This is a genomic window from Micromonospora sp. NPDC005171, assembly GCF_040608575.1.
Taxonomy (GTDB): Bacteria; Actinomycetota; Actinomycetes; order Mycobacteriales; family Micromonosporaceae; genus Micromonospora.
Genome location: NZ_JBEXIM010000010.1, coordinates 1 through 196,732 on the forward strand (window position 1 = coordinate 1; position 196,732 = coordinate 196,732).

The window sequence follows — 196,732 nt, forward strand, 5'->3', positions numbered from 1 at the left end:
TAGTTTCAAGATCATAGTCCCCCCCCCCGTGGGGTAGTTAGTGTTGGTGCGTCGGCCGCCGCCCCCGCGCGCCTCCCGCGGCCCGGTCAGCTCACGTTGGCCGGGCCGAGGACGCTCTTCAGGTCTCCCATCAGCGCGGTCGTCGCCGCCACCCGGAACGGGCCCAGCCGCAGGGTGGTGGTGCGCCCGCCGTTCTGGAGTTTGACGTGCACCTCGGTGTCGCCGGGGTGCAGCACCAGGGTTTCCTTGAGTTTCTCCACCAGCGGTGGTGTGCACCTGTGCACCGGGATGGTGAGGGTGACCGGCTTGTTGGTGGCGCTGGTGCTGACGTCCGGCATGGACATGTCCATCGCCATGATCCGTGGGGTGTCGTCGCGGCGGTCCACCCGACCCTTGACCACCACGATGGCGTCCTCGGCGATGTACTGCCCGATCACCTCGTAGGTGTTCGGGAAGAACAGCGTCTCCACCCCACCGGCGAGGTCCTCCAGGGTGGCCGACGCCCACGCCCGGCCCTGCTTGGTGACCCGCCGCTGCACCCCGGAGAGGATGCCGGCGAGGGTGACGACCGCCCCGTCGGGCACCGCGCCGTCCTCGGCCAGGGAGGCGATGGTGGTGTCGGCCGCCGCGTTGAGGATGTGCTCCAGGCCGAACAGCGGGTGGTCGGAGACGTACAGGCCGAGCATCTCCCGCTCGAAGGCCAGCTTGTCGCGCTTATCCCACTCGCTGTCGCCGATGGTCGGCATCACAGTGGTGCTGCCGGTGTCGGCGTCACCGAAGCCGGCGCCGAAGAGGTCGTACTGGCCGACGGCCTCCTTGCGCTTGACGTCGGCGTACGCGTCGATCGCGTCGGCGTGCACCGCGAGCAGGCCCTTGCGGGGATGGTCGAGGGAGTCGAACGCGCCCGCCTTGATCAGCGATTCGATCGTCTTCTTGTTGCAGACCACCGCGTCCACCTTGGACAGGAAGTCGTAGAAGTCGGTGTAGTCGCCCTTCTCCTGGCGGCACCGCATGATCGAGGCGACGACGTTCGCACCGACGTTGCGGACCGCGGCAAGGCCGAAGCGGATGTCCTTGCCGACCGGCGTGAACGGCCCGGCCGAGGTGTTCACGTCCGGCGGCAGCACCTGGATGCGCATCCGGCGGCACTCGGACAGGTAGAGCGCCATCTTGTCCTTGTCGTCACCGACGGACGTGAGCAGCCCGGCCATGTACTCGGCCGGGTAGTGCGCCTTCAGGTACGCCGTCCAGTAGGAGACCAAGCCGTACGCGGCGGAGTGCGCCTTGTTGAAGGCGTACCCGGCGAACGGCACCAGGACGTCCCAGACCGCCTGGATCGCCTCGTCGGAGTAGCCGCGCTCGCGGCAGCCGTCCCGGAACGGGATGAACTCCTTGTCGAGGATCTCCTTCTTCTTCTTACCCATGGCCCGGCGCAGCAGGTCCGCCTGACCGAGGGTGTAGCCGGCGAGGATCTGCGCGGCGCGCTGCACCTGCTCCTGGTAGACGATCAGGCCGTGGGTGGGCGCCAGGATCTCCCGCAGCGGCTCCTCCAGCTCCGGGTGGATCGGCGTGATCTCCTGGAGGCCGTTCTTGCGCAGCGCGTAGTTGGTGTGCGAGTCGACGCCCATCGGGCCCGGCCGGTACAGCGCCAGGACGGCGGAGATGTCCTCGAAGTTGTCCGGCTTCATCAACCGCAGCAGCGACCGCATCGGCCCACCGTCGAGCTGGAACACGCCCAGGGTGTCACCGCGGGCCAGCAGCTCGTACGCGGCCTTGTCGTCCAGCGGCAGGCCCAGCAGGTCGAGCTTGCGGCCGTGGTTCAGCTCGATGTTCTTGACCGCGTCGTCGATGATCGTCAGGTTGCGCAGGCCGAGGAAGTCCATCTTCAGCAGCCCGAGCGACTCGCAGGTCGGGTAGTCGAACTGCGTGATGATCGCCCCGTCGGCGTCACGGCGCATCAACGGGATGTGTTCGATGATCGGCTCGGCGGACATGATGACGCCGGCGGCGTGCACACCTGTCTGCCGGATCAGCCCCTCGATGCCCTTAGCCGTGTCGATCACCTTGCGGACGTCCGGGTCGGAGTCGTACAGGCCGCGGATCTCGCCCGCCTCGGCGTAGCGGGGGTGCTTGTTGTCGAAGATGCCGGTGAGCGGGATGTCCTTGCCCATCACCGCCGGTGGCATCGCCTTGGTGATCCGGTCGCCGACCGCGTACGGGAAGCCGAGGACCCGGGCCGAGTCCTTGATCGCGGCCTTCGCCTTGATCGTGCCGAAGGTGGCGATCTGGGCGACCTTGTCCTCGCCCCACTTGTCGGTGACGTACTTGATCACCTCGCCGCGCCGACGCTCGTCGAAGTCGATGTCGACATCCGGCATCGAGACCCGCTCGGGGTTGAGGAACCGCTCGAAGATCAGGCCGTGCTGGATCGGGTCCAGGTCGGTGATGCCCAGCGCGTACGCGACGAGGGAACCGGCGGCCGAACCGCGGCCCGGGCCCACCGCGATGCCCTGGTTCTTCGCCCACTGGATGAAGTCGGCGACCACCAGGAAGTAGGACGGGAAACCCATCTGGTTGATGACGCCCAGCTCGTACTCCGCCTGGACGACGTGCCCCTCCGGGATGCCGTTCGGGTAGCGGCGGGCCAGGCCGGCGAAGGTCTCCTTGCGGAACCAGGACTCCTCGGTCTCCCCCTCCGGGACCGGGAAGCGCGGCATCAGGTTGTGGAACTCGAACATGCCGGTCGGGTCGACCTTCTCGGCGACCAGCAGGGTGTTGCGGCAGCCCTCCTGCCACAACTCGGACGAGTCCACAGCGCGCATCTGGTCGGCGCTCTTGATGAAGTAGCCGCCGCCTTCGAACCGGAACCGGTTCGGGTCGTCGATGTTGCTGCCGGTCTGTACGCAGAGCAGCACGTCGTGGGCGGTGGCCTGCGCCTCGTGGGTGTAGTGGGAGTCGTTCGTGACCACCGGCGGGATGTCCAGCTTGCGGGCGATCTCGGTGAGCCCCTCGCGGACCCGACTCTCGATGGAGAGGCCGTGATCCATGATCTCCAGGAAGTAGTTGTCCTTGCCGAAGATGTCCTGGTAGCTGGCGGCGACCTTGAGGGCCTCGTCGAACTGGCCCAGCCGCAGCCGGGTCTGCACCGCGCCGGACGGGCAGCCGGTGGTGGCCATGATCCCCTCGGCGTGCTCGGCGATCAGCTCCATGTCCATCCGGGGCCACTTGACGTAGTGCCCCTCCATGGAGGCGCGGGAGTTGAGGGTGAAGAGGTTCTTCAGGCCCTGCGCGTTCTTCGCCCACATGGTCTTGTGGGTGATCGCGCCGTTACCGGAGATGTCGTCACTCTTCTGCTCCGGGCGACCCCACTTGACCCGCGCCTTGTGATAGCGCGACTCCGGCGCCACGTACGCCTCGACGCCCAGGATCGGGGTGATCCCGGCGGCCATCGCCTGGTTGTAGAAGTCGTTCGCGCCGTGCATGTTGCCGTGGTCGGTGATCGCCACGGCGGACATGCCCAGCCGCTTGGCCTCGGCGAACAGGTCCTTCAAGCGGGCCGCTCCGTCGAGCATCGAGTACTCGGTGTGCACGTGCAGATGCGCGAACGAATCGGCCATGCGTGGCGCCCCCCGGCAGTGTGGATCTTGTTGGTCGGAACCGACCGGGACCTACCCTACCGAGGTGATCTCGGCGGCTCCACCGTCCGCGCCGAGGGTGGTCCTCGTCTCCTGATCGGCTCCGGATGGGCCTAGTCTCAACCCCATGGCGAGGTACTACGACGTACACCCGGAGAACCCACAACCCCGGGTCATCGGGCAGGTCGCCGACCTGATCCGCGGCGATGGGCTGGTCGCCTACCCGACGGACTCCTGCTACGCGCTCGGCACCCGACTGGGCAACCAGGACGGGCTGGACCGGATCCGGCAGATCCGGCACCTCGATGATCGGCACCACTTCACGCTGGTCTGCCACGACTTCGCCCAGCTCGGTCAGTTCGTCCAGATCAGCAACTCGGTCTTCCGCCTGGTGAAGGCGTCCACCCCGGGCAGCTACACGTTCATCCTGCCGGCCACCAGGGAGGTGCCCCGCCGGATGCTGCACCCGAAGAAGCGGACCGTCGGCGTGCGGGTGCCCCGGCACACAGTCACCCAGGCGCTGCTGGCCGAGCTGGCCGAGCCACTGGTGTCGAGCACGCTGGTCCTGCCCGGCGACGAGGAGCCGATGACCCAGGGTTGGGAGATCAAGGAACGGCTCGACCACCAGCTCGACGGGGTGCTCGACGCCGGCGACTGCGGCAAGGAGCCGACCACCGTGATCGACCTGTCCGGGCCCGAGCCGGAGATCCTGCGCCGGGGCGCCGGGGACGTGTCCCGCTTCGAGTAGCCCCGCCGGTTCGCGTCGGGTGCCGGACGGTACGGGGCCGTCGCGGTGGCACCGGTCGTACGCTCAGGGATCGGCACCGGCGAGCATTGGACATCCGGCATGCCCGACGCTGACGACATCGACGCCCTGGCCCGGTCCGCCGCGCACGGCGACCCGGCTGCGCTGAACGCCCTGCTGGTCGCGGTGCGTCCGGAGGTGCTGCGGCTGTGCGCCCGGTTCCTGCCCAGCCGGGAGGACGCCGAGGAGGCCTGCCAGGACACCTTGCTGGCGTTGGCCGGCGGCATCACCCGGTTCGAGGGGCGCTCCTCGTTCCGCACCTGGCTGCACCGGCTGACCGCCAACCGGGCCCGCTCCACGTACCGCACGCTGCGCCGCCGCTGCCGACTGGAGGCCGGCGGCGTGCCGGTGCCCGACCAGGCCGACCCCCGACGGACCAGCGTGGTCGCGGGCACCCGCCTCGACCTGCTCGACGCCTTCGACTCGGTCCACCCCGACCTCGCCGAGGTGGTCGCCCTACGCGACGTCCTGGGGCTGAGCTACCCCGAGATCGCCGCCCTGCTCGACGTGCCGGTGGGCACTGTGAAGTCCCGGTTGCACCTGGCCCGACGGCAGGTCCGGCAACGACTGGGCACCGAATGAACCCCGCCGCGCGACGCCGCCCGTTCCGCCGGCTCCTCGCCGGTGGCGTCGTCCTCGTCGCCGCCGTGGCGGTCGCGGCCTGCGGCGCCGACCCGGTCGCGCCGCTGCCCGTGCAACCACCCGCGGAGTCCCGACCGTCGCCGACCCCCTCGGCCATCCCGGCGCCCACCGCAGCACCGTCCCGACCGCCGCCGACCAGCGGCCGTCCGATCGCGGCACCGCCCGCCCGAACCACTGCCAGGGGTACGCCGCACCGCCCGGCCCCCACACCGACCGCGCGGACCACGAGCTGCCAGGGCGCCGTCCGCTACGACCTGCCGCTGGCCGAGACCGAGCTCGAGCTGCTGCGGTCCCTCTGCTTCGCCACCGGCGCGGTGCTGCGAATCCAGGGCATCGGCCCCGGCCTCGTCACCGTCGACCGCCCGGAGTTGGTCTCGCAGCACTACGAGGCCGGCGTGGTGGACATCCGGTTCGTCCGCCCTGGCACTGTCGACGTCAGGATCCCGAAGGATGCCCGGGAACACACCATCACAGTGGTGGTCCGCTAGTCACCGTTCGTCAGCACCGCGGCGGCCCCGCTACCGCACCCGCACGCCGTCGAGCAATGTGTCCACGAAGTCGGGCCCGCCGTCCACCGGTGGCACTACCTGCACGTACACCAGAGCGCCGTGGCCCGGATGCCGCCCGGCCGACTCGACGATCCGCGGCCGGCCCCGGTCGCAGCGGTACGCCACCACTGTCCACTCGACGCCCGCCTGCCGGGTGGTGCGCGCCGGCGCGGACGCGCAGTCCCCGTGTGTGCGCTCGGCCAGGAACCCGGCAGGCGTGGTGCGCGCCGCCGTGCTGGCCGAGACGCCGACGAACGCGCCGGGCACGCCGGGGTCGGCAGCCCATCGGCGGGGCTGCGGCGACATCACCAGCGCCGGTTCCGCTTCGCCGTCGGCGTCGTACTGACCGGCCCAGGTCGCCCCGGTGGCCGACCAGCCGTCCGGCAACGTCACGGTGAGCGGTCCGGCGGTGTACGTGTCACGTTCGGCCCCGGTGTGGCCCGGCTCGGCGCCCACCACGGCGACGGCCGCGACGGCTGCCCCGGCCAGCAGCATCCGGTACGGGCGACGGGCCACCGGACCGGGTGACGGCGGCTGCCGTACGGCGGTGGCCCGGTCGAGCGCGGCGTGCAGCGCGGCGGCGTCCGGATAGCGGTCGCCCGGCCGGTGGGCGGTGGCGCAGACAAGCACCGCCGCCACCCGCGCCGGCACGCCGTCGCGCAGTCGCAGGGCGCCGGCCGGTCTGGGCCTGTCGGGCCCGGGATCGGCGGCGAGCAGCCGGATCCCGAGCCGACCGAGCCCGTACACGTCCGCGCGGGTGTCGATCACCGCGCCCGGGTCGTCCTGCTCCGGTGCCATGTAACCGGGGGTACCGGCCCGGGCGGTGAGGCCGGAGGCGGCGGCGAGCGCCTTGGCGAGACCGAGGTCGGCGATGAGCACCCGCTCGGTGCCGGAGGCCGCCCCGGTGGCATGGAACAGGATGTTGCCGGGGGTGAGGTCGCGGTGCACGACACCGTGTCGGTGCAGCACGCTCACGCCTGCGCAGACCTCACCCAGCAGGCGCAACGCCGCCGGCACGGAGATCTCACCAAGAGCCAGCCGGTCGCGCAGGCTGCCGCCGTCCGCCCAGGCCAGCACGGCGTACGGCCGCCCGTCGGGCAACTCACCGACGGCGTGCACCCGGACCAACCGCTCGTGCTCCAGCCGGCGCAGCAACCGGGCCTCGTCGAGGAAGCGTTCCCGGACCCGCAGGTCGTGGCTCCAGTTCTCGGCCAGCACCTTGATCGCCACGTACCCGTCGAGCATCGGGTCGTGGCCCAGCCAGACGGTCGCGAACGATCCGACGCCCAGCAGCCGCTCGATGGCGTAGGGCCCGATCCGTTGCGGAGCCGTCACCGCGTCACCCCCCGGCCAGCACGGTCGGTCGGCGTTTCTCTGCACAGTAGACCGGGCTGATCGCAATTCCGACGAACCGTTGGCCCTGACGCGGTGACTAAGAGGGCAGGAGACCCATCACCGAAGGAGCCATCATGAACCGTCCCGCGATCCTCCTCACCGCCGCCGCGTTGGCACTCGGCACGCTCGTCCCGGCGAGTGTCGCCGGCCCGGCGGCGGCCGCGCCCCCGACCGAGGGCGTGGGTGCCTCGGCGTCCGGCCCGCTCGCCGCCGCCGTCGGGCACCGCCACCCGCAGGTGCTCAGCGTCCGCGGCGCCGGCGTGTACCGCATCGGTGCCAGCCTGGCGGCGCTCACCACGAACGGGCACATCGACTGGACCGCGCCGGGCTGCGGCGGGGTGGTGCACGCCGGCGCGACCGGATCCTGGGCGGGCGTGATCCTGCTGGCCTTCCGCAACGGGCGACTGGTGGAGGTCGGTACGGCCACCGCGCCGCCGCGGTCCCCCGCCGGCGCCACTGTCGGCATGTCCTTCGACGAGTTGGAGGCGATCTACGGCCGGCGGGGTTCGCTGATCCGCAACGACGCCGGGGACGCCGAGGCGTACCTGGTCCGGATCGGGTCGCGGGTGGAGCTGTTCACCGGGCACCCGATCCGGCCCGGGGTGGGCTACTTCCAGGTCGGGCCGGCCAGCTTCGTCGAGCGGAACTTCCGGCAGGGCGTGTCCTGCTGACTTGTCCCAGGTGCGGGGCGTCCGGTGTCCACCGGGCGCCCCGCACGTCGTCTCCGCTCGAACGAACCTTGGTCGGACACGATGATGTCGCCGTAGACAACACTGTGTGGCACACACTATGGTGTGACACATGGTTAGCGAGGACGTTCTACGGACGCACCTACAGGAGTTGCGTCGAGGCACCGTCGTGGTGGCCAGCCTGGTCGCGCTACGCCGACCGGACTACGGCTACGCACTGCTGCAACGGCTCACCGACCACGGCTTCCCGGTCGACGCCAACACGCTCTACCCGCTGCTACGCCGCCTGGAGGACCAGGGGCTGCTGACCAGCGAGTGGAACACCGAAGAGAGCCGACCGCGCAAGTTCTACCGGACCAGCGACGAGGGCGAGTCGATGCTGAGCCGGCTCCTCGACGACCTCGCCGCCGTGCAGACCTCCATCACCGGGCTGATCCAAGGAGTGGACCGATGAACACCCTGACCGACCGCTACCTCGCCGCCACCCTGCGCTCGGTGCCCGCCCAGCGCCGCAACGAGATCGCCAGCGAGCTGCGGGCCTCCATCGACGACATGATCGAGGGTCGGACCGATGGCGGGCAGGACGCCACGACTGCCGAGCGGGAGGTGCTCACCGAGCTGGGCAACCCCGATGTGCTGGCCGCCCGGTACGCCGACCGTCGGCTGCAACTCATCGGCCCGACCTACTACCTGCTCTGGCTGCGACTGCTGAAACTGCTGCTCAGCTTCATCCCGGCGCTCGTCGGCACGATCTTCGCCGTGGTCCAGGTGGCGGAAGGAAAGGGCTTCGGCGCCATCGGGCCCGGCCTCGTGGTGGCCATGCAGGTGGCCGTGCAGATCACCTTCTGGCTCACCCTGACCTTCGCCATCATCGAGCGCACCCAGACGGCCGTGGCCCTGCCGGAGTGGACAGTCGACCAGCTGCCCGACGCACCGGTGCGACGAGGCATCCCCCTCGCCGACACCATCGCCTCAGTGGTCATGCTGGCGGTGACCATCGGATACCTGCCGTTGCAGCAGTTCCACTCCTGGGTGCGCGACACCAACGGCGAGAACATTCCGATCCTCGACCCGGCACTGTGGTCGTTCTGGCTGCCGGCATTGATCGTCGTGCTCGTCGCCAGCGCGATCTTCGAGGTCGTCAAGTACCGGATCGGACGCTGGACCTGGACCCTGTTCGGCGTCAAGGCGCTACTCAACCTGGCGTTCTCGGTGCCGCTGATCTGGCTGGCGCTCTCCGACCGGCTGCTCAACCCGGCCCTGGCCGAGCGCCTCAGCTGGCTGGCGGACACTGACAACCGCGACGTCCTCGCAGCGATCATCGCAGTGACCACGGCCGTGATCATGATCTGGGATCTGATCGACACCGCGATCAAGACCCGCCGGCAGACGGCGTGAGCGACACCCCACCCGACGGCCCGGCGCGTACCCCGCGCTGGGCCGTCGCCCGTCGTGGTGAGCGCGGCGACATCGGCCCGCCCGGTTGGAGGGCCTGGCGGACGACGTGGCATCGTTCCCGGATGACAGTGGCACCGCGACCGGAATGGCGTCGTCCCGGTCCGACGGCGGAGCAGCGCCGAAACGACATTTGGATCGGCCTGGGAATGACCGGGCTGGCGCTGGTCAGTCTGACCCTGGCCCGCAGCACCGGAGCGTTCCTGCTGGGCCCACCGCCGTCCGGGCTGGAGCAGCTGTTCTGGACCGTCGCGGTGACCCTGCCGCTGATCTGCCGACGACGCTGGCCGACCGCGACCCTGCTGGTCGTCGCCGTGGCGTTCATCGCCGCGCAGGCACGCTCGGCCCCGGAGACCCAGTTCTCCTCCTGGGCACTGTTCTGCGCCCTCTACACCGTCGGCGCCTGGGGGCAGGACCGGCGGCTCTCCCGCCGGCTGCGCATCGTCGTGATCGCCACCATGTTCGCCTGGCTCGGGGTCTACTACGCGGTGATGATCGACCACATCCCACCCGGTTCCTTCGCCGACGCGGTCGGGCCGGTGCCACCGGTGCTCGCCGCGATGGTCACCGGCGTCCTGCTCAACGTGCTGGTCTTCGGCTTCGCGTACTTCTTCGGCGAGACCGCGTGGGTGGCCGCGGGCCGCGAGCACCAGCTGCGCGCGCAGGCCGAGGACCTGCGCCGGTCGCAGGCCGAGGCCCGGGAACGGGCGGTGCTCGGCGAACGGGTCCGGATCGCCCGGGAGCTGCACGACGTGGTCGCCCACCACGTGTCGGTGATGGGCGTGCAGGCGTCCGCCTGCCGCCGGGTGTTCGACCGCGACCCGGCCAAGGCCCGCACGGCGCTGACCGCCATCGAGCAGAGCGCCCGCACCGCCGTCGACGAGCTGCGTCGGATGCTCGGCGTGCTGCGGACCTCCGCCGGCACCGACGCCACGCCGCCAGCGGCCGGCGGCGTCGAACGGATCGACGAGCTGGTCGAGCGGGCTCGGGCCGCCGGGCTGACGGCCACCCTCGGGGTGTACGGGGACCCGGTCGCGTTGCCCGAATCGGTCTCCCAGACGGCCTACCGGGTGACGCAGGAGGCGGTAACCAACACCCTGAAGCACGCCGAGGCGGCCCTGTTGGACGTGCGGGTCCGGTACCTGGCCCGGGAGGTGGAGGTCGACGTGACCGACGACGGGCGGGGCGGTGGCTGGGCCACCACCGTCGGGTTGGGACTGATCGGGATGCGTGAACGGGTCAACGCCCACGACGGCGACCTGGAGGCCGGGCCGCGGGCCGGCGGCGGCTGGCGGGTACGCGCCCGCTTCCCGCTCGCGGCGTCGGCGGACCGGCCGGTGGGCGCGCAGCGGGAGCCCAGCGACAGCCACCAGGCGACAGCGGGCGCGGAGCCGTCGGCATGAGCGCGGCAGCCCAGCACGGACCCGACACCGGGCCGCCGGTCCGGGTGCTGCTCGCCGACGACCAGCACCTCGTCCGTACCGGCTTCCGGGTCATCCTGGAGGTGGAGGACGACATCGAGGTGGTCGGTGAGGCCGCCGACGGCGAACGGGCCGTCACCATGACCCGAGCCACCCGCCCCGACGTCGTACTCATGGATGTGGAGATGCCCGGGATGGACGGCCTGGAGGCCACCCGGCAGATCGTCGCCGACGGCCCGGGGGCGCCCGCGGTGCTGATCCTCACCACCTTCGACCGCGACGACTACCTGTTCGCCGCGCTGCGGGCCGGGGCCAGCGGGTTCCTGCTCAAGAACGGCACGCCGGAGGAGCTGATCGAGGCGATCCGGGTGCTGGCCAGGGGCGACGGCCTGCTCGCCCCGGAGATCACCCGGCGGGTGATCTCCACCTTCGCCCGGCCCGGTGACCCGACGGGCACCGCCCACCGGGGCCCGGTCGCCGATGCCGCACTGGCCGAGCTGACCCCGCGCGAACGGGAGGTGCTGATGCTGCTGGCCGCCGGGTCGAGCAACGCGGAGATCGCCGCGACCATCCACCTGGGCGAGGCGACGGTGAAGACGCACGTGAGTCGGGTGCTGGCCAAGCTCGGCCTGCGCGACCGGGTGCAGGCGGTGGTGTTCGCGTACGAGAACGGTGTGGTCCGGCCCGGCGGGTGAGCGCCATCCGTCGGAGGACGGACCCCTCCGCTCAGCCGTCGGACGGACGGCGGGACACCGCGTTCGATCTAGCGTGGGTGCGTGACCAGAACGCTTCGCCTCGACGGGGTCGACCGCAGTTTCGGCGACCGTCAGGTGCTCAAGAACGTGTCCTTCGAGGTGGCCGCCGGACGGATGACCGGCTTCGTGGGCGCCAACGGCGCCGGCAAGACCACCACCATGCGGATCATCCTGGGTGTGCTCTCGCCCGACGCCGGCGAGGCGACCTGGGGCGGCACGAAGCTGACCCGGCAGGACCGCCGACGCTTCGGTTACATGCCGGAGGAGCGGGGCCTCTACCCCAAGATGACCACCCGCGAGCAGGTGACCTACCTGGGCCGGCTGCACGGGTTGGACGCCGCCTCGGCACGGCGTTCCACCGACGCGCTACTGGAACGCGTCGGGCTCGGTGAGCGCGGGGACGACCTGCTGGAGACGCTGTCGCTGGGCAACCAGCAGCGCGCCCAGATCGCCGCAGCGCTGGTGCACGACCCCGAGGTGCTGGTGCTCGACGAGCCGTTCTCCGGCCTCGACCCGCTGGCCGTCGACACAGTCGTCACCGTGCTGCGGGAACGGGCCTCGGCCGGAGCGCCGGTGCTCTTCTCCAGCCACCAACTCGACGTCGTGGAGCGGCTCTGCGACGATTTGGTGATCATCGGGGACGGGGTGATCCGGGCCGCCGGCAGCCGGCAGCAGCTGCGCGACTCGTACACGGTGCCCCGCTACGAGCTGGTGGTGGCCGGCGACGCCGGCTGGGTACGCGACCACCCCGGGGTGACACTGGTCGAGCTGGACGGCGCCCGTGCGGTCTTCGACCTGCCAGCCGGCGCCGACGAACAGCCCATCCTTCAGGCGGCCCTCGCCCGCGGCCCGGTCCGCGCCTTCCGCCCGGTCAGCCCCTCGCTCACCGAGATCTTCCGAGAGGTCACCCAGTGAACGTCACCCAGGCCACCCGGCTGGTCGCCGAACGCGAGATCCGCGTCAAACTCCGCGACCGCACCTTCCTGTTCGGCACGCTCTTCTTCCTGCTGATCGCGGCGGCCGGCACCATCCTGCCGCCGCTGCTCGCCGGCGGGCCGTCCACCGTGGCCGTGACCGAGAGCGCCGCCGGGCCGCTACGCGCCGCCGGCCTGGAGGTCCGGGTGGTCCCGGACGACCGGGCCGCCGAGCAGGCCGTCCGCGACGACGACGTGGACGCCGCGGTGGTCGCCGGACCGGCCGTCCTGGCCCTGGAGGAAGCCCCCGACGACGTGGTACGGGCGCTGAGCAGCCAACCGACCGTCCGCCTGCTCGACCCGGACGCGGTCGACCCGGTGGTGGCGTTCCTGGTGCCGTTCGTCTTCGCGTTCGTCTTCTTCATCACCTCGCAGACGTTCGGTCTGCAGATCGCGCAGAGCGTCACCGAGGAGAAGCAGACCCGGATCGTGGAGATCCTGGTCGCCGCCGTGCCGGTCCGGGCGCTGCTGGCCGGGAAGGTGGTGGCCGGCGCCATCCTGGCGTTCGCGCAGATCGCCTTGATCGCGGTGGTGGCGGTGATCGGACTCCAGATCGGCGACAGTGGCGGTCTGCTCACCCTGCTCGCCCCGGCGATCGGCTGGTTCGTGCCGTTCTTCCTGCTCGGTTTCGTGCTGCTCGCGGCGATGTGGGCGGCGGCCGGCGCGCTGGCCAACCGGCAGGAGGACATCGCCGCCGTGTCGACGCCGGTGCAGCTCGCGGTCATGCTGCCGTTCTTCGCGGTGATCTTCCTGAACGACAACGACGCCGCGATGCGGGTGCTGTCCTACCTGCCGTTCTCGTCGCCCACGGCCATGCCACTGCGGCTCTTCAACGGTGACGCGACCGGTTGGGAGCCGTTGGTCTCGCTCGTCATCCTGCTGCTCGCCGCCGGTGCGTTCGTGCTCGCCGGGGCCCGGGTGTACGAGGGGTCGCTGCTGCGCACCAACGGCCGGACCTCGCTACGTGCCGCGTGGCGGGACCGGGAGACGATCGGCTGACCCGACCGTCCGCGCCGCACGGGCGTCGGTGTCCCGACGGATGCCGGCGCCCGCCGCCGTACGGCCCCGTTCCGAGCGCCGTTCGGTGGCCGTGAACAGCGCGAACACTCCTACGTTGAGCCGATCCTCACGGCAACGACCTGGTCGTCGCCGGTTTTCGGACCGGAAAGGCTCTCGATGTCCCCACCGATCAACGCACGGCATTTCCGTCGTCTGCTCAGCGTGGTGCTCGCCGTCGCCCTCGCCAGCACCCTCACCGCCCTCGTCCGCCCCACGCCGGCCGCCGCCGCCCCGGGAGACCTCATCCTCAACGGCACATTCGACAGCGGCAGCACTCAGCCCTGGTGGACCCGGCTCGCCTCGACCAGCACCACAGTCGACACCGGTCAACTGCGCGTCCGCACCAGCTCGACGGTCGGCAAGCCCGTCTGGGAGGACCTGGTCGGTCACTTCGAGTTCGGGGTGACGGCCGCGCAGCCGTACCGGTTGCAGTTCGACGCCTCGGCCGACGTCAACCGTTCGCTGCGCGTCTCGGTCTCCCGGGCGGACACGCCCTTCACCTCCGCCGTCGACCAGAGCGTCGCGCTGACGTCCTCGATGCGCCGGTTCACCTTCGACTTCGCGTCCCCGTTCGGCGACCCGAAGGCGGTGCTGCTGTTCCACTTCGGCGGCCAGGCCACCTCGACGGTCCGGTTGGACAACATCTCGCTCACCCCGCTGGCCGTGGACCCGGCCACCGACCCGATCCTGTACTGGAACGGTGTCCTGCTGGCCACCTACAAGGCGCTGGACCTGCCACCCACCTCCTCGTCCCGCGAGGCCGCCATCCTGCACGCGGCGATGCACGACGCCGCCGTCTCGGTCACCGGAGTGGGCAACCCCTATCGGGTACGGGTGCCGGTCAGTTACCCGGGCACCATGGACAACGTCGTCGCGCCGTCCCTGCACGCGGCCGTCGACCGGGCCGCGTACGACGTGCTGACCGCCCTGTACGGCGGCCAGGGCCAGTCCTACTCCCAGGCCCTCGCCGGCGCTGTCGCCCTCCGGCCGTCCGGGGTGAACGCCGCCGAGGTCGCCCGTGGTGACACAGTCGGCGCGGCGGCGGCCGCCGCCAACCTCCAGGCCCGCGCCAACGACGGCTCCGGCAACAACACGCCGTACCCACTGGACGGCGTACCCGGTTCGTGGCGGCCCACCAACGGCATGGCAGCGGTCAGCCCGAACTGGGGCCTGGTCACCCCGTTCGCGCTCACCTCGGGCCGGCAGTTCCGGCCCGGCCCACCGGCCGGCGCCACCGGGTACGCCGACCTGCTCGGCAAGGAGGAGTACCGCACCCAGGTGCAGGAGATCCGCGACTACGGCGGTCAGACGTCGTCGCTGCGCACCCCCGAGCAGACGCAGATCGCCTTCTTCTGGGCCAACGACCTGGGTGGCACGTACAAGCCACCGGGTCAGCTCTTCTCGCACACCCGGATCGTGGCGGAGCAACGTCAGCTCGGCATCCTGGCCAACGCCCGGCTCTTCGGGCTGGTCGCCCTCGCGCTCGCCGACGCCGCCATCGCCGCCTGGGACGCCAAGTACCAGACGCCCGTCGACCTGTGGCGGCCGGTGAGCGCCATCGAGGCGACGGAGGGCCCCGGTTGGCAGCCGCTGTCGAAGACCCGCGAGGGGGTGCCGTACACGCCGGCGTTCCCGGCCTACGTCTCCGGGCACGCCACCTTCGCGGGGGCCTGGTCCGCGGTGATGAAGAGGTTCTTCGGCACCGATGCGATCGCCTTCGACGCCACCACTGACGATCCGCACGCCGTGGGCGTGGTCCGGCACATGAGCGGCTTCGACCATGCCGCCGAGGAGAACGCGCTGAGCCGGATCTACCTCGGCGTGCACTATCGGTTCGACGCGGACGCCGGGCTCGCCACCGGACGTTCCGTGGGCGCGTACGTGTTCGCCAACCGCCTGCGGCAGTGAACCGTCAGTCGGGGTAACGGGGGGACGCTCCCCGTCCGGTTCGTGGACCGGGCGGGGAGCGTCACGCGTGAGCACTACGCCGCGCAGTTCCAATGACCGAAGCCGCCGGTCCGAGACCAGACCTCCCGAGCCGTCCCGATGTTCCACGCCGGGTCCAGCGCCATCCGACGGTCGACGCCGAACCGGGACACCTCCATGTCGCTGAACTGGAACAACCCCCAGCGCCGCGACCCGTCCTCGACGACCTCCACCCGGTACGGGTCCAATCCGGACAGGCAGCGCGCCACCTGCACCGCCCCGGCCGGGTCCTCCGGGAACATCTGCCGCAGGTGCTTGCCGATCCGGTCCTCCGGCCAGCTGGCGGGCACCTTCCGATCGCCCGCCAGCTCGTCGAACAACCGGGCGTCCGCGGTGCCGCTGACCGGCAGGCCGCCGAACGCCTGGAACACCATCACCCGGCTGGTGGTGTCCGGGCCGAACCAGCCGTCGACAGGCATGGTCAGCCCTCCGGCGACCAGGTGCTCCTGGAGGTTCAGCACGCAGGGGCCGTACATGCCCTGGCGCAGCACCGCCGGGCAGCCGTCGGTCGGCGAGCTGCCCACTGTGGGAGCGGCGAGAGGTCGCAGCGCCCCGGACGCCCCGACCGTCAGGACGCCGAGCACGGCCAGCAGCGCCAGCCGAAGCCAGCGACGGGCCGGCCAGGGCGCCTCGGGTCGCGGCGGGACCGAGCCGATGCTCGGGCGGATGTGCGCCGGAACGGTCGCGGACGGGCCGGCAGGGGTCTGTGCCGGGTCGCTCTCCCCTCGACCCTGCTCGGCGAGGCGGGCCTCAAGGTCCCGCCGGGTCTCCAGCCACCTGTCGACCTCGTCGGCAGGGGTACCGCAGGCCGCCAGCAACGCGACGACGGTGCGCTCCCGGGGCAGCGTCGTACGCCCCAGCATCGTCGCGAGGGTGCTCGGCGGCAGCCAGTGTCCGGCAGCCGAGGCCCGCCTGGCGATCTCCCGGTAGGTGAGGCCGGAGCGCCGCCGCGCCTCCCTGAGCAACGCCACGTACTCCCCCGCGGTGGCCGCCTGCGGCACCGGATCCCGGGCAGCGTCATCCATCGAATCTCCCCGTTGTCGTTGGTGTGGTCGAGCCCGAACCGGTGCCGGCCCGAGCCCGTCGGCCGCACAGCGGTCAGCGGCGCGGCCATCGAGGAAAGACGCTAGGTAAGCCGGTGGACGAGGACAATGCCCCGGTGGCCGCGCTGGGCTGTCCGGGCAGCTCAGGGTGGCCTGTCCGGATCCTGTCCGACCATCTCGGACAGTCACCGGGACCCGGCTTGCTCGCGCCTCAGCGGTGTCTGGACAATCGGGCGATGACCACGGGGGAGCTACGCCCGGACGACGCGTCCGACCCGGCCGCGTTCGTCGAGTTGCTGCGCCAGCTCAAGGACCGGTCGGGGCTCACCTACCGGCAACTGGAGCAGCGTGCCGCGTCGGCGGGTGACGTGCTGGCCCGGAGCACCGCAGCCGACATCCTGCGCCGGTCCACACTGCCGCGCCCCGAGGTGGTGGCCGCGTTCGTTCGGGCCTGCGGCGCGGGAGATCAGGCCGAGACGTGGCTGCGGGCCCGGCACCGCCTCGCCGCAGGTCAGTTCGCCCCGCCGTCGCCGGCACCGGAGCCACCGCCGGTCGACGCCGTCACGACAGTGGCCCCGGAGCGCGCTGACCCGGCCCGGCCACGCTGGTTCGCCCGGCCCGCGCCGCTGGCGCTGCTCGTCGTCGCCGCCCTGCTGGCCACGATCGGTGTGGGCTTCTGGCTCGAGCGACGCGACGACGAGCAAGGAAGGGCCGCGCAGTCCACCGACCCGACCACCTCGGCGGGTGGTGGCGCCCGTTCGCCGAGCGCGGGGCCCAGCCAGATCCGCCCCGTCCGCAGCCCGCACCTCTGCCTCACCGAGGGCCGCGACCGCACCGGCCAGTACACGAAGGAGATTGCGGTCCAGCGGCCCTGCACCGAGGCCACCCCACCGGACACCTCACTGGCGCCGGTGGCCGACGGAATGTTCTTCATCTACTGGGTCCACCCGGTGCTCGGGAAGGGCTGCCTCACCATCCGCGAGGAGGATCCCGGCCGTAACCTGCTCGAACCCTGGAACGAGGAGGACTGCAGCGCCAGCAGGTCGAAGCAGGTGTTCCACTTCGAACCGACCGGAACGGTGCCCGACGCGTACCGTATCCGACCCGACCGTAGCGAGCTGTGCGTGGGCCTGCGCGACGACGACAGCGACGTGTCGACCGCGGCGCTGGTCGAGCCGTGCACCGGCGGCCCGGATCAGGTGTTCCTGGTCAACGCGCTGCCGGGAAACTGACGACGGCGCCGCTCAGCGCGCGGGTGGCACCCGGTCCCAGCCGACGGCCAGCGGGGGCGCCGTCCAGGTGGGGTCGGGCTGCCAGGTGGCCCACGACCGGTCCCACCAGCGCTCACCGGCGTCGAGCAGGGCGGCGATTCGGTCACCCTCGGCCTGGATGGCGTCCCCCATGCCCGGGTAGCGCCCCTCGACGAGGCGCTGGGCGAACATCTCCACGTCCTTCCAGACATACCTGTCGGCGTCCGCGGCCCACCACAGGTCCAGCTCGTGGTCCAACGTGTCCACCCCGATAGGCGTCCGCCGCACCGGGTCCTGGAGGTTGAAGTACCAGCCGGCGAAGTCGCGCCCCGGCCCGGTCCAGAACACGTCGATCGAGTGCGCCTCACCGGGGCGGTGCAGCATCAGCTTGCCGTGCCCGGACCAGGAGCGGTGCCCGGCGGTCTCCCACGGGTGCCGCCCGCACGGGAAGACGCCCGTCTGCGGGAAGCCGAACTCGGCGCCCGGTGGGAGGTAGAGGGCGAGCAGGTCGGGCGAATCCTCGACGCAGATCGTCGGGCAGCCGAACCAGACCTCGCCTCGCAGCACCTCACGCCGTACCACCGTGTCGCCGGCCGCGAACCGCGCTGCCACCACTACGGCACCTCCTCGCCCGCCACCAACCCAACCCCGCCCGGGTCAGAAAGTGCAAGATCGTGGCGGGGTTGAGGCGGGGGCGTAGCTCAGGCGTCGACCGCCGCCATCACGTCGTCGCTGATGTCGAAGTTGGCGTAGACGTTCTGGACGTCGTCGCAGTCCTCCAGGACGTCGATCAGCTTGAAGATCTTGCGGGCGCCCTCTTCGTCCAGCGGCACGTTGACGCTGGGGATCAGCGAGGACTCGGCCGACTCGTACTCGATGCCGGCGTCCTGCAACGCCGTCCGCACCGGGATCAGGTCGGTCGGCTCGGAGACCACCTCGTACGCCTCGCCGATGTCGTTGACCTCTTCGGCGCCGGCATCCAAGACGGCAAGCATCACGTCGTCCTCGCTGGTGCCCTCCTTGGGGACGATCACCACGCCCTTGCGGGAGAACATGTACGACACCGAGCCGGCGTCGGCGAGCGAGCCGCCGTTGCGGGTCAGCGCGGTCCGCACCTCGGTCGCCGCGCGGTTGCGGTTGTCGGTGAGGCACTCGATCAGCATGGCCACGCCGTTCGGGCCGTACCCCTCATACATGATCGTCTGCCAGTCGGCGCCGCCGGCCTCCAGGCCGGAGCCGCGCTTGACGGCACGATCGATGTTGTCGTTCGGCACCGAGCTCTTCTTCGCCTTCTGAATGGCGTCGAAGAGCGTCGGGTTGCCGGAGGGGTCACCGCCGCCGGTCCGGGCGGCCACCTCGACGTTCTTGATCAGCTTGGCGAACATCTTGCCGCGCTTGGCGTCGATGACGGCCTTCTTGTGCTTGGTCGTCGCCCACTTTGAGTGGCCGGACATCTTCTACCTCCGTTGCTACCCGCCGTCTGCATCGACCGCACCGCTCACGCCCCGCTCCCGCCGGCGCACGCGGAGGTGCCGGTCAGCTCTGGTGGAAGCCGTGGCGGGCAGATGGCCCTGCCGAATCTCCGCAATCCTACCGACGTCCCCCCGGTCGCTGTCATGCACCGCGCGCGGCACGGCAGCCCGACCTCCACGGACCAGGGCAGACGGGAAAAAACCCCGGCCGGGCGACGACCGCGGCGAGCATCATGGACAGCCGGGGGCGGTCGCCCGCCGTTTCAGGAGGCGGCGCGGACCAGGTCCACGAAGTACGCGTGCACCCGCAGGTCACCGGTGAGCTCCGGGTGGAACGAGGTGGCCAGCAGGTTGCCCTGTCGGACCGCCACGATCCGGTCGGCGGCCGGACCGCCGGCCACCACCCCGATGACCTGGACGCCGGCACCGACCCGCTCGACCCACGGCGCGCGGATGAACACCGCGTGGAACGGCTCGCCCGGCACCCCGGCGACGGTCACCGGCGCCTCGAACGAGTCGACCTGCCGGCCGAACGCGTTGCGCCGGACGGTCATGTCGATGCCGGAGAAACCCCGCTGATCGGGTCGGCCGTCCAGCACCTCGGTCGCCAACATGATCATGCCGGCGCAGGAGCCGTAGACCGGCATGCCGTCGGCGATCCGCTTGTCGATCGGCTCGCGCAGCTCGAAGATGTCGGCGAGCTTGCTCATGGTGGTGGACTCGCCGCCGGGGATGACCAGGCCGTCGACCGCGTCCAGCTCCGCCGGACGGCGGACCGGACGGGCGTCCGCGCCCGCCGCGGCCAGCGCCGCCACGTGCTCGCGGACGTCCCCCTGAAGCGCGAGCACACCGATCACAGGTGCCGTCACGTTCGCACCATTCCTCTCCGCGTCACGCTGCCCACCGGGCGTCGACCGTCACCGACCCCGCCCTCCCCGGCGACCGGTGCGGGCGGGAACGACTCACGCCGCGCGCTCACCAACCGCGCTCGGCCAGGCGGTGCGGCTGTGGGATCTCGTCGACGTTGATGCCGACCATCGCCTCGCCGAGCCCCCGGGAGACCTTGGCCAGCACGTCCGGGTCGTCGTGGAAGGTGGTCGCCTTGACGATCGCGGCGGCCCGCTGAGCCGGGTTGCCCGCCTTGAAGATGCCGGAACCGACGAAGACGCCCTCCGCGCCGAGCTGCATCATCATCGCCGCGTCCGCCGGAGTGGCGATCCCGCCCGCGGTGAACAGCACCACCGGCAGCTTGCCGCTCTCGGCGACCTCCTTGACCAGCTCGTACGGGGCCTGCAACTCCTTGGCCGCGACGTACAGCTCGTCGGCCGGCAGCGAGGAGAGCCGGCGGATCTCCTGGCGGATCTTCCGCATGTGGGTGGTGGCGTTGGAGACGTCACCGGTGCCGGCCTCCCCCTTGGAGCGGATCATGGCCGCGCCCTCGGTGATCCGGCGCAGCGCCTCGCCCAGGTTCGTCGCGCCACAGACGAAGGGCACCGTGAACGCCCACTTGTCGATGTGGTTCGCGTAGTCGGCCGGGGTCAGCACCTCGGACTCGTCGACGTAGTCCACGCCGAGCGACTGGAGGATCTGCGCCTCCACGAAGTGGCCGATGCGGGCCTTCGCCATCACCGGGATGGAGACCGCCTCGATGATCCCGTCGATCATGTCGGGGTCGCTCATCCGGGACACCCCGCCCTGCGCGCGGATGTCGGCGGGCACCCGCTCCAGGGCCATCACCGCGACGGCGCCGGCGTCCTCCGCGATCTTGGCCTGCTCGGCGTTGACGACATCCATGATCACGCCGCCCTTGAGCATCTCGGCCATGCCACGCTTCACGCGGGCGGTGCCGACGACGGAGGCGGTACCGGTGTTCGACGCGGTGTTTTCGGGCACGGGTCATCGCTCCTTGGACGTGCACTGAGGGTGGCAGCGAAAATGCTACGCGCGGTGCAACGCCGCACCGACAGCCAATCAGACCCCCGGTGGCCTGCACTGTGGCAGTGGTCACCGGCTCGTCGCGGGAGCCACGGCGGCCAGCGGAGGTCAGGCGGCGGGAACGTCCGCCGGCACCACGAGGGTCGGGTCGTCGATGTCGAAGTAGCGCGGCCACTGCCGGCCCCGCCCCATCCGCAACAGGCGCACCAGCGGCCGGCCGCGCGCCGACCGGGCGTCGCGGACCAGATCGGTGTGCACCTGTCGGGACAACGCGAGCCGACGACTGGCGGCGATGACCGCCGCGCAGTCCGGGTCGCCCGGGTCCAACTGGACGCCGCGCAACTGCCGGGTGAGGTCGTTCTCCGCCGCCTCCCGCTCGTCCGGGCTGGCGTCCAGGGCGATCCGGGCAGCCGCGTACAGCTCGACGCCGAACCGCCGCTCAGCCAGGACCGCGGCCGCCGCCGCGCGGCGCAGCAGGTGGGCGTCGAGCGCCCGGGCCGCCAGCTCCGCGCGGCCCTGCAGCCGCTCCACCCGGCCGGCGGTCCAGATGAGGTACGCCGCGACCAGCCCCACGACCACGCTCGCGGCCACCACCCACCACATGTGCGGCATCGTAGTGCTGCTCCGTTTCGTCCGATTGGGCGCGGCCGGACCGGCCCCGCCGGTCACCCCCGCACCATCCGTCACACCGGCTCAGCCCAGCCCCACCCATTCCTGGTCGATGACCCGCCCGTCGGTTGCCTCGATCGCCGCTGCGTATACCTCCAGAACGCGGCGAGCAACCACCGGCCAGTCGAAATTCGCGACCACCTGATCACCGCAGGCGCTCAGCGTGGCCCGCCCGGCCGGGTCGTCCAGCAGCTCGCCGAGCACGGCACGCAGCCCCGCCGCGTCACCGGTGGGAAAGAGCCGACCGGCCCGCCCACCGTCGAGCACCCGCCGGAACGCGTCCAGGTCACTGGCGACCACCGTGGTACCCGCCGCCAACGCCTCGGTGAGGATCATGCCGAACGACTCACCGCCGGTGTTCGGTGCGACGTAGAGGTGCACACTGCGCAGCATGCGCGCCTTGTCCGCTTCGCTGACAAGGCCGAGGAAGGTGATCCGCTCGTGCAGCTCGGCGGGGAACTGGTCGTACAGGTCGTCGGGGTCGCCCGGGCCGGCGACGAGCAACCGCAGACCGGGCCGGGTGGCGGCCAACGCCACGAACGCGTCGCGCAGCACCGGGAAGCCCTTGCGCGCCTCGGTGAACCGGCCCAGGAAGCCGAGCGTGCCGCCGGTGCCGGCCGCGCTCTCCCCCGGCCAGCCCGGCAACGGTTTGGCGTCGGCGAACTTGGCCACCGCCACCCCGTTGGGGATCTCCACGGCACCGCCGTCCATGTGCTCGACCTGCACCTTGCGGGCCAGCGCGCTCACCGCGATCCGGGCCGTGATCCGCTCCAACACGATCTGGAGCACACCCTGGGCGGCCGCCAGGACCCGCGAACGGGTCATCGCGGTGTGGAACGTGGCCACCACCGGGCCACGGGCGGAGAGCACGGCCAGCAGCGACAGACTCAACGTGAGCGGCTCGTGCACGTGCAGCACGTCGAAGTCGCCGTTGGTGATCCACCGCCGCACCCGGGCGGTCGACACCGGGCCGAACGCGATCCGGGCCACCGAACCGTTGTACGGCAGTGGCACGGCGCGTCCGGCGGACACCACGTACTCCGGCAGCGGCGAATCCTCGTCGGCCGGCGCGAGCACGCTGACCTCGTGGCCCAACGCGATCAGCGCCTCGGCGAGGTCCATGACGTGGTTCTGCACCCCACCGGGCACGTCGAACGAGTACGGGCACACGATGCCGATCCGCATGCGTCAGCCCACCTCCTCAGGCCTGGCCGGGGGCCGACGGGGACAGCGCTGTGCCCTCCCCCGACCTCGCCTGGTCCAGCCACATCCGCTGCAACATGTGCCAGTCTTCCGGATGCTGGGCGATACCCGCCGCCAGACGGTCGGCGATCAGCTGGGTCAGCGACCGGACCCGCTGGTCCAGGGGGCCCGCCTCGGGCCCCGGCACCGGCAGCGGGCCGGCCAGCGACGCGCAGGCGGCGTCCGGTTCGTACCACATCGAGGCCACGTAGAGCGGCGCGCCGGTGTGCAGCGCGAGCAGCGCCGGCCCGGCGGGCATCCGGGTCCTCGCGCCGAAGAAGTCCACCTCCACCCCTCGGGCGGAGAGGTCACGGTCGGCCAGCAGCGGCACCACCGCACCGGCGCGTACGCGATCCAGCAGCACGTCGAACGCCGGGCGCGACCCACCGTGTGTCGGCAGGATCTCCATCCCGAGGACCTCTCGGAACGCCAGGAAACGCTTGTACACGCCCTCCGGTTTGAGCCGTTCCATGACAGTGGTGATCGGCCAACCGGTGGCCGCGACCCAGGCGCCCGCAGCGTCCCAGTTGCCGGCGTGCGGCAGCGCCACCACCGCGCCCCGGCCGGCGGCCACGTCGGCCGCGAGCAACTCCGCGCCGCCGAGCCGGAAAGTGGACAGGATCTGCGACCGGCTCAACCCGGGCAGCCGGAACGCCTCCATCCAGTACCGGGCGTACGAGCGCAACCCGCGCTTGACGAGATCGTCCAGCTCGGCCTCGGACAGCTCCGGGCCGACCACCCGGCGCAGGTTCGCGCGGAGTCGGGCCGTACCCCCGTTGGGGCGGCGATGGGCGCGGTCCGCGCCCGCCTGGAACGCCGCCGCCACCACCGGCCGGGGTAGCGCACGAACCACCCGCCACCCGGCGATGTAGCCCAGCTCGGTGAGGTTCACGCGGCTCGACCGCCGGTCGTCCGGCGTCGGGCCGGCGACACGCCACTCACGCCTGGCCGTCCGGTTGGAGCTGCTGGGCCTGGCGGTAGACGTGCGCCATCCGCTGCCCCACCGTGAAGATCGACACTGCGGCGAGCAGCCAGAGCGCGATCTCCAGAGCCGGCTTCACGTTGAGGCCGGTGAGGATGCCGCCGACCCCGACGATCAGCAGCCGCTCGGTGCGCTCGGCGATGCCCACGTTGCAGGTCATGCCGAGCCCCTCGGCGCGGGCCTTCACGTAGGAGACCAGGCTGCCGGCGGCCAGGCAGACCAACGCGGCGGCCACCCCGGAGTGGTTGCCCTGCGTGGCCAGCCAGTACGCGACCGCGCCGAAGACGGCGCTGTCGGCGACCCGGTCCATGCTTGAGTCGAGGAACGCGCCGAACCTGGTGGAGCCGCCGCTCATCCGGGCCATCGTCCCGTCGAGCAGGTCGGTGAGCGCGAACAGGGTGACGATCAACGCGCCCGCGACCAGATGGCCGCGGGCACCGAAGCCGAGCGCGCCGACGAGCACACCAACGGTGCCCGCGACGGTGACGGCATTGGGGGTGACGCCCGCGCGCAGCAGGGCACGGGCAATCGGCTCGACGACGCGGGTCATCCCCGCGCGGGCCGACACTTGGAAGATCTTCGCCATGGCGGTCCCCACGATAACGGTCCGCCCAGCTCCGGCGATACGGACGGTCCCGCCGACCCGCCCGGGGGAGGCTTGTGCCTACCCGGCAACGGGTGTGAGATCGAGCCGGGAGGTGAGCCAGCTCACCCGTCCGCCCGTCCCGTTCCCGCTGTGCAGCAGACCACCGGAGGATATCGCCGCGCACTCGCCCCGGGCCGCTTCCCGTCGCGCGGCGGTCGCCACCACCACCGGCTGAGGGAGGTGCGCCCCCATGGCGCAGAAGAGTCAAGAGAAGGGTTCCACCGGCGGCACGCCGGTGGTGACCGAGCCCGAGCGGGTTCGCAACGTGGTGCTCGTCGGGCACTCCGGGGCGGGTAAGACCACACTGGTCGAGGCCCTGCTCGCGGCGACCGGCACGATCGGCCGCGCCGGCACCGTGGTCGACGGCACCACGGTCGGCGACCACGACCCCGCAGCCGTACGCCAGCAGCGCTCGGTCAGCCTGTCCTGCGCGCCACTGCTGCACAACGGCATCAAGGTCAACCTGCTGGACACTCCCGGCTACGCCGACTTCGTCGGTGAGCTGCGCGCCGGGCTGCGGGCCGCCGACGCCGCGCTCTTCGTGGTCTCCGCCGCGGGCGGCATGGACGCGGCCACCGTCGCGCTGTGGGAGGAGTGCGCCGCCGTCGACATGCCCCGCGCGGTGGCGGTTTCCCGACTGGATCAGCCCCGCGCCGACGTCGACGAGACGGTGGCGCTCTGCCAGCGCCTCTTCGGTGACAACGTGATGCCGCTCTACCTGCCGATGCTCGGCGACGACGGGGTGTCCACCGAGGGTCTGCTCGGTCTGATCACCCGCCGGGTCTTCGACTACAGCGCCGGTCTGCCCGCTGACGTCCGCGACCCCGACCCTGAGCACCAGCGGGCCATCGACGAGTCCCGCGACGAGCTGATCGAGGGGATCATCGCCGAGAGCGAGGACGAGACCCTGATGGACCGCTACCTCGACGGCGAGGAGATCAGCGACGAGGTGCTCATCGACGACCTGGAGAAGGCCGTCGCCCGGGGTCACTTCTACCCGGTGGTGCCGGTCTGCGCACAGACCGGTGTCGGGCTGGACGTGCTGCTGGAGGTGCTGACCTCCGCGTTCCCGTCGCCGCTGGAGCACGAGCTGCCGGCGGTGACCGGGGTGGACGGCTCGCCGCGTCCGCCGCTGACCTGCGACCCGGCCCGGCCCCTGGTCGCCGAGGTCGTCAAGACCACAGTCGACCGCCACGTCGGCCGGGTCTCGCTGGTCCGGGTCTTCTCCGGCACGCTGCGCCCTGACCAGACCGTGCACGTCTCCGGTCACGGCATGGCCGAACGTGGGCACCCCGACCACGACGCCGACGAGCGGGTCGGGCACATCTACACCCCGCTGGGCGCGACCCTGCGCGAGGTGTCGGCCTGCGTGGCCGGCGACCTCTGCGCGATCACCAAGTCGGGCAGCGCCGAGACCGGCGACACCATCTCGACCAGGGACGACCCGCTGCTGATCGCCCCCTGGGAGATGCCGGAGCCGCTGCTGCCGGTGGCGATCGTCGCCCGAAGCCGCGCCGACGAGGACGCCCTGGCCCGCAATCTCGCACGCCTGGTCGCCGGCGACCCCACGCTGCGGCTGGAGCGCAACCCGGAGACCCATCAGCTGGTGCTCTGGTGCATGGGCGAGGCACACGCCGACGTGGTGCTCGACCGGCTGCGCGCCGGCGGCGTCGAGCTGGACACCGAGCCGGTCAACGTGTCGCTGCGCGAAACCCTGACCGTGCCCGCGAAGGGGCACGGTCGCCACGTCAAGCAGTCCGGCGGCCACGGCCAGTACGCGGTCTGCGACATCGAGGTCGAGCCGCTGCCCCGCGGCAGTGGCTTCGAGTTCGTCGACCGGGTGGTCGGCGGCGCGGTGCCGCACAACTACATCCCGTCCGTGGAGAAGGGTGTCCGCGCCCAGCTGGAGCGCGGGCTGGTCGCCGGGCACCCCGTGGTGGACCTGCGGGTGACCCTGGTCGACGGCAAGTCACACAGCGTCGACTCCTCCGACGCGGCCTTCCAGACCGCCGGCGCGCTGGCACTGCGCGACGCCGCCGAGCGTGGCCAGCCGGCCCTGCTGGAGCCGATCGACGAGGTCACCATCCGGGTTCCGGACGGCTCGGTGGGCACCGTCATGGGTGACCTCTCCGGTCGACGCGGCCGGGTGCTCGGCACCGAACCGGACCCGGACACCGAGGGCCGCACCCTCGTCCGCGCCGAAGTGCCGGCCACCGAACTGCTTCGGTACGCCGTCGAGCTGCGCTCCATGACGGCCGGCACCGGCACCTTCCGCCGCCACTTCGTCCGCCACGACCCGATGCCCGCCCACCTGGCCGACCAGACCCGCAAAGAACAACTCCCCTAACCCCTGATCCGCCCCGCCCCGCCCCGCTCCGACCCGCCCAGTGGTTACGGGTGGACTGTGGGGTGGGTGGGGCGGGGCCAGTGTGGGCGGTCGGCGTCGCGGAGAGCGGCGGTGCGGACGGCGGCGAGCTGACGCTCCACCTCGACGAACTGGTCCGCCGGCAGCGGGCCCCAGTGCAGCGCGGCGGCGTTCTCCTCGACCTGGGCGACCGTACGGCAGCCCGGGATCGGGATGGTGCGACCGCTGCGCGCCCAGATCCAGCCCAACGCGCCCTGGGCGAGGGTGCGACCGTCGGCGGTGAGCGCGGCACGGACCGCGCCGACCCGGCGCAGCCACTCCGGCGCCGGTCGGCCGCCCCGGAACCACTCCAACCAGCCCGGGGCCAGCCCGCGTACGTCGTCGCGGGGCAGTGTCGACCCGGCCGAGTACTTGCCGGTGAGCAGCCCCATTCCGAGTGGGCCCCGGTTGACGCTGGCCAGGTCGTACTTGTCGCACACGGCGAGCAGGTCGGGGGCGTCGCGCAGCACCGACAGCGCGTGCTGCACGGCGGTGGCACCGGCGGCGGCGTGCCCGAAGGCGGCGGCCCGGTCGGGGCGGTCGGTGCTCCACCCGTACGCGCGGATCAGCCCCTCCGCCACCAGGTCCTCGCAGGTCCCGATCAGCGCCTGCGCCCTGGGCACCGGCAGGTCGGCCAGGTGCAGCTGATAGAGGTCGATCCGGTCGGTGTTCAACCGGCGCAGCGAGGCGGTCACGGCATGGCGCAGGTAGCCGGGTGACGCGTCCTCGCCGGTGGCCTGCCGAGCGGCCTCGTCGAAGGTGTAACCCCACTTGGTGGCGATCACGGCGTCGTCGCGGCGACCGGCGAGCGCCCGACCGAGCACCCGCTCACCGTGCCCAGCCCCGTACGTGTCGGCGGTGTCGAAGAGGGTGATGCCCTCGTCGAGTGCCCGGCGTACCGCACGCACCGACTCGTCGTCGTCGACCGCGCCCCAGCCCAACGGCTGGGTGCCCTCCGCCCAGGGTCCGCCGATCGCCCAGCACCCCATGCCGAGGGCGCTGACCTCGATGCCGCTGCGGCCCAACGTCCGTGTCGTGACTGCCATCGGCCGATCGTGCCACCTCCACCGGGCCGGGGCGTAGCAGATCCGACGGCCGGACACGCGGGTGCAGGGAGACGATCACCGTGCGGCATGATCAAGGCCATGCGACGGCTCGGTGTGGACATCGGCGGAGTGATCATCGAGCCGGCCGACGACGACGCGGACACGTCGTTCTTCGGCGCGCACTACCTGCGTACACCGGCCGTCGTCGGGGCGTTCGACGCGCTCGCGGCGATCGGCCCGGCGTTCGACGAGGTGCACCTGGTGTCCAAGTGCGGGGAGGCCACCGAGCGGCGGACCCGGGAGTGGTTGGCCCACCACGACTTTCCGGCCCACACCGGCATCCCGATCGAGCGGGTGCACTTCTGCCGCACCCGACCGGACAAGGCCCCGATCGCTCGACGCCTCGGCCTGACCCATTTCGTGGACGACAAGCTGGAGGTGCTCGGCTACCTCGACTCGGTGCCGCACCGCTTCCTGTTCCGGCCCCGCCGGGCCGAGGTCGCCGCACACGCCGCGCTGCTGGCCCGCGTACACCGGGTGCAGGGCTGGTCGGAACTGACCCCGCTGCTGCGCGCCATTTGACCGGACCGGCGCGGACGCCGCGCGGCGCGGCCGGCGGCGGTCAGGACGGCCAGGCGCGGGCGAGCAGGTCGCGGGTGTCGCCGAGCAGCTGCGGCAGGACCTTGGTACGGCCGATCACCGGCATGAAGTTCGCGTCGCCGCCCCAGCGCGGCACCACGTGCTGGTGCAGGTGCGCGGCGATGCCGGCACCGGCCACCCCGCCCTGGTTCATGCCCAGGTTGAAGCCGTGGGCGTTGCTGACCTTGCGGATCACCCGCATGGCGGTCTGGGTGTACGACGCCAGCTCGGTGGTCTCCGGCACGTCCAGGTCGGTGTAGTCGGCGACGTGCCGGTAGGGGCAGACCAGCAGGTGCCCCGGGTTGTACGGGTAGAGGTTGAGCACCACGAAGACGTGCTCGCCCCGGGCCACCACCAGGCTCTCCTCCGGGGGCAGCTGGGGCCCTCGGCAGAACGGGCAGCCGGTGGGCTTCTCGTAGCCCTCGGCCGGGCGGTCCTCGCCGGAGATGTAGGTCATCCGGTGCGGCGTCCAGAGCCGCTCCAGGCCGTCCGCCATGCCGTCGCTGTCCGTGTGCCGTTCCGCCCCTGTCACGAGCCGATCCTACGGAGCCCCGTGGACACGCCGCGACACCCACCGTCAGGAAAACCGGCACTGCAAGTTCTTGACGGATCAATGCCAAGGCCTGAAACTTCCATGCATCCACGTACTTCCATTCATTGATGGAGGGCTACATGTTCCGACGGCTCGGCAGGTTCCTCGCGGCACTTGCGCTGACCGCCGCCACCACAGTGGCCGGCGTCACCCTCACCGCCGGCGCGGCCCAGGCGGACGGCTGCTACACCTGGGGTCGCACCCTCGCCCAGGGAGCGTCCGGCGAGGACGTCCGACAACTCCAGATCCGGGTCGCCGGCTACCCCGGCTACGGCGCGGTGCTGACCCTCGACGGCGCGTACGGCCCGGCCACCCGATCGGCGGTGATCCGCTTCCAACAGGCGTACGGCCTGCCCGCGGACGGCATCGCCGGCCCACAGACGTTCAACCGGCTCTACGCCCTCCAGGACGACGACTGCACCCCGGCCAACTTCAGCTACCCCGAGCTGAACAAGTGCAACAGCGACTGGTCCGGCGGCGCGGTCTCGGCGGCCACCGCCCGGTTCAACGCCCTCGTCTCGATGTGGAAACTCCAGGCCATGCGGCACGCCCTCGGCGACGTGTCCATCGCGATCAGCAGCAGCTTCCGCAGCTACGCCTGCAACAGCGCAGTCGGCGGCGCGTCGAACAGCCGACACCTGTACGGCGACGGGGTGGACCTGGTCGGATCCCCGTCGTTCTGCCGGCTGGCGCAGCAGGCCCGCTACCACGGCTTCGGCCAGATCCTCGGCCCCGGCTACCCGGACCACAACGACCACACCCACGTGGCGGCGGTCGGGGGCTGGTCAGCGCCGAACTGCGGCATCTGACACCCGGCGCCCCCTCCAGGCGCCGCCCCCTCACGCCGCCCCCGGGGCGATGATCGCGGCGCCTCCGGGGCGATGATCGCGCTCGAACATGGAAGTAGTGGCCTCGAGCATCGGGGAGGCCACTACTTCCTGGATCGAGCGCGATCATGCGGCGCGCGGGCCACGTCGGCGGCCACACGGGCCACGTCGGCGGCCACACGGGCCACGTCGGCGGCCACACGGGCCGCGATCATGCGGGGCGCGGGCCGCGCGGTGGTCCCGCTACTCGGCGGCGGCGGAGGGGCCGATGTTGGTCCGTGAGCTGACCACGTCCAGGACGTGGGTCACCGCCTCGGCGATCGGCACGCCGTTGCGCTGGGAGCCGTCGCGGTAGCGGAAGGAGACAGTGCCGGCGGCCACGTCGTCGTCGCCGGCGATCACCATGAACGGGATCTTCTGCTGCTGCGCGGTGCGGATCTTCTTCTGCATCCGGTCGTCACCCGCGTCCACCTGGGCCCGGATGCCCTCGGCGCGCAGCGCCGCGACGAAGCCGTGCAGGTAGTCGGTGTGGTCCTCGCGGATCGGGATGCCCACCACCTGCACCGGCGCCAGCCAGGCCGGGAACGCCCCCGCGTAGTGCTCGGTGAGCACCCCGAAGAACCGTTCGATCGACCCGAACAGCGCCCGGTGGATCATCACGGGCCGCTGGCGGCTGCCGTCGGCGGCCTGGTACTCCAACCCGAACCGCTCCGGCTGGTTGAAGTCGACCTGGATGGTGGACATCTGCCAGGTCCGGCCGATCGCGTCGCGCGCCTGCACGGAGATCTTCGGCCCGTAGAACGCCGCGCCGCCCGGGTCGGGCACCAGCTCCAGACCCGAGGTCTCGGCGGCGGTCCGCAGCGCCTCGGTGGCCTCCGCCCAGTCCTCGTCCGCGCCAATGAACTTGGGCGAGTCGTCGCGGGTCGACAACTCCAGGTAGAAGTCGTCCAGCCCGTAGTCGCGCAGCAGGTCCAGCACGAAGCTGAGCAGCGTGGACAGCTCGCCGGCCATCTGCTCGCGGGTGCAGTAGATGTGCGAGTCGTCCTGGGTCAGGCCACGGACCCGGGTCAGGCCGTGCACGACGCCGGACTTCTCGTACCGGTAGACCGTGCCGAACTCGAACATCCGCAGCGGCAGCTCACGGTACGACCGCCCCCGCGACCTGAAGATCAGGTTGTGCATCGGGCAGTTCATGGCCTTGAGGTAGTAGTCCGCGCCCTCCAACTGCATGGGCGGGAACATCGTGTCCGCGTAGTACGGCAGGTGCCCGGAGGTGTGGAACAGCTGCGCCTTGGAGATGTGCGGTGAGTTGACGAACTCGTACCCCGCCTCCTCGTGCCGCCGCCGCGAGTAGTGCTCCATCTCGCGGCGAATGATGCCGCCCTTGGGGTGGAAGACCGCGAGACCCGAGCCGATCTCGTCGGGGAAGCTGAACAGGTCCAGGTCCGCGCCGAGCTTGCGGTGGTCGCGTCGGGCGGCCTCCTCCAACAGCTTCAGGTACGCCTTGAGCTCGTCCCGGGTCGGCCACGCGGTGCCGTACACCCGCTGTAGTTGGGGGTTCTTCTCCGACCCCCGCCAGTAGGCGGCGGCGGAGCGCATCAGCTTGAACGCGCCGATCAGTCGGGTGGTCGGCAGGTGCGGGCCCCGGCACAGGTCCGACCAGCAGACCTTGTCCTCCTTGGCGTCGAGGTTGTCGTAGATGGTCAGCTCGCCGCCGCCCACCTCCATCACCTCGTCGGTGTCCAGACCCTCGCCCTTGACCTCGATCAACTCCAGCTTGAACGGCTCGTCGGCCAGCTCGGAGCGCGCCTCGTCCAGGCTGCCGAAGCGGCGACGACGGAACCGCTGCCCGGACTTGATGATCTCCTGCATGCGCTTCTCGAGCTTGCTGAGATCGTCGGGCTGGAACGGCTTGTCGACGTCGAAGTCGTAGTAGAAGCCGTTCTCGATGGGCGGGCCGATGCCCAGCTTGGCCTCGGGGAAGATGTCCTGCACGGCCTGGGCGAGGACGTGCGCGGTGGAGTGGCGCAGCACGTTGAGCCCGTCGGGTGAGTCCAGGCTGACCGGCTCGACGACGGTCTCCTCCGCCGGCGCCCAGTCCAGGTCGCGCAGCTGACCCTGCGGGTCACGGACCACGACGATCGCCTTGGGGCCGTTCGCGGGCAGTCCGGCCGCGGCCACCGCGTCGGCCGCCGTCGTCCCGGCGGCGACGACGACGGGGTCGGCCACGGCGGGGGTACGGGGTGCGGACACGGTGACTCCTCCAAGTGGTACGAAACGCTGCCGATCCTCGGCTCCTGCCGATGCTATCGGTCGCCCCGCCCCCGACCGGGAACGGCACCTTCCTTACCGCCGACGTTGAACCTTTCGCGCCTCGCAGCCGAACTAGAAGGTGTGGCCGGAAACCGGTGCCGGCCGCGTCGACACGGATGGGGGCACGAGATGGCGAGCACGTACGGCGGTGGCCGTCGGCGGCGGATCGTGGCGGCGACCGCGGTGACCGCCGCCGGGCTGCTGCTCTGGCCTGGCACGGCGTACGCGGCGGACGTGACGACCACCCCGACCGAGGCCCGGCAGGGCGACGCCGTACGGCTGGAGTTCAGCGTTCCGGAGGAGCGGCCCGGCACGAAGACCAACCAGATCGAGGTACGGCTGCCGACCGACGCGCCGATCGCCGAGGTCTACCCCATGTCGGTGAACGGCTGGGCGCCCCGGATCAGCTCCCGCACCCTGGACAAGCCGGTGGCCGGCATCCACTCCACGGGGGTGAGCACGGTGACCACCGCGGTGACCTGGGTCCGGGTCGGTGCGGGTGAACCCGGGCCGGCCCGGTTGGCGCTCTCCATGGGGCCCATGCCGCAGGCGGAGCGGCTCACCTTCGAGGTCGTCCAGACGTACGCCGACGGCACTGTGGTCCGGTGGGCGGACGCCGCCGGTCCGCACCGGGCCCCGGCGCTCACCCTGCTGCCGGCGGCGCCCGGCGCGGCGGGTCCGGCCGCGCACGGCGGCGGGCACGGCGGCCCGGCGGCTGGCGCACCGGCTGCTGCGAACGGCGGGGTGGGCGCCGCGCCGCCAGCCCGGGCGGGTGGCGCCGACGAGGAGTCCGGCAACGCCGACGGGATGCTGGCCGCCGGCCTGCTGGCCGGGCTGGGCGGCGGCGCGGCGATCGGCTGGCTGGTCAGCCGGTGGCGCCGACGCGACCCGGACGAGGTCACCGCGCTCGCCGAGGTGACCGGCGGCCCGGACCAGGCCGCGACGCGCGACGAGGCCGCGACCCTGGCCGAGATAACCGGGCGGGCGGACAGGACCGCAGATCCCGCCGACCCGCAGCCCACTGTTTCCGCGGCATCGCGGTGATCCACTCGGGTTCCCGGAAACCGTGGCATCCCGACCGCCCCGACAGCCCGATTTAGCGGTGATCCACTCGGGTTCCTGGAAACCGTGGCAACCAGGCCGCGCGGACGCCCCGATCTGCAGGAAGCCGAGTGGATCGTGGGAAGGGCGACACAGGTGATCAGGGCACCCAGGTAGGTAGCGGCTCGCGGGCGGCCAGCCACTCCTCGGGCACCCCGCCCGGGGTGCCGACGCCGGTGTGCGCCGCCACCACCGCTCCCGCGATGGCGGCAGTGGTGTCCACGTCCCCACCGGCCCGTACGCACGTCTCGATGGCCGCCGGATAGTCGTCGAGGTGGGTGGCGGCCACCCAGAGGGTGAACCCGACGGTGTCCTGGGCGGTCACCCGGGAGCCGTTGCCGAGCGCCGCCACCACCCGGGGCAGCGGTCGGCCCAGCAACCCGGCGGCCCGGTGTACGCCCCGATGCACCTCGGTGCCCGGGTCGAGCGCGGCGGCGATCCCGGCGAGCAGCCGCTCCGGGGCCGGCCGGTGCCCGTCGAGGCGGGCCCGGGCGGCCAGCGCGGCGGCGACGGCGACAGCGACCGCCCCGGCGATCCCCTCCGGGTGCGCGTGCGTCACCTCGGCGGAGGCATGGGCCTGCGCCGCGGCGCGTGCTGTCGAGTCGGCGAAGTACGCGCCCAGCGGGCCGACCCGCATCGCCGCGCCGTTGCCGCAGGAGCCCTGCCCGTCGAAGGCGGAGGCGGCGGCCAGCGGCCACGGGGTGCCGGTACGGATCAGCTCCAGGATCAGCATCGCGCCCGCGCCGTAGCCTCGGCCCGCCGTACACCGCTCGGCGAAGGAGAGGGCCAGCCGGTCCCTGTCGATGCCACCGGAGTCGGCCAGCTGGGCGACGACCGAGCAGGCCATCTCGGTGTCGTCGGTCCATTCCCACGGCGCCGGGGGCAGCGCGTCGGCGGCGAGGTCCACGGGCGCCGGGGCCGGCAGGAAGTACTGCGCGCCGAGCGCGTCGCCGGTGGAGAGACCGGCGAGGCTGTCCCGGGCGAGGGCCAGGCGGGCATCGGCGAACAGGGTGAACGACATCGTCGTACCAGCTTGCCCGGTCGCCAGGCACGCCGCAACGCGATCAACTTGCCAGGCCAAGTACGGTCTTGTCGTGGCCTCCGTGCTCCTGGTCGAAGACGATCACGTCGTACGCGGCGCGATGCTGCGGTCCCTCACCGACCGGGGGCATGCCGTGCACGCCGTGGGTACGGCGTTGGACGCCCTGCGTCGGGTCGCCGCGGAGACACCCGACCTGGTGGTGCTCGACCTCGGCCTGCCCGACCTGGACGGCTCGGACGCGCTGCGGATGCTGCGCGGCATCACCGACGTGCCGATCATCATCGCCACCGCCCGCGACGACGAGCAGTCGGTGGTCAAGTTGCTGCGCGCCGGCGCCGACGACTACATGGTCAAGCCGTTCACCGGGGCGCACCTGGACGCCCGGATCACCACAGTGCTGCGCCGGGCCGGCCGGGCCAGTCGGTCCGTGCAGCCCGCTGTGCACAGCGTCGGCGGGCTGCGGGTGGACGTGGGTGAGCGCAGCGCGCAGCTCGACGGGGAGCCGCTGGCGCTGACCCGCAAGGAATTCGACCTGTTGGCGTATCTCGCCGCACGACCTGGGCGGGTAGTGTCCCGCCGGGAACTCTTGGAGGAGGTATGGCGGCAGCCATCGGTCGGCGAGGATCAGACCATCGACGTTCACCTGTACTGGCTCCGCAGAAAGATGGGCGAGTCCGCGGCGAAGCCGCGCTACCTGCGCACCGTGCGGGGGGTCGGATTCCGGCTGGTGGCACCGGACTGAGGACGGCGCTGGCCCTGCTGACGGCCGGCATGTGCAGTCTCGTCGCGCTCGCGTTCCTGATCCCGCTCGGGCTCAGCCTGCGGGAGCAGAGCCGGGACGAGGCGATCGCCGACGCGGCGCGGCGCAGCGCGCTGGTGACCGGCGCGCTGGCGGTGAGCACCGACCCGGCCGTCGTCGAGCGTGCCGTGGTGGCCAGCGCCGAGGGCGCCCCCACCCGACCCGTGGTGCACGGGTTGGGGTTGGACGAGTCCGCTGGTCGGGCCAGCGGCAGCGACCTGGAGCGGGCCCGCTCCGAGCGCCAGTCGTTGGTCGTCGACGTCGACGGGGGTGTGGCCCGGCTCGACCCGGTCGTCCTCGGTGACCGGACGGCAGTGGTCGAGGTGTTCCTGCCGGACTCGACGCTGGGCGAGGGCGCCGGCGGCACCTGGCTGCTGCTGTTCGCGGTCGGTGCGGCGATGGCCGGCGCGGCGGTGCTGGTGGTCGACCGGGTCGCTGCCCGCGCTGTGGACTCGACCCGGGGTCTGGTCAAGGCCGCGCTCTCCATCGGCGACGGCGACCTCGGCGTACGCGTCGAGCCGACCGGTCCGCGCGAGCTCGCCGAGGCCGGGTACGCCTTCAACCGGATGGCGGACCGGCTGGACGCCGCCCGCACCGACGAGCGGGAGTTGGTGGCCGACCTGTCGCATCGTCTGCGTACCCCGTTGACGGTGCTGCGCCTGGACGCGGAGGCGTTGGAGTCGGACGACACGAGCGTGGGTTCGTTCAGCCCGGCGGAGTTGGACCGGCTGCGGGGGATCCGGCGGATCCGGCAGGCGATCGTCACCCTGGAGGGTGAGATCGACGTGCTGATCAAGACCACCCGTAAGGCGGTGGCGCACGAGGCCGGGCCGGCCATGTGCGACGTCAGCGAGGTGGTCCGGGACCGGATGGTGTTCTGGGCGGCCCTCGCCGGCGACCAGAACCGGCCGCACCGGGTCAACGGCGCGCAGTTGCGCATCCCGGCGCCGGTGCCGCGGGCCGAACTCGCCGCCGCGCTGGACGCGGTGATCGGCAACGTCTTCCGCTACACCCCGCAGGGCACCGCGTTCGAGGTGGCCGTGTCCCGGCGCGACGGTTACGTGGCGATCCGGATCGACGACGCCGGCCCCGGCATCGCCAACCCGGACCGGGCGTTGCGCCGGGGGACCAGTGACCAGGGCTCGACCGGGCTCGGCCTGGACATCGCCAAGCGGGTGGCGTTGCAGGCCAACGGCTCGGTGAGCATCGACCGCGCCCGGCTGGGCGGGGCCAGCGTGGTGATGCTGCTCGCCGACCCGGAGGCGACACCCCGGCAGGTCAGCCGCTTCGGTCTGGTCGGTCGGATGGCCCGCGACGCCCGCGACACGAAGGCCAGCGGCCGCCGCTGGCCCCGCCAGCGCCCCACCGACGACTGACCCGGCCGAACCCGGGGGGTTGTGCGCCGGCGCAAGTCTTCCTTAGATCGCGGTTAACGACCGCGTTGGACAGGTCGCGGGCTGACAGGATCAGAGCACGAACCCACCAGTTCCACCGGCCGAGCGCACCCCGCACCCAAGGCCGGTGGAGCCGCGCGCGCGGCGGGAGTCACAGGTCCCCCCACACCCACGCTCCCGCCGCGCGCCCTGCTCAACCGGCTCAGCCGGCGGTGGCGAGGTACGCGTCGATCTGGTCGAGGATCCGCTGCTGGCCGGCGGGGTCGAGGAAGGACGCGGTCACCGCGTTGCGGGCCAGCCCGGCCAGCCCCTCGGCGCCGACCCCGAGCAGACGGGCCGCCACCGCGTACTCGTCGTTGAGTGTGGTGCCGAACATCGGCGGGTCGTCGGAGTTGATGGTGACCAGCAGCCCGGCCTCGACCAGTTGCGGCAGCGGGTGCTCGTCGAGGGTGGCCACCGCTCTTGTGCGGACGTTGGACGTCGGGCAGATCTCCATCCCGATCTGCCGCTCGGCCAGGTACGCGAGCAGCTGCGGGTCCTGCGCGGCGGAGATGCCGTGCCCGATCCGCTCGGCGCCCAGCTCGTTCAGCGCGTCCCAGACGGTCTGCGGCCCGGTGGTCTCCCCGGCGTGCGGCACCGAGCGCAGGCCGGCGGCGCGCGCCTGGTCGAAGTACTGCCGGAACTGCGGTCGGGGTACGCCGATCTCCGGGCCGCCCAGGCCGAAACTGACCAGCCCGTCCGGGCGCTCGTCCAGGGCGATGCGCAGTGTCTCCTCGGCTGCCGGCAGGCCGGCCTCGCCGGGGATGTCGAAGCACCAGCGCAGCTCGATGCCGAAGTCGGCCAGGGCGCGCTTGCGGGCGTCCTCGATGGCCTCGCAGAACGCCGGCGCGGGAATGCCCCGTCGGACGTGCGAGTACGGGGTGATGGTCAGCTCCGCGTACCGGACCTGTTGGCGGGCCAACTCCCGGGCCACCTCGTGGGTGAGGATCCAGACGTCCTCCGGGTCGCGGATGAGGTCCACGACGCTCAGGTAGACCTCGATGAAGTGCGCGAAGTCGCGGAACTCGAAATAGGCGGCGAGCGCGCCCGGGTCGGCCGGCACCGGGGTGCGCCCCTCGTGGCGGGCGGCCAGCTCGGCGACGATCCGGGGCGAGGCGGAGCCGACGTGGTGCACGTGCAGCTCCACCTTGGGCAGGCCGGCGATGAAGGTGGGCAGGTCGGTCACTTGTTCTCCTGGGCATGGTCGCCGGTGCGGGCGACGACGAAGACGCGGCGGAACGGGAAGTACACCTGACCCTGCCGCACCGGGTACGCCGCGCTGAGCCGTACTCCCAGCTCGGCCCGGAAGGCGGACCACCCGGCGGCGTCCAGTGCGGCCCGGACCGGGCGCAGCGCGGTGCCCTCCATCCAGGCCAGCACCGGGTGCTCGGCGGTGGGTCGAGCCGGCAGCAGGTGCACGTAGGTAGTCTCCCAGGCGTCCACCGCGCAGCCGGCGGCGGTCAGCAGCGCCGCGTAGTCGGCCGGGTCGTCGACCGGGTCCGCGCGCAGCAGCGGGGCGACGTCGGCCCGCCAGGTCGGCCGGTTGGCGACCTCCCGCAGGGCGCGGTGCGAGTCGGCGGCGAAGTTGCCGGGCACCTGCATGGCGAGCCAGGCGTTGGCGGGCAGCGCGGCGGCCCAGCGGCGCAGCAGTTCCTGGTGGCCGGGGACCCACTGCAGCGCCGCGTTGCTGACCACCACGTCCTCGACGCCGGTCGGACGCCAGTCGCGCAGGTCGGTGACCGCGAAGTCGACAGGCGCGCCGAGGGCCTCGGCCCGCTCGATCATCTCGGGTGACGAGTCGAGGCCGAGCACCCGGCTCGTCGGCCAGCGCTCGGCGAGGACGGCGGTGAGCTGGCCGGGGCCGCAGCCGAGGTCGACCACCGTCCGGGGTCGCTCGGCCGGGACCCGGGCGAGGAGGTCGTGAAACGGCCGGGACCGCTCGTCGCCGAAGCGCAGGTAGGTCGTGGGATCCCACATGGTCGCCTCCAAAACCGTACGTCCGTACTGCTGAAGGTACGGCTCGCGTGGCAGGGTGGCAACCCGATCACTAGGCTCGGGGCATGGAACAGCGCAGCTTCAACCGGCTCGGCCGGACCGTTGGCGCGGTCGGCCTGGGCGCGTGGCAACTCGGCGCCGACTGGGGCACCGTCAGCGAGGACGACGCCATGGCGGTGCTCGCCGCCGCCGTGGACGCCGGGGTCACCTTCCTCGACACCGCCGACGTGTACGGCGACGGCCGCAGCGAGCAGCTGATCGGCCGCTTCCTGCGCACCCGACCCGACGCCGGGCTGACCGTCGCCACCAAGATGGGCCGCCGCGTCGAGCAGCGGCCGGAGGCGTACACCCTGGCCAACTTCCGGCGGTGGACCGACCGCTCCCGGGCCAACCTGGGCATGGACACCCTGGACCTGGTCCAGCTGCACTGCCCGCCCACCGAGGTCTTCTCCTCCGACGAGGTCTTCGACGGCCTGGACACCCTCGTCGCCGAGAAGGCCATCGCCGGGTACGGGGTCAGCGTCGAGACCTGCGACCAGGCCCTCACCGCGATCGCCCGACCGGGGGTGGCCAGCGTCCAGATCATCCTCAACGCGGTGCGCCACAAGCCCCTGGAGCGGGTGCTGCCGGCCGCGGCGGCGGCCGGTGTCGGCATCATCGCCCGCGTGCCGCTCGCCAGCGGCCTGCTCTCCGGCCGCTACGACGAGCACACCGAGTTCCCCGCCGACGACCACCGCAACTACAACCGGCACGGCGCAGCCTTCGACGTCGGCGAGACGTTCTCCGGAGTCGACTTCGACAGAGGTCTGGCCGCCGTACGCCGGCTGGCCCCGCTCGTCGACGCGGACCGCACGATGGCGCAGTTCGCGCTGCGCTGGGTGTTGGACCAGGCCGGCGTCACAGTGGTCATCCCCGGTGCCCGCGACGCTGACCAGGCCCGACGCAACGCCGCCGCGGCGACACTGTCCCCGCTCACCGAGGCGCAGTTGGCTGCCGTACGCGCGACCTACGACGAGCTGATCCGCCCGCAGGTGCACGACCGGTGGTGACCCGCGCGCCCGGGATGCTCGCGTCGTGCCGCCGGGCCGGCGATGCTGGACTGCGGCGCGCCGCCCCGGGCGGTGGAGAGGGGACGCGATGAGGGGCTGGCTTCCGCTCACCCTCGGCCTGCTGGCCGTGGTGATCGGTGCGGTGTGGACGGTCCAGGGCCTCGGCTACGTCAGCGGCAGCGTGATGACCGACGAGAAGATCTGGGCGGTGATCGGCCCGCTCGTGGCGGCGGCCGGGCTGGTGGTGATCTGGCTCGGCCTGCGCTCGCGTCGACGCTGACCGGTCGCTGGTCCGGGAAGCCTGAACAGGCGGAAGCCCCGCATCCCAACCGGGATGCGGGGCTTTCGCGCGACCCTTGAGCCGGATCGTCCCACTGGCCGGCGGGGGCCGGCCGTCCTAATCAGATGGGACGGACCTGCTCAGCCTGCGGGCCCTTCTGACCCTGAGCGATCTCGAACTCCACCCGCTGGTTCTCCTCCAGCGAGCGGTAGCCGCTGGTCTGGATGGCCGAGAAGTGGACGAACACGTCAGCACCCCCACCATCGACGGTGATGAAGCCGAAGCCCTTGTCAGCGTTGAACCACTTCACGGTTCCCTGAGCCATGTGTATCTCCCTCTAAAAACTGGCGGCCGTGCACGCCGTCCGGCCGATTGGCCGTTTTTGAGCAGCGGCGCCTGAGGCAGCCCCACGAAGGAGACTTCTCTCAACCCACGCCATCTCGCAACAGCGGGGACCAGCAAATCACGTACGCAAAAAGTCTGTCACGACCTCTCCGACGAATTTCTCCGACATGTGACCTGACGGATGCCTCAGGTGTGCCGGGCGGCGTGCGATGCCATGCGAAAGCCCCCTTCCCATCGATGCGGGAAGGGGGCTGAAGTCGCTGCATGGTCAGTCCGGCCAGCTGCCGGTCATCCGGCGTACGCCGACCGCGCCGCCCCGGTCCACGGCGGCCCGGACGACCGCGAAGATCGCGCCCTGCAACGCCGCGGCGGCCAGGATCTCGCCCCAGCCGCGATCCTCGTCGGTCGCGTTGGGCGCCTCACCGTCGCCCGCGGTGACCTTCCAGACCTGCCGGAAGATCACCCCGGCCACCGTGCCTGCGGCGATACCCAACAACACGCCGACCGGCCGGTACGCGACCCTGCCGATGCTCTTACTCACCTACGCCTCCCCCGCACGATCATCAGCACCACCACTGTGGCCACCGCACCGGCCGCGATGGCCGCCCACGGCACCGGGTTGCGGCGCACCAACTCGCCCTTGTCGTACGCCTGTGCGCGTACCAACTCGCCCTTCTCGTACGCCTGCGCCCGCGCTATCCCGGCGCCACGCGCGGCCTTTCCGCGGACCCGGGCGACGGTCTGCGCGGCCTGCTCACGCATCCGCCCTTTGGCCTGCTCGGCGGACTCCTTGAGACGCGCCTTGACGTCGGCCTTGGCGGCCAACGCCTCCATCGTCTCGCCCAACTCGACCCGGGTGCGACGGATCTCCTCGCGGAGGGCCTCCGTGTCGCCGGTCCCGTTGCCGGTCATCGCCGCCCCCTGTCCTTCACCGCGGCGGTGACAGTGTCCATGTCTGCGCGGAGGCTGCGGACCGTGGCCGCCGGCATCGGCGGGACGGCACGGCTGACCTGCTTCTTGCCCACCAGGGCGAGGATGCCGGCCACCAGGAAGCAGGCCACCGCCACGATCAGCGCCGCGGCCCAGGCGGGCAACACCAGGTCGAGCAGCAGGATCGCCGTGGCGACCAGCGCGCCCAGGCCGAAGAACGCGAGCGCGCCACCGCCGCCGAACAGGCCGATCCCGATGCCCGCGTGCTTACCCTTCTGGGTCAACTCCGCTCGGGCCAGCGTCAGTTCGTCCCGCACGAGGCGGGAGATCTGCTCGGTGGCCCGTTGCACCAGCTCGGCGGTGGAGGGCTCGCTCCCGTTCTGGGATGTGCGGGCTTTCGCCACGTCAGCCATGCTGTCCTCCTTTCCTCATCACCGCGCTGTATGCCCGGAGTCGCCGCTCGTCAATCCTAAAGCGCACCGAGCGGCTCACCGTCCCCGTTGTCCGGACGCCGCGCCGCTGATACGCGGCCAGCCGCCGCGATCACGCCAGAGACGTCCGGCAGCACATCCCCCACCCAAGCCCGACCAAACCTCCCGCAACGGACCCTCTCCCCCGATCACGCTCCCCCCGGCCCCACAGCGGTGATCATCAGGCCGGGCGGGGACGAACCCGACGCATCCGCCCGGCAGGTCCATGATCGCCGGGGCGCGGGCGGGCGGGTCGGGGCGGCGGGGCGGGCAGGGTTAAGGGCGGGTTTCTTCGGGGCCCACGAAGGCTTCGCTGCGGGCGTCGCCGTCGTCGCTGCCGCCGAAGACCCGGGCGTCGTCGGGCGCCTCGGTGTCCGACAGCTGGCGGGCCGGCCGTCGCGGCTGCACCCACTGCCAGGACAGGTTGCTGGTGGAGTCGCCCAGCTCGGTGCGCAGCCGGGGCATCGCGGTCGGCCGGTTGTCCCGGATCCAGGCGACCAGGTGCTCCCGGACGAGGCAGCGCAGGTCCCACAGGCTGCCCGCGTCGGCGGCGCTGACCAGCGCCCGCAACCGCACCATCCCGCCGGTGGCGTCGGTGACCTGGAGGACGCAGACCCGCCCGTCCCACAGCTCGGTGCCCTCGACGAGGCGGCGCAGCTCCTCGCGCATGGTCTGCACCGGCACCGCCCAGTCGACGTCGAACTCCGCGGTGCCGAGCACCGCCGCCTCCGTCCGGGTCCAGTTCTGGAACGGCTTGCTGGTGAAGTACGAGGTCGGCAGGATCAACCGGCGGTCGTCCCAGATCTGCACCACGACGTAGCTGAGGGTCAGCTCCTCGACTCGACCCCACTCCCCCTCGACGACGACCACGTCGTCGAGCCGGACGGCGTCGCTGAAGGCGAGTTGGAGCCCGGCGAAGACGTTGCCGAGCAGGCTCTGCGCGGCGAGCGCGGCCACCACACCGACCACACCGGCCGAGGTCAGCACACCGGCGCCGATCCCCCGCACGCTGGGGAACGTCATCAGCATCACGCCGACGGTCAGGATCACGATCACCGCGATGGTCAGTCGGCGCAGCATCACCACCTGGGTCCGTACCCGCCGGGCGTGCCGGTTGTCCGGTACGTCGACCCGGAACCGGGCCAGGGCGGTGTCCTCCACGACGACCAGCAGGCAGGCGACCAGCCAGGCGGTGGTGGCGATCACGCCGAGGACGAGCAGGTGCAGCAGCAGCTGCCGCCAGTGCTCGCCGACCGCGTACCCGGTGCTGAACCGGACGGCGAACTGCACGGCCAGGACCGTTCCGGCGACCTGGAACGGGCGGTGCGCGTGGTCGGTCAGCTCGGTCAGCAACAGTGACCGGCGGCCGAACCGCCGGGTCAACCGGTGGACGACCTCGACCAGAAACAGGGCGACCGCCGCCGCGACGAGCGCGGCGACGGCCGTTTCGAGATAGTTCTGCACGGCTTCGGTGCTCCCCTTCGACCAGGCGTCGGGCACTTCGGGCAAAAGCCCAAGAGTGCCCGACGGCCCGGGAATCGACCAGTTCAGACCTTGCGGTACCGGGACTGGAGGAAGCAGTAGACGCCGAAGGCGGCGATGCCCAGGGCGACCAGGGTCAGCAGGGTCGTGCCGTACGACTGCTCGCGCAACGTGTGCAGCGCGGCGTCCAGACCCCGGGCCTTCTCCGGGTCGTAGTTCACAGCGGCCACGATGATCAGCAGACCGGCGATGCCGTACGCGATGCCCTTGGCGACGTACCCGGCGATGCCGAGCCGGCGGGCCAGCTTGCGGGTCTTCGGGCTCATCTCGCCGGTCTTCAGGTGCTTCTCGAAGCGCTTGACGATGCCGTAGATCACCAGGCCGACACCGATCGCGGCGAGCACCAGCCCGGCCAGGCCGACCAGCCAGCGGCCACCGCTGGAGGTCATCAGCTTGCCGGTCAACGCCTCCTGCTGGTCGGCGCTGTTCGACCCGGCGTTTTTGAAGACCTTGAAGGCGGTCCAGGCGAAGTAGAGGTAGACGATGGTCCGACCGGCCGAGGCGAGCCGTTCGATGACCCGCTCCTTGTCGCGCTCGGCGCGGTGCCCGACCGCCGCCTCCAGCGCCTGCCAGATCGCCATCGCGAGCAGGCCGACCGCGACGGCGATGACCAGGAACTTACCGAGGGGCTGTGCGGAGAGGGTACGCAGCGCGCCAGACTGGTCGCCGTCGTCGGACGACGTGCCGAACGCGATCTGCAACGCCAACCAGGCGAAGAGAAGGTGAACGATGCCGTAGCCGATGAAGCCGGCCCGGGCGAGGAGTTCCAGCCACCGGCTGTCCGCCGTACGGGAGGCGGTGGCTTCGGCGCTACGGGTGAGTGACATGGCGTCACAATCTCCGAATCGGAAGATTCCCAAACGTCGGCCACCGCCGCCCGCCCAGCTCAGCTGCCCGGGTTGCGCGATACGCGAATCTTGACCTGCTGGTCGGTCACGCTGTCCAGGGTGACCGCGAAGCCCCCGGCCTCGGCGGCCTGCTGGCCGGTGGTGAGGGTGAGCTGCTCACCGGCGACCTCGACGGTCACCTGGTCACCCTCGGCGCCGACCAGCTTGGCCTCGACGCCCAGGATGGTGGCGCTCGCGTCGACACCCCGCTCGAAGGTGACAGTGCAGGCGTCCAGGCCGCAGTCGGTGGAGGCGCCCTGGGAGCTGCACCCGGCGAGCACGGCGAGGCCGAGCGCCAGACCGGCGAAGAGACCGGCGGCGCGGCGGACGGAAGGAATGGGCATGGTGGCGGGTCGGTTCGTCACCTCGCCAAGAGTACGAGACATCCGCGACGTCACCGCCGAACGGTGATCACCCGGCGGCCGACCAGGGCACCGAGAGCACCGAGAGCACCGAGAGCACCGAGAGCACCGAGAGCACCGAGAGCACCGGCTAGGGTCCGGGACATGCCGTTCGAAATCGCCCGCACCCGGGCCGCCTACCCCGCCCTGACCGAGGGCTTCGTCCATCTCGATGGTGCCGGCGGCACCCAGACCGCGGCCGGTGTGATCGACGCGGTCGCCGACGCCATGCGCTCGGCCGTCGGCAATCGCAGCGCCGCCAACGTTGCGGGTCGCCGATCGTTGGAGCTGGTGGCCGAGGCCCGTTCGGCGGTGGCCGACCTGCTCGGCGCCGACCCGGCCGGGGTGGTGCTCGGCCCGAGCGCGACAGCGCTGACGTACACCCTGGCCCGCACGCTCGGCGCGGCCTGGCGCCCGGGTGACGAGGTGGTGGTCTCCCGGCTCGACCACGACGCGAACGTCCGGCCGTGGGTGCAGGCCGCCGAGGCGGCCGGCGCGACGGTGCGCTGGGCCGAGGTCGACCGGCACACAGGTGAGCTGCCCGCGGCCCAGTACGCCGACCTGGTCGGTGAGCGGACCCGGTTGGTCGCGGTGACCGCCGGCAGCAACGCCATCGGCACCATGCCGGACGTGTCGGCGATCGCCAAGACCGCGCACTCGGTCGGCGCGTTGGTCTACGTCGACGGGGTGCACTCGGTTCCGCACGGGCCGACCGACCTGGCCTCACTCGGTGCCGACGTGCTGGTCACCAGCGCGTACAAGTGGTCCGGGCCGCACCTGGCGGCGATGGTCGCGGACCCGGCCCGGTGGGCGGCGCTGCGCCCGGCGAAGCTGGTGCCGTCCTCCGACGCGGTGCCGGACCGGTTCGAGTACGGCACGCCGAGCTTCCCGCTGCTGGCCGGTGTGGCCGCCGCGGTGGATCACCTGGCCGGGCTGGACCCGGACGCGGTCGGGGACCGCCGGGCGCGGGTGCGGGCCGGCCTGGCCGCCGCCCAGGCGCACGAGGAGGCCCTGCTGGACCGGCTGCTGGCCGGGCTGGCGCAGCGGCCGGCGATCACCGTCTACGGCTCGCCGGCGCGGCGCTGCCCGACTGTCTCGTTCCGCGTCGCCGGGTTGTCGCCGGCGGCCACCCAGGAGGCGTTGGGCGCCGCCGGGTTCTGCCTGTCGGTCGGCGACTACTACGCCTACGAGTACTTCCAGCTGATGGGTCTGCGCGACAGCGGCGGCGCGGTGCGGGCCAGCATCTACCACTACAACACGGCCGACGAGGTGGACCGGTTGCTCGGCGAACTCGACGCGCTGGCCGAACCGGCGGGGACAATGGCCGGATGAGCACCCTGGTCGAGGACAACCCGGCGAAGCACCGCTTCGAGATCCTGGTCGACGACGCGTTGGCCGGCTTCACCGCGTACCTGCCGCGCGGGGAGGTCCTGGTCTTCACCCACACCGAGGTGGACAAGAGCTTTCAGGGCAAAGGGGTGGGCGGCACGCTGATCCGCGGCACCCTGGACCAGCTCCGGGCACGCGGCACGACTGTGGTGCCGCAGTGCCCCTTCATGGCCGCGTTCATCGACAAGCACCCCGAGTACGCCGACCTGGTCGCCGACCTCCCCTAGCGCGGGCGGGTCAGCGGGCGCCGGTGAGCACCTCGGCGGCGGCCCGTCCGCTGGCCCGGGTGGCGCCGTGGGTGGCCAGGTGCACCGCCCCGGTGACCAGCTCGGGCACGCCCAACTCGACCACCACCGCGTCCGGCCGGGCGGCCAACGCGCGCTGCACGGCGGCGCGCATCCAGTCGTGCCGGTGCAGGTCACGGACCACCAGTACCAGGGGGCGGCTGCCCGCCCCGGCGCCCGGGTCGGCCGGCACGTCGGGTTCGGCGTAGCGGACCGTGCTGGTGTCGGGCAGCAGTTCGGCCAGTGGCCCGCCGATGCCCCACGGGGTTTCGGCGCCGATCGCGATGTTGCGCAGCGGCTCGAACTCGACGACGTGCGCCGCGCGGGTCAGTGGCAGAGCCACGGTCGTGCCCGCAGCGGCGGTGACCCGGACGGCCCGGCGGGCGGCGACAAGCCCGACGTCGGCGGCGCCGCGCGCTCCGGCCGAGCCGGCGCCGCGGGCGGCCACCGCCCAGGCGGCGAGTTGACCGACGCGCTTGGCGGCCTCGGCGAGGCGTTCCTCGGGCAGCTCACCGGAGACGACGGCGGCCACGATGGCGTCGCGCAGCTCGCGGGCGTCCTGCTCGCCGGCCCGTTCGCCACCGATGCAGATCGCGTCGGCGCCGGCGGCGAGGGCACGGACCGTCGCCCCGGCGAAGCCGTACCGGTCGGCGACCGCGCGCATCTCCATCGCGTCGGTGACCACCACGCCGGAGAAGCCCAGCTCGTCGCGGAGCAGCCCGCCCAGGATGCGCTGGCTCAGCGTCGCCGGCAGCTGCGGGTCGAGCGCGGGCACCAGCAGGTGGCCGGTCATCACCGCCTGCACCCCGGCGGCCACGGCGGCACGGAACGGGGCCAGTTCGCAGGCGTCGAGCCGGTCCCGGTCGGCGGTGATCCGGGGCAGGTCGTGGTGCGAGTCGACGCGGGTGTCGCCGTGCCCGGGGAAGTGCTTGGCGCAGGCCGCGACGCCACCGGCCTGGAGCCCGCGGACCCAGGCGGCGGTGTGCCTGGCGACGAGCGCCGGGTCCGCGCCGAACGAGCGGACGCCGATCACCGGATTCGCCGGATTGGAGTTGACGTCGGCGTCCGGGGCGTAGTTGAGGGTGATCCCCGCCGCGGCCAGCTCGACGCCGAGGTCCCGGGCGACGGCCTCGGTCAGCTCCGGGTCGTCGACGGCACCGAGGGCGAAGTTGCCGGGCCGGGAGCTGCCGTGCACCGACTCCAGCCGGGTGACGTCGCCGGCTTCCTCGTCGATCGCCACGATGACGTCCGGCCGTTCCGCGCGTAGCGTCGCGGTGAGCGCTGCCACCTGCTCGGTGTCGATGACGTTGCGGGCGAAGAGCACCACCGAGCCGAGACCCTCACCGAGCCAGCGGCACACCCACGGTGGCGGGGTGGTGCCGACGAAGCCTGGTTGCAGGACGGCGGCGGCGAGCGCCGGAAGGTGCCCGGTGGTGGTGGTCACGCCACCCCCTCGCAATGATCAATGTCGATCACCGGCGACGGCGCGCCCCCGTCGATCCGCTGGTTGCGCTCGCTCATGCGGCCCCCGTACCCCATCTCTCGCGCGCCCTCGGCGCACCGCCACCGGCAGGCGGTCCTGCCATGGTCACACTGGGCCATTCAATAGTCAATAAACCTTACAGTTGCCTGGCGGCCCGCTCCCCGGGGAGAGTGCGGGGATGGATCCCGTCCTGCTGGCCGACGCGACGAGCCCGGCCGACATCCCCGGCGTACGCCTGCTCGGCCTGGTGGTCGGCGCCCTGCTGCTGCTCGCCGCGATCCGGGCGATGTTCGGTCGACGCTGACCCCGACGACGACGAGAGGCCGACGCCGACCCGGACGACGGCGAGCCGGTGTGACCCGACGCCGCCGGGGTAGGGCTCTCCCCATCAGCAGATCCGCGTGCCGAAGGGGAAGCCATGAAGATCGGATACTTTCTGTCCAGTGAGGAGTTCACGCCGGCCGAGTTGCTGGAGCAGGCGCGCGGTGCCGAACGGGCCGGCTTCGAGGCGCTGTGGATCTCCGACCACTACCACCCCTGGGTGGACGCACAGGGCCAGAGCCCGTTCGTCTGGTCGATGATCGGCGCGCTCAGCCAGGTCTGTTCGCTGCCGGTGACCACTGCGGTGACCTGCCCGACGCTGCGGATCCACCCGGCCGTGATCGCGCAGGCCGCGGCGACCAGCGCGGTGCTGCACGGTGGCCGGTTCGTGCTCGGCGTCGGCACCGGCGAGGCGCTCAACGAGCACATCTTCGGCGACGCCTGGCCGCAGGCCGACGTCCGGTTGGAGATGCTGGAGGAGGCCGTCGAGGTGCTGCGCGCGCTGTGGGGCGGGGACTTCGTCAACCACCACGGCAAGCACTACACGGTGGAGCACGCGAGGATCTACACCCTGCCCGACGCTCCCCCGCCGATCTACGTCTCCGGCTTCGGGCCGAAGGCCATCGACCTGGCCGCCCGGATCGGCGACGGCTACGTCAGCACCATGCCCGACGGCGAGATGGTCCGGCGCTTCCGCGAGAACGGCGGCGGCGACAAGCCGTGCCAGGCCGGCTTCAAGGCGGCGTACGCCGACAGCGAGGACGAGGGGATGCGCATCGCGTACGAGCGCTGGCCCAACGCGGGGGTGCCGGGTGAGCTGTCCCAGGTGCTGCCCTCGCCGCGCCACTTCGAGCAGGCCGCCGAACTGGTCAAGCCGGAGATGCTGAAGGAGGCGTTCGTCTGCGGCAACAGCGCCGACGCGCACCTGGAGATGATCGACAAGTACGCCAAGGCCGGCTTCGACGAGGTCTACGTGGCCAACACCGGCCCGCACTACCAGGGGCTGTTCGACCTCTACCAGCGCGAGGTCCTGCCCCGCCTGCGCTGAGCCGCGCCCGATCGACGAGCCGGTCATCGAGGGCATGGACGGTGCCCTGCCTGTGATCGTCCGAACGCGTTTCGGCGGTCATGGGCTCGGGTACCTCCGGCCCTCGATGAAACTGTCCACGCACTCGATGACGTTGCGCCGCGCGGCCCGCAGCCTTTTCGGCTGGAAGGCGCTGCGGCCCAACCAACTGGCCGCCATGCGCGCGGTGATGAAGCGACGCGACGCCCTGGTGGTGTTGCCCACCGGGGCCGGCAAGTCGGCGATCTACCAGATTCCGGCCAGCCTGATCCCCGGTCCCACAGTGGTGATCTCCCCCCTGCTGGCTCTCCAGCAGGACCAGATCGCCTCCCTCAACGAGCGGCAACGCCCGGAGCTGCGGGCGGTGCGGATCAGCTCGAACGAGTCGCCCACCCAGCAGGCCGAGGCGATCACCGAGATCCGCGAGGGCCGGGCGGAGTTCCTCTTCATCACCCCGGAACAGCTCAGCAACCCCGAGCGGATGGCCGAGGTCGCCGGGCTGAAGCCAGCGCTGGTGGCGATCGACGAGGCACACTGCATCTCCGCGTGGGGGCACGACTTCCGCCCCGACTACCTGGCGCTCGGGCACCTCATCGACGGCATCGGCCGACCACCCGTGGTCGCGTTGACCGCCACCGCCTCCCCTCCGGTGCGCGACGACATCATCGCCCGGCTGCGGCTGCGCGAGCCGGAGGTGGTGGTCTCCGGTCTGGACCGGCCGAACCTGTTCGTCGAGGTCGCGCACTGCCCCACCGAGGACTACCGGTGGCGACGGCTGATCGCGCTGCTAGGCGACGACGAGCGGCCCGGGATCATCTACGTGCCGACCCGTCGCGCCGCCGAGGAGTTGGCCACCCGGTTGACCGACGCCGGCTTCCCGGCGCAGTTCTACCACGGTGGGATGGCGGCCGGCGCGCGCGCCGAACTGCACGAGGCGTTCCTCGCCGACCAGGTCCCGATCATGGTGGCGACCTCGGCGTTCGGCATGGGCATCGACAAGCCGAACATCGCCTGGGTGGCGCACATGGCACTGCCCGACTCTCCGGACAGCTACTTCCAGGAGATCGGCCGGGCCGGACGCGACGGGCAACCGGCCCGGGTGCTGCTGCTCTGGCAGGCCGAGGATGTGGGCCTGCAACGGTTCTTCAGCGGTGGCCTGCCCGACGTCGACGAGCTGCGCGACCTCGCGGCGCTGCTGCGCCGCAAGCCGGCCACCAAGACCGAGCTGCGCGAGACCACCGGCCTCGGGCCGCGCAAGCTGGGCCAGTACCTTTCCCTGCTGGAGCAGGTCGGGGCGGCCGAGCCGCGCGCCCGGCAGCGGATTGGCGCCCCCCGTTACTCCCCCACCCCGGCCGACGCCGCCGCGGCGGCGCTGGCCGAGGCGGAGCGCCAGCAGACAGTGACCCGGTCCCGCACCGACATGATGCGGGCCTTCGCCGAGACCCGGGCCTGCCGGGGGCAGACCCTGCTGGCCTACTTCGGCGAGCAGATGACGCAGGTCTGCGGCCACTGCGACAACTGCCACAACGGCACCAGCGTGGCCGACCAGGGTGCGGTCGGGCCGTTTCCGGTGCACAGCCAGGTGCGTCACCCGGAGTGGGGGCCCGGCCTGGTGCTCTCGTACGAGGAGGACAAGATGACGGTTCTCTTCGATGAGGTCGGGTACAAGACGTTGTCGGTGCGCGTGGTGTCCGAACAGGGCCTGCTGACCCTGGACTAGCCTGACCCGGGCGCCGGTGTCGGGCCCGGTGGATCGACCAAGCGAAGCACCGATTGACCAAGCAGAGCAGGGCGGAAGGGGCATTGCCGTGATCGAGCAACCGGCGTACACCGGTTTCGGTTTCTCCGACGGGGAGTGGGGGCTGCTGGTCGGCCTGCCGCAGTCGGTGCTGACCGCGGCGAGCGCCGCCGAGTCCGACGGCACCCGCCGGACCATGGCGGAGAACGCGGCCGGTCTGGAGACCATCGCCGCCGGCCGGGAGTCGGCCAGCCCGCTGGTCGCCGCCGTGGCCGGCGAGATCGTCACCCGGGTCGGCGACCCGGAGACCGGCGAGGAGTTGCCGGTCATCTCGCCCGCCGACCCCGCGGCGTACATCGACGACGTGCTGCTGCGGGCCGGTCAGGCCGCCGAGCTGCTGGCCGGCCGGGTCGACGAGGGTGCGGCCGGGGCGTACAAGCACTGGCTCGTGAAGATCGCCGAGCAGGTCGTGGGCGCCGCGTCCAGCGGTGGGCTGCTGGGCATCGGCGGCGAGTCGGTCAGCGACTCCGAGCGGCGTTTCCGCGACCGGCTCGCGCACGTGCTCACCGACTGACCGACGACAACGAGGTATCGGCCGGACCGGTCGGCTCGACGGCCAGCGCCGTGGAGTCGGCCGGTTTCACGCCGCGCAGCGCGACCAGCGCGGTGACCGCGCCCACCAGCATCACCGCCATGGCGGCGTACGCGGCCAGGTGCAGCCCGTCGGTGAACGCGACAGCGGCGGCGTGCCGCACCGCGTCGGCCAGGTCCGCCGGCAGCCCCTGGGCGACAGCGAGCGCACCGCCCAGGGTCTCCTGGGCCGCGGCACCGGTGTCGGCGGGCAGCCCGGCCGGCAGGCCGTCGACGACCTCGCGGCGGTAGACCGCCGCGCCCACGCTGCCCAGGATCGCCATTCCCAGCGCACCGCCCAGCTCACTGCTGGACTCGGTCAGCGCCGACGCGACCCCGGCCTGCTCGGGCGGTGCCGCGCCGAGGACCAGTTCGGTGACGAGGGACATCACCATCACCAGGCCACCGGCGTAGACACTGGCGCCGACGAGCAGCAGCCACAGCGGCGTCTCCGGCGTGACCTGGGTCAACACCGCGAAGCCGACCACCGCGATCGCGAACCCCGCACCGATCAGGTACGCCCGTTCGACGCGCTGGGCGAGGGCGGCGGCGGCCGGTGCGACTCCGCCCACGGCGAGGGACGGCACGAGGCTCCAGAGTGCCGCCCGTAGCGGGCTCAGGCCGAGCACCAGTTGGAGGTGCTGGGTGGTGAAGATGGCGAAGCCGACGATGGCGAACATCGCCAGCAGGTTGACAGCGAGCGACCCGCCGAAGCCGCGGCGGCGGAACAGTCCGAGGTCGACCATCGGGTACGCCCGGGTCCGCTGTCGGTGCAGGAAGAGCGCGCCCACCAGCAGGCCGCCGACGATGGCGAGCACCCGCACCAGGCTGAGGCCGTCGCGGGCCATCTCCTTGACGCCGTAGATCACCGGCAGCAGCGCGCCAAGCGACAGGGCCGCGCTGGTCAGGTCGAACCGACCGGTCGCCGGGTTGCGGAACTCGGGCACCAGGAGCGGGACGAGCAGGAGCAGCATCAGCATCGCCGGGATGTTGATCAGGAAGATCGAGCCCCACCAGAAGTGCTCCAGCAGGATGCCGCTGAGCACCGGGCCGATCGCGATGCCGCCGGTGAGGGTGGCGGTCCAGATGCCGATGGCGGTGCCGCGCTGCTTGGCGTCGTGGAACATGTTGCGCACCAGGGCGAGCGTCGAGGGCATCAGGGTGGCCCCACCGACGCCGAGCACGGCGCGCGCGGCGATGAGCGTCGCGGTGCTGTCGGCGTACGCGGCCAGCAGCGACGCCGCCCCGAACGCGGTGGCGCCGATCAGCAGGAGCCGGCGGCGGCCGATCCGGTCACCCAGGGCGCCCATGGTGATCAGCAGCCCGGCCAGCACGAACCCGTAGATGTCGAAGATCCAGAGCTGCTCGGTGGCGGTGGGCCGCAGCTCCGCGCTGATGAACGGGACGGCGAAGTAGAGCACCGACACGTCCATCGAGACCAGGAGCAGCGGCAGCATCAGCACCGTGAGCCCGATCCACTCCCGTCGGCCCGCCCGCGGCGTCGGTGTGTTGGTCGTCATGATCAGTTCCTCCTCTGCGTATGGCGTACGCTGTTATGCGTAGACCATACGCAGAACTAGGATGGCGAGGCAAGGAGGAAATGTGGCGGCGAAGACAGACGACAGCGGGCCGGTAATCCCGCCGGCGATCGAGAGCGCGTGGGGGCTGCGGGACCGACCACCCAAGGGCCCACGGCCGGGGATGAGCGTGCCCACCATCGTGGACGCCGCCGTGCGGGTGGCCGACGCCGACGGCCTTGCGGCCGTCTCGATGAGCCGGGTGGCCAAGGAGTTGGGCGCCGCGACCATGGCCCTCTACCGCTACGTCGGCTCGAAGGACGAACTGCTGATGCTCATGGTGGACACCGGGTACGGCCCGTCCCCCGGCCCGCCCCCACCGGAGGCCGACTGGCGCGCCGGCCTCACCCGGTGGGCCTGGGCCGAGCACACTGTGCTGCGGCAACGGTCCTGGCTGCTGCACGTGCCGATCAGCGGCCCACCGATCACCCCGCAGCAGCTCGGCTGGATGGAGGACGGGCTGCGCTGCCTCGACGGCACCACGCTCGGCGAGGGCGAGAAGATGTCGGTGCTCCTGCTGATCACCGGGTACGTCCGCAACGAGGCCACCCTCACCTCGCAGATCGCCGAGGGCAGCCGGACGGCCGGCGTCGAGCCCGGCGAGATGATGCCGGCGTACGGCCGGGTGGTGGCCCGGCTCATCGACCCGGCCCGCTTCCCCGCGCTGCACCGGGTGCTGAGCGCCGGTGTGCTCCACCAGGACGACGACCCCGACGACGAGTTCGTCTTCGGCCTGGACCGGATCCTCGACGGCGTCGAGGCGCTGATCCAGCGTCGAGCGGGCTGAGGGAGCCGGATGCTACCGAGAGACACCATCGACACCACCGTCCTGCCACCTGGCGAACGGTTCGGCATGTGGCTGGACCTGGTGGCGCGCACCTCGGCGCCGCTGCGCATCCAGTCCCCGCACAGCGACGACTTCGCCGCCCGCGCCGACTTCATCGCGCTCGGCCCGATCCAACTGGTGGAATACCGCTACCCGTCGCTGGACGCCACCCGCACCCGGAAGCTGGTCCGTCAGTCCGACCCGGAGCTGTACATCCTCGCCCTCACCACCGGCGGCATCGGCACGTCCAGCCAGGACGGTCGGCGCAGCGAGATCCTGGCCGGCGAGTTCACCTTCTACGACGGGTCCCGGCCGCACGACGTGTGCCACCACGCCATCGAGCCGGAGCGCGAGGACGCGACCTCGATCATCACGCTGATCCCGCACGCCGCGCTGCCGCTACCGCCGCAGCGAATGGCCGCGCTCTACGGCGGCCGGATGTCCGGCAGCGAGGGGATCGGGGCGCTGCTGGCGCAGTTCCTGCTCCAGGTGACCGGACACCCCGAGCAGTACCATGCCGCCGACGCCAGCCGGCTCGGCGCGGTGGGGCTCGACCTGGCCACCACCATGCTCGGCCGGCATCTCGTCGCCGAGGACGCCGTACCCACCGAGGTCCGCCGCCGGGCGCTGCTCACCCAGGTGCAGTCGTACATCCACCGCCACCTCGGCGACGCGACGCTCGGCCCGCAGGTCGTCGCCGACGCGCACCACATCTCGGTGCGGTCCCTGCACCGGTTGTTCGAGGCCGAGGACACCACTGTGGCGTCGTACATCCGGGATCTGCGGTTGGCCCGGTGCCGGCGCGACCTGACCGACCCGGCGCTGCGCAACCACACCGTGCAGACCGTCGCGGCGCGGTGGGGATTCACCGACAAGGCCCACTTCAGCCGGGCATTCCGGACCGCGTACGGGACCACCCCGCAAGAACACCGCGACAGTGGCTCGGATTTGGCGCGGATCGTCAACCGCCAGGCATCCACCGTCAACTCGCTGCCGGCAGACTGACACCAACGCGGCCGGCCATCGCCTGGTAGGCCGCCAACGGGGGCCGTGGCGAGGCGCCCGCCGCGCGAGCGGCGGGCGGCCGCCCGGTGGCACCCCGCTCACGCCCGAGGCTCCGGTCCCGTCGCGTTTCCCCCCCAGGACCGCCGACGGGGCCGGTCAGGCCCCCTCCAGCAGCTTCAGGACGACCCGCTCCGCCTCCTCACGAGGCGCCTGCGGATCCACCGACGCCACCACCCCGTCGTGGTAGAGGTCGACCACCCGAGGGTCCACGTACGACGCCCGAGCCACCGTCGGCGTGTTGCCCAGCAGATCCGCCACCTCACGCATCACGGCGACCACCGCCCTGCGCCGGGCGGTCACCGAGCGGGCCGGGCCGACGGTGGCCAGCTCGGTGGCCGCGAGCACCGTGGCGTGCCAGGTGCGGAAGTCCTTCGCGGTCATCTCCCCACCGCTGGCGTCGCGCAGGTAGCCGTTGACCTCGTCGCTGCGCACGTCGCGCCACTCCCGACCGTCCCAGTAGCCGAACAGCCGTTCCGCCCGTCGCCGACGACGGCGCAGATTGACAAGCACCTGGCACAGCTCCGGGTCCTCGATCCTGCGTACCTGCTCGATGCCCCCCTTCGCGGGAAACACGAACACCACGCAGCCGCGTCGGGACCGGGCATGCTCGGGGCGCAGGGTGGACACCCCGTACGTCGGGTCGTCGCCGTTCGCGTACTGGTCGCTGCCGACCCGGAACATCCCCATGTCCAGCAGTCGGGCCACAGTCGCCAGCACCCGGTCCCGGCCCAGTCCACGGCCGTCCAGGTCGCGCCCCACCCGTTCGCGCAGCGTCGGCAGCCGCCGGGCCACCTCCAGCATGTGGTCGAACTTCGCCTCGTCCTGCTTCTCCCGCCACCGCGGGTGGTAGACGTACTGCTTGCGACCCGCGGCGTCGATCCCGATCGCCTGGATGTGCCCGTTCGGGTGCGGCGCGATCCACACGTCCTGCCAGGCCGGCGGGATGACCAACTCCCGCAGCCGGGCCAGGACATCCGGATCCCGCACCGGAGCCCCGGACGGGTCGACGAACAGCCAACCCCGTCCGCGCCGACGCCGTCCGTACCCCGGTCGACCCGGGTCGCTACGCCGCAACCGCACCGGAGACCCGCACCACCCTCTCCACCTCGGCCACGGCGGTCAGCACCTCGTCAAGGCGCAGAGCCGCCATCGTCGGGTGGCTTCCTACCCCGTCCCACCCGGGCCAATCCGCCTCGCCGGCCCAGAGCACCCGGTGCCGTGGCCGGTCCGGTGGTGGCCCCCAGTGCGCCGGTGGCACCGGCCCGAAGAGGACGACCGACGGGGTGCCGTACCCGGTGGCCAGGTGGGCGACCCCGGTGTCCCCGCTGACCACCAGCCGGGCGTCGGCCACCAGCGCGGCGAGCGCGCCGAGGTCGGTCCGGCCGGCGAGGACGGCGTGCGAGCTCAGACCCGCCGCCTCGGCCACCCGGGAGGCCAACGCCCGTTCGTCGGCCGACCCGGTGAGCAGCACCCGGTGCCCCTGGCCGGTCAGCGCCCGGGCCAGCGCCGCGAACCGCTCGGCGGGCCACCGCTTGGCCGGGATCTTGCTGCCCGGGTGCAGCAGTGTGACACCGCTGGGCAGCCCCGCCGAGGCGGGCCGACGCAGGCTGAGGTCAGCGCGGTCGGCCGGGATGTCGTACCAGGACAGCAGCCGGCACCACCGATCCACCTCGTGCTCGTCGACGGCCCAGCGCGGGCCGTCGGCGAAGCCGGCGTCCGGGCTGGCGAAGGCGAGCAGCCGACCGGGCCGGGTGGCCGCGAGCAGCCGGTGCGACTGCGGGCCGCGCCCGTGCAGGTTCACCGCGACCCGCGGGGCCGTCCCCACCCGGAGGGGTCGATCCAGCCCGGTGGTATCCACCAGCCGGTCGACGCCACCGACCAGGTCGACAAGGGGGGCCAGCCAGCCGGGCGCGGCGAGCGCCAGCTCCCGCGACGGGTACGCGGCCCGCAGCGCCCGCAGCGCGGGCACCGCGGTCACCAGGTCGCCGACGCCGAGGGCGCGCAGCACGAGGATCACGGGTACGAGGTCTCCTGCTCGGCGCAGACCACCATCTCGCGCACCGCGCAACCGGGCGGCTGGTTGAGCGCGAACATGATCGCGGCGGCGGTGTCGGCGGGCTCGTTGAGGATCGCGTCCGGCCCCGGCTTGTACTGCGGGTCACGCTCGTCGAAGAACGCGGTGCGCATCCCGCCCGGAATGAGCAGGGTGACGCCGACCTGACCGGCCAGCTCGGCGGCGAGGGCTCGGGTGAAACCCACCACCCCGAACTTCGCCGCGCAGTAGGCGGTGGCGTCGCTGACCGCCTTGACGCCCAGGGTGGAGGCGACCGTGACGATGCGGCCCCGGGAGGTCAGCAGGAACGGCAGCGCGGCCCGGATCACCGCCGCGGTCGCCAGCAGGTCGACGGCGACGATGCGGTCCCAGGTCTCCCCCGGCACGTCGGCGAGCCGGCCCGGCACGTCCGTCCCGGCGGCGGTGACCACCGCGTCCAGGCCACCGGCCTGCTCGGCGATGTGCTGGGTGGCCACCTCGGCGGCTCGCGTGTCGGCCAGGTCGCACTCGGTCCAGGACACCCCGTCGACCGGCGGCTGCCGGTCCAGCACGAGCGGTCGGCCACCGGACGCGGCGACAGCCGCGACCACCGCGGCGCCGAGCCCGCTGGCGCCGCCGGTGACCAGGACGGTGGGCCCGGCCTCGGGCCGCGTGGCGGTCATCGGGGCCGCTCCGCGAGCGTGCGGACGATCAGGTCGGTGGTGGAACGACCGTCCAGGTAGGGCACCACCACCGTGTTCCCACCCCAGCGGCGTAGGACCTCCGCCTCCGGCAGGGTGGCGCTCGCGTCCCCACCGCCGGTGGCGTAGTCGCCGCCCTTGACCCAGACGTCGGGGCGTACCCAGGACAGGGCCGCCTCCGGGGTCGGCTCGTCGAAGATGAGGACCGCGTCGACGCAGCCCAGGGCGGCCAGCAACCGACCGCGGTCAGCTTCGGACTGCACCGGCCGGTCCGGCCCCTTCAACCCCGCCACGCTGCCGTCGGAGTTCAGGCAGACGATCAGGCAGTCGCCGAGCTGACGGGCCGCCTCCAGGGTGGCCACGTGCCCGGCGTGCAGCAGGTCGAAGCAGCCGCCGGTCGCCACCACTGTGCCACCCGCGGCGCGCACCTCGGCCAGGAGCGTGGCGACGGCCGCGACCCCCACCCGGTCGGCCACCCCCGCGGTCACCGCGCCGCCTCGCGTGCGCGCCTGTGCGGTTCGCGACCCCAACCCGCTCCCCGCGCGCACCGCGGGCGCCGACGGAGGCAGCGCCGTCGCCACTCCCCCACCCGCCACGTACGCGGACGCCTCGGCGACCGCCACCTGCACCGCCTCCGAGACCAGCGCGCCCTGGGCCAGCGCGAGGCTGGCCGCCGCCGCGAACCGGTCACCGGCACCGCAGGTGTCCCCCTCGGCACTACCCGGTGTCGGCACCACGAGCGGCGTCGACCCGGCGTGGCAGAGCAGCGCTCCGTCACCGCCCAGCGTCACCGCGACCGCGCCGGCCCGCCAGCGCCGCCGTAGCCCCTGGGCGCCGCGGGACGCGGTGGCCAGGCGGGAGGCCCCGGGCAGCGCGGGGACCAACTCGCGCACCTCGGACTCGTTCGGGGTGGCCAGGTGTACGCCGGGCACCGCCGCCGGGCCGCGCGGGTGCGGGTCCCACACCACCGGCGCGCGGGTGGTGGCCAACGCGTCGCGCAGCGCGGGCTGCCGGGCCACTCCCCTGCCGTAGTCGCTGACCAGCACCGCCGAGGCCGCGCCGATCACCCGGAGCACCTCGTCGGAGGGCTGGCCCGGCTCCCCGGACGTGCCGCCCCGGTCGTGGCGCAGCAGCACCCGCCCCCGGGCCCGCAGCCGGATCTTCTCCGGCGTGGCGCCGGAGAGGGCAAGTGGAAACACCTGCACGCCGGCGGCGGCCAGCAGAGCGGACAGCCGGGCCCCGCCGGCGTCGTCGGCGAGCGCGGTCACCAACACCACCTCGGCGCCCTGCGCGGCGGCGAACACCGCCGCCAGCCCGGCGCCCCCGGGTCGGTCGGTGGCCGCGGTCTCGTCGAGCACCGGCACCGGGGAATCCGGGCAGAGCCGGTTCACCACACCTTCCACGTCCCGGTCGAGCAGGGTGTCCCCGAGCACCACCACAGGTCCCCTCACGCTTGCCTCCTCATCCTCACGCGTCGACCTGCTGTCCGGTCCCGCCGCCGAGCACCACCTCGACCCCGGTACGCACCGGTGCCGGCTCCGCCGACCCGGGGTGGACGACCACCGGATCGGCGACTGCCCCCAGCGCGGCGGGCAACTCCTGTTCGAGGTACTCGCAGAGCAGATGACTGGTCACCAGGTGCAGCTCCTGGACGACCTGGGTGTCCGGGGACGCGACGGCCAGCACGTCGTCGCAGGCGTCGGCGAGCGGATTGGGGGCGACGCCGGTGAGCGCCCAGGTGGTCACCCCGACGTCGCGGGCGGCCTGCGCGGCGGCGACCAGGTTGGGGCTGGTTCCGCTGGTGCTCAGCAGCAGCAGGATGTCGCCCGGGCGGCCGTGGGCGCGCACCTGGCGGGCGTACACGTCGCCGTAGCCGTAGTCGTTGGCGATGGCGGTGAGCGCGCTCGTCTCGGCGTGCAGGGCGATCGCTGACAGCGGCTGACGGTCGTCGTGCAGCTTGCCGACCAACTCGGCGGTGAGGTGCTGGGCTTCGGCGGCGCTGCCGCCGTTGCCGGCGACCAGCAGGCGACCCCCGGCGGCCAGCCGGTGGGCCAGGTCCGCACCCCAGCGCGCCAGCTGTCGCTCACACCGCCGGTACGGCACCAGCGCCGCGGCGAGATTCGTCAGGTGGGTGTCGAGCAGGCTGCCCGTCGGCATCAAGCCACCACCCGGGTGGGCCGACGCACGGCGGCCACCTCGCTGTAGACCTCGACCAGCCGCTCGGCGGTGACCGCCCACGAGTACCGCGCCCGGGCCCGCTCCCGGGCCGCCGTCGCGTACGAGAAGCGCCTGATCCGGTCGTCGAGCAACCCCTGGATCGCGGTGGCCAACGCGTGGGGGTCCCGGGCCGGCACGAGGTCACCTGTCGTCCCGTCGAGCACTGTGTCCCGGATGCCACCCACCGCCGTGCCGACGACGGGCACCCCACAGGCCATCGCCTCCAGCGGGGTCAACCCGAACGGCTCGTACCAGGGCGCCGCGACCAGCAGGTCCGCCGAGCGGTACCAGCGGCCCATCTCCTCCCGGGGCACCGCGCCGACCAGGTGCACCCGGTCTGCCACCCCGCACGACTCCGCGAGGGCCCGCAGCCGGCGGGCGTACGGGTCGGTCTCCAACAGCCCCTCGGGTGGGCCGCCGACGACCAGGCACTCGGCGTCCGGGACCAGTGCCATCGCGCGGATCACGGTCTGGAAGCCCTTGCGTTCGACCAGCCGACCCACTGTGAGGATGCGGGCCCGTCCCGGTTCCCGGTCGGCGGCCGGCCCGAGCGGGGCGAAGGTGGTGAGGTTGACCCCGGAGGGCACCACTGTCATCCGGGACCGGGGCACCCCCATCCGGACCAGCTCGCCCACCTCGTCGCGGCACTGCGCGACGACCCGGTCCACCGAGCGGCCCAGCTCCCGCTCGTAGGAGACCCGTCGGGCCGGGCTGGTGTCCTGCACACCCTGGTAGCGGCGCTTCACAGTGCCCAGCGCGTGGTACGTCTGCACCACCGGCACCCCGGTCTGCCGGCCGGCGGTCAGCCCGGCCAGACCGCTCATCCAGAAGTGCGCGTGGATCACCTCGGGCACCCAGTCGCCGCCGCGCCAGCGCTCGATCAACCAGTTGCTGAACTCCCGCATGTGTGGCAGCAGCGCGTCCTTGGCCACCGGCTCGGCCGGGCCGGCCGGCACGTGCACCACGTCGTACCCGTCCGGGCTGCGGACGGTCACCGGCAGGTCGGGCGCGTCCCGGCGGGTGTAGACCCGCACCTCGTGCCCGGCGGCGGCGAGCGCGGCGGACAGCTCCGCGACGTGCGTGTTCTGGCCGCCGGCATCCTCCCCTCCGAGGACGGCGAGCGGGCTGGCGTGCTCCGAGATCATCGCGATCCGCATACTTCCTCCTCCAGCAGCCGGTCCCAGTCAGCGAGGAAACGGTCGAGGCCGTACCTGTCGCGCGCGGCGGTTCGCGCCGCCGCTCCGGCCTGACGCGCGGTCGCCGGTTCGGTGATGAACCGGCGGGCGGCGTCGAGCAGGGTGTCGGTCCGGGTGGCGAGCGCCCCCGCCTCCGGGGGCACCGCCACCACCGCCTCGGTGGTGGCGAGCGCGACGACGGGCATGCCGATCGCCATCGCCTCGATGAGGCTGAGCCCGAGGGAGGTCCATCGGCACAGGTGCAGGTACGCCCGCCGCCGGGCCAGCTCGGCGTGCATCCGGTCCTGGGGCACGTCGTCGTGGCTGGTGAGCCGGTCGGCCGGCAGCCCGAGGTGGTCGGCCAGACCGGCGACGCCCATGCCGAACACGTCGAGCGGTGCGATCTCGGCGAACTGGGGCAGCAGGTCGGTGCCGGTGACCCGACCTCGCCGGACCGGCTCGTTGATCACCACGGCGAGTCGGTCCAACTCGCCGCTGTAGGACGCGGAGGGGGCGACGATGCCGTGATCGACGACTGTGGTGCGGGTGGCGCCGGTGTCCCAGAATATCTGGTTGAACCCGGTGACGTGGGCGATGAGCAGGTCGTCGCGGTCGGCCATCGGGTGGCGGGTGTTGGGCACGTCGCCCTTGGGGGTGTTGTGTTCGACGTAGATCGCGGGAAGGTCGCGGCCGGGGCGACGGCGAAGCCACTCCTCGGCCCGGTCGATCTCCTCAGGGCGTTGCAGGATGACCACGTCGACGTCGGCGTCCGGCAGCTCCTCCGGGCTGACCTCGACCGCGCTGTCCGGCCACGGGTAGGTGCGGGCCCGGCCGAGGCCGTACGGGCCACGGTCGGGTGTGGTGGGAATCAGGTAGCGGTGGCTGCCGTGCACGAACGACGTGGTCCAGGAGCCGTGCACGTGCCAGAGCAGGATGTTCATTGGCTGCCACCACCGCTGACGGCGAGCGTCCGGAGCGCGTCGACCACCTCGTCCGGGTCGACCCCGCTGAGGCAGGGATGCCCGGGGACCGGGCAGCTGGCCGCCCGGGTGTCCCGGCAGGGCGCTGCGGCGTCGCCGAGCCGGACAGTGGGCACCCGGTAGGGCCCCCACTGGCCGAACGGGACGGTCGGCGCGAAGAGACTCACGACCGGCACTCCGGCAGCGGCCGCCAGGTGCGCGGGCCCGGTGTTGCCGACCACGACCGCGCCGGCGTCCGCGACGATCGCCGCCAGCCCGGCCAGGTCGGTGCTGCCGCCCAGGTCGGTGCCGCCGGCCGCGGCGACCCGGGCGGTGACCGCGCGCTCGTCCCGGCCGCCGGTGACCAGCACCCGGTGCCCCGCGTCGGTCAGCGCCCCGACGATCCGGGTCGCCACCTCGGGCGGGCAGGCCCGGCTCGACGCGGCCGACCCGGGGTGCAGCACCACGTACCCCGGATCGCCGAGACCGGCCGGGCGCGGCGGCACGGCGTCGCGGCGGAGCCGGAGGACGGGTTCGTCGCCGTCGGGCAGTCGGTGGCCGGCGGCGGCGGCCAGGGAGAGGGCACGTTCGGGTTCGGGAACGCCGCCCGGCACCCGGTGCCGGATGTCCAGGAGGGAGCCCGGATAGTCGTCGCTGATCGCCGCGATCCGGTCGATCCCCGCCATCCGCAACAGCAGCGCCAACGGCAGGGCGGACTGGTGGAACGAGGTGAACACCACCGCCTGGTCCACGCCGACCGCGCCCAGGCGCGCGGTCAGGCTCCGCATGGCCTCCGGGTCGACCGGCCCCGGCGTGGGGTCGATCCACGGCAGCGGATGCTCGATGATCTCGTCGACGCCGGGCAACAGGTTGGCGGCGGCCCGGCCGCGCGGCCCGCACAAGAGCACCACCCGCTCCGCGCCGGCCGCGACGGCCCGAATCGCCGGGCCGGTGACCAGCACGTCACCCGCCGAATCCGAGCGGACCACAAGCGCCGTCCGTACCGGTGCGGTGGGCGGGGTCGAGGGCTGCACTGCCTGTTGTCGGCGCAGGATCTCCGCTACCGCCGCCGGCAGATCGGTGGCCACCCACCCGGCGGCGGCGATCTCCTCCGGCCGGGTCACCGGGGTGGGCACCAGCACCCCGGCGGCCCCGGCGGCCAGCGCGGCGCCGACGTCCCGGCCGATGTCGCCGACCAGCACGCACCGGGACGCGGTGGTGCCCAACTCGCGGGCGGCGGCGTACACCAGGCCGGGCGCCGGCTTGCGGCAGTCACAGCCGTCGGCGTCGTCGTGCGGGCAGACCAGCCAGGCGTCGAACCGGCCCAACAGCTCCTCGACGCGGGCGTGCACCGCCCGCATCTGCTCACCGGTGAAGTAACCCCGGGCCAGGCCCGACTGGTTCGTGACGACCGCCAGCCGCAGCCCGGCCGCGCGCAGACGGTCCAGCGCCGCCCGCGCGCCCGGCACCGGCCGCACCTTCTCCGGGTCGCCGTTGTACGGCACGTCCTCGATCAGGGTGCCGTCGCGGTCCAGCAGCACCGCGTCGTAGAGCACCTGTCGGGGGCTTGCGACAGACCCGGAACCGGCGCGGTCAGCAGCGGCGTACACCTGGGCTGACCTGCGCTGATACGGATCCTCCTGGTCCTGTCGCACAGCCGGCGGGTTCCCTGCGCCCCGAGGAGTAAACGTCGCTGTCGAGGCGCTGGGCCAGCGCCGCCGGCGATGCCCCGGGTCGGCCTTACCCGCCGCCCCGGAGAAGCTAACCCGGTCAGCCGTTAGCCCGTGCCGTCCTCCGGGTATGGGATCCCGGTGGCGATTGTGGAGAAAGTGATCGACGCTTCCCCGCAGCAGGTGTTCGACGTGCTCGCGGACGGATGGACGTACAGCGACTGGGTGGTCGGCACGGCGCACGTGCGGGACGTGGACGACGCCTGGCCCCGGGTGGGCAGCCAACTGCACCACCGCGCCGGGCCCTGGCCGTTCTCCCTGCAGGACGCCTCGACGGTGCTGGTCTGCGAACCGCCGCACCGGCTCGTGCTCAAGGCCGGGCTCTGGCCGGCGGGCGAGGCGATCGTGGCCTTCACCCTGCAACCGGTCGGCGACGGCGCCACCCGGGTACGCATCGGGGAGGACTTCGCCGCCGGCCCGCTGCGCTGGATTCACAACAAGGTCAACGATCTCGTGCTGCACCGGCGCAACCGGGAGACGCTGGCCCGGCTCTCCGACATCGCCACCCGACAGAAGGGGTGACTGTGACCCGGACCGTGGTGGTGACCGGCGCGAGCGCCGGCGTCGGCCGGGCCGTCGCCCACGCGTACGCGGAGCGCGGTGCCCGGTTGGCGCTGCTGGCTCGGGGCGAGGCGGGTCTGGTCGCCGCCGAGCGGGAGTGCCGGATGCGCGGCGCCACCGATGTGCGCGTGTACCGGGTCGACGTGGCCGACGCGGGCGCGGTGCAGCAGGCCGCCGACGACGTGGTGCACCGCTGGGGCGGCATCGACGTGTGGGTCAACAACGCGATGGCATCGGTGTTCGCGCCGGCCTGGGAGATTCCGGCTCGTGAGTTCCACCGGGTCACCGAGGTCACCTACCTGGGTACGGTGCATGGCACCCTCGCCGCGCTGCGGCACATGCGGGCGCACGGGCGGGGCACGATCGTGCAGGTGGGCTCGGCGTTGGCCTACCGGGGGATCCCGCTGCAGTCGGCGTACTGCGCGAGCAAGCACGCCGTCCAGGGGTTCAACGACTCGCTGCGCGCCGAGCTGCTGCACGACTGCCCGGGGGTGAAGTTGTCGATGGTGCAGCTGCCCGCGGTCAACACGCCGCAGTTCTCCTGGGTCCGTACCCGGCTGCCCCGGCATCCGCAGCCGGTGCCGCCGATCTTCACGCCGGAGCTGGCCGCCCGGGCCATCGTCTGGGCCGCCGATCGCGGCACCAGGGAGTTGAACGTGGGCGGCCCGACCTGGCAGGCCCGGCTGGCCGACGCCCTGTTCCCCGGCCTGCTGGACCGGAAGCTGGCCCGGGACGGCTACGACAGCCAGCAGACCGGCGAGGAGATCGATCCGGCGACCTGGCGGGACAATCTCGACCATCCTCGCGATGCGGATACGGACCGGGGCACCGCGGGCGTGTTCCTCGAACAGGCACGCGACCGTTCCGCGGCGCTCTGGGTGGGCACGCACAAGCCGGCGCTCTCCGGTGTCGCGCTCGCCGTCGCGGCGCTTACCCTCACCGCTGTCGCCCGCCGTCGCCGCTGAGCAGCCCGGACCGGACCCAGCGCAAGCCCCTGACCAGGGATTCGACGCCCGCACACGGTGGGCGCCGACGGCCCGCAACGCCGGGGAGGGGTGCCTCCCTCTGAGCGAATGCGGCAACTGGATACCCTTTCCATGACCCTTGTCCGCAAACCGAGGATGACCGACATGATCAAGCCGGTGCAGTTGCCGTCGCCGTGGCGGGACGCACGCCTGACCGTCGTCGTGCCCACTTACAACGAGGCGGGCAACCTCCCGGCGCTTGTCGAGCGGCTGCTCGCGCTGCCGCTGCCGGGGCTGCGCATCCTCGTCGCCGACGACAACTCCCCCGACGGCACCGGGGAGGTGGCGGACAAGCTGGCCATCGAGCACCCCGACCGGATCGAGGTCGTGCACCGCGCCGGCAAGGAGGGCCTCGGCCGGGCGTACGTGGACGGGATGAGTCGGGCCATCGAGGGCGGCGCCGAGTACGTGGCGCAGATGGACGCCGACCTCTCGCACCCGCCGGAGGCGCTGCCGGGGATGCTGGGCGCGCTGCTCTCCACCCAGGCCAGCGTGGTGATCGGTTCCCGGTACGTGCCCGGCGGCGAGCTGGACGAGAACTGGCCGCTCTACCGCCGGGCGCTCAGTGGCTGGGCGAACCTCTACGTGCACACCCTGCTGCGGGTGCGCATCCGGGACCTCACCGCCGGCTTCAAGATCTGGCGGGCCGACGCCCTGCGCGACATCGACCTGGAGCGGGTGCAGTCCAACGGCTACAGCTTCCAGGTGGAGATGCACTACCTCGCCACCAAGCTGGGGCACACCATCCTGGAGGTGCCGATCCGCTTCGAGGAGCGGCGCGACGGCATCTCCAAGATGACCACCGCGACCAAGGTGGAGAGCGCCCTGATGCCGTTCCGCCTGCGCAGCAAGCACCGCAACATCACCCGCTGATCCCCGCCCATCCCGACCGGGTGATCGAGAGGTTTGCGTCGCCAGCGCCGGCACGTCTGACGCGAACCTCTTGATCACCGCGGCTCTCGACGGCTCGGTGGGGTCAGTCGGAGTAGATGGTTCGGTGGGCTGTGGCGATGGCTGCGGCGTAGGCGCGGCCGGTGAGCGCGCGGTCGCGGGCCAGCGCCGCACGGGCCGCGTTCGCACCCGGTGCGCCGTGCACACCGCCGCCGGGGTGCGCCGACGAGCTGGCCAGGAAGAGCCGGTCCACCGGGGTGTCCGCCCGGCCCAGACCGGGAATCGGGCGCAGGAAGAGCTGCTGGTACGCGGCGGCGGTCCCGCCGCCGACCGCGCCACCGACCAGGCTCGGGTTGCCCTTCTCCAGGTCGGCCGGCCCGGCCACGTGCCGGCCGACAACCAGCTTCCGGAAACCCGGGGCCGCCGCCTCCAGCACGTCCTCCATCCGCTGCACGTGCCCGGCGACCTCCTCGGCCCGCCAGTTCCGCCGGAACGGCAGATGGGTGTACGACCAGAGCGACTCGGTGCCCGGCGGGGAGTGGCTCGGGTCCGCCACCGACATCTGCCCGACCAGCAGGAACGGCTCGCGGGGCAGCTCGCCGCGGGCCAGCTCGCTGGCGTAGTGGGTGAGCCCGTTGAGGTCCGCGCCGAGGTGCACGGTGCCGGCGCCGGGCAGCTGCCTGTTGGTCCACGGCACCGGCGCGGAGAGCGCCCAGTCCACCTTCAGCGTGGAACCGTCCCACCGGAAGTGCGCCAGGTCCTCCACCAACCGGGACGGCAGTGCCGCCGCTCCGACCAGGTCGAGGTAGAGCGCCGGCGCCGGGACGTCGGCGAGCACGGCCCGGCGGGCCCGCCACAGCGCGCCGCCGACGGTCCGGACCCCCATCGCCCGGCCCCGGGCGGTGAGCACCCGGTCGGCCCGGGCGCCGTAGACGATCGCCCCGCCGCGCGCCTGTAGCCGATCCACCAGCGCGTTGGTGATCCGCTGCGCGCCGCCTTCGGGCACCGGCCAGCCGACCTGCTGGCCGAGCATGGCCAGCAGCCAGCCGTACACCCCGGAGCCGGCCTCCTCCGGCGAAAGGTCGGTGTGCAGGGCGCAGCCGGCCAGCAGGGCCGGCCCGCCGGGACCGTCGAAGAGTTCGTCGCCCAGTTTGCGGACCGGCACCACGAGCCGGCGCGCGAGTCGTAGCGCGCCTGCGACACGCAACCGACGCAGCAGACCAACCCCTGCGCGGACCGGCGGGAACGGCGAGGTGATCGCCTCCAACATCGGCTCGGCCACGTCGAGCCAGTCGCTGTACGCGTTGAGCCAGCGCTTGCCGTCCCCGGGGGCGAACTGCTCCAGCGACGCGGCCGTGACGTCCGGGTCCCGATTGATCACCGCAGCCCGACCGTCGGGCAGCAGGTGCGCCAGCACGTCCGGCGAGTGCCGCCAGGACAAGCCGTGCCGACCCAGGTCGAGGCCGCCCAGCACCGGCGAGGCGTACCCGAGGGGGTAGAACGAGCTGTAGAGGTCGCTCAGGTAGCCGGGCGCGGTGACCTCGGCGGAGCGGACCGCGCCGCCGGGCGTCGCGGTCGCCTCCAGCACCACCACGTCCCAGCCGGCGTCCGCCAGCAAGTTGGCCGCGACCAGGCCGTTGTGGCCGGCGCCGACGATGACGGCGTCCGCGCTCTGTGCGGCGGTGGTTGTCATCGGATCCGCCTACCCGGCGCGCAACCGGGCGAAACGCGTTTGCCTCGCCGAGGCCCGGGCATCCGGCACCGCATGTACACGGTTGCGCAGCTGGTGGGCGGGGTGTGGGGTGCGGGCGGCGACGGCGGCGAGCTGGTCGTGCGTGATCCGGCGGACGACGCGCTGGTGAGCACGGTGCCGGTGGCCACGGCCGACGAGGTGGGCAAGGCGACCCAGGCGGCCCGCAACGCGGCGGCCCAGTGGGCGGCGACCGCGCCGGCGGAACGGGCGGCGGCGCTGCACCGGGCCGCGGACGCGGTGGAGGCGGTCACCGAGGAGTTGGCGGCGGCGGTCACCGCGGAGATGGGCAAGCCCTTGGCGGACGCCCGCGGCGGCGTCGAGGCGGGGATCGGCACCCTGCGACAGTATGCGGAACTGGCGCCGCTGCGCGGCGGGCGCACGCTGAACGGCGAAACCGACGCGCTGGACTTCCTGACCCCGCAGCCGCGCGGGGTGGTCGCGGCGATCACCCCGTGGAACGATCCGGTGGCGGTCTCCTGTGGGCTGCTCGGCGCGGCAGTGGTGACCGGGAACGTGGTGCTCTACAAGCCGAGCGAACGCACACCGGCGACGGGGTGGCTGCTGGCCCGGGCACTGGACCAGGCGCTGCCGGCCGGGGTGTTGTCGCTGCTGACCGGCGGCCCGGAGGTGGGCGCGGCGCTGGCGGCGCAGGAGGTCGACGTGGTGGCGCACGTGGGCGCCACCGCGACCGGGCGGGCGATCGCCGCCGCCGCGGCCCGCACCGGCGCGAAGGTGCTCCTGGAGAACGGCGGCAGCGACCCGTTGATCGTGGACGCGGGCGTGGACCCCGCGTGGGCGGCGGAGCAGGCCGCGCTCGGCGCGTTCGCCAACGCCGGGCAGATCTGCGTGGCGGTGGAGCGGCTCTACGTGCACCGGGAGGTGGCCGACGACTTCGTGGCCGCGCTGGTACGACGCGCCGAAGCGCTGCGGGTCGGGCCGGGCCGGGACCCGGGCACCGAGCTGGGCCCGCTCGTCGACCGGCGGCACCGAGACCACGTGCACGGGCAGGTGGCGGCAGCGGTAGCGGACGGCGCCCGGGTGCGGGTGGGCGGCGAGGTGCCGAACGGGCCGGGAGCGTTCTACCCGGCCACTGTCGTCACTGACTGCCGCCACGACATGCCGCTGGTCCGCGAGGAGACCTTCGGGCCGGTCGCCCCGGTGGTGGTCGTCGACTCGTTCGACGAGGCGCTGCGCTGCGCGGCGGACTCCCCGTACGGGCTGGCCGCCACGGTGTTGACCCGGTCGATGAGTCACGCGCAGCGGGCCTGGCGGGAGTTGCCGGTGGGCACCGTCAAGGTCAACGCGGTGTTCGGGGGTGCGCCGGGCGGTGCCGCGCATCCGCGCCGGGCCAGTGGTCAGGGTTTCGGGTACGGCCCGGAGCTGCTGGACGAGTTCACCGCCACCAAGGCGGTGCACATCGAGGCGCCGGGCGGCGGGCACTGGTGAACGGTGCGGGCGGACGCAGGGGTGGTGCGTCCGCCCGTACCGCGTCTGTCGTGCTGTGGTGCGGCGGCCGTCAGTCGCCGCGGGCCTTGCGGGTGGCGCGGTCGTTGGCCTTCTCGATGGCCGTGACCAGCTCCGGCTTGGTCATGCTGGACCGGCCGGGTACGTCGAGTTTGCGGGCCACCGACATCAGGTGGTCCTTTGTGGCGTTGGCGTCCACCCCACCCGCGGTGGGTGCCCGTCGTTCCGGCCCGCCACCGGCGGCCTGCTGGTCGCTGGGGCCCTTGCGGCCCTTCGGCTCCCAGTGGTCGCCCACCTTCTCGAACTGATGCTTCACGGCGGCGAATGCGGTGCGGTGCGACCGCTCCCCCTCGCCGTAGGTCTCGACCGCCGAGTCGTGCGTTTTCTCCCAGGTGCGCTGCGCCTTCTCCGGGGAGCGCCGCAGCGTGCTGGGCAGGTCCTCGCGCCCGGGCATCTCGTCCTCCTCCGTGTCGACAGGGTCACAGCGACCGTTCCCCGGTGATGCGGCGGCAAACCCTAGCGGGGCCGGCCGGACACCGGGTGGGTTTGTTAGTTTCCGCATCCGGGTACCGCCGGGCCAGGCCAGACCGGACGACCGGTCATCCGGCGGCCGGGGCGCAGGGAGCGGGCATGACGACCACGGGGCCCGGTACGACGCTCGACGGCACACCTGACACCCGGATGCCTCGACGGATGCGGCAGCTGAGCTGGCGGACCTGGCGCGGGGTGCTGGTCCGCAGTGTGCAGAACCTCGTCAACGACAACTGCTCCGACTGGGCCGCCGCGCTGACCTACTACGGGGTCCTGGCGCTCTTCCCGTCCGCCATCGTGGTGGTGGCCCTGGTCGGTCTGGTCTCCGACGGGGAGCGCACCCTGGACACGGTGATCGACCTGGCCAACCAGGTGGGCGCCGGGGCGGTGCTGACCAACGACGAGGGCGGCGTGGTCGGGGTGATCCGGACCGTCGTGCTCGACCAGAGCAACCCCAAGCTGCTGCTGAGCTTCGGTCTGCTGGGCGCGCTGTGGTCCGCGTCGGGTTTCATCGGCGCGTTCACCCGCGCCTCGAACGCGATCTACGGGGTGACCGAGGGCCGGCCGGTCTGGAAGCTGCGGCCGCTGCAGATCGGCCTGGCGGCGATCACGCTGGTGCTGCTCGCGGTGGTCGCCCTCGGCCTGATCGTCAGTGGGCCGGTCACCGACGCGGTCGGCGACCTGATCAACGCCGGCGGCCTGGCCCGCACCACGTGGAGCGTGGCGAAGTGGCCGGTGCTCGCCATGATCATGATGGTGCTGCTGTCCCTGCTGTTCTGGATCGCGCCGAACGTGCGCCAGCCCCGGTTCCGCTGGCTCACCCCTGGCGGCGCGGTGGCCCTGATCTCCTGGGCGGCTGCCTCCTTCGGCTTCGGCCTCTACGTGGCCAACTTCGGCTCGTACGACACCACCTACGGCAGCCTCGGCGCGGCCATCGCGTTCCTGGTCTGGCTCTACCTGTCCAACTCTGCGCTGATGCTGGGAGTGCAGATCAACGCCGAGGTGCAGCGCGGGCGGCAGTTGCAGGCCGGCGACCCGAACCCGGAGGAGCCGGTGCTGCCGCCGCGCAAGCCCGCCAACGACTGAGCCTCCGTTTCCGGCTCGAATGTCCGGTCCGCGGCCGGGCCGAGGGCCGGTTCGTGGCCCGGTGCCGGTTTATCGGGTGGGGTGCCGGGTAGCGCAGAAGGCATGGAGCGTGGGAACAGCAAGCACGGACCGAGGATCGACGAACAGATGAGTCAGGAGGTCAGCGGCCTCGTACAGGGGCCGGGGACCGGCGGCTCTCGGGTCGACGAGTCGCGAGTGCCGGAACCGGCTGGCGAGGACCAGCCGGAGACGACCACCGCCCCGGCCGGCGACCTGCGCACCGGCACCCCGCAGGGCATGAGCTCCACGGACGTCGAGCAGCGCAGCCGGCTCGGCCGGTTCATCTCGATGAGCGCGCTGCCGGGCGACCGCCTGGTGCTCATCGCCAGCGCCCGCGAGAACGAGGCGCCGGACGACATCGTGGCGGCGCTGGAACGGCTGCCCGAGGGCACCGTCTACCAGACGGTCTCCGAGGTGTGGGCCGCCCTGGGCAACAAGAACGAGACAACTCGCTGGTGAGCAGGATCGCCCCCGATCCGGCAATCCGCCAGCGGCTGAAGGAGGTTCCCCGATGAGTGGCGTTACCGAACACGTGGACGTTTCCGTGCCCGTACGCACCGCGTACGACCAGTGGACGCAGTTCGAGGAGTTCCCCGAGTTCATGGAGGGTGTGCAGGAGGTCCGGCAGCTCTCCGACACGATGACCCACTGGACCGTGGACATCGCCGGTGTGAAGCGCGAGTTCGACGCGGAAATCACCGAACAGCTGCCCGACGAGCGGGTCGCCTGGCGTTCCACCGGCGGCACCCAGCAGGCCGGCGTGGTGACCTTCCACCGCCTGGACCAGGACAAGACCCGGGTCACCCTGCAACTGGAGTTCGAGCCGCACGGTGTGGTCGAGCAGGCCGGCGACAAGCTCGGCATCGTCGACCGGCGTGCCAAGGGCGACCTGGAACGGTTCAAGACCTACATCGAGCGGCGTGGCCAGGAGACCGGCGCCTGGCGCGGGCAGGTGGACCGTCCGCAGCCGTGACAGTGAGCAGTGCCGTGCGATGGCCGCCGGTGTCCCGGCGGCCATCGCCGTATCCGAGCCCGTTTGCGATCATCGTGCCCGGGTACGGCTGCTGGTATGACCGACGACAACATCAGGGTGTGGCGGGACGAGGAACGGCTTCCGTTGGAGGAGTTGGAGCGCGCCGTGTCGGGCTCCAGCCTCGACGGGCAGGCCGACGACGTGACGGGTAACGACGCCGGCGAGGAGGCCGCGTTCGGGCACGGGCCGGCCGCGTCGGACCGCGACGGGCAGACCCGAGGCAACAGCCGGGAGGACACCGACCCGCAGCGCGCCTACCGCCCGTCCACCACGGGCCGGACCGGGCCGGACGTCTGACCCTCGCTCCCGGGCTGGACGGGCACCGTCCGCCCGGACGGCCCGGCGCCGGGTCGGCGCGCGCCCCACTCGTAGAGCGCGATCAGCGCCAGCGCGAGCACCAGCAGGGCCGAGCCCAGCACCTGTACCGACGTGTTGCCGATCAGCACGCCCAGTCCGGCCGGGACGAGCGCCGCTCCGATGCCCGCGGCACCGATCTGCAACCCGATGGCCCCGTCCGCGTGCGCCGCGCCGACCCGCTCGGCGGTGGTGAGGGTGAGCAGCGGAAACACCGGCGCGGCGGCGAAACCGACCACGACCAGGCCGAGCACCGCCAGGACGGCCGGCCCGGGAACGGCGATCAGCGCCGCGCCGACGGCCATGCCGGCCAGGCTGACACGCAGCACCAGGCCCGCCCCCAGACGCTCGGCCACCAGGCCCTGCACGACCCGGCCGACGAAGAGGCTGCCCCAGTACGCGGAGACGCAGCCGCCGGCCAGCGCCGCGCCGAGCCCGCGGCCCTCGGTCAGCAGCAGGAACGCCCACAGCCCGGCGGACACCTCGATCGCCACGTACAGAACGAAGGCGAGCGTCCCCGACCAGACCGCCGGCAGCCGCAGCGTGTCCCGAACCGGGACCCGGACGGTCGGTGCCGGCCCCGCGTCCGTGACTGCGGGCCCGCCCTGGTCGGCGGCGCCCCCGTCGGTGCCGGTCGGGACGTCGCGGTGCCAGGCCCGCACGGTGAGCGCGAACGCGGCGGCCAGGACGAGCTGGGCGGCGGCCACGAGGCCGTACCCCCAGCGCCAGGCGAGCCCGGTGCTCAGCACCCCCGTCATGATCAGCGGACCGATGGCCACGCCGAGGCCGAAGAAGGCGTGCAACCAGTTCATGTGCCGGGGTCCGAAGGCCCCGGCGGCGTACGCGTTGAGCCCGGAGTCGACAGCGCCGGAGCCCAGCCCGAGCAGCAGCGCGCAGCCCACCAGCACCGCCAGCACGGGGCTCACCGAGTAGCCGGTCAGCGCCAGGCTGGCCAGCAGGGTGCTGCCGGCGAGCAGGGCGCCCACGCCGACCCGGGCCAGCGTGAAGCCGGCCAGCACGCTGGAGGTGAGATAGCCGACCGTGCCGGCGGTGAGCACCCATCCGACCGCCTCGGTCGGTACGTCGAAGTCGCCGCTGATCGAGGGCCAGCTGACGCCGAGCAGGCCGTCGGGCAGGCCGAGACTGACGAACGCGAGGTAGGCCAGCAAAAGCAGCGAGGCGCGGGGGCGCGCGGGCGGGGTGGACACGAGGCATCATCCTGCCGCAGGCACACCCTAGCGCCGTCGGCACCCGATCGCCCACTGCGCAAAGAAGTCGTGTCCGTACGGTCGAGAATGCGGACAGCTCATCCAGAATCGGCCGATCGGAGGACGGCAATCAGGCGTGTTCGCGTAAGAATTTCGGGATGCATCAAGGCTCCGGAATCCTCTCCACGCGTCAGCGCCGGCTCGCCTGGCTCGGCTTCCTGCTCGCCGCGCTCCAGGCACCCGTGTCCGCCTGGCTCGTCAGCGACGAGTCGTGGCTGTTCAGCCTCTGCGTCGCGCTGATGGTGGCCACCGTGATCATCGCCGACGACGCGGCACGGCGACGTCCGGCCGACGCGACAAGCGACTAGCCTGCGCCGCCCGGCCGGGCCTCGTGGCCCGGCTGGCCCGGGCTACGACGGCGTTCCTTCATCTCCGCCTCGTAGAGGTGACGCCGCCCGCCCACCAACTCGTCGCGGGCCTGCTGGTCCAACTCCCGGAACAGCGCGTGGTAGCCGTCGTCGAAGTCCTCGACGATCTGGAACGTCCACCGTCCGGCGATGACGTTGCGACCGCGCAGCTCCGTGCCGATCCGGTCGGCGAGGTGCGGATGTCCGGCGGCGCGAAACTGCTCCACCGCGTCGTCGAGCATCAGGTCGCCGTGGCCGATCAACTGGTGCATCGAGTAGAGGTGCCCCCGGGCCCGCTCCACACACTCCAGCGCCTCGCTGAGCTTGCCGAGCGCGGCGACTGTCGCGTCGCTGACCCCGTCCGGCCGCCGGTGCTGCTCATCCGGTCCGTCCGCCTGCTGTCCCATCTGTGCCTCCTCGGCGTGTGCCGTCATCCGTGGCTGCTTCTCCTGCTGCCCCGTCTGTGCCGGATCAACCCCCGCGGTCAGCGGCGATCGCCCCAGTGGTGCAGTCGACATCCACCGAGCGGACGAGGTCGACGTGCTCACCGGTCGGTTAGCCTCGGTCACCATGCGTGTGCCGTTCAACCGGGTCGCCTCCCGTACCGCCGTCGACTCGGCGCGGTCCACCCTGGCCGCCCTCACCGTCTCCGTGGGCACTGTCGGGCTCACCGCCGCCGCCGCGCGGCCAGGGCTGCTGGCCCTCGTCGACCAGCATGCGGCGGCCGTCCGGGACAGCCTCGACGGGGACCGCACCCCACTGACCTCCGCGGCGCTCGCCGGCTACGCCGAGGGGGTGCGCGCCGCCGCCCTGGAGCACGGGTGGACGCCGCCCAGCGAGCCGGTCGACTGGAGCCACCCGGAGTGGCTGCTCACCCGCCTGGTCGCGGTGTGCGCGCTGGCTCGCGCACTGGAGCGGGACTGACACGCGCGGGGAGGGCATCCCGCGCCGCGCGCGGAACACCCTCCCCACCTGTCGTGCCGTAACGCCCCGCTACGAGCGGTACTGCTGGGCTTCGTCCACCTGAGGCATGGCCTGGGTGCGGTCACCCCCACGGTCGGCCATCTGCCGCTCCACGTCACTACGCCCGGCCGACGCGGCCTGACGCTGCTGCTGCACCGCCCGGGCCTCCTGGGCCGCCCGTTGCAACCAGCCGTCCCAGCGGTTCTGCATCGGCTTCACGAGACCACCGCCGACGCCGACGATCAGGATGCCGGCCACCGTGGCGAGCACCGCGATCAGCACCGGAGTGGTCACCGTGGTGGCGATACCCACCTGGTTCAGGGCGGCGATCACACCGAGCGCGATGATGAAGATCGCCGTCAGGTCGCCCAGGACCTTGCCGTACGAGAGCCCTCCCAGCGCCCCGGTGACCAGATCCCGCGCAGCGTTGGCGATCGCGGCCGCCACCACCACGATGACGATCGCGATGAACGCGCGCGGCAGCCAGGCCACCACGCCGCTGATCAGGTCACTGATCGCGTTGGGCCCCCAGACTCCGAAGGCGAACTGCAGCGTGAACAGCAGTACGGCGTAGTACGCCAGTCTGGCCAGAATGTCGCTGGCGTCGTACTTCGTTCTCTCCAGGGCCCGTTTGATGCCGCCGCGTTCGACCGCCTGGTCGAAACGCACCCGTTCCAGCACCGTATCCACGATTTTGAGGACGGCTCTGGCGATGAGCCAGCCGACCACGAGGATGACGATGAAGGCCACTGCCTTCGGAATGAAGAGCAGCACCGACCTCCAGGTGTCGGCAATGGCATCGCCGATGTCGGCCTGCCGGACCGCGAGGGTTTTCAGCATGATGTCCCTCCTGTCGCATGGACTGCGCCGGGCGCATACCCGGCAACTGGTCCAGCAGTCCGCGCAGCGCGCGGCGTTTTTGCGACAGACCTCCGGACAGGGGTCCTGAACTGCCCGAACGGTCACCGCGACGGACGCGGCGACGGCCCGCCGCCGTGGTCGAATGCCTTTCCCGGCCGGCCGACTAGGCTGCGAACATGCCAGGAACGGTCGGGCGGGTCCCCACGCCAGCAACTCCGGGCCCGGACGCACCCACCGCGTCCGGCCCGGCCGTCGGCGTGCTCGCCCACGACTGGGCCAACACCCCGCTCGGCCCAGCCGACGACTGGGACGTTGCCCTCCGGGCCGTGGTGGAGCTGATCCTCGACTCGCCGATGCCGATGGCCCTGGCCTACGGCGACGATCTCGTCCTGCTCTACAACGCCGGCTACGCCGAACTGCTGGGCACCAAGCACCCGAGCGCCCTCGGCCGCCCGGCCGCCGAGGTGTTCGCGGAGATCTGGGCGCTGCCCGGTGTCGGTGTCGTGATCGAGCGCTGCTACCGGGAGGGCGAACCCTTCCTGGAGAAGGAGTCCACCCTGCCGCTGGTCCGTGGGCACTCCGCGACCGTGGAGCAGGCGGTCTTCACCCGTGGTTACTCGCCGGTGCGCGACAGCGCCGGGCAGATCGTCGGCGTGTTGACGGTCGCGGCCGAGACCACCCACGTCACCGAACAGTTGCAGAGCCTCAGCGAGGTGGCAGCGGCGCTCGCCGGCACGCTCACCCTCGACGACGTGGCCCGGGTGGCGCTGCGGTACGCGATCACCACGTTCGACCCCGACCAGGCCTCGTTCGCCGTCGACGAGGGCGGCGGCGGTTGGCGCATGGTGCGTCGGGTCCGTGGCGAGTTGCTGGACGAGGCCGACGAGCGGCTGCCCCCGCTCTGGCGGCGGGTGGCGGCGGACTGGTCGGCCCCGGTGGTGCAGGCGGCCCGGTCCGGGGCCCGGTCGTTCACCCGGGACGGGCAACCGCTGCGGGACACCGCCGTGGACCGCCACGACCAGAAGATCCGGGCGATGGCGGCCCTGCCGCTGGGCACCTCGGTGGTCCGCGGCGGGCTGGCGGTCGGCTACCAGGTCCCGCACATCTGGTCACCTGCCGAGCGGGCGCTGCTGGCCGCCTCTGCCGAGCTGATCGGCCAGGCCGCCGAGCGGGCCCGACGGTTCGAGACCCAGCACGGTACGGCCCAACTGTTGCAACGCAGCATGCTGCCGGAGCACCTGCCGGACCTGCCCCGGCTGCGGATCGCGGCCCGCTACGACCCGGGCGTGGACGGCAACGCGGCCGGCGGTGACTTCTACGACGCGTTCCTGCTGCCCAACGGCTCGCTTGGCGTGGTGCTGGGCGACGTCGCCGGGCACGACGTGCAGGCCGCCGCGCGGATGGGGCAGGTCAGGGCCGCGCTGCGCGCCCTGGCTCTGGCCGACCCGACGCCAGCCGCGGTTCTGGCTGGCCTGGACCGGCTGGTGAACAGCCTCGGTACGGAGGCCGGCACCCACGAGCTGTTCGTCACCGTGGCGTTCGGGATGATCGACGCGGAGCGGCGGGAGCTGACCCTGTCCAGCGCCGGTCACCCCGCGCCGCTGATCCGCCGCGGCGACCCGGATGGTCGGTTCCACGCCGAGTACGTCGACGTCCCGGCCGGGCCGCCGCTGGGGCTGGGCAGTCGACCGGGCACCACGACCGTCCCGTTCCGTCCCGGTGACACCCTGCTGCTGTTCAGCGACGGGGTGGTGGAGCGTCGCCGGCAGAGCCTGAGCGCCGGGCTCGCCACCCTGAGCGACGCCATCGCCAAGGCCGGCAGCGGCGACCCCCGCGCGCTCTGTGCGGTGGCCACCGCGTCGGTCCCCGGCGGCACTGAGGACGACGTGGCCGTGCTGGCGGTCGAGCACGCGCTGAAACCGAGCCGTTCGGCGAGCATGGAGGTGCCCGCCGAGCCGACCGCGCCCAGCCGGGTCCGGCACTGGCTGACCGGCCAGCTCACCGAGTGGCAGGTGCCCGACTCGGTGATCGGGGCGGCGGTGCTCTGCACCAGCGAGCTGACCACCAATGCGTTGCTGCACGCCGGCACGGCCGCCCGGGTCGAGATCGACCTCAGCGCCGAGCGGCTGCTCGTCTCGGTCGCGGACTCGGGCACCCGCGGCACCGTGACCCGGGCCCGTACCGACACGTTGAGCAGTCGCGGGCGCGGCCTCGGCCTGATCGAGGAGCTCAGCGACGCCTGGGGCACCGACCCGTCGGTCCGGGGCTCCACCGTCTGGTTCGAGATCCTCACACCGCCGGCCGCGCATCCCTGAGCCGCTCAAGGGTAGGAGGACGTCCATGCGTACCGACCGACCCGCCGGGGTCCTCTTCGATGTCGACGGCACCCTGGTCGACACCACCTACCTGCACACGGTGAGCTGGTGGGAGGCATTGCGCCAGACTGAGCAGCCGGTGCCGATGGCGGTGGTGCACCGCTCGATCGGGATGGGGTCGGACAAACTCCTCGACCACCTCCTCGGGCCGGAGCGGGACCGCGATGCCGATTCGAAGCTGCGCGACGCGCACGACACTCTCTACGCCGAGTACTGGGAACGACTCACGCCGCTGCCCCGGGCGGCCGACCTGTTGCGCGCCTGCGCCGAGCGGGGCCTGCGAGTGGTGCTCGCCACTTCCGCCGCCGAGCACGAGGTGGGTGCGCTGCGCCGGGCGCTGAACGCCGACGACGTGGTGGACACGGTCACCTCCTCGGCGGACGCGCAGGAGAGCAAGCCGGCACCAGACATTCTTGAGGCGGCGCTGGAACAGTCCGGGTTGACCGCCGAGCGGGTGGTCTTCGTCGGCGACTCGGTGTGGGACGTCGTCGCGGCCGGCAAGTTGGACATTCCGTGTGTGGGTCTGACCTGCGGCGGCACCAGCCGCGGCGAGCTGGCCGGCGCGGGCGCCGTGGCGGTGTACGACGACCCGGCCGCGCTGTTGAACGAACTGGCGGACTCACCGCTCACCCGGCCCCGATGAGCATCACTCAGGTCCACCGGCGCCGACGCGCATAGCCGGAGCCCTTGCGGGGCAAGGACTGTCACCACCTGCCCGCGCCTCGCGGGTGCGGCCGAAGGGTGGTGCCGTGGAGCCGGTAGATGTGGCGTTCGCGCTGGTGGGCCTGGGCGCTCTGCTCGCGGGCATCCTCCCGCGGGTGTTGGAGCGGCGCCCACTGTCCATGCCGATCGCCTTTCTCGCCCTCGGCATGCTGGTGTTCCTGCTGCCGGTCGGGTTGCCGTCGCCGGACCCCCTGGCCCACCCGGAGCTGACCACCCACCTCACCGAGATCGGCGTGATCGTCGCGCTGATGGGCGCCGGGCTGAAGATCGACCGGCCGTTGAGTTGGCGGAGGTGGTCGTCCACCTGGCGGCTGCTGGCGATCGCGATGCCCCTGTGCATCGCGGCGGTGGCAGTGCTCGGCTGGTGGTGGGCGGGGCTGGTACCGGCCGCCGCGCTGTTGTTGGGCGCCGCGCTGGCGCCCACCGATCCGGTGCTCGCCGCCGACGTGCAGGTCGGCGAGCCGACCGACGTGGAGGACTCCGAGGACGAGGTCCGCTTCGCGCTGACGTCCGAGGCCGGCCTCAACGACGGGCTGGCGTTCCCGTTCGTCTACGCCGCCATCGCCATCGCCTCGACCAGCCTCGCCCCGAGCGACTGGTTGGCCGAGTGGTTCACCGTGGACGTGCTCTGGAAGATCAGCATCGGCGTCGGCGGTGGCCTGCTCATCGGCTGGCTGCTCGGCAAGCTGTTCTTCCGCGCGCCCAGCGAGTTGCGGCTGGCCCGGCACGCCGAGGGCTTCCTGGCGCTGGCCGCCACCTTCCTGGCGTACGGGCTGGTGGAAGTGGTCGGCGGGTACGGTTTCCTGGCGGTGTTCGTAGCCGCCCGGGCCATCCGGGCCGCCGAGCGAACCCACGAGTTCCACTCGGTGCTGCACGACTTCGCCGAGCAGGTCGAACGGCTCCTCACCCTGGTGCTGTTGCTGCTGCTCGGCGGCGCCATCGTGGGTGGTCTGCTGGGTCCGCTGACCTGGCCGGCGGCCGCCGTCGGGCTGGCGCTGGTGTTCCTGGTGCGGCCGCTGCTCGGCTGGTTGTCGCTGCGCGGCGCACCGGGACGCCCGGCCGAGCACTGGGTCATCTCGTTCTTCGGCATCCGCGGCGTCGGCTCGTTCTACTACCTCGCGTACGCCACCACCAAGGCCGACTTCCCGCAGGCCGAGCTGCTCTGGGCGACCGTCGGGCTGGTGGTGCTCGTCTCCGTCGTGGTGCACGGCATCACGGCGACCCCGGTGATGCAGCTGCTGGATCGGGAGGGAGAGCGGACCTCCGATCCGGCGGAGCGAGACGCCGACGCTCGGCCCGTCGCGGCAGCCGGGCACGCCTAGCGCGACTCAGCCCACCCCGGCACGCCCGAACGCGCGACTCAGCCCACCCGGGCACGCCCGAACGCGCGACTCAGCCCACCCCGGCACGCCCGAACGCGCGGCTCAGGCCAGGCGGGCGGCCAGCGCACGGCCCAGGTCCCGGCCGGAGCGCCAGGCGCTCTGCACCCGGGGCTTGCCGAACGCGTCGCCAGCCAGGCCGATCCCGTCGGCGTCGAGGTGGTGGGTGGCGCCGTGGGCATCGCTTGTCGGCTTCGCGTACGTCCAGCGGTGCACCTGCACGTCGACGGCCTGCTCGGGCAGCCCGAGCAGATCCCGGACGGCCTGCTCGATGGCCGGGCCGGCTCCGGTGGGTTGGGCCAGGTGCCCGGCCGCGAACTCCGGCACGGTGTGCGCGACCAGCACCGGAGCAGCGTCACCGCGCCGGTCGCCGTCGTCGCAGACGAGGCTGAGAACCTGATGCTCGTTGACGAACGCTCCTTGGAAGTCCGGCCAGCGCCGGGTCGGGAAGCGCAGCACGGCGGCCAGCGACGGCGACCAGCGTTGCGCCTGCACGACCCGGGTGGCGTCGGTCAGGGCCGGGTCGAGCAGCAGGGCGGCCTGCGGGCCCGGCATGGCCAGGGCGACCGCCGCACACGGCTCCCCGTCCACTACCGGGCCGGGCTCCACTGTGAGCACCAGCCGGTCGACGGTGACCGGCACCGCGCCGGCCAGGTGCTCGACCAACGAGCGCAGCCCACGGGGGGCGGCGAAACGCATCGGTCCGGACACCTCGTGGCTCCCGCTGCTGTCGTACGCCTGGAAGGTGTCGGTCCACTCGCGGACCAGCCCGGCGGCGCGCCACTGCTCCACCAGCGCGACGAAGTCCGGGTCGGTGGCGGTGAAGTAGGCGGCGCCGATGTCCGCGGGCCGGCCCTGGAAGCGCTTGCTGGCCATCCGGCCACCGCAGACGTGCCCCCGCTCCCGGACCTGCACGGGCACCCCGGCCCGGGCCAACTCGACAGCACAGGCCACCCCGGCGATGCCCGCCCCGACCACCACCACGCCCGACCGGTCCACCGTCATCCGATGATCGTAGGTGGCGGCGTTCGGGCATGAACCAGCAACGATCGGGGTACTGGCACACCTGTTCGAAGGAAAGGGTGATGATGATGACCGACCGCCGCACCGAGCAGCCTGACCAGAACGCCGCGATCAAGGACCCGGACGAGTGGGTCACCGGCGACGAGCCGCCGACCGCCGCTCAGGAGTCCTACCTGAGCACGCTGGCCCGGGAAGCCCATGCCGACCTCCCGGACGACCTGACCAAGGCCGAGGCTTCCAAGCGCATCGACGAACTCCAGGCCGAGACCGGCCGAGGCCAGTAGCTGCACACCCCCTCCGCGCGATCTTGCGCTTTGTGTCGCGACAAAACGGCGCACAGGGCGCAAACCGTCGACAGCGAGTGCAAGATCGCGGGAGCGGGGAGCGGGGCGCGGGGAGCGGGGAGCGGGGCGCGGGAGCGGGAGCGGGGGTCAGGGGCGGTGTAGGTGGTGCAGCTGGACCTCGGTGAGGGTGCCGGCGTTCAGCTCGGCGGTGAGGTAGGTGGCGTGGGGTTGGGAGCGGCGGTCGGTGGGTGAGCCGGGGTTGAGCAGGCGCAGCCCACCGGGCGCCTCGGTGTCCCAGGGAATGTGCGAATGCCCGAAGACCAGCAGGTCGACGTCGGGAAAGCGGGCCGCGCACCGCTTCTCACGGCCGGTCCGCGGCCCGGTCTCGTGCACCACCGCGACCCGCAGGCCGTCCAGCTCGACCCGGGCCACCTCCGGCAGCCGGGCCCGCAGGGCCGGGCCGTCGTTGTTGCCGTACACCCCGATCAGTCGGCGCGACCGCGCGGTCATGGCGTCGAGCAACGCCTCGTCCACCCAGTCGCCGGCGTGCACCACGACGTCGGCCGCCTCGATGGCCGCCCAGAGGGGCCCGGGTAGGTCCCGGGCCCGCTTCGGTACGTGGGTGTCCGCCGTGAGCACCAGCCGCATACCGGCATTGTCCCCCGAGCCCCGGCCGTCCACCCGGGGGACGTGGGTGGGCGGCCAGGCTCCGTCTCCGCCGCCCGTACCCCGCGCGTCACCGACGCCGGGGTACGGGTGCCGAGCCGGTCAGAGGGCGGTCACGGCAGGGTCCAGCGTTGCGCCCCGGTGCCGTTGCAGGTCCAGATCCGCAGTTGGCGACCGTCGGTGAGGTCCGAGTTGGGGATGTCCAGGCAACGCCCGGACTGGGGGTTGCGCAGGCTGCCGTCCGGCTGGGCGGCCCACTGCTGGGCCCCGCTGCCGTTGCAGTCGTAGAGCTGCACGAGGGTGCCGTCGGTGGTGCCGCTCGCCTTCACGTCCAGGCACTTGGCGAGCCCACGCACCGTACCGTCGCCGGGCAGGGTCCAGCGTTGCGCGGCGGTGCCGTTGCAGGTCCAGGTCTGCACCTTGGTGCCGTTCGCGGTCTGGCTGGAGGCGATGTCCGCGCACTTGCCGAGGGCCTTCACCTCACCGGTGCGCGGCCCGCCGGTGCCGACGCCCGGTCCGGTGAAGGTGTAGCTGTCCACGTCCAGCAGCGCCCCGCTGCCGCCGGTGACGACCAGGTACAGGTCGTGGGTGCCGTCGTCGGGCCTAGTCACCGTGGCGCTCAGGTCGGTGTAGTTGTCCCAGCCGCCGGTGTTCGGCACCGCGATCCGGGCGACCTCGGTGCCGGTGGGTGAGTCGTACCGGAAGGAGAGGGTGCCCCCGGGGCCACCGGAGGAGACCCGGGCCCGGACGCCGGTGATCCCCTTGAGGCTCACCGCGTGGTGCCGAACGCTCTCGCCGTTCTGGACGTCACCGAGCCGCTTGCCACCCTCGGCCGCGGCCTGGTCGATCACCTTGGGGCCGTTGAGCTGGACGAAGTGCTCGGCCTGCCACTGCTTCGGGTAGAGGCTGATCTCCTGCTCGCCGGTGAGCGCGGCCGCGCCGGTCGCGCCGCGATCGGTGTAGCTGCCCCGCAGGACGAAGAACAGCACCGAGTCGGGGCCGGCGTGCACCGGGCCGGTGTTGAAGGTCGCGCCGCAGCCGGTCCCCTCCCCTTCCTCATGGGCGTGCTCCTGATGGCCGAGCGCGGCGCGGACGACCACCGCCGAGCAGGCCGGCGTGCCGTCCTGCGGGTCGCTGGCCGACGCGCCCACCGTCAGGTCCTGCCCCCAGTCGAAGAGCCCACCGGCGGGCAGCCCGGTCAGCGTGACTGTCGGCCGGTTGTTGCCGACCACCACCGACACCACTGTGGTGGCGCTGCGGCCGGTGCCGTCGTTGACGGTTAGCCGGGCGCTGTAGCTGCCGTTCGCGGAGTACGTGAAGGACGGGTTCGCGGCGGTCGAGTCGGTGCTGCCGTTGTTGGTGAAGTCCCAGGCGTAGGTCAGCGGGTCGCCGTCCGGGTCCGAACTGCCGGCGCTGGAGAAGGTCACGGCGAGCGGGGCCAGGCCGTTGTCCCGGTTGACGGCGGCCTTGGCCACCGGTGACCGGCCACCCTGGACGTAGTTGATTTTGTACAGACCGGCGTCGACCGCGCCGGAGAAGTAGCCGCTGCCGTACTCCAGCAGGTAGAGCGAGCCGTCCGGGCCGAACTGCCAGTCGATCGGGTGGACGAGCTTCATACCGGCGAGCACCGGCTCGATGACTGTCGGCCCGCCGGTGGACGGGTTGCCGTTGTCGAACTGGACCTCCTTGATCCAGTTGCGGCAGTACTCGGAGATCAGCCACTTGTTGTCGTAGTAGGCCGGCCACTTCACGTCCGAGACGAGGTTCGGGTCGTAGTGGTAGACCTCGACGTGGTTGGGCGACCCGCACCCGCCGGGGTTGTCCAGCGCCGGCCAGTCCTCACTGCCGCCGTGCTGCTCCCAGACCAGTGCTGGTTTCGTCGGCGGGAGCTGCTGGACGCCCGTGTTGCGGGGTGAGTTGTTGACCGGGCCGGTCGAGCCGCCGCAGGGGAACCAGCCGCGCGGGGTGGCGGTGGCGAAGTCCCAGTCGTTGTAGGCGACGTTGGGGCCGCCGCAGTACGGCCAGCCGTAGTTGCCGGGCCCGTTGGCCCGGTTGAACTCGTCGTAGGCCGCCGGGCCACGGTTGGCGAGGTCGGCGCCCGCATCCGGGCCGACCTCACCCCAGTACAGGGTGTTGTTGGCGGCGCGGTCCACCCAGATCCGGTACGGGTTGCGCACGCCCATCACGTAGATCTCGGGTCGTGTCCGGGCGGTGCCGGCGGGGAAGAGGTTGCCGGCGGGGACGGTGTAGCTGCCGTCGTTCTCCGGGTGGATGCGGTTGATCTTGCCGCGCAGGTCGTTGGTGTTGCCGGAGGTGCGCTGCGCGTCGTACTGCGCGTTGCGGTTCGTCCGCTCGTCGATCGGGGCCATCCCGGCGGAGTCGCCGCCGGAGTTGGTGTTGTCGCCGACGGCGAAGTACAGGTTGCCGGCGGTGTCCCAGCTCATCGAGCCGGCCGAGTGGCAGCAGAGGTCGCGTTCGGTGGGCCACTCGATGAGCATGTCCTCGCTGCCGGGGTCGAGCAGCAGGGTGGACGGGTTGAAGGTGAACCGACTGATCCGGTTGACCAGGGGGGTGACCTTCGGCGAGTAGAAGAGGTAGACCCAGCGGTTGTTCGCGAACCCCGGGTGCAGGGTGATGCCGATCAGGCCGTCCTCGAAGCGGGCGTCCAACGCCAGGGTCAGGGCCACGGTGGTGGACCTGGTCGCCGGGTTGTAGAGGCGGACCTGGCCACCGGCGCTGCTGGTGCCCCGGTTGATGTAGAAGACCTTGCCGTCGGGGGCGACGGCCAGTTCGATCGGTTCGCCCATGGAGAGACCGCCGTCGAGGGCGACCTTTTCGAAACCGATGGTGGCGGGCGGTGCCAGGGCGGCGGTGGCTCGGGCCGGGGACGCGGCGGCCGGGCGTGCGCTTGCCTGCGGCACGAAGCAGAGTGCGACCAGGACGGTGAGCAGGGTGGTGGCGCTGACGAGACGTCGGCGCGGTGTGCGGGACACGAGACCTCCAGCTGTCCGGGGGATCTCGGTGCCGCTCCCGCCGACTGGAGGAGCACCGCAGGGTGTCCCGGACATTAACGTCTTTCACTGGAAAGCGATAGAACTTCGCGTCACCAGATAGAAAGTTGTCACGATCTCCGCAAAAGTCCGGTCAGGGGCGCACCGGAGAGAAGTACGCCGGGGGCATTCCACACTGACGCAGCGTAGGGTCCCGCTCGACGTCGGTCAGCACACCGGCGGCGTTGATCAGGCCGATGTGGGAGAACGCCTGGGGGAAGTTGCCCAACTGCTCCCCGGTCAGCGGGTCGATCTGCTCGGCGAACAGGCCGAGGTCGTTGACCCGCTCCGCCAACCCCCGGAACAACTCGTGCGCCCGGTCCCGCTCCCCGGCCAGCGCCAGGCAACACACCAGCCAGAACGAGCAGATGAGAAACCCCGCCGGGTCGCCGTCCCAGCGCCGCAGCAGGCCGTCGTGGGAGAGCCGCTGCTCCACCGCGTGGATCGTCGAGCGCATCCGCGGGTCGTCGGCCCGCTGGAAGCCGACCAGCGGCATCACCAACACCGAGGAGTCCAGGTCGTCGGATTCGAAACTCCCGGTGTACGACTGGAGCCGCTCGTTCCAGCCCCGCTCGAACACCTCCGCACGCACGGCGTCGCGGGCGGCCGCCCAGCGGGCCACGTCCTGCGGCTCACCGAGCTTGTCACCGAAGCGGACCGCCCGGTCCAGGGCGACCCAGCACTGCACCTTCGAGGACACGTGGTGGTGCTGGATACCACGCTCCTCCCACATGCCCGCGTCGGGCAACGCCCAGTCCCGCTCGGCCTGGTCGGCGAGCACCCGCAGCACGTGCTGCACCTCCTGGCCCAGCGGCTCCAGCTTGTCGCGCATCAACCAGGCGGCATCCATCGCCTCGCCGAAGATGTCGGTCTGCCGCTGCTGCCACGCGTCGTTGCCGATCACCACCGGTGGGCTGTCGCGGTAGCCGCCGAGCTGTTCCAGGCGGTGCTCGGTGAGGTCCCGCTCCCCCAGCACGCCGTACATGATGGGCACCGGCTTGTCGTCGACGCGGCCCATCGCCCGACCCAACCAGGCGAACTGCCGCTGCACCTCGTCCAGGCACGCCGTCCGCCACAGCGCCCGCAGGGTGAGGCTGAAGTCGCGCACCCAGACGTAGCGGTAGTCGTAGTTCCGGTCCCCGCCGAGCTTCTCCGGCAGCGAGGTGGTCACCGAGGCCACCACCGCTCCACTGGGCCGGTACGTCATGCCCTGCACCACCAGCCGGCTGCGCTGCACCTGCTCGGCGTAGAGCCCGTCGTACGGGTGTTCGGCCGACCAGGAGCGCCAGCCGGCAACGGTGTCGGCGATGGTCTGATCGGCGTCCGGCAGCTCGGGCAGCGGGGCGTCGTAGGTCGGGGCGTACCCGAGGGTGAAGGTGTCGGTCGTGCCGGCGCGGGCGGTGAACGTCCCGGTGGCCTCGCCGTCGCCGGCGGTCAACCGCACGCTGCCGCGCAGGGTGAGTCGGGCCGCCCCCGCGATGGCCTCCAGCATGTCCTCCCGCTCGATCAGGTACGCGGTGGTGCGGCCGTACTCGAACCGCGGCCGGTAGTGCACCCGCATCGGCACCGAACCGGACAGCCCCTCCACCGAACGGACCAGCACCTGCGGCGAGTGCAGGCCGATGTCGTGACCGCGCGAGCCGGGTGCGAAGGCGAGCGCGTCGGTAAGCGCGACCTCCCCCTGGGCGGTGTGGAAGACGGTCCGCAGCACCAGCGTGTCCTCGAGGTAGCAGCGCTCGACGCGGTAGTCGCCCTCGGGCTGGATCGACCAGTGTCCGGCGCTGTCGTCGAGCAACCGCCCGAAGACCGACGGGGCGTCGAACCGGCCCGGGCACCACCAGTTCACCGAGCCCGAGGCGTCCACCAGCGCCGCGCTGCGGCTGTCGGCGAGGAACCCGTGGTCGCTGATCTGTCCGCTCTCCACCTGACTGGCTACCCGGGCAGTCCGCGCTCATTCCCCTCCCGCGCCACGGCGGACACCGCGTTACCTGTCGGCCTGGAGGGGAACCCGGGGCGCTGACGAGGGAGGATGCTCATGACGTCAGCTTCGGGGCCGACCGCCGCCTGGCGGCCGGGCACACAGGGTGGCGACCTGCTTCCATCCGGGCCGGCCGGCCGCCTGTCGACACCGGCCGGGGACGGCCACGGGCCGGGGGCCGGCCCGCCGACCGTGACGATCGGCTCGTACCCGGACTATCCGACCGCGCAGCGGGTCGTCGACTACCTGGCCGACAACCGCTTCCCGGTAGAGCACAGCGCCATCGTCGGCACCAACCTCACCCTGGTGGAGACGGTGCTCGGGCGAATGACCACCGGTCGAGCCGGCCTGCTCGGCGCCGGCACCGGAGCCTGGTTCGGGCTCTTCATCGGCCTGCTGTTCGGCATCTTCACCGTCGGCAACTGGCTGGCGGTGATCCTGGTCGGGCTGGTCATCGGTGCGATCTGGGGTGCCGTGTTCGGCGCGGTCGCGCACGCCATGACGGGTGGGCAGCGCGACTTCACCTCGGCCAGCTCACTGCGCGCCGGCCAGTACGCGGTGACCGTCGACGCGCAGCTCGCCGACCAGGCGCGACAGCTGCTCGGTCGGATGCAGATGCCCAACTCGGCGGCGAACGCCCGCTGAGCGACGATCGACCGCCCGTCCCGGCAGCACGCCGGGGCGGGCGGCCGTTCAGTCGTGGTACGTCAGCTCGCCGGCGCGGATCTCGACCTCGACCCGGTTCTCCGGTGGCGCCAGCGGGCAGGCCCAGCGGTCGTCATAGGCGCAGCTCGGGTTGTAGAGGTAGTTGGCGTCCAGCCGGACCCGGTCGCCGGGCAGCAACTGGACGCCCCGGCCGAAGGTGCCCTTCACCGTGTCGGTGAGGTACCGGCCTCCGCCGTAGCTCTCCTGACCGCAGGTGCCGTCGCGCAGCGGCACGAAGAGCCCACCTCCGTACGCCTCGATCCACCACAGGGTCAGCGGCCCCCATGACGTCTCGGCAAGCGCCACCCGCCGGTACGTGATCACCCCGTCCGGGCCGCCGGTGTCGATGCGCAGCTCCCCGCTGGCCGGTCGCAGTGGCGCCTCGACCACGGCTTCGGGATTGGGCGGGAAGTAGCGCACGCCGGTGAAGCCGCGCCGATCCGCCGGGGGGATCGGGCTCTGCGGGTGGGTGGCGAAGAGTTCGTCGCGGCCGGCGCGGAAGCCGGTCAGGTCGACGTCGGACAGGTACAGCCGGGCGACCCGCTCCCGCCAGTCGGCCAACTCCAGATCATCCACGGCACCGAGCCTATGCCGTGACGCTGCGGCACCTCAGCGCGACGGCCAGTTGGTGAGGACGGCGTCGAGGGCGTCCAGGGTGCGCGACCACGAGTCGTCGGTGGGGCGCGGGGTGTGCCGGAAGCCGCCGGTCTTCTCCAGGCTCACGAACCCGTGGAAGGTGCTGTGCATCATCCGCACCGCGTCGGTCTGGTCGGGCTCGGAGAGCCGGTAGCCGCGCAGGATCGCCCGGGTCATCTCGGCGTGCCGGACGCCCGCGCTGGCGGCGGCGGTCTCCGGGTCGAGGTCGATCTGCATGGCGGCGTAGCGGCCCGGGTGCTCTCGCGCGTAGCCGCGGTACGCGTTGGCGAACGCCACCAGCGCGTCCTTGCCGGCCCGGCCGGCGAGCGCGGCGGCGACCCGGTCGGCCAGCTCTGCCAGCGCCAGCAGGGCGATCCTGACCCGCAGGTCGTGCGCGTTCTTCAGGTGGAAGTAGAGGCTGGCGTCCTTTACCCCGAACTGGCGTGCGAGCGCGGCAACCGTGACGTTCTCCACGCCCACCTGGTCGGCCAGTTCGGCCGCGGCCAGCGTGAGGCGCTCGATGGTCACCCCGGCACGTGCCAAGCAGCACACTCCAAACCTAGCCGTAATAATCGCTTGCCTAGGAGAGCTAGGCTACTACCTATGTTGGTCCTGACCGAATCCGTCATCCGCGCGTCCTTCGTCAATTGCAGCCGGGGCGAGGCGAAGCGGCTGGCCATACCAAACGATCTTGAGATGCGACAGTGGGGCGACCTCGACTTCCTCGGCTGGCGGGACCCCTCCGCGCCGCAGCGGGCCTACCTGGTCGCCGAGACCGACGGCAAGCTGGCCGGGGTGGTGCTGCGGGCCGCGACGCACCAGACGGGGCGCGTGCGGCACAGCATGTGCTCGTTCTGCCTGACCACGCACCTCGGCGGAGGCGTCTCGTTGATGACCGCCCCCAAGGCCGGTCCGAGCGGGCGGCAGGGCGATTCCGTGGGCACGTACCTGTGCTCCGACCTGGCCTGCTCGCTGTATCTGCGGGGGAAGAAGCACGCCGGGCCCCCCGCGCCCGAGCCTCTGCCCCTGCCGGAGAGGATCGACCGCGTCCGGACGGCCCTCGCGACATTCCTCCGCAAGGTCACCGAGTGACGGTCGAGGCGACCTGACCCCCGTTGGCGCCCTAGCGGTCGGTGGCCAGGCGGGCGTGCAGGTGCTCGTCGTAGCGGCGGCCGTCGCCGTACCGGTACGACTCGCGCAGGGTCCCCTCGGCCGGGTAGCCGGCGCGGTCGGCGACCCGGCAGGACGCCGGGTTGGCCACCGCGTGACACAGCTCCACCCGGTGCAGCCCGAGATCCGCGAACGCCCAGTCGGTGAGCCGGACGACGGCGCGCACCGCCACCTGACGCCCCCGCGCCGCGGGCACCGTCCAGTAGCCGATGGACGCGTCGCCGTCGTGGATGCTGTGCAGTGACACCGAGCCGAGCAGTTTGCCGTCGGCCGCCGCGGTGACCGCCATCGAGGCGTGGCCGCCGGTGGACCAGTCGGCCCGGCGGCGCACCCAGAGCAGCGCGACCTCGTCGTCGATCGGGCCGCCGCCCTGCGGGTTCCACTGGGCGATCGCCGGGTCGCGGAGGGCGTCGCGCACCGCCGGGGCGTCCTCGTCCCGCCAGGGGCGCAGCAACAGGTCGGCGGCGGCCAGCTCCACGTGTTCCACGAGGCCGGAGTCTGACACAACGCGGCACCTCCGCGCCGCCGGATTACCGCAGGTTTTGTTCAAAGCTGCACGATCCGGCCCCCCGACGGCTGAGAAGTGACCCAGGCAACGCTCAATCCTGTTAGTTAAATTTTGAAACAGTGCTATCGTCCTGAGCATGACCGAGAGCCTGGACAGCACCCGAGAGGCCGCCTGGCGCGCCTACATCGAGGCCAGCCAGCGTCTCTACACACAGCTGGAAGAGGATCTGCGGGTCGACAGCGACCTCAGCTTCCCCGACTACCACGTGCTGGTCCTGCTCTCCGAGGCACCCGGGCAGCGGCTACGGATGGGCGAGCTGGCCAGCCGGTTGATCTTCTCGCCCAGCCGCCTCACGTACCAGGTCTCCTCCATGCAGCGTCGTGGCCTGGTCAGCAAGGAGCCCTGCCCGGACGACCGACGCGGCAGCGAAGCGGTGCTCACCGCCGCCGGGCTGCTCGCCCTGCGGGAAGCCGCACCTCACCACCTGGCGTCGGTGCGCACCCACCTGATGGACGACCTCGACGATGCCGAGGTCGCCTGCCTCACCCGGGTCTTCGACCGGCTCGGCGAGCGCCTGCGGGCATCGCGGGTCAGCTCGACCACCCCCGCCTCACGTTAGGAGCCCTCGACATGCCCGCGATCACCGTCGACAACGTTCTCGTCCTGCCCCGCCTGCCTCGACTCGACGAGACCACCACGATCCGCCCGGTCCGCACGGTGACCACGGCGCCCAGCGGCTTCGAGGGTGAGGGCTTCCCGGTCCGTCGCGCCTTCGCCGGGGTGTCGACCACCGACCTGGACCCGTTCATCCACCTCGACCAGATGGGCGAGGTCGACTACGCGCCGGGCGAGCCAAAGGGCACCCCGTGGCACCCGCACCGCGGCTTCGAGACCGTCACGTACATCATCGACGGCGTCTTCGACCACCAGGACTCCAACGGCGGTGGAGGCACCATCACCGACGGCGACACCCAGTGGATGACGGCAGGTAGCGGCCTGCTGCACATCGAGGCGCCGCCGGAGCACCTGGTGATGAGCGGCGGGCTCTTCCACGGCACCCAGCTGTGGGTCAACCTGCCCCGCTCGGCCAAGATGAACCCGCCCCGCTACCAGGACATCCGGGGTCGGGAGTCGGCGCTGCTCACCACGCCCGACGGCGGCGCGCTGATCCGGGTCATCGCCGGCGAGGTCGCCGGGCACCGCGGCCCGGGCTCGACCTTCACCCCGATCACCATCACGCACGTCACGGTGCAGCCGGGCGCGCAGGTCGATCTGCCCTGGCGGCCCGACTTCAACGCCCTGGTGTACGTGCTGGGCGGTCGCGGCACTGTCGGCGCCGACCGGCGACCAGTGCGTACCGGCCAGCTCGCTGTGCACGGCCCGGGTGACGCGCTGCGGTTCAGCGCCGACACCGCGCAGGACAGCAACACCCCGGCACTGGACCTCTACATCATGGGTGGTCAGCCCATCCGGGAGCCGGTGGCACAGTACGGCCCGTTCGTGATGAACACCCGGGACGAGCTGCTCAAGGCGTTCGAGGACTTCCAGGCCGGCCGTCTCGGCGTGATCCCCACCGAGCGGCTTCCGCACACCGGCGGCCAGGGCACCCGACCCTGACCACTGTCGACCGCTGAGATCGGCGCCGACGCCTCCGGTTCACCCCCGGGGGCGTCGGCGCCGCCTCAAGAGACCGCAAAAATCCCGGCGACGCCCAGAATCACCATCAGCAACACCGCTACCAGCGCACCCCGCTCGCTCTCCACCGCCGGCTCGCGGTTCTCGGTCACGGGATTCGTCGTGTCGCGGGGCATTGTGTGGCCTCCTCGGCTGTTGTCGCGTCGCTTCCGATGGCGTTGGCCAGGTCACTGCTCTGTCGGCCTGGCGTGCGGACCCGCGTCGGGGGTCCTACCGTGAGGACGTTGCCGACCTCCAGGGGGGCTGGACGGTGCCGTTGCAGGACTGGTTTCTCACAGCGGAGGAACGCGCCAACCCGGTCACTGGGTTACCCGTATGGACCACGGGAAACCTCGCCGAGCCGTTGATTCACGGCGCCGCGTACTTCGACCGGCTGGTCGACGAGGTCGAGGCCCTGGGCCCCGGCGACCACCTCTTCTTCACCGACTGGCGGGGTGACCCGGACCAGCGGCTGCGCCCCGACGGTCCGACCGTGGCCCAGCTCTTCGCGCAGGCCGCGCAACGCGGTGTGGTGGTCAAGGGGTTGATCTGGCGCTCGCACCTCGACGTCCTGGCGTACAGCGAGGCGGAGAACCGCGACCTGAGCGAGACGATCTCGGCCGCCGGTGGCGAGGTGCTGCTGGACCAACGGGTCCGGCGCGGCGGCTCGCACCATCAGAAGCTCGTGGTGCTGCGGCATCTGGGCGCGCCCGAGCGGGACGTCGCCTTCGCCGGCGGGATCGACCTGTGCCACAGCCGCCGCGACGACGCCGCGCACCACGGAGACCCGCAACCGGTGCAGATGTCCCCCCGGTACGGTGCCAATCCGCCCTGGCACGACGTGCAGCTCGCGGTGCGCGGTCCGGTGGTCGGCGCGTTGGACACCCTGTTCCGGGAACGCTGGACCGACCCGATGCCCCTGGACTCGGAGAACCCGATGGCCTACCTGCGGGATCGGCTGCGCGGCTCGGACCTGCGCCCCGACCCGCTGCCCGAGCAACCGGCCGACCCGCCGCCCTGCGGTCCGCACCAGATCCAGGTGCTCCGCACCTACCCCGCCGTCCGTCCCCGCTACTCGTTCGCACCGGACGGGGAACGGACCGTGGCCCGGGGCTACACCAAGGCGGTACGCCGGGCCCGCCGGATCATCTACCTGGAGGATCAGTACCTCTGGTCGACCGAGGTGGCGGACCTGTTCGCGCACGCGCTGCGGGACAACCCGGACCTGCACCTGATCGCCGTCGTCCCCCGCCATCCGGACGTGGACGGCAAGCTGGCGTTGCCGCCGAACATGGTCGGGCGCGAGCAGGCGCTGTCGTTGTGCGAGCGGGCCGCACCGGACCGGGTGCACGTGTTCGACATGGAGAACCACGCCGGCGACCCGGTCTACGTGCACGCGAAGGTCTGTGTGGTCGACGATGTCTGGGCCAGCGTGGGCAGCGACAACTTCAATCGGCGGTCCTGGACGCACGACAGCGAGTTGTCCTGCGCGGTGCTCGACGACACCCCGGACCAGCGGGAGCCGACCGACCCCGCGGGGCGGGGCGACGGCGCGCGGAGCTTCGCCCGGGACCTGCGACTGCGGCTGTGGCGCGAGCACCTGGACCGCGACCCGGACGGCGCGGATGACGCCGACCTGCTGGACCCGGCGGACGCCGTCGCGGCCATCACGGCCGCAGCCGACGCACTGCAGCAGTGGTACGACGACGGCCAGGTGGGAGACCGCCCGCCCGGGCGGCTGCGCCCGCACCGCCCCGAGCGGCTGCCGTGGTACACCCGGGCCTGGGCCCTGCCGGTGTACCGGCTGGTTTACGACCCGGACGGTAGGCCGCTGCGGGCGAGGCTGGCCGGCACCTGGTGAAGCGGTCGGGCCGGCTCCGGCGCGGCGACCGCGTGCACGCTCAGCCCGCCGGGGTAGGCGAACGACGAGCGCGGTGAGTAGTAGCCGAAGCCGATGGTCAGCGGGTTGGCCGGGCGCAGCGCGTACAGCGGGTGGCCGGGCTGGAGGAACTCCACCGACTCGATCTCGAAGGGGGCGACCGGCTCGGCGACGTACGGGTAGGCCGAACTGAGCAGCTGGCCGTCGCGCCGGGTGAAGTAGCGGTGGTGCCCACTGCTGATCACGTGCCCGGTCTCCCCCACGCGACACCGCGCCCGGATCAGCAGCGTGCCGTCGACCTCGGTCTCGGAGAGCAGGTCCTCGCCGTGCACGTCGATCCGGGTGCGCCCGACGAGCACTGGGGCGCCGCGGGCGCCGGCGTACTCACGGACCCGCCGGCTGGAGGCCACGTAATGGGTCCACCAGCCGCCCGCGTTGAGGCCGCCTGGCGCGTCGACGCCCAGCAGCGAGACGCCGAGGTAGGTCAGCGAGTACGCGCCGAAGCCGGAGGTCTGCGTCTCGTCGTCGACGACGTACTGGTTGAGGAAGACCTGCCGGTCGGGGCGGGGGGAGAGCCCCGGAGGGACCAGGGCGGCGACCGCGTCGGGGTCCGCCGGCAGCCAGCTGAAGTAGAGGGTGCGACTGTTCACGACGAGCTGGGGAGCGGCTGGATCGAGCACGGTGCCTCCGAACCGGGTGTGTACATGCGACGCTACGGCCGGTCCCACCAGCGGGACAAGGACGGATAGTCGACACTCCTGGCGACTTGTCGGATTTCCTGTTGACCAGGCGACGCGGTCTGTGGGCCGATCGGCCCCATCGGCCGGCCGACCGGGCAGCGACCGCTACCGCCGGAACAACGGGTAAGGATCCTCACAGCTACCCGAACTCCCGCCTTCAGCCACTCAGAATCTCGCGCCATTTGCCCGTTTTGTTGCGTGACACACCTTAAGTACATCAACCTTTCGGCTAGATTTCCGGGAGACGATCAGGTTAAGGTGACTCCCGAACGGCCTACTGGAAGCTAAACCAAAGCGTCACGTCTTTTTCGTCAGCGGACGAGGTGCAGGGAGGACCACCCATGACCGCGCCAACGATCACCGAGCAGCCGAGCACCGCCGTCAAGGCCACCACCAAGCTCGACCCGCGCGCTCTCACCGACAGCGCCGCCGATCTGCTCAACGCGATGGCGGCGCTGCCCGCCGACCACCCGTCGCGCGCCTCCCTGCGGGATCGGGCGATCGAGGCCTGGCTGCCGCTCGCCAACCACCTGGCCCACCGCTACAGCGGGCGCGGCGAGCCGAACGACGACCTGGCGCAGACCGCCGCGATCGGCCTGATCAAGGCCATCGACAAGTTCGACCCCTCGCGCGGTGTCGACTTCGCCGGCTACGCGATCCCCACCATCATCGGTGAGCTCAAGCGGCACTTCCGGGACCGCACCTGGGACATCCGGGTGCCCCGCCGGCTCCAGGAGCTGCGGCTGGCCATCTCCGACGCCAACAGCTCGCTCCTGCAGACCCTCGGCCGCTCCCCGACGGTCGCCGACATCGCCGCGCACCTCAAGCTCACCGAGGAAGAGGTGCTGGAGGGCCTGGAAGGCGCCCGCGCGTACAACGCGGTGTCGCTGTCCACCCCGACCGGCGACGGCGAGCGCGCCACCGAGCTGGGCGACATGCTCGGCGGCGAGGACAGCGAGTTCGAGCTGGCTGAGGTGCGCGTGGCCCTCGGCCCAGCGCTGGCCACCCTCGACGAGCGCGAGCAGAAGATCCTCACGCTGCGCTTCTACGGCAACCTGACCCAGTCGCAGATCGCCGACCAGATCGGCGTCTCGCAGATGCACGTCTCGCGGCTGCTGACCCGGGCGCTGACCAAGCTGCGGGGCCAGCTGGACGGCACGTACTGACCAGTTGACGCGAGAAGGGCCGGGTCCGTGGACCCGGCCCTTCTCGCTGTCCGTCTTGTCACGCCGACGTGACAGCGCGACAGTAGGGCCTAGGGGCGGGGTCCGGTCAGGGGCTGACCGGCTCCCGCCACATGGGCCAGAACGGCGTGCCGTCGGGCACCCGGAACGGCTCGCCGGCCAGGTAGCCGTGCTTCGCGTACAGGTCCCGGCTACGCGGGCTGCTCGCCTCCAGGTACGCCGGCATCCCGTTGGCGTCCAGCCAGGCGTGGTGGTGGCGCATCAGCGCGCTACCCAACCCCTGCCCCTGCCGGTCGGCCCGGGTCGCCAGGAACGCGAGGTGGTGGTGATCCGGATGCGGGTGGTTCGCCGCGAACAGCTCGTCGAGGTGCTGGAACCTGTCGGTCCACTCGCCGCAGGCGGCGGCCAGTCGGGCGTCGTAGTTCGCCGGCGGCGGCGCCGGCTCCCCGACCGACGGAAACCAGACCGCGACCGAGGCCCGGTCCGCTGTGGCGTGGACAATGCCGTGCCGCATCGCGTGCGCGACCAGGATCTCGAAGTTTCCGGCCAGCACGGCCTCCCGCTTGCTCGGGTCGGGGACCAGCCAGTACGTCACGTCCAGGACGGTGAACGCCTCGGCGATCCGACCCGCCACCAGACTGGTCTCCTCCGGCCCGAGTTGCTCGATGACCACGCTCACCGGGTCACCCCCACGGCGGTCGGCGCCTCCGGCTCGACGGCGGCGGCGCTCGCCGCGCCCAGGCCGATCCGGGCGTACGTGTCCGGGCGGTTGCTGCGCAGCAGCAGGGCCCAGCCGATGCCCAGCAGGGCAGCCACCGGGTACGCGGCGGGCAGCGCCCAGCGCAGCGTCGAGTCCGGCGCGACGCCGAGCAGGTCGGCGAAGTTCGACACGGCCAACCAGATGATCACGAAGAGCGCGATGGTGGCCAGGCCGGGCGCGATGGCCCGTCGCCAGAGGTTCTCGCCCCCGGCGGAGCGGGCGAAGTAGGCGATCACCGCCACCGAGGTGGTGGCGATCAGCAACAGGACACCGAAGCCGCCGGTGGTGCCGACCCAGAAGAAGAGCTGGACCACCGGGTCCCAGCCGTTGACCGCGTACAGCAGAATGACCAGCAGTCCGAGGACGCTCTGCGCCACCGAGGCGGCCCGCGGCGCCCCGGTACGGGCCGAGGTCTGCCCGAACACCGCCGGCAGCACCCGCTCCCGACCGAGCGCGAAGGTGTAGCGGGCCGTGGTGTTGTGGAACGAGATCATCGCGGCGAGCACCGAGGTCAGGAAGAGCACCTGCCCGATGGTGACAGCGGTGTCGCCGAGTTGCGCGGCGGCCAGGTTGAAGATCAGCCCGACGCTCTGCTCGCCGGCCTCGGCGACGATCTGGTCCTGCCCGACGGCGACGGTCATGGTCCAGGACGACAGCGCGTACAGCCCGGCGATGATCGCCACCGAGAGGTAGGTGGCCACCGGCACCGTCCGCTTCGGGTCCTTGCTCTCCTCGCTGAAGACCACCGCCGACTCGAAGCCGACGAAACCGAGGATGGCGAGCACCAGCACCGCGCCGACCCCCGGCACGAAGAGGTTGTCCGGCGAGAACGAGGCGAAGCTGACCTGACCGTCGGCCGGGTTGCCGAGCTGCCCCAGGTCGAAGACGAGGACCACGACGATCTCGGCGACCAGCAGCGCGGCCAGGACCATACCGTTGAGGTCGACCCGGAGCAGGCCGAGCAGGCCGACCAACGCCCACGCCACCAGGGCCACGACGGCCCAGTGCGGGTGCCCGCCGAAGAGCCGGTCGAGCACCGGCTCGGCCGCCACGCCGATGGTGCCGTACAGCCCGACCTGCAACGCGTTGTACGCGATCAGCGCGACCCAGGCGGCGCCGACGCCGGCCGGTCGGCCGAGGCCACGGGAGACGTAGGCGTAGAAGGCGCCGGCGTTCTCCACCCGGCGGGACATCGCCACGTAACCCACCGAGAACAAGGCGAGCACCGCGGCGATCAGCAGGAAGGCCAGCGGGATGCCGGTCACCCCGATGACGCCGTAGCCGGTGGTGACGACGCCGGCCACCACTGTCAGCGGCGCGGCGGCGGAGAGGACGAAGAAGATCACCGAGGGGATGCCGAGACGGCCTCGGGCCAGGGCTTCGGAGACGTTGCTGGGTCGGTCGACTGTCGATGTCGGGGGCATACGACTACTCCGGTTGTCGAGGGGAGGGTTGGGGGTTACCGGAAGGGATCATTGGATGCCACGCAGCACGGCGGCGCCGACGGCGGCCTCGGTGTGCCCGACGAGTTCCTTCAGGGGTGCCGGCAGCGCGGGGATGAGGACGTTCAGCCGGTGGTGCGCGCGGGGGCCGGCGCTCCACAGCACCTCGCGGGTCAGCCCCGCGGCCACGACCAGGCCGAGCAGCAGGGCGTCCGGCACGCCCGGCGGCTCCGGCCGGTCCAGCAGGGCCCGCAGCCGGGTGGCCGGCCAGGCCACCGCGTTGAGGTCGATAGGCAGGTAGCTGACAGTGGTGCGCAGCAGCCGGCGACTCTCCTGGCGGCGCAGCACCCCGGCGCGGGCCAACCGCTCCCCCACCGAGGTCGTCGCGCTCTGCGCCAGGAAGCTCAGCCAGGTGCGCAGCTCGCGGTGCTGGGATTCGCCGACCAACTGGTCCAGCACCGTGTGTGCCAGAGCATCGGCTGGTGGGCGCCGGTCGATGACGGTGATCTGCCCGGCCATGACGGTGACATGTCCGTAAAGGAGCAGCTCGCCGAGGAGCCCGGCAGCCAGCCCGAGGCCGGTCGCCGACGGGTGCAGTTTGGCCTTGCCGCGACTGTCGTTGTGTGCGATCAGGAAGAACTCGTCGGCGATGAGCAACGGTCCTCCCGCGCAGGTGTGTCCACAGTGATCGTGACCGGGAAAGGATGCACCGACAGCTACTGCAACGCAACTCCCAGATTTGAAAGTTGCACTCCGTGCATCTGCGACCTGCGGATCTTGTCGTGGCAGACTCGGACGGTGACCGCCATCCCCGCCATCCGACCCGCCGCCAGCCCGACCGTGCGGCGACGCCGCATCGCGCGAGAGCTCCGCCAACTCCGGGAACGCGCGGGCATGACTCTCGATGTGGCAGCCCGTCAGCTCGACATGTCGAAGAGCAACCTCTCCCGGATCGAGACCGCGCAGATCGGCATCAAACCGCGCGACGTCCGAGCCGCCCTCGCGCTGTACGAGGTGACCGGTTCGGATGCCGAAGCGCTGATCGAGATCGCCCGGGGGGCGCAGCAGCGCGGCTGGTGGCAGAACTACAGCGACGTGCTCCCCGAGTGGTTCGAGTTCTACGTCGGGCTGGAGGCCGAGGCGGCGGCGCTGCGCACGTACGAGGCCGAGTCGGTGCCTGGGCTGCTGCAGACCGAGGCGTACGCCCGGGAGATCTTCCGGCGCACCGCCGGCGAGGACGGTCTGGAGCGCAAGATCGCCGCCCGACTGCACAGGCAGGAGGTGCTGCGCCGCGAGGACCCGGTCGACCTGTCGGTGGTGATCAATGAGGCGGTGCTGCTGCGCCCGGTCGGCGGCGGCGCGGTGATGGCCGAACAACTGGTCCACATGGGCCGGATCGCGCAACTACCCAACGTGACAATCCAGGTACTTCCCTTCGCGGCCGGCGGCCATCCGGCCATGAGCACCCCGTACGTGATCCTCAACTTCGCCGACGCCGCCGACGCGTCAGTGGTTTACCTGGATAACCTCACGATGGGACTGGCTCTGGAAGAAGCCGATCATGTGCTCGGGTATAGCCTTCTGCACGAGGAGCTGTGCCGGATGGCGCTCGATCCGGCGGCGTCGATGACCCGTCTTGAGCAGGCTTCTCGTAACTTTGCGTGACCGCTTCTGCGGCACGCCGACGCAGACGAGAGGTACCGCGGATGACGGCGTACGACCTGACCCGAGCGGACTGGCGCACCAGCACGCGCAGCAGCGGCAACGGCAACTGCGTGGAGGTCGCGACAGTCGACGGTCAGGTTGCCGTCCGGGACAGCAAGGACCGCTCCGGCCCGGTGCTCGCCTTCGGCGCGGCGGCCTGGCGGGCCTTCGTGCTCGGCGTCGGCGAGGTCCGTCGCTCCTGACGCGCCCGAGCCGGTGCGAGACTGGGCCGTGCTCTCCGACGTAACCCTTGACCTGCCGGTGCGTCCGGTGCTGCCGGCGCTGGTCGCGGCACTCGACGCGGCCGGCACCGGCGTGCTGGTGGCCCCTCCGGGCACTGGCAAGACCACACTGGCGCCGCTGGCCGTGGCCGACCGGGTGACCGGTCGGGTGGTGATCGCCCAACCCCGCCGGGTGGCGGCTCGTGCCGCTGCCCGACGGATGGCTGAGCTGCTCGGTGAGCGGGTCGGTGAGCGGGTCGGTTACGCGGTGCGCGGTGAGCGCCGGGTCGGCCCGGCCACCCGGATCGAGGTGGTCACCACCGGCCTGCTGGTCCGCCGGCTGCACCACGACCCCGAGCTGCCCGGCACGGGTGCCGTGCTGCTGGACGAGTGCCACGAACGCCAACTCGACGCCGACCTCGCGCTGGCCTTCACAGTGGAGGCACGCGCCACCCTCCGGCCGGACCTGTGGCTGCTGGCGATGTCGGCGACCCCGGACACCGACCGGTTCGCCGCGCTGCTGGGCGGGCCCACCCCGGCCCCGGTGGTACGGGCCGACTCGGCGTTGCATCCGGTGCAGCGGATCTGGGTGCCCCCGGCACGCCCCATCGCCCCACCCGGGGCCGGGCCGGTGGACCGGGCCCTGCTCGACCACGTGGCCGGCACAGTCCGGCGGGCGCTGCGTGAGCACGACGGCGACATCCTGGTCTTCCTGCCCGGGGCCGGCGAGATCGCGGCGGTCACCGGCCGGCTGAACGACCTGCGGGACACCGTGGCGCTGCTGCCGCTGCACGGTCGTCAACGCGGCACGGAGCAGGACGCCGCGCTGCGTCGCGCGGACCGGCGGCGGGTGGTGCTGGCGACCGCGTTGGCCGAGACCAGCCTGACCGTGCCGGGCGTGCGGATCGTGGTGGACGCCGGGCTCTCCCGGGTGCCCCGGATCGACCTGGCCCGAGGGCTGGGCGCGCTGGTCACCGTGCCGGTCTCCCGCGCCGCTGCCACCCAGCGGGCTGGCCGGGCCGGCCGGGAGGCCCCCGGGTACGTCTATCGCTGCTGGTCGGCGGCGACCCACGAGCGGCTGCCCGCCCGCGCCGAGCCGGAGATCGCCACCGCCGACCTGACCGGCTTCGCGCTGGAACTGGCCGCCTGGGGCGCACCTGACGGTGTCGGGCTCGCGTTGCCCGACGCGCCGCCTGCCGCCGCGATGACGGTGGCCCGGGACACCCTGCAGACCCTGGGCGCTGTCGACGCCGACGGTCGGATCACGGCGCGGGGGCGCTCGATCGCCGCCGCCGGGGCGCACCCACGGCTGGCCCGGGCGTTGCTCGACGGCGCCGGCCGGGTCGGTGCCGACCGAGCCGCCGAGGTGGTCGCCCTGCTCGCCGAGGAGAGCGCCGCCGGCCCCGGTGACGATCTGGTCGCCGGGTGGCGCCGACTGCGCACCGGCGTGGACGCGGGCGCGAGCGCCCGCTGGCGCACCGAGGTACGCCGACTGCGCGCCGCGCTGCCGACCGGCGCCCCACCGAAGGGCCGCGCCGGCTCGGCGGGGCTGAGCGACGATCTCGCCGCCGGGCTGCTGGTCGGGCTGGCGTACCCGGAACGGTTGGCCCGGGTGCGGCGGCCGGGCGGTTCGGCGTACCTGATGACCGGCGGGACCGCCGCGGAGCTGGCGGCCGGCTCGGGGCTGGCCGGGTCCGACTGGCTGGCGGTGGCTGTCGCGGACCGCACCCCGGGCGCGCCGTCGGCCCGGATCCGCCGGGCCTCCCCGGTGGACGAGGCGACGGCCCGGGAGGCGGCCGGCCCGTTGCTGCACACCGGTCGCGAGATCGGCTGGTCCGACGGGGACGTGGTGGCCCGGGAGGTGACCCGGCTGGGCGCGATCGAGCTGGTCCAACGGCGGCTGGACCGGCCGGACCGCGCGGAGGTGGCCGCCGCGTTGCTGACCGGCCTACGTCAGGACGGGCTGGGGCTGCTGACGTGGACGCCCGCGGCGCGGGCGCTGCGCGAGCGGCTCGCGTTCCTCCGGCACCACCTGGGTGATCCGTGGCCGGAGGTCGGCGACGACTCGTTGCTCGACGCCGCGCCGAGCTGGCTGGGCACGGAGCTGGCCGCCGCGCGCCGCCGGGCCGACCTGGCACGCGTGGACGTGTCGTCGGCGCTGCGCCGGCTGCTGCCCTGGGCACAGGCCGCCCGCCTCGACGAGCTGGCCCCGGAGCGGATCGAGGTGCCGAGCGGTTCGCGAATCCGGCTGGACTACGGCGACCCGGCCGCGCCGGTGCTCGCCGTGAAGCTCCAGGAGACGTTCGGCTGGCCGGCGGCCCCCCGCATCGCCGACGGTCGGGTGCCGGTGCTGCTGCACCTGCTCTCCCCCGCCGGCCGGCCGGTGGCGGTCACCGCCGACCTGGCGTCGTTCTGGCGTACCGGCTACCCGCAGGTCCGCTCCGAGCTGCGCGGGCGCTATCCCCGGCATCCGTGGCCGGAGGACCCGGGAACGGCGACGCCCACCCGGCGCGCCACGCCACGTCGACGCTGAGCGCCGGCCCCTACTCCTCGACGACGTCGGCCACCACGACTGTGACGTTGTCCGGCGCGCCGGCGTGCAGGGCCAGGTCGATCAGCTTGGCGGCGCAGGCGTCCCGGTCCGGATAGCCGCCGAGCACCTCGGTGAGGGTGTCCGGGCGGACCACGTTGGAGAGGCCGTCGCTGCACAGCAGCCACCGGTCGCCGGCCCGGGGCACCATCGTCGCGTACGACGGGGAGACCTCGTCACCCTGCAACGCCTGGGTGACCACGGCGCGGCGCGGGTGGCTGCTGGCCTGGTCCGCGGTGATCACGCCCTGATCCACAAGCATCTGCACGAAGGTGTCGTCCCGGGTGACCTGCTTGAGCACACCCTCGCGGAACAGGTAGGCCCGGGAGTCGCCGACGTGCGCAAGCGCCAGGCAGCTGCCGGTACGGGCGAAGAGCAGTGCGGTCAGCGTGGTGCCCATGCCCTGACGCTCGGGATCCTCGGCGACCGCCTGTCGGATCCGGGAGGTGGCCAGCGCGATGCCACCCTCGAGCGCGGCCACCAGGGCGTCCTCGGGTGTCTCCACGTCGAGCGGCGCGACCGCGTCGATGGTGAGGGCGCTGGCCAGGTCGCCGGCGGCCATACCGCCCATGCCGTCGGCGACGGCGACGAGCCAGGTGCCGGCGTGCAGGGCGTCCTGATTTCCGCTGCGGATCAGCCCACGGTCGCTCGTTCCCACGGAACGCAGCTTCAGGGTCATGGGAGGCAGCCTGCCAGGAGAAGGGCGCAGTTGTCTCTAGGAGATCAGGACGACGGCGCGTGGCGCGGCCAATCTCACGTCCGGGTGGCGGCGGGTCGGGGGCGCCGGTCGGGCTGACCGCCCTCGTGGGACGCCGGAACCCATCCAACCGGATCAATTGACATGGCGTGCCGGCACTGGAAACATCGAGCCGATACCTGGGAGCGCTCCCAGGTGTTCGCCGTACCACCATGCCACCACCAACGTCCCACTTTCCGTCCCGGAAGGACTCCCCGTGACGCCATCCCGACGCCGCCTCCTGTTGGCTGCGGCGACCACTCTGGCCCTCACCGGCGCGGGCGCCGGCGCGGCCCACGCCGACCCACCACCGGACGCCCCCGAGCAGATCGACAACGGCGACTTCAGCGCCGGGGTGAGCCCCTGGTTCTCCTTCGGCACCGGCGCTCTGGCGGTCACTGACGGCCAGCTCTGCACCACCGTCGCGGGCGGGCTGGCCAACCCGTGGGACGCCGGCATCGGCCAGGACGGCGTGCCGCTGATCGCCGGCGCCGAATACACACTGGGCTTCGCGGTCTCTGCCACTCCCGGCGCTGCGGTCAAGGCCGTGTTGCAGCTCGGCAGCGCCCCGTACACCACGTACGCGGCCGTGGACGCCACCGCGACCGGCACCCTCCAGCGGGTCGAGCAGACCTTCACCGTCCCGGACGACAACCCCAACGCCCAGCTGATCTTCCAGGTCGGCGGTTCCGCCCAGGCGCAGACCATCTGCCTCGACGACGTGTCGCTGCGCGGCGGCGAGCCGCCCGAGCCGTACGAGCCGGACACCGGGCCACGGGTACGCGTCAACCAGGTCGGCTACCTGCCCGGTGGCCCGAAGAACGCCACTGTCGTCACCGAGGCCACCGCGGCGCTGCCCTGGCAGCTGCGCAGCGGCACCGGCGCTGTCGTGGCCAGTGGCACCACCACCGCTCGCGGTGTCGACGCCGCCTCCGGGCAGAACGTGCAGACTGTCGACTTCTCCAGCTACCGCACCCCCGGCACCGGGCTCACGCTCACCGTGGACGGTGAGACCAGCCACCCGTTCGACATCTCCGGCAGCCTCTACGACCAGCTGCGCTCCGACTCGTTGCAGTTCTTCTACGCCCAGCGCAGCGGCATCGCCATCGACGGCGACCTGATCGGCGACGAGTACGCCCGACCCGCCGGCCACCTCGGCGTCGCACCCAACAAGGGCGACACCAACGTGCCCTGCCAGCCGGGTGTCTGCGACTACTCCCTCGACGTGCGCGGCGGCTGGTACGACGCCGGCGACCACGGCAAGTACGTGGTCAACGGCGGCATCGCCACCTACCAGCTGTTGAACACCTTCGAGCGGACCAAGACGGCGGCCACCGCCAACGGCGGCGCCGAACTCGCCGACAGCACGCTGCGGGTGCCCGAGCGCGGCAACGCCGTGCCGGACATCCTCGACGAGGCCCGCTGGGAGCTGGAGTTCCTGCTGCGCATGCAGGTGCCCGCCGGTAAGCCGCTCGCCGGCATGGTCCACCACAAGATCCACGATCAGAACTGGACCGGGCTGCCGCTCGCCCCGCAGGACGACCCGCAGCCGCGTGAGCTGCACCCACCGTCGACAGCGGCCACCCTCAACATGGCCGCCACCGCCGCCCAGTGTGCCCGGCTCTTCGCCCCCTACGACGCGGCGTTCGCGACCCGCTGCGGCACCGCCGCGAAGACGGCCTACGCCGCGGCCAAGGCCCACCCGGCCGTGTACGCCAGCCCCACCGACGGCACCGGCGGCGGCGCGTACGACGACAGCAACGTCACCGACGAGTTCTACTGGGCGGCGGCCGAGCTGTACCTGACCACCGGGGCGCAGAACTACCTGGCCGATCTGACCGCCTCACCGCACCACACCGGGAACGTGTTCGACGCACGGGGCTTCGGCTGGCAGAGCGTGGCCGCGCTGGGCCGCCTCGACCTGGCCACCGTGCCGAACGGGCTGCCCGCCGCCGATCTGGCCCGGGTCCGCGCCTCGGTCACCGCCGCGGCCGACACGTACCTCGCCGAGCTGCGCCGGCAGGCGTACGGGCTGCCGATGCCAGGTGACGCCAACAGCTACTTCTGGGGCGGCAACAGCAACGTCATCAACAACGCCGTGGTGCTGGCCACCGCGTTCGACCTGACCCGCAACCCCGTCTACCGCGACGGTGCCGTGCAGGCCATGGACTACATCCTCGGTCGCAACGCCCTGAACATCTCCTACGTCACCGGGTGGGGTGAGCACGCCGCGCAGAACCAGCACAGCCGCATCTTCGGCCACCAGCTCGACCCGAACCTGCCCCGACCGCCCGCCGGCTCCCTCGCCGGTGGCCCGAACGCGGCCCTCCAGGACCCGTTCGTGGCGCAACTGCTGGCCGGCTGCGAGCCGATGTTCTGCTACGTCGACGACATCAACTCGTACTCGACGAACGAGGTGGCGATCAACTGGAACTCGGCGCTGGCCTGGATCTCCTCGTTCCTGGCCGACCAGGGTGACGCCGGCGCGGTGCCGGCCACCACCTGCACGGCGCGCTACAGCAACTACGGCGCCTGGCAGGGCGGCACCGGGTTCACCGGGCAGCTGACCATCCAGAACACGGGTGCCACCGCCGTCAACGGCTGGAGCGTGCGCTTCGCGTTCACCGGTGACCAGCGGGTACGCGAGGCGTGGCTGGCGAAGGTCACCCAGTCCGGCGCGACGGTGACCGCGCGCAACGAGTCGTACAACGCCAAGATCGCACCCGGCGGCACCGTGACGTTCGGCTTCAACGCGACGACGGGCGGCGGCGCCAACCCGAGCCCCGGCCTGGTCACGGTCAACGGAGCGGCCTGCTCGCTGACCTGATCGACGTCCCGGTGGCCGCCCTCGGCGGGCGGCCACCGGGACCGCACGATTCACGCGGTAGGCGGGTCAACCGCCGGCCGCGTTGTGCTTCGCGACCAGGCCGGGGAGTTCGTCAAGCGAGTCGATCCGGAAGAGGCACCGCTCGGCCACAGTGGCGGGGTCGAGGATGTGGCCCCATGGACCGCGTCGGATCAAGCATGTCTTCATGCCCGCCTCCAGGGCCGGGCGCACGTCGTTGTCGGGCCGGTCGCCGACGTACAGGATCGACGACGCGACGCCACCACCCGCGGCGACGACCCGGTCGAAGAACGCCGGTGCCGGCTTCGCCACGCTCCACCCGTGCGACGTGCCGATCACGTCCACCGGGAGGTCGAGAGCGCGCAGGGTCGCCTCCGCGTGAGCTGGCTGGTTGCCGGCCAGGCCCACGAACAGGCCCTGGTCCTTCAAGGACTTCAGGCATCCTCGCGCGTCCGGGTACAGGTCCTCCTCGGCGAACGACTCCGGCTGCCCGGCAGCCGCCCGGCGCTCCAGCTCGGCCGTGAGGTCGAAATCGGGCCGGAAGACCCGGAACGTCTCCTGATAGTCCAGACCCCGGGCGATCACCGCGCCGAAGACCGCAGAGAACGTGTGGCGGGGCACGCCGAGCCAGTCGGCCCAGGCAGCGAACTCGTGAGACTCGTCGAGAATGGTCCCACCAACGTCGAAGATGACCGTGTCAATCATGTAAGTCCCCCGTCAGGCTCGCGCCGTCGGTGAGCATAGACGGGGGTACGACGCCCGACCGGCTCCCATGATCACGTGATGATGAGTAGCTGGCGGTGTGTTGACCTCTCGGGGCGGCGGGTGCTTCCCGCTGGCACTGTCGAGCTGATGACGTGGACGAATCACCGGGCACACCGCAAAACCGATGGATCGGTCGCGCCGAGTGAGCCATGGTGAGGCCATGGCGGGCGACGAACTGGCGGGCGCGGAGCGTCGGGTGTGGGCGGCGATGCCGGCCGGGACGCGGACCGCGTTGGCTGGGCTGTCCGGCGCGGACCTGCGTACTCTGCTGTTGGGCCTGGCCCGCGACCGGGCGGCGGCCGTGCGCCCACCCGAGGTGGTACGCCGCTGGGGTGAGGACCGCTTCGTCCGCCCGGCCCGTGCCGACCCGCGCGTGCTCGCGCGGGTGGAGGCCCAGATGTGGCAACTGCTGCCCGCCGACGTCGCCGGTGTGGAGCTGTCGCCGGTCGTACCAGTCGGCGCCTGCTCGGCGGTCGCACCGGTCAGCCAGAACAGGATCGTCACCACGATGCGCGCCGGCGAGGTGCTGAGCGACCCCACCAACGCCCTCGCCATCGAAGCGGCCGTGCGTCGCCGCCGACAGAGCGAGGTGCACCTGGCCGCCGCCCATCGGGTGCTGCGGGCGCAGGATTTCGGCAGCGGCGCGTCGGCGCACTTCCGGCTCTTCGCCCTGGTGTCCAGCGCCCGAGACACTGGCTCGGGCGGCACGCAGGCCCGGCTGCTGGTCCGGCACCTCAGCTACTGGCGGGCCGTGCTCGCCGAGTTGGCGCCAGCCGCCGCGCCTCGGCTGCACGTCACCACCTTCGACGATCGGGTCGTCCAGGAACGGCTGGCCGACACCGTCCGACCGGCGCTCGCCGGGGATGTGGTGCCGCTGGTGGACGAACCGGAGCGATCTCGCGGTCGCGGCTACTACACGGGGTGCGCCCTGCGGATCACCGCCCTGGGCGGCAGCCTGGAGATCGGCGACGGCGGCCTCACCGACTGGACCGCCCGACTGAGCGGCGACGCGAAGGAACGCTGCCTCGTCTCCTGCCTCGCCACCGAACGTCTGGTGGACAGCATCAGCCGCTGAGCCGACCGGCGACGACCCAGCAGGAAACCCTTCGCTTGGCTCTCGCCTGCCCATCACCTCTCGGGGCAGCTGCCCGGTCTATCAACTCAGCCCGAAGAATGTCGTACACGTGTTCTAATCTCTGTCTGTGATCGATGCGTTGGAGCAGGCAGAGGCTGCGGTAGCGGCCTGCTCCAAACTGGCTGCCTGGGCTGCCAGCGAGCGCGATCTCGTCGCGGCGTTGGATGCCGCGCACCGCACCGAGCAACGCCTGGCCGCGGTCAAGTTGGCCCTCGTCGGGGAGCTGGACGGTCGAGGCACCGCGACGGCGCAGGGCGCATCCTCGACGGCAGTGTGGTTGCGGAACCGGCTACGGCTCGGGGTCGGTGCCGCCCGTCGCCTGATAGAGCTGGCCGCGACGCTCGACACCGCCCCCACCGGAGTGCGTGACGCGTTGGCCGCTGGAGCGGTCGACGTGGAGCACGCCCGGGTCATCGCCGACACGGTCCAGACCGTGCACACCGCCGCTGGCGCGCAAGCCGCCGACAAGGCCGTCGGCGTCCTCGTCGACTGGGCGGCCCAGTTCGATGCCACCCAGCTCCGCAAACTCGGCACCCGCATCCTCGACCACGTCGCCGCCGAGGTCGCCGACGCCACGGGCGGCGACGGCCACCCAGAATTCGTCCCCCCGGCCTGGCTCGATCCCGACCAACTGCCCCGCCGCAACCACTACCACCTACGGACGTGACTTCTCAGCCGATCTCCTCGTCGACGAAGCACCAGCGCCAAGCCTCGCCCGGCTGCGCGGAGCGGATCACCGGGTGGCCGGTGGACGCGAAGTGCTTGCTCGCGTGCTGGTTGGGCGACGAGTCACAGCAGCCGACCTGCCCGCAGCTCAGGCAGGTGCGCAGGTGCACCCAGTAGGTGTCACCAATGGCGACGCAGTCCGCGCACTCGTCGGGGGTACGGGGCTCGGCGGCACCGGCCTCGGTCAGGTGCTGACAGCTCACTTCTCAACCTCTCGCAGCAATGACTCTTCCAGGTCCAGGTCACGGTAGGCCTGCACCAACACTTCCTCAGGGATCCGACCGGAGTCCCGAGCCGCCCGGAACACGTCCCGCTCGGCGTCGATCATCTCCTGTCGCAGCCGACCGTACGCCTGCGACGGGGTCTCCCGCTCGTCGCCGCCGAGTCGTTCCCACGCCATGTTGGTGCGGTCCTCCACCGCTCGGCGCAGCCGGTCCACCACCGCGGCCGGGGCGCTGTCGGCCAGCTCGCCGAGGCGGTCCTGGGCGGCCTTGCCGGCCTGCTGCTGCACCGCGGCGGCAGAGAGCGCGTCCTGCACCGGGTCGTCCTGTGGCAGCTTCAACCGCCGGGCGACAAGCGGCAGGGTGGCGCCCTGGCCGACCAGGGTGAAAACGATCACGGCGAAGGCCAGCCAGATCAACAACGCTCTGGGGTACGGGTCATCGTCGGCCAGGGTCAGCGGCAGAGCCAGCGCGGCGGCGAGGGTCACCACGCCCCGCATGCCGGCCCAGCCGATGATGATCGGGAACTTCGGTGACGGTCGGGCGTCACGGCGGCGGACCCGGGGGACCAACCGGGCGAGGTAGGTGGCCGGGAAGAGCCAGACGAACCGGGTCAGGAAGACGGTGGCGAGCACCGCGAAGGTGATCAGGATGAGCGAGCCGATTGGCTCGTCGAGGTCCCGCAGCACCTCCCGCAGTTGCAGCCCGACCAGCAGGAAGACCAGGCCCTCCAGCAGGAACCGGACCAGCCGCCAGAACGCGCCGATCTGCAACCGGGACGCCGCCGACAACAGCTGGGTCAGCTTGTGTCCGAGCACCAGACCGGTGACGACCACCGCGACCACCCCGGAGGCGTGCAGGTGTTCGGCGGTGAACACCACAGCGAACGGGATGATCAACGACAGCGCGTTGTCCAGCAGCGGGTCGGTGATCCGCCGATGCAGGAAGCCGAACACCAGGGCCCCGAGCGCCCCGATCAGGATGCCGCCGCCGGTGGACCGCAGCACCTCGATGGCGATCTTGTCGGCGCCGACGGCCGAGCCCACGGTGGCCATGGTCGCGACCCGCAGCAGCACCAGCGCTGTCGCGTCGTTGACCAGGCTCTCGCCCTCCAGGATGGTGACGACCCGGCGGGGCAGCCCGACCCGGCGGGCGACGGCCGTTGCGGCCACCGCGTCCGGTGGAGCGACCACAGCGCCGAGGGCCAGGCAGATCGCGAACGGCAGCTGCGGCAACAGCAGGTGCAGCACCAACCCGACCACGAACGCGGTGAACAACACCAGGCCGACCGCGAGCAGCAGGATCGGCCGGATGTTGTTCTTGAACGCCGGCACCGAGGTCTCCAGCGCGGCCACGTAGAGCAGCGGCGGCAGGATGCCGACCAGCACCAACTCCGGGTCGAGTTCCACCTGCGGGAAGCCCGGCACGAACGAGAGCCCCAGGCCGAGGACGACCAGCACGATCGGCGCGAGCAGGCCGAGTCGGCGGGCCAACGCGGCGCCCAGGGTGGCGATCGCCAGGAAGACGACGACCGGAAACAGGCTTTCCATGGGGTACGAGCCTAGGGGTACGCCTGTTCGGCCTCGATCAGCCGCCCGGGCGCAGCTTCGGCAGCACCTCCGCGCCGAACGCGTCGATGAAGCCGCGCTGCTCCTGCCCGACGTGGTGCAGGGCGATCTGGTCGAAGCCGAGCTGCGCGTACTCCTCCAGCCAGCCGACGTGCCGGCCCAGGTCGGACGACACGTTCACCACCTCGGCGACCCGCTGTGCCGGCACGTCGGCGGAAACCGCGTCGAAGTGTTCGACGGTTTCCAGGTCCCAGCAGACCGGTGGGGCGAAGACGTTGCTGCGCCACTGGTCGTACGCGAGCGCCTCGGCCTGGGCCTGCTCCGGCGCCCAGGAGACGTGCACCTGGAGGTGCAGCGGCCCACGCCCGCCCGCGTCCCGGTACGCGTCGATCATCTCGCGCAGGTGCGGCACCGGGGCGTTCACGGTGATCAGCCCGTCCGCCCATTCGGCGCACCAGCGGGCGGTGGCCACGCTGACGGCCGCGCCGACCAGCGCGGGCGGCTGCTCGGGGCGGGTCCAGAGCCGGGCACGATTGACCCGGACCAGGCCGTCGTGGCTGACCTCCTCGCCGGCCAGCAGGGCGCGGATCACGTCCACGCACTCGCGCAGCCGGGCGGCGCGTACGTCCTTGCGCGGCCACGGGTCGCCGGTGATGTGCTCGTTGCTGGCCTCGCCGGTGCCGAGGGCCGCCCAGAACCGGCCCGGGTACATCGCGCCGAGGGTGCCGATCGCCTGCGCGATGATCGCCGGGTGGTATCGCTGACCGGGCGCGTTGACCACGCCGAACGGCATGCCGGTGGCCTGCAACGCCGAGCCCAGCCAGGACCAGGCGAAGCCGGACTCGCCCTGCCGGGCGCTCCACGGGGAGAAGTGGTCGGAGCACATGGCCGCGTCGAAGCCGGCCCGCTCGGCGTGCATCACCGCTTCCAACAGGGCGCGTGGACCGATCTGCTCATGTGAGGCGTGAAACCCGAACGACGTCATGGGCACACTTCCTACCCACGACGGCGCCGGCTGACGCGTGCCGCGCCCCGACCTACTCGGCGTGGGCGCCGGCGCCGGCCGAGGCGGCGCCCTCGCCCACCCAGACCGTCTTGGTGTTGCAGAACTCCCGCATGCCCAGCGCCGACAGCTCCCGCCCGTAACCGGAGTTCTTCACACCGCCGAACGGCAACTCCGGGTAGGAGGTGGTCATCCCGTTGATGAAGACGTTGCCGGCGTCCAGGTCGGTGGCGAAGCGCTCCTGCTCGGCGGGGTCAGTGGTCCAGGCGTTCGAGCCGAGCCCGAAGCTGGTGCCGTTGGCGACCTCGATGGCCTCCTCGTACGACGACACCCGGAACAGGCCGGCGACCGGGCCGAAGACCTCCTCCGACCACATCCGCATCTGCGGGGTGAGGTCGGTGACCACTGTCGGCGGGTAGAACCATCCGTCGCCGCTCGGCGGCTCGCCGCCGCAGAGCACTGTCGCGCCGTTGTCCACCGCGTCGCGGACCTGGGCGTGCACCTCGTCGCGGCCACGCTCGCTGGCCAGCGGCCCGACGTCGGTGTTCGGGTCCATCGGGTCGCCGACGCGCAGCGCGCCCATGGTGGCGGCGAACTTCTCGGCGAAGGCGTCGAACACGTCGGTGTGCACGATGAACCGCTTCGCGGCGATGCAGGACTGGCCGTTGTTCTGGCAGCGGGCGGTGGTGGCCACCTCGGCGGCCCGGTCCACGTCGGCCGAGGGCATCACCACGAAGGGGTCGCTGCCGCCGAGTTCGAGGACTGTCTTCTTCAGTTCCCGCCCGGCGATCTGCGCGATGGACCGGCCGGCGGGCTCGCTGCCGGTGAGCGTCGCGGCGCGGACCCGAGGGTCGCTGAGGATGTGGTCGACGGCCTCCGAGTCGACCAGCGCCGTGGTGAATGCGCCCTCGGGGAAGCCGGCTCGCCGGAACACGTCCTCCAGCAGCAGCGCGGTCTGCGGCACGTTCGAGGCGTGCTTGAGCAGGCCGGTGTTGCCGGCCATCAGCGCCGGGGCGGCGAAGCGCATCACCTGCCAGAGCGGGAAGTTCCACGGCATCACAGCGAGCACCACGCCGATCGGCTGGTAGCGGATGAACGCCCGGGTCGCCTTCACGGCGTCGGCGTCGGCCGGCTCGTCGGCAAGGAACGCCGGTGCCTTGTCGGCGTAGAAGCGGGCGGCGGTGGCGCATTTGGTCACCTCGGCCTGCGCCGCTACGTACGTCTTGCCCATCTCCGTGGTCATGATCCGGGCGATCTCGTCGCGCTCGGCGTCCAGCAGGTCGGCCGCAGCGTTCATCCACTGGGCGCGCTGGTCGACTGTCGTCTCCCGCAGCTGCTCGAACGCGAGGTCGGCGCGCTCAATGGCGTCGTCGAGTTGCTCGGTGGACATCGCCTCATAGGTCTTGAGCACCTGTCCGGTGGCGGGGTTGGTGGTGGCGATGTGGGGCATCTCGTCCTCCTGTCACTCGAACAACGAGTGTCGTACGCCCGGCTCCTCGCGACGGCGGGCGGCGCGGCGGCGCTGGATCACGACCAGGTCGACCACGGCGACCACCGCGAAGATCGCGCAGACGACGCCGAGCCAGGCGATGCCGGCCCAGAACGCCAGCACCGCGAAGATCACCATGATCACCAGCCCGAAGCTGGCGAGGGTGAGCCGAAGGTTCAACGCGCTGTTCGCGTGGCCGACCGTGCCACGGGCACGCCGGGGCTGCGATCTCGTCATACCACCCGATCTACCCCCGATCGGCCGGGTTAACCGGTACGGCGCGCTTCCACCCCCGGGCGCGCCGGTGTGCTCCGGCACATCCGTTCGCGCCACGGCCTCGGCGACCGCAGGATGGGCGCATGTCAATGACCCTCGCCGTGCCGGTGACCGTCTCCATCGCCCGCCGCGTCGACCCCGGCCGGGCCAGTGAGATGGTGGCCTGGATGCGGGCCGGCACCGCGCTGGCCGAGGCGTTCCCCGGGTTCCTCGGCGCCGGGTGGGTGCAGAGCGGCCCCGGTTCGCCGGAGTGGCACATGCTCTACCGCTTCGCCGACGCCGAGACGCTGCGCCGGTGGGAGGAGTCGCCGCAGCGGCACTGGTGGCTGAGCTCGGCGCAGGGCATCGTCGAGCACAACCGGGTCGAGCGGCGTACCGGGATCGAGGGCTGGTTCGACAGGCCGCTGGAGCACTCGGTGGACCCGGTGGAGCCGGTCCCGCCGGCGTCGCCGCCCCGGTGGAAGCAGGCGGTGACCATCTGGCTGGCGTTCTTCCCCCTGAGCCTGACCGCCACCCTGCTGACGAGTCACTTCCTCGACGCGGTGCCGCTGGCGGCCCGGGTGCTGCTGATGACGCTCTGCCTGACCCCGCTGATGGTCTATCTGGTGCTGCCCCGGATCACCCGCGCGTTGCACTGGTGGCTGCACGGCCAGCCGGCGCCCTGGCGGCGCTCATAGCACCCCGACGGCTCCCGCATCGGCGCTCTGCCGCATACCCGACAGCAACTTCCCGGCGAACCACATCCAGCGCATAGAGTTACCGCGCTGTCGCTCTGCGCTGCGGGAACGGGAGACGTCATGCCTCGACGCTGGGTCGCCGCCCTGGCCTGTCTCGCGGCGCTTGTCGCGCTGGCCTGCGAGGGCGGCAACTCCGCGGAACCCCGCCCCACCACGAGCGCCCCGCCGTCGAGCGGGCCCGGCGGCATCGCCGCCCTCGGCGACTCGATCAGCACCGGTTTCGCCTCCTGCCTGGTGCTCACCTCCTGCGAGCGCAACTCCTGGTCGACCGGCGACGGGCTGCGGGTGCAGAGCCACTACCGGCGGCTGCTCGACCAGGATGCGGCGATCCGCGACCGGAGGTACAACCATGCCCGTCCCGGCGCCCGCGCGGACGCCCTGGAGGGTCAGGCCCAGGCGGCGGTACGCGATCGCGCCGACTACGTCACAGTGCTGATCGGCGCCAACGACGTCTGCCGGGGCGGGGTGGACGCGATGACACCGGTGGCGCGGTTCCGGGCCGACGTCGACAGGGGTCTGCGGGTGTTGCGCACCGGCCGGCCGAAGGCCCGGGTGCTGGTGGTGAGCATCCCCGACCTGTACCGGCTCTGGGAGGTCGGCCACGACGACGCCCGGGCGACCCGCGCGTGGCGGCGGGGCATCTGCCCGGCCCTGCTGGCCGACGCGACCTCGACGGCGCCCGCCGACCGGGCGCGCCGGGCCGCCGTCCGGGACCGGATCGACGCGTACAACGCCGAGTTGAAGGCGGCCTGCCGGGCGTACGGAGCACGGTGCCGGCACGACGGCGGCGCGTTGCACAAGGTCCGGTTCACCCTGGACCTGCTCAACCCGCTGGACTGGTTCCACCCGAACGCCACCGGCCAGGGCCGCATCGCCGAGGTGACCTGGCGCTCGTCCGGCCTGGCCAACTGACCGGTGGGCCGTCAGGGCTGGCGCGGCTCCGGGACGGCGCCGCCGCGGGAGCTGTAGAGGGCCCGGGATCGCTGGGCGAGATCCTTCGTAGCCGACGAGTTGGCCCAGGTGCCGAGCACGATTGCCGCACCGGGGACGATCTTGGCGACCATCCGCTTCGCGGCCCGGACGCCGGCCATCTGGGCCAGCCGGACGCCGAGTTGCAGCATGACCCGACCGAGCGGACGCTGACCGCCAAGACCGAAGAGCGCGTCGGCGCGTTCCCGGCCGGCGGCCACACCGAGCGCCAGCCGGGCGCTCTCGGCGACCTTGTGCACCCGCTGGAGCACCAGCAGGTCGGTAGCCCGGTCACTGTGCAGGGGATCGACGTCGTACGCGGCGGCGATGTGCAGCACCATCCGTGCCTGGGTCCAGGCCAGCACGCCCACGTCGATCACGGCGCCGGGCAGCCCGGCCGCGCCGGAGACCGCGCCGGAGAGCCGGGCCAGGTTGACGAACTTGCGGGCCGCCTGGTCGGCCAGGGCATCGGCGGAGACCCCGGGCTGCTCGGCCCGGGCCCGGCTGGCCCACTGCACGGCTTCCGGCCCGAGGCGGCGCACCGCCTCCAGGGCAAGGTGCTCCGGCGCGTACTGCGGGTCGTCTCGCATCCGGTCCCAGAGCCGGGCCGGCGGACCCTCGGGGGCGTCCACCGGCCCGGCCGGCAGGTCGACGGACGGCTGCGGAGTAGGGACGGCGGGCTGACCGCCGGCGGGCGGGGTGTCGGTCACCAGGTCTCCCCAGGTGTGGGAACGGTGGACAGGGCGGCCGATGGGGCGGTCAGCGGCGGCGGTTGGACAGCCGGGCCGCCAGCCCCTTCAGCTTCTGCTGGTTGCCCGGCTTGGCCATCTCTCGGCGACCTCGCTCGACCAACTGCTGACCCTTCGGCGATCTCAGGAACGTGGTGATTCGCTGCATCAGTGACATGGCGTCCTCCTGTCGATGATCCCTCAGTCATGTGTACCCCGAACCCGCAACACATGTACCCGGGATGCGACAGCCTCAACCCTGACCGTCCATAGTGGGCGGTAGGTTACCGCCCCGCCGGCACGATGGCGTCAACGACCCTGGTGGCCCGCCACTCGTGCTGCTGGTAGTGCTCGGGGTACGCGGAGACCTGCACCGCCTGGGCGGCGTCGGTGAGCCGCATCCGCTGCCAGCCGGGCACCTGCTCCAGCGCGCTGAGGAACTGCCGGGTGGCGAACTCGGGGTCCATCAGCCGCCCCACCGGGCCCCAGCCGCTGCTGGAACGCTGCTGGAACAACCCGACCGAGTCATGGTCCCAGCCGACGCCCTGGTGCGGATAGTCCTGCGACTCGGGCAGCACGCCGCTGGCCACGTTGTAGAGATTGCTCTCCTGCATGGCGGTGGCCACCGCGATCACCAGACCCCGGCGCGGCACCCCCATCTTGCGGCCGGTGCGGACGATCGCCTCGGCGTTCTCCATCTGGTCCTCGTCCAGCCCGGCGACGGGTGCCGGGTCGGTCGGGCGAGCCGGGGCGACCTTGCGGGCTGGCGCGCTGGTGTCCGGGTCGGCGGCGCTCGCCGTGGCGGACGGGGCGGCGGAGGTGCTCGGGGCAGCCGTGCGGTCGAGGGAACGGGAGGCGCGCTGCTGCTCGGCGCGCTGCGCGAGCTCGGAGCTGGAGAGCGATCCGCTCCGGGTCGCCGCGTCGGCGTCCTCGTTGCGAACCTGGACGACGGCGGTCAGGCCGAGGCAGCACACCACGCCGGTGGCCAGCGCCACCTGTGCCCGGCGTCGACCGGTCAGGTCCCGGGCGTACGCCCGGAGCCGGCTCGCGGCGGTTGTCCGTTCGGTTGAGGTGCCATCCTCCGTATCGGCAGTGGGGCTGCTCGGGGCGTACGGGTCGTCGAGGGTGCCGTCGTCACGCATCAACCGAGGCTAGGCAGGTGCAAACCCCGATCACGCACGGTGATCACGTGGTGCTCGCCACAGATTCGGCAGGTACTGGTGGACGACCTGGGCGGGTCGACCCGCCCGGGGAAGGAACCTCGCGAACCGGATGAAGCTGGCGGCGCACGCGGGTCGGCACGGCCCGGGACAGGGCCGGACATCCGACCTCCGAGCCTGACATGATCGACAAACTCGGCCTTTGGGCCGAACCGCGCCTCGGCCGATCGGCCAAGAGGCTCGGCCCGGTGGCGTAAACAGACGATTAGTCCGGTCATGCCCGCCCCCAGGCCAACGGATCGCCCGGCGCAGGAATGCACCAGGATGGCGGGTACGTTGCCCGAACGGGTGCCCTCCGTCGCGACGGCGCCCCGCAGGCACATTTCAGGGAGGTCCGCACCGGTGCTCGACCCACACGAGCTCTACCAGCTCACCGACGATCTGCCCGACCTCGGGCAGCCGGTCCTGATCCAGGCCCTCACCGGGTTCGTGGACGCCGGAAACGCCAGCCGACTGGCGCGTGAGCAGCTACTCACCTCGCTGGAGGGTCGGCCGATCGCCACCTTCGACGTCGACCAGCTCTTCGACTACCGATCGCGACGACCGGTGATGACCTTCGTCGAGGACCACTGGGAGAGCGTCGACGCGCCCAAGCTGGAGCTGCACCTGCTGCACGACGACGACGAGACCCCGTTCCTGCTGCTCACCGGCCCCGAACCGGACCTGCAGTGGGAGCGTTTCGTGGCCGCCGTCGCCGGGCTCGCCGCCCGGCTGGACGTCCGGCTCACAGTAGGGCTCAACTCGATCCCGATGGCGGTCCCGCACACCCGGCCGACCGGGGTGACCGCGCACGCCACCCGCCCCGAACTGATCGCCGGCTACGAGCCCTGGCTGCAACGCGTCCAGGTGCCCGGCAGTGTCGGTCACCTGCTGGAGTTCCGCCTCGGCGAGCAGGGCCGCGACGCGCTGGGCTTCGCCGCCCACGTGCCGCACTACGTGGCGCAGACCGAGTACCCGGCCGCCGCCGAGGTGCTGCTTACCTCGGTGTCGCGCAGCACCGGGCTGCTGCTGCCCGGCGACGGGCTGCGCTCGGCCGCCGAGGTGGTCCGGGTGGAGATCGACCGGCAGGTCGCGCAGACCGAGGACGCCGCAGCCCTGGTCCAGGCCCTGGAGGAGCAGTACGACGCGTTCGCCCGGGGTCGCGGCGAGAAGAGCCTGCTCGCCCCGGACGCCGGCCCGCTGCCCACCGCCGACGAACTGGGCGCGGAACTGGAACGCTTCCTGGCCGAACAGACCCGTCCCGGCGACACCCCGGGTAGCTGACCGGGCATCGCGGCGGCGGATGCGGCAGGCTGGAGGCATGCGCCTGGCGACCTGGAACGTCAACTCGGTGAAGGCCCGCCTACCCCGGCTGCTGGAGTGGCTGGCCGACACCGGGCCGGACGTCGTCTGCCTGCAGGAGACCAAATGCCCGGACGGCGCCTTCCCGGCGACCGAGGTAGGCGAGCTGGGCTACACCGTGGCCAGCCACAGCGACGGCCGGTGGAACGGGGTCGCCATCCTGTCCCGGGTCGGGCTGGGCGACGTCCGGGTCGGGTTCGCCGGTGAACCCGGCTTTCCCGAGCCCGAAGCCCGGGCCATCTCCGCCACCTGCGACGGGGTGCGGGTCTGGTCGGTGTACGTGCCCAACGGCCGGACGCCGGACGACCCGCACTACGCGTACAAGCTGGCCTGGTTCGCGGCGCTGCGCGACGCGCTGGACGTCGAGCTGGCCGGCGGGTTGCCGCTGACGGTCTGCGGCGACTTCAACGTCGCCCCGACCGACGCCGACGTCTGGGACCCGGCGGTCTTCACCCACTCCACGCACGTCACCCCGGCCGAGCGGGCAGCCCTCGCGGCGCTGCGCGACCTGGGCCTCAGCGACGTGGTGCCCACCCCGATGAAGGGCCCGCACCCCTTCACCTACTGGGACTACCGGGCCGGCATGTTCCACCAGAACAAGGGCATGAGAATCGACCTGGTGTACGCGTCCGCGCCGTTCGCCCGGGCGGTCCGCTCCGCGTACGTCGACCGCGAGGCCCGCAAGGGCAAGGGCCCCTCCGACCACGCGCCGATCGTTGTCGACGCGGACCTGGTCCCGGCGGTCGAGACGTTCTGAGCCCGCTCCGCCGTTCTGGTGTGGTGGGCTGCCGTCCTGGTGCCGCGCCCACTGGCTAGGGTGGGCAGATGGCAGTCGTGAAGATCAACGCAATCGAGGTCCCGCCCGGTGGCGGCGCGGAGCTGGAGAAGCGGTTCGCCGCCCGGGCCGGCGCGGTGGAGAACTCCCCCGGTTTCCTCGGCTTCGAACTGCTCCGCCCGGTGGCTGGCGAGACCCGCTACTTCGTCTACACGAAGTGGGAGAGCGAGGAGGCGTACCAGGCATGGGCCGCCGGCCCGTCGCGCGCCGCCCACGCCACCGCCCCCGGCGACAAGCCCCGTCCCCCGGTCTCCACCGCCGCCAGCCTGCTGGAGTTCGAGGTGGCGCTGCACGTCCCCCAGCCCTGACCGCCCGCCCTGCCTGATCCACTGTGGTTCGCCGAGATAGGGGTGTCCCGAGCGGCCGGAACCGCGACGTCATGATCCCGAGTGGATAACGGATCCAGGACCCTCCGCTGGGCGGAACCCCGGTCGGGTGGCGGTTCGCGCTGATAGCGTCCGTCGTAGTGGGCTGGCAGGGTCGAGGCTGCCAGGCCGTCAGTCACCATTGCCGTTCCCGGCGTCACGTCGGCACCGGCGATCCAGGGAGTCACGGGGGATCCCGGCCGTGTTCGACGGATTCGAGGAATTCGACATCGAGACGCCCGGCGCGACGATCCACGGACGCCGCGGCGGAAGCGGGCCGCCCGTTCTGCTGCTGCACGGCATCCCCGAGACGCACCTCATGTGGCACCAGGTCGCGCCACGGCTCGCCGAGCACTACACGGTCGTCGCCACCGACCTGCGGGGCTGGGGCGACAGCGGCAAACCTCCCAGCACCGCAAACCACGAGCCGTACGGCATGCGAGCCATCGCGCGCGACCAGGTCGCGGTGATGCGGAGTCTGGGCCACGAGCAGTTCCGACTCGTCGGCCACGATCGGGGGGCTCGCTGCGCGTACCGTCTCGCGCTGGACGAACCGGACGCCGTCACCCGGCTGGCCGTGATGGACGTGGTGCCCATCGGGGACGTCTACAACCGCGCGGACAGGACGTTCAGCCTCTCCTACTGGGTCTGGTCCTTCCTGGCGGCGCCGGCGCCGGTGCCCGAGCAGTTCATCGACGCGGCGCCGGCGGTGCTCGTCGACTTCATGCTCGACACCTGGCCGGAGGTGAAGGACGCCTTCCCGCCCGAGGTGCGGGCAGCGTACGTCAAGCAGTTCAGCGATCCCGCCACGGTGCACGCGATCTGCGAGGAGTTCCGTGCTGCCGCGACGCTGGACTACCAGCAGGACGAGGCGGATCGCGGGAACCGGAAGATCACCTGCCCGGTGCTGTTCCTCTGGAGCCAACGCGGCCAGGTCGCGAAGCTCTACGACGACCCGCTCGCGATCTGGCGGGAATGGGCCGACGACGTACGCGGCGAGCCGGTCCCGGTCGGGCACTTCATTCCGGAGGAAGCCCCTGACGAGACCACCCGCCAGCTCCTGGCCTTCCTCAGCTGACGCCGTGGCCACCTGCGAGCGTCGGCGGGTTGATCCACTCGGCTTCAGCGAAACCGCGGTGTCCAGGTCGGCCTGACACCACGACTTCAATGATCCCGAGTCGATCAAACGGAAGCGGGCGACCAGGGCGGTGGCAGTCCAGGGCGGTGGCAGTCCAAGCCGGCGGCCCGGGAGGCGGGCGACCCGAGCGGGCGGGCGACCCAAGCGGGCGGGCGGGCCCGGCCGCCGGCCGGGTTCGGTCTCAGGACTTGCGGGAGGACTGGAGGGTGGCGAAGGCGATGACGTTGTCGGCGTAGCCGGTGCGGCCCCCGATGAACTGCCCGCCGCAGGTGATCAACCGCAGCCCGGGCGGCCCGTCATGGCCGTAGATCCGTTCGGCGGGCAACTGGTCCTTCGGGAAGTGCTCGACGGTGTCGACCCGGAACACCACCACCGACTCGTCCGCCCGGGCCACCTCGATCAGGTCCCCGGGGTGCAGCTTTCCCAGGTCGTAGAAGACCGACGGGCCGGTCTTCGTGTCCACATGCCCGACGATCACCGCCGGGCCAGGCTCACCGGGGGTGGGCCCACGGTCGTACCAACCGGTCTCGTTGTGCTTCTCCAACGGCGGTACGGCGATCGAGCCGTCCCGCGCCTGCCCGACGGGTGCGACCGGCGCCGCCACCTTGATCGCCGGTACCGAGAGGCGCACCGGGCGACTGGCCGACAACCCGACCGACTCACTGCGGGCCGGCTGGTCACCGCCGGTCGGTGCCAGGTCGAACGGCCCGACCGAACGGCCCAGCCCGGCCCCGGTGGCGAAGACCCCGGCCAACACCAACACCACGGCCAACGGTACGGACCAGGGACTGCGGCCGGTCGGACGACTACGCCGGGGGGCGACGACGGTCGGCGGACGTGCCGCCACCGACGGGCGCTCAGACTCCGGCGCCCGCTGGGGATCCGACGGACGGTCCGAGCCCGGCCAGCCGTCGTCCAGAGGCAGCCGAACATCATCGGGCGGCGAGGCGGGACGGCCGGCGAACGGCTGGCGTGAACCGGCCGGCGGCGGCGTGGGGCGGAAGATCTCCATGGCGGGCTCAGCGCCGGGTGGCGGCTCGGGGACGGCGCAGCGCCATCACGGCGACGATCAGGCCGGCGATGGTCAGCGCCGCGCCGCCGGGCAGCAGCAGCTTGCCGGTCATCCCGCCGCTGCTCCCCCCGAAGCCTGTTGCCGGACCCCGGCTGGGCTGGTTGGGGATCTTCTTGACCACCTGGAGCATGGTCGAGGCGGTCTCCCCATCGCGGCACTCCAGCTTGACCCGGTAGTTGCCGGGGCGGGTGCGTTCGCGCACCATCGGCGCGGCGGTGAGCACCCCGCGCTGCGGCTGCACGCCGACCGCCCCGAAGGCGTCCGAGACGACCGTGGCGCCCACCGAGTTGTCCCGACAACTGGCCCGGATGCCGACCAGGTAGCCCGGCTGCACGGTGCTGGGGCTCACCTCGACGAAGATGTCCAACGACGGCGCCGGTTGGGGCGCGCCGCCGGGCGGCCCTTCCGGCTGCGGCCAGGGCGCAGCACCGGCAGCGCGTTCGGACACGGCGAGAGCGGCGGCGGCAGGCTGGGGCGCGACGGCGACTCCACGCTCGGACACCGCAGAAACGGCGACGGCTCGCTGGGGTGCCGCGAGGGCGGGTGCGGCGGCCAGCAGCGGGCCGGCGAACACGGCCGCCAGCGACAGGGTCACAACGCCGCGGGTCACTGTCACGATGCCCCCTCTCGACGCCGTGCGGTCGGGTCGGGCAATGGAGCGCCCGACCTGCCGTACCAGTTGGATCCTCTCATTTCTGGTCGCACATCACATCCGATCCGCCGGCGGCGTCGCGTACGCTCGGGTCGCTGTGACCGCCACCGACCATGACCCCGCCGTCCCGCCCGTGAGCCGGATGATCCGCACGTTTCACCCCCGCCGGGGTCGAATGAGCGACCGGCAGACCGACGCGCTGAGCCGGCTCTGGCCCGCGTACGGCCTGGATGTGCCGGACGGACCTGTGGTGCCCGTCGACCTGGCCGACCTGTTCGGTCGCCGGGCGCCCGTCGTGCTGGAGATCGGCTCGGGCATGGGCGACAGCACCGCTGCGATGGCTGCCGCCGACCCTGATCGAGATTATCTGGCGGTCGAGGTGCACACGCCGGGAATCGCCAACCTGCTCGACCTGGTGGAGCGCGGTGGCCTGCGCAACGTGCGGGTGGCGCAGGGCGACGCGTTGTCCCTGGTCAACGGCCTGCCCGAGGGCGTGCTGGACGCTGTGCACGTCTTCTTCCCGGACCCGTGGCCGAAGTCCCGCCACCACAAGCGGCGGATCATCCAGCCGGCGCACGTGGCGCTGCTGCGGTCCCGGCTGCGGGCCGGCGGCGTGCTGCACTGCGCGACCGACTGGGCGGAGTACGCCGAGGCGATGCGGGAGACCCTCGACGCGGACCCGGAGCTGGTGGACGCGTACGGCGGCTTCGCGCCGCGTCCGGCGTACCGCCCGGTGACGAAGTTCGAACGGCGGGCGATCACGGCCGGTCGGCCGGTCGCCGACCTGCTGTACCGCCGACGGTGACCGTCGAAACGCCCGGATCGGAACGCGGCAACACGTTCCGGGCGCCCGGACGGGGGTCCGGTGCGGGCCGGGTTGGCGTACCGGGGCATGATCCAGGCACCATGGACAGGCTATGACGCTCACCGCCGCGCTGCCGACAAGCGCCGACCCCGACACCCTCTTCGACGCGTTCGCCGGCTGGGCGAAGGAGCGCGGCCTCGACCTCTACCCCCATCAGGAAGAGGCGGTCATCGAGATCGTCTCCGGCGCCAACCTGATCATGAACACGCCCACCGGCTCGGGTAAGAGCCTGGTGGCGATCGCCGCGCACTTCGCGGCCCTCGCCGACAGCCGGACGACCTTCTACACCGCGCCGATCAAGGCCCTGGTGTCGGAGAAGTTCTTCGCGCTCTGCGAGGTCTTCGGCGCCGAGAACGTCGGCATGCTCACCGGCGACGCCAGCGTCAACGCCGACGCCCCGATCATCTGCTGCACGGCGGAGATCCTGGCGAACCTGGCGCTGCGCGAGGGCACGAAGGCCGACGTCGGCCAGGTGATCATGGACGAGTTCCACTTCTACGCCGAGCCCGACCGGGGCTGGGCGTGGCAGGTGCCGATCATCGAGCTGCCGCAGGCCCAGTTCATCCTGATGTCGGCCACCCTGGGGGACACCACCCGCTTCGTCGACGACCTGACCCGGCGCACCGGGCGGCCCACCGCCGTCGTGCGCACGGCGGAGCGGCCGGTCCCGCTCATCTTCTCGTACGCGATGACGCCGCTGCACGAGACACTCGAGGAGCTGCTGGAGACCAAGCAGGCCCCGGTGTACGTGGTGCACTTCACCCAGGCCGCCGCACTGGAACGCGCTCAGGCGCTGACCAGCGTCAACGTCTGCACCCGCGCCGAGAAGGACATGATCGCCGAGGCGATCGGTGGTTTCCGGTTCACCGCCGGCTTCGGCAAGACGCTCTCCCGGCTGGTCCGGCACGGCATCGGCGTGCACCACGCCGGCATGCTGCCGAAGTACCGCCGCCTGGTGGAGACCCTCGCCCAGGCCGGCCTACTCAAGGTCATCTGCGGCACCGACACCCTCGGCGTCGGCATCAACGTGCCGATCCGCACCGTGCTGTTCACCGGCCTGTCCAAGTACGACGGGGTGCGCACCCGGCTGCTGAAGAACCGGGAGTTCCACCAGATCGCCGGGCGGGCCGGCCGGGCCGGCTACGACACCATCGGCCGGGTCGTGGTGCAGGCTCCCGAGCACGTCATCGACAACGAGAAGGCCCTCGCCAAGGCCGGCGACGACCCGAAGAAGCGGCGCAAGGTGGTCCGCAAGAAGCCGCCGGAGGGCTCGATCGGCTGGGGCCAGCCCACCTTCGACCGACTCGTCGACGCCGAGCCGGAGCCGTTGACCTCCAGCTTCCAGGTCAGCCACTCGATGCTGCTCAACGTCATCGGCCGGCCCGGGGACGCGTTCACCGCCATGCGGCACCTGCTCACCGACAACCACGAGGAGCCCGCCGCGCAGCGCCGGCACATCCGCCGGGCGATCGCCATCTACCGGGCGCTGCGGGCCGGCGGGGTCGTCGAGGAACTGCCCGAGCCGGACGAGACCGGCCGGCGGATCCGGCTCACCGTCGACCTCCAGCTCGACTTCGCCCTCAACCAGCCGCTCTCCCCCCTGGCCCTGGCCACCATCGAGCTGCTCGACGCCGAGTCCCCGTCGTACGCGCTCGACGTGCTGAGCGTGATCGAGTCGATCCTCGACGACCCCCGGCAGATCCTCTCCGCGCAGCAGTTCAAGGCGCGCGGCGAGGCGGTCGCCGCCATGAAGGCCGAAGGCATCGAGTACGAGGCGCGCCTCGAACTGCTCGACGAGGTCACCCACCCGAAGCCCCTGGCCGAGCTGCTGGAGGCCGCGTATGAGATGTACCGGCAGGGCCACCCGTGGGTCGCCGACCACCAGCTCTCCCCCAAGGCCGTGGTTCGCGACATGTACGAGCGGGCCATGACCTTCACCGAGTACGTGCAGTTCTACGGGCTGACCCGCTCGGAGGGGCTCGTCCTGCGCTACCTGGCCGACGCGTACAAGACGCTGCGCCAGACCGTGCCCGAGGACGCCAAGACCGAGGAGCTGATCGACCTCATCGAGTGGCTGGGCGAGCTGGTCCGCCAGGTCGACTCCAGCCTGATCGACGAGTGGGAGCGGCTCCGCAACCCGTCGGACGTGGCCGAGGTGGCCCAGGCGCACGCCGCCCTGACGGATCGACCCCCGGCGGTGACGCGCAACGCGCGGGCGTTCCGGGTGCTGGTGCGCAACGCGCTGTTCCGCCGGGTCGAGTTGGCCGCGCTGCGCCGCTGGGACCTGCTCGCCGAGTTGGACGCCGAGGACGGCTGGGACTACGACGCGTGGGCGGACGCGCTCGCGCCGTACTTCGAGGAGTACGACTCGATCGGCGTCGGGCCGGACGCCCGGGGTCCGGCACTGCTCATGATCGAGCAGGGACGGGAGCGGTGGACCGTCCGGCAGAGCTTCGACGACCCCAACGGCGACCACGACTGGGGCATCAGCGCCGAGATCGACCTGGCGGCCTCGGACGAGGTTGGCGCGGCGGTGGTTCGGATCACGGACGTCGGCCAGCTCTGAGGTGCCGTCCCCGGAGGCGGGATTGGCCGCCGCCGGCCGCTCGGGTAGTGGCCCGTACGCCCGCCGACTGTCCCTCCGGTCAGTCGGGTGAGCCGGCGGATGTCAGACGGTGAACCAGAGCCGACGGCGACGAGCCACGACCACCAGGGTGACGCCCACGACCAGCAACAGGACCGCGCCGGCGACCACGCCGCCGGAACTCCTCGCGCCGCGGCGCGGAACTGTACAGCCACTCCGCCTTCCAGGCGCTCACCGGATCGTGATGATCACGATGCCGACTGGAACACTAAAGTAAGGGAATGACAGCGGAGCGGCCCCTTACCTTATGGGCGGGACGCGCGGCCGCGCTGCTGGGCATCGTGCTCGTCGCGCTGACCCTGCGCCAGACGGTTGCGGTGATGTCACCGATCCTCGACGACATCCGGGCGGACATCCCGATATCGAACATCGGCGCCGGGCTGCTCGGCACGTTGCCACCGATCCTGCTGGCGGTATCGGGGTTCGTCGCGCCACGCGTCGCCCGCGGCATCGGCCTCGACGGCGGCATCGTGCTGGCGCTGCTGCTCATGACCGTCGGCCATCTCGTGCGCGCGGCCGCCCCGGGCTACGCGGTGCTGCTCGTCGGCAGTGTCGTCGCGCTCGCCGGAACGGGCATCGGAAATGTGCTGCTGCCGCCGGTCGTGCGGCGCTACTTCCCCGACCGGGTAGCGCTCCTGACCGCCGTCTACGTCTGCATCCTGGGCGTGAGCACGGCCCTGCCCGCCGCGGTCGCCGCCCCGGTCGCCGAGCAGGTCGGGTGGCGGTTCTCGCTCGGCATCTGGGCGGTGAGCCCGGTGGTCGCGCTCGTTCCGTGGCTCGTCACCATCGCGCGGGAGCGCCGCCGCCGACTCTCGGATGCCGACACCGTCGAGTCCTCGCCCACCACCCTCGTCACGCGACTGTGGCGGTCCCGCACGGCGTTATCGATCACCGCCGTGTTCTCGACCAGCACGATCCTTACCTACGCGTGCTTCGCGTGGCTGCCCGAGATCCTCGGCGACATCGCCGGCTCGACGCCGACCGAAGCTGGTGTGCTGCTCGCCGTCACCGGCATCATCAGTGCGCCCATCGCGCTCGTTGCGCCCCTGCTCGTCACGCGGCTGCAGGGTGCCGGCCGGCTGATCGCCGTCGGTATCGCCAGCTTCGCGCTCGGCTATCTCGGCCTACTGCTCGCGCCCACGACCCTCACACTGCTCTGGGTGCTGCTTATCGGCTCGGGTTCGATCCTGTTCCCGGTCAGCCTCGTGCTCATCAACGTACGCACCCGAACCCACGGCGGCACCGTCGCGCTGAGCGGCTTTGCCCAGGGGGTCGCGTACGCGCTCGGCGCGCTCGGTCCGCTGCTCGTCGGGCTGCTGCACGACGTGAGCGGCGGGTGGACCCTTCCGCTGCTGTTTCTGCTCGCCGTCGCCCTCGTGGCGGCCATCCCGGCGTTCAAGCTGGCCAAGCCCACATTCGTCGAGGACGAGCTGTCCCGCCCGTAATCCAGCCGAGAGTCATGATCACGGTTCGATGCGCGCCTGTTCGTCTTCTCTCAAGCGCGCCCATCTCCGGGACGGTGCCGCTGGACACCTACGAACGGACGGAGACCGGGCCGCTGGCCAACTCGATCGGACTGGCCACCTATCGGCGGACGGGACAGCGGTCCACCCCTCAACTTCTCTGGGCAATGTCAGACCCGTCGATTAGAATGTATGTACTAATAGAGATCCTGACCTGGGAGGACGCCCGTGACCGCGCCCACCTCCACGCCGCTCACCCCCTACGCCACACTGCTCGGTTTCACCCGCTACGTCGACCGCACCGGCCCCACCAAGGCGACCTTCGTCGGCGGGCTGCGCAAGCAGCGCGCCAGCCGATCCGGCTTCAACCCGCACGGCCAGTTCGTCAAAGCGCTCAAGGCCGACATCGCCTTCCACACCGGCGGCACCCACCTGGCCGGGGTGGCCGACATCGTCAAGCCACGGTGGCGCCCGCTCTACCAGGCGCTCGTCCCCGGCGCCACGGCCTGGCTGCACTCCCTCGGCGAGCCGGCCGCCGTCGATCTCGCCCAGACCCGCGACGCCCTGGCCATGCTGGGCGACCTGCCCGTCAAGATCAACCCCCATTTCGGGGTACGCCACGCCGACGGCCGCGCCGAAGCGGTCCGCCTGCACTTCGACGAGGCCTCACCGAGTGAGGAGTCGGTTCTCGCCACCCTGCACCTGATGGCCCGACACATGGACGCGGTTCTCCCGCACGCCGAGCCCGTCCTGGTCGACGTCCGCCGAGGTCAGGCCCACCGCATGCCCAGCGACGCCAAGCCCGAGCAGATCGAACGATGGCTCTCCGGCGAAGCCGCCGCCTTCCGCGCCATCTGGTCCACCGCCGCCTGACCCAACCCCACCCTCAGCCCTCCCACCCGGCAAGATCGCGCTCGATCCAGGATGTAGTGGTCTCCGCTTCTCGGGGAGGCCACTACATCCATGTTCGAGCGCGATCATGGGGAGAACCGCACACGCTGACGCCGGTGTGCTGACGGTAGTTATCCACAGGGGCAGCGTGACGCCACGGGATTCGACCAGCCTGAAGCCATGCCGAAAGCTCCTCGTCGGCCGCCGCAGTTGCGAGGTCGGGTCTTCCGTGGCTCGACCGCCGTCTCGCGGGGCCTACTAACCCGCAATGACCTCCGCAGCTCGGCGTGGCGGCCGCTCTTCCGGGACGTCTACGCCGATGCCCAGGTCACAGTCACCCACACCATCAGGTGCGCCGCCATCGGGCGCTGGTTGGTCCCGCGCGGTGCCGCCATCGCGGGGCGTGCTGCCGCCGGCCTCTACGGCTGCACACAGCCGAACGCGGACGAGCCGGTCGACGTCCTCGTTCCCGCCACCACCCGGATCGGCCCGAGCGCCGGCATCCGGGTCCACCACGCGGAGATCGACTCCGGCGACACCGTGGACCGGGCCGGGGTCAGGGTGACCAGCCCGGCGCGTACCTGTTGGGACCTGGCCCGCTGGCTCGACGTGATCGAGGCGGTGGTCGTCATCGACGGCATGCTGGCGAGCCGGCTGACGACCGCGCCAGCCCTGCGCGAGTACGCGCTGAGCCGGGCCGGACGACGCGGCTGGCGGTCGCTGCTACGCGCGGTCGACCTGGCCGACGCGGGCGCCGAGTCCCCTCAGGAGTCCCGTACCCGGGTGCGGCTGGTGCTCGCCGGCCTGCCGAAACCGGAGACGCAGTGGGTCGTGGCCGAGCAGGGCCGGTTCGTGGCCCGGTTGGACCTGGCCTGGCCGCAGTTCAAGGTCGCGGTGGAGTACGACGGACTATGGCACGACGACCCCGAGCAGTTCCATCGGGACCGGCAACGCCTCAACCGACTGCTCGGCGGCGACTGGATCGTGCTCCACCTGACCGCCAAACGCCTCCGGGAGGACTTCGACGGGTTCCTCGCCGAGGTCCGGGCCGCCTTGCGGGCCCGCTCGGGCACCGCTCCTCGATGACAGTGATCGCGCTCGAACATGGAAGTAGTGGCCTCCCCGTCGAGGGAGGCCACTACTTCATGGATCGAGCACGATCATGACCGGCGCGCGGGGTGCGCGAGGTGCCCGGGCGCGCGAGGTGCCCGGGTGCGCGGGTGGGTGTGGTGGTGACGTCTCAGCTGGCGGGGAGGTACTTGGCCAGGTCGTCGAGGATCTTGTTGGCGGCGCCGACGCCGATGCCGGTCATCCAGACCTCGTCGGAGACGGGGTACGCCTTGCCGGCCTTGACCGCGCCGAGGCCCTTCCAGAGCGTCCCGCCGGCGACCTTGGTCTGCTCGGCGGCGGCCTTGTCGCCGTACGCGGTCACGAAGATGACGTCACCGTCGACCTCGTTGAGCCGCTCGGGGCTGACCAGGTCGAAGCGCTTGTCCTCTTTGTTGGCGAGCAGCTGCCGCTCGGGGCGGCCCAGTCCGGTGTCGCCGATGACGATGCCGGAGAACGAGTCCGGGCCGTACACCCGGATGTTGCCGGGCAGGAACCGCACGATGGAGACCTTGCGGTTGGCGGCGTCGCCGAGGGTCGCGCCGAAGTCCTTGGCCCGCTTCTCGTACGCGGCGAGCAGGTCCTTGGCCTGCTGCTCGCGGCCGAGTGCCTTGCCGTCGAGGAGGAGGTTCTCCTTCCAGGTGATGCCCACCTTGTCGGTGAAGACGGTCGGCGCGATGGCGGCCAGTTCGTCGTAGAACTTCTCCTGGCGGAACTTGCTGCCGAGGATGAGGTCCGGCTTCAGTGCGTTGATCGCCTCCAGGTCGGGCTCGGTGAGCACCCCGACCTCCTTGATGCCGGCGAGCTTGTCCGCGCCGAAGTACGTCGGCCAGCTCTTCGCCTCACCGGCGGTGGCCGCGCCGACGGGCGTGATGCCCAGCGAGAGCGCCGTGTCGATCTTGTCGGTGTCGAGCACGACGACGCGCTTGGGCTCGGCCGGAACCTTGGTGGTGCCCATGGCGTGGGTGATCTCCCGGGTCTCCCCGGTGGTGGTGCCGGCGACGGGGTCGCTCTCACCGCAGGCGGTGAGGCCGGCACCGAGGGCGACGGCCGCGGCGAGAGCGGCGACGAGACGACGCATCAGAGTCCTTTCGAGGGGTGCGAGCCGGCGAGCGGGTTGGCCGCGTCGCCGGTGGCGGGTCGGGCGTCCGGTACGGACGCCGTCGACGAATCGGGGTCTTCCGCAGCAGCGGGAGTCGGAGAGTTGCCGCCGGTGTACGCGGGGACCACCAGCGGTGCGCCGGTCACCGGGCAGGGCACTACCACGCAGGCCAGGCCGAAGACGTCGCGGACCAGGTCGGCGGTGAGGATCTCCCGGGGCGGTCCGGCGGCGACCACGGCGCCGGCGCGCATGGCGACCAGGTGGTCGGCGTAGCGGGCGGCCTGGTTCAGGTCGTGCAGCACGGCGACCACGGTCCGGCCGCGCTCGGAGCGCAGCCGGTGCAGGAGGTCCAACACCTCCACCTGGTGGGCCAGGTCGAGGAAGGTGGTCGGCTCGTCCAGCAGCAGGGCGTCGGTGTCCTGGGCGAGGGTCATGGCGATCCACACCCGTTGCCGTTGACCGCCGGAGAGGCTGTCCACCGGCCGGTCGGCCAGGTCGGTGACGTCGGCGAGGGCCATCGCCTGGTCCACCGCGGCGCCGTCCTCCGCCGACCACTGCCGCCACCACCGCTGGTAGGGCTGTCGTCCGCGCCCGACCAGGTCCGCCACCGTGACGCCCTCGGGCACCAGCGGGCTCTGCGGCAGGACCCCGAGGCGGCGGGCGACCTCCCGGGTCGGCAGGTCGCGGATCGCGGTGCCGTCCAGCAGCACCGTGCCCCGCCGTGGGGTGAGCAGCCGGGCCATGGTGCGCAGCAGGGTCGACTTGCCGCACGCGTTGGGCCCGACGATCACGGTGAACGCGTCGGTGGGCAGGTCGAGGTCGAGCCCGTCGAGCACCGTCCGCTCGTCGTAGCCGGCGACCAGGTCGCGGGTGGAGAGCATCACACGACTCCTTGAGGCGTCACGACGACCGCCGTCGGCCGCGCAGCAGCAGGAAGATCAGGTACGGGCCGCCGATCGCGGCGGTCAGCACACCGGCGGGTAGTTGGGTGGGTGCGAACAGCCGCCGGCCGGCCAGGTCGGCCAGCACCAGCAGGAGGGCGCCGAGCAGCGCCGCGCAGACCAGCGGTGGTCGTTCGGCGCGTACCAGTCGACGGGCCACCTGCGGGGCGACCAGCGCCACGAAGTCGACGGCGCCGACCTGGGCGGTGACCATGGCGGCGACGAGCACGCCGGTGCCGGCGAGGCCGATCCGGCGGGCCACCGGGCGCAGCCCGACGCCCCGGGCGGTGTCGTCGTCCAGGGCGGTGCTGTTCAGCGCCCAGCCGGCCCAGGCCAGCACCGGCAGCAGCACCAGCAGGGTGCCGGCGATCCAGGCGGCCTCGGTCCAGCCCTTGCCGGCCAGGGTGCCGATCAGCCAGATCTGCGCGCGCAGCCCGTCGATCGGGTCGGCGGTGAGCATGACCACCTCGGTGAGCGCCCGGAAGCCGAACGCGACCGCCACCCCGGCGAGCACGAACCGCTGCGCGGCCAGCCCGTGCCGGGCGCCGAGGGAGAACAGCAACACTGCCGCGAGCAGGCCGCCCACCAGGGCGGTGGGCGCCACCAGGACCGCGGCCATTCCGCTGGTCAGGGCCACGGTCGCGGCGAGGCCGGCGCCCTGGGTGATGCCGATGACGTCCGGGCTGGCGAGCGGGTTGCGGGCCACGCTCTGGATCAGCGTGCCGGCCACGCCGAAGGCGGCGCCGGCCACGGCAGCCAGCACGACCCGCGGCAGCCGAAGATCAAAAACCACGAGGTCGTACGGCGTGCCGGCACCGGAGAGGGAGCGCAGCACGTCGGCCGGGGCGACGTACGGGGTGCCCAGCGAGAGGCTGAGCACGACGGCCAGCAGGAGCAGCACTGTCAGCGCGGCGGCCACCAGCACCGCGCGACGGCGGATCAGCAGGCTGACCGGGCCGACCCGCAGCAGCGACCGCCCGGGCAGGCGGGCACCGTCGGCACCAGCCGAGCCGGAGGCCACGACGGCCGACAAGCCAGCGGAGCGAGTCGCGCCAGCGCGACCGGCCGAGCCCGACGGGCCGGACGGGTCGGCGGGGACGGAGGGACGGTGGGTGGTGGTCACGCGGTCACCACCCGGGCGCGGCGGACCAGCACGGCCAGCAGTGGCGCGCCGATCAGCGCGGTGACGATCCCGGCCGGGATCTCGCCGGGCGGGGCGACGAGCCGACCGACGATGTCGGCGGCGAGCAGCAGCGCCGGCCCGAGCAGGGCGGAGACGGCGAGGGTCCAGCGGTGGTCCGCGCCGACCAGGGCGCGCGCCAGGTGCGGAACGGCAAGCCCGACGAACGCGACAGGTCCGGCGGCGGCCACCGCCGCGCCGGTCAGCAACACGGCGGCGAGGCCACCACCGAGGCGGACCAGGCCGATCCGGTGGCCGAGACCGCGGGCCACATCGTCGCCGAGGGCCAGCGCGTCCAGCCCCCGGGCCGCCAGGGCAGCCAGCACCAACCCGGCGAGGACGAACGGCAGCACCTGCGCGGCGACCGACAGGTCCCGGCCGGCCAGCCCGCCGACCACCCAGAAGCGGTACTCCTCGAAGGTGCGGGCGTCGATGCTGAGCAGCGCGTACACCCCGGAGGCCAGGCTGGCGTCGAGCGCCGCGCCGACCAGCGCGAGGGTGACCGGGCTGGCGCCCTCGCGGGCGCGGGTGGCGATGGCGAAGACCAGCAGCCCGGCGATCAGGGCTCCGGCGATGCCGAACCAGACGTACCCGGCGAGCGTGCCGACGCCGAAGACGGAGATCGCGAGCACCACCCCGAACGACGCGCCCGCGCTGATGCCCAGGATGCGCGGCTCGGCGAGGGGGTTGCGGGTGAGCGCCTGGAACAGCACTCCCGCCACGGCGAGCGCGAGCCCGACCGCGAGGCCGAGCGCGGTCCGTGGCATCCGCAGCTCACGGACGATGGTGCTGGCGTCGCCGCCGTCGGGTGCGACGAGCGCGTGCCAGACCTGGTCGACGCCGAGTTGTCGGCTGCCGAGCGCGAAGCTGGCCAGCACGGTGAGCAACAGCACCAGCGCGGCCGCGACGGTGACGGCCACCCGGCGGCCGGTGCGGGTGCCGGACCGGTTGCGGGCCGGGGTAGGCCGGGTGGCGAGGGTCGTCACGAGTCTCCTGCACGTTCACGCTTAGGTTCGCCTAACCTTAGCCGAGCTGCAGAAAGTGGCCTAACCGGCGTCTGTCGATGCCGCCCCTGGGTCGACCGCCCCGCCCGACGAGCCACCGTCCCCGGCCGCCGCGCCACCGCGCGGCAGCACGTTCAGCGGGCGCATCATCTCGTTGTCCTCGTGCTCCAGCAGGTGGCAGTGCCAGGCGTACCGACCCGGCAGGTCGAAGTGCGCCTTGATCCGGGTCACCTCCCACGGGTACGCGAGCACCGTGTCCATCCGCCCCCGCTCCCCCGGGCCCGGCTGCGCCCTCCCCGAGTGCCCCCGGCCGAGCAGCTCGAACTGGACCTGGTGCAGGTGGACCGGGTGCACGTGCCGGGTGAAGTTGCGCACCTCCCAGACCTCGGTGTCGCCAAGGACGGGCTGCTCGGTCACCGGGTCGCTCCAGCGCAACGGCAGACCCCGGCCACGCTCGTCGAGGACGCCGAGAAGCATGACCGTCGACCCGCCGGACCTCCGCTCGTTGAGCGACAACCGGCGTACCCGTTGGGCCGCTCCGAGCCGAGGGTGTGACGGCAGCCGTAGCTGCTCCGGTGGGACGCTCGGGTCAGCGCCGGCCGCGTCGGTGACCACGAACCGCAGCACCTGCCCGGTGGTCTGCGGGTCGGCCGGCGGGAAGTCCACCCCGGGGCGACCGCCGCCGTACATCCCGTCCGGCCCTTCGTTCACGAGGTACAGCTCGGTGCCGGCCGGAACGTCGGTGAAGTCGACGATCGCGTCGACCCGCTGGGCCGGGCCGAGTGACACGCGTTCGTGCGGCACCGGCTCCGGCAGGAAGCCGCCGTCGCTGCCGATCTGCCAGACCGGCAGCACCGGCCGGGCCGGCCGGGCGGTGGGGTTCGTGGCCACGCTGAGCAGCAGAAAGCGGCTGTTGCAGCCGTTGAGCAGCCGGAACCGGTAGCGCCGGCGCCGCACGGTCAGCGTGGGCCAGGTGCGGCCGTTGACAACGATGGTGGAGCCGGAGAACCCGGGCACCGACACCGGCGGCCCGTCGCCGCTGGAGGAGTACCGCTTCGGGTATTGCAGGTCGCCGTCGGCGGTGAAGCTGCGGTCCTGGATCATCAGCGGGATGTCGTGGTACGAGGCGTTCGGCGGATCATCGTGGGTCGGCGCCGGGCCGGGCAGCGCTTCCTCCGACAGCTCGTCCCCACCACCGAGCAGGTAGAACCCGGCCGGCCCGGCGTAGACGTTCTCCCGGGTGAGCCCGAGCGCGTGGTCGTGGTACCAGAGGGTGCACGGCCGCTGGTCGTTCGCGTACTCGAAGGTTGCCGAGCCCGGCGCCCAGCGCAGGCCGGAGCGCTCGGCGAACCGGGACCGGAACTCGCGGTACGCGCTGCCGGACACGGCGAAGTCGGGCGGCAGGTCGCGGGCCACCGGCAGGTACCACGCCTCGGAGTGCCCATCGCTCTCCTGGGAGCTGTGCGCACCGTGCAGATGCACCACCTGGGGCACCGGCCCGCGGTACCCCTGCGGGCGGCCGTCCCACCGCCCATGACGGTCCCGGTTCTCGATGCCACCGGCCGGGTTGGCCCAGTGCAGTGTGGGGTCCACCGGCAGCAGGTGCGGCAGGTAGTCGCCCCGGTCGTCGACGAGCTGGTTGACCCAGGTCACCCGTACCGGGCGGCCCACCCGCGCCATGATGGTGCGCGCCGGGTAGCCGAAGCTGCCGGGATGGGCGGTGGAGCCGTAACCCCACACGGTGGTACGCGGCCACGACGGCGGCAGGATCTGCTGGCGGAACTGTCGCACCGCGATCTCGTACGTGTCGCGCTCGGCATCGGTCGCCACCGCCGGCATGGCCGGGGGGATCCGCAGCGGCGTGACGTACTTCGGGATGTCACGGGCGTCCAACGACGCCGCCGCGGCGAGCGCCCGGCTCGATGCCGCCCAGCCCGCCGGGACGAGCGCCGCCGCGCCGCCGGTGGCACCGGCCGCGAGCAGCCGACGTCTGGTGACCATGCCGCACCTCCCGATCGCTCCGAAACCCTCGATATGAGAATGAGTTTCGCGGACGACCCCAGGGCGGACAGATGGCCGATGACACCCGGAAGAGGCACATTCACCTCATAGGGTGGGGGCATGCGATTCGACCAGCACACGGTCGTCCTGCTGACCCGACCGTCGGATCCGCCGCAGCTGCCGCAGGACGCGATCGACAGGTTGCGGGACGCGCACCTGGCCCATCAGGCGGGCCTCGTGCAGCAGGGGCTGGTGCTCGCGGCCGGGCCGTTCCTGCACCCCGACGACGAGCAGCTGCGGGGCTTCGTGGTGCTGTCCATCGCCCCGGACGAGGCACGCGCGCTCTTCGCCAACGACCCCGCCGTGCGGGCCGGTCGCCTGGTCGCGCGGGTCACGACGTGGTTGCTCCCCGAGGGCAACCTGCGGTTCGAGAGCGTGCCGGTGCCGCAGTCGATGCTGGAGGCGGCCTCCGGGGACTGACTGGTCAGCCGGCCGAGCCGCTGCCAGCCTCCGCCGACAACTCACCGAGCGGGACCACCCGCAGGGCGTCCATCGGGCCGACGATCACCCGCAGTTGCGGGAAGTAGTCCCGCAGCACCTGCCGGCACCGGTCACAGGGCGCGACGACCTCGCGGCCACGGTCGGCGACCGTGACGATCGTCTCCAGCGCGGTGACGCCCTGGGTGGCGGCCGTGCCGATCACGACAAGTTCGGCGCAGGCCCCCCCGGTGGCGTGCTGGACGTTCACGCCGGTGAAGACCCGCCCGTCCGCGGTCCGGGCCGCCGACGCGACAGTGTGGTGCTGGCTGCGGCAGCGCAGCTTGGAGACCGCCGTGGCCGCCTGCACCAACGCGCGGTCGGTGTCGCGCATCTCCATCCGGCTCCCCCAGCGCTCGACGTCGGCCGCCAACTCTAGGGCCAGGTCGTGGCCGTCGAGGGACCGGAGGTGGCCGTCGGAGAGCCGGCCGCTCGGTAACCCAGGGGCGGTGCGCCGCCGGGCTGCCTATCCTTGGGCACGACATGCAGAATCCAACCGCCTCCGTCGCGTCCGACCCCGTTCGCGAGCTGCACCGCCGCCTCACACCTCTGATGTTCCGCGACCAGCGCCGGCTCCAGCGGCGGCTGGACGGTGCCCGCAAGCTGCGCGATCCGCAGCGTCGGGAGGCGGCGCTGACCGAGATCACCGCCGACCTGGTCCGGGCCGAGCAGCGGCTCGCCGCCCGTCAGGCGGCGGTGCCGGTGATCACGTACCCGGTGGGTCTGCCGGTCAGTGAGCGCAAGGACGACATCGCCAACGCCATCCGCGATCACCAGGTGGTGATCGTGGCGGGCGAGACCGGCTCCGGCAAGACCACCCAGATCCCCAAGATCTGCCTGGAGCTGGGGCGTGGGGTGCACGGCCTGATCGGGCACACCCAGCCCCGACGGTTGGCCGCCCGCACGGTGGCCGACCGGATCGCCGACGAGCTGGGCACCGAGCTGGGCGACGTGGTCGGCTACAAGGTGCGCTTCACCGACCAGGTCAGCGAGCGCAGCCTGGTGAAGCTGATGACCGACGGCATCCTGCTGGCCGAGTTGCAGACCGACCGGATGCTGCGCCAGTACGACACGCTGATCATCGACGAGGCGCACGAGCGCAGCCTCAACATCGACTTCATCCTCGGGTACCTGCGGGAGCTGCTGCCCCGACGACCCGACCTCAAGGTGATCATCACCTCGGCGACCATCGAGACCGACCGGTTCGCCCGGCACTTCGCCGGCCCACCGACGGCCGACGAGCCCGACGGCGTGCCCGCGCCGGTGGTCGAGGTGTCCGGGCGCACCTACCCGGTGGAGGTGCGCTACCGACCCCTCGTCGAGCTGGCCGAGGGCGAGGAGGACGGCGACGGCGACGGCGACGAGGAGAACGTCCGCGACCAGATCCAGGCGATCGGCGACGCCGTCGAGGAGCTGGCCGCCGAGGGCCCCGGCGACATCCTGGTCTTCCTCAGCGGCGAGCGGGAGATCCGGGACACCGCCGACGCGCTGGGCAAGCTGGTGCAGAAGAAGCGCTCGCTACTCGGCACCGAGATCCTGCCGCTGTACGCGCGGCTGTCCTCGGCCGAGCAGCACCGGGTCTTCGCCGCGCACACCTCGCGCCGGGTGGTGCTCGCCACGAACGTCGCGGAGACCTCGCTGACAGTGCCCGGGATCAAGTACGTGGTGGACCCGGGCACCGCCCGCATCTCCCGCTACTCCAGTCGGCTCAAGGTGCAGCGGCTGCCGATCGAGCCGGTCTCCCAGGCCTCGGCCAACCAGCGCAAGGGGCGCTGCGGCCGTACGTCCGACGGCATCTGCATCCGCCTCTACGACGAGCAGGACTTCCTCTCCCGGCCCGAGTTCACCGACCCGGAGATCCTGCGGACCAACCTGGCGTCGGTGATCCTCCAGATGACAGCGATCGGGCTCGGCGACCTCGCCGCGTTCCCGTTCATCGACCCACCGGACAAGCGCAACATCACCGACGGCGTGAACCTGCTGCACGAGCTGGGCGCGTTGGATCCGACCGAGGCCGACCCGGCGAAACGGCTCACCGCGCTCGGCCGGCGGCTGGCCCAGTTGCCCGTCGACCCGCGGCTGGCCCGGATGGTGGTCGAGGGCGAACGCAACGGCTGCGCCACCGAGGTGCTGGTGATCGCCGCCGCGCTCTCCATCCAGGACCCACGGGAGCGGCCGGCGGAGAAGCAGGCCCAGGCGGACCAGGCGCACGCCCGGTTCGCCGACAAGGAGTCGGACTTCGTCGCCTACCTCAACCTGTGGCGCTACCTGCGCGAGCAGCAGCGGGAGCTCTCCTCCAGCGCGTTCCGCCGGATGTGCAAGGCGGAGTACCTGAACTACCTGCGGATCCGCGAGTGGCAGGACATCGTCAGCCAACTGCGGCAGGTGCTGCGTACCCCGGCCGAGGGCGACCGGCGGGGTGGGCGGGCGGCGCGTGACACCTCGGACGACGCGGACGCCGGCCGGGGCCGCCGGGGTGGCACGGACCTGCCGGAGGAGATCGACACCCCGAAGGTGCACCAGTCGCTGTTGCCCGGCCTGCTGTCACACATCGGCCTCAAGGACGCCCAGAAACACGAGTACCTGGGGGCGCGGGGCGCGAAGTTCGGGCTCTTCCCCGGGTCGGCGTTGTTCAAGAAGCCGCCGCGCTGGGTGATGGCCGCCGAGCTGGTGGAGACCTCCCGGCTGTGGGGGCGCATCGCCGGCCGGGTCGAGCCGGAGTGGGTCGAACCGCTGGCGCAGCACCTGGTCAAGCGCAGCTACAGCGAACCGCACTGGGAGAAGAAGCAGGCCGCGGTGATGGCCTACGAGAAGGTCACCCTGTACGGCGTCCCGCTGGTCAGCTCTCGCAAGGTCAACTTCGGCCGGATCGACCCGACGCTGAGCCGGGAGCTGTTCATCCGGCACGCCCTCGTCGAGGGCGACTGGCAGACCCACCACCAGTTCTGGGCGGACAACAAGCGGCTGCTCGCCGAGATCGAGGAGTTGGAGAGCCGGGCCCGCCGCCGGGACATCCTGGTCGACGACGAGACCATCTTCGGCTTCTACGACCAGCGGATCCCGGCCGACGTGTCCTCCGGCCGGCACTTCGACAGCTGGTGGAAGAAGACCCGCCGCGAGCAACCCGACCTGCTCACCTTCACCCGCGACCTGCTGGTCAATGACGGCCGACCGGGGGTGGACGAGGACGACTACCCGGACGAGTGGCGGGCCGACGGGGTGAGCCTGCCGCTGACCTACCGGTTCGAGCCGGGCACGCCGGACGACGGCGTCACGGTGGACATCCCGTTGCCGCTGCTCAACCAGGTGCCGGCGGAGAGCTTCGACTGGCAGGTGCCGGGGCTGCGCGAGGAGACGGTGATCGCGCTGATCCGCTCGCTGCCCAAGGCGATCCGCCGCAACTTCGTCCCGGTGCCGGACTACGCGCGGGCCGCTCTGGCGGCGATCACGCCCGGCGAGGAGTCGCTGCTGGACGCGCTCACCCGACAGCTGCGCCGGATGACCGGGGTGACAGTGCCCCGCGACGCCTGGGAGCCGGGCAAGCTCCCGGCACACCTGCGGGTGACCTTCCGGGTCCTCGGCGACGACGAGAAGCCGGTCGCCGAGGGCAAGGACCTGCCGGCCCTGCAACGCCAGCTCCGCCAGGAGGTCCGCCAGGTGGTGGCGGCCGCCGCGCCGGAGGTGGCCCGCACCGGGCTGCGCGAGTGGAGCTTCGGCACCCTGCCCCGGACCATCGAGCAGGTCCGCGCCGGTTACGCGGTGACCGCGTACCCGGCGCTCGTCGACGAGGGCGCCACGGTCGGGGTGAAGGTGTTCGACTCCCCCGCCGAGGCCGAGGCGGCGCACTGGGCCGGCACCCGCCGGCTGCTGCGGCTCACCGTGTCCTCCCCGGCGCGGTTTCTGCAGGGGCGGCTGGACAACGAGGCGAAGCTGGCGTTGAGCCGCAACCCGCACGGCGGCGTGCAGGAGCTGATCGAGGACGCGGCTGGCGCGGCCATCGACCGCCTGATCGGTGTGGCGGGCGGGCCGGCGTGGGACGCCGACGGTTTCGCGGCCCTGCGCGAGAAGGTCCGCGCCGACCTGGTCGACACAGTGGTCGAGGTGATGGACCGGGTCCGCAAGGTCCTCGCCGCCGCGTACGCCGTGGAGCAGCGGCTCGGCGCGACCCGCAACCTGGCCGTGGTGGCGGCGTTGGCCGACATCCGCAGCCAGCTCGCCGGGCTGGTGCACGCCGGTTTCATCACCGAGACCGGCTACGCGCGGCTGCCCGACCTGCTGCGCTACCTCACCGCCATCGAGCGTCGCCTGGACCGGTTGGGCGGCAACCCGCAGCGGGACCGTCAGCAGCAGGACCGGATCGCTGTGGTGCAGAAGGAGTACGCCGACCTGCTCGCCAACCTGGCGCCGGCTCGCCGGCAGGAGACGGCCGTCCGGCAGATCCGTTGGATGATCGAGGAGCTGCGGGTGAACGTCTTCGCCCAGGCGTTGGGCACCCCGTACCCCGTCTCGGAGCAGCGGATCTACCGCGCGATGGACGACGCCGAGGGCCGCTGAGCCCGGCGGACGGGCCGCTGCCGGCCGCTTCGCGGCAGCGGCCCCGGCCGGGTCAGGTCAGTGGCTCGACGCCGGGGGGCAGTTCGCCGAGGTCGATCGCCGACTGGATGTAGTCGAGCAGGATGCGCCGAAGCTCCCGACCGGCGTGGGTGGGTACGACGTCGCGTCGGCGGGCCACCGCGATGGTCCGCCGCACCCCGGGCGGGGCGAGGGGGGTGATCCGCACCCCCGGCCGGCGAGCCAGCACGATGCCGGGCACGAGCGCGATGCCGAGCCCCGCCTCGACGAAGCTGAGCACCGCGTCCATCTCGCCGCCGTCCACCGCGAAGGTCGGTTCGAAGCCCGCCTCCCGGCACGCCTGGATGGTCGCGTCACGCAGGTCGTACCCCTCCCGGAACATCACCATCGGCTGGTCCCGCAGGTCGGTGATGCGCAGCTCCCCGGTCGCCGACGCGGTCGCCACCTCCCCCACCGAGGCCACCACCAGGCTCTCCCGCAGGATCGGGTCGACCCGCAGCCCCGGGTCCGCCCCCTGCGCCGGCATGATGATCAGGGCCAGGTCGAGGTCGCCGCGGAGCAGGTCACGCACCAGGTCCTGGGAACCGCCCTCCTCGACGCGCAGGTCGATGGTGGGGTGCGCGTCGCGGAACCGGCGCAGCACCGGCGGGGCGAGCGAGGTGGCCAGGCTGGGGGTGGCCCCGAGCCGGACCCGGCCCCGGCGCAGCCCGACCAACTCCTGGACCTCCCGGGTCGCGGTCTCCACGTCGGCGAGGATCCGGGTGGCCAACGGCAGCAGCACCTCGCCCGCCGCGGTGAGCGCGATGTTGCCCCTTACCCGTTCGAACAGCGGTGCCCCGAGGTCGGCCTCCAGCGCGTGAATTTGCTTACTGAGAGAAGGCTGGGTGATGCCCACGATGTCGGCGGCTTGGGTGAAATGTCGTACTTCGGCCACCGCGACGAAGTACCGGAGCTGATGGAGCTGCATCTAAATAGCCTACGGCTATCAACACTGCGAGTTTGATGCATTGGACGACTGATCGAAGTGCTCCTAGCGTCGGTCCTGTGGTAATCACGAAAACTCGGTCGCCCATCCGCTCGAACGTCGGCCTCAAGGCCGTCATGGCGGTGACGGGCATCCTGCTGGCGCTGTTCCTCATCGCCCACATGCTCGGCAACCTGAAGGTGTTCACGGGGGAAACCTCGTTCGACCACTACGCGCACTGGCTGCGCGACATCGGTAAGCCACTGCTGCCCGGCGTCTGGTTCCTGTGGATCCTGCGCACCGTGCTGGTGGTGGCGGTCGTCGCCCACATCGTGGCCGCCACGGTGCTGGCCCGGCGGGCCCGCGCCGCCCGACCGGTCAAGTACGCCCACCGCAAGAAGGTCAACGGCAGCTACGCGGCCCGCACGATGCGCTGGGGTGGCGTGATCATCCTGCTCTTCGTGATCTACCACCTGCTGGACCTGACCACGGGGACGCTGAACCCGGTCGGCAACGAGAGCAAGCCGTACGGCAACGTCGTCGCCGACTTCGCCCCGGAGCGCTGGTACGTCACGCTCTTCTACACGCTGGCCATCCTCGCGGTGGGCTTCCACCTGCGCCACGGCGCGTTCAGCGCGTTCCGCAGCCTCGGCCAGCAGACGCCGCGCGGCGAGCGGAGGGCGCGTACCGCGGCTCTGATCTTCGCCGTGCTGCTCTGCGCCGGGTACCTGATGGTCCCGTTCGCCGTACTCACCGGATTGGTGTCCTGACATGGAACTCTTCACCGAGGGCGACCCGATCGCCGACACCAAGGCTCCCGCCGGCCCGGTCGAGAAGCGTTGGGAGACCCGGCGCTTCGAGGCCAAGCTGGTCAACCCCGCCAACCGTCGCAAGATGACGGTGATCGTGGTCGGCACCGGCCTGGCCGGCGGCTCCGCCGCGGCGACCCTGGCCGAGCAGGGCTACCACGTCAAGTCCTACTGCTACCAGGACAGCCCACGCCGGGCGCACTCCATCGCGGCACAGGGCGGCATCAACGCGGCGAAGAACTACCGCAACGACGGCGACTCCGTGCACCGGCTCTTCTACGACACCGTCAAGGGTGGCGACTTCCGCTCCCGCGAGTCGAACGTGCACCGGCTCGCCGAGGTGTCGGTCAACATCATCGACCAGTGCGTCGCCCAGGGCGTGCCGTTCGCCCGCGAGTACGGCGGCCTGCTGGACACCCGCTCCTTCGGTGGCGCCCAGGTGCAGCGCACCTTCTACGCCCGGGGCCAGACGGGCCAGCAGCTGCTGCTCGGCGCGTACCAGGCCCTGGAGCGGCAGATCGGCCTGGGCAACGTGGAGATGAACGCCCGGCACGAGATGCTGGAGCTGGTCCTGGTGGACGGCAAGGCCCGGGGCATCGTGGTCCGGGACCTGGTCACCGGCGAGATCAGCACCGAGATGGCCGACGCCGTGGTGCTCGCCTCCGGCGGCTACGGCAACGTCTTCTACCTCTCCACCAACGCCAAGGGCTGCAACGTCACCGCCACCTGGCGCGCGCACCGCAAGGGCGCGTACTTCGCCAACCCGTGCTACACGCAGATCCACCCGACCTGCATCCCAGTCTCCGGTGACCACCAGTCGAAGCTGACCCTGATGAGCGAGTCGCTGCGCAACGACGGCCGGGTCTGGGTGCCGAAGACCAAGGGTGACGACCGCAGCCCGAAGGACATCCCGGAGGACGAGCGGGACTACTACCTGGAGCGGATCTACCCCTCCTTCGGCAACCTGGTCCCCCGCGACATCGCCTCCCGCGCCGCGAAGAACGTGTGCGACGAGGGCCGGGGCGTCGGGCCGACCAAGCTCGGCGTCTACCTCGACTTCGCCGACGCGATCGGCCGGCTGGGCCGCAAGGCCATCGAGGCCAAGTACGGCAACCTCTTCGAGATGTACGAGCGGATCACCGGCGAGGACCCGTACGAGGTGCCGATGCGCATCTACCCCGCCGTGCACTACACGATGGGTGGCCTGTGGGTCGACTACGACCTCCAGTCGAACATCCCCGGCCTGTTCGTGATCGGTGAGGCGAACTTCTCCGACCACGGCGCGAACCGGCTCGGCGCCTCGGCGCTGATGCAGGGCCTCGCCGACGGCTACTTCGTGCTGCCCACCACCATCGCCAACTACCTGGCCTCCGGTCCGCTGGAGAAGGTCGACGCCAGCCACCCGGCGGCGGTCGAGGCGCGCACCGACGTCGAGGACCGCGTCCAGCGGCTGCTCGCGGTGAACGGCGACCGGACCGTGGACTCGTTCCACCGGGAGCTGGGCCAGATCATGTGGGAGCACTGCGGCATGGAGCGCAGCGAGGCCGGGCTGCGCAAGGCGATCGACGAGATCCGCGCCCTGCGCGAGCAGTTCTGGCAGCGGGTCAAGGTGTCCGGCACCGGCGAGGAACTCAACCAGTCGCTGGAGAAGGCCGGCCGGGTGGCCGACTTCTTCGAACTGGCCGAGCTGATGTGCATCGACGCCCTGCACCGTGAGGAGTCCTGCGGCGGCCACTTCCGGGCCGAGCACCAGACCTCCGACGGTGAGGCGCAGCGCGACGACGACCGGTTCGCGTACGTGGCGGCCTGGGAGTTCACCGCCGACGGCGAGCCCTCGGTGCTGCACAAGGAAGACCTGAAGTTCGAATACGTCCACCCCACGCAGCGGAGCTACAAGTGAACCTGACCCTGCGCATCTGGCGCCAGAAGGGCCCTGAGGACAAGGGTCGGATGGTGACCTACCCGGTCGACGACGTGTCCCCGGACATGTCGTTCCTGGAGATGCTCGACGTGCTCAACGAGCGGCTGATCCTCGCGGGCGAGGACCCGGTGGCGTTCGACCACGACTGCCGCGAGGGCATCTGCGGCATGTGCGGCCTGATGATCAACGGGGACGCGCACGGGCCGCAGCGCGGCACCACCGCGTGCCAGCTGCACATGCGGCAGTTCTCCGACGGCGAGACGATCGACATCGAGCCGTGGCGGGCCAGCGCCTTCCCGGTCGTCAAGGACCTGGTCGTCAACCGGAGCGCCTTCGACAAGATCATCGCGGCTGGCGGCTACGTCACCGCGCCGACCGGCAGCGCGCCGGAAGCCCACTCCACCCCGGTGGCCAAGGCCAACGCCGACGCCGCCTTCGAGTCGGCGGCCTGCATCGGCTGCGGCGCCTGCGTGGCGGCCTGCCCGAACGGCTCCGGCATGCTCTTCACCGCCGCCAAGCTCACCCAGCTCTCGCTGCTGCCGCAGGGCCAGCCGGAGCGCTACACCCGGGTGATCGGCATGGTCGACGCGCACGACGAGGCCGGCTTCGGCGGCTGCACCAACGCCGGCGAATGCACCCCGGCGTGCCCGAAGGGCATCCCGCTGAACACCATCGGCCGGCTCAACCGCGACTACCTCACCGCCACGGCCAAGGGAGCCAACAACACCCCCGGTTCCTGACGTTCACCGCACCACGACAGACCGCCGTGTCCCTTCCTGGGCACGGCGGTCTGTCGTTCGGCGGTCTGGCGTTGCATGATCCACTCGGGTTTCAGGAAGTCGGCCCGTTTCCGGGCCTCGGATACCGCGACTTCAAGGAACGCGAGTGGATCAGCTGGATCCGAACCGCCAAACCGCACGCCCAGAGACAGGCGGCCGGTTCAAGCGCCCGAGCCCGGGTAGCAGTCTTCCGAGACGGCAGTGAGAAGGGACGAGGGACATGAAGGCGCTCACCTGGCAGGGCAAGCGAGACGTACGGGTCGAGGAGGTTCCGGACCCTCGGATCGAGGAGCCGACCGACGCGATCGTGAAGATCACCTCGACTGCGATCTGCGGGTCCGACCTGCACCTGTACGAGGTGCTCGGGCCGTACCTGAAGCCGGGTGACGTCCTGGGCCACGAGCCGATGGGCATCGTCGAGGAGGTCGGGTCGGAGGTGACCGGGCTCAAGCCGGGCGATCGGGTGGTGGTGCCGTTCAACATCGCCTGCGGCAGGTGCTGGATGTGTTCACGCCAGCTCTACGCGCAGTGCGAGACCACCCAGGTCACCAGCGAGGGCAAGGGAGCGTCCCTGTTCGGCTACACCTCGCTCTACGGGTCGGTGCCGGGCGGGCAGGCCGAGTATCTGCGCGTACCGCAGGCCCACTTCGGGCCGATCAAGATCCCGCAGACCGGCGCCGACGAGCGCTACCTCTACCTGTCCGACATTCTGCCCACCGCCTGGCAGGCGGTGAAGTACGCGGACACCCCGCCGGGCGGCACCCTCGCCGTCTTCGGGTTGGGTCCGGTCGGGCAGTTCTGCGCGCGGATCGGCCGCCACCTCGGCGCGGGCCGGGTGATCGGGCTGGACCTGGTGCCCGAGCGGCTGGAGCTGGCCCGCCGGCACGGCATCGAGGTGCTCGACGTCAACGAGCTGTCTGACGTGCCGGGCGCGCTGATCGACCTGGTCGACGGGCGCGGCCCGGACGCGGTGATCGACGCGGTCGGGATGGAGGCACACGGGTCGCCGGCGGGGAAGTTGGCCCAGACCGCCGCCGGGCTGTTGCCGGACAAGCTGGCCCAGACGATGACCGACCGGGCGGGTGTGGACCGGCTGTCCGTCCTGCACGCCGCGGTCAAGGGGGTCCGCCGTGGTGGCACCGTGTCGATCTCCGGGGTGTACGGCGGCGAGGCGGACCCGATGCCGCTGATGGAGATGTTCGACCGGGGCGTCCAGCTGCGGATGGGTCAGTGTCACGTGCGCCGGTGGACCGACGAGATCCTGCCGCTGCTCTCCGGCGACGACGACCCACTGGGCGTGGAGGACCTGCGTACCCACCGGTTGCCGCTGGCCCGGGCGCCGCAGGCGTACGAGATGTTCCAGAAGAAGGAGGACGGCTGCATCAAGGTCGTGCTCGAACCGTGAGTGCGAGGAGTGAGCCGGGGTTGCGAGCCCCGCAGTCACGAACGCAGCCGGTGCCGTGAGCCGGGTGGTCGTGATCGTTGGCGCGAGCAGCGGGATCGGCCGGGCGACGGCCCGGGCGTTCGCCGAGCGCGGCGACCGCCTGGTCCTCGCCGCTCGCGCCACCACGACCCTGGCCGAGGTACGCGCGGAGTGCGCGGACGTCGACGTGCTGACCGTGCCTACCGACGTGACCGAGCCGGACGCGCTGGACGCGCTCGTGGAGGCGGCGATCGACCGCTTCGGCCGCGTCGACGTGTGGGTGCACACGGCGGCGGTGATGGCCTACGGACGCTTCGACGAGCTGCCGGAACGGGTCTTCGACCAGGTGGTGCGCACCGATCTGCTCGGCGCCGCAGGCTCGGTGCGGGTGGCGCTGCGGCACTTCCGGGCCGCCGGGGCCGGCACCGTGATCCTCACCGGTTCGGTCCTGGGGCACATCACCGCGCCGTACATGAGCGCGTACGTGGCGAGCAAGTGGGGGTTGCAGGGTCTGGTCCGGACGGTGCAGCAGGAGTTGCGCGACAGCCCGGAGATCCGGTTGTGTCTGGTCAACCCGGGCAGCGTGGACACTCCGGTGTACCAGCAGGCGGCCAACTATCTGGGCCGGATCGGGCGACCTCCGCCGCCGATCGCCGGACCGCAGCGGGTGGCCCGGGCCATCGTGGACTGTGTGGACTCACCCCGCCGGGAGGTCACCGTGGGCCGGCTCAACGTGGTGCTGCGAGCCGGCTTCACGCTCCTGCCGGGGGTCTATGACGCCCTCGTCGGCCCGTTGATGCGGGCGGCCGGCCTGAGTGGACGGTCAGTCGCCGCGCACGACGGCTCGGTCTTCGCTCCGCACCCCGCCGGCGAGGCGGTCCGCGGTGGTCACCTACCCGACCTGCGGCAACTCGTGTTCGGGCCGGTCGGTGCGGTGGGCGCCGCACTGCGCCGACGGTTCAGCTGACCTGTTCGGAACTGATCGGGACATGTTCGGGGGCCTCATGCATCGATCAACTCGCCTAGTGTGGTGGGCCAGCAAGCGCTCTGGCGCACCACGATCGGGGAGACGATTGACCATGCGACTGAACCGCAGAACGGCGCTCGGCTTGGGCACTGTGGCCACCGCCGGCACGGTGCTGGGCGCCGCCGCCCCGGCTAGCGCCGCCGACGTCACCGAGACGTCGCCGACCACCCCCGCTCGGGCCGCCCGTCGGGTCGCCTCCGTCTACGCCAGGCACAGCGCCGAGGCCGGCGGCAACTGGCAGGCGTACGTCAGCGTCGCCGACCCGGCCGGCGCGCCGGTGGTCGCTGTGGAGGCTGACGCGGACCGGCGGATCGAGGCGTACAGCGTCAACAAGATCGCCGTCGCCACGGCGGTGCTGGACAAGGTCGACCGGGGGCTGCTCACCCTGGACCAGCAGGTCGAGGTGAGCGCGGCGATCGTCGTACCGGGCGGTGACGGCATCTTCAGCCTGGACGGCGCGTACCCGAGCCTGGTGACCATCGGGCACGTGCTGGCCAACCTGCTGACCGTCTCGGACGACACGGCGGTGCGGCTGTGCGGGCTGGTCGCCCCGGCCGCCGAGATCAACTCCATCCTGGTCGCCAAGGGCTTCCCGAACACCCAGGTCCAGCCGGTGGCCAACCCGAACCGGTTCTTCCTCGGCACCAGCACCCCCCGGGAGACGCACGACCTGCTGCGCGCCCTGGTCGCCGGCACGCTGCTCTCCCCCGCCTCGACGACGTACCTGTTGGGCATCCTGCGCTCCCCGGTGGCGTTCACCGACGGCATCCGGCGCACCATGTCCTCCGACGAGCGGGCCCGGATCGCCACCAAGGCCGGTTGGTTCGCCGACGCCCGGCACGAGGCCGGTGTGATCTTCGACCGCTCCGGCGCGGCGGTGCTCACCTACGCGCTCTTCGCCGACGGGCAGGCCAACCCTGAGGACTTCGGCGCGACCCACCCGGCGGTGCAGGCGCGGGCCGCCATGGGCCCCAGGTTCCTGGCCGCGGTGGACCGGATCGCCGGGGTCGGCAAGACGTTCCGGGTCACCGCCCGACGCCCCAGCAACGGCGGCTAGGGCACCCGCTGAGCTCGTCCCGGGTCGGTCACCGCTGCCGGCGACCGACCCGGCGTGGCGACCACCGAGGCACGGGTCGGTCCGGGTGACTACCGTGTAGGGCGGACACGTCGGAGGGACGGCAATGGCACGAGGGCAGAACACGGACGTCGAACGGTCGCTCGGGCGGCGGATGCGGGGCGCGGCCGGCCTGGCCGCGCTGGCCGGCCTGGCCTGGGTCGCCCGGGATGTGCCGGCGGCGCTGGGTGGCCGGCTCAGCGGGGCGCGGGCCGAACGGGCGGCCCGCTCGCCGCAGTTCCGCGAGGGCACCTTCCACAACCGGGCCGGCACCCGCACGATGATCGCCGAGCCGGGGCGCAACCTGGTCCGCGAGCTGATCTTCGGCAAGCAGAAGCGGCGTCCCACCGCGCCGGTGCCGCTGCTGCGCCCGAGCGCGTCCGTGCGGCCAGGGCGCACCGGCGGGCCGGAGGCCGCCGACGAGCTCAACATCGTCTGGTACGGCCACGCCTCGACACTGATCGAGATCGAGGGTCGGCGGGTGCTGCTCGACCCGGTGTGGAGCGACAGGTGCTCCCCGTCCGGTCTGGTCGGCCCGCGCCGGCTGCACGAGCCACCAGTGGGCATCGACGAGTTGCCCCCGCTGGACGCCATCCTGATCTCGCACGACCACTACGACCACCTCGACATGGCCACCGTGCGGGCGCTGCTCGCCGGGCAGTCCGCGCCGTTCCTGGTGCCGCTCGGCGTGGGCGCGCACCTGGACCGCTGGGGCGTACCCGCCGAGCGGATCATCGAGCTGGACTGGTCCGAGTCGCACCGGGTCGCCGGTTTGGAGATCACCGCCACCGCCGCCCAGCACTTCTCCGGACGCGGGCTGCGCCGCGACGGCACGCTCTGGAGCTCGTGGGTGGTGGCCGGGGCGCGCCGCAAGATCTTCTACACCGGCGACTCCGGTTACTTCGACGGGTACGCCGAGATCGGCGCCGAGCACGGGCCGTTCGACGTGACGCTGATGCAGATCGGCGCGTACGACAGGGCCTGGCCGACGATCCACATGTTCCCGGAGGAGGCGGTCAACGCCCACCTCGACCTGCGCGGCGGGCTGTTCGTGCCGGTGCACTGGGCGACGTTCAACCTGGCCCTGCACGACTGGTCCGAGCCGGTCGACCGGCTGTGGGCCGAGGCGAAGGCCCGCGACGTGCGGCTCGCCGTGCCCCGGCCGGGCGAGCGGGTGGTGGTCGACGAGCCGCCCGCCGTCGACGGTTGGTGGCAGGCCGTCGCCTGACGTCGGGCTGACGCAGGCATCGTCCGGGTCAGGCCAGAGCTGAGCCGGGTCAGAGCACGAACGCGTCGGTCCAGAGCGCACCGGACCGACCGGAGAGCGCGTCCAGCATGGCCACCGCCTGACCGTCGGTGAGCTGCGCGACGAAGTCCACGATGGCTCGCCCCCGGGCGCGACCGATCCGGTCCGGGGTTCGTGGGTGCAGCTCCGCCTCGGCCAACTCGACCAGGTCGTGCAGTCGGCGGGGCAGCCGGGACTCCTCCTCCGGGTCGAGCAGCCACTCCCAGAGCGCCTCGACCAGGGTGCCCAGCAGCCGGGCCTGGCCGCGCTGGTGCAGGGCGAGATCCGGGCGGGCCAGCACGAACCGGTGGTGGACGAACTTGAGCACCTGCACCTCGTGCCACTGCGCGCAGCCCAGTAGCACGTGCCCGGAGCGCACCGACGGCTGTTCGGTGACCGTGATGGCCTCGACGAAGCGGGTGGACCAGCGGGCGGAGAACCGGGCCACGTACTGCTCGGCCTCGATCGAGCCGTCGAACGGCATCGCCAGCAGCCCGTCCACCAACTCCTCGCGGACGTGCTCGACGGCGGCGGCGAACGCGTCGTCGTCGGCGATCCAGGCGTCCTTGCGGTGCAGTTGCCGGCGGAGCCGCTCGATCGCCGCCCCGGGTCGCCGGGCCGCCGTGGCCAGCGCCGCATCGGTGATCGCCCGGAGCTGTCCGCTCTCGCGCTGCCAGGCCATCAACTCCGCGGAGACCGAACCCTGCTGGAGCACCCCGACCCGGTAGAAGTCCTCCACGTCGTGGATGGCGTACGCGATGTCGTCGGCGGTGTCCATCACGGACGCCTCCACGGTCTGCTGCCAGTCCGGGATGCGACCGGCGAACGGCGCCCGGGCCTGCCGCAGGTCGTCCAGCTCGGTCCGGTACGCGCCGAACTTCGACGAGCCGCTCTCCGGGTCGTCCGGCGGCGGGGTGGCGCCGCGCGGCGGGGGGTCCATGGTGCGGGGGTGCGGGTCGGGGTGGTCCAGGCGGGTCCACGGGTATTTCAGCATCGCCGCGCGGACCGCCGCGGTCAGGTCCAACCCGGTGGTGGCCGCGCCGCGGATCTCGGTGCTGGTGACGATCCGGTACGACTGCGCGTTGCCCTCGAAACCGTCGGAGAGGCCGAGGCGTTGGCGGGCCAGCCGGTCCAGCACCCGCTCCCCCAGGTGCCCGAACGGCGGGTGGCCGAGGTCGTGGGCGAGCGCGGCGGCCTCCACCACGTCGGGGTCGCAGCCGCCGAGCTTGTCCAGCAGGTCACGCCACCGGTCGTCGGCCGTCAGGCGCTCGGCGACCGCCCGGGCCACCTGGGCGACCTTGAGGCTGTGGGTGAGCCGGTTGTGCACCAGCAGCCCGGAGCCGACCGGGCTGATCACCTGGGTGACGCCGCCGAGGCGGGCGAAGAACGGCGAGCCGACGATCCGGTCCCGGTCGGCGCGGAACGGGTTGGCCGTGAGGTCGCCGAGGGCTCGGGCGCTGCCGCCGAAGAGCCGCCGGGCGCGCGGCTCCGCAGCAGATTCCATGATCGCCACGCTAGCGCAGGCCCGACGGGACCGCCGCCGGTCACCCCGGCCAGGCCCGGCGGTTCGGTCTGCCGCCCCGGACGGGCGCGGCGACAGCGCCCCGGCCCGCCCGGCAGAATGCAGGCGTACCCGCTCTTGAAGGCGGATCGAGTCGAAGGCGGATCGAGATCGTGACCCAGTCTGTTCATCAGCGGATCGCCGACGAGCTCGGCGTGGCCGAGCGTCAGGTGCGGGCGGCAGTGGAGCTGCTCGACGGCGGCGCCACAGTGCCGTTCATCGCCCGCTACCGCAAGGAGGCCACCGGCCTGCTCGACGACACCCAGCTGCGTACCCTGGAGGAGCGGCTGCGCTACCTGCGCGAGCTGGACGAGCGGCGGGCCGCGGTGCTGGAGTCGATCCGCGGCCAGGGCAAGTTGGACGAGGCGCTGGAAGCGCAGATCATGGCCGCCGACTCGAAGTCCCGGCTGGAGGACATCTACCTCCCGTACAAGCCGAAGCGGCGGACCCGCGCGCAGATCGCCCGCGAGGCCGGGTTGGCGCCGCTGGCCGAGACGCTGCTGGCCGACCCGAGCCAGGACCCGCGGGCCACCGCCGCCGGGTTCGTCGACGCGGACAAGGGCGTCGCCGACGCCGCCGCCGCGCTGGAGGGCGCGCGGGCCATCCTCATCGAGACCTTCGCGGAGGACGCCGACCTGATCGGCACGCTGCGCGAGCAGATGTGGTCGCGGGGCCGGCTGGTTTCCCGGGTACGCGAGGGTCAGGAGGCGGCCGGCGCCAAGTTCGCCGACTACTTCGACTTTTCCGAGCCGTACCCGAAGCTGCCCTCGCACCGGATCCTGGCGATGTTCCGGGGCGAGAAGGAGGGCGTGCTCGACCTGACGATGGAGTCGGAGGAGGCGGGCGAGGCGGACGCCGTACCGACCGGCCCGACCCGGTACGAGGCGGCCATCGCAGGCCGGTTCGGGGTGTCCGACTCGGGCCGCCCGGCCGACCGCTGGCTGACCGACACGGTGCGCTGGGCGTGGCGTACCCGGATCCTCATCCACCTCGGCGCGGACCTGCGGATGCGGCTGTGGCAGGCCGCCGAGGAGGAGGCGGTGCGGGTCTTCGCCACCAACCTGCGGGACCTGCTGCTCGCCGCGCCGGCCGGCACCCGACCCACCATGGGCCTGGACCCGGGCCTGCGAACCGGCGTGAAGGTGGCAGTGGTGGACGCCACCGGCAAGGTGGTCGCCACCGACACGATCTATCCGCACGAGCCGCGCCGGCAGTGGGACGCGTCGGTGGAGACCCTCGCCCGGCTGGCCGGGGCGCACGGGGTGGAGCTGATCGCCATCGGCAACGGCACCGCCTCCCGCGAGACCGACAAGCTCGCCGGTGATCTGATCGCCCGGCACCCGCAGCTCAACCTGACCAAGGTGATGGTCTCCGAGGCCGGCGCGTCGGTCTACTCCGCCTCCGCGTACGCCTCACAGGAACTGCCCGGAATGGACGTGTCGCTGCGCGGCGCGGTCTCCATCGCCCGCCGGCTCCAGGACCCGCTCGCCGAGCTGGTCAAGATCGACCCGCGGTCGATCGGCGTGGGGCAGTACCAGCACGACCTGTCCGAGGTGAAGCTGTCTCGGTCGCTGGACGCGGTCGTGGAGGACTGCGTCAACGCGGTCGGCGTGGACGTCAACACCGCCTCCGCGCCACTGCTGACCCGGGTCTCCGGGATCGGCGCCGGCCTGGCCGAGAACATCGTGCTGCACCGGGACGCCAACGGGCCGTTCCGGTCGCGTACCGAGTTGAAGAAGGTGGCCCGGCTCGGGCCGAAGGCGTTCGAGCAGTGCGCCGGCTTCCTGCGCATCCCGGACGGCGACGACCCGTTGGATTCGTCCAGCGTGCACCCCGAGGCGTACCCGGTGGTGCGCCGCATCCTCTCCACCACCGGGCAGGACCTGCGCTCGGTGATCGGCAAGAGCGGCATCCTGCGCGGACTGCGCGCCACCGACTTCGTCGACGACCGGTTCGGTCTCCCCACCGTCACCGACATCCTCGCCGAGTTGGAGAAGCCGGGCCGGGATCCCCGCCCCGAGTTCCGCACCGCCACCTTCGTCGAGGGGGTGGAGAAGATCAGCGATCTGACGCCGGGAATGGTGCTGGAGGGCGTGGTCACCAACGTGGCCGCGTTCGGCGCGTTCGTCGACGTCGGGGTGCACCAGGACGGTCTGGTGCACGTCTCGGCGATGTCCCGGACGTTCGTGAAGGACCCCCGCGAGGTGGTGAAGTCCGGCGACGTGGTCAAGGTCCGGGTGCTCGACGTGGACGTACCCCGCAAGCGCATCTCGCTGACCCTGCGCCTGGAGGACGAGCCTGGCGCCGACGCGGGTCGGGGCGACCGGACCAACCAGGAGGGTCGCGGCGGTCAGGGTGGTCGTGGCGGCCAGCGTGGGCCGGGCGGCCAGGGCGGTCAGGGCTCGCCGGCTGGGCAGGGCGGTCGCGGCTCGCAGGGCGGTCGCGGTGGTCAGGGCGGTCAGGGCGGTCGCGGTGGTCAGCAACGGCAGGGCGGCTCGGCTCCGGCCAATGACGCGATGGCGGAGGCCCTGCGCCGCGCCGGACTGGCCTGACCAGACGGCAGGGCGACGTCGCCCGGGATGCCTCCAGATTCGGCGGGCATCCCGGGCGACGCGTCTGCGGGAAACCCGCTCGCGTGGCGATGGGGCCTCGGGTAAGGATCTTCTGGTGAAGATGCATGCCAACCAGGTCGACGTCACCGTCGAGGTCGTCGCCGCGTTGGTGGCCGCGCAGTTCCCCCGGTGGCGGGCGCTGCCGATCCGTCCGCTCGTCTCGACCGGCACGGTGAACGCCCTGTTCCGGCTCGGTACGGAGATCGTGCTGCGCTTTCCGCTGCAACCCGGCGCCGATCCGGCCCTGCGCGCCGAACTGCAACGTGAGCAGGAGCACGCGAGCCTGCTCGCGGCGCATCTACCGGTCCCTGTGCCCGAACCGCTCGGCCTCGGCGGCCCGGGCGAGGGGTATCCCGGGCCGTGGACGGCGTACCGCTGGATCGCCGGCGAGTCGGCCCACCCCGGCCGGATCGACGACCTGGACGGCTTCGCCCGTGACCTGGCCGGCGTCGTGACCGCCCTGCGTGGCATCGACGCCGGCGGTCGGGTGTGGTCCGGATCAGGGCGGGGTGGCCCGCTGCCCGCCGAGGACGCCGGGGTGCGGGCCGCCCTCTCCGTCAGTACGGCGCTCACCGACACCGCTCGGCTCGCCGAGGTGTGGGAACGGTGCCGGGACACCCCGCGCGACGACGTCGACGGGTGGATCCACGGTGACCTGATGCCGGGCAACCTGTTGGTCCGGGACGGTCGACTGGCAGCCGTCATCGACCTGGAGACGGTCAAGGTGGGTGACCCGGCGGTGGACCTGATGCCGGCGTGGAACCTGTTCGACGCCGGGTCGCGGGAGACGTACCGGCGGGCGTTGGGCGTGGACGACCCGACCTGGGAACGCGGGCGCGGTTGGGCGCTGGGACAGGCGATCAACGCGCTTCCGTACTACGCCCGGACGAACCCGGTGATGGCGGCGATCGCCCGGCGCACACTGCGGGCCGTACTCGAATAAGCCCTGTCGCGTACCGTCGACGTCGTGAGTGAGCCCGACGGCCGGACGTGGCGGGATCAGCAGCGTCAGGCGGTGCGCGCGCACGCCGAGGCGGACGCGCGGCGGCGGGCCGCCGAGCAGGCCGAAGCGGCGGAGCTGGTGGCCTGGTTCGTGGCCGAGGCGACCCGGCGCGGGTTACGCCCCGCCCGCCTGGTCGCGCGGGGTTACGACGGCCGTGGCCGGTACCGGACCAGGCTGACCGGGTGGTACGTCGACCGGGCCGAAACCCGGGCGGTGGACGTGACCGGCCGGTTCCACCTGCTGAACGTGCCGGGCGGTCTGCGGGCCTGGCTGTTCGGCGTCGATCCGCAGCCCAGCCCGGCGCCCTTGGTCGTCGGGGCGGGTGGCCGCGACGGAGAGTCGATCCCGTTGCGGACGCTGCTCACCCGCCGGCTCGACGCCGGTTCTGACGGCTGACACCCGCGTCACGTCACTACTCCGGCCACGCATGGCGTGACCGGCATGCCACCGCTCGACGGATGAGACGGTCCGCGTAGCGAACCCGGGCTGACTGCTGAGCGCACCCTCGCGCGGCCCGCCTCGTTGATCCGCAACGGAACCATACCGGACGTTGGCCCTGTTTCGACGTCAAATGAGAACAAATTCTATTTCTGGTTGGGACGATGACGCAGACACGAAGCCGACCGATCACCCCAGCACGGGCGGCGTCCTTCCGGGGCGACATAGAAGGACTGCGGGCTCTCGCGGTCATCCTGGTACTGGCCGGGCACGCCGGAACTCAGTTCGTTCCCGCCGGCTTTGTCGGCGTGGACGTCTTCTTCGTGATCTCCGGATTTTTGATCACGGGCCTGCTCGTCGACGAACTCGAGGGCACCGGGCGTATTTCACTACTCGGCTTCTACGCCCGACGCGCCAAGCGGCTGCTGCCCGCCGCCGGCTTGGTGCTCCTGGTCACCCTGCTGCTCACGTACCTGTTCCTGCCGAGGGTCCGCTACTCCAATTCCGCATGGGATGTGGTGAGCAGCGCCCTGTACGTGATGAACTGGCGGCTCGCCGAGCAGTCAGTGGACTACATGTTCGTCGATCAGGCCCCGAGCGTCCTGCAACATTACTGGTCACTCAGCGTCGAAGAGCAGTTCTACCTGATCTGGCCGCTGCTGTTGCTCGGGTTGGCCGTCCTCGGCGGCCGGCGACGGCTGCGGCGGGGCGTGCTGATGCTCGGGTTCGCCGTCGTGGCCGTGCCGTCCCTCGCCTGGTCGATCTATCTGACGTCGACCGATCCCGCGCCGGCGTACTTCGTGACCACGACTCGGCTCTGGGAGCTCGCGCTCGGCGGCGCGGTGGCCATCGCCGGTGGACTACTGCATCGCACCCCGCGCGTGCTGGCAGTCCTGCTCGCCTGGTCCGGCCTCGCCGCCGTGGTCGCCTCGGCGTTCCTGCTGGATGCCACTTCGGCGTTCCCCGGGTACGTCGCGTTGCTGCCCACCGGCGGCACGGCGGCGATCATCGCGTTCGCGGTGGCAGCCGGCCGCGCCGGGCCGGCGGGGCTGCTCAGCCTGCCGCCGATGCGCGTGGTCGGTGCCCTGTCCTACTCGCTCTATCTGTGGCACTGGCCGCTGCTTGTCGTCGCCGACTACCGGTTCGGCGAGCTGAGCGCGTCCGCGCGCCTGGCCGTGGTAACGGCCTCGGTCGTGCCGGCGGTCCTCACCTACCACTTCGTGGAGAACCCGATCCGCCGGTCGCAGACGCTGCAATGGCAACCGGCGCAGGCGCTGCGCGTCGGGGCCGTGTGCACCGGCGTGGCCGTGATCGCCGGGCTCCTCTTCCAACTCACCGTCTGGCCGGCGGCACAGCCGCCCCCGCCCGTCTCGGCGCTACCAGCGGTGGCCGGGCCCAGCCCATCAGCGGACGCGACGCCGGTCGGGCCGGCCGGTGCCGCAGTCCTCGGTCGGTCACCCCGAGGTGACAAGGCGGGCAGCCCCGTCGATCGGGTCGCGTCCATCGTTCCGAACCCGTTGGTCGCACCGAAGGATCTGCCGACCACCGCGCGAACCGGCTGTCACGTACAGCAGAACAGCAGTACGCCGCTGACGTGTGTCTACGGCGTCCGGGACGCGACGTTCACCGTCGTGCTCGCCGGCGACTCCCATGCCGCACAGTGGCTGCCCGCCCTCGAGGAGGTCGCCGCCAAGCAGAAGTGGCGGGTGGTCTCGCACACCAAGTCCTCGTGCCCGTTCCTCAAGATGGAGGTAGCGCTGGCCGGGCGGCCGTACGAGAGCTGCACCGAGTGGAACCAGCGTGTCCGCGACCAGCTACGCGCTGATCCGCCCGACCTGTTGCTGGTCAGCAACTCGCTCTATCTTCCGGTGCGGGACGGCAAACCGGTCACGCAGCAGGTCAACGAAAGGTTGGCGGACGGTTTACGCGAAACGTGGCGGGAGATGACCGACGCCAGAATTCCGGTGGTGGTGCTCCGCGACACGCCGTACCACCGTCGTGACCCTGTCGAATGCGTCTCGGCCAACCCGGACAAGCTCACCCGGTGCGCCCCGTCCCGGGAAGAGGTGCTGGCGGCCGGTGGGGGCGTCGCCCAGGAGCAGGCGGCCGAGGGCCAACAGGGCGTACATCTCGTCAATCTCAACGACGCGATTTGCCCCACCGACCGCTGCGCGGCCGTCATCGGCGGCGTGCTGGTCTACCGGGACAGCAACCACCTCACCGCCACCTACTCCCGGACGCTGGCGCCGCGGCTCGACAGCTCGCTCGCCGCCGTGCGCAAGAGCGGCAGTTGATGCGCCGGCTGGTCGACAGGTTCGTCCTGGAGTGCCGTTCCACCCCCACCACCAGCTGACACCCGTGTCTTCCCGTCCCGGTCCGCGTTGTTCCGACGGGATCAACACCGACTGTGATTGTTTGCGCCATATCGCACTCGTGTGCCTGATAGACCCATAAACGGTGTTTGTCCGAGCAGCAGGAGGTGGGGAAGGTGCCGGTTCCTGGCGTGACTACCGTCGAGGGTCCTCGGCGGGCGGTTCGACCCGATCGCGGCAAGCGGGTGATCGACGTCGTCGCGGCCGTCATCCTGCTCGCACTGCTCGCGCCGGTGATCGCCACGGTGGCGCTGCTGGTCGCCCTCGGGTTGGGGCGTCCCGTGCTGTTCCGCCAGCTCCGCACGGGCCGTCACGGCGAACCGTTCGAGCTGATCAAGTTTCGCACGATGCGTGCGCCCGACCCGCGCCGTGGCCTCGTCGAGGACGGCGACCGGCTGACGCCGCTCGGACGCTGGCTGCGCGCCACCAGCCTCGACGAGCTGCCCACGCTCTGGAACGTGCTGCGGGGCGAGATGAGCCTCGTCGGCCCTCGCCCCCTGCTGCCGGAATATCTGCCTCGCTACTCACCTCACCAGGCCCGCCGGCATGAGGTGCGTCCGGGCGTGACCGGCCTGGCCCAGGTGCGCGGCCGCAACGGGCTGAGCTGGGAGACGAAGTTCGACCTCGACGTGGAGTACGTCGACACCCGCTGCCTCGGACTTGACCTGACGATTCTCGCCGCGACGGTCCGCACCGTGCTGCGCCGTGAAGGGATCTCCGCCGTCGGCGTGGCCACCGCTCCGACATTTCTCGGCAGTTCGGCTGGGGCCACGGCACCGTTGGGGACCGTCCCGACCGGGCGCCGCACCGCGGTGACCGTACGGCAGGGCGAACGCCGATGACGGACAGAGTGCACCTCTCCCAACCCGACGTCGGGCCCCTGGAGGAGTCGTACCTCATAGCGGCCCTGCGATCCGGCTGGGTCGCACCCGTCGGTCCCGATCTGGAGAGCTTCGAGAACGAGGTCGCGGCGCGGGTCGGCACCCGCGGCGCGGTCGCCGTCAGCTCGGGCACCGCAGCGCTGCACCTGGCCCTGCTCGGGGTGGGCGTCCAGGCCGGTGACGTCGTCGTCGTACCGACGCTGACCTTCGTGGCCACCGCGAACGCCGTGCGCTACACGGGTGCCCGGCCGGTCTTCGTCGATTGCGACGTGCGCACCGGCAACATCGACGTGCCGCTGTTGACTGAGCTGCTGCGCCGGCTGCGCGCACGCGGCGAGAGAGTCGGCGCGGTCGTGCCTGTCGACATGTTCGGTAGCTGCGCCGACTACGCGGCGTTGCTGCCGGTATGTGCGGACGCGGGCGTGCCGGCCGTCGAGGACGCGGCGGAGGCGCTCGGGGCGGCAGAGCACGGCCGGGCGGCCGGTTCGTTCGGCCAGGTCGGCGCGCTGTCGTTCAACGGCAACAAGATCATAACGACCTCAAGCGGTGGGATGCTCGTCTCCGACGACCTACCGCTGCTGGCCCGCGCCCGTCACCTGGCCAATCAGGCCAGGGAGCCCGTCATGCACTACGAGCACCGGGAGACCGGCTACAACTACCGCCTCAGCAACCTGCTGGCCGCACTGGGCCGGGCCCAACTGTCACGGCTCGACGGAATGATCGGCCGCCGTCGCCTACTGCGAGAGCGGTACGCGAAGCTCTTCGCCTCGGTGCCCGGCGTGGAACTGGTCGGCGCCGAGGACCTCGAGTCCAACTGCTGGCTCACCGTCATCCGGGTGCGGTCGGAACGCTCCGGTTGGCGGGCCGCCGATCTCGCCGCCCACCTCGCCGCTCAGAACATCGAGACGCGGCCGGTGTGGAAGCCGATGCATCGACAGCCCGCGTACGCCGACTGCGAGAGTCTGCTCACCGGGGCGGCCGACGATCTCTTCGCCGAGGGGTTGACCCTGCCCAGCGGCAGCGGCCTCACCGAGCAACAGGTCGCCACCGTGTTCGGCGCCATCGAAGGGTTCCTGGCCGTTCGAACGGGAGCGACCTCCGGGTGACGCCACTGGTCATCGTGGGCTGCGGCGGCCACGGCCGGGAGGCACTGACCATCGCACGGGCGACAGCTGTCGCCGGCGGGCCGCGGTGGGACCTGGTGGGCTTCGTCGACGACCGGCCGTCGGAGGAGAACCTGAAGCGGGTTCAGCGCCTGGAGGTGCCCTACCTGGGTGGGCTCGCGTGGTTACGGGACGCGCCGGCGGATCTCCACCACGTCATCGGGATCGGTGACCCGCTGGTGCGACGAGCCGTCGCCGCGCGGGTCGACGCCTACGGCACTCCAGCCGGAAGCCTCGTCCACCCGGACGCGACGATCGGGCGGGACACGCGGTACGGGCCCGGCTTGCTCGTGTTCGCGGGTGCCCGGGTCACCACCAACGTGACCTTGGGCCGACACGTCCACCTCAATCAGAACACCACGGTGGGGCACGACTCGGTGCTGGCCGACTTCGTCTCGGTCAATCCACTCGCCGCGATCTCCGGTGACTGCCACCTGGCGGAGGGCGTGCTGGTGGGGACCACGGCGGCGGTGCTGCAGGGCCTTCGGATAGGTCGGGACAGCACCGTGGGTGCAGGTGCCTGCGTGGTGCGGGACGTACCCGACGGTGTGGTGGTCAAGGGCGTACCGGCGCGCTGACCTGGTCAGTCCGAACCCCGTCACCAGGCAGTTACTCCGCAAATCATCTCATTGAAGTGTAAAAAGGATGAATAGCCTAATACCCCCTGCTCTGCGGGGCCAATCGTCGGAAACGGGAGTCAGACATGCCGCAGGACACCGGAAGGACCGAGCCTGCCGAACAACGGGTCCGTCGGGCCAGGGCGCGCCGCCGCGCCCTGGGTTTCCTCGCCACCGACACCGCAGCCTGGGTGGGTGGCTTCGTCGCCGCCGTCTGGACCCGCTACGAGTTCCACCCGCCCGCCGGACAGCTGAGCCGCGCGGCCAGCATCGGCGGTATCGCGGCGCTGATGTACGTGGCGGTCGCCGCGGTACGCCGGCTCCACTCTGGCCGGCACCCACTCGGCAGCCTCCAGGAGGTGCAGGGGGTCGCCGGTAACGTCGCCACCCCCACCGCCGTCCTGCTGATCGGGCTGCTGCCGTCGGCCGACCGACCGGTGCCGGCCAGCACTCCGCTGATCGGCGGCGCACTGACGCTGTTGCTGATGCTCGCCGCCCGCTCCGCGTACCGGCACCGGCACGACCTCGCGATGCGGCCCGACGTGCGCTCCGCCACCCCGGTACTGCTGTTCGGCCTCGGCGATGCCGGTCAAGGGCTCCTGCGCGCGATGCTCGGCGACCCACGCGGCCGGTACCTGCCGGTCGGCGCGCTCGACGACGACCCCGACAAGCGCAACCTGCGCTTCGGCGGCGTTCGCGTACTGGGCGGCCGGGCAGACCTCGCCGAGGCGGTCCGCCGCACCGGCGCCACCACCGTCATCTTCTCCGTGGCCAGCGCCGACGCCGCGCTGATCCGCCAGATCCGCGAGGCCACACTGCAGACCGGCGCCGCCTTCAAAGTGCTGCCGCCGGTCCGCGAGCTGGTCGACCATCGCATTACCGTCACCGACGTACGGGACGTGCAGATCAGTGACCTGCTGGGGCGCCGGCAGGTGATCGGCGACCTGCCGCTGAGCGGCGACGGCCTCGCCGGTCTACGAGTGCTGGTCACCGGCGCCGGCGGCTCGATCGGTTCGGAACTGTGCCGTCAGGTCCTGAAGGCCGATCCCGGCGAGCTGATGATGCTCGACCGCGACGAGTCCGCCCTGCACGCCCTGCAGATGTCACTGAATGGGCGGGCCATGCTCGACGGTCCCGAGCTGATCCTTGCCGACCTGCGCGACGACGAACGCATCCGGCGCATCATCCGAGAACGTCGGCCGGACGTCATCTTCCACGCCGCGGCACTGAAGCACCTCACGCTCCTGCAGCGCAACCCCGGCGAAGCGGTGATGACAAACGTCTGGGGCACTCTCTCCGTGCTGGACGCCTGCCGCGACGTCGCCAAGTTCGTCAACATCAGCACCGACAAGGCCGCCAACCCGATCAGCGTGCTCGGCTACTCCAAGCGCATCACCGAACGGCTGACCGCGCACGCCGCGCGCCGGTTCCCCGGCACCTTCCTCAGTGTCCGCTTCGGCAACGTGCTCAGCAGCCGCGGCTCGGTGGTCACCGCGTTCCAACGCCAGATCGAGATGGGCAACCCGTTGACCGTTACCCATCCGGACGTCACCCGCTACCTGATGACGTTGGAGGAAGCGGTGCGGCTGGTGCTCCAGGCCACCGAGATCGGTCGGGACGGAGAGGCCCTCGTGCTGGACATGGGCGCGCCGGTCCGCATCGCCGACGTGGCGAAGCAGATGGCCGAGCAGGCCGACAGTCGGGTGCCGATCGTCTACACCGGGCTTCGGCCCGGCGAGAAACTCCACGAGGACCTGTTCGGCACCGGCGAGGTCGACGACCGTCCGCTCCACCCGCTCATCTCACACGTCACAGTGCCGGCGCTCGACCCGCTCGAGGTGGGCGGACTCGACCCGTACGACGACGCGGAAAAGCTGATCGCCCACCTGGCTGCGCTGTGCACCCCGGCGAGCACCAGGGAGGGGACGATCCACGTGCCGCTGGCGCGTTAGACCGACCCACGAACTCAGCGGGCCCGGCGACCACTGTCGCCGGGCCCGCTGTCTGTCGCCGGTCAGCGGCGGATGCCCGCCCAGTCGTGGTGCCGACGGACCGTGGACAGGATGAAGTCGACCACCCGGCGGGAGGTGTCCCGCACCTGGTAGTCGGCCGGACAGGGAACTCCCTCGGCGCGGACCTGGTCGACGGTCACCTGGACCGCCTCCACCACACCATGCGGGTCGAGACCGGTCATGATGATGCCGCCGGCGTCCAACGCCTCCGGCCGTTCGATCGACTCGCGCAGCGTCACCGCGGCGAAGTTGAGGATCGCCGACTCCTCGCTGATCGTGCCGCTGTCCGACAGCGTGCAGAAGGCCTTCGTCTGCAGGTGTACGTAGTCGAGCAGACCGAACGGCTCGTGGAAGGCGATCCCGTCCAGCGCCGTCGCGCCGGGCGCCAACGACTCCAGCCGCTTGCGGGTCCGAGGGTGGGTGGACACGAGTACCGGAAACTGCCAGCGGTCACGAACCGCGCGGAGGCATTCCAGCAACCGGGCCAACCGGGCCGGGCTGTCCACGTTCTCCTCGCGGTGGGCGCTGACCAGGAAGTACCGGCCCGGCGTCAGCTCCAGCTGACGCAGGATCGTCGACGCCTCGATGTCCAGCCGGTAGTGCTCGAGCACCTCGCGCATGGGTGAACCTGTGTGCAGGATCCGGCGGGGGTGCAGCCCTTCGGCCAGCAGGTTCCGCCGGGCGTGCTCGGTGTAGACGAGATTGAAGTCGGCGACGTGGTCCACCAGACGTCGGTTCGTCTCCTCCGGGACGTTGAGGTCGAAACAGCGGTTACCGGCCTCCATGTGGTAGACGGGCACCCGCAGCCGGCGGGCCATCAGCGCACCGATGCAGCTGTTGGTGTCACCGAGCACGAGCAGCGCGTCCGGCCGCACCTCGGCGATGGCCTCCTCCACACCGACCAGTACGCCACCGAGCACCCGGCCGAGCGTCGAGGTGTCCACGCGCAGGAACCGGTCCGGCTCCCGAATGCGCAACTCCTTGAAGAAGATCTCGGACAACGAGCTGTCCCAGTTCTGGCCGGTGTGGACCAACACGTGCTCCACCACGTCGTCCAGCCTCGCCATCACCCGCGAGAGCCGGATGATCTCCGGCCGGGTACCCACCAGCGTCATCACACGGGTCATGGCCGTCCTTTCCCTGCTGCCACCTTCGTCAGGATGTCCTCGAACTGGTCGACTCCGACCCGCACACACATCCGCTCCCGGTAGGCCCGGCGGGCCCGCTGACCCATGGCGGCGCGGTCGGCCGCAGCCGTGTCGGCTGCCTGCCGCAGGCGATCCGCGAGCACCGCCCAGTCCCCCGGTGGGCACACCAGGCCGGCTTCACTCGACTCCACCAGAGCGGCGGCGTCCCCGCCCAACGCGGCGATCACCGGAGCGCCGCAGGCAAAGGCAGCCTGCAGCTTCGACGGGACGGTGCCGCGTAGCGCCGGCAGATCCCGCAGGCACACCAGCTGCCAGTCGGCCGCCGCGTACAGTTCGGCCATCTCCGTCGGCGGGCGGCGACCAACGAAACGCACGTTGTCCGCGTTCAACTCGGAAGCGAGCCTGCGGGCCTCGTCCTCGTAGGCACCCGACCCGACCAGAACCAGGTCCACCCGGTCCCGAACGGCGGCCGCCGCGCGGATCGCCGTGTCCACGCCCTGGAGCAGACCCAGGTTGCCGGTGAACATCACAGTGCACCGGTCCCGTCGTCCGAGCGTCGCGCGGGCCGCTTCCGTCGGTGCCACCGGCCGGAACAGAACGTCGTCGGTCCAGTTCCACACCACACGCACACGGCTCGGATCGGCACCCCGCTCCACCACGAGGGCCGCCATCGCCGGTGAGATCACCACGATCGCGGCCGCCAACCGGTATGCCGTCCGCATGAGGGCGTCCACGCCGGCCGCCACCGCTCGTCCGGCGAGACCGGTCGGGGCCATCCCGGAGTGCAGCACCGAGTCGGGCCACATGTCCTGCACGTGCAGGACGATCGGCGTACGCCGGGCAGCCCGAACGAGCGCCGCCGCAGCGACCGCCGTGGGCGGCGGGTGGTAGACGTACGTGACGTCGACGCCACCGAGCCAGCTCGGACCGGCGAGCGCGCTGCTCACACCGAACGTGATGTGGCTGGCCGCTCGGCGCAGCGCCGACGTGTCGTGGCTCGGGTACGCGGGAACCCGTCGCACCGCGACGGTTCCCTGCATCTCGACATGCCGCCAGCGTTGGCGCCAGCCGGGGTAGAGCCGCCCGTGCGGGTAGCTCGGGTAGGTGGTGAGCACCCGGACGTGGTGGCCGCGCGCGGCCAGGTGCTGTGCCAGGTTGCCCGGGATGAACACACCCTCCGGCGGATACCACTGGCTGACCAGGCCGACCCTCACGCGGCGACCACCGCGGGCCTCGGAATGCGCGACTCCACCGGCTCCGGCCAGGTGTCCGGACGCGCCGGGTCGAACAGCTCGTTGGTCCAGAAGAGGGTGACCAGCTCGTCGTCACCGGTGTTGACCAGCTTGTGCACCCACATGGTGGGCATGTCGACGGCGACCGGCTCGTCCCCGGAGACCGGAAATCGCACCACGTCGCTGTCACAGACCCGACGCAGGCTGATCTCCGCAGTGCCGCGCAGCACCACGAACCGTTCCACCTTCGCCAGGTGGAAGTGCTCGCCCCGGGTCACGCCCGGGTGACTGGTGGAGCTGAACGTCTGCCCGGCACCACCGTGCACCTTTACCGTCTCCACCAACTCGCCGCGGACGTCGGCGCGGCGGGGCAGCGCCAGCGGGTAGTGCGTCGGGAAGCAGTGCGAGCGATAGGTGTTGAACAACCGCACGAGGTGCCGGTCGGTCAGGACCGGGATCTCGCCGGTGCGGTAGGTGGCGGCCAGCCCGGCCAGACGTTCGGCGAGCTCGCGAACGCCCAGCCGTAACGCCGGCATGGCCGGGTCCCAGGAACCATCCGCCGGCACGCCGACGAGCCGGGCCGCGGCGTCGGTCACATGCACCAGGGCCATCTCACGATCGGTGTGGACCTCCGGCTGCCCACCCTCGGCGAGCACCCGACAGAACGTCGCCACCGCAGAGTTGTAGTACGGGCGGCCGTGCTCGCCGTAGAGGTTGGACAGCAGCACGTCCTCCAGCGGCAGTCGGGTGTCGGCGAGGATCCGAGCGGCGTCCGCCTTGGCGTCGCCGTACGGCGTGCCGTTGCCGGCCTGCACCGAGTTCGCGTACACGACGCTGGACGGCGGATCCGCGGCGGCGCGCAGGCCGGCTGCGAGTTGCGCGGCGATGCGGCGGTTGCCCTCGGCGACCTCCGCCGGATCGCCGCGGTTCACGCCGGCCAGGTGCAGCACCCGGTCGACACCGGAGACCTTGGCGCCGACGACACGAGGGTCGGCCAGGTCGGCGCGCGTGATGATCACCGGCTCCGGCCAGCCGAGCGCCCGCAGGAGCACCCGCACGTGCCAGCCGAGGAAGCCGCCGCCGCCGGTCAAGGCGAGTTTCAGCACGCCAGCACCGGGTCCCGCAGGGCCAGCTCCGCGCGGATCTCCGGCAACCTCTTCAGCAGCTCCATGATCTGCGGTACGCCCAGACGTGGCGCATTGGACGAGTTGAAGTCCTTAACGGGTTCTCCGTCCAGCTCACCCTCGGAGACGTAGAGCGAGTAGTTCAGATCGCGGGCGTCCAGCGGCACCCGGAGGAACTCGCCGAAATCCTCCGCCTGGGTCAGTTCCTCCCGGCTGGCCAACGTCTCGTCGAGCTTCTCGCCGTGCCGGACGCCGATGACGTCCAGTTTCGCCGGTACGTTGAAGAGCTCGCAGACAGCTTCCGCCAGGTCGCCGATGGTGCAGGCGGCCGCCTTGCGAATGAAGATGTCACCCGGGCGGGCGTGCTGGAAGGCATGCTCCACCAGCTCGACCGATTCGTCGAGGGACATCAGGAAGCGGGTCATCGTCGGGTCGGTGACGGTCGGCGCCCGCCCGGCCTTGATCTGCTCGATGAACAGCGGGATCACCGATCCGCGGGAGTACATGACGTTGCCGTACCGGACGCAGGAGACGATGGTGGCGCTGTTCGGGTTGTTGCGGGCGTGCGCCTGCGCGACCTTCTCCATCATCGCCTTGCTCATGCCCATCGCGTTGACCGGGTAGACGGCCTTGTCGGTGCTCAGCACCACCACCGAGCCGACGCCGTTGCGCGCGGCCGCCTCGACGACGTTCGCGCTGCCGAGGATGTTCGTCCGCACCGCCTCGAGCGGAAAGAACTCGCACGAGGGCACCTGCTTGAGGGCAGCCGCGTGGAACACGTGATCGATGCCGCGGCTGGCCTGCAACACCGAGTCGTAGTCACGTACGTCCCCGACGTGGTAGCGGACTCGCTCGTCGCCGAGGAGTCGGCGCATCTCGTCCTGCTTGGCCTCGTCCCGGCTGAACACCCGGATTTCAGCGACGTCCCGATCGAGAAGTCGGCGGACCATCGTCCGGCCGAACGAACCCGTTCCGCCGGTGATCAGGACCCGCCGTCCAGTGGTCAATAAAGTCACTGCCGCTCCGTTCGCTACTGATGGCTCGCGTCCAGCCGGCCGCTGCCGGCGGTGTCAATGGCCGCACTCGGCCCAACGAGCGAGCAGGATGCTTCGAAACGTCACCAAAGGGGCTAATGTCGACACACCAGGCGGGGTCAGATGCCGGTGCCGCGAACATCCGCAGCCAGGACGGGCTCACGCACGCCCGCTGCGGACTGGTCGGCGGCGTCGCGCCGATGCCGCCGGACCAGCAGCGCCGCGTACACGCCGAGCAGGGCGGTCAGCGCGAGTTGACCCACCCCGTACGACCAGGCGGCGCCCTGTGCACCGAACCGGCCGGCCGTCACACAGACCCCGACCAACTGCAGCGACACCGTGCCGACCGTGCAGAGCCCCACCACGTTCTCGTGGCCCCGGGCCTGGAGGAACGTCGCGAGTGGCTGGTTCACCACCACCACCGCGGCAGCGATCGACAGCACCACCAACACGTCGGCGGACTGCCGGTAGGTGTCACCGAGCACCAGGGAGACCGCGGTGGGTGCGAGCAGGACGAGAACGGCACACGTCACGACTGCCCCGCAGAGCAGCCAGAGGGATCTGCGCACCGCCTGCAGCGCCGCCCGGGACGAGGACGCCTGCGCGATGGCAGGTGCGGCGGCGGACGAGTACGCCTGGGCGAAGAACTGGACGGGCTGGGTCCATCGGGACACCGCGCTGTAGATGCCCGCCTGCGCACTGCCGCCGGTCGCCGTGAGCAAACTGACGTCCAGCGAGGTGGCGCTGACGGCCAACGAGAACCTGCCGTACCCCGCCGTCGCCCGCCACGGTGCGGTCAGGCCGGTCGGCACCCAGCGAAGTCGGGACGGACCGCCGAGCAGGATGCCGGTCGCGACGGCGGCGAACGCACCGCCGACCAGTGACCACCACAGCGTCGGCAGCGCGCCGACGGCGGTGGTCGTCAGGAGCACGACCGCCAGGACGAGCGCCACCAGGCGCTCCAGCAGGAGAACCGCGGCGACCTTCACCACCCGACGGGCAGCTCGTAGCGGCACGACAACCCCGTTGATCGCCGTCCGGCTGAGCAGGACGAGGGCGACCACCAGACCGAGTTCCGGCCACGGGGTCGCCAGTGCCGCGATCGAGATGACGAGTGCGACGGCGATGGCCACGGCGAACAGCACCCACAGCCGATTCCAGTAGCTCTCCTCGGTGATCCGACCAGCAGCGAGTTCCCGCACCGAGAGGGCGTTGAAGCCGAAGTCCACCACTCCGACCAGCATCCCCCCGATGCCCATCGCGCCGGCGGCCATGCCGAACGCGGCTGGTCCCGCCCGATTCGCCACCAGGGCGACGACGACCGCGTACAGCGCCTGCGAACCGGCGCCCGCGACGACCAGGGTTACGGTCTGAACCGCGAGGCCGCCGCGGCCGATCATGACAGGAACGCCTCGACGAACGCGTCGCTGCCCAGATCCACCCGGGGCGCGGGCGCGGGCGTGGCGATCGCCTTCTCCATCAGCCCCGTCACGGACTCCTCGGTCAGCGGCCCGCAGAGGCTCAGCCCCAGATGCTGCGCCCAGGTCACCAACTGGTCGGACCCCGCGACGACCACCTGCCGGCCCGCTCGGATGCCCTTGACCATCATCGAGTTGGGCTGGTCGCTGGAGTACGCCACCATGACACAGTCGCTCGCCTGCACCGCGCAGTTGATGCCGGAATCGGTCTGCACCCGGTCGTCCAGAATCACCGGCAACCCCGCGGCTCGGGCCCTGCCGAGCAGCGGTTGCACCTCCGCACGCACCGATGGGTCGAGTTGCCCACACACGAACAGCGCCACCGGCCGGTCCGCCAGTCGCAGCAGGCAGCGGAGCACCAGGGGCAGGTTCTTGCGAGCCGACACCTTACCCGCCACGAGGAAGACGAACCGGTGCTCGGGGAGACCGAGCCCGACACGCAGGGCGGTCGGGTCCTGGTCCTCCGCGTCGAAGAACACCGGGTCGGGCGCGACGGCCGGACGAGCCTTCCGACCCGCTTCCGAATGGTCCGACAGGTACAGCAGCCGTACCCCGGGGAGCCGTTCGGTGCGCCGCAGGATGAAATCCTTCGCCTTCAAGCGGGCGCGTACCAACGGCCGGTTGTCGGTGTTCCAGCGCGGGTCCTGAGTGACCAGTACGACGATCGGCAGGGCCGCCGGCCAGCCCCGCATCCCGAGCCGGATCGCGAACCGGTCGCCGTCGGGAACCAGAACCCGGGTGCAGCCGTACCGCATTGCCTGTTGGCGCAGACCTGCGACGTTCAGCGACGGATCCGCCAGCGCCACTTGTCGACAGCGGTCGGCGACGGCGGCAAGGTGCAGCCGATGCTCCGTGGACCGGAGGCCGGGCCGGGTGAGGGCGAGCACCACGCTGTAGCCGCGGTCCAGGGCAGCGGCCGCCAAGAGGCGGACATACATCAACCGATGCCCCTCGTGAGCCTGCGCAACGATCAGTACCCGTTCAGCCATCTCGGCGCCTCCTTCCGCCCAAGCTGGCCAGCACTAGCGGACGGTGTCTGTCGCCGGCACCATCCACGCGTTGAAGTCGCGGCAGAACAGCGTCGTGCAGGCGTCGACACCCAACCCGGGCTTGAAGCCCCAGAAGTCCAGCCGGCCGAAACCCTGAGCGGTCAGGGCGCGCTCCGCCGGACGGGTCGTCGGGCGATCGGTGTCGTCGAGCACCACCAGCCCCGAGGGGGTCAGGTACTCCTGCGCCATGCGGGAGCAGGTCGTCCGCGCCCTCCCGTCGATGATGATCACGTCCCAGGGCGCGCCTGCCTCGATGGCCCGTACGTAGGGCGCGGCGTCGTCCGCGTCCCACCAGGTTCCGTCGCAGGGCACGTACATGACCCGACCGTGGCGAGGTTGCGGGACCCGGCGGAACCAGTCGGCATCGTGTTCGACGGCCACGATCTCCCGCACCCGCAGCGCGTCGGCGAACCATGCGGTCGAGGCGCCGGCACCGTACTCGAACACGCGGCGATCGGCGCCGACGTGCGTGGCGAGCCAGTGCATCGCGGCGTAGGTCAACCAGGGGCGTGGCTCGCCGTCCGAGCCGCTCGGCGCCCCGCCCGAGACCGACCTGTGCCAACCCTTCGCCCTGAGGGTCGACAGCACCTGCAGCGAGGTGAGCACCTCCCGCCCGCTCCGTGGTATGCCGGGGACACGCGCGCGAACCCTGTCCATCACCGAAGGACGTCTCATCGAACTCAACACCTTTCGTTCTCGTATTCCGGCACCGGGAGTCGCCTTCTCGATGTCACCTGGGCACCCATCGACATGAGTTCAGCGGCCATGGCCGGGCCGGCGTTGAAGGCCGGGGTCGCCGGCACGCGGATCCGATGCAGGCTCTTCAGGTCGCGCGCCTCGGCGAACACCTCGGCGAGCCGGTCGGCGTCGCCTGCCGGAAACACCCAACCGTTGTCAGTGGTGACGCGATCGGCATGACATCCGACGACGTCACTGACAGCGACCCGCACGCCGTTGGCCTGCGCCTCTGCGACAACAAGACCCCACGGCTCGTAGCGCGACGGCAGGACGAAGAGATCGGCCGCCGCGAAGACGGGACCGAGTTCGTCCTGCGGCAGCGCGCCCAGGACTCGAATGCGCGAATCGGCGGCGGCAGCGCGGTCGACGAGGGATCGTTGCGGCCCCTGTCCCACGATCACCAGCCGCGCAGTGGAATCGGCGAACACCGCGAAGGCGGACAGCAGGGTGTCCAATCCCTTGGCAGGCGCGAGTCGCCCCACGAACAGGATGACGAGCCCGTCGCCGAGGGCGTGCCGGGTCCGCAGCGCCGAAGCCTGCTCCGGGCTCGCGACGGGCGGACTGGGCAGACCGAACGGGATCAGGTGCCGGTTGCCGAAGCCGTACTCCGCCCAGTACCGGTCGTTCTGCGCTCCCACGGTCCACACCCGGGCCTGCGGCCCGAAGATCGCCCGCAGCAGCAGCCGCTTCCCCCATCGTCGTACTGCGGGGCGTCGGCGCTCGTCGAGCCAGTTGCTGTCCGAGCGGAGCACCACCCGGGCGCCGCGCAGCCGGGCGGCGAGGACGGCGAGGACGTTCGCGAGCCGGGCGTAGCCGAAGCAGCAGACGACTTTCAGGTCGGGGCGGAGCGCGGCGTGCACCAGAGCCACGCACCTCGACGCCGCCCCGCCGTCGACCACCTCATGCGGATGAGCCGGCACGGCCGCACCCCAACCACGACCCGCGTCGCCCCGGTGATAGAGAGCGCGCACATCCATACCCGCGAGATGCAGGTGGTCGAGCACCGGATTCCGGTATGGAGTGGGCACCTCCACGATGAAGAGCACCTCCGCCACGATGCGTCAGCTCCTCTCCCGGACGGCGGTCGTGCCGCTCGACGCGTGGACAGCGCGCCCCTGCGCTGGTGGACCGGTCACATCAGCGAACGCGTCAGCGCGTACGAGATCGATCACGCTGTGCGTCTCCTGCCCGGCCCGCCAGGCGCGGTAGGCCTCGCCAGCCGCGACCCGCCTCGCGTGACGCCCGGCGACGTCGTCGGCCGCCATGCGCTCGATGACCCGGCTCAACTCCGCGGCGGAGATCGCGGGGAGGACGACGCCGCCGCCACCTTCGAGGACATCAGTCCACGGCGTCTCCGCCGAGCAGACCACGGGGCACGAGGCAGACAGACTCTCGGCGATGGCGTGCCCGAAATTCTCCCCGCGGGTGGGCAGGACGAAAGCGTCGTAGCGACTGAAGGTGGCGCGGACCTCTGCCGGAGGCACCGGACCGCGGTACCGGACCGTCACTGTGGCGGGTAGCTCGTCGCACAGCCGTTGGCACTCCCGCCAGTACGACGGGTCGTCCACCGGCCCGAAGATGTCGAGACTCAACGGTCGGGTGACCGACCTCAGGGCCCGCAGCACCAGATCGAGGTTCTTCATCGGCGTGATGCGGCTGATGAAGACGAGTCGTAGGCGAGCGTCCTCGTGCTCCACTGGCGGTGCGGGATCCACCGGTAGCAGCGTCTGGTTCGCCCGTAGCACGATCCGCGCGCCAGGAACGAGTGCGCGGATGTGCGCGGCCTCGCGATCGTTCGTCGCATGCCACAGGACATCCCGCCGACCCAGGAGCCGACGCCAGAGGGCCAGGAACAGCCGCTTCTTGCGCGACCGGATACCGAGTGCCCCCGGCGAGAACTCTCCGCGCGGGGCGATGAGGATCCGCTTCGCGGCAACCAGCCCCAGGATGGCCGCCAGCACCGGCAGCAAGGAGAAGGTCGGCTGCCAGACGCTGTTGACGTAGAGCAGGTCGAACGGGCCCTCCGACCGCTGAGCGCGCCAGATCCGCAACCAGTGCCGCGGGCTACGGCGGTCCAGATAGAAGACCCGGGACCGGGACCGCGTCGTCCACACTCCGGAAAGACCCGCATATGGCTCCCGACAGCCCAGATCACGATCACTGGTGACCAGCGTCAGGCGCACGTCCGACGGCAACTCGTCGACCATGCTGGTCATGGATCGCACCGGACCGCCGGCACGGTAACCGGGTTCGAAGTACGCCGACGTAGCCAGCACCCGGTAGTCGTGCTCAGAGGGCACTGGACTTGAGGGCGATCGCGCGGCCGGCACCCTGGGTGCCCAACGTGCTGGATGAACAGGAGACGTCGTCAAATTCTCTGGCCGAGGAATCGTATTGCACGATAAGCCGGCGAACGATCTCGGGAATGGTGAGCAACGCGTCCAGGATGCCGTCGCTGATCTGGTCACCACGCTTGCCAGGATGCCCCTCGGTGACTGGCTCGGACGTGAGAAGGCGGCCTGACACGATCACTCCCCTGAGGTGAAAATGCGCAATAAGGCAAGCGCTGGCGCAATTGACCAACGAGTTGCCGTACGATTAGTTACTTGGCCCGGGCGTTCACTGTTGGCGTCTCCCGTCGGGCGCGGGCGATCGTCCCGAGCATCGCTTCCGGCTCGGTCGGACGACGGGAAAGCCATGCCGTCGCAATTACCAGCATGGCCAGAACCACCAACCGAGGCCCGGTACGGGTCATGTAGGTGAAGCCACCCACCCAGACCAGATCGAAGAGGCCGACGGCGAGAAGAATTCCCGCGACGTAACCGCCGAGCGCCTTGGGCGTGGTCAACGGCCGGGACGATGCACGATCCAGAAACCGGTCGATGGCAGACACACCGAGACCGGTCACCGGAATCATCGCCGCCACGCCGACAACACCGAAATTGAACAGCCACTCGCCGTACCAGAGGGCCGCCACCGAATGGCCGGTGCCGGCCAGTCCGGGCGCGAGGTAAGGCACCAGTTCATAACCGAAGCCGACTGGCTTGTCGGGCCAGAACGCGCGGGGCACCAGGGCGACCACGGCAGCGAAGAAGGTCTCGCCCCACCCTCGGGGCAGGAGCCCGATGGTGTTCATCTGCCAGAGTTCGGCAAACGCGGACATCGGGCTGACGGCCGATCCAAAGCCATCGCTGTCCACGTCCGAGGATGCCCCACCGGCGCGAAGAGCAGCGAGGAACAGCAGCGCCGGTATTCCACCGAGGACCACGAGCGCTTTGGTGTAGCGCCGCCTGTCGCCATGAGCCAGGATGACCAACAAGGCTAGGGCGAGCGACCCGAGGACGATGCGTCCGAATCCGTTGAACAGATAGAAGAAATAGACGGTGAAGGCTACGGCGCACACCGAACCGCACAGCACCTTCCATCGACCGAGCGGGCCGCGCAGCAGACCGGTCGCCAGTAACACGACGCCGACGAAGCCGACCGGCTTCGCCGTGAACTCGGTCTCGGCAGCGACCAGCGAGGCGATGACGGCGACGGCGAGTAGGAGCAGCCCGAAGGTGAACGCCCACCCTGCGGTGCCCGCATCCACCCGGGCGGCGTCGGACCGGGCCCTGGAGGGCGGACCATCGCCCCAGAACAGCATCCAGGTGAGCACGTGGCCGAAAAAGCAGACGGCGACAATGGTGAACAACGGGATACCGGGGTCGGTCATCGCGTTCTTGATGCTGTGGTAAAAACCGCCGAAGCCGACGAAGACCGCGAAGGCGAGGTTGTAGATCCCCACCGCCGTGATCCGGGTGCCTCCGTGTCGCCAGAACACCCAGGTACCGAAAAGGATAGCGAGGAGGCTCAGGGCGACGGTGGCCTCGCGGTGCCAGTCGGTTTCCAAGGCTGGGTCGAGGACGAAGCAGGCAGCCCCTGCCGCCAGCCACGCGACACCGGCGGCCAGATTCTGCACGAACTGGGGCACCCCGGCGGCGCGCGGGCGGGAGGGCGGCGCCGAACGGGTGACCGGAATATGGATTGTCCCCATGGCAGCGGAGCGTATCGGAACAGTTACCACTCGATGCCTGATTCACATTCTTGGCCCGCCGTTTCTACCCGCGCCCCTACCGGGCGCGGAACATCGCCCGCACCGAGGGTCCTAGATCGGCCGACCGATCAACCTCACTGATCCGACCTGATCCGACCGACCCGACTCCGTCCCGGCCGTCACGCGAGGGAGCGACGCCGACACGGGCAGCCACGACCCACCCATCGACCGATTGACAGCGATCAGTCCGCACCGAAGGCTCGCGCCTACAGGTCCTTCACCCAAGGAGGCGCGATGAGACCGAGACGACTGGCGATCGCCGGCGTGGTCACCCTGCTCGGCGCACTGGCACTGACCCCACCGGCCAACGCGCGGCCACCGTCCGACCCGGGCGTCCGCGACGGCCTGGAGGTGTACGTCGGCACTGTCGACGCGAAACAGCGGGAGCAACTGCGCGCGGCGGGGGTCGACCTCGGCCACGACGCGAAGACGGACTCGTCCGGCCGCACGATTGTCGAGACGGTCCTCAGCCGACGGCAGGCGAAGCGGTTGACCGACAAGGGCGTACCGCTGTCGGTGAAGAAGGTGCGCGGCAAGGACGCGTCGCAGGCGCTGCGGGAGCAGGCCGCGGCCGGCTGGACGAGCTTCCGTCCCTACGGTGAGCCGGGCGGCCTGCGAGATGAGCTGAACGCCACAGCGGCCCGGTATCCCAAGCTGACCAAGGTGGAGACCATTGGGCGCAGCCAGCAGGGGCAGCCGATCGTCGCCGTGAAGGTCACCAGGAACGCGCGGACCGTCGCGGACGGGAAGCGGCCCGCTGTGCTCTACGCCGGGGCGCAGCACGCCCGCGAGTGGATCACGCCGGAGATGACCCGCCGACTGATGCACCACGTGCTGGACAGCTACGGCACCGACCGGGAGATCACCAAACTCCTGGACACGACCGAGCTGTGGTTCCTGCCGGTGGCCAACCCGGACGGCTACGACTACACCTTCACCCCCGGCAACCGCCTGTGGCGCAAGAACCTGCGGGACAACAACGGCGACGGTCAGATCACCTCGGGCGACGGCGTCGACCTCAACCGCAACTTCAGCTACAAGTGGGGGTACGACAACGAGGGTTCGTCGCCGGAGCCGAACAGCGAGACCTACCGGGGCCCGGGCCCCAACTCGGAGCCGGAGACCAAAGCCCTGGATCGGTTCTTCAAGCGGGTCGGGTTCGAGTTCTTCGTCAACTACCACTCGGCAGCCGAGCTGCTGCTCTACGGCGTCGGCTGGCAGGTGAGCACCCCCACCCCGGACGATGAGATCTACAAGGCGATGGCCGGTGACGACGCGCACCCGGCGGTGCCCGGCTACGACCCGGACATCTCCGCGGAGCTGTACACCACAAACGGTGACACCGACAGTCACGCCACCGTCAGGTACGGCACGTTGGGCTTCACGCCGGAGATGTCCACCTGCGAGGCCGCCTCGGCGGTCGACCCGGACGACCAGTGGCGCCCGGAGGACTGCGTCAGCGGCTTCATCTTCCCCGACGACGAGGCGCTGATCGCTGGCGAGGTGAGCAAGAATCTACCGTTCGCGTTGGCCGTGGCCCGGTCTGCGGCGGACCCGGACGACCCGGTCTCGGTGGTCGGTCGGAGCACTCCGGACTTCGTGGTCGACGCCTTCGACACGTCGTACGGGCGCACCCAGCAGGTCGCCTCGATCACCCGTCGGGCGCTGAAGAACGTGCGGATGCACTACACGGTCAACGGTGGGCGGCCGAAGACGGTCGCGGTCCGCGAGTGGCGCGGCGGCGAGCGGTACGGCGACACACACGACGACTACTACGCCGAGCTACGGGGCACTGTCAGCGGCGCGAGGCCGGGCGACCGGGTGGAGGTCTGGTTCACCGGGAACAAACCGCGTGCCGGGGTGGTGACCAGCGAACACTTCACCTACCGGGTGCACAACGACGTCGGCGGCGACGTGCTGGTTCTCGCCATGGAGGACGTCACCGGCCTCAGCCCGGCGCAGACCGGGACCACCGCGAAGTACGCCGACGAGGTGGCCGCGTCGCTGAGCGCCGCCGGGCGCAGCAGTGACGTGTACGACTTCGACGCGATGGGCCGCAAGGCGCCGCACCCGCTCGGCGTGCTGTCGCACTACAAGGCGGTGGTCTGGGAGACCGGCGACGACGTCATCCTGCGCTCCCCCGGTCAGGTGGCCGGCACGACGGCCAGGGCGGCGCTGGAAACCGAGCTGGCCGTTCGGGACTACCTGAACGAGGGCGGCAAACTGCTGGTCAGCGGCCAGTACGCGTTGTTCGCGCAGGGCGCCAACGGGTCGTACGTCTATCACCCGGACGCACCACCGGAGTGCACCGACGCCGAGGCCGCCAGCTGTCTGCCGCTGTTGAACGACTTCCAGCAGTACTGGCTGGGTGCGCACACCTACGTCAGCGACGGCGGCACCAGCCCGGAGGGGGAACCGTTCCCGGTCGCCGGGACCGACGCGGCGTTCACCGGCTTCACCGGGCAGCTGAACGCTTCCGGCTCGGCGGAGAACCAGGCGCACACCGCGTCGTTCCTGACCACGTCGAGCTTCCTGCCGCCGGACGAGTTCCCGCAGTTCGCCAGTTCCGCACCGGTGGACTGGACCCGACCAGGCGGCGCGCCGTTCGATCCGCGTACGGGTGAGTGGTACCTGTACAGCGGGCAGACCGACGAGTCGTACAAGCGGCTCACGCGCACGGTGGACCTCAGCGGGGCGAGCAGCGCAGAGTTGCGCTTCTTCACCTCCTACGAGATCGAGCAGGACTGGGACTTCATGTTCGTCGAGGCACACGAGGTGAGTAGCGACGACTGGACGACCCTGCCGGACGCGAACGGCAAGACCAGCACGGTCACCGGGGACAGCTGCGGCGAGGGTTGGGTGGAGCAGTTGCACCCGTTCCTCGCGCACTACCAGGGTGCGGACTGCTCCCCCACCGGGAGCACCGGCAGCTGGAACGCGGCGACCGGGTCGTCGGGAGGCTGGAAGGAGTTCGTGGTCGACCTGTCGGGCTACGCCGGCAAGCAGGTCGAGGTGTCGATCACGTACGCCTCGGACTGGGGCACCCAGGGTCTCGGTGTCTTCCTGGACGACGCCCGGGTGCTGGTGGACGGGTCGACAGTGGCGGAGACCTCGTTCGAGTCGGCCGACCTGGGTGGCTGGACGGTGGCCGGCCCGCCGCCCGGCTCCGCTGGCAACGCCAACGACTGGTCGCGCAGCCAGCAGGCGTTCGAGGAGGGCTCGGTGGTGGTCACCGGGGACACCGTGTATCTGGGCTTCGGGTTGGAGGGTCTGCCTCCGGCGGCCCGCGATGACCTGGTCGCCCGCTCGCTGACCCACCTCACCGGGCAGTCCCGCCCCTGATGGCGGCGAGGTGCGCCGACGGTCCGCGGACCGTCGGCGCACCTTCGGTGTACGCCGGGTACGGTCGCCGCGGATGTGGTGAGCTGTACAGGTGTCGGGGCTGGGACTTGTGCTGCACCCCACCCGGGATGTCACCGAGGTGGTCGGGATCATCGAACGGTGGGCGAAGCGTCACCACAAGACGCTGATGGTGCGCGAGCAGGACCAGCACCGCGTCTCGTCCTGCATCGTGCCGGTGCCGGAACACGAGGTTGCGACCCGCGCCGACGCCCTGATCAGCGTCGGCGGCGACGGCACCATGTTGGGTGCGCTGCGATCCGCCGTCCTCGACCCGAAGCCGGTGCTCGGCGTGCACCTGGGTCGTGTGGGTTTTCTCGTCGAGATCGAGCCGCCGGATCTGCCTGATGCGCTGAGCCGGTTGCTGTCGAAGGATTTCACCATCGAGTCGCACGCCTGCCTCGCCTGCGACGTGTGTGGCGACGACGTGGTGGCGTTCAACGACATCGCGCTGGTGCGCCAGCCCGGCTCCGGCTTCGTCAACGTCACACTCGCCATCGACGGTCAGCAGTACGGCTACTACCGGTGCGACGCCGTGGTGGTCAGCACCCCGATCGGCTCGACGGCGTACAGCTACGCCGCCGGCGGCCCGCTGATCTCCCCGGCGGCGGACTCGATGGTGATCACGCCGTCGGCGCCGATGGCCGGCATCTCCCGGTCGGTGGTGCTCTCACCCGACGAGAAGATCCGGCTGGAGCTGGAGCCCGACTCGTCCCCGGTGGTGGTCGAGATGGACGGGTTGGTGTTCCGCGACCCGGCCACCGAGGGAGCGGTGGGAATCAACTACCGCCCCAACGCCGGCCTGGTGGTGCGCTTCGACCCGCTGCGTTACCAGGAACGCAACCAGTTGAAGATGACCCTGCTCGACCTGCCGTTCCTACCCGAGCAGCTTCGCGAACTGCTCCCCGAGGAGTTGCGCCGCACCCGAAAGGAAATACCCCCACCCTGTTGACCAACAAGGCTCAGGCCTGGGCCAGGGCGCTGTCCACCAGGTTCTTGGCTTCTTCCTGGATCTGCCTGAGGTGGTCGGGGCCCTGGAAGGACTCGGCGTAGATCTTGTAGACGTCCTCCGTGCCGGACGGCCGCGCGGCGAACCAGCCGGACTCGGTGCTGACCTTGAGGCCGCCGATCGGTGCCCCGTTGCCGGGGGCGGTGGTCAGCGTCGCGGTGATCGGCTCACCGGCGAGCTCGGTCGCGGTGACCTGCTCCGGGGAGAGCTTGCCGAGCACGGCCTTCTGCTCCCGGGTGGCCGGGGCGTCGATCCGGGCGTACGCGGGGGCGCCGAAACGCTCCGCCAACTCCGCCCAGTGCTCACTCGGGCTGCGGCCGGTGGTGGCCTGGATCTCGGCGGCGAGCAGGCAGAGCAGCAGGCCGTCCTTGTCGGTGGTCCAGGTCGAACCGTCGCGACGCAGGAACGACGCCCCGGCGCTCTCCTCGCCACCGAAGCCGACCGCGCCGTCCAGCAGGCCGGGCACGAACCACTTGAAGCCGACCGGCACCTCCAACAGCGGCCGACCCAGGTCGGCGGCGACCCGGTCGATCATCGACGAGGAGACCAGGGTCTTGCCCACCGCAGCGGCCGGCCCCCACTCGGTGCGGGTGCGGAACAGGTGACGAATCGCCACCGCCAGGTAGTGGTTCGGGTTCAGCAGCCCGGCGTCCGGGGTGACGATGCCGTGCCGGTCGGCGTCGGCGTCGTTGCCGGTGGAAATCTGGTAGTCGGCCCGCGCGGCGATCAGCGACGCCATCGCGTTCGGCGAGGAACAGTCCATCCGGATCTTGCCGTCGCCGTCCAGGGTCATGAACCGCCAGGTCGGGTCGACAGTCGGGTTGACCACTGTCAGGTCCAGGCGGTGCCGCTGCGCGATCTCACCCCAGTACGCCACGCTCGCCCCGCCCAGCGGGTCCGCGCCGATCCGGATCCCCGCGTCGCGGATGGCGTCGATGTCGATCGCCGCCGGCAGGTCGTCGACGTAGTTGGCGAGGAAGTCGTACTCCCCGGTGGTGTCGGCGGCCCGCGCCCGCGCGTAGGTGATCCGGCGGACCTCCTTGAGCCCGGCGGCGAGGATGGTGTTGGCCCGGTCCTGGATCCACCGGGTCACGTCGGTGTCGGCCGGCCCGCCGTTTGTGGGGTTGTACTTGAAACCGCCGTCGTCGGGCGGATTGTGCGACGGGGTGATCACGATGCCGTCGGCGAGCCCGCTGGTCCGCCCCCGGTTGTGGGTGAGGATCGCGTGCGACAGCGCCGGGGTCGGGGTGTAGCCGTCGCGGCTGTCCACCAGCACGGTGACCCCGTTGGCGGCGAGCACCTCCAGGGCGTCCACCGCGGCCGGCGCGGAGAGCGCGTGGGTGTCCCGGGCGAGGAAGAGCGGCCCGTCCAGCCCCTGCTCGCGCCGGTAGTCGCAGAGCGCCTGGGTGACCGCCAGGATGTGGTCGGAGTTGAACGCGTTGCGCAGGCTGGAGCCGCGGTGGCCGGAGGTGCCGAACGAGACCTGCTGCGCCGGGTCCGCGGGATCCGGATGCTCGGCGTAGTAGGCGGTCACCAGGCGCGGCACGTCGACCAGGTCGGCGGGCTCGGCGGGCTGGCCGGCACGGGGGTGGGTCACTGCGGGATCCTCCTCGGGGAGTACCTGTCGGTCACGGCTCGACCTTCTGGCCCTTGCCGATCACCACGATGCCGTTGTCGGAGACGGTGTAGCGCTGCCGGTCCTTCTCCAGGTCGACGCCGATCTCGGCGCCCTCCGGGACGAACACGTTCTTGTCCAGGATGGCCCGCCGGACCACAGCGTGCCGGCCGATCTCCACACCCTCCATCAACACCGAACCCTCGACGTGCGCCCAGGAGTGCACCCGCACCTTCGGCGACACGATCGAGTTCTCCACCAGCGAGCCGGAGATCACCACACCCGGGGAGACCATCGAGCCGACCGCACGGCCGACCCGCTCCCCCCACTGGTGGACGAACTTCGCCGGCGGCCACGGCGGCTGCTCCGTGTAGATCGGCCAGTCGAAGTTGTACATGTTGAACACGGGGTGCACGTTGATCAGATCCATGTGCGCGTCGTAGAACGAGTCGAGCGTTCCCACGTCCCGCCAGTAGCCGCGATCCCGGTCGGTGCTGCCCGGCACCTCGTTGTCACGGAAGTCGTAGACGTTGGCCTCGCCGCGCTCCACAAGCATCGGGATGATGCTGCCGCCCATGTCGTGCTTGCTGGTCTTGTCTTCGGCGTCGCGCTCGACCGCCTCGCAGAGCGCCCGGGTGGTGAAGACGTAGTTGCCCATCGAGGCGTAGATCTCGTCCGGCGCGTCGGGCAGGCCGACCGCGTCGGTGGGCTTCTCGCGGAACGCCCGGATCCGCTTGCCGTCCTCGCCGACCTCGATGACGCCGAACTGGTCGGCCATCGACAGCGGCTGACGGATGCCGGCGACGGTCACCGCCGCGCCGGAGGCGATGTGGTCCTCCACCATCTGCCGGGGGTCCATCCGGTAGATGTGGTCGGCGCCGAAGACGATCACGTAGTCGGGCTGCTCGTCGTTGATCAGGTTGAAGCTCTGGTAGATGGCGTCGGCCGAGCCGGCGAACCACCACGGGCCACGACGCTGCTGCGCGGGCACCGGGGTGACGTAGTTGCCGAGCAGCGTGGACATCCGCCAGGTTTTGGTGATGTGCCGGTCGAGGGAGTGGGACTTGTACTGGGTCAGCACGACGATCTTGAGATAGCCGGCGTTGGCCAGGTTGGAGAGGACGAAGTCGACCATGCGGTACATCCCGCCGAACGGGACGGCCGGCTTGGCCCGATCCTGGGTGAGTGGCATCAGGCGCTTGCCCTCCCCACCCGCCAGGACGATCGCGAGCACCTTGGCAGCCATGCCCCGACGCTATCCACCCGCGTCCCACTTCACCACTCGTACGGGGAGTCTTCTGCACTAGGGTGCGGGGTCATGAACGAACCCACCCCGCTGCGCGTCGATCTGCTCACCCGCGAGTACCCACCGGAGGTCTACGGCGGCGCGGGCGTGCACGTCGAGTACCTGGCTCGGGAGTTGCGCCGCCTCGCCGACGTGCGCGTGCACTGCTTCGGTTTGCCGCGCACCGAGCCGGGCGTCACCGCGTACGCCGAACCGCCCGGCCTGACCGGCGCGAACGCCGCGCTGCGCACGATGGGCGTGGACCTGGAGATGGCCGCCGGCGCGGCCGGCACCGACGTGGTGCACAGCCACACCTGGTACGCGAACCTGGCCGGGCACACCGCGAAGCTGCTGCACGGGGTGCCGCACGTGGTGACCGCGCACAGCCTGGAGCCGCTGCGGCCGTGGAAGGCCGAGCAGCTCGGCGGCGGTTACGCGCTCTCCTCCTGGATCGAGCGCACCGGGATGGAGGCCGCCGACGCGGTGATCGCGGTCAGCGGCGGAATGCGCAACGACGTGCTCACCGCCTACCCGCAGATCGACCCCGACCGGGTCCGGGTGGTCTACAACGGCATCGACACCGTCCAGTACGCCCCGGACTCTGGCACCGACGTGCTCGACCGGCTCGGCATCGACCCGTCCCGCCCCAGCGTGGTCTACGTGGGCAGGATCACCCGGCAGAAGGGGCTGCCGTACCTGCTGCGGGCCGCCCGGGAGTTGCCGGCGGACACCCAGCTCGTCCTGCTCGCCGGTGCGCCGGACACCGCCGAGATCGCCGCCGAGGTGGAGGGGTTGGTGGCCGAGCTGCGGGCCAATCGCTCCGGCGTGGTCTGGGTCGCCGAGATGCTGCCCAAGCCCGAGGTGATCCAGGTGCTCACGCACGCCACGGTCTTCGTCTGCCCGTCGGTCTACGAACCGATGGGCATCGTCAACCTGGAGGCGATGGCGTGCGAGACGGCGGTGGTGGCGACCGCTACCGGCGGTATTCCCGAGGTCGTCGCCGACGACGAGACCGGCCTGCTGGTGCCGATCGAGCAGGCCACCGACGGGTCCGGCACCCCACTGGACCCGGACCGATTCGTGGCCGATCTGGCGACCGCGATAAACACCCTGTTGGGCGACCCGGCGCGCACCGAGCGGTTCGGTCAGGCCGGTCGGCGACGCGCCGTGGAGCACTTCTCCTGGGACGCCATCGCCCGGCAGACCCTGGAGGTCTACCGCTCGGTCGGGGCGGCCTGACCCGCCCCGGTCATCCCGCGGAGGCGCGGGTGTCGTACGTCGCGCGGTTGTCGAGCACCTCGTCCATGTGGTTCTGGGCCCAGCCCTTGAGGCCGCGCATCATCTGGTGCAGCGAGAGGCCGAGGTCGGTCAGCTCGTAGGTGACAGTGACGGGCACGGTCGGCGTCGCCGTGCGCGTGACCAGGCCGTCGCGTTCCAGGGAGCGCAGCGTCTGGGTGAGCATCTTCTGGCTGACGCCGGCCAGGAGGCGCGACAGCTCGGAGTAGCGCAGCGGGCGGGGCTCACCGGCGCAGTCGGCGCCGAACCGGTGGGATCCGTCGCTGCCCAGCGCGGCCAGGATCAACGTGACCCACTTGTCGGAGATCCGGTCGAGCAGTTTGCGGCTGGGGCACTCGGCCAGGAAGGCGTCGTACTCCTCCTTGGTCTGCGCTCTCTGCTGGGCCGCCGTCGTCGTCGCCATCCGCGCCACTCCCCCACCGGTTGGTGTGTTACGCACTTGAAAGTGCCTACTTCCCGATAGGAAGTTACCCGACCAGAGTGAAGCGGGCACCTGCGCGGTACCGATCGCGCCGCACTCCACCTGAAATCCGAGGTCCGCACATGCGCTCCACTTCAATTCCCGGCGGCACCTGGATGCTGGGCGACCTGAGCGTCACCCGCTTCGGCTATGGCGCCATGCAACTCGCCGGCCCCTGGGTCATGGGGCCGCCCGCCGACCACGACGGCGCGCTCGCCGTCCTGCGCGAGGTCGTCCAGCTCGGCATCACTCACATCGACACCAGCGACGCCTACGGGCCACACATCACCAACAAGCTGATCTGGGAGGCTCTGCACCCGTACCCCGAATCGCTGCACATCGTCACCAAGGTCGGCGCCACCCGCGACCAGCAGGGCGGTTGGCCCCCCGCCCGGAAGCCCGACGACCTCCGCCGGGCAGTCCACGAGAACCTGGAGAACCTTGGCGTCGAGGTTCTCGACCTGGTCAACCTACGGCTCGGCAACGCCGAGGGCCCGCAACCCGGCTCGCTCGCCGAACCGTTCGAGACGCTCGTCGACCTTCAGCGGCAGGGCCTGATCCGGCACCTCGGTGTGAGCACCGCGACGGCGCAGCAGGTCGCCGAGGCGCAGGCGATCGCGCCGATCGTGTGCGTGCAGAACATGTACAACCTGGCCTTCCGCCAAGACGACGAGTTGATCGACACGCTCGCCGAACAGGGCGTCGCCTATGTGCCCTACTTCCCGCTCGGCGGCTTCAGCCCGCTACAGTCCGCGGCCCTGTCCGCCGTGGCCGCCAGGTTGGCCACCACGCCGATGTCGGTCGCCCTGGCCTGGCTGCTGCGGCGCTCGCCGAACATCTTGCTCATTCCGGGTACGTCGTCAGTCGCGCACCTGCGCGAGAACGCCGCCGGCGCGGGCCTGTCGCTCTCCGACGAGGACCTCGTCGACCTGGACAAGATCGGCAACTGACGACGCGTCGGTGGCGCCCATCGACCGGGGCGCGCTGTGGTGGTCAGGTTGGCGCGGGCTAGAGCAGGCTGCCGATCCACAGGCCGAGCGCGGCCAGCACGAGGCTGGCGCAGAGGCTGCCGAGCACGTTGAAGGCCTCGACGGAGGCGTTCTTGCGTAGCAGTCCCAGGGTGTGCCACTCCTCGGTGGAGAAGGTGGTGTAGGCGCCAAGGAAGCCGACGCCGACGATCGCGTTGAAGTCCTGCGCGCCTCCGGCGGTGTGTTTCACCCGCGTAGCCGGTGACGATGCCGAGCACGAAGGCACCGGAGACATTGATCAGGAAGGTGCTCGCGGGAAGGCCTTGCTGGAGCCGGTGGCCCGCCGGCTCCACCACGGCTTCACCAGCGCGTCGACTCCGGCGCGGCTCAGCGCCCCGAGCCCGCCGGCCAGGAACACCCCGATTCCCACCCACATCAGGCGCCCCTTCCCGCCGGATGCCCCACCCGCAGTTCCGCGAGGCGGGCACCGAGCGCCGCCGCTGTCACTCCGACGATGATGGACAGGACGAGGTAGATGATGCCCACTCCGCTGCGTCGCGCCCCGATCAGCTGATCGCTCTCGACGATGAAGTGCGACCAGGTCGTGAATCCGCCGATGAGTCCGGTCGAGAGGAACGGCTTGCCCCACGGGCCGGGCAGCCGGTGCGCCGCGAGCAGCGTCATCACCGCACCGAGAGCGAAGGCGCCCACCATGTTGATCATGAAGGTGACCCAGGGGAAATCAGGTGGCGTGGACGGCGCGAAGCCGAGCCCCAGCAGGTAACGCAGGGGTGGCACCGATGCCATCGCCGACGACGATCGCGAGGATTGTCATGCACCCATTCACGCACTATCGTCCGCCGCCACCGCGCCGGCTGGCAAAGCCTCACTCGTACGGTCGACCCCCGCCCCGTCCTGACGCGGTGTGCACGTGCTCAGATCGCCGTTCCAGGCGGAGATTTCAGCAACGACGTCGCCTCGGCGCAATGACCACCACGTCCGTTCCGTAGCGCGCTGGCCGCGATGCGGATGAGGTCGATGTTGACGCCGGCGGCACCGCTCGGATCGTGCACCTTCAGCTTCACGTCGAGGCTCACCGCTGTCTCACCCCAGCCCTGTGCCTCAAGGTTGAGGTGAGCCACCTTCTGCGACGCGAGATGCGGCAGGTAGCCGAGTGGGGCCACCTCCACCTTGTCGGCCGCCGACAGGGCGTTGAGCTTGGACTGCTTCTTGGTGTTGGGGTTCTCGACCAGGTTGCGGAAGTCCTCGGTGCCGCCCAGATTGACCTGGTAGGAGCTGACCAGCGTGAGGCCCCGCTCCTGAAGTAGCCGCAGCAGCGCGTTGTGCAACACCGAGGTGCCGAACTGGCTGGCCAGGTCGTCGCCGAGCAGCGGCAGACCGGCTGTCTCGAAGCTGCCCAGCAGCTGTGGATCGCGGGCGACCGGGTCGGCGGTGGTGTTGATGAAGGCGACACCCGCCGTGCGCGCCGCCTCGGCGTACGCGCGGGCGGTCTCCGGCCGGCCACTCGGCGCGGAGTAGAGCAGCACCTCCGCCCCGGCCAGCGCCGCCGCCACCCGCTGCACCTCGCTGGCGTCGACGAGGCCCTTTGTGACCGGCACACCCGCCTTGGGCAGGTCGCAGTCCAGCCGAGGGAAATTGTTGGGCGCCAGGAAAATCGCCTCGGTCAGGTCCCGACCGATCTTCTCCGTCGAGGTGGCGAAGGCCGCGACGATGTCGATGTCCCCCACCCCGAGCCCGTCGATCACCGGCCTGCGGATTCCGACCAGGCTGCCGCTCTGGCGGTAGAGAGCAAGCCCCTGCACCAGTGCCGACGTGTTGTTACCGACCCCGACAACCGCGACCCTCACCCGTTCGATCATGGCGGTAGGCTACGTCACCCCCGAGCGTGTCGGCGGTGCGGTGATCCGCTTCGGCCCATCACCAACGACAGGTCGGCCGACGGTCGGTTGGCTGATCGAGGTACACCAGGGCAAGGGGTCGTTCGTGGCACCGAACCCGCCCGCCTGACTCCGTTCGACCCCTCGCCCGGCCTAGATCGACTCGGGTTTCAGGAAACCGCCGCATCCGGGTCGGGTCGATGCCGCGCTTTTATTGAACGCGTGTAGATCTTGCGGCGGCCGCGTGCCCCACGACCTAGCGATGGCCCACGGGCGGTCACTCGCCCGGTGTGGTCAGCGTCAGGGTCGGGAAGTACGTGCGGTATCGCGCCCCATCACGGGTTAGCAGGTTGTATCGGCACACGGCCGCATGCGCGCCGATGTAGAAATCGGCAAGCGGCGATCGCTTCACGCCGCCCATCCTCCGATATCGCGCGTACGCCTTGCCGGCGAGGAAGCCCGCCAGGTAAGGCAGCTCCTCGCGAAGGAAATCCCCCGCCGGCAACGCCTCGTCCAGCTCTTCGATGCGGTCGAAACGGACCGACACCTCGGCGTACACGATGGGGTTGATCACCAGATTGCCCGCGTCGCGGGCCTCGGCGAGGGCGGTCCCGGACCAATCGGCCCACTTGGGGTCATCGGTGAGGATGTCCAGCAGCACATTGGTGTCGACCAGGGTCGTCACGGCGTCAGGTGGACGCGGCGGCACGGCACGGAGCCGGTCACTCGCCACGCAGCATCTCCATCAGCTCCTCGGTGGACATGTGCTCGGTCTCCTTGGCGCTGCCCCGGCCACGCATGTGGCCGACAAGACGCCGGCCCCGGGTTTCGGCACCATGAACTCGAACGATGCGGAGGGCACCGCCCTCCTCAACCACATCAACCTCGTCGCCCTCATGCAGGTTGTATTGGGCCCGCAACGCCGCCGGAATGGTGACCTGGCCCTTGCTATTCAACCGCATCCCCGACCCCCTGTCACGTGTCATACATGATACGCGACACTGCTACAGACGCATCACACATGATGCGCAGGCTCCCCCTCGGCCGCTCCGCGAGAAGCCGGACAACTTCGGGGAAACTGCTGCCTCGCGACGCCTTGACGCAGCACCTTCCCCGAAAGTGCGCGGATCTTGGCGTGCGATCCCAGGTGTGGGGCGGACCGGCAGGCTTGGCCGCGCGCGAACGGATCTCGCGCAGTAGGTTGGCGGGGTGACTGGACGGTTCCCGATCGAAGACGTCTCCCCCGTCGTCTCGTGCGGGCGATACCCGGCCAAGGCGGTGGTCGACGAACCGGTTCCGGTGTCGGCGCGCGCCTACCGGGAGGGGCACGACGCGCTGGGCTGCAACGTGGTGTGGGCTGGTCCGGACGGCGCGAGCCGACCGTTCACCCGGATGCGCCCCGGCGAACCCGGCCAGGACCGCTGGCACGCCACCATCGCACCGGACGCCGTCGGCGAGTGGACGTTCTCCGTCGAGGCGTTCCAGGACCCGTACCTGACGTGGCAGAACGCGGTGACTAAGAAGATCGCCGCCGGGCAGGGCCCGGAGGACCTGGCCAACGACCTGGCCGAGGGCGCGCGGGTGCTCGCCGCCGCCCAGGGCCTCGTCCCGTCCGCCGACCGGCCCCGGGTCGCCGACGCGCTCACCGCGCTCGTCGACACCGACCTGCCGGTGGCGCAGCGGGTCGACCCGGCGCTGGCCCTGGCCGACCTGCTCTGGGAGCACCCGGTGCGGGAGCTGGTCACCGCCGGTGACACGTACACCATCTGGGTTGACCGCAAGCGGGCGCTCTACTCGGCCTGGTACGAGTTCTTCCCGCGCTCCGAAGGAGCGGCGGGCGGCCGGTCCGGCACCTTCGCCACCGCCACCGAGCGGCTGCCGGGGGTCGCCGCGATGGGCTTCGACGTGCTCTACCTGCCGCCGATCCACCCGATCGGCCGGGTCAACCGCAAGGGCCGCAACAACGCGCTCACCGCCGGGCCGACCGACGTGGGCTCGCCGTGGGCGATCGGCGCCGCCGAGGGCGGCCACGACACGATCCACCCCGATCTGGGTACGCCGGCAGACTTCCGGGCCTTCATCCAGGCGGTGGCGGCACAGGGCCTGGAAGTGGCGATGGACCTGGCGTTGCAGTGCGCGCCGGACCACCCGTGGGTCACCGAGCACCCGGAGTGGTTCACCACCCGGGCCGACGGCAGCATCGCGTACGCGGAGAACCCGCCGAAGAAGTACCAGGACATCTACCCGGTCAACTTCGACAACGACCCGGAGGGCATCCGGGCCGAGGTGCTGCGGGTGGTGCTGCACTGGGTCGGCGAGGGCATTCGGATCTTCCGGGTGGACAACCCGCACACCAAGCCGTTCGACTTCTGGCACAGGCTGATCGCCGAGGTGAAGGCGGTCGATGAGGACGTGCTGTTCCTGGCCGAGGCGTTCACCCGGCCGGCCATCATGCACGGCCTCGGCAAGATCGGCTTCACCCAGTCGTACACCTATTTCACCTGGCGCACGACGGCCGCCGAGATGCGGGCGTACTGCGAGGAGCTGATCGAGGCGGCCGACTACATGCGGCCGAACTTCTGGCCGAACACCCCGGACATCCTGCACGAGTCGTTGCAGCACGGCGGCCCGCCGATGTTCAAGATCCGGGCGGTACTGGCCGCGCTGCTCTCCCCCTCCTGGGGCCTCTACGCCGGTTACGAGCTGTTCGAGCACGTAGCCCGGCCGGGCGCCGAGGAGTACCTGGACAACGAGAAGTACGAGCTGCGCCCCCGGGACTGGGCCGGCGCCGAGGCGCAGGGCCGCTCGCTGGCGCCGTTCCTGACCACCCTCAACCGGGTACGCCGCGACAACCCGGCCCTGCACCAGCTGCGAAACCTGCGCTTCCACGAGATCGACAACCCGGCGCTGCTCTGCTGGTCGAAGCACGACCCGGAGACCGGCAACACGGTCATCGTGATCTGCTCGTTCGACCCGCGGATCGTGCAGTGGGGCAACACCACCCTCGACATGCCGGCGCTCGGCTTCGACTGGCACGAACGGTTCACCGTGTACGACGAGCTGACCGGCACCAGCTACGACTGGGGTCAACGCAATGCGGTCCGGCTCGACCCGTACCTGCAACCCGCGCACGTGTTGACGGTGCGCCGCCCGACCCCGCCCGCCGCCCCGGCGCCCGCCGCGACCGTCGCGGCGGAGCTGACCGTCGCCGACATTCCCGACGACCTCTCCGGCGGTACCGCGCCAACCGCGCCCGCGCCCACCGCGCCCGCACCGACTACGCCCGCGCCGACTCCACCGGTGCCGACCGCGCCCCGTCGGTCCGCCCCCGTCCCGACCCCGCCCCGCCGGTCCGGCTCCCAAACGCCCGCGTCCCGCAGGCTGACCGGAGCACCGGGCGACGCCGCCCGCACCGATACCGCACCGACCGACGCCGCCCCGAAGGACGCCAGATGGACCAGCTGATCACCGGCGCGACGCACGACCCGCACGCGCTGCTCGGCGCGCACCCCGCCGACTCCTCGACGACGATCCGCACCATGCGCCGGGGCGCCGGCGACGTCGTGCTCCTCGTCGGCGACGAGCGGCACCCGATGAAGCGGGTGCACGACGTGGGCGTCTTCGAGGCGCAGGTCGACGGCACCGTGCTCGACTACCGGGTGGAGGTCGACGGCACCACCCACGACGACCCGTACCGCTACCCGCCGACACTCGGTGAGCTGGACCTGCACCTGATCCGCGAGGGCCGGCACGAGCGACTGTGGGAGGCGCTCGGCGCCCGGGTCTTCGACGAGGGCGTGGCGTTCAGCGTCTGGGCGCCCAACGCCCGTGGGGTGCGGGTGGTCGGCGACTTCACCGGCTGGGGCCCCGACGACGGTTGGCCGATGCGGTCGCTCGGCTCCAGCGGAGTGTGGGAGCTGTTCGTTCCCAACGCCCGGGTCGGGGCCCGCTACAAGTACCGGGTGCTCGGCGCCGACGGGCAGTGGCGGGACAAGGCCGACCCCCTGGCCGCGTACGCCGAGGTGCCGCCGGCCACCGCCTCGGTGGTGCACCACTCGACGTACCGGTGGAACGACGCGGACTGGCTGGCCCGGCGGGCCGAACGGCAGCCGCACCAGGAACCGATGAGCGTCTACGAGGTGCACCTCGGCTCGTGGCGGCCCGGGCTGGGCTACCGCGAGCTGGCCGAGCAGCTCACCGCGTACGTCACCGAGCTGGGCTTCACGCACGTGGAGTTCCTGCCGGTGATGGAGCACCCGTTCGGCGGTTCCTGGGGCTACCAGGTGACCGGCTACTACGCGCCGACCTCCCGGTTCGGCGACCCGGACGAGTTCCGCTTCCTGGTGGACCGGCTGCACGAGGCCGGCATCGGCGTACTCCTGGACTGGGTGCCCGCGCACTTCCCCAAGGACGAGTGGGCGCTCGCCCGGTTCGACGGCACCCCGCTCTACGAGCACCCGGACCCGCGGCGCGGCGAGCACCCCGACTGGGGCACGTACGTCTTCGACTTCGGCCGCAACGAGGTCCGCAACTTCCTGGTCGCCAACGCGCTCTACTGGTGCGACCAGTTCCACGTTGACGGGCTGCGGGTCGACGCTGTCGCCTCGATGCTCTACCTGGACTACTCCCGCAACCACGGCGAGTGGGCCCCGAACAAGTACGGCGGTCGGGAGAACCTGGAGGCCATCGCGCTCATGCAGGAGGTGAACGCGACCGTCTACAAGCACCACGCCGGCGTCGTGATGATCGCCGAGGAGTCCACCGCCTGGCCAGGGGTCACCCGCCCCACCGCCGACGGTGGGCTGGGCTTCGGCTTCAAGTGGAACATGGGCTGGATGCACGACACCCTGCTCTACACCTCCAAGGACCCGATCTACCGCCAGCACCACCACCACCAGCTCACCTTCTCCCTGGCGTACGCCTGGAGCGAGAACTACGTGCTGCCGATCAGCCACGACGAGGTGGTGCACGGCAAGGGCTCACTGGCCGGCAAGATGCCCGGTGACACCTGGCAGCGACTGGCGAACGTGCGGGCGCTGCTGGCGTACATGTGGGCGCACCCGGGCAAGCAGCTGCTCTTCATGGGTTCCGAACTGGCCGACGACCGGGAGTGGAGCGAGGAGCGCGGCCTCGACTGGTACCTGCTGCACGATCCGGCCCGCGCCGGCGTGCAACGGCTCGTCGGTGACCTCAACCGGGTCTACCGGGACACTCCGGCGCTCTGGGCACAGGACACCGAACCGGCGGGCTTCCGCTGGATCGCCGGCGACGACGTCGCCAACAACACCGTGTCGTTCGTCCGGATCGCCCCGGACGGTTCGACGCTGGTCTGCGTGGCGAACTTCTCCGCCGAGCCGCTGCACGACTACCGGATCGGCCTGCCGGCCGGTGGGATGTGGACCGAGGTGCTCAACACCGACGCGCACCACTATGGCGGGTCGGGGGTAGGCAACCTGGGTGAGGTGCGCGCCGAGGACGTGCCGTGGCACGGGATGGTGGCGTCGGCGGCGCTCCAGGTGCCGCCGCTGGGCGCCGTCTGGCTCCGCCGAAGCTGACGGGGCGAGACCCGTAAGGGCCCAGCCCTGTCGTTCCGCCTGCTCTTCAGGTCCTCGTTCAGCCCGTCGACGGCCATCTACCCCCAGGCGTCGCCCTGCCAGAGAACCGTGTCCGTCAAGAGCCTTTAGCTCAACGGTCGTCGTCTCCTTGCTATCCCTGCCGCCTCGTCGGATCACCGGCGCCGCTAGGACCGTGGGCACTTTAGACTTCACCGACTAAAGACGGTCCAGAACCCTGACTGCCAGGCTGCTCTTCGGGTCCCACACTCTAGCCTTCTCACCTAGCAGCCTTCTTTGGTTGGGCTCAAAGACGGCGCGACCGGCTGTAGCCGGCAGGGTGAATTTCGGTCCCTGCCGGCTACAGCCGGCGCTTGTCAACACAGATCCAACACACCTCGGCCCAGGCGAATCGCAAAGCGAACCACCCGCTGCAACTCCGCTCCATTGCGTGACGTCTCGGACATCGCAAGGCACTTCTTAGCTTAGCTCATGACTGAAGTAGCCGAGCCAGAATCGGGATCCCTCCAGCAAAGACGGACCAACCAACGGCAAACCAAATCAGATGGCGCGCCCAAGGAACCTCTGAGTAAATTTTGCCGCCAGACGCCGAGTCAGCGTTTCTCTTTCTCCACACCTCGATAGCATCAGCTGCACGAACATTCCTCCGACTCCCCCACAACCTTCCCAACAGTGAGCCCTGGAAGGCGTAACAGGCCACGTCTCGATGACCTACCATGCTGACCACCAAACCGTTCCCTGAGTCAACTCCCTTAACGCGATCCCATGGCACGATCACCCGCACTCCAGGATTGACAATCAGAAGCGATTCATGTGTCGGCTTAACGAAAGAGAACATCGTCGTCAGCGAGATCAAGTAGCAGATCACCGCAAAAAAGCTGGCGACAGCAATGAGCCCACTCCACCCATTCGCTGGATTTAGGCTGAACATGAGCATCATAAAGCCGAACAGCAGCCAAATCAGAAAGCCGCCCACCCAGTTCAGCTTGTTTCTCATACGCGTCTCAGCTCCTCACCAGATGTCTGCGCCGTTCGCTCCGGCCCACATACTGGCGTTGGCAGACAGGCCAGTCATGCTAGCACCAAGATCAAAGTTGTTTACCATCTGCTTGGTGCGAGCGGAAGCGTAGCTCAGAGCAGGGAAGGCGGCAATGGCGTCGTCGGCCATATAACCTGCGTTGATCAGAGGCACGGGTGCTCGGGACCGTACCGCGTCCCCGAGCGCGCTTGTACGGGTTGGCATTTTCGCGCCTATCGAGGGATTGAGCTTCCAGGGGACCTCTCGCCAAAACGCTGCACCAGATCCCGCCGCACCACGGGCAAGGCCTGCTCCGCCAACAATGAACGCAGCATCTATCGCGTGAGACTTCCAGTCCATTTTGCCAAGTTCCCAGTCATTCTTATACCCGTCGACGAATATCCCGCCAGCAAGCACGGCACCGGCGACCACGGTGCAGGCGCCTGCGGACGCAACGATGCAAACAACACCTCCGACAACGATCAGACCCTTACTGATGGTCCCCCAGTTTTCGGAGAGGTAATCCCCGGTCGCATGGTAAGCCTTCTGCACCTTATTGCTCGCATTGCACACCCAGGACCAAGCCGAGCACTCCTTCTTCTTTGGCTTCGGGCTTTGGCTGGGCGGCGGCACGTACTTTCCGCGCTTCTGTTTGGTGCTGGTTAGCTTGTTCTTCTTGCCATAGGTCACGTTATCGGTGGAGCCGCATCCGCCCGGGCAGCCCTTCTTGACGTCGTAGCCGTAGCAGTCGAAGTACTTGCAGTCATCGGGGATCATCCCGGTGGGGTCGCTGGACGTCACCGGGGTGTTGTTGGCGTACGAGTATCCGTTCCATTGCTGCGGCTGGGTCGCGTCTTGAAGCGGGTCGATGGAGATGAATCGGCCCGCGAGCGGGTCGTAGGAGCGGGCGCCCACGGTGGTGAGTCCGGTTGGGCTCATGGGCTTGTCAAGGAAGCCGTGGTTGTCGGGTGCGGTGATGGTGGCGCCTCGAGGTGCGCCGTAGGGGGTGTACTGCCGCCAGGTCGGGTTCTGGGCGGTGCTGTCGAGGTAGAGGGTCGGGGTGCCCTGGTGGTCGTCGATGGCGAAGGTGTATGCCGTGCCACTGCCGGTGCGGATGCAGGTGCCGCCACCGGGAAGGGCGTAGTAGCGGCTGCCGGTGACAACGCTGGTGGTGGTGTTGAGAGTGAGTTGCTGTCCGGGCAGGTAGAGGGTGTTCTTGCCTGGTTCCTTCTGTAGGAGCAGGTTGCCGTCGGCGTCGTAGACGAAGGTGTTGTTGCCGCTCGTGCCGCCGGTGACTCCGGTGAGTTTGCCGGCGTCGTCCCAGGTGAGGGTCTGGTTGCCCTGGGCGGCGTTGCGGGCGGTGGTGTTTCCGGCGTTGTCGTAGGTGTACGACATGGTGCCGGTTGCCCCGCCGGTCGTGGTGGTGGAGGTCAGGGTGTGCGGCTTGTTCTGACCGTTGCCGTTGTAGGCGTAGGTGGTGGTCGTGTCGGTGCCGCCGGCGAGGTTGTGCTCCACCTGCTTGGTGCGGTTGCCGATGAGGTCGATCTGCCAGCTGGTCCAGTAGGCGCTACCGGCGCCGATGGTGTTGCCGACCATGGACTTGTTGGCGTCGGTGGGTGCGGTGGCGCAGGCGTCGGTGCCGGTCCACGCCTCGGTGAGCCGCGCCAGGCCGTCGTAGCCGTAGCACTGGGTCTCCGCCGGGGTGGTGGCACCCAGCCGCTTGCTGATCTTGCGGGTGATGTTGCCGACCAGGTCGTACCGGTACTCCTGCTCATCGACGTTTGTCGGAGTAGCGGTGCTACGGGTGACGAGTTGGTTGGTCAGCCGCGAGGTGTGCGGGTCGTAGGTGTTGGTGACATACGCCAGGTTGGTACCGGTGCCGAGGGTCTGCTGGTCGACTCGGCCGTAGGCGTCGTAGCTGACACCGTTGGCATAGCCGGTCAACCCGCCAAGGGTGGTGGGCAGGTCCAGCACCCCGGTGTAACCGTGCAGGACGGTTTCCGAGGGCAGGCTGCCCTTGGCCGGATAGGTGTCGGTCAGGGGCAGGCCCAGCACTGATGAGTAGGTGTGCCCAAACGCGTACGACCCAGCGAGAGCGCCCTCGGTGTCCGGGATCGTGACGGTCACACCGAGAGAGCTGCCGAAGACGTTGAACGCCTCCTGCTGCGTGACGTACGCCTGCCCGCCACGGTAGGCGGTCGTGGTGGTCAGCTTCCCGAGCGCGTTGGTGACCCCCGCGACACTGTTGCTGTTGTCGTACACCCAGGACGCCCGCTGGCTGGCCGTGGACTGGTTCGCCACCGTCGCCGCGAACTCACCGGTCTTACGGTCCAGCGCGTCGTAGGTGAAGGAAACGGTCTTGCCGCGCCCGTCAGTGGACTGTTCGAGGTTGCCGTTGGCGTCGTAGCTCATGCTGCTGGTTCCGGCGTCCGGGTCGACCTTGCCCACAACCTGACCAAGCAGGTTGTACGTCGAGGTCCACACGTTGTTGCTCGCGTCGGTGAGCGTCGACTGGTTGCCGTGCTCGTCGTAGCCGTACTTACTGACCGTCGCGGTACCACCGGTGACGGTGAACATCCCGGTGAAGGTGTCCGCCGGAGTCGTCACCGTCGGACGGGCGCTGTACTCGTACAGTTCCTTCTTCCGACCGAGCGGATCCGTGAGGGTGGCCGAGACGACCCCGCCGGTAGGCGGAACAACGGTCGTGCGGTCACCGGCGTACACGGTGGTCGTCGTCGAGACGGTCACGCCGTTCTTCGCGTTGGTGACGACGACCGCCCGGCCTAGGCCGTCGTAGGTGGTGAACGTCTGATTCGGGACCTGCTTGCCCAGGTCCGCCGCCGAGACCGGCGTGCTGACCGTCGGCAATGACCCGTCGTCCCACCAGCCGTTGTAGGTCGCGCGAGTCCCACCACGGGTGTTGTAGAACGTATCCGTGATCATCCGGCCGCCAGCCGGGGTGATCGACTGAGTCTGCCGCGTGCGCAGCAACGCGTCATAGATCGTCACTGACGTCTGATAGCCGTTGGAGTTGTTCAGGGTCTGCGTGGTGGTGGCGGACACGCCCGTCTTCGAGACGGTGTAGGCGAACTTGTGGTTCGCCGCGACGCTGGTGGGGCGCGAGTTCAACCACACCGACGTGGCGCGGCCGAGTGCGTCGTACTGCTGGGTGGTGACGATGTCGTTGGCGTCGGTGCTGACCAGCGACATCCCGCGCTTCGTGTCGAGCGTGGCGGAGCTACCGTGCCCGGCGGGGTTGGTGGTGGACGTGGCGGTCACCAGTTTGACGGCGTTCATGGTGTAGCCGCTGGTGGTCTTGTTGCCCTTGGCGTCGTACGAGTCGGTGACCCGGCCGTAGCTGTCGTAGGTCGACCGTGCGGTGGTCTGCCAGACGTAGGCGCCGCTGGTGTAGTCCTTGGCGGTC

The 196,732-nt window shown here is 71.5% G+C and carries 181 protein-coding genes and 2 pseudogenes; 90 read left to right on the top strand and 93 right to left on the bottom strand.

Annotated elements, in window-relative coordinates:
• Positions 1 to 86 precede the first annotated feature (86 nt).
• Positions 87 to 3,617, bottom strand: coding sequence for a DNA polymerase III subunit alpha (dnaE, locus tag ABZU74_RS15290; RefSeq protein WP_355423379.1), 3,531 nt, complete (start codon positions 3,615 to 3,617; stop codon positions 87 to 89).
• Positions 3,618 to 3,762: 145 nt separating this feature from the next.
• On the opposite strand from dnaE, the gene ABZU74_RS15295 reads away from it, so the two are divergent.
• The 3 genes from ABZU74_RS15295 (at position 3,763) to ABZU74_RS15305 (ending at position 5,570) form a co-directional block, all read left to right on the top strand.
• Entirely contained in the window at positions 3,763 to 4,383 is a 621-nt protein-coding gene (locus tag ABZU74_RS15295) for an L-threonylcarbamoyladenylate synthase (protein WP_355423382.1), read from the top strand.
• Between the two features lie 99 nt (positions 4,384 to 4,482).
• Positions 4,483 to 5,022 carry an RNA polymerase sigma factor gene (locus ABZU74_RS15300; RefSeq protein WP_355423385.1) on the top strand — a complete coding sequence of 180 codons (540 nt, stop codon included), beginning with the start codon at positions 4,483 to 4,485 and terminating at the stop codon, positions 5,020 to 5,022.
• Positions 5,019 to 5,570, top strand: coding sequence for a hypothetical protein (locus ABZU74_RS15305; protein ID WP_355423388.1), 552 nt, complete (start codon positions 5,019 to 5,021; stop codon positions 5,568 to 5,570). The genes ABZU74_RS15300 and ABZU74_RS15305 overlap by 4 nt, the downstream gene beginning before the upstream one ends.
• 30 nt (positions 5,571 to 5,600) lie before the next feature.
• On the opposite strand, the gene ABZU74_RS15310 is transcribed toward ABZU74_RS15305, so the two are convergent.
• Positions 5,601 to 6,965, bottom strand: coding sequence for a serine/threonine-protein kinase (locus ABZU74_RS15310; protein ID WP_355423391.1), 1,365 nt, complete (start codon positions 6,963 to 6,965; stop codon positions 5,601 to 5,603).
• 134 nt (positions 6,966 to 7,099) lie between these two features.
• Between ABZU74_RS15310 and ABZU74_RS15315 the strand changes: the two genes are divergently transcribed.
• The 8 genes from ABZU74_RS15315 to ABZU74_RS15350 all read left to right on the top strand — a co-directional run bounded on the left by ABZU74_RS15315 (position 7,100) and on the right by ABZU74_RS15350 (position 15,286).
• On the top strand, positions 7,100 to 7,696 hold the full coding sequence (locus tag ABZU74_RS15315; protein WP_355423393.1) for a hypothetical protein: 597 nt from the start codon (positions 7,100 to 7,102) through the stop codon (positions 7,694 to 7,696).
• Positions 7,697 to 7,826: 130 nt separating this feature from the next.
• Positions 7,827 to 8,168 carry a PadR family transcriptional regulator gene (locus ABZU74_RS15320; protein WP_110564981.1) on the top strand — a complete coding sequence of 114 codons (342 nt, stop codon included), beginning with the start codon at positions 7,827 to 7,829 and terminating at the stop codon, positions 8,166 to 8,168.
• Positions 8,165 to 9,112 carry a permease prefix domain 1-containing protein gene (locus tag ABZU74_RS15325; RefSeq protein WP_355423395.1) on the top strand — a complete coding sequence of 316 codons (948 nt, stop codon included), beginning with the start codon at positions 8,165 to 8,167 and terminating at the stop codon, positions 9,110 to 9,112. Before ABZU74_RS15320 ends, ABZU74_RS15325 begins: the two co-directional genes overlap by 4 nt.
• A gap of 122 nt (positions 9,113 to 9,234) precedes the next feature.
• Positions 9,235 to 10,572 (top strand): sensor histidine kinase, encoded by a 1,338-nt coding sequence (locus tag ABZU74_RS15330; protein WP_355423812.1) that lies wholly within the window; start codon positions 9,235 to 9,237, stop codon positions 10,570 to 10,572.
• On the top strand, positions 10,569 to 11,285 hold the full coding sequence (locus ABZU74_RS15335; RefSeq protein WP_355423398.1) for a response regulator transcription factor: 717 nt from the start codon (positions 10,569 to 10,571) through the stop codon (positions 11,283 to 11,285). The genes ABZU74_RS15330 and ABZU74_RS15335 overlap by 4 nt, the downstream gene beginning before the upstream one ends.
• Positions 11,286 to 11,366: 81 nt before the next feature.
• The gene (locus ABZU74_RS15340; RefSeq protein WP_355423401.1) at positions 11,367 to 12,260 is read left to right on the top strand and encodes an ATP-binding cassette domain-containing protein; all 894 of its coding nucleotides are present in this window, start codon (positions 11,367 to 11,369) and stop codon (positions 12,258 to 12,260) included.
• Positions 12,257 to 13,318 carry an ABC transporter permease gene (locus tag ABZU74_RS15345; protein WP_355423404.1) on the top strand — a complete coding sequence of 354 codons (1,062 nt, stop codon included), beginning with the start codon at positions 12,257 to 12,259 and terminating at the stop codon, positions 13,316 to 13,318. The genes ABZU74_RS15340 and ABZU74_RS15345 overlap by 4 nt, the downstream gene beginning before the upstream one ends.
• A gap of 177 nt (positions 13,319 to 13,495) precedes the next feature.
• A complete protein-coding gene (locus ABZU74_RS15350) occupies positions 13,496 to 15,286 on the top strand; it encodes a carbohydrate binding domain-containing protein (protein WP_355423407.1) in 1,791 nt (596 codons plus the stop codon).
• A gap of 74 nt (positions 15,287 to 15,360) precedes the next feature.
• Here ABZU74_RS15350 and ABZU74_RS15355 read toward each other — a convergent pair whose 3' ends face one another.
• Positions 15,361 to 16,389 carry a helix-turn-helix domain-containing protein gene (locus tag ABZU74_RS15355; protein WP_355423410.1) on the bottom strand — a complete coding sequence of 343 codons (1,029 nt, stop codon included), beginning with the start codon at positions 16,387 to 16,389 and terminating at the stop codon, positions 15,361 to 15,363.
• Between the two features lie 254 nt (positions 16,390 to 16,643).
• Here ABZU74_RS15355 and ABZU74_RS15360 point away from each other — a divergent pair, with 254 nt between their 5' ends.
• The gene (locus ABZU74_RS15360; RefSeq protein ID WP_355423413.1) at positions 16,644 to 17,639 is read left to right on the top strand and encodes a helix-turn-helix domain-containing protein; all 996 of its coding nucleotides are present in this window, start codon (positions 16,644 to 16,646) and stop codon (positions 17,637 to 17,639) included.
• A 12-nt stretch (positions 17,640 to 17,651) separates the two neighbouring features.
• On the opposite strand, the gene ABZU74_RS15365 is transcribed toward ABZU74_RS15360, so the two are convergent.
• From ABZU74_RS15365 to pgsA, 8 genes are all read right to left on the bottom strand, one after another.
• Positions 17,652 to 18,269: a DUF402 domain-containing protein gene (locus tag ABZU74_RS15365; protein WP_355423416.1), complete on the bottom strand. Its 618-nt coding sequence runs from the start codon at positions 18,267 to 18,269 to the stop codon at positions 17,652 to 17,654.
• An 89-nt stretch (positions 18,270 to 18,358) separates the two neighbouring features.
• Positions 18,359 to 19,111 (bottom strand): YebC/PmpR family DNA-binding transcriptional regulator, encoded by a 753-nt coding sequence (locus ABZU74_RS15370; protein ID WP_355423419.1) that lies wholly within the window; start codon positions 19,109 to 19,111, stop codon positions 18,359 to 18,361.
• A gap of 281 nt (positions 19,112 to 19,392) precedes the next feature.
• Positions 19,393 to 19,998 carry a pyridoxal 5'-phosphate synthase glutaminase subunit PdxT gene (gene pdxT, locus ABZU74_RS15375; protein WP_355423421.1) on the bottom strand — a complete coding sequence of 202 codons (606 nt, stop codon included), beginning with the start codon at positions 19,996 to 19,998 and terminating at the stop codon, positions 19,393 to 19,395.
• Between the two features lie 106 nt (positions 19,999 to 20,104).
• Entirely contained in the window at positions 20,105 to 21,022 is a 918-nt protein-coding gene (pdxS, locus tag ABZU74_RS15380) for a pyridoxal 5'-phosphate synthase lyase subunit PdxS (RefSeq protein ID WP_355423424.1), read from the bottom strand.
• A gap of 150 nt (positions 21,023 to 21,172) precedes the next feature.
• On the bottom strand, positions 21,173 to 21,676 hold the full coding sequence (locus tag ABZU74_RS15385) for a hypothetical protein (protein WP_355423427.1): 504 nt from the start codon (positions 21,674 to 21,676) through the stop codon (positions 21,173 to 21,175).
• An 81-nt stretch (positions 21,677 to 21,757) separates the two neighbouring features.
• Complete coding sequence (locus ABZU74_RS15390; RefSeq protein ID WP_355423429.1) at positions 21,758 to 22,918, bottom strand: glycosyltransferase family 4 protein; 1,161 nt, start codon at positions 22,916 to 22,918, stop codon at positions 21,758 to 21,760.
• Positions 22,919 to 22,934: 16 nt separating this feature from the next.
• Entirely contained in the window at positions 22,935 to 23,867 is a 933-nt protein-coding gene (locus tag ABZU74_RS15395; protein WP_355423432.1) for a phosphatidylinositol mannoside acyltransferase, read from the bottom strand.
• A 46-nt stretch (positions 23,868 to 23,913) separates the two neighbouring features.
• Complete coding sequence (pgsA, locus tag ABZU74_RS15400; RefSeq protein ID WP_355423435.1) at positions 23,914 to 24,543, bottom strand: phosphatidylinositol phosphate synthase; 630 nt, start codon at positions 24,541 to 24,543, stop codon at positions 23,914 to 23,916.
• A gap of 250 nt (positions 24,544 to 24,793) precedes the next feature.
• On the opposite strand from pgsA, the gene ABZU74_RS15405 reads away from it, so the two are divergent.
• Positions 24,794 to 26,950, top strand: a complete 2,157-nt coding sequence (locus tag ABZU74_RS15405; RefSeq protein ID WP_355423438.1) for an elongation factor G-like protein EF-G2 — start codon at positions 24,794 to 24,796, stop codon at positions 26,948 to 26,950.
• 44 nt (positions 26,951 to 26,994) lie between these two features.
• Here ABZU74_RS15405 and ABZU74_RS15410 read toward each other — a convergent pair whose 3' ends face one another.
• Positions 26,995 to 28,053: an aldo/keto reductase gene (locus ABZU74_RS15410; RefSeq protein ID WP_355423440.1), complete on the bottom strand. Its 1,059-nt coding sequence runs from the start codon at positions 28,051 to 28,053 to the stop codon at positions 26,995 to 26,997.
• 99 nt (positions 28,054 to 28,152) lie between these two features.
• On the opposite strand from ABZU74_RS15410, the gene ABZU74_RS15415 reads away from it, so the two are divergent.
• Complete coding sequence (locus ABZU74_RS15415; protein ID WP_355423443.1) at positions 28,153 to 28,635, top strand: hypothetical protein; 483 nt, start codon at positions 28,153 to 28,155, stop codon at positions 28,633 to 28,635.
• 40 nt (positions 28,636 to 28,675) lie between these two features.
• On the opposite strand, the gene ABZU74_RS15420 is transcribed toward ABZU74_RS15415, so the two are convergent.
• On the bottom strand, positions 28,676 to 29,188 hold the full coding sequence (locus ABZU74_RS15420) for an HIT domain-containing protein (protein ID WP_181518504.1): 513 nt from the start codon (positions 29,186 to 29,188) through the stop codon (positions 28,676 to 28,678).
• A gap of 176 nt (positions 29,189 to 29,364) precedes the next feature.
• Here ABZU74_RS15420 and ABZU74_RS15425 point away from each other — a divergent pair, with 176 nt between their 5' ends.
• Complete coding sequence (locus ABZU74_RS15425; RefSeq protein WP_355423445.1) at positions 29,365 to 30,093, top strand: D-Ala-D-Ala carboxypeptidase family metallohydrolase; 729 nt, start codon at positions 29,365 to 29,367, stop codon at positions 30,091 to 30,093.
• A 261-nt stretch (positions 30,094 to 30,354) separates the two neighbouring features.
• On the opposite strand, the gene thrS is transcribed toward ABZU74_RS15425, so the two are convergent.
• Positions 30,355 to 32,364, bottom strand: coding sequence for a threonine--tRNA ligase (gene thrS, locus ABZU74_RS15430; RefSeq protein ID WP_355423448.1), 2,010 nt, complete (start codon positions 32,362 to 32,364; stop codon positions 30,355 to 30,357).
• A gap of 189 nt (positions 32,365 to 32,553) precedes the next feature.
• Here thrS and ABZU74_RS15435 point away from each other — a divergent pair, with 189 nt between their 5' ends.
• Positions 32,554 to 33,468: a DUF1775 domain-containing protein gene (locus tag ABZU74_RS15435; protein ID WP_355423451.1), complete on the top strand. Its 915-nt coding sequence runs from the start codon at positions 32,554 to 32,556 to the stop codon at positions 33,466 to 33,468.
• 157 nt (positions 33,469 to 33,625) lie between these two features.
• Here ABZU74_RS15435 and ABZU74_RS15440 read toward each other — a convergent pair whose 3' ends face one another.
• Positions 33,626 to 34,546, bottom strand: a complete 921-nt coding sequence (locus tag ABZU74_RS15440; RefSeq protein ID WP_355423454.1) for an ADP-ribosylglycohydrolase family protein — start codon at positions 34,544 to 34,546, stop codon at positions 33,626 to 33,628.
• 73 nt (positions 34,547 to 34,619) lie between these two features.
• On the opposite strand from ABZU74_RS15440, the gene ABZU74_RS15445 reads away from it, so the two are divergent.
• On the top strand, positions 34,620 to 35,309 hold the full coding sequence (locus ABZU74_RS15445) for a response regulator transcription factor (protein ID WP_091401712.1): 690 nt from the start codon (positions 34,620 to 34,622) through the stop codon (positions 35,307 to 35,309).
• Between the two features lie 29 nt (positions 35,310 to 35,338).
• Positions 35,339 to 36,742: a HAMP domain-containing sensor histidine kinase gene (locus ABZU74_RS15450; RefSeq protein ID WP_355423457.1), complete on the top strand. Its 1,404-nt coding sequence runs from the start codon at positions 35,339 to 35,341 to the stop codon at positions 36,740 to 36,742.
• 220 nt (positions 36,743 to 36,962) lie between these two features.
• Here the strand turns inward: ABZU74_RS15450 and ABZU74_RS15455 are convergent, their stop codons facing one another.
• Entirely contained in the window at positions 36,963 to 37,985 is a 1,023-nt protein-coding gene (locus tag ABZU74_RS15455; RefSeq protein WP_355423460.1) for an adenosine deaminase, read from the bottom strand.
• Entirely contained in the window at positions 37,982 to 38,776 is a 795-nt protein-coding gene (locus ABZU74_RS15460) for a trans-aconitate 2-methyltransferase (RefSeq protein WP_355423463.1), read from the bottom strand. Before ABZU74_RS15460 ends, ABZU74_RS15455 begins: the two co-directional genes overlap by 4 nt.
• 83 nt (positions 38,777 to 38,859) lie before the next feature.
• On the opposite strand from ABZU74_RS15460, the gene ABZU74_RS15465 reads away from it, so the two are divergent.
• Complete coding sequence (locus ABZU74_RS15465) at positions 38,860 to 39,843, top strand: aldo/keto reductase (protein ID WP_355423466.1); 984 nt, start codon at positions 38,860 to 38,862, stop codon at positions 39,841 to 39,843.
• 88 nt (positions 39,844 to 39,931) lie between these two features.
• The gene (locus tag ABZU74_RS15470; RefSeq protein WP_196922219.1) at positions 39,932 to 40,123 is read left to right on the top strand and encodes a hypothetical protein; all 192 of its coding nucleotides are present in this window, start codon (positions 39,932 to 39,934) and stop codon (positions 40,121 to 40,123) included.
• Between the two features lie 121 nt (positions 40,124 to 40,244).
• Here the strand turns inward: ABZU74_RS15470 and ABZU74_RS15475 are convergent, their stop codons facing one another.
• The 7 genes from ABZU74_RS15475 to ABZU74_RS15505 all read right to left on the bottom strand — a co-directional run bounded on the left by ABZU74_RS15475 (position 40,245) and on the right by ABZU74_RS15505 (position 44,662).
• Entirely contained in the window at positions 40,245 to 40,448 is a 204-nt protein-coding gene (locus ABZU74_RS15475; RefSeq protein ID WP_030338233.1) for a cold-shock protein, read from the bottom strand.
• Between the two features lie 288 nt (positions 40,449 to 40,736).
• Positions 40,737 to 41,009, bottom strand: coding sequence for a DUF4235 domain-containing protein (locus tag ABZU74_RS15480; RefSeq protein ID WP_355423469.1), 273 nt, complete (start codon positions 41,007 to 41,009; stop codon positions 40,737 to 40,739).
• Positions 41,006 to 41,380, bottom strand: coding sequence for a DUF3618 domain-containing protein (locus ABZU74_RS15485; RefSeq protein ID WP_355423471.1), 375 nt, complete (start codon positions 41,378 to 41,380; stop codon positions 41,006 to 41,008). The genes ABZU74_RS15480 and ABZU74_RS15485 overlap by 4 nt, the downstream gene beginning before the upstream one ends.
• On the bottom strand, positions 41,377 to 41,811 hold the full coding sequence (locus ABZU74_RS15490; protein ID WP_355423474.1) for a phage holin family protein: 435 nt from the start codon (positions 41,809 to 41,811) through the stop codon (positions 41,377 to 41,379). The genes ABZU74_RS15485 and ABZU74_RS15490 overlap by 4 nt, the downstream gene beginning before the upstream one ends.
• A gap of 333 nt (positions 41,812 to 42,144) precedes the next feature.
• Positions 42,145 to 43,332, bottom strand: a complete 1,188-nt coding sequence (locus ABZU74_RS15495; protein WP_355423815.1) for a mechanosensitive ion channel domain-containing protein — start codon at positions 43,330 to 43,332, stop codon at positions 42,145 to 42,147.
• Positions 43,333 to 43,415: 83 nt separating this feature from the next.
• On the bottom strand, positions 43,416 to 44,237 hold the full coding sequence (locus ABZU74_RS15500) for a DUF1206 domain-containing protein (RefSeq protein ID WP_355423476.1): 822 nt from the start codon (positions 44,235 to 44,237) through the stop codon (positions 43,416 to 43,418).
• A gap of 59 nt (positions 44,238 to 44,296) precedes the next feature.
• On the bottom strand, positions 44,297 to 44,662 hold the full coding sequence (locus tag ABZU74_RS15505; RefSeq protein WP_203123035.1) for a hypothetical protein: 366 nt from the start codon (positions 44,660 to 44,662) through the stop codon (positions 44,297 to 44,299).
• 141 nt (positions 44,663 to 44,803) lie between these two features.
• Between ABZU74_RS15505 and ABZU74_RS15510 the strand changes: the two genes are divergently transcribed.
• Positions 44,804 to 46,030: a cysteine desulfurase-like protein gene (locus ABZU74_RS15510; protein ID WP_355423479.1), complete on the top strand. Its 1,227-nt coding sequence runs from the start codon at positions 44,804 to 44,806 to the stop codon at positions 46,028 to 46,030.
• Positions 46,027 to 46,314, top strand: a complete 288-nt coding sequence (locus ABZU74_RS15515; protein ID WP_355423482.1) for a GNAT family N-acetyltransferase — start codon at positions 46,027 to 46,029, stop codon at positions 46,312 to 46,314. The genes ABZU74_RS15510 and ABZU74_RS15515 overlap by 4 nt, the downstream gene beginning before the upstream one ends.
• A gap of 10 nt (positions 46,315 to 46,324) precedes the next feature.
• Here ABZU74_RS15515 and ABZU74_RS15520 read toward each other — a convergent pair whose 3' ends face one another.
• Positions 46,325 to 47,815 (bottom strand): glycoside hydrolase family 3 N-terminal domain-containing protein, encoded by a 1,491-nt coding sequence (locus ABZU74_RS15520; protein ID WP_355423484.1) that lies wholly within the window; start codon positions 47,813 to 47,815, stop codon positions 46,325 to 46,327.
• 217 nt (positions 47,816 to 48,032) lie between these two features.
• Between ABZU74_RS15520 and ABZU74_RS15525 the strand changes: the two genes are divergently transcribed.
• The 4 genes from ABZU74_RS15525 (at position 48,033) to ABZU74_RS15540 (ending at position 51,553) form a co-directional block, all read left to right on the top strand.
• A complete protein-coding gene (locus ABZU74_RS15525; protein ID WP_255750123.1) occupies positions 48,033 to 48,158 on the top strand; it encodes a hypothetical protein in 126 nt (41 codons plus the stop codon).
• 114 nt (positions 48,159 to 48,272) lie between these two features.
• Complete coding sequence (locus ABZU74_RS15530; RefSeq protein WP_355423487.1) at positions 48,273 to 49,223, top strand: TIGR03557 family F420-dependent LLM class oxidoreductase; 951 nt, start codon at positions 48,273 to 48,275, stop codon at positions 49,221 to 49,223.
• 106 nt (positions 49,224 to 49,329) lie between these two features.
• Complete coding sequence (locus ABZU74_RS15535; protein ID WP_355423490.1) at positions 49,330 to 50,961, top strand: RecQ family ATP-dependent DNA helicase; 1,632 nt, start codon at positions 49,330 to 49,332, stop codon at positions 50,959 to 50,961.
• A gap of 88 nt (positions 50,962 to 51,049) precedes the next feature.
• Positions 51,050 to 51,553, top strand: a complete 504-nt coding sequence (locus tag ABZU74_RS15540; protein ID WP_355423493.1) for a hypothetical protein — start codon at positions 51,050 to 51,052, stop codon at positions 51,551 to 51,553.
• Here ABZU74_RS15540 and ABZU74_RS15545 read toward each other — a convergent pair.
• Positions 51,543 to 53,129: an MFS transporter gene (locus ABZU74_RS15545; protein WP_355423496.1), complete on the bottom strand. Its 1,587-nt coding sequence runs from the start codon at positions 53,127 to 53,129 to the stop codon at positions 51,543 to 51,545. The genes ABZU74_RS15540 and ABZU74_RS15545 overlap by 11 nt on opposite strands.
• Positions 53,130 to 53,211: 82 nt before the next feature.
• Here ABZU74_RS15545 and ABZU74_RS15550 point away from each other — a divergent pair, with 82 nt between their 5' ends.
• Positions 53,212 to 53,973 carry a TetR/AcrR family transcriptional regulator gene (locus tag ABZU74_RS15550; protein ID WP_355423499.1) on the top strand — a complete coding sequence of 254 codons (762 nt, stop codon included), beginning with the start codon at positions 53,212 to 53,214 and terminating at the stop codon, positions 53,971 to 53,973.
• 9 nt (positions 53,974 to 53,982) lie between these two features.
• On the top strand, positions 53,983 to 55,017 hold the full coding sequence (locus ABZU74_RS15555; RefSeq protein ID WP_355423502.1) for a helix-turn-helix domain-containing protein: 1,035 nt from the start codon (positions 53,983 to 53,985) through the stop codon (positions 55,015 to 55,017).
• Between the two features lie 156 nt (positions 55,018 to 55,173).
• Here ABZU74_RS15555 and ABZU74_RS15560 read toward each other — a convergent pair whose 3' ends face one another.
• From ABZU74_RS15560 to ABZU74_RS15595, 8 genes are read right to left on the bottom strand one after another with little or no spacing between them, the layout of a single operon-like run.
• Positions 55,174 to 56,157 (bottom strand): DNA topoisomerase IB, encoded by a 984-nt coding sequence (locus ABZU74_RS15560; RefSeq protein WP_355423505.1) that lies wholly within the window; start codon positions 56,155 to 56,157, stop codon positions 55,174 to 55,176.
• Positions 56,141 to 57,094 carry a glycosyltransferase family 9 protein gene (locus tag ABZU74_RS15565; RefSeq protein ID WP_355423508.1) on the bottom strand — a complete coding sequence of 318 codons (954 nt, stop codon included), beginning with the start codon at positions 57,092 to 57,094 and terminating at the stop codon, positions 56,141 to 56,143. Before ABZU74_RS15565 ends, ABZU74_RS15560 begins: the two co-directional genes overlap by 17 nt.
• Entirely contained in the window at positions 57,091 to 57,792 is a 702-nt protein-coding gene (locus ABZU74_RS15570; RefSeq protein ID WP_355423511.1) for an SDR family oxidoreductase, read from the bottom strand. Before ABZU74_RS15570 ends, ABZU74_RS15565 begins: the two co-directional genes overlap by 4 nt.
• Positions 57,789 to 59,246, bottom strand: a complete 1,458-nt coding sequence (locus ABZU74_RS15575) for a PfkB family carbohydrate kinase (RefSeq protein ID WP_355423818.1) — start codon at positions 59,244 to 59,246, stop codon at positions 57,789 to 57,791. The genes ABZU74_RS15570 and ABZU74_RS15575 overlap by 4 nt, the downstream gene beginning before the upstream one ends.
• 31 nt (positions 59,247 to 59,277) lie before the next feature.
• On the bottom strand, positions 59,278 to 59,970 hold the full coding sequence (locus ABZU74_RS15580; RefSeq protein ID WP_355423514.1) for an SIS domain-containing protein: 693 nt from the start codon (positions 59,968 to 59,970) through the stop codon (positions 59,278 to 59,280).
• Positions 59,967 to 61,184, bottom strand: coding sequence for a glycosyltransferase (locus tag ABZU74_RS15585; protein WP_355423517.1), 1,218 nt, complete (start codon positions 61,182 to 61,184; stop codon positions 59,967 to 59,969). Before ABZU74_RS15585 ends, ABZU74_RS15580 begins: the two co-directional genes overlap by 4 nt.
• Positions 61,169 to 62,143, bottom strand: a complete 975-nt coding sequence (locus tag ABZU74_RS15590; RefSeq protein ID WP_355423520.1) for a glycosyltransferase — start codon at positions 62,141 to 62,143, stop codon at positions 61,169 to 61,171. The genes ABZU74_RS15585 and ABZU74_RS15590 overlap by 16 nt, the downstream gene beginning before the upstream one ends.
• Positions 62,140 to 63,816 carry an HAD-IIIA family hydrolase gene (locus ABZU74_RS15595; protein ID WP_355423523.1) on the bottom strand — a complete coding sequence of 559 codons (1,677 nt, stop codon included), beginning with the start codon at positions 63,814 to 63,816 and terminating at the stop codon, positions 62,140 to 62,142. Before ABZU74_RS15595 ends, ABZU74_RS15590 begins: the two co-directional genes overlap by 4 nt.
• Before the next feature lie 156 nt (positions 63,817 to 63,972).
• On the opposite strand from ABZU74_RS15595, the gene ABZU74_RS15600 reads away from it, so the two are divergent.
• The 3 genes from ABZU74_RS15600 to ABZU74_RS15610 all read left to right on the top strand — a co-directional run bounded on the left by ABZU74_RS15600 (position 63,973) and on the right by ABZU74_RS15610 (position 66,350).
• Positions 63,973 to 64,413: an SRPBCC family protein gene (locus ABZU74_RS15600; RefSeq protein ID WP_355423526.1), complete on the top strand. Its 441-nt coding sequence runs from the start codon at positions 63,973 to 63,975 to the stop codon at positions 64,411 to 64,413.
• 2 nt (positions 64,414 to 64,415) lie between these two features.
• Complete coding sequence (locus tag ABZU74_RS15605; RefSeq protein ID WP_355423529.1) at positions 64,416 to 65,417, top strand: SDR family oxidoreductase; 1,002 nt, start codon at positions 64,416 to 64,418, stop codon at positions 65,415 to 65,417.
• 165 nt (positions 65,418 to 65,582) lie between these two features.
• On the top strand, positions 65,583 to 66,350 hold the full coding sequence (locus ABZU74_RS15610) for a polyprenol monophosphomannose synthase (RefSeq protein WP_355423532.1): 768 nt from the start codon (positions 65,583 to 65,585) through the stop codon (positions 66,348 to 66,350).
• A 103-nt stretch (positions 66,351 to 66,453) separates the two neighbouring features.
• Here ABZU74_RS15610 and ABZU74_RS15615 read toward each other — a convergent pair whose 3' ends face one another.
• Positions 66,454 to 68,061, bottom strand: a complete 1,608-nt coding sequence (locus ABZU74_RS15615) for an NAD(P)/FAD-dependent oxidoreductase (protein ID WP_355423534.1) — start codon at positions 68,059 to 68,061, stop codon at positions 66,454 to 66,456.
• Positions 68,062 to 68,133: 72 nt separating this feature from the next.
• Here ABZU74_RS15615 and ABZU74_RS15620 point away from each other — a divergent pair, with 72 nt between their 5' ends.
• Complete coding sequence (locus ABZU74_RS15620; protein ID WP_355423537.1) at positions 68,134 to 69,567, top strand: aldehyde dehydrogenase family protein; 1,434 nt, start codon at positions 68,134 to 68,136, stop codon at positions 69,565 to 69,567.
• Positions 69,568 to 69,637: 70 nt separating this feature from the next.
• Here ABZU74_RS15620 and ABZU74_RS15625 read toward each other — a convergent pair whose 3' ends face one another.
• Positions 69,638 to 70,039, bottom strand: a complete 402-nt coding sequence (locus ABZU74_RS15625) for a ChaB family protein (protein WP_210785235.1) — start codon at positions 70,037 to 70,039, stop codon at positions 69,638 to 69,640.
• 176 nt (positions 70,040 to 70,215) lie between these two features.
• Between ABZU74_RS15625 and ABZU74_RS15630 the strand changes: the two genes are divergently transcribed.
• The 4 genes from ABZU74_RS15630 (at position 70,216) to ABZU74_RS15645 (ending at position 72,592) form a co-directional block, all read left to right on the top strand.
• Positions 70,216 to 71,202 carry a YihY/virulence factor BrkB family protein gene (locus ABZU74_RS15630; RefSeq protein ID WP_355423540.1) on the top strand — a complete coding sequence of 329 codons (987 nt, stop codon included), beginning with the start codon at positions 70,216 to 70,218 and terminating at the stop codon, positions 71,200 to 71,202.
• A gap of 102 nt (positions 71,203 to 71,304) precedes the next feature.
• Positions 71,305 to 71,721 (top strand): DUF2795 domain-containing protein, encoded by a 417-nt coding sequence (locus tag ABZU74_RS15635; RefSeq protein WP_088947320.1) that lies wholly within the window; start codon positions 71,305 to 71,307, stop codon positions 71,719 to 71,721.
• A 52-nt stretch (positions 71,722 to 71,773) separates the two neighbouring features.
• Complete coding sequence (locus ABZU74_RS15640; RefSeq protein ID WP_196927398.1) at positions 71,774 to 72,235, top strand: SRPBCC family protein; 462 nt, start codon at positions 71,774 to 71,776, stop codon at positions 72,233 to 72,235.
• A gap of 96 nt (positions 72,236 to 72,331) precedes the next feature.
• A complete protein-coding gene (locus ABZU74_RS15645; RefSeq protein ID WP_355423543.1) occupies positions 72,332 to 72,592 on the top strand; it encodes a hypothetical protein in 261 nt (86 codons plus the stop codon).
• On the opposite strand, the gene ABZU74_RS15650 is transcribed toward ABZU74_RS15645, so the two are convergent.
• Positions 72,550 to 73,857 (bottom strand): MFS transporter, encoded by a 1,308-nt coding sequence (locus tag ABZU74_RS15650; RefSeq protein WP_355423545.1) that lies wholly within the window; start codon positions 73,855 to 73,857, stop codon positions 72,550 to 72,552. The two genes, ABZU74_RS15645 and ABZU74_RS15650, sit on opposite strands and share 43 nt — an antisense overlap.
• Positions 73,858 to 74,015: 158 nt before the next feature.
• Here ABZU74_RS15650 and ABZU74_RS15655 point away from each other — a divergent pair, with 158 nt between their 5' ends.
• Complete coding sequence (locus tag ABZU74_RS15655) at positions 74,016 to 74,225, top strand: hypothetical protein (protein WP_238660529.1); 210 nt, start codon at positions 74,016 to 74,018, stop codon at positions 74,223 to 74,225.
• Here ABZU74_RS15655 and ABZU74_RS15660 read toward each other — a convergent pair.
• Positions 74,222 to 74,671 (bottom strand): hypothetical protein, encoded by a 450-nt coding sequence (locus tag ABZU74_RS15660; RefSeq protein WP_355423548.1) that lies wholly within the window; start codon positions 74,669 to 74,671, stop codon positions 74,222 to 74,224. The two genes, ABZU74_RS15655 and ABZU74_RS15660, sit on opposite strands and share 4 nt — an antisense overlap.
• A 163-nt stretch (positions 74,672 to 74,834) precedes the next feature.
• Here ABZU74_RS15660 and ABZU74_RS15665 point away from each other — a divergent pair, with 163 nt between their 5' ends.
• A complete protein-coding gene (locus tag ABZU74_RS15665) occupies positions 74,835 to 75,188 on the top strand; it encodes a DUF6401 family natural product biosynthesis protein (RefSeq protein WP_355423551.1) in 354 nt (117 codons plus the stop codon).
• 69 nt (positions 75,189 to 75,257) lie between these two features.
• On the opposite strand, the gene ABZU74_RS15670 is transcribed toward ABZU74_RS15665, so the two are convergent.
• Positions 75,258 to 76,067, bottom strand: coding sequence for a hypothetical protein (locus ABZU74_RS15670; RefSeq protein WP_355423821.1), 810 nt, complete (start codon positions 76,065 to 76,067; stop codon positions 75,258 to 75,260).
• A 197-nt stretch (positions 76,068 to 76,264) separates the two neighbouring features.
• Between ABZU74_RS15670 and ABZU74_RS15675 the strand changes: the two genes are divergently transcribed.
• The 3 genes from ABZU74_RS15675 (at position 76,265) to ABZU74_RS15685 (ending at position 80,508) form a co-directional block, all read left to right on the top strand.
• Positions 76,265 to 78,403, top strand: a complete 2,139-nt coding sequence (locus ABZU74_RS15675) for a SpoIIE family protein phosphatase (RefSeq protein ID WP_355423553.1) — start codon at positions 76,265 to 76,267, stop codon at positions 78,401 to 78,403.
• Positions 78,404 to 78,428: 25 nt separating this feature from the next.
• A complete protein-coding gene (locus ABZU74_RS15680) occupies positions 78,429 to 79,106 on the top strand; it encodes an HAD family hydrolase (protein WP_355423556.1) in 678 nt (225 codons plus the stop codon).
• 106 nt (positions 79,107 to 79,212) lie between these two features.
• Positions 79,213 to 80,508, top strand: a complete 1,296-nt coding sequence (locus ABZU74_RS15685) for a cation:proton antiporter (RefSeq protein ID WP_355423559.1) — start codon at positions 79,213 to 79,215, stop codon at positions 80,506 to 80,508.
• 102 nt (positions 80,509 to 80,610) lie between these two features.
• Here ABZU74_RS15685 and ABZU74_RS15690 read toward each other — a convergent pair whose 3' ends face one another.
• Entirely contained in the window at positions 80,611 to 81,570 is a 960-nt protein-coding gene (locus tag ABZU74_RS15690) for an FAD-dependent oxidoreductase (protein WP_355423562.1), read from the bottom strand.
• Between the two features lie 83 nt (positions 81,571 to 81,653).
• On the opposite strand from ABZU74_RS15690, the gene ABZU74_RS15695 reads away from it, so the two are divergent.
• Complete coding sequence (locus tag ABZU74_RS15695) at positions 81,654 to 81,872, top strand: DUF3072 domain-containing protein (RefSeq protein ID WP_355423823.1); 219 nt, start codon at positions 81,654 to 81,656, stop codon at positions 81,870 to 81,872.
• 147 nt (positions 81,873 to 82,019) lie between these two features.
• Here ABZU74_RS15695 and ABZU74_RS15700 read toward each other — a convergent pair whose 3' ends face one another.
• The 3 genes from ABZU74_RS15700 to ABZU74_RS15710 all read right to left on the bottom strand — a co-directional run bounded on the left by ABZU74_RS15700 (position 82,020) and on the right by ABZU74_RS15710 (position 87,512).
• Entirely contained in the window at positions 82,020 to 82,520 is a 501-nt protein-coding gene (locus tag ABZU74_RS15700; protein ID WP_355423565.1) for a metallophosphoesterase, read from the bottom strand.
• A gap of 131 nt (positions 82,521 to 82,651) precedes the next feature.
• The gene (locus ABZU74_RS15705) at positions 82,652 to 85,531 is read right to left on the bottom strand and encodes a ricin-type beta-trefoil lectin domain protein (RefSeq protein WP_355423568.1); all 2,880 of its coding nucleotides are present in this window, start codon (positions 85,529 to 85,531) and stop codon (positions 82,652 to 82,654) included.
• A 151-nt stretch (positions 85,532 to 85,682) separates the two neighbouring features.
• On the bottom strand, positions 85,683 to 87,512 hold the full coding sequence (locus ABZU74_RS15710) for a glycoside hydrolase family 15 protein (protein ID WP_355423571.1): 1,830 nt from the start codon (positions 87,510 to 87,512) through the stop codon (positions 85,683 to 85,685).
• Positions 87,513 to 87,623: 111 nt separating this feature from the next.
• Here ABZU74_RS15710 and ABZU74_RS15715 point away from each other — a divergent pair, with 111 nt between their 5' ends.
• Entirely contained in the window at positions 87,624 to 88,211 is a 588-nt protein-coding gene (locus tag ABZU74_RS15715) for a general stress protein (protein ID WP_355423574.1), read from the top strand.
• Between the two features lie 48 nt (positions 88,212 to 88,259).
• On the opposite strand, the gene ABZU74_RS15720 is transcribed toward ABZU74_RS15715, so the two are convergent.
• Both ABZU74_RS15720 and ABZU74_RS15725 read right to left on the bottom strand, forming a co-directional pair.
• Entirely contained in the window at positions 88,260 to 88,847 is a 588-nt protein-coding gene (locus tag ABZU74_RS15720) for a DUF1684 domain-containing protein (protein WP_355423576.1), read from the bottom strand.
• Positions 88,848 to 88,880: 33 nt separating this feature from the next.
• Positions 88,881 to 89,435 carry a WHG domain-containing protein gene (locus tag ABZU74_RS15725; RefSeq protein WP_355423579.1) on the bottom strand — a complete coding sequence of 185 codons (555 nt, stop codon included), beginning with the start codon at positions 89,433 to 89,435 and terminating at the stop codon, positions 88,881 to 88,883.
• 75 nt (positions 89,436 to 89,510) lie between these two features.
• Between ABZU74_RS15725 and ABZU74_RS15730 the strand changes: the two genes are divergently transcribed.
• Positions 89,511 to 89,999, top strand: coding sequence for an FBP domain-containing protein (locus ABZU74_RS15730; protein ID WP_355423582.1), 489 nt, complete (start codon positions 89,511 to 89,513; stop codon positions 89,997 to 89,999).
• Between the two features lie 31 nt (positions 90,000 to 90,030).
• Here the strand turns inward: ABZU74_RS15730 and ABZU74_RS15735 are convergent, their stop codons facing one another.
• Positions 90,031 to 90,564: a GNAT family protein gene (locus tag ABZU74_RS15735; protein ID WP_355423584.1), complete on the bottom strand. Its 534-nt coding sequence runs from the start codon at positions 90,562 to 90,564 to the stop codon at positions 90,031 to 90,033.
• A 157-nt stretch (positions 90,565 to 90,721) separates the two neighbouring features.
• Here ABZU74_RS15735 and ABZU74_RS15740 point away from each other — a divergent pair, with 157 nt between their 5' ends.
• Positions 90,722 to 91,204 (top strand): MarR family transcriptional regulator, encoded by a 483-nt coding sequence (locus tag ABZU74_RS15740; RefSeq protein WP_091401623.1) that lies wholly within the window; start codon positions 90,722 to 90,724, stop codon positions 91,202 to 91,204.
• 11 nt (positions 91,205 to 91,215) lie between these two features.
• Positions 91,216 to 92,202, top strand: coding sequence for a pirin family protein (locus tag ABZU74_RS15745; protein ID WP_355423587.1), 987 nt, complete (start codon positions 91,216 to 91,218; stop codon positions 92,200 to 92,202).
• A 65-nt stretch (positions 92,203 to 92,267) separates the two neighbouring features.
• Here the strand turns inward: ABZU74_RS15745 and ABZU74_RS15750 are convergent, their stop codons facing one another.
• The gene (locus tag ABZU74_RS15750; RefSeq protein WP_255750115.1) at positions 92,268 to 92,396 is read right to left on the bottom strand and encodes a hypothetical protein; all 129 of its coding nucleotides are present in this window, start codon (positions 92,394 to 92,396) and stop codon (positions 92,268 to 92,270) included.
• 134 nt (positions 92,397 to 92,530) lie between these two features.
• Here ABZU74_RS15750 and ABZU74_RS15755 point away from each other — a divergent pair, with 134 nt between their 5' ends.
• Positions 92,531 to 94,120 (top strand): phospholipase D-like domain-containing protein, encoded by a 1,590-nt coding sequence (locus ABZU74_RS15755; protein WP_355423590.1) that lies wholly within the window; start codon positions 92,531 to 92,533, stop codon positions 94,118 to 94,120.
• On the opposite strand, the gene ABZU74_RS15760 is transcribed toward ABZU74_RS15755, so the two are convergent.
• Positions 94,069 to 94,818 (bottom strand): hypothetical protein, encoded by a 750-nt coding sequence (locus ABZU74_RS15760; protein WP_355423593.1) that lies wholly within the window; start codon positions 94,816 to 94,818, stop codon positions 94,069 to 94,071. The genes ABZU74_RS15755 and ABZU74_RS15760 overlap by 52 nt on opposite strands.
• 401 nt (positions 94,819 to 95,219) lie before the next feature.
• On the opposite strand from ABZU74_RS15760, the gene ABZU74_RS15765 reads away from it, so the two are divergent.
• The gene (locus tag ABZU74_RS15765; RefSeq protein ID WP_355423596.1) at positions 95,220 to 96,044 is read left to right on the top strand and encodes a SigB/SigF/SigG family RNA polymerase sigma factor; all 825 of its coding nucleotides are present in this window, start codon (positions 95,220 to 95,222) and stop codon (positions 96,042 to 96,044) included.
• A gap of 106 nt (positions 96,045 to 96,150) precedes the next feature.
• Here ABZU74_RS15765 and ABZU74_RS15770 read toward each other — a convergent pair whose 3' ends face one another.
• Genes ABZU74_RS15770 through ABZU74_RS15780 form a run of 3 tightly spaced genes read right to left on the bottom strand, consistent with a single transcriptional unit; the run spans position 96,151 to position 98,921 of the window.
• Positions 96,151 to 96,741, bottom strand: coding sequence for a GNAT family N-acetyltransferase (locus ABZU74_RS15770; RefSeq protein WP_355423599.1), 591 nt, complete (start codon positions 96,739 to 96,741; stop codon positions 96,151 to 96,153).
• The gene (locus tag ABZU74_RS15775; protein WP_355423603.1) at positions 96,738 to 98,246 is read right to left on the bottom strand and encodes an APC family permease; all 1,509 of its coding nucleotides are present in this window, start codon (positions 98,244 to 98,246) and stop codon (positions 96,738 to 96,740) included. The genes ABZU74_RS15770 and ABZU74_RS15775 overlap by 4 nt, the downstream gene beginning before the upstream one ends.
• A 48-nt stretch (positions 98,247 to 98,294) precedes the next feature.
• The gene (locus tag ABZU74_RS15780) at positions 98,295 to 98,921 is read right to left on the bottom strand and encodes a GPP34 family phosphoprotein (protein ID WP_355423605.1); all 627 of its coding nucleotides are present in this window, start codon (positions 98,919 to 98,921) and stop codon (positions 98,295 to 98,297) included.
• A gap of 183 nt (positions 98,922 to 99,104) precedes the next feature.
• Between ABZU74_RS15780 and ABZU74_RS15785 the strand changes: the two genes are divergently transcribed.
• Genes ABZU74_RS15785 through hrpB form a run of 3 tightly spaced genes read left to right on the top strand, consistent with a single transcriptional unit; the run spans position 99,105 to position 102,722 of the window.
• On the top strand, positions 99,105 to 99,929 hold the full coding sequence (locus tag ABZU74_RS15785; RefSeq protein ID WP_355423826.1) for a helix-turn-helix transcriptional regulator: 825 nt from the start codon (positions 99,105 to 99,107) through the stop codon (positions 99,927 to 99,929).
• Positions 99,930 to 99,970: 41 nt separating this feature from the next.
• The gene (locus tag ABZU74_RS15790; protein ID WP_355423608.1) at positions 99,971 to 100,171 is read left to right on the top strand and encodes a DUF397 domain-containing protein; all 201 of its coding nucleotides are present in this window, start codon (positions 99,971 to 99,973) and stop codon (positions 100,169 to 100,171) included.
• 28 nt (positions 100,172 to 100,199) lie between these two features.
• Positions 100,200 to 102,722 carry an ATP-dependent helicase HrpB gene (gene hrpB, locus ABZU74_RS15795; RefSeq protein WP_355423611.1) on the top strand — a complete coding sequence of 841 codons (2,523 nt, stop codon included), beginning with the start codon at positions 100,200 to 100,202 and terminating at the stop codon, positions 102,720 to 102,722.
• 10 nt (positions 102,723 to 102,732) lie between these two features.
• Here hrpB and ABZU74_RS15800 read toward each other — a convergent pair whose 3' ends face one another.
• Positions 102,733 to 103,458 (bottom strand): protein phosphatase 2C domain-containing protein, encoded by a 726-nt coding sequence (locus ABZU74_RS15800; protein WP_355423613.1) that lies wholly within the window; start codon positions 103,456 to 103,458, stop codon positions 102,733 to 102,735.
• 274 nt (positions 103,459 to 103,732) lie between these two features.
• Between ABZU74_RS15800 and ABZU74_RS15805 the strand changes: the two genes are divergently transcribed.
• Complete coding sequence (locus tag ABZU74_RS15805) at positions 103,733 to 106,342, top strand: glycoside hydrolase family 9 protein (RefSeq protein ID WP_355423616.1); 2,610 nt, start codon at positions 103,733 to 103,735, stop codon at positions 106,340 to 106,342.
• Positions 106,343 to 106,408: 66 nt separating this feature from the next.
• Here the strand turns inward: ABZU74_RS15805 and ABZU74_RS15810 are convergent, their stop codons facing one another.
• Entirely contained in the window at positions 106,409 to 107,065 is a 657-nt protein-coding gene (locus ABZU74_RS15810) for an HAD family hydrolase (protein ID WP_355423618.1), read from the bottom strand.
• Between the two features lie 220 nt (positions 107,066 to 107,285).
• Here ABZU74_RS15810 and ABZU74_RS15815 point away from each other — a divergent pair, with 220 nt between their 5' ends.
• Together ABZU74_RS15815 and ABZU74_RS15820 are read left to right on the top strand one after the other, a co-directional pair.
• A complete protein-coding gene (locus ABZU74_RS15815) occupies positions 107,286 to 108,200 on the top strand; it encodes a hypothetical protein (RefSeq protein ID WP_355423620.1) in 915 nt (304 codons plus the stop codon).
• Positions 108,201 to 108,327: 127 nt separating this feature from the next.
• The gene (locus tag ABZU74_RS15820; protein ID WP_355423623.1) at positions 108,328 to 108,927 is read left to right on the top strand and encodes a DUF222 domain-containing protein; all 600 of its coding nucleotides are present in this window, start codon (positions 108,328 to 108,330) and stop codon (positions 108,925 to 108,927) included.
• 4 nt (positions 108,928 to 108,931) lie between these two features.
• Here ABZU74_RS15820 and ABZU74_RS15825 read toward each other — a convergent pair whose 3' ends face one another.
• From ABZU74_RS15825 to ABZU74_RS15845, 5 genes are read right to left on the bottom strand one after another with little or no spacing between them, the layout of a single operon-like run.
• Positions 108,932 to 109,189, bottom strand: coding sequence for a UBP-type zinc finger domain-containing protein (locus ABZU74_RS15825; protein ID WP_091401591.1), 258 nt, complete (start codon positions 109,187 to 109,189; stop codon positions 108,932 to 108,934).
• On the bottom strand, positions 109,186 to 110,757 hold the full coding sequence (locus tag ABZU74_RS15830) for a Na+/H+ antiporter (RefSeq protein WP_355423626.1): 1,572 nt from the start codon (positions 110,755 to 110,757) through the stop codon (positions 109,186 to 109,188). Before ABZU74_RS15830 ends, ABZU74_RS15825 begins: the two co-directional genes overlap by 4 nt.
• 37 nt (positions 110,758 to 110,794) lie before the next feature.
• Positions 110,795 to 111,760 (bottom strand): TIGR03885 family FMN-dependent LLM class oxidoreductase, encoded by a 966-nt coding sequence (locus ABZU74_RS15835; protein ID WP_355423628.1) that lies wholly within the window; start codon positions 111,758 to 111,760, stop codon positions 110,795 to 110,797.
• Between the two features lie 52 nt (positions 111,761 to 111,812).
• A complete protein-coding gene (locus tag ABZU74_RS15840) occupies positions 111,813 to 113,228 on the bottom strand; it encodes an NADP-dependent succinic semialdehyde dehydrogenase (protein ID WP_355423631.1) in 1,416 nt (471 codons plus the stop codon).
• A 12-nt stretch (positions 113,229 to 113,240) separates the two neighbouring features.
• Entirely contained in the window at positions 113,241 to 113,504 is a 264-nt protein-coding gene (locus ABZU74_RS15845; protein ID WP_355423634.1) for a DUF6343 family protein, read from the bottom strand.
• Positions 113,505 to 113,626: 122 nt separating this feature from the next.
• Between ABZU74_RS15845 and ABZU74_RS15850 the strand changes: the two genes are divergently transcribed.
• The gene (locus tag ABZU74_RS15850) at positions 113,627 to 114,220 is read left to right on the top strand and encodes an antibiotic biosynthesis monooxygenase (RefSeq protein WP_355423636.1); all 594 of its coding nucleotides are present in this window, start codon (positions 113,627 to 113,629) and stop codon (positions 114,218 to 114,220) included.
• 120 nt (positions 114,221 to 114,340) lie between these two features.
• Entirely contained in the window at positions 114,341 to 115,192 is an 852-nt protein-coding gene (locus ABZU74_RS15855; RefSeq protein ID WP_355423638.1) for a GDSL-type esterase/lipase family protein, read from the top strand.
• An 11-nt stretch (positions 115,193 to 115,203) separates the two neighbouring features.
• Here ABZU74_RS15855 and ABZU74_RS15860 read toward each other — a convergent pair whose 3' ends face one another.
• The 3 genes from ABZU74_RS15860 to ABZU74_RS15870 all read right to left on the bottom strand — a co-directional run bounded on the left by ABZU74_RS15860 (position 115,204) and on the right by ABZU74_RS15870 (position 117,119).
• Positions 115,204 to 115,959, bottom strand: coding sequence for an EcsC family protein (locus tag ABZU74_RS15860; RefSeq protein WP_355423641.1), 756 nt, complete (start codon positions 115,957 to 115,959; stop codon positions 115,204 to 115,206).
• 49 nt (positions 115,960 to 116,008) lie between these two features.
• Entirely contained in the window at positions 116,009 to 116,155 is a 147-nt protein-coding gene (locus ABZU74_RS15865) for a hypothetical protein (RefSeq protein ID WP_167457721.1), read from the bottom strand.
• 106 nt (positions 116,156 to 116,261) lie between these two features.
• A complete protein-coding gene (locus tag ABZU74_RS15870) occupies positions 116,262 to 117,119 on the bottom strand; it encodes a peptidase M23 (RefSeq protein ID WP_355423644.1) in 858 nt (285 codons plus the stop codon).
• A 420-nt stretch (positions 117,120 to 117,539) separates the two neighbouring features.
• Here ABZU74_RS15870 and ABZU74_RS15875 point away from each other — a divergent pair, with 420 nt between their 5' ends.
• The 4 genes from ABZU74_RS15875 to ABZU74_RS15890 all read left to right on the top strand — a co-directional run bounded on the left by ABZU74_RS15875 (position 117,540) and on the right by ABZU74_RS15890 (position 120,816).
• The gene (locus ABZU74_RS15875) at positions 117,540 to 118,460 is read left to right on the top strand and encodes a PAC2 family protein (protein ID WP_355423646.1); all 921 of its coding nucleotides are present in this window, start codon (positions 117,540 to 117,542) and stop codon (positions 118,458 to 118,460) included.
• 37 nt (positions 118,461 to 118,497) lie between these two features.
• Entirely contained in the window at positions 118,498 to 119,295 is a 798-nt protein-coding gene (locus tag ABZU74_RS15880; RefSeq protein WP_355423649.1) for an exodeoxyribonuclease III, read from the top strand.
• A 68-nt stretch (positions 119,296 to 119,363) separates the two neighbouring features.
• Entirely contained in the window at positions 119,364 to 119,681 is a 318-nt protein-coding gene (locus ABZU74_RS15885) for an antibiotic biosynthesis monooxygenase (RefSeq protein WP_355423652.1), read from the top strand.
• Positions 119,682 to 119,940: 259 nt separating this feature from the next.
• Complete coding sequence (locus ABZU74_RS15890) at positions 119,941 to 120,816, top strand: alpha/beta hydrolase (RefSeq protein ID WP_355423654.1); 876 nt, start codon at positions 119,941 to 119,943, stop codon at positions 120,814 to 120,816.
• A 241-nt stretch (positions 120,817 to 121,057) separates the two neighbouring features.
• Here the strand turns inward: ABZU74_RS15890 and ABZU74_RS15895 are convergent, their stop codons facing one another.
• Both ABZU74_RS15895 and ABZU74_RS15900 read right to left on the bottom strand, forming a co-directional pair.
• A complete protein-coding gene (locus tag ABZU74_RS15895; RefSeq protein WP_355423829.1) occupies positions 121,058 to 121,723 on the bottom strand; it encodes a class F sortase in 666 nt (221 codons plus the stop codon).
• Between the two features lie 172 nt (positions 121,724 to 121,895).
• The gene (locus ABZU74_RS15900; RefSeq protein WP_355423832.1) at positions 121,896 to 122,567 is read right to left on the bottom strand and encodes a hypothetical protein; all 672 of its coding nucleotides are present in this window, start codon (positions 122,565 to 122,567) and stop codon (positions 121,896 to 121,898) included.
• Between the two features lie 208 nt (positions 122,568 to 122,775).
• On the opposite strand from ABZU74_RS15900, the gene trmB reads away from it, so the two are divergent.
• The 5 genes from trmB (at position 122,776) to ABZU74_RS15925 (ending at position 129,549) form a co-directional block, all read left to right on the top strand.
• Positions 122,776 to 123,405 carry a tRNA (guanosine(46)-N7)-methyltransferase TrmB gene (trmB, locus tag ABZU74_RS15905; protein WP_355423657.1) on the top strand — a complete coding sequence of 210 codons (630 nt, stop codon included), beginning with the start codon at positions 122,776 to 122,778 and terminating at the stop codon, positions 123,403 to 123,405.
• Positions 123,406 to 123,517: 112 nt separating this feature from the next.
• The gene (locus ABZU74_RS15910) at positions 123,518 to 126,031 is read left to right on the top strand and encodes a DEAD/DEAH box helicase (RefSeq protein WP_266303080.1); all 2,514 of its coding nucleotides are present in this window, start codon (positions 123,518 to 123,520) and stop codon (positions 126,029 to 126,031) included.
• 299 nt (positions 126,032 to 126,330) lie between these two features.
• Positions 126,331 to 127,554 (top strand): MFS transporter, encoded by a 1,224-nt coding sequence (locus ABZU74_RS15915; RefSeq protein WP_355423660.1) that lies wholly within the window; start codon positions 126,331 to 126,333, stop codon positions 127,552 to 127,554.
• A gap of 246 nt (positions 127,555 to 127,800) precedes the next feature.
• Positions 127,801 to 128,445: a hypothetical protein gene (locus ABZU74_RS15920; RefSeq protein WP_355423663.1), complete on the top strand. Its 645-nt coding sequence runs from the start codon at positions 127,801 to 127,803 to the stop codon at positions 128,443 to 128,445.
• A gap of 198 nt (positions 128,446 to 128,643) precedes the next feature.
• Entirely contained in the window at positions 128,644 to 129,549 is a 906-nt protein-coding gene (locus ABZU74_RS15925) for a hypothetical protein (RefSeq protein WP_355423666.1), read from the top strand.
• A 154-nt stretch (positions 129,550 to 129,703) separates the two neighbouring features.
• Here ABZU74_RS15925 and ABZU74_RS15930 read toward each other — a convergent pair whose 3' ends face one another.
• Genes ABZU74_RS15930 through ABZU74_RS15950 form a run of 5 tightly spaced genes read right to left on the bottom strand, consistent with a single transcriptional unit; the run spans position 129,704 to position 135,798 of the window.
• Positions 129,704 to 130,651: an iron-siderophore ABC transporter substrate-binding protein gene (locus tag ABZU74_RS15930; RefSeq protein WP_355423669.1), complete on the bottom strand. Its 948-nt coding sequence runs from the start codon at positions 130,649 to 130,651 to the stop codon at positions 129,704 to 129,706.
• Positions 130,651 to 131,553, bottom strand: a complete 903-nt coding sequence (locus ABZU74_RS15935; protein ID WP_355423671.1) for an ABC transporter ATP-binding protein — start codon at positions 131,551 to 131,553, stop codon at positions 130,651 to 130,653. Before ABZU74_RS15935 ends, ABZU74_RS15930 begins: the two co-directional genes overlap by 1 nt.
• A gap of 19 nt (positions 131,554 to 131,572) precedes the next feature.
• Positions 131,573 to 132,736: an iron ABC transporter permease gene (locus ABZU74_RS15940; RefSeq protein ID WP_355423674.1), complete on the bottom strand. Its 1,164-nt coding sequence runs from the start codon at positions 132,734 to 132,736 to the stop codon at positions 131,573 to 131,575.
• Positions 132,733 to 133,779 (bottom strand): iron ABC transporter permease, encoded by a 1,047-nt coding sequence (locus tag ABZU74_RS15945; protein ID WP_355423676.1) that lies wholly within the window; start codon positions 133,777 to 133,779, stop codon positions 132,733 to 132,735. The genes ABZU74_RS15940 and ABZU74_RS15945 overlap by 4 nt, the downstream gene beginning before the upstream one ends.
• A 60-nt stretch (positions 133,780 to 133,839) precedes the next feature.
• The gene (locus tag ABZU74_RS15950) at positions 133,840 to 135,798 is read right to left on the bottom strand and encodes a multicopper oxidase domain-containing protein (protein WP_355423679.1); all 1,959 of its coding nucleotides are present in this window, start codon (positions 135,796 to 135,798) and stop codon (positions 133,840 to 133,842) included.
• 120 nt (positions 135,799 to 135,918) lie between these two features.
• On the opposite strand from ABZU74_RS15950, the gene ABZU74_RS15955 reads away from it, so the two are divergent.
• Positions 135,919 to 136,278 (top strand): YciI family protein, encoded by a 360-nt coding sequence (locus ABZU74_RS15955; protein WP_355423682.1) that lies wholly within the window; start codon positions 135,919 to 135,921, stop codon positions 136,276 to 136,278.
• A 4-nt stretch (positions 136,279 to 136,282) separates the two neighbouring features.
• Here the strand turns inward: ABZU74_RS15955 and ABZU74_RS15960 are convergent, their stop codons facing one another.
• Positions 136,283 to 136,675, bottom strand: coding sequence for a cytidine deaminase (locus tag ABZU74_RS15960; RefSeq protein ID WP_355423685.1), 393 nt, complete (start codon positions 136,673 to 136,675; stop codon positions 136,283 to 136,285).
• A 143-nt stretch (positions 136,676 to 136,818) separates the two neighbouring features.
• On the opposite strand from ABZU74_RS15960, the gene hrpA reads away from it, so the two are divergent.
• Positions 136,819 to 140,889, top strand: a complete 4,071-nt coding sequence (hrpA, locus tag ABZU74_RS15965) for an ATP-dependent RNA helicase HrpA (RefSeq protein ID WP_355423687.1) — start codon at positions 136,819 to 136,821, stop codon at positions 140,887 to 140,889.
• Positions 140,890 to 140,941: 52 nt separating this feature from the next.
• On the opposite strand, the gene ABZU74_RS15970 is transcribed toward hrpA, so the two are convergent.
• Positions 140,942 to 141,874 (bottom strand): LysR family transcriptional regulator, encoded by a 933-nt coding sequence (locus tag ABZU74_RS15970; RefSeq protein ID WP_355423690.1) that lies wholly within the window; start codon positions 141,872 to 141,874, stop codon positions 140,942 to 140,944.
• Positions 141,875 to 141,909: 35 nt separating this feature from the next.
• On the opposite strand from ABZU74_RS15970, the gene ABZU74_RS15975 reads away from it, so the two are divergent.
• The 7 genes from ABZU74_RS15975 (at position 141,910) to ABZU74_RS16005 (ending at position 150,172) form a co-directional block, all read left to right on the top strand.
• Positions 141,910 to 142,641, top strand: coding sequence for a succinate dehydrogenase cytochrome b subunit (locus tag ABZU74_RS15975; protein ID WP_355423693.1), 732 nt, complete (start codon positions 141,910 to 141,912; stop codon positions 142,639 to 142,641).
• 1 nt (position 142,642) lies between these two features.
• Positions 142,643 to 144,580, top strand: coding sequence for a fumarate reductase/succinate dehydrogenase flavoprotein subunit (locus ABZU74_RS15980; RefSeq protein WP_355423696.1), 1,938 nt, complete (start codon positions 142,643 to 142,645; stop codon positions 144,578 to 144,580).
• Positions 144,577 to 145,341, top strand: a complete 765-nt coding sequence (locus tag ABZU74_RS15985) for a succinate dehydrogenase/fumarate reductase iron-sulfur subunit (protein WP_355423698.1) — start codon at positions 144,577 to 144,579, stop codon at positions 145,339 to 145,341. Before ABZU74_RS15980 ends, ABZU74_RS15985 begins: the two co-directional genes overlap by 4 nt.
• 259 nt (positions 145,342 to 145,600) lie before the next feature.
• Positions 145,601 to 146,785 carry a zinc-dependent alcohol dehydrogenase gene (locus tag ABZU74_RS15990; RefSeq protein WP_355423701.1) on the top strand — a complete coding sequence of 395 codons (1,185 nt, stop codon included), beginning with the start codon at positions 145,601 to 145,603 and terminating at the stop codon, positions 146,783 to 146,785.
• A gap of 55 nt (positions 146,786 to 146,840) precedes the next feature.
• Positions 146,841 to 147,770 (top strand): SDR family NAD(P)-dependent oxidoreductase, encoded by a 930-nt coding sequence (locus ABZU74_RS15995; RefSeq protein WP_355423704.1) that lies wholly within the window; start codon positions 146,841 to 146,843, stop codon positions 147,768 to 147,770.
• A gap of 112 nt (positions 147,771 to 147,882) precedes the next feature.
• A complete protein-coding gene (locus tag ABZU74_RS16000; protein WP_355423707.1) occupies positions 147,883 to 148,887 on the top strand; it encodes a serine hydrolase in 1,005 nt (334 codons plus the stop codon).
• 172 nt (positions 148,888 to 149,059) lie between these two features.
• On the top strand, positions 149,060 to 150,172 hold the full coding sequence (locus tag ABZU74_RS16005; protein ID WP_355423835.1) for an MBL fold metallo-hydrolase: 1,113 nt from the start codon (positions 149,060 to 149,062) through the stop codon (positions 150,170 to 150,172).
• 49 nt (positions 150,173 to 150,221) lie between these two features.
• On the opposite strand, the gene dgt is transcribed toward ABZU74_RS16005, so the two are convergent.
• Entirely contained in the window at positions 150,222 to 151,733 is a 1,512-nt protein-coding gene (gene dgt / locus ABZU74_RS16010; RefSeq protein ID WP_355423710.1) for a dGTP triphosphohydrolase, read from the bottom strand.
• Between the two features lie 167 nt (positions 151,734 to 151,900).
• Here dgt and ABZU74_RS16015 point away from each other — a divergent pair, with 167 nt between their 5' ends.
• From ABZU74_RS16015 to ABZU74_RS16050, 8 genes are all read left to right on the top strand, one after another.
• Positions 151,901 to 154,342, top strand: a complete 2,442-nt coding sequence (locus ABZU74_RS16015; RefSeq protein ID WP_355423838.1) for a Tex family protein — start codon at positions 151,901 to 151,903, stop codon at positions 154,340 to 154,342.
• 121 nt (positions 154,343 to 154,463) lie between these two features.
• Positions 154,464 to 155,345, top strand: a complete 882-nt coding sequence (locus tag ABZU74_RS16020; RefSeq protein ID WP_355423841.1) for an aminoglycoside phosphotransferase family protein — start codon at positions 154,464 to 154,466, stop codon at positions 155,343 to 155,345.
• A 24-nt stretch (positions 155,346 to 155,369) separates the two neighbouring features.
• Complete coding sequence (locus tag ABZU74_RS16025) at positions 155,370 to 155,801, top strand: hypothetical protein (RefSeq protein ID WP_355423713.1); 432 nt, start codon at positions 155,370 to 155,372, stop codon at positions 155,799 to 155,801.
• 206 nt (positions 155,802 to 156,007) lie between these two features.
• The gene (locus ABZU74_RS16030; protein ID WP_355423716.1) at positions 156,008 to 158,137 is read left to right on the top strand and encodes an acyltransferase family protein; all 2,130 of its coding nucleotides are present in this window, start codon (positions 156,008 to 156,010) and stop codon (positions 158,135 to 158,137) included.
• Positions 158,138 to 158,346: 209 nt separating this feature from the next.
• Positions 158,347 to 159,057, top strand: coding sequence for a sugar transferase (locus tag ABZU74_RS16035; protein WP_355423719.1), 711 nt, complete (start codon positions 158,347 to 158,349; stop codon positions 159,055 to 159,057).
• Positions 159,054 to 160,202 (top strand): aminotransferase class I/II-fold pyridoxal phosphate-dependent enzyme, encoded by a 1,149-nt coding sequence (locus tag ABZU74_RS16040; RefSeq protein ID WP_355423722.1) that lies wholly within the window; start codon positions 159,054 to 159,056, stop codon positions 160,200 to 160,202. The genes ABZU74_RS16035 and ABZU74_RS16040 overlap by 4 nt, the downstream gene beginning before the upstream one ends.
• Positions 160,199 to 160,837, top strand: coding sequence for an acetyltransferase (locus ABZU74_RS16045; protein WP_355423725.1), 639 nt, complete (start codon positions 160,199 to 160,201; stop codon positions 160,835 to 160,837). Before ABZU74_RS16040 ends, ABZU74_RS16045 begins: the two co-directional genes overlap by 4 nt.
• Positions 160,838 to 160,962: 125 nt before the next feature.
• Positions 160,963 to 162,828 carry a polysaccharide biosynthesis protein gene (locus ABZU74_RS16050; RefSeq protein WP_355423728.1) on the top strand — a complete coding sequence of 622 codons (1,866 nt, stop codon included), beginning with the start codon at positions 160,963 to 160,965 and terminating at the stop codon, positions 162,826 to 162,828.
• Between the two features lie 62 nt (positions 162,829 to 162,890).
• Here ABZU74_RS16050 and wecB read toward each other — a convergent pair whose 3' ends face one another.
• The 11 genes and pseudogenes from wecB to ABZU74_RS16105 all read right to left on the bottom strand — a co-directional run bounded on the left by wecB (position 162,891) and on the right by ABZU74_RS16105 (position 174,727).
• Entirely contained in the window at positions 162,891 to 164,015 is a 1,125-nt protein-coding gene (gene wecB, locus ABZU74_RS16055; protein ID WP_355423731.1) for a UDP-N-acetylglucosamine 2-epimerase (non-hydrolyzing), read from the bottom strand.
• A complete protein-coding gene (locus tag ABZU74_RS16060) occupies positions 164,012 to 165,250 on the bottom strand; it encodes a glycosyltransferase family 4 protein (protein ID WP_355423734.1) in 1,239 nt (412 codons plus the stop codon). The genes wecB and ABZU74_RS16060 overlap by 4 nt, the downstream gene beginning before the upstream one ends.
• Positions 165,247 to 166,374: a capsular biosynthesis protein gene (locus tag ABZU74_RS16065; RefSeq protein WP_355423736.1), complete on the bottom strand. Its 1,128-nt coding sequence runs from the start codon at positions 166,372 to 166,374 to the stop codon at positions 165,247 to 165,249. Before ABZU74_RS16065 ends, ABZU74_RS16060 begins: the two co-directional genes overlap by 4 nt.
• Positions 166,368 to 167,408 (bottom strand): SDR family NAD(P)-dependent oxidoreductase, encoded by a 1,041-nt coding sequence (locus tag ABZU74_RS16070; RefSeq protein WP_355423739.1) that lies wholly within the window; start codon positions 167,406 to 167,408, stop codon positions 166,368 to 166,370. The genes ABZU74_RS16065 and ABZU74_RS16070 overlap by 7 nt, the downstream gene beginning before the upstream one ends.
• 137 nt (positions 167,409 to 167,545) lie before the next feature.
• Entirely contained in the window at positions 167,546 to 168,826 is a 1,281-nt protein-coding gene (locus ABZU74_RS16075) for an oligosaccharide flippase family protein (RefSeq protein WP_355423742.1), read from the bottom strand.
• The gene (locus tag ABZU74_RS16080) at positions 168,823 to 169,893 is read right to left on the bottom strand and encodes a hypothetical protein (protein WP_355423745.1); all 1,071 of its coding nucleotides are present in this window, start codon (positions 169,891 to 169,893) and stop codon (positions 168,823 to 168,825) included. The genes ABZU74_RS16075 and ABZU74_RS16080 overlap by 4 nt, the downstream gene beginning before the upstream one ends.
• Positions 169,894 to 169,926: 33 nt before the next feature.
• Positions 169,927 to 170,559 carry a hypothetical protein gene (locus tag ABZU74_RS16085; RefSeq protein WP_355423748.1) on the bottom strand — a complete coding sequence of 211 codons (633 nt, stop codon included), beginning with the start codon at positions 170,557 to 170,559 and terminating at the stop codon, positions 169,927 to 169,929.
• A 74-nt stretch (positions 170,560 to 170,633) separates the two neighbouring features.
• On the bottom strand, positions 170,634 to 171,746 hold the full coding sequence (locus tag ABZU74_RS16090) for a glycosyltransferase (protein ID WP_355423751.1): 1,113 nt from the start codon (positions 171,744 to 171,746) through the stop codon (positions 170,634 to 170,636).
• A gap of 6 nt (positions 171,747 to 171,752) precedes the next feature.
• Positions 171,753 to 172,907 (bottom strand): glycosyltransferase, encoded by a 1,155-nt coding sequence (locus ABZU74_RS16095; RefSeq protein WP_355423754.1) that lies wholly within the window; start codon positions 172,905 to 172,907, stop codon positions 171,753 to 171,755.
• A 118-nt stretch (positions 172,908 to 173,025) separates the two neighbouring features.
• A pseudogene (locus ABZU74_RS16100) lies at positions 173,026 to 173,217 on the bottom strand (S-adenosylmethionine synthetase N-terminal domain-containing protein); the annotation flags it as partial.
• Positions 173,218 to 173,293: 76 nt separating this feature from the next.
• Positions 173,294 to 174,727 carry a hypothetical protein gene (locus ABZU74_RS16105; RefSeq protein ID WP_355423757.1) on the bottom strand — a complete coding sequence of 478 codons (1,434 nt, stop codon included), beginning with the start codon at positions 174,725 to 174,727 and terminating at the stop codon, positions 173,294 to 173,296.
• 294 nt (positions 174,728 to 175,021) lie between these two features.
• On the opposite strand from ABZU74_RS16105, the gene ABZU74_RS16110 reads away from it, so the two are divergent.
• A complete protein-coding gene (locus tag ABZU74_RS16110; RefSeq protein WP_355423760.1) occupies positions 175,022 to 178,129 on the top strand; it encodes a M14 family zinc carboxypeptidase in 3,108 nt (1,035 codons plus the stop codon).
• Between the two features lie 91 nt (positions 178,130 to 178,220).
• On the top strand, positions 178,221 to 179,138 hold the full coding sequence (locus ABZU74_RS16115) for an NAD(+)/NADH kinase (protein ID WP_355423762.1): 918 nt from the start codon (positions 178,221 to 178,223) through the stop codon (positions 179,136 to 179,138).
• A gap of 10 nt (positions 179,139 to 179,148) precedes the next feature.
• Here the strand turns inward: ABZU74_RS16115 and pgm are convergent, their stop codons facing one another.
• Positions 179,149 to 180,792: a phosphoglucomutase (alpha-D-glucose-1,6-bisphosphate-dependent) gene (pgm, locus tag ABZU74_RS16120; protein WP_355423765.1), complete on the bottom strand. Its 1,644-nt coding sequence runs from the start codon at positions 180,790 to 180,792 to the stop codon at positions 179,149 to 179,151.
• A gap of 31 nt (positions 180,793 to 180,823) precedes the next feature.
• Positions 180,824 to 182,056, bottom strand: a complete 1,233-nt coding sequence (gene glgC / locus ABZU74_RS16125) for a glucose-1-phosphate adenylyltransferase (protein ID WP_355423768.1) — start codon at positions 182,054 to 182,056, stop codon at positions 180,824 to 180,826.
• Positions 182,057 to 182,128: 72 nt separating this feature from the next.
• Between glgC and glgA the strand changes: the two genes are divergently transcribed.
• On the top strand, positions 182,129 to 183,334 hold the full coding sequence (gene glgA, locus ABZU74_RS16130; protein ID WP_355423771.1) for a glycogen synthase: 1,206 nt from the start codon (positions 182,129 to 182,131) through the stop codon (positions 183,332 to 183,334).
• Between the two features lie 10 nt (positions 183,335 to 183,344).
• Here the strand turns inward: glgA and ABZU74_RS16135 are convergent, their stop codons facing one another.
• Positions 183,345 to 183,794 (bottom strand): helix-turn-helix domain-containing protein, encoded by a 450-nt coding sequence (locus ABZU74_RS16135; protein WP_355423774.1) that lies wholly within the window; start codon positions 183,792 to 183,794, stop codon positions 183,345 to 183,347.
• Between the two features lie 140 nt (positions 183,795 to 183,934).
• Between ABZU74_RS16135 and ABZU74_RS16140 the strand changes: the two genes are divergently transcribed.
• Positions 183,935 to 184,801: an aldo/keto reductase family oxidoreductase gene (locus tag ABZU74_RS16140; protein ID WP_355423777.1), complete on the top strand. Its 867-nt coding sequence runs from the start codon at positions 183,935 to 183,937 to the stop codon at positions 184,799 to 184,801.
• A gap of 58 nt (positions 184,802 to 184,859) precedes the next feature.
• Here ABZU74_RS16140 and ABZU74_RS16145 read toward each other — a convergent pair whose 3' ends face one another.
• The 4 genes from ABZU74_RS16145 to ABZU74_RS16160 all read right to left on the bottom strand — a co-directional run bounded on the left by ABZU74_RS16145 (position 184,860) and on the right by ABZU74_RS16160 (position 186,699).
• Entirely contained in the window at positions 184,860 to 185,069 is a 210-nt protein-coding gene (locus ABZU74_RS16145) for a CrcB family protein (protein WP_355423780.1), read from the bottom strand.
• Between the two features lie 48 nt (positions 185,070 to 185,117).
• Complete coding sequence (locus ABZU74_RS16150; protein ID WP_355423783.1) at positions 185,118 to 185,255, bottom strand: hypothetical protein; 138 nt, start codon at positions 185,253 to 185,255, stop codon at positions 185,118 to 185,120.
• Entirely contained in the window at positions 185,255 to 185,626 is a 372-nt protein-coding gene (locus ABZU74_RS16155) for a CrcB family protein (protein WP_355423786.1), read from the bottom strand. Before ABZU74_RS16155 ends, ABZU74_RS16150 begins: the two co-directional genes overlap by 1 nt.
• Before the next feature lie 128 nt (positions 185,627 to 185,754).
• Entirely contained in the window at positions 185,755 to 186,699 is a 945-nt protein-coding gene (locus ABZU74_RS16160) for an inositol-3-phosphate synthase (protein WP_355423789.1), read from the bottom strand.
• Here ABZU74_RS16160 and ABZU74_RS16165 point away from each other — a divergent pair.
• On the top strand, positions 186,698 to 186,847 hold the full coding sequence (locus tag ABZU74_RS16165; protein WP_355423792.1) for a hypothetical protein: 150 nt from the start codon (positions 186,698 to 186,700) through the stop codon (positions 186,845 to 186,847). The two genes, ABZU74_RS16160 and ABZU74_RS16165, sit on opposite strands and share 2 nt — an antisense overlap.
• A gap of 147 nt (positions 186,848 to 186,994) precedes the next feature.
• Here ABZU74_RS16165 and ABZU74_RS16170 read toward each other — a convergent pair whose 3' ends face one another.
• Positions 186,995 to 187,402 (bottom strand): type II toxin-antitoxin system VapC family toxin, encoded by a 408-nt coding sequence (locus tag ABZU74_RS16170; protein WP_355423795.1) that lies wholly within the window; start codon positions 187,400 to 187,402, stop codon positions 186,995 to 186,997.
• 37 nt (positions 187,403 to 187,439) lie between these two features.
• Positions 187,440 to 187,679 (bottom strand): AbrB/MazE/SpoVT family DNA-binding domain-containing protein, encoded by a 240-nt coding sequence (locus ABZU74_RS16175; protein WP_355423797.1) that lies wholly within the window; start codon positions 187,677 to 187,679, stop codon positions 187,440 to 187,442.
• 247 nt (positions 187,680 to 187,926) lie between these two features.
• Here ABZU74_RS16175 and ABZU74_RS16180 point away from each other — a divergent pair.
• A pseudogene (locus tag ABZU74_RS16180) lies at positions 187,927 to 189,975 on the top strand (maltotransferase domain-containing protein); the annotation flags it as partial.
• Positions 189,976 to 190,169: 194 nt separating this feature from the next.
• On the top strand, positions 190,170 to 192,272 hold the full coding sequence (glgB, locus tag ABZU74_RS16185) for a 1,4-alpha-glucan branching protein GlgB (RefSeq protein WP_355423800.1): 2,103 nt from the start codon (positions 190,170 to 190,172) through the stop codon (positions 192,270 to 192,272).
• A 487-nt stretch (positions 192,273 to 192,759) separates the two neighbouring features.
• On the opposite strand, the gene ABZU74_RS16190 is transcribed toward glgB, so the two are convergent.
• Both ABZU74_RS16190 and ABZU74_RS16195 read right to left on the bottom strand, forming a co-directional pair.
• Positions 192,760 to 193,287 carry a hypothetical protein gene (locus tag ABZU74_RS16190; protein WP_355423803.1) on the bottom strand — a complete coding sequence of 176 codons (528 nt, stop codon included), beginning with the start codon at positions 193,285 to 193,287 and terminating at the stop codon, positions 192,760 to 192,762.
• A gap of 15 nt (positions 193,288 to 193,302) precedes the next feature.
• Complete coding sequence (locus ABZU74_RS16195; RefSeq protein ID WP_355423806.1) at positions 193,303 to 196,371, bottom strand: RHS repeat-associated core domain-containing protein; 3,069 nt, start codon at positions 196,369 to 196,371, stop codon at positions 193,303 to 193,305.
• A gap of 28 nt (positions 196,372 to 196,399) precedes the next feature.
• On the opposite strand from ABZU74_RS16195, the gene ABZU74_RS16200 reads away from it, so the two are divergent.
• The gene (locus tag ABZU74_RS16200; RefSeq protein WP_355423809.1) at positions 196,400 to 196,612 is read left to right on the top strand and encodes a hypothetical protein; all 213 of its coding nucleotides are present in this window, start codon (positions 196,400 to 196,402) and stop codon (positions 196,610 to 196,612) included.
• Positions 196,613 to 196,732: the final 120 nt, after the last annotated feature.

Coding starts and splice junctions, on each gene's coding strand:
- ABZU74_RS15420 (WP_181518504.1), bottom strand. CDS start 29,188: ATGGCGGACGGCCTGGAGCGGCTCTGGACGCCGCACCGGATGACCTAC.
- ABZU74_RS15485 (WP_355423471.1), bottom strand. CDS start 41,380: ATGACCGGCAACGGGACCGGCGACACGGAGGCCCTCCGCGAGGAGATC.
- ABZU74_RS15655 (WP_238660529.1), top strand. CDS start 74,016: ATGCATCAAGGCTCCGGAATCCTCTCCACGCGTCAGCGCCGGCTCGCC.
- ABZU74_RS15620 (WP_355423537.1), top strand. CDS start 68,134: ATGTACACGGTTGCGCAGCTGGTGGGCGGGGTGTGGGGTGCGGGCGGC.
- glgC (WP_355423768.1), bottom strand. CDS start 182,056: ATGGCTGCCAAGGTGCTCGCGATCGTCCTGGCGGGTGGGGAGGGCAAG.
- ABZU74_RS15360 (WP_355423413.1), top strand. CDS start 16,644: ATGACCACGGGGGAGCTACGCCCGGACGACGCGTCCGACCCGGCCGCG.
- ABZU74_RS15405 (WP_355423438.1), top strand. CDS start 24,794: ATGGCGCAGAAGAGTCAAGAGAAGGGTTCCACCGGCGGCACGCCGGTG.
- ABZU74_RS15410 (WP_355423440.1), bottom strand. CDS start 28,053: ATGGCAGTCACGACACGGACGTTGGGCCGCAGCGGCATCGAGGTCAGC.
- ABZU74_RS15645 (WP_355423543.1), top strand. CDS start 72,332: ATGACCGACGACAACATCAGGGTGTGGCGGGACGAGGAACGGCTTCCG.
- ABZU74_RS15325 (WP_355423395.1), top strand. CDS start 8,165: ATGAACACCCTGACCGACCGCTACCTCGCCGCCACCCTGCGCTCGGTG.
- ABZU74_RS15545 (WP_355423496.1), bottom strand. CDS start 53,129: ATGACGACCAACACACCGACGCCGCGGGCGGGCCGACGGGAGTGGATC.
- ABZU74_RS15570 (WP_355423511.1), bottom strand. CDS start 57,792: ATGACCGCCACGCGGCCCGAGGCCGGGCCCACCGTCCTGGTCACCGGC.
- ABZU74_RS15355 (WP_355423410.1), bottom strand. CDS start 16,389: ATGGATGACGCTGCCCGGGATCCGGTGCCGCAGGCGGCCACCGCGGGG.
- ABZU74_RS15465 (WP_355423466.1), top strand. CDS start 38,860: ATGGAACAGCGCAGCTTCAACCGGCTCGGCCGGACCGTTGGCGCGGTC.
- ABZU74_RS15750 (WP_255750115.1), bottom strand. CDS start 92,396: ATGCCCCGCGACACGACGAATCCCGTGACCGAGAACCGCGAGCCGGCG.
- glgB (WP_355423800.1), top strand. CDS start 190,170: ATGGACCAGCTGATCACCGGCGCGACGCACGACCCGCACGCGCTGCTC.
- ABZU74_RS16095 (WP_355423754.1), bottom strand. CDS start 172,907: ATGACCAGCATGGTCGACGAGTTGCCGTCGGACGTGCGCCTGACGCTG.
- ABZU74_RS16160 (WP_355423789.1), bottom strand. CDS start 186,699: ATGATCGAACGGGTGAGGGTCGCGGTTGTCGGGGTCGGTAACAACACG.
- ABZU74_RS15840 (WP_355423631.1), bottom strand. CDS start 113,228: ATGCCCCACATCGCCACCACCAACCCCGCCACCGGACAGGTGCTCAAG.
- ABZU74_RS15850 (WP_355423636.1), top strand. CDS start 113,627: ATGTCAATGACCCTCGCCGTGCCGGTGACCGTCTCCATCGCCCGCCGC.
- ABZU74_RS15640 (WP_196927398.1), top strand. CDS start 71,774: ATGAGTGGCGTTACCGAACACGTGGACGTTTCCGTGCCCGTACGCACC.
- ABZU74_RS15320 (WP_110564981.1), top strand. CDS start 7,827: ATGGTTAGCGAGGACGTTCTACGGACGCACCTACAGGAGTTGCGTCGA.
- ABZU74_RS15950 (WP_355423679.1), bottom strand. CDS start 135,798: ATGGTCACCAGACGTCGGCTGCTCGCGGCCGGTGCCACCGGCGGCGCG.
- ABZU74_RS15385 (WP_355423427.1), bottom strand. CDS start 21,676: ATGCCGCACATGTGGTGGGTGGTGGCCGCGAGCGTGGTCGTGGGGCTG.
- ABZU74_RS15515 (WP_355423482.1), top strand. CDS start 46,027: ATGAGCACCCTGGTCGAGGACAACCCGGCGAAGCACCGCTTCGAGATC.
- ABZU74_RS16040 (WP_355423722.1), top strand. CDS start 159,054: ATGACGGACAGAGTGCACCTCTCCCAACCCGACGTCGGGCCCCTGGAG.
- pgsA (WP_355423435.1), bottom strand. CDS start 24,543: ATGGCGAAGATCTTCCAAGTGTCGGCCCGCGCGGGGATGACCCGCGTC.
- ABZU74_RS15335 (WP_355423398.1), top strand. CDS start 10,569: ATGAGCGCGGCAGCCCAGCACGGACCCGACACCGGGCCGCCGGTCCGG.
- ABZU74_RS15690 (WP_355423562.1), bottom strand. CDS start 81,570: ATGACGGTGGACCGGTCGGGCGTGGTGGTGGTCGGGGCGGGCATCGCC.
- ABZU74_RS15635 (WP_088947320.1), top strand. CDS start 71,305: ATGGAGCGTGGGAACAGCAAGCACGGACCGAGGATCGACGAACAGATG.
- trmB (WP_355423657.1), top strand. CDS start 122,776: ATGAGCGACCGGCAGACCGACGCGCTGAGCCGGCTCTGGCCCGCGTAC.
- ABZU74_RS15775 (WP_355423603.1), bottom strand. CDS start 98,246: ATGCCCCCGACATCGACAGTCGACCGACCCAGCAACGTCTCCGAAGCC.
- ABZU74_RS15925 (WP_355423666.1), top strand. CDS start 128,644: ATGCCGAAAGCTCCTCGTCGGCCGCCGCAGTTGCGAGGTCGGGTCTTC.
- ABZU74_RS15530 (WP_355423487.1), top strand. CDS start 48,273: ATGAAGATCGGATACTTTCTGTCCAGTGAGGAGTTCACGCCGGCCGAG.
- ABZU74_RS15500 (WP_355423476.1), bottom strand. CDS start 44,237: ATGTCACTCACCCGTAGCGCCGAAGCCACCGCCTCCCGTACGGCGGAC.
- ABZU74_RS15510 (WP_355423479.1), top strand. CDS start 44,804: ATGCCGTTCGAAATCGCCCGCACCCGGGCCGCCTACCCCGCCCTGACC.
- ABZU74_RS15845 (WP_355423634.1), bottom strand. CDS start 113,504: ATGACGAGATCGCAGCCCCGGCGTGCCCGTGGCACGGTCGGCCACGCG.
- ABZU74_RS15630 (WP_355423540.1), top strand. CDS start 70,216: ATGACGACCACGGGGCCCGGTACGACGCTCGACGGCACACCTGACACC.
- ABZU74_RS15975 (WP_355423693.1), top strand. CDS start 141,910: ATGCATTGGACGACTGATCGAAGTGCTCCTAGCGTCGGTCCTGTGGTA.
- ABZU74_RS15990 (WP_355423701.1), top strand. CDS start 145,601: ATGAAGGCGCTCACCTGGCAGGGCAAGCGAGACGTACGGGTCGAGGAG.
- ABZU74_RS15590 (WP_355423520.1), bottom strand. CDS start 62,143: ATGAACATCCTGCTCTGGCACGTGCACGGCTCCTGGACCACGTCGTTC.
- dgt (WP_355423710.1), bottom strand. CDS start 151,733: ATGGAATCTGCTGCGGAGCCGCGCGCCCGGCGGCTCTTCGGCGGCAGC.
- ABZU74_RS15350 (WP_355423407.1), top strand. CDS start 13,496: ATGTCCCCACCGATCAACGCACGGCATTTCCGTCGTCTGCTCAGCGTG.
- ABZU74_RS15440 (WP_355423454.1), bottom strand. CDS start 34,546: ATGTCGTTCACCCTGTTCGCCGATGCCCGCCTGGCCCTCGCCCGGGAC.
- ABZU74_RS15435 (WP_355423451.1), top strand. CDS start 32,554: ATGGCGAGCACGTACGGCGGTGGCCGTCGGCGGCGGATCGTGGCGGCG.
- ABZU74_RS15715 (WP_355423574.1), top strand. CDS start 87,624: ATGACGTCAGCTTCGGGGCCGACCGCCGCCTGGCGGCCGGGCACACAG.
- ABZU74_RS16140 (WP_355423777.1), top strand. CDS start 183,935: ATGCGCTCCACTTCAATTCCCGGCGGCACCTGGATGCTGGGCGACCTG.
- ABZU74_RS15680 (WP_355423556.1), top strand. CDS start 78,429: ATGCGTACCGACCGACCCGCCGGGGTCCTCTTCGATGTCGACGGCACC.
- hrpA (WP_355423687.1), top strand. CDS start 136,819: ATGCAGAATCCAACCGCCTCCGTCGCGTCCGACCCCGTTCGCGAGCTG.
- ABZU74_RS15980 (WP_355423696.1), top strand. CDS start 142,643: ATGGAACTCTTCACCGAGGGCGACCCGATCGCCGACACCAAGGCTCCC.
- ABZU74_RS15305 (WP_355423388.1), top strand. CDS start 5,019: ATGAACCCCGCCGCGCGACGCCGCCCGTTCCGCCGGCTCCTCGCCGGT.
- ABZU74_RS15665 (WP_355423551.1), top strand. CDS start 74,835: ATGCGTGTGCCGTTCAACCGGGTCGCCTCCCGTACCGCCGTCGACTCG.
- ABZU74_RS15740 (WP_091401623.1), top strand. CDS start 90,722: ATGACCGAGAGCCTGGACAGCACCCGAGAGGCCGCCTGGCGCGCCTAC.
- ABZU74_RS15535 (WP_355423490.1), top strand. CDS start 49,330: ATGAAACTGTCCACGCACTCGATGACGTTGCGCCGCGCGGCCCGCAGC.
- ABZU74_RS16135 (WP_355423774.1), bottom strand. CDS start 183,794: ATGGCGACGACGACGGCGGCCCAGCAGAGAGCGCAGACCAAGGAGGAG.
- ABZU74_RS16020 (WP_355423841.1), top strand. CDS start 154,464: ATGCATGCCAACCAGGTCGACGTCACCGTCGAGGTCGTCGCCGCGTTG.
- ABZU74_RS15960 (WP_355423685.1), bottom strand. CDS start 136,675: ATGGAGATGCGCGACACCGACCGCGCGTTGGTGCAGGCGGCCACGGCG.
- ABZU74_RS15955 (WP_355423682.1), top strand. CDS start 135,919: ATGCGATTCGACCAGCACACGGTCGTCCTGCTGACCCGACCGTCGGAT.
- ABZU74_RS16155 (WP_355423786.1), bottom strand. CDS start 185,626: ATGGCATCGGTGCCACCCCTGCGTTACCTGCTGGGGCTCGGCTTCGCG.
- ABZU74_RS15935 (WP_355423671.1), bottom strand. CDS start 131,553: ATGCTCTCCACCCGCGACCTGGTCGCCGGCTACGACGAGCGGACGGTG.
- ABZU74_RS15555 (WP_355423502.1), top strand. CDS start 53,983: ATGCTACCGAGAGACACCATCGACACCACCGTCCTGCCACCTGGCGAA.
- ABZU74_RS15800 (WP_355423613.1), bottom strand. CDS start 103,458: ATGACCCTGAAGCTGCGTTCCGTGGGAACGAGCGACCGTGGGCTGATC.
- ABZU74_RS15390 (WP_355423429.1), bottom strand. CDS start 22,918: ATGCGGATCGGCATCGTGTGCCCGTACTCGTTCGACGTGCCCGGTGGG.
- ABZU74_RS15460 (WP_355423463.1), bottom strand. CDS start 38,776: ATGTGGGATCCCACGACCTACCTGCGCTTCGGCGACGAGCGGTCCCGG.
- ABZU74_RS15910 (WP_266303080.1), top strand. CDS start 123,518: ATGACGCTCACCGCCGCGCTGCCGACAAGCGCCGACCCCGACACCCTC.
- ABZU74_RS15300 (WP_355423385.1), top strand. CDS start 4,483: ATGCCCGACGCTGACGACATCGACGCCCTGGCCCGGTCCGCCGCGCAC.
- dnaE (WP_355423379.1), bottom strand. CDS start 3,617: ATGGCCGATTCGTTCGCGCATCTGCACGTGCACACCGAGTACTCGATG.
- ABZU74_RS15330 (WP_355423812.1), top strand. CDS start 9,235: ATGACAGTGGCACCGCGACCGGAATGGCGTCGTCCCGGTCCGACGGCG.
- ABZU74_RS16030 (WP_355423716.1), top strand. CDS start 156,008: ATGACGCAGACACGAAGCCGACCGATCACCCCAGCACGGGCGGCGTCC.
- ABZU74_RS15880 (WP_355423649.1), top strand. CDS start 118,498: ATGCGCCTGGCGACCTGGAACGTCAACTCGGTGAAGGCCCGCCTACCC.
- ABZU74_RS15525 (WP_255750123.1), top strand. CDS start 48,033: ATGGATCCCGTCCTGCTGGCCGACGCGACGAGCCCGGCCGACATCCCC.
- ABZU74_RS15625 (WP_210785235.1), bottom strand. CDS start 70,039: ATGCCCGGGCGCGAGGACCTGCCCAGCACGCTGCGGCGCTCCCCGGAG.
- ABZU74_RS15295 (WP_355423382.1), top strand. CDS start 3,763: ATGGCGAGGTACTACGACGTACACCCGGAGAACCCACAACCCCGGGTC.
- ABZU74_RS16000 (WP_355423707.1), top strand. CDS start 147,883: ATGCGACTGAACCGCAGAACGGCGCTCGGCTTGGGCACTGTGGCCACC.
- ABZU74_RS15745 (WP_355423587.1), top strand. CDS start 91,216: ATGCCCGCGATCACCGTCGACAACGTTCTCGTCCTGCCCCGCCTGCCT.
- ABZU74_RS15415 (WP_355423443.1), top strand. CDS start 28,153: ATGCGACGGCTCGGTGTGGACATCGGCGGAGTGATCATCGAGCCGGCC.
- wecB (WP_355423731.1), bottom strand. CDS start 164,015: ATGACCCGTGTGATGACGCTGGTGGGTACCCGGCCGGAGATCATCCGG.
- ABZU74_RS15870 (WP_355423644.1), bottom strand. CDS start 117,119: ATGCGTGACGACGGCACCCTCGACGACCCGTACGCCCCGAGCAGCCCC.
- ABZU74_RS15615 (WP_355423534.1), bottom strand. CDS start 68,061: ATGACAACCACCGCCGCACAGAGCGCGGACGCCGTCATCGTCGGCGCC.
- ABZU74_RS15790 (WP_355423608.1), top strand. CDS start 99,971: ATGACGGCGTACGACCTGACCCGAGCGGACTGGCGCACCAGCACGCGC.
- ABZU74_RS15450 (WP_355423457.1), top strand. CDS start 35,339: ATGTGCAGTCTCGTCGCGCTCGCGTTCCTGATCCCGCTCGGGCTCAGC.
- ABZU74_RS15695 (WP_355423823.1), top strand. CDS start 81,654: ATGATGACCGACCGCCGCACCGAGCAGCCTGACCAGAACGCCGCGATC.
- ABZU74_RS15930 (WP_355423669.1), bottom strand. CDS start 130,651: ATGCGTCGTCTCGTCGCCGCTCTCGCCGCGGCCGTCGCCCTCGGTGCC.
- ABZU74_RS16190 (WP_355423803.1), bottom strand. CDS start 193,287: ATGAGAAACAAGCTGAACTGGGTGGGCGGCTTTCTGATTTGGCTGCTG.
- ABZU74_RS15670 (WP_355423821.1), bottom strand. CDS start 76,067: ATGCTGAAAACCCTCGCGGTCCGGCAGGCCGACATCGGCGATGCCATT.
- ABZU74_RS15475 (WP_030338233.1), bottom strand. CDS start 40,448: ATGGCTCAGGGAACCGTGAAGTGGTTCAACGCTGACAAGGGCTTCGGC.
- ABZU74_RS16105 (WP_355423757.1), bottom strand. CDS start 174,727: ATGGGGACAATCCATATTCCGGTCACCCGTTCGGCGCCGCCCTCCCGC.
- ABZU74_RS15370 (WP_355423419.1), bottom strand. CDS start 19,111: ATGTCCGGCCACTCAAAGTGGGCGACGACCAAGCACAAGAAGGCCGTC.
- ABZU74_RS15700 (WP_355423565.1), bottom strand. CDS start 82,520: ATGCGGCTGGTGCTCACGGCGGACACCCACGTACCGAAGCGGGCCCGG.
- ABZU74_RS15490 (WP_355423474.1), bottom strand. CDS start 41,811: ATGGCTGACGTGGCGAAAGCCCGCACATCCCAGAACGGGAGCGAGCCC.
- ABZU74_RS15425 (WP_355423445.1), top strand. CDS start 29,365: ATGTTCCGACGGCTCGGCAGGTTCCTCGCGGCACTTGCGCTGACCGCC.
- ABZU74_RS15970 (WP_355423690.1), bottom strand. CDS start 141,874: ATGCAGCTCCATCAGCTCCGGTACTTCGTCGCGGTGGCCGAAGTACGA.
- ABZU74_RS15765 (WP_355423596.1), top strand. CDS start 95,220: ATGACCGCGCCAACGATCACCGAGCAGCCGAGCACCGCCGTCAAGGCC.
- ABZU74_RS15470 (WP_196922219.1), top strand. CDS start 39,932: ATGAGGGGCTGGCTTCCGCTCACCCTCGGCCTGCTGGCCGTGGTGATC.
- ABZU74_RS15315 (WP_355423393.1), top strand. CDS start 7,100: ATGAACCGTCCCGCGATCCTCCTCACCGCCGCCGCGTTGGCACTCGGC.
- ABZU74_RS15660 (WP_355423548.1), bottom strand. CDS start 74,671: ATGGGACAGCAGGCGGACGGACCGGATGAGCAGCACCGGCGGCCGGAC.
- ABZU74_RS15610 (WP_355423532.1), top strand. CDS start 65,583: ATGATCAAGCCGGTGCAGTTGCCGTCGCCGTGGCGGGACGCACGCCTG.
- ABZU74_RS15815 (WP_355423620.1), top strand. CDS start 107,286: ATGGCGGGCGACGAACTGGCGGGCGCGGAGCGTCGGGTGTGGGCGGCG.
- ABZU74_RS15730 (WP_355423582.1), top strand. CDS start 89,511: ATGTTGGTCCTGACCGAATCCGTCATCCGCGCGTCCTTCGTCAATTGC.
- ABZU74_RS15865 (WP_167457721.1), bottom strand. CDS start 116,155: ATGTCACTGATGCAGCGAATCACCACGTTCCTGAGATCGCCGAAGGGT.
- ABZU74_RS16005 (WP_355423835.1), top strand. CDS start 149,060: ATGCGGGGCGCGGCCGGCCTGGCCGCGCTGGCCGGCCTGGCCTGGGTC.
- ABZU74_RS15585 (WP_355423517.1), bottom strand. CDS start 61,184: ATGCGGATCGCGATGATCTCGGAGCACGCCAGCCCGCTCGCCGTCCTC.
- ABZU74_RS15855 (WP_355423638.1), top strand. CDS start 114,341: ATGCCTCGACGCTGGGTCGCCGCCCTGGCCTGTCTCGCGGCGCTTGTC.
- ABZU74_RS15675 (WP_355423553.1), top strand. CDS start 76,265: ATGCCAGGAACGGTCGGGCGGGTCCCCACGCCAGCAACTCCGGGCCCG.
- ABZU74_RS16175 (WP_355423797.1), bottom strand. CDS start 187,679: ATGCGGTTGAATAGCAAGGGCCAGGTCACCATTCCGGCGGCGTTGCGG.
- ABZU74_RS15835 (WP_355423628.1), bottom strand. CDS start 111,760: ATGACGTCGTTCGGGTTTCACGCCTCACATGAGCAGATCGGTCCACGC.
- ABZU74_RS15810 (WP_355423618.1), bottom strand. CDS start 107,065: ATGATTGACACGGTCATCTTCGACGTTGGTGGGACCATTCTCGACGAG.
- ABZU74_RS15830 (WP_355423626.1), bottom strand. CDS start 110,757: ATGGAAAGCCTGTTTCCGGTCGTCGTCTTCCTGGCGATCGCCACCCTG.
- ABZU74_RS15915 (WP_355423660.1), top strand. CDS start 126,331: ATGACAGCGGAGCGGCCCCTTACCTTATGGGCGGGACGCGCGGCCGCG.
- ABZU74_RS15885 (WP_355423652.1), top strand. CDS start 119,364: ATGGCAGTCGTGAAGATCAACGCAATCGAGGTCCCGCCCGGTGGCGGC.
- ABZU74_RS16150 (WP_355423783.1), bottom strand. CDS start 185,255: ATGTGGGTGGGAATCGGGGTGTTCCTGGCCGGCGGGCTCGGGGCGCTG.
- ABZU74_RS16080 (WP_355423745.1), bottom strand. CDS start 169,893: ATGGCTGAACGGGTACTGATCGTTGCGCAGGCTCACGAGGGGCATCGG.
- ABZU74_RS16075 (WP_355423742.1), bottom strand. CDS start 168,826: ATGATCGGCCGCGGCGGCCTCGCGGTTCAGACCGTAACCCTGGTCGTC.
- ABZU74_RS16110 (WP_355423760.1), top strand. CDS start 175,022: ATGAGACCGAGACGACTGGCGATCGCCGGCGTGGTCACCCTGCTCGGC.
- glgA (WP_355423771.1), top strand. CDS start 182,129: ATGAACGAACCCACCCCGCTGCGCGTCGATCTGCTCACCCGCGAGTAC.
- ABZU74_RS16050 (WP_355423728.1), top strand. CDS start 160,963: ATGCCGCAGGACACCGGAAGGACCGAGCCTGCCGAACAACGGGTCCGT.
- ABZU74_RS16165 (WP_355423792.1), top strand. CDS start 186,698: ATGGCGGTAGGCTACGTCACCCCCGAGCGTGTCGGCGGTGCGGTGATC.